The organism is Microbacterium deminutum, from assembly GCF_039530205.1.
GTDB classification, from domain to species: domain Bacteria; phylum Actinomycetota; class Actinomycetes; order Actinomycetales; family Microbacteriaceae; genus Microbacterium; species Microbacterium deminutum.
The window spans coordinates 457,425-688,110 of record NZ_BAAAOG010000001.1; the positions used below are offsets into that span (position 1 = coordinate 457,425).

186 protein-coding genes and 1 riboswitch (2 of these 187 only partly in view) are annotated in these 230,686 nt (G+C 69.1%); of the genes, 93 read left to right on the top strand and 93 right to left on the bottom strand.

Features of this window, described 5'->3' with window-relative positions; all coding sequences use genetic code 11:
- Positions 1–159, bottom strand: partial view of a hypothetical protein gene (locus ABD212_RS02030; RefSeq protein ID WP_344090670.1) — the 5' portion only. The gene continues 357 nt to the left of window position 1, outside the view; the window shows 159 of its 516 coding nt (coding positions 1–159); it begins with the start codon at positions 157–159; its stop codon lies beyond the left edge, outside the window.
- Positions 160–223: 64 nt separating this feature from the next.
- Positions 224–1,021: a transglutaminase-like domain-containing protein gene (locus ABD212_RS02035; RefSeq protein WP_344090673.1), complete on the bottom strand. Its 798-nt coding sequence runs from the start codon at positions 1,019–1,021 to the stop codon at positions 224–226.
- Positions 1,022–1,124: 103 nt separating this feature from the next.
- Here ABD212_RS02035 and ABD212_RS02040 point away from each other — a divergent pair, with 103 nt between their 5' ends.
- The 5 genes from ABD212_RS02040 (at position 1,125) to ABD212_RS02060 (ending at position 6,486) form a co-directional block, all read left to right on the top strand.
- Complete coding sequence (locus ABD212_RS02040) at positions 1,125–2,177, top strand: LacI family DNA-binding transcriptional regulator (RefSeq protein ID WP_344090675.1); 1,053 nt, start codon at positions 1,125–1,127, stop codon at positions 2,175–2,177.
- A gap of 71 nt (positions 2,178–2,248) precedes the next feature.
- The gene (locus tag ABD212_RS02045) at positions 2,249–3,538 is read left to right on the top strand and encodes an extracellular solute-binding protein (protein ID WP_344090676.1); all 1,290 of its coding nucleotides are present in this window, start codon (positions 2,249–2,251) and stop codon (positions 3,536–3,538) included.
- A gap of 19 nt (positions 3,539–3,557) precedes the next feature.
- Positions 3,558–4,514, top strand: coding sequence for a carbohydrate ABC transporter permease (locus ABD212_RS02050; protein WP_344090678.1), 957 nt, complete (start codon positions 3,558–3,560; stop codon positions 4,512–4,514).
- A complete protein-coding gene (locus ABD212_RS02055; protein ID WP_344090680.1) occupies positions 4,511–5,413 on the top strand; it encodes a carbohydrate ABC transporter permease in 903 nt (300 codons plus the stop codon). The genes ABD212_RS02050 and ABD212_RS02055 overlap by 4 nt, the downstream gene beginning before the upstream one ends.
- The gene (locus ABD212_RS02060; protein ID WP_344090682.1) at positions 5,410–6,486 is read left to right on the top strand and encodes a glycoside hydrolase family 130 protein; all 1,077 of its coding nucleotides are present in this window, start codon (positions 5,410–5,412) and stop codon (positions 6,484–6,486) included. Before ABD212_RS02055 ends, ABD212_RS02060 begins: the two co-directional genes overlap by 4 nt.
- Positions 6,487–6,495: 9 nt before the next feature.
- Here the strand turns inward: ABD212_RS02060 and ABD212_RS02065 are convergent, their stop codons facing one another.
- The 8 genes from ABD212_RS02065 to ABD212_RS02100 form a co-directional block, all read right to left on the bottom strand.
- Positions 6,496–7,299, bottom strand: a complete 804-nt coding sequence (locus ABD212_RS02065; RefSeq protein WP_344090684.1) for an HpcH/HpaI aldolase family protein — start codon at positions 7,297–7,299, stop codon at positions 6,496–6,498.
- Positions 7,284–8,069, bottom strand: coding sequence for a 2-keto-4-pentenoate hydratase (locus ABD212_RS02070; protein WP_344090686.1), 786 nt, complete (start codon positions 8,067–8,069; stop codon positions 7,284–7,286). The genes ABD212_RS02065 and ABD212_RS02070 overlap by 16 nt, the downstream gene beginning before the upstream one ends.
- Positions 8,070–8,231: 162 nt before the next feature.
- Positions 8,232–9,329: a 3,4-dihydroxyphenylacetate 2,3-dioxygenase gene (gene hpaD, locus ABD212_RS02075; RefSeq protein WP_344090688.1), complete on the bottom strand. Its 1,098-nt coding sequence runs from the start codon at positions 9,327–9,329 to the stop codon at positions 8,232–8,234.
- Between the two features lie 117 nt (positions 9,330–9,446).
- On the bottom strand, positions 9,447–10,964 hold the full coding sequence (gene hpaE, locus ABD212_RS02080) for a 5-carboxymethyl-2-hydroxymuconate semialdehyde dehydrogenase (protein WP_344090690.1): 1,518 nt from the start codon (positions 10,962–10,964) through the stop codon (positions 9,447–9,449).
- Positions 10,965–10,989: 25 nt separating this feature from the next.
- Positions 10,990–11,679: a GntR family transcriptional regulator gene (locus ABD212_RS02085; RefSeq protein WP_344092380.1), complete on the bottom strand. Its 690-nt coding sequence runs from the start codon at positions 11,677–11,679 to the stop codon at positions 10,990–10,992.
- The gene (locus ABD212_RS02090; RefSeq protein ID WP_344090692.1) at positions 11,676–13,229 is read right to left on the bottom strand and encodes a fumarylacetoacetate hydrolase family protein; all 1,554 of its coding nucleotides are present in this window, start codon (positions 13,227–13,229) and stop codon (positions 11,676–11,678) included. The genes ABD212_RS02085 and ABD212_RS02090 overlap by 4 nt, the downstream gene beginning before the upstream one ends.
- 96 nt (positions 13,230–13,325) lie before the next feature.
- Complete coding sequence (locus ABD212_RS02095; RefSeq protein WP_344090693.1) at positions 13,326–14,978, bottom strand: thiamine pyrophosphate-binding protein; 1,653 nt, start codon at positions 14,976–14,978, stop codon at positions 13,326–13,328.
- Between the two features lie 169 nt (positions 14,979–15,147).
- Positions 15,148–15,801 carry an IclR family transcriptional regulator gene (locus tag ABD212_RS02100; RefSeq protein ID WP_425561237.1) on the bottom strand — a complete coding sequence of 218 codons (654 nt, stop codon included), beginning with the start codon at positions 15,799–15,801 and terminating at the stop codon, positions 15,148–15,150.
- Between the two features lie 188 nt (positions 15,802–15,989).
- Here ABD212_RS02100 and ABD212_RS02105 point away from each other — a divergent pair, with 188 nt between their 5' ends.
- The 3 genes from ABD212_RS02105 to ABD212_RS02115 all read left to right on the top strand — a co-directional run bounded on the left by ABD212_RS02105 (position 15,990) and on the right by ABD212_RS02115 (position 20,766).
- Complete coding sequence (locus tag ABD212_RS02105) at positions 15,990–17,894, top strand: FAD-binding monooxygenase (RefSeq protein WP_344090695.1); 1,905 nt, start codon at positions 15,990–15,992, stop codon at positions 17,892–17,894.
- A 206-nt stretch (positions 17,895–18,100) separates the two neighbouring features.
- Positions 18,101–19,570: an NAD-dependent succinate-semialdehyde dehydrogenase gene (locus tag ABD212_RS02110; RefSeq protein ID WP_344092385.1), complete on the top strand. Its 1,470-nt coding sequence runs from the start codon at positions 18,101–18,103 to the stop codon at positions 19,568–19,570.
- 116 nt (positions 19,571–19,686) lie between these two features.
- On the top strand, positions 19,687–20,766 hold the full coding sequence (locus ABD212_RS02115; RefSeq protein WP_344090697.1) for a winged helix DNA-binding domain-containing protein: 1,080 nt from the start codon (positions 19,687–19,689) through the stop codon (positions 20,764–20,766).
- A gap of 146 nt (positions 20,767–20,912) precedes the next feature.
- On the opposite strand, the gene ABD212_RS02120 is transcribed toward ABD212_RS02115, so the two are convergent.
- Positions 20,913–22,349 carry a helix-turn-helix domain-containing protein gene (locus tag ABD212_RS02120; RefSeq protein ID WP_344090699.1) on the bottom strand — a complete coding sequence of 479 codons (1,437 nt, stop codon included), beginning with the start codon at positions 22,347–22,349 and terminating at the stop codon, positions 20,913–20,915.
- A gap of 120 nt (positions 22,350–22,469) precedes the next feature.
- Here ABD212_RS02120 and ABD212_RS02125 point away from each other — a divergent pair, with 120 nt between their 5' ends.
- Positions 22,470–24,350, top strand: a complete 1,881-nt coding sequence (locus tag ABD212_RS02125; RefSeq protein ID WP_344090701.1) for a phosphoenolpyruvate carboxykinase (GTP) — start codon at positions 22,470–22,472, stop codon at positions 24,348–24,350.
- Between the two features lie 53 nt (positions 24,351–24,403).
- Here ABD212_RS02125 and ABD212_RS02130 read toward each other — a convergent pair whose 3' ends face one another.
- Together ABD212_RS02130 and ABD212_RS02135 are read right to left on the bottom strand one after the other, a co-directional pair.
- Complete coding sequence (locus ABD212_RS02130; RefSeq protein WP_344090702.1) at positions 24,404–25,660, bottom strand: DUF2252 domain-containing protein; 1,257 nt, start codon at positions 25,658–25,660, stop codon at positions 24,404–24,406.
- Between the two features lie 179 nt (positions 25,661–25,839).
- Positions 25,840–27,807 (bottom strand): ABC transporter ATP-binding protein, encoded by a 1,968-nt coding sequence (locus ABD212_RS02135; RefSeq protein WP_344090704.1) that lies wholly within the window; start codon positions 27,805–27,807, stop codon positions 25,840–25,842.
- Between the two features lie 200 nt (positions 27,808–28,007).
- Between ABD212_RS02135 and ABD212_RS02140 the strand changes: the two genes are divergently transcribed.
- From ABD212_RS02140 to ABD212_RS02175, 8 genes are all read left to right on the top strand, one after another.
- On the top strand, positions 28,008–28,949 hold the full coding sequence (locus ABD212_RS02140) for an ABC transporter ATP-binding protein (RefSeq protein ID WP_344090705.1): 942 nt from the start codon (positions 28,008–28,010) through the stop codon (positions 28,947–28,949).
- Positions 28,946–29,833, top strand: a complete 888-nt coding sequence (locus tag ABD212_RS02145) for an ABC transporter permease (protein WP_344090707.1) — start codon at positions 28,946–28,948, stop codon at positions 29,831–29,833. The genes ABD212_RS02140 and ABD212_RS02145 overlap by 4 nt, the downstream gene beginning before the upstream one ends.
- Complete coding sequence (locus ABD212_RS02150) at positions 29,830–30,657, top strand: ABC transporter permease (RefSeq protein ID WP_344090709.1); 828 nt, start codon at positions 29,830–29,832, stop codon at positions 30,655–30,657. Before ABD212_RS02145 ends, ABD212_RS02150 begins: the two co-directional genes overlap by 4 nt.
- Before the next feature lie 215 nt (positions 30,658–30,872).
- A complete protein-coding gene (locus ABD212_RS02155) occupies positions 30,873–31,322 on the top strand; it encodes a hypothetical protein (protein WP_344090710.1) in 450 nt (149 codons plus the stop codon).
- Positions 31,319–34,108: a hypothetical protein gene (locus ABD212_RS02160; RefSeq protein ID WP_344090711.1), complete on the top strand. Its 2,790-nt coding sequence runs from the start codon at positions 31,319–31,321 to the stop codon at positions 34,106–34,108. The genes ABD212_RS02155 and ABD212_RS02160 overlap by 4 nt, the downstream gene beginning before the upstream one ends.
- Positions 34,109–34,133: 25 nt before the next feature.
- Complete coding sequence (locus tag ABD212_RS02165; protein WP_344090712.1) at positions 34,134–37,547, top strand: tubulin-like doman-containing protein; 3,414 nt, start codon at positions 34,134–34,136, stop codon at positions 37,545–37,547.
- A gap of 1 nt (position 37,548) precedes the next feature.
- Positions 37,549–40,704 carry a hypothetical protein gene (locus ABD212_RS02170; RefSeq protein ID WP_344090713.1) on the top strand — a complete coding sequence of 1,052 codons (3,156 nt, stop codon included), beginning with the start codon at positions 37,549–37,551 and terminating at the stop codon, positions 40,702–40,704.
- A gap of 81 nt (positions 40,705–40,785) precedes the next feature.
- Positions 40,786–41,589, top strand: a complete 804-nt coding sequence (locus tag ABD212_RS02175) for an HNH endonuclease family protein (protein ID WP_344090714.1) — start codon at positions 40,786–40,788, stop codon at positions 41,587–41,589.
- An 11-nt stretch (positions 41,590–41,600) separates the two neighbouring features.
- On the opposite strand, the gene ABD212_RS02180 is transcribed toward ABD212_RS02175, so the two are convergent.
- From ABD212_RS02180 to ribD, 5 genes are all read right to left on the bottom strand, one after another.
- Entirely contained in the window at positions 41,601–41,954 is a 354-nt protein-coding gene (locus ABD212_RS02180; RefSeq protein ID WP_344090716.1) for a Fe-S protein, read from the bottom strand.
- 143 nt (positions 41,955–42,097) lie between these two features.
- The gene (gene ribH / locus ABD212_RS02185; protein ID WP_344090717.1) at positions 42,098–42,574 is read right to left on the bottom strand and encodes a 6,7-dimethyl-8-ribityllumazine synthase; all 477 of its coding nucleotides are present in this window, start codon (positions 42,572–42,574) and stop codon (positions 42,098–42,100) included.
- The gene (ribA, locus tag ABD212_RS02190; protein WP_344090719.1) at positions 42,571–43,845 is read right to left on the bottom strand and encodes a GTP cyclohydrolase II; all 1,275 of its coding nucleotides are present in this window, start codon (positions 43,843–43,845) and stop codon (positions 42,571–42,573) included. Before ribA ends, ribH begins: the two co-directional genes overlap by 4 nt.
- Positions 43,842–44,537 carry a riboflavin synthase gene (locus ABD212_RS02195; RefSeq protein WP_344090720.1) on the bottom strand — a complete coding sequence of 232 codons (696 nt, stop codon included), beginning with the start codon at positions 44,535–44,537 and terminating at the stop codon, positions 43,842–43,844. The genes ribA and ABD212_RS02195 overlap by 4 nt, the downstream gene beginning before the upstream one ends.
- A complete protein-coding gene (gene ribD / locus ABD212_RS02200) occupies positions 44,537–45,583 on the bottom strand; it encodes a bifunctional diaminohydroxyphosphoribosylaminopyrimidine deaminase/5-amino-6-(5-phosphoribosylamino)uracil reductase RibD (RefSeq protein ID WP_344090721.1) in 1,047 nt (348 codons plus the stop codon). The genes ABD212_RS02195 and ribD overlap by 1 nt, the downstream gene beginning before the upstream one ends.
- 53 nt (positions 45,584–45,636) lie before the next feature.
- Positions 45,637–45,798: riboswitch (FMN riboswitch) on the bottom strand.
- A 190-nt stretch (positions 45,799–45,988) separates the two neighbouring features.
- Here ribD and ABD212_RS02205 point away from each other — a divergent pair.
- The 4 genes from ABD212_RS02205 to glpK all read left to right on the top strand — a co-directional run bounded on the left by ABD212_RS02205 (position 45,989) and on the right by glpK (position 51,029).
- A complete protein-coding gene (locus tag ABD212_RS02205; RefSeq protein ID WP_344090723.1) occupies positions 45,989–46,327 on the top strand; it encodes a YciI family protein in 339 nt (112 codons plus the stop codon).
- Between the two features lies 1 nt (position 46,328).
- Positions 46,329–47,582 (top strand): RNA polymerase sigma factor, encoded by a 1,254-nt coding sequence (locus tag ABD212_RS02210; RefSeq protein ID WP_344090725.1) that lies wholly within the window; start codon positions 46,329–46,331, stop codon positions 47,580–47,582.
- A gap of 104 nt (positions 47,583–47,686) precedes the next feature.
- Positions 47,687–49,405 (top strand): glycerol-3-phosphate dehydrogenase/oxidase, encoded by a 1,719-nt coding sequence (locus tag ABD212_RS02215; RefSeq protein WP_344090726.1) that lies wholly within the window; start codon positions 47,687–47,689, stop codon positions 49,403–49,405.
- Positions 49,406–49,475: 70 nt separating this feature from the next.
- Positions 49,476–51,029, top strand: coding sequence for a glycerol kinase GlpK (glpK, locus tag ABD212_RS02220; protein WP_344090727.1), 1,554 nt, complete (start codon positions 49,476–49,478; stop codon positions 51,027–51,029).
- A 133-nt stretch (positions 51,030–51,162) separates the two neighbouring features.
- Here the strand turns inward: glpK and ABD212_RS02225 are convergent, their stop codons facing one another.
- The 3 genes from ABD212_RS02225 to trpS form a co-directional block, all read right to left on the bottom strand.
- Positions 51,163–52,035, bottom strand: coding sequence for an Fpg/Nei family DNA glycosylase (locus ABD212_RS02225; protein WP_344090729.1), 873 nt, complete (start codon positions 52,033–52,035; stop codon positions 51,163–51,165).
- 33 nt (positions 52,036–52,068) lie between these two features.
- Positions 52,069–52,635 carry a GNAT family N-acetyltransferase gene (locus ABD212_RS02230; protein ID WP_344090731.1) on the bottom strand — a complete coding sequence of 189 codons (567 nt, stop codon included), beginning with the start codon at positions 52,633–52,635 and terminating at the stop codon, positions 52,069–52,071.
- A gap of 114 nt (positions 52,636–52,749) precedes the next feature.
- A complete protein-coding gene (trpS, locus tag ABD212_RS02235) occupies positions 52,750–53,754 on the bottom strand; it encodes a tryptophan--tRNA ligase (protein WP_344090733.1) in 1,005 nt (334 codons plus the stop codon).
- A gap of 167 nt (positions 53,755–53,921) precedes the next feature.
- On the opposite strand from trpS, the gene ABD212_RS02240 reads away from it, so the two are divergent.
- Both ABD212_RS02240 and ppsA read left to right on the top strand, forming a co-directional pair.
- Positions 53,922–54,836: a pyruvate, water dikinase regulatory protein gene (locus ABD212_RS02240; RefSeq protein ID WP_344090735.1), complete on the top strand. Its 915-nt coding sequence runs from the start codon at positions 53,922–53,924 to the stop codon at positions 54,834–54,836.
- Positions 54,833–57,223, top strand: coding sequence for a phosphoenolpyruvate synthase (gene ppsA, locus ABD212_RS02245; RefSeq protein WP_344090737.1), 2,391 nt, complete (start codon positions 54,833–54,835; stop codon positions 57,221–57,223). Before ABD212_RS02240 ends, ppsA begins: the two co-directional genes overlap by 4 nt.
- A 61-nt stretch (positions 57,224–57,284) precedes the next feature.
- Here ppsA and ABD212_RS02250 read toward each other — a convergent pair whose 3' ends face one another.
- The 6 genes from ABD212_RS02250 to sdhC are packed head-to-tail and all read right to left on the bottom strand — an operon-like array spanning position 57,285 to position 62,980.
- On the bottom strand, positions 57,285–58,130 hold the full coding sequence (locus ABD212_RS02250; protein ID WP_344090739.1) for an exodeoxyribonuclease III: 846 nt from the start codon (positions 58,128–58,130) through the stop codon (positions 57,285–57,287).
- Positions 58,131–58,175: 45 nt separating this feature from the next.
- A complete protein-coding gene (locus tag ABD212_RS02255) occupies positions 58,176–59,414 on the bottom strand; it encodes a YihY/virulence factor BrkB family protein (RefSeq protein WP_344090742.1) in 1,239 nt (412 codons plus the stop codon).
- Between the two features lie 34 nt (positions 59,415–59,448).
- Positions 59,449–60,246, bottom strand: coding sequence for a succinate dehydrogenase iron-sulfur subunit (locus tag ABD212_RS02260; RefSeq protein WP_344090744.1), 798 nt, complete (start codon positions 60,244–60,246; stop codon positions 59,449–59,451).
- Position 60,247: 1 nt separating this feature from the next.
- On the bottom strand, positions 60,248–62,053 hold the full coding sequence (gene sdhA / locus ABD212_RS02265) for a succinate dehydrogenase flavoprotein subunit (protein ID WP_344090747.1): 1,806 nt from the start codon (positions 62,051–62,053) through the stop codon (positions 60,248–60,250).
- A gap of 43 nt (positions 62,054–62,096) precedes the next feature.
- Complete coding sequence (locus ABD212_RS02270) at positions 62,097–62,546, bottom strand: succinate dehydrogenase hydrophobic membrane anchor subunit (protein WP_344090750.1); 450 nt, start codon at positions 62,544–62,546, stop codon at positions 62,097–62,099.
- Complete coding sequence (gene sdhC / locus ABD212_RS02275) at positions 62,546–62,980, bottom strand: succinate dehydrogenase, cytochrome b556 subunit (RefSeq protein ID WP_344090752.1); 435 nt, start codon at positions 62,978–62,980, stop codon at positions 62,546–62,548. Before sdhC ends, ABD212_RS02270 begins: the two co-directional genes overlap by 1 nt.
- A 237-nt stretch (positions 62,981–63,217) precedes the next feature.
- On the opposite strand from sdhC, the gene ABD212_RS02280 reads away from it, so the two are divergent.
- From ABD212_RS02280 to ABD212_RS02320, 9 genes are all read left to right on the top strand, one after another.
- A complete protein-coding gene (locus tag ABD212_RS02280) occupies positions 63,218–64,333 on the top strand; it encodes a mannose-1-phosphate guanylyltransferase (protein ID WP_344090754.1) in 1,116 nt (371 codons plus the stop codon).
- A gap of 121 nt (positions 64,334–64,454) precedes the next feature.
- Complete coding sequence (locus ABD212_RS02285) at positions 64,455–65,444, top strand: IS481 family transposase (RefSeq protein ID WP_344090756.1); 990 nt, start codon at positions 64,455–64,457, stop codon at positions 65,442–65,444.
- A gap of 158 nt (positions 65,445–65,602) precedes the next feature.
- A complete protein-coding gene (locus ABD212_RS02290; protein WP_344090759.1) occupies positions 65,603–66,718 on the top strand; it encodes a BMP family lipoprotein in 1,116 nt (371 codons plus the stop codon).
- 99 nt (positions 66,719–66,817) lie between these two features.
- The gene (locus ABD212_RS02295) at positions 66,818–68,332 is read left to right on the top strand and encodes an ABC transporter ATP-binding protein (RefSeq protein ID WP_344090762.1); all 1,515 of its coding nucleotides are present in this window, start codon (positions 66,818–66,820) and stop codon (positions 68,330–68,332) included.
- Positions 68,329–69,609 (top strand): ABC transporter permease, encoded by a 1,281-nt coding sequence (locus ABD212_RS02300; RefSeq protein ID WP_344090765.1) that lies wholly within the window; start codon positions 68,329–68,331, stop codon positions 69,607–69,609. Before ABD212_RS02295 ends, ABD212_RS02300 begins: the two co-directional genes overlap by 4 nt.
- A complete protein-coding gene (locus ABD212_RS02305) occupies positions 69,606–70,898 on the top strand; it encodes an ABC transporter permease (protein WP_344090767.1) in 1,293 nt (430 codons plus the stop codon). Before ABD212_RS02300 ends, ABD212_RS02305 begins: the two co-directional genes overlap by 4 nt.
- A 104-nt stretch (positions 70,899–71,002) precedes the next feature.
- Positions 71,003–71,404 carry a cytidine deaminase gene (locus tag ABD212_RS02310; protein WP_344090769.1) on the top strand — a complete coding sequence of 134 codons (402 nt, stop codon included), beginning with the start codon at positions 71,003–71,005 and terminating at the stop codon, positions 71,402–71,404.
- Positions 71,401–72,708 carry a thymidine phosphorylase gene (locus ABD212_RS02315; RefSeq protein ID WP_344090771.1) on the top strand — a complete coding sequence of 436 codons (1,308 nt, stop codon included), beginning with the start codon at positions 71,401–71,403 and terminating at the stop codon, positions 72,706–72,708. The genes ABD212_RS02310 and ABD212_RS02315 overlap by 4 nt, the downstream gene beginning before the upstream one ends.
- A gap of 90 nt (positions 72,709–72,798) precedes the next feature.
- Positions 72,799–73,914, top strand: coding sequence for an adenosine deaminase (locus ABD212_RS02320; RefSeq protein ID WP_344090773.1), 1,116 nt, complete (start codon positions 72,799–72,801; stop codon positions 73,912–73,914).
- Between the two features lie 653 nt (positions 73,915–74,567).
- Here ABD212_RS02320 and ABD212_RS02325 read toward each other — a convergent pair.
- The 10 genes from ABD212_RS02325 to ABD212_RS02370 all read right to left on the bottom strand — a co-directional run bounded on the left by ABD212_RS02325 (position 74,568) and on the right by ABD212_RS02370 (position 83,988).
- Positions 74,568–75,524, bottom strand: a complete 957-nt coding sequence (locus ABD212_RS02325; protein WP_344090774.1) for an SDR family oxidoreductase — start codon at positions 75,522–75,524, stop codon at positions 74,568–74,570.
- The gene (locus tag ABD212_RS02330) at positions 75,521–75,808 is read right to left on the bottom strand and encodes a hypothetical protein (RefSeq protein WP_344090776.1); all 288 of its coding nucleotides are present in this window, start codon (positions 75,806–75,808) and stop codon (positions 75,521–75,523) included. The genes ABD212_RS02325 and ABD212_RS02330 overlap by 4 nt, the downstream gene beginning before the upstream one ends.
- Positions 75,805–77,199, bottom strand: coding sequence for a flavin-containing monooxygenase (locus ABD212_RS02335; protein ID WP_344090778.1), 1,395 nt, complete (start codon positions 77,197–77,199; stop codon positions 75,805–75,807). Before ABD212_RS02335 ends, ABD212_RS02330 begins: the two co-directional genes overlap by 4 nt.
- 190 nt (positions 77,200–77,389) lie before the next feature.
- Positions 77,390–78,100: an alpha/beta hydrolase gene (locus ABD212_RS02340; RefSeq protein WP_344090780.1), complete on the bottom strand. Its 711-nt coding sequence runs from the start codon at positions 78,098–78,100 to the stop codon at positions 77,390–77,392.
- 77 nt (positions 78,101–78,177) lie between these two features.
- Positions 78,178–79,332, bottom strand: coding sequence for a mannitol-1-phosphate 5-dehydrogenase (locus ABD212_RS02345; RefSeq protein ID WP_344090782.1), 1,155 nt, complete (start codon positions 79,330–79,332; stop codon positions 78,178–78,180).
- Positions 79,329–79,769, bottom strand: a complete 441-nt coding sequence (locus ABD212_RS02350) for a PTS mannitol transporter subunit IIA (RefSeq protein ID WP_344090784.1) — start codon at positions 79,767–79,769, stop codon at positions 79,329–79,331. The genes ABD212_RS02345 and ABD212_RS02350 overlap by 4 nt, the downstream gene beginning before the upstream one ends.
- A 248-nt stretch (positions 79,770–80,017) precedes the next feature.
- Positions 80,018–81,586, bottom strand: coding sequence for a PTS mannitol transporter subunit IIBC (locus tag ABD212_RS02355; RefSeq protein ID WP_344090787.1), 1,569 nt, complete (start codon positions 81,584–81,586; stop codon positions 80,018–80,020).
- Between the two features lie 30 nt (positions 81,587–81,616).
- Complete coding sequence (gene ptsP / locus ABD212_RS02360) at positions 81,617–83,308, bottom strand: phosphoenolpyruvate--protein phosphotransferase (protein ID WP_344090788.1); 1,692 nt, start codon at positions 83,306–83,308, stop codon at positions 81,617–81,619.
- Between the two features lie 3 nt (positions 83,309–83,311).
- Positions 83,312–83,587, bottom strand: a complete 276-nt coding sequence (locus tag ABD212_RS02365) for an HPr family phosphocarrier protein (RefSeq protein WP_344090790.1) — start codon at positions 83,585–83,587, stop codon at positions 83,312–83,314.
- Positions 83,588–83,640: 53 nt separating this feature from the next.
- Positions 83,641–83,988 (bottom strand): PTS sugar transporter subunit IIB, encoded by a 348-nt coding sequence (locus ABD212_RS02370; protein ID WP_344090792.1) that lies wholly within the window; start codon positions 83,986–83,988, stop codon positions 83,641–83,643.
- A 194-nt stretch (positions 83,989–84,182) separates the two neighbouring features.
- Here ABD212_RS02370 and ABD212_RS02375 point away from each other — a divergent pair, with 194 nt between their 5' ends.
- Positions 84,183–86,135, top strand: a complete 1,953-nt coding sequence (locus tag ABD212_RS02375; RefSeq protein ID WP_344090793.1) for a BglG family transcription antiterminator — start codon at positions 84,183–84,185, stop codon at positions 86,133–86,135.
- Positions 86,136–86,752: 617 nt separating this feature from the next.
- Here ABD212_RS02375 and ABD212_RS02380 read toward each other — a convergent pair.
- From ABD212_RS02380 to ABD212_RS02400, 5 genes are all read right to left on the bottom strand, one after another.
- The gene (locus tag ABD212_RS02380) at positions 86,753–87,706 is read right to left on the bottom strand and encodes a hypothetical protein (RefSeq protein WP_344090795.1); all 954 of its coding nucleotides are present in this window, start codon (positions 87,704–87,706) and stop codon (positions 86,753–86,755) included.
- Positions 87,707–88,076: 370 nt separating this feature from the next.
- The gene (locus ABD212_RS02385; protein WP_344090797.1) at positions 88,077–88,661 is read right to left on the bottom strand and encodes a GNAT family N-acetyltransferase; all 585 of its coding nucleotides are present in this window, start codon (positions 88,659–88,661) and stop codon (positions 88,077–88,079) included.
- 9 nt (positions 88,662–88,670) lie between these two features.
- The gene (locus ABD212_RS02390; protein WP_344090798.1) at positions 88,671–90,077 is read right to left on the bottom strand and encodes an MFS transporter; all 1,407 of its coding nucleotides are present in this window, start codon (positions 90,075–90,077) and stop codon (positions 88,671–88,673) included.
- Between the two features lie 146 nt (positions 90,078–90,223).
- Positions 90,224–91,951, bottom strand: coding sequence for a phospho-sugar mutase (locus ABD212_RS02395; protein ID WP_344090800.1), 1,728 nt, complete (start codon positions 91,949–91,951; stop codon positions 90,224–90,226).
- A complete protein-coding gene (locus ABD212_RS02400) occupies positions 91,948–92,781 on the bottom strand; it encodes a purine-nucleoside phosphorylase (RefSeq protein WP_344090802.1) in 834 nt (277 codons plus the stop codon). Before ABD212_RS02400 ends, ABD212_RS02395 begins: the two co-directional genes overlap by 4 nt.
- Before the next feature lie 83 nt (positions 92,782–92,864).
- Here ABD212_RS02400 and ABD212_RS02405 point away from each other — a divergent pair, with 83 nt between their 5' ends.
- The gene (locus ABD212_RS02405) at positions 92,865–94,322 is read left to right on the top strand and encodes an NAD(P)H-quinone dehydrogenase (protein ID WP_344090804.1); all 1,458 of its coding nucleotides are present in this window, start codon (positions 92,865–92,867) and stop codon (positions 94,320–94,322) included.
- Positions 94,323–94,449: 127 nt separating this feature from the next.
- Here ABD212_RS02405 and ABD212_RS02410 read toward each other — a convergent pair whose 3' ends face one another.
- A complete protein-coding gene (locus ABD212_RS02410; protein ID WP_344090806.1) occupies positions 94,450–96,216 on the bottom strand; it encodes an acetyl/propionyl/methylcrotonyl-CoA carboxylase subunit alpha in 1,767 nt (588 codons plus the stop codon).
- A gap of 77 nt (positions 96,217–96,293) precedes the next feature.
- A complete protein-coding gene (locus ABD212_RS02415) occupies positions 96,294–97,001 on the bottom strand; it encodes a Maf family protein (protein WP_344090808.1) in 708 nt (235 codons plus the stop codon).
- A 22-nt stretch (positions 97,002–97,023) separates the two neighbouring features.
- Here ABD212_RS02415 and ABD212_RS02420 point away from each other — a divergent pair, with 22 nt between their 5' ends.
- From ABD212_RS02420 to ABD212_RS02435, 4 genes are read left to right on the top strand one after another with little or no spacing between them, the layout of a single operon-like run.
- Positions 97,024–98,424 (top strand): class I SAM-dependent RNA methyltransferase, encoded by a 1,401-nt coding sequence (locus ABD212_RS02420; RefSeq protein ID WP_344090810.1) that lies wholly within the window; start codon positions 97,024–97,026, stop codon positions 98,422–98,424.
- A gap of 9 nt (positions 98,425–98,433) precedes the next feature.
- Positions 98,434–99,108: a response regulator transcription factor gene (locus tag ABD212_RS02425; RefSeq protein ID WP_344090812.1), complete on the top strand. Its 675-nt coding sequence runs from the start codon at positions 98,434–98,436 to the stop codon at positions 99,106–99,108.
- On the top strand, positions 99,098–100,345 hold the full coding sequence (locus ABD212_RS02430) for a sensor histidine kinase (protein ID WP_344090815.1): 1,248 nt from the start codon (positions 99,098–99,100) through the stop codon (positions 100,343–100,345). Before ABD212_RS02425 ends, ABD212_RS02430 begins: the two co-directional genes overlap by 11 nt.
- Positions 100,342–101,403, top strand: a complete 1,062-nt coding sequence (locus tag ABD212_RS02435) for a hypothetical protein (protein ID WP_344090817.1) — start codon at positions 100,342–100,344, stop codon at positions 101,401–101,403. The genes ABD212_RS02430 and ABD212_RS02435 overlap by 4 nt, the downstream gene beginning before the upstream one ends.
- Positions 101,404–101,738: 335 nt before the next feature.
- Here the strand turns inward: ABD212_RS02435 and ABD212_RS02440 are convergent, their stop codons facing one another.
- Positions 101,739–101,966: an acyl-CoA carboxylase subunit epsilon gene (locus tag ABD212_RS02440; protein ID WP_344090819.1), complete on the bottom strand. Its 228-nt coding sequence runs from the start codon at positions 101,964–101,966 to the stop codon at positions 101,739–101,741.
- The gene (locus ABD212_RS02445) at positions 101,963–103,552 is read right to left on the bottom strand and encodes an acyl-CoA carboxylase subunit beta (RefSeq protein ID WP_344090821.1); all 1,590 of its coding nucleotides are present in this window, start codon (positions 103,550–103,552) and stop codon (positions 101,963–101,965) included. Before ABD212_RS02445 ends, ABD212_RS02440 begins: the two co-directional genes overlap by 4 nt.
- Before the next feature lie 100 nt (positions 103,553–103,652).
- On the opposite strand from ABD212_RS02445, the gene ABD212_RS02450 reads away from it, so the two are divergent.
- From ABD212_RS02450 to ABD212_RS02490, 9 genes are all read left to right on the top strand, one after another.
- Positions 103,653–104,450 carry a biotin--[acetyl-CoA-carboxylase] ligase gene (locus ABD212_RS02450; RefSeq protein WP_344090823.1) on the top strand — a complete coding sequence of 266 codons (798 nt, stop codon included), beginning with the start codon at positions 103,653–103,655 and terminating at the stop codon, positions 104,448–104,450.
- Between the two features lie 74 nt (positions 104,451–104,524).
- Positions 104,525–105,079 (top strand): PH domain-containing protein, encoded by a 555-nt coding sequence (locus ABD212_RS02455; RefSeq protein ID WP_344090825.1) that lies wholly within the window; start codon positions 104,525–104,527, stop codon positions 105,077–105,079.
- Between the two features lie 73 nt (positions 105,080–105,152).
- On the top strand, positions 105,153–106,289 hold the full coding sequence (locus tag ABD212_RS02460) for a 5-(carboxyamino)imidazole ribonucleotide synthase (RefSeq protein WP_344090827.1): 1,137 nt from the start codon (positions 105,153–105,155) through the stop codon (positions 106,287–106,289).
- Positions 106,290–106,422: 133 nt separating this feature from the next.
- Positions 106,423–106,890 carry a 5-(carboxyamino)imidazole ribonucleotide mutase gene (purE, locus tag ABD212_RS02465; protein WP_344092387.1) on the top strand — a complete coding sequence of 156 codons (468 nt, stop codon included), beginning with the start codon at positions 106,423–106,425 and terminating at the stop codon, positions 106,888–106,890.
- On the top strand, positions 106,887–108,332 hold the full coding sequence (locus ABD212_RS02470; protein WP_344090829.1) for an LCP family protein: 1,446 nt from the start codon (positions 106,887–106,889) through the stop codon (positions 108,330–108,332). The genes purE and ABD212_RS02470 overlap by 4 nt, the downstream gene beginning before the upstream one ends.
- 32 nt (positions 108,333–108,364) lie before the next feature.
- Positions 108,365–109,489 (top strand): glycosyltransferase, encoded by a 1,125-nt coding sequence (locus ABD212_RS02475; RefSeq protein ID WP_344090831.1) that lies wholly within the window; start codon positions 108,365–108,367, stop codon positions 109,487–109,489.
- A 94-nt stretch (positions 109,490–109,583) separates the two neighbouring features.
- Entirely contained in the window at positions 109,584–111,950 is a 2,367-nt protein-coding gene (locus tag ABD212_RS02480) for a hypothetical protein (protein ID WP_344090833.1), read from the top strand.
- Between the two features lie 87 nt (positions 111,951–112,037).
- Entirely contained in the window at positions 112,038–112,907 is an 870-nt protein-coding gene (locus tag ABD212_RS02485; RefSeq protein WP_344090835.1) for an ABC transporter permease, read from the top strand.
- A 5-nt stretch (positions 112,908–112,912) separates the two neighbouring features.
- Positions 112,913–113,665, top strand: coding sequence for an ABC transporter ATP-binding protein (locus ABD212_RS02490; RefSeq protein WP_344090838.1), 753 nt, complete (start codon positions 112,913–112,915; stop codon positions 113,663–113,665).
- A 2-nt stretch (positions 113,666–113,667) separates the two neighbouring features.
- Here the strand turns inward: ABD212_RS02490 and ABD212_RS02495 are convergent, their stop codons facing one another.
- Genes ABD212_RS02495 through rfbA form a run of 4 tightly spaced genes read right to left on the bottom strand, consistent with a single transcriptional unit; the run spans position 113,668 to position 117,897 of the window.
- The gene (locus ABD212_RS02495) at positions 113,668–114,600 is read right to left on the bottom strand and encodes a glycosyltransferase family 2 protein (RefSeq protein WP_344090840.1); all 933 of its coding nucleotides are present in this window, start codon (positions 114,598–114,600) and stop codon (positions 113,668–113,670) included.
- The gene (locus tag ABD212_RS02500) at positions 114,593–116,029 is read right to left on the bottom strand and encodes a sugar nucleotide-binding protein (RefSeq protein WP_344090842.1); all 1,437 of its coding nucleotides are present in this window, start codon (positions 116,027–116,029) and stop codon (positions 114,593–114,595) included. The genes ABD212_RS02495 and ABD212_RS02500 overlap by 8 nt, the downstream gene beginning before the upstream one ends.
- Positions 116,030–117,028: a dTDP-glucose 4,6-dehydratase gene (gene rfbB / locus ABD212_RS02505; protein WP_344090844.1), complete on the bottom strand. Its 999-nt coding sequence runs from the start codon at positions 117,026–117,028 to the stop codon at positions 116,030–116,032.
- Positions 117,028–117,897 carry a glucose-1-phosphate thymidylyltransferase RfbA gene (gene rfbA, locus ABD212_RS02510; RefSeq protein WP_344090846.1) on the bottom strand — a complete coding sequence of 290 codons (870 nt, stop codon included), beginning with the start codon at positions 117,895–117,897 and terminating at the stop codon, positions 117,028–117,030. Before rfbA ends, rfbB begins: the two co-directional genes overlap by 1 nt.
- 104 nt (positions 117,898–118,001) lie before the next feature.
- On the opposite strand from rfbA, the gene ABD212_RS02515 reads away from it, so the two are divergent.
- Positions 118,002–120,245, top strand: coding sequence for a hypothetical protein (locus tag ABD212_RS02515; protein ID WP_344090848.1), 2,244 nt, complete (start codon positions 118,002–118,004; stop codon positions 120,243–120,245).
- Here the strand turns inward: ABD212_RS02515 and ABD212_RS02520 are convergent.
- From ABD212_RS02520 to ABD212_RS02540, 5 genes are read right to left on the bottom strand one after another with little or no spacing between them, the layout of a single operon-like run.
- The gene (locus ABD212_RS02520; protein ID WP_344090850.1) at positions 120,220–121,992 is read right to left on the bottom strand and encodes a hypothetical protein; all 1,773 of its coding nucleotides are present in this window, start codon (positions 121,990–121,992) and stop codon (positions 120,220–120,222) included. The two genes, ABD212_RS02515 and ABD212_RS02520, sit on opposite strands and share 26 nt — an antisense overlap.
- On the bottom strand, positions 121,989–122,921 hold the full coding sequence (locus ABD212_RS02525; protein WP_344090852.1) for an NAD-dependent epimerase/dehydratase family protein: 933 nt from the start codon (positions 122,919–122,921) through the stop codon (positions 121,989–121,991). The genes ABD212_RS02520 and ABD212_RS02525 overlap by 4 nt, the downstream gene beginning before the upstream one ends.
- Entirely contained in the window at positions 122,905–123,915 is a 1,011-nt protein-coding gene (locus tag ABD212_RS02530; RefSeq protein WP_344090854.1) for a glycosyltransferase, read from the bottom strand. The genes ABD212_RS02525 and ABD212_RS02530 overlap by 17 nt, the downstream gene beginning before the upstream one ends.
- Positions 123,912–124,745, bottom strand: coding sequence for a glycosyltransferase family 2 protein (locus ABD212_RS02535; protein WP_344090856.1), 834 nt, complete (start codon positions 124,743–124,745; stop codon positions 123,912–123,914). Before ABD212_RS02535 ends, ABD212_RS02530 begins: the two co-directional genes overlap by 4 nt.
- Positions 124,742–125,260, bottom strand: coding sequence for a GtrA family protein (locus tag ABD212_RS02540; protein ID WP_344090858.1), 519 nt, complete (start codon positions 125,258–125,260; stop codon positions 124,742–124,744). Before ABD212_RS02540 ends, ABD212_RS02535 begins: the two co-directional genes overlap by 4 nt.
- Positions 125,261–125,417: 157 nt before the next feature.
- Between ABD212_RS02540 and glf the strand changes: the two genes are divergently transcribed.
- The 3 genes from glf to ABD212_RS02555 all read left to right on the top strand — a co-directional run bounded on the left by glf (position 125,418) and on the right by ABD212_RS02555 (position 131,420).
- A complete protein-coding gene (gene glf, locus ABD212_RS02545) occupies positions 125,418–126,554 on the top strand; it encodes a UDP-galactopyranose mutase (RefSeq protein WP_344090860.1) in 1,137 nt (378 codons plus the stop codon).
- Between the two features lie 293 nt (positions 126,555–126,847).
- Entirely contained in the window at positions 126,848–130,237 is a 3,390-nt protein-coding gene (locus ABD212_RS02550; protein ID WP_344090861.1) for a glycosyltransferase, read from the top strand.
- Between the two features lie 40 nt (positions 130,238–130,277).
- Positions 130,278–131,420, top strand: coding sequence for a glycosyltransferase family 2 protein (locus ABD212_RS02555; RefSeq protein ID WP_344090863.1), 1,143 nt, complete (start codon positions 130,278–130,280; stop codon positions 131,418–131,420).
- A gap of 27 nt (positions 131,421–131,447) precedes the next feature.
- On the opposite strand, the gene ABD212_RS02560 is transcribed toward ABD212_RS02555, so the two are convergent.
- The 6 genes from ABD212_RS02560 to ABD212_RS02585 form a co-directional block, all read right to left on the bottom strand.
- Positions 131,448–133,067, bottom strand: a complete 1,620-nt coding sequence (locus ABD212_RS02560; protein ID WP_344090865.1) for a hypothetical protein — start codon at positions 133,065–133,067, stop codon at positions 131,448–131,450.
- A 99-nt stretch (positions 133,068–133,166) separates the two neighbouring features.
- On the bottom strand, positions 133,167–133,688 hold the full coding sequence (locus ABD212_RS02565) for a GtrA family protein (RefSeq protein ID WP_344090867.1): 522 nt from the start codon (positions 133,686–133,688) through the stop codon (positions 133,167–133,169).
- Between the two features lie 40 nt (positions 133,689–133,728).
- On the bottom strand, positions 133,729–134,757 hold the full coding sequence (locus tag ABD212_RS02570) for an NAD-dependent epimerase/dehydratase family protein (RefSeq protein ID WP_344090869.1): 1,029 nt from the start codon (positions 134,755–134,757) through the stop codon (positions 133,729–133,731).
- Positions 134,757–135,515 (bottom strand): glycosyltransferase family 2 protein, encoded by a 759-nt coding sequence (locus tag ABD212_RS02575; protein WP_344090871.1) that lies wholly within the window; start codon positions 135,513–135,515, stop codon positions 134,757–134,759. The genes ABD212_RS02570 and ABD212_RS02575 overlap by 1 nt, the downstream gene beginning before the upstream one ends.
- Positions 135,512–136,711, bottom strand: a complete 1,200-nt coding sequence (locus tag ABD212_RS02580; protein ID WP_344090873.1) for a nucleotide sugar dehydrogenase — start codon at positions 136,709–136,711, stop codon at positions 135,512–135,514. Before ABD212_RS02580 ends, ABD212_RS02575 begins: the two co-directional genes overlap by 4 nt.
- A 181-nt stretch (positions 136,712–136,892) precedes the next feature.
- Positions 136,893–138,803: a glycosyltransferase gene (locus ABD212_RS02585; RefSeq protein ID WP_344090876.1), complete on the bottom strand. Its 1,911-nt coding sequence runs from the start codon at positions 138,801–138,803 to the stop codon at positions 136,893–136,895.
- Positions 138,804–138,953: 150 nt separating this feature from the next.
- Here ABD212_RS02585 and ABD212_RS02590 point away from each other — a divergent pair, with 150 nt between their 5' ends.
- On the top strand, positions 138,954–139,745 hold the full coding sequence (locus tag ABD212_RS02590) for an ABC transporter permease (protein WP_344090879.1): 792 nt from the start codon (positions 138,954–138,956) through the stop codon (positions 139,743–139,745).
- Positions 139,745–140,488, top strand: a complete 744-nt coding sequence (locus ABD212_RS02595) for an ABC transporter ATP-binding protein (protein ID WP_344090881.1) — start codon at positions 139,745–139,747, stop codon at positions 140,486–140,488. Before ABD212_RS02590 ends, ABD212_RS02595 begins: the two co-directional genes overlap by 1 nt.
- A gap of 151 nt (positions 140,489–140,639) precedes the next feature.
- Here the strand turns inward: ABD212_RS02595 and ABD212_RS02600 are convergent, their stop codons facing one another.
- The 3 genes from ABD212_RS02600 to ABD212_RS02610 all read right to left on the bottom strand — a co-directional run bounded on the left by ABD212_RS02600 (position 140,640) and on the right by ABD212_RS02610 (position 144,470).
- Positions 140,640–141,635, bottom strand: a complete 996-nt coding sequence (locus tag ABD212_RS02600; RefSeq protein WP_425561223.1) for a glycosyltransferase — start codon at positions 141,633–141,635, stop codon at positions 140,640–140,642.
- Positions 141,636–141,747: 112 nt separating this feature from the next.
- Positions 141,748–143,073 carry an O-antigen ligase family protein gene (locus ABD212_RS02605; RefSeq protein WP_344090883.1) on the bottom strand — a complete coding sequence of 442 codons (1,326 nt, stop codon included), beginning with the start codon at positions 143,071–143,073 and terminating at the stop codon, positions 141,748–141,750.
- Positions 143,070–144,470, bottom strand: coding sequence for an O-antigen ligase family protein (locus ABD212_RS02610; RefSeq protein ID WP_344090885.1), 1,401 nt, complete (start codon positions 144,468–144,470; stop codon positions 143,070–143,072). Before ABD212_RS02610 ends, ABD212_RS02605 begins: the two co-directional genes overlap by 4 nt.
- 47 nt (positions 144,471–144,517) lie before the next feature.
- Between ABD212_RS02610 and manA the strand changes: the two genes are divergently transcribed.
- From manA to ABD212_RS02630, 4 genes are all read left to right on the top strand, one after another.
- Positions 144,518–145,669 carry a mannose-6-phosphate isomerase, class I gene (manA, locus tag ABD212_RS02615; RefSeq protein ID WP_344090888.1) on the top strand — a complete coding sequence of 384 codons (1,152 nt, stop codon included), beginning with the start codon at positions 144,518–144,520 and terminating at the stop codon, positions 145,667–145,669.
- Between the two features lie 174 nt (positions 145,670–145,843).
- Positions 145,844–146,167: a WhiB family transcriptional regulator gene (locus ABD212_RS02620; RefSeq protein ID WP_344090891.1), complete on the top strand. Its 324-nt coding sequence runs from the start codon at positions 145,844–145,846 to the stop codon at positions 146,165–146,167.
- Between the two features lie 92 nt (positions 146,168–146,259).
- A complete protein-coding gene (locus tag ABD212_RS02625; protein WP_344090894.1) occupies positions 146,260–149,109 on the top strand; it encodes a glycosyltransferase in 2,850 nt (949 codons plus the stop codon).
- Complete coding sequence (locus ABD212_RS02630; protein ID WP_344090896.1) at positions 149,106–150,521, top strand: DUF5719 family protein; 1,416 nt, start codon at positions 149,106–149,108, stop codon at positions 150,519–150,521. Before ABD212_RS02625 ends, ABD212_RS02630 begins: the two co-directional genes overlap by 4 nt.
- Positions 150,522–150,626: 105 nt before the next feature.
- On the opposite strand, the gene ABD212_RS02635 is transcribed toward ABD212_RS02630, so the two are convergent.
- On the bottom strand, positions 150,627–151,067 hold the full coding sequence (locus tag ABD212_RS02635; protein ID WP_344090899.1) for a metallopeptidase family protein: 441 nt from the start codon (positions 151,065–151,067) through the stop codon (positions 150,627–150,629).
- A 69-nt stretch (positions 151,068–151,136) separates the two neighbouring features.
- Between ABD212_RS02635 and ABD212_RS02640 the strand changes: the two genes are divergently transcribed.
- Together ABD212_RS02640 and ahcY are read left to right on the top strand one after the other, a co-directional pair.
- Entirely contained in the window at positions 151,137–151,343 is a 207-nt protein-coding gene (locus ABD212_RS02640) for a DUF3499 family protein (RefSeq protein WP_344090901.1), read from the top strand.
- Positions 151,344–151,411: 68 nt separating this feature from the next.
- Complete coding sequence (ahcY, locus tag ABD212_RS02645; protein WP_344090904.1) at positions 151,412–152,887, top strand: adenosylhomocysteinase; 1,476 nt, start codon at positions 151,412–151,414, stop codon at positions 152,885–152,887.
- A 25-nt stretch (positions 152,888–152,912) separates the two neighbouring features.
- Here the strand turns inward: ahcY and ABD212_RS02650 are convergent, their stop codons facing one another.
- Positions 152,913–153,770 (bottom strand): RDD family protein, encoded by an 858-nt coding sequence (locus ABD212_RS02650; RefSeq protein ID WP_344090906.1) that lies wholly within the window; start codon positions 153,768–153,770, stop codon positions 152,913–152,915.
- 16 nt (positions 153,771–153,786) lie between these two features.
- Here ABD212_RS02650 and ABD212_RS02655 point away from each other — a divergent pair, with 16 nt between their 5' ends.
- Positions 153,787–154,782, top strand: coding sequence for a stage II sporulation protein M (locus tag ABD212_RS02655; protein ID WP_344090909.1), 996 nt, complete (start codon positions 153,787–153,789; stop codon positions 154,780–154,782).
- A 57-nt stretch (positions 154,783–154,839) separates the two neighbouring features.
- Here ABD212_RS02655 and ABD212_RS02660 read toward each other — a convergent pair whose 3' ends face one another.
- From ABD212_RS02660 to ABD212_RS02685, 6 genes are all read right to left on the bottom strand, one after another.
- On the bottom strand, positions 154,840–155,643 hold the full coding sequence (locus ABD212_RS02660; protein ID WP_344090911.1) for an aquaporin: 804 nt from the start codon (positions 155,641–155,643) through the stop codon (positions 154,840–154,842).
- 131 nt (positions 155,644–155,774) lie between these two features.
- Positions 155,775–157,076, bottom strand: coding sequence for a DUF58 domain-containing protein (locus ABD212_RS02665; protein WP_344092391.1), 1,302 nt, complete (start codon positions 157,074–157,076; stop codon positions 155,775–155,777).
- A 46-nt stretch (positions 157,077–157,122) separates the two neighbouring features.
- Positions 157,123–158,106 carry an AAA family ATPase gene (locus tag ABD212_RS02670; protein ID WP_344090913.1) on the bottom strand — a complete coding sequence of 328 codons (984 nt, stop codon included), beginning with the start codon at positions 158,104–158,106 and terminating at the stop codon, positions 157,123–157,125.
- Positions 158,103–159,293 carry a DUF4350 domain-containing protein gene (locus tag ABD212_RS02675; RefSeq protein ID WP_344090915.1) on the bottom strand — a complete coding sequence of 397 codons (1,191 nt, stop codon included), beginning with the start codon at positions 159,291–159,293 and terminating at the stop codon, positions 158,103–158,105. Before ABD212_RS02675 ends, ABD212_RS02670 begins: the two co-directional genes overlap by 4 nt.
- Positions 159,290–159,982 carry a DUF4129 domain-containing protein gene (locus ABD212_RS02680; protein ID WP_344090918.1) on the bottom strand — a complete coding sequence of 231 codons (693 nt, stop codon included), beginning with the start codon at positions 159,980–159,982 and terminating at the stop codon, positions 159,290–159,292. Before ABD212_RS02680 ends, ABD212_RS02675 begins: the two co-directional genes overlap by 4 nt.
- The gene (locus ABD212_RS02685) at positions 159,979–161,349 is read right to left on the bottom strand and encodes a glycerophosphoryl diester phosphodiesterase membrane domain-containing protein (RefSeq protein ID WP_344090921.1); all 1,371 of its coding nucleotides are present in this window, start codon (positions 161,347–161,349) and stop codon (positions 159,979–159,981) included. Before ABD212_RS02685 ends, ABD212_RS02680 begins: the two co-directional genes overlap by 4 nt.
- Positions 161,350–161,570: 221 nt before the next feature.
- Here ABD212_RS02685 and mtrA point away from each other — a divergent pair, with 221 nt between their 5' ends.
- The 5 genes from mtrA (at position 161,571) to hpf (ending at position 167,191) form a co-directional block, all read left to right on the top strand.
- The gene (gene mtrA / locus ABD212_RS02690; RefSeq protein ID WP_344090923.1) at positions 161,571–162,251 is read left to right on the top strand and encodes an MtrAB system response regulator MtrA; all 681 of its coding nucleotides are present in this window, start codon (positions 161,571–161,573) and stop codon (positions 162,249–162,251) included.
- Between the two features lie 7 nt (positions 162,252–162,258).
- Positions 162,259–163,980, top strand: a complete 1,722-nt coding sequence (mtrB, locus tag ABD212_RS02695) for an MtrAB system histidine kinase MtrB (protein ID WP_344090925.1) — start codon at positions 162,259–162,261, stop codon at positions 163,978–163,980.
- Positions 163,977–165,662: an LpqB family beta-propeller domain-containing protein gene (locus tag ABD212_RS02700; RefSeq protein ID WP_344090927.1), complete on the top strand. Its 1,686-nt coding sequence runs from the start codon at positions 163,977–163,979 to the stop codon at positions 165,660–165,662. Before mtrB ends, ABD212_RS02700 begins: the two co-directional genes overlap by 4 nt.
- A gap of 91 nt (positions 165,663–165,753) precedes the next feature.
- Entirely contained in the window at positions 165,754–166,443 is a 690-nt protein-coding gene (locus ABD212_RS02705) for a ComF family protein (protein ID WP_344090929.1), read from the top strand.
- Positions 166,444–166,531: 88 nt separating this feature from the next.
- The gene (gene hpf, locus ABD212_RS02710) at positions 166,532–167,191 is read left to right on the top strand and encodes a ribosome hibernation-promoting factor, HPF/YfiA family (RefSeq protein WP_344090931.1); all 660 of its coding nucleotides are present in this window, start codon (positions 166,532–166,534) and stop codon (positions 167,189–167,191) included.
- A gap of 252 nt (positions 167,192–167,443) precedes the next feature.
- Here the strand turns inward: hpf and ABD212_RS02715 are convergent, their stop codons facing one another.
- On the bottom strand, positions 167,444–168,799 hold the full coding sequence (locus ABD212_RS02715) for a hypothetical protein (protein WP_344090933.1): 1,356 nt from the start codon (positions 168,797–168,799) through the stop codon (positions 167,444–167,446).
- Positions 168,800–169,169: 370 nt separating this feature from the next.
- Entirely contained in the window at positions 169,170–170,960 is a 1,791-nt protein-coding gene (locus ABD212_RS02720; protein ID WP_344090935.1) for a DEAD/DEAH box helicase, read from the bottom strand.
- 415 nt (positions 170,961–171,375) lie between these two features.
- On the opposite strand from ABD212_RS02720, the gene secA reads away from it, so the two are divergent.
- The 3 genes from secA to ABD212_RS02735 all read left to right on the top strand — a co-directional run bounded on the left by secA (position 171,376) and on the right by ABD212_RS02735 (position 175,942).
- Positions 171,376–174,219 carry a preprotein translocase subunit SecA gene (gene secA, locus ABD212_RS02725; RefSeq protein WP_344090938.1) on the top strand — a complete coding sequence of 948 codons (2,844 nt, stop codon included), beginning with the start codon at positions 171,376–171,378 and terminating at the stop codon, positions 174,217–174,219.
- A gap of 70 nt (positions 174,220–174,289) precedes the next feature.
- The gene (locus ABD212_RS02730; RefSeq protein ID WP_344090940.1) at positions 174,290–175,516 is read left to right on the top strand and encodes a pyridoxal phosphate-dependent aminotransferase; all 1,227 of its coding nucleotides are present in this window, start codon (positions 174,290–174,292) and stop codon (positions 175,514–175,516) included.
- Between the two features lie 126 nt (positions 175,517–175,642).
- Complete coding sequence (locus tag ABD212_RS02735) at positions 175,643–175,942, top strand: hypothetical protein (protein ID WP_344090943.1); 300 nt, start codon at positions 175,643–175,645, stop codon at positions 175,940–175,942.
- A gap of 57 nt (positions 175,943–175,999) precedes the next feature.
- Here the strand turns inward: ABD212_RS02735 and ABD212_RS02740 are convergent, their stop codons facing one another.
- Complete coding sequence (locus ABD212_RS02740; protein ID WP_344090946.1) at positions 176,000–176,440, bottom strand: Rv3235 family protein; 441 nt, start codon at positions 176,438–176,440, stop codon at positions 176,000–176,002.
- Positions 176,441–176,569: 129 nt separating this feature from the next.
- Here ABD212_RS02740 and ABD212_RS02745 point away from each other — a divergent pair, with 129 nt between their 5' ends.
- Positions 176,570–177,172: a hypothetical protein gene (locus tag ABD212_RS02745; RefSeq protein WP_344090948.1), complete on the top strand. Its 603-nt coding sequence runs from the start codon at positions 176,570–176,572 to the stop codon at positions 177,170–177,172.
- A gap of 25 nt (positions 177,173–177,197) precedes the next feature.
- Here the strand turns inward: ABD212_RS02745 and ABD212_RS02750 are convergent, their stop codons facing one another.
- Positions 177,198–177,479 carry a helix-turn-helix domain-containing protein gene (locus tag ABD212_RS02750; RefSeq protein ID WP_344090950.1) on the bottom strand — a complete coding sequence of 94 codons (282 nt, stop codon included), beginning with the start codon at positions 177,477–177,479 and terminating at the stop codon, positions 177,198–177,200.
- A gap of 98 nt (positions 177,480–177,577) precedes the next feature.
- On the opposite strand from ABD212_RS02750, the gene ABD212_RS02755 reads away from it, so the two are divergent.
- The 3 genes from ABD212_RS02755 to ABD212_RS02765 are packed head-to-tail and all read left to right on the top strand — an operon-like array spanning position 177,578 to position 180,985.
- A complete protein-coding gene (locus ABD212_RS02755) occupies positions 177,578–178,204 on the top strand; it encodes an SAF domain-containing protein (RefSeq protein WP_344090952.1) in 627 nt (208 codons plus the stop codon).
- Positions 178,201–179,451 carry a CpaE/TadZ family protein gene (locus tag ABD212_RS02760; protein WP_344090954.1) on the top strand — a complete coding sequence of 417 codons (1,251 nt, stop codon included), beginning with the start codon at positions 178,201–178,203 and terminating at the stop codon, positions 179,449–179,451. The genes ABD212_RS02755 and ABD212_RS02760 overlap by 4 nt, the downstream gene beginning before the upstream one ends.
- Positions 179,452–179,494: 43 nt before the next feature.
- Positions 179,495–180,985 (top strand): sensor histidine kinase, encoded by a 1,491-nt coding sequence (locus ABD212_RS02765; protein ID WP_344090956.1) that lies wholly within the window; start codon positions 179,495–179,497, stop codon positions 180,983–180,985.
- Positions 180,986–181,137: 152 nt separating this feature from the next.
- Here ABD212_RS02765 and ABD212_RS02770 read toward each other — a convergent pair whose 3' ends face one another.
- Positions 181,138–181,386 (bottom strand): WhiB family transcriptional regulator, encoded by a 249-nt coding sequence (locus ABD212_RS02770; RefSeq protein ID WP_018171995.1) that lies wholly within the window; start codon positions 181,384–181,386, stop codon positions 181,138–181,140.
- Positions 181,387–181,633: 247 nt separating this feature from the next.
- Here ABD212_RS02770 and ABD212_RS02775 point away from each other — a divergent pair, with 247 nt between their 5' ends.
- Positions 181,634–182,029 carry a histidine kinase gene (locus ABD212_RS02775; RefSeq protein ID WP_344090958.1) on the top strand — a complete coding sequence of 132 codons (396 nt, stop codon included), beginning with the start codon at positions 181,634–181,636 and terminating at the stop codon, positions 182,027–182,029.
- A 36-nt stretch (positions 182,030–182,065) separates the two neighbouring features.
- Here the strand turns inward: ABD212_RS02775 and bcp are convergent, their stop codons facing one another.
- The 3 genes from bcp to aroA are packed head-to-tail and all read right to left on the bottom strand — an operon-like array spanning position 182,066 to position 184,994.
- Positions 182,066–182,536, bottom strand: coding sequence for a thioredoxin-dependent thiol peroxidase (gene bcp, locus ABD212_RS02780; protein WP_344090960.1), 471 nt, complete (start codon positions 182,534–182,536; stop codon positions 182,066–182,068).
- Positions 182,533–183,621 carry a ribosome small subunit-dependent GTPase A gene (gene rsgA, locus ABD212_RS02785; RefSeq protein WP_344090961.1) on the bottom strand — a complete coding sequence of 363 codons (1,089 nt, stop codon included), beginning with the start codon at positions 183,619–183,621 and terminating at the stop codon, positions 182,533–182,535. The genes bcp and rsgA overlap by 4 nt, the downstream gene beginning before the upstream one ends.
- Positions 183,618–184,994 (bottom strand): 3-phosphoshikimate 1-carboxyvinyltransferase, encoded by a 1,377-nt coding sequence (aroA, locus tag ABD212_RS02790; protein ID WP_344090962.1) that lies wholly within the window; start codon positions 184,992–184,994, stop codon positions 183,618–183,620. The genes rsgA and aroA overlap by 4 nt, the downstream gene beginning before the upstream one ends.
- A 51-nt stretch (positions 184,995–185,045) precedes the next feature.
- Here aroA and ABD212_RS02795 point away from each other — a divergent pair, with 51 nt between their 5' ends.
- The 4 genes from ABD212_RS02795 (at position 185,046) to ABD212_RS02810 (ending at position 189,933) form a co-directional block, all read left to right on the top strand.
- Positions 185,046–185,747, top strand: a complete 702-nt coding sequence (locus ABD212_RS02795; RefSeq protein WP_425561224.1) for a sigma-70 family RNA polymerase sigma factor — start codon at positions 185,046–185,048, stop codon at positions 185,745–185,747.
- Positions 185,744–185,986 carry a zf-HC2 domain-containing protein gene (locus ABD212_RS02800; protein ID WP_344090965.1) on the top strand — a complete coding sequence of 81 codons (243 nt, stop codon included), beginning with the start codon at positions 185,744–185,746 and terminating at the stop codon, positions 185,984–185,986. The genes ABD212_RS02795 and ABD212_RS02800 overlap by 4 nt, the downstream gene beginning before the upstream one ends.
- Positions 185,987–186,079: 93 nt before the next feature.
- Entirely contained in the window at positions 186,080–188,641 is a 2,562-nt protein-coding gene (locus tag ABD212_RS02805) for a bifunctional lysylphosphatidylglycerol flippase/synthetase MprF (protein WP_344090968.1), read from the top strand.
- Entirely contained in the window at positions 188,638–189,933 is a 1,296-nt protein-coding gene (locus ABD212_RS02810; protein ID WP_344090971.1) for an alpha/beta hydrolase, read from the top strand. Before ABD212_RS02805 ends, ABD212_RS02810 begins: the two co-directional genes overlap by 4 nt.
- A 15-nt stretch (positions 189,934–189,948) precedes the next feature.
- On the opposite strand, the gene ABD212_RS02815 is transcribed toward ABD212_RS02810, so the two are convergent.
- Both ABD212_RS02815 and ABD212_RS02820 read right to left on the bottom strand, forming a co-directional pair.
- Complete coding sequence (locus ABD212_RS02815; protein ID WP_344090973.1) at positions 189,949–190,854, bottom strand: diacylglycerol kinase; 906 nt, start codon at positions 190,852–190,854, stop codon at positions 189,949–189,951.
- On the bottom strand, positions 190,851–192,515 hold the full coding sequence (locus ABD212_RS02820; RefSeq protein ID WP_344090976.1) for an FAD-binding oxidoreductase: 1,665 nt from the start codon (positions 192,513–192,515) through the stop codon (positions 190,851–190,853). The genes ABD212_RS02815 and ABD212_RS02820 overlap by 4 nt, the downstream gene beginning before the upstream one ends.
- Positions 192,516–192,549: 34 nt before the next feature.
- Here ABD212_RS02820 and ABD212_RS02825 point away from each other — a divergent pair, with 34 nt between their 5' ends.
- The 3 genes from ABD212_RS02825 to ABD212_RS02835 all read left to right on the top strand — a co-directional run bounded on the left by ABD212_RS02825 (position 192,550) and on the right by ABD212_RS02835 (position 196,109).
- Positions 192,550–193,125 (top strand): TetR/AcrR family transcriptional regulator, encoded by a 576-nt coding sequence (locus ABD212_RS02825; RefSeq protein ID WP_344090977.1) that lies wholly within the window; start codon positions 192,550–192,552, stop codon positions 193,123–193,125.
- Positions 193,122–194,678 (top strand): glycerol-3-phosphate dehydrogenase/oxidase, encoded by a 1,557-nt coding sequence (locus ABD212_RS02830; RefSeq protein ID WP_344090978.1) that lies wholly within the window; start codon positions 193,122–193,124, stop codon positions 194,676–194,678. Before ABD212_RS02825 ends, ABD212_RS02830 begins: the two co-directional genes overlap by 4 nt.
- Before the next feature lie 75 nt (positions 194,679–194,753).
- On the top strand, positions 194,754–196,109 hold the full coding sequence (locus ABD212_RS02835) for an APC family permease (RefSeq protein ID WP_344090980.1): 1,356 nt from the start codon (positions 194,754–194,756) through the stop codon (positions 196,107–196,109).
- Between the two features lie 35 nt (positions 196,110–196,144).
- On the opposite strand, the gene ABD212_RS02840 is transcribed toward ABD212_RS02835, so the two are convergent.
- Positions 196,145–199,939 carry a multifunctional oxoglutarate decarboxylase/oxoglutarate dehydrogenase thiamine pyrophosphate-binding subunit/dihydrolipoyllysine-residue succinyltransferase subunit gene (locus tag ABD212_RS02840; RefSeq protein ID WP_344090982.1) on the bottom strand — a complete coding sequence of 1,265 codons (3,795 nt, stop codon included), beginning with the start codon at positions 199,937–199,939 and terminating at the stop codon, positions 196,145–196,147.
- A gap of 178 nt (positions 199,940–200,117) precedes the next feature.
- Here ABD212_RS02840 and guaB1 point away from each other — a divergent pair, with 178 nt between their 5' ends.
- Entirely contained in the window at positions 200,118–201,611 is a 1,494-nt protein-coding gene (guaB1, locus tag ABD212_RS02845) for a GMP reductase (RefSeq protein ID WP_344090984.1), read from the top strand.
- A gap of 24 nt (positions 201,612–201,635) precedes the next feature.
- On the opposite strand, the gene ABD212_RS02850 is transcribed toward guaB1, so the two are convergent.
- Positions 201,636–203,750, bottom strand: a complete 2,115-nt coding sequence (locus ABD212_RS02850) for a M1 family metallopeptidase (RefSeq protein ID WP_344090986.1) — start codon at positions 203,748–203,750, stop codon at positions 201,636–201,638.
- Positions 203,751–203,947: 197 nt separating this feature from the next.
- Here ABD212_RS02850 and ABD212_RS02855 point away from each other — a divergent pair, with 197 nt between their 5' ends.
- Both ABD212_RS02855 and ABD212_RS02860 read left to right on the top strand, forming a co-directional pair.
- Positions 203,948–205,282: a hemolysin family protein gene (locus ABD212_RS02855; protein WP_344090988.1), complete on the top strand. Its 1,335-nt coding sequence runs from the start codon at positions 203,948–203,950 to the stop codon at positions 205,280–205,282.
- On the top strand, positions 205,279–206,343 hold the full coding sequence (locus ABD212_RS02860) for a hemolysin family protein (RefSeq protein ID WP_344090990.1): 1,065 nt from the start codon (positions 205,279–205,281) through the stop codon (positions 206,341–206,343). Before ABD212_RS02855 ends, ABD212_RS02860 begins: the two co-directional genes overlap by 4 nt.
- Before the next feature lie 203 nt (positions 206,344–206,546).
- Here the strand turns inward: ABD212_RS02860 and ABD212_RS02865 are convergent, their stop codons facing one another.
- Positions 206,547–207,611: an NADH:flavin oxidoreductase/NADH oxidase gene (locus ABD212_RS02865; protein ID WP_344090993.1), complete on the bottom strand. Its 1,065-nt coding sequence runs from the start codon at positions 207,609–207,611 to the stop codon at positions 206,547–206,549.
- Between the two features lie 30 nt (positions 207,612–207,641).
- On the opposite strand from ABD212_RS02865, the gene ABD212_RS02870 reads away from it, so the two are divergent.
- The 6 genes from ABD212_RS02870 to ABD212_RS02895 all read left to right on the top strand — a co-directional run bounded on the left by ABD212_RS02870 (position 207,642) and on the right by ABD212_RS02895 (position 217,879).
- Positions 207,642–208,496 (top strand): ADP-dependent NAD(P)H-hydrate dehydratase, encoded by an 855-nt coding sequence (locus ABD212_RS02870; protein WP_344090995.1) that lies wholly within the window; start codon positions 207,642–207,644, stop codon positions 208,494–208,496.
- A 54-nt stretch (positions 208,497–208,550) separates the two neighbouring features.
- Entirely contained in the window at positions 208,551–209,768 is a 1,218-nt protein-coding gene (locus ABD212_RS02875; RefSeq protein ID WP_344090997.1) for a hypothetical protein, read from the top strand.
- A gap of 13 nt (positions 209,769–209,781) precedes the next feature.
- Entirely contained in the window at positions 209,782–210,111 is a 330-nt protein-coding gene (locus ABD212_RS02880; RefSeq protein WP_344090999.1) for a thiamine-binding protein, read from the top strand.
- 55 nt (positions 210,112–210,166) lie between these two features.
- Positions 210,167–211,384 carry an MFS transporter gene (locus ABD212_RS02885; RefSeq protein WP_344091001.1) on the top strand — a complete coding sequence of 406 codons (1,218 nt, stop codon included), beginning with the start codon at positions 210,167–210,169 and terminating at the stop codon, positions 211,382–211,384.
- Positions 211,385–211,484: 100 nt separating this feature from the next.
- Positions 211,485–212,255 carry an NUDIX hydrolase gene (locus ABD212_RS02890; RefSeq protein ID WP_344091003.1) on the top strand — a complete coding sequence of 257 codons (771 nt, stop codon included), beginning with the start codon at positions 211,485–211,487 and terminating at the stop codon, positions 212,253–212,255.
- 23 nt (positions 212,256–212,278) lie between these two features.
- A complete protein-coding gene (locus ABD212_RS02895) occupies positions 212,279–217,879 on the top strand; it encodes a hypothetical protein (RefSeq protein ID WP_344091005.1) in 5,601 nt (1,866 codons plus the stop codon).
- A gap of 45 nt (positions 217,880–217,924) precedes the next feature.
- On the opposite strand, the gene metX is transcribed toward ABD212_RS02895, so the two are convergent.
- Positions 217,925–219,130 carry a homoserine O-acetyltransferase MetX gene (gene metX, locus ABD212_RS02900; protein ID WP_344091007.1) on the bottom strand — a complete coding sequence of 402 codons (1,206 nt, stop codon included), beginning with the start codon at positions 219,128–219,130 and terminating at the stop codon, positions 217,925–217,927.
- A gap of 187 nt (positions 219,131–219,317) precedes the next feature.
- Positions 219,318–221,651 carry a hypothetical protein gene (locus ABD212_RS02905; RefSeq protein WP_344091009.1) on the bottom strand — a complete coding sequence of 778 codons (2,334 nt, stop codon included), beginning with the start codon at positions 221,649–221,651 and terminating at the stop codon, positions 219,318–219,320.
- Positions 221,652–221,842: 191 nt separating this feature from the next.
- On the opposite strand from ABD212_RS02905, the gene ABD212_RS02910 reads away from it, so the two are divergent.
- A complete protein-coding gene (locus tag ABD212_RS02910) occupies positions 221,843–222,781 on the top strand; it encodes a hypothetical protein (protein WP_344091011.1) in 939 nt (312 codons plus the stop codon).
- 89 nt (positions 222,782–222,870) lie between these two features.
- Here ABD212_RS02910 and ABD212_RS02915 read toward each other — a convergent pair whose 3' ends face one another.
- Positions 222,871–224,193, bottom strand: a complete 1,323-nt coding sequence (locus ABD212_RS02915; protein ID WP_344091013.1) for a bifunctional o-acetylhomoserine/o-acetylserine sulfhydrylase — start codon at positions 224,191–224,193, stop codon at positions 222,871–222,873.
- Between the two features lie 210 nt (positions 224,194–224,403).
- Between ABD212_RS02915 and ABD212_RS02920 the strand changes: the two genes are divergently transcribed.
- Positions 224,404–225,186, top strand: coding sequence for an SDR family oxidoreductase (locus ABD212_RS02920; protein ID WP_344091015.1), 783 nt, complete (start codon positions 224,404–224,406; stop codon positions 225,184–225,186).
- Between the two features lie 72 nt (positions 225,187–225,258).
- Here ABD212_RS02920 and ABD212_RS02925 read toward each other — a convergent pair whose 3' ends face one another.
- Complete coding sequence (locus tag ABD212_RS02925; protein ID WP_344091017.1) at positions 225,259–226,767, bottom strand: MFS transporter; 1,509 nt, start codon at positions 226,765–226,767, stop codon at positions 225,259–225,261.
- A 65-nt stretch (positions 226,768–226,832) separates the two neighbouring features.
- Between ABD212_RS02925 and ABD212_RS02930 the strand changes: the two genes are divergently transcribed.
- Together ABD212_RS02930 and ABD212_RS02935 are read left to right on the top strand one after the other, a co-directional pair.
- A complete protein-coding gene (locus tag ABD212_RS02930; protein ID WP_344091019.1) occupies positions 226,833–227,531 on the top strand; it encodes a uracil-DNA glycosylase in 699 nt (232 codons plus the stop codon).
- Positions 227,532–227,541: 10 nt separating this feature from the next.
- Positions 227,542–228,162: a GNAT family N-acetyltransferase gene (locus tag ABD212_RS02935; RefSeq protein WP_344091021.1), complete on the top strand. Its 621-nt coding sequence runs from the start codon at positions 227,542–227,544 to the stop codon at positions 228,160–228,162.
- Between the two features lie 71 nt (positions 228,163–228,233).
- Here ABD212_RS02935 and ABD212_RS02940 read toward each other — a convergent pair whose 3' ends face one another.
- The 4 genes from ABD212_RS02940 to ABD212_RS02955 form a co-directional block, all read right to left on the bottom strand.
- Positions 228,234–228,527, bottom strand: a complete 294-nt coding sequence (locus tag ABD212_RS02940) for a protealysin inhibitor emfourin (RefSeq protein ID WP_344091023.1) — start codon at positions 228,525–228,527, stop codon at positions 228,234–228,236.
- 82 nt (positions 228,528–228,609) lie between these two features.
- Entirely contained in the window at positions 228,610–229,674 is a 1,065-nt protein-coding gene (locus tag ABD212_RS02945) for a M4 family metallopeptidase (RefSeq protein ID WP_344091025.1), read from the bottom strand.
- Positions 229,675–229,742: 68 nt separating this feature from the next.
- Positions 229,743–230,549 carry an ABC transporter ATP-binding protein gene (locus ABD212_RS02950; RefSeq protein ID WP_344091027.1) on the bottom strand — a complete coding sequence of 269 codons (807 nt, stop codon included), beginning with the start codon at positions 230,547–230,549 and terminating at the stop codon, positions 229,743–229,745.
- Positions 230,546–230,686, bottom strand: partial view of an ABC transporter ATP-binding protein gene (locus ABD212_RS02955; RefSeq protein WP_344091029.1) — the end only. 648 nt of this gene lie beyond the right edge of the window; only the last 141 of its 789 coding nucleotides appear in the window; its start codon lies beyond the right edge, outside the window — the gene reads right to left on this strand; it ends in the stop codon at positions 230,546–230,548. The genes ABD212_RS02950 and ABD212_RS02955 overlap by 4 nt, the downstream gene beginning before the upstream one ends.

Sequence of the window (230,686 nt, forward strand, 5' to 3'; positions counted from 1 at the left end):
GTGCACGGCCGGCTTGATCCAGATCGTCAGCGCCGTCAGGACCACGCCGGCCCACAGTGCGGACCATCCGACCCGAGCGGGTGTCAGCCAGCCGATGAGCAGCAGGACGACGATGTCGAACACCAGCAGCGAGCCGAACCGGACGATCCACTTCCTCATGTGTCCAGGGTGCCACGACCCCGCGGATCGGGGCCAGGATGCCGCCACGATCCGCGTATGCCGGTTATCGGATCTGCTCCAGCATCGTGATGTCGTCGCGCGGCAGCAGATCGACGACCGCGGACACCTCCATCTCCACCAGGTCGGCGCGACCCGAGGCGATGGTGAGGAACGCCGTGTCGGCGGCATCCCGTCCCGTCGCTATTCGCACGAGAGTCGAGCGGGGCGCGAGGGTCGTCGCGTCGACCACACGCCACGCTCCGCCGATGTGCGCCTCCGCGACCGCGTGGAAGTCCATCGGGTACAGTCCCGGCGCATACACCGCGACCAGGCGCGACGGGATGCCGAGTCCTCGCAGCAGCGCGACGCACAGGTGGGCGTAGTCACGGCAGACGCCGCGCCGGCTGAGCAGAGTCCGCGTCGCGCCATCGGTCGGCAGGCTCGATCCACTCACGTAGTACAGGCGCGTGCCCACCCACGACGACACCGAGGCGAGGAGCTCCGCTGCGTCGGTGATGCCGGCGAACTCGGCGTGCGCAGTCGGGCCCAGCGAGTCCGACTCGGCGTAGCGGCTCGGCCGGGTGTAGACGATCAGGTCCGCCTCAGTGGCAGCATCCATGACCGCCTCACCGGGGATCGACGCGGAGTAGTTCACCTCGAGCCTGCCGACACCCGCTCGCATGCGATGCAGCCGTGTTCGGTGCGCGTCGGCGACCTCGTGATGGCCGATCGGCGAGCCGTCGAGCGTCGCGAGGAAATGCTCGCGGTCCGGCTGGTACTGCCCGGCCGCGGTGATCGCGAACACGAGGTCGGCGGGCTCTGTGACATTGAGGACGATGCGGCTGGAGACGTCGCGCTTCATATGCACAGACTGTCATGGCCTCGACACCACACAGACATCGCGAAATCGGCTATGCTGACCTAAATCGATTAATTAAATCGATTTAGACGAGGCGATGAAGCCCATGGATCACGAACCCGACAACGATCGGCACGTCCGGCCGACGATCGCCGATGTCGCACTGCGCGCGGGAGTCAGCACGGGTTTGGTTTCGTTCGCGCTCAACAATCGCCCCGGTGTCAATCCGAGCACACGCCGTCGCATCCTCGAGATCGCCGCCGAGATGGGCTGGTCACCTGATCTGCGGGCTCGCTCCCTGAGGACGAACCGCGCGTTCGCGCTCGGCCTGGTGCGTGACACGGCCGCCGCCCCCGGTGACTCCTTCTTCCCGGCATTCATCGCAGGCGTCGAGCGCGATCTCTCGCCCGTGGGGCAGGCCCTCGTCCTGGCCTCGGCGTCTGCAGGGCCGAGCGAAGCCGAGACCTATCGCAAGCTGGCATCGGAGCGGCGTGTGGATGGAGTCATCCTCACCGATCTCCGTGCCGCAGACGAGAGACTCGCACTCGTCGCGGCGCTGGGGCTGGCGGCCGTGACGGTCGGCGAGGCCGACATCGACTCGCCGTTCCCAGCCGTGCCAGTGGATGCCGTGGCGGGGGTGGTGGCTATGGTCGATCACCTCGTCGCGCTCGGTCACCGCTCGCTCGCACACGTGGCGGGCCCCAGCGTCATCCTCCACGAGCGTCGCCGCCGAACCGCCTTCGAGCACGCCTGCGCCTCGCGTGGAGTGGCCTGCCGGGTGATCGACACCGACTCGAGCGCGCGGGGGGGCGGCGAGGCGACGAAGGCGCTGCTCGCCGATCCCGAGAATCGCCCGACCGCCATCACCTATTCGAACGACCGGATGGCGCTCGCCGGCATCGGCGTCGCGCACCGGTCGGGGCTGTCGGTTCCTCGTGACCTGTCGATCGCCGCATTCGACGAGAGCGACATCGCCCGCTACGTGTATCCATCGCTGACGTCGATCGTCACCGATGCCGAAGAGTGGGGCGCCCTCGCGGCGCGCACGCTCCTGGCGGCGATCGCCGGGATCGAGCTCGCCGAACCCCGACTCGCACCCGCGCGCCTGGTCGCGCGGGAGTCGACCGCGGCCGCACCCGGCGCCCGCCCAGCGAGCTAGCTTGCCCGGCTGAGCAGCCGGGCGCGAACGCGATGCGACGGAGGTCGCATCCCCGAGAAAGGAACAGCACCATGCGCAGGACCATCAAAGTCGCCGCAGTCGTCGGCGCGGGAGCCCTCATGTTGACGGCATGCGGCAGCGGAGGGGGCGGAAGCGGCGACGCGTCGCTGAAGACTCGCGGCAACATCACCATCTGGTACTCCAACAATGAAGCCGAGATCGCGTGGGGCAAGCAGATGGTCGCAGCGTGGAACGCCGACCACCCCAAGGAGCAGGTCAAGGCACAGGAGATTCCGGCGGGCGACAGCAGCGAAGCTGTCATCTCGGCCGCGATCACAGCCGGCAACGCGCCGTGCCTGATCTTCAACACCTCCCCCGCCGCAGTGCCGCAATTCGAGAAGGCCGGCGGGCTGGTGGCGCTGTCGAGCTTCCCCGACGGAGACTCCTACATCAAAGCGCGCAGCGGCGACAACGCGACGCAGTACAAGTCGGCTGACGGCAAGTTCTATCAGCTGCCGTGGAAGTCCAACCCCGTCATGATCTTCTACAACAAGGCGATGTTCACCAAGGCGGGCCTCGACCCGAACGCCCCGAAGCTGTCGACGTATGACGACTTCCTCGCCACCTCGCGCACCCTTACCAAGTCGGGGGCGGCGAAGTACGCCATCTACCCGGCGCCGTCGAGCGAGTTCTACCAGCCGTGGTTCGACTTCTACCCGCTGTACGCGGCCGAGACCGGCGGCAAGCTCCTGGTGGAGAACAACAAGGCGACCTTCGACTCTACAGAGGGAAAGGCCGTCTCGGAGTTCTGGGCGACGATCTACAAGGAGAAGCTCGCGGGACAGGAGACCTACAAGGGCGACTCGTTCGTAGACGGCCTCGCCGCCATGAGGATCGCGGGGCCATGGGCGATAACGTTCTTCGGCAAGTCTGTCGACTGGGGCACAGTCCCCGTGCCGACATCCGCCGGGACATCCCCGGACAAGACGTTCACCTTCAGCGATGCCAAGAACGTCGGACTGTTCACCGCGTGCAAGGCGAAGGGCACGGCATGGGACGTCCTGAAGTTCGCGACGAGTGAGAAGCAGGACGGACAGCTTCTCACCCTGACCGGGCAGATGCCCCTTCGCCAGGATCTGACGAAGGTCTATCCGGACTACTTCACGGCGAACCCGGCCTACAAGGTCTTCGGCGACCAGGCGAATCGCGTGGTCGAGGTGCCGAATGTCGCCAACTCGGTCGAGATCTGGCAGACGTTCCGCGACGCGTACTCGCCCGCGGTCATCTTCGGCCAAGGCAGCGTCGACACGTTCCTGAAGGACACGGCAGCCAAGGTCGACACCTTGGCCGGCCAGAAGTGACGGCAGGGGAGACGGGTCAATGGTCACCGTGATCCCCGAGGTCGAGACCGCCGCCGCTGGGGCCGACGCGCAGCATGCGCGTTCGGCCCGGCGCCGCCGCCGCATCCTCGGAGAGAATCCGCTGGGCCTCCTGCTCAGCGCGCCCTACCTGATCTTCATCGGCGTCGTCTTCGCGTCGCCGCTGGTGCTTGCGGTGTGGATGTCGTTCCACGACTACTTCTTCGCCGCTCCGGGCGCCAACGTCGATCGGAAGTTCGTCGGCTTCGACAACTTCATCGCCGTCGCGACGGATCCCGCCGTGTGGCGCTCGTTCCTGAACGTGGGCATCTTCCTGCTCATCAACGTGCCGCTGACCGTCGTTCTCGCCCTGGTGCTCGCCACTGCGTTGAACAAGGTCGTCCGCGCCCGCGTCTTCCTGCGGGTCAGCTACTACGTGCCCTACGTCACGGCGTCGGTCGCGGTGGTGGGCGTGTGGCTCTTCATGTTCAGCGACACCGGGCTGGTCAATCACATCCTCGGACCGCTCGCACCCGTCCCGTCGTGGCTGATCAATCCGTATCTGGCGATGCCTACGATCGCCATCTTCGTCACCTGGAAGCAGCTGGGATTCTTCATCCTGCTGTACCTCGCCGCGCTCCAGGCCGTGCCTCAGGAACTCTACGAGTCCGCCTCCACCGATGGCGCGGGGGCCGTGCGCTCTTTCTTCAGCGTCACCGTGCCCGGCGTCAGGTCGGCGACGCTCCTCGTTCTGCTGCTCGCGACGATCACCGGGGCGAACCTCTTCACCGAGCCCTACCTGCTCACCAACGGCGGCGGTCCCAACGGAGCCTCCACGTCCCCGGTGCTGCTGATGTACCAGAAGGGTCTCGAGCAGGGCAATCCGGATGTCGCGGCGGCCATCGGCCTCATCCTCGTCGCGCTCGTACTGATCATCGCGCTCATCGAGCGCCGCCTCGTAGGGGAGGAAGAGTCATGAGCGCAACCGCTGCGCGGGCGAGCACCCGCGCCGAGACGACCCCGGTCGGCACCGGGAAGCGTCGTCCTCGTCGGGGGGCCAGCATCCTCCGGTGGATCGTGCTCGCCGCCGGCGCGCTGGTGTTCCTGTTCCCGTTCTACTACATGGTGGTCGGCTCGCTGCAGACGAAGCCGGATCCCACCGTCGCGGGCGCCTTCCCGAACCCGGCGAACCTCACGCTCGACAACTACGTGCAGATCAATGAACGCATCGGTCTGGTGTCGGGGCTGGTCAATTCCGGCATCTTCACCAGCGGAGTGATCATCTGCACGCTGGTGTTCGGCGTCCTCGCCGGCTACGCCCTCTCCGTGCTGCACTGGCGGGGGCGCGGCGTGACGTTCGCGATAGCGCTGCTCGTGCAGATCGTGCCGTTCCAGCTGCTCATGATCCCGCTGTACGTGCTGATCGCCCGCGACTATGGATTGGCCGACACCCATCTGGGGATGATCCTGCCGTTCGCCATCAACTCCGCTGCGGTGCTCATCTTCCGGCAGTACTTCATGCAGGTTCCTCGAGCGCTCTTCGACGCCGCCCGCATCGACGGTGCCAACGAGCTGAGAGTGCTCTGGAGCATCGCGCTGCCGCTCGTTCGCCCGGCATTGCTCACCGTGGTGCTGCTGACCTTCATCGGTCCGTGGAACGAGTTCCTGTGGCCGTTCCTGATCACGAAAGAGGCGTCGCTCCAGCCCTTGGCCGTCTCGCTCGCGAACTACATCACGACGGTGGCGGCCTCCGCGTCCAATCCGTTCGGGGCCATCATGTCGGGCGCCGTCGTACTCGCGATCCCCGCGGTCACGCTGTTCATCGTGTTCCAGCGGCAGTTCAGCACCTCCGACATCGGCTCGGGGGTGAAGGGATGACGGTCGTGGCCGCCGGGCTCGGGACCGTGCCGTACACACTGACACGCATCGGGTTGCTGATGGAGCCCGAGGCGGGCAATCCGCTGGAGGTCGAGGGCGTCCTCAACCCCGCCTCGGGGACGGGTCCGGATGGCGAGGTGTACATCCTGCCGCGCATGGTCGCCGCAGGGAACATCTCGCGCATCGGCCTGGCGCGCGTCATCGTCGAGGACGGCGTGCCGGTCGGGGTCGAGCGGCAGGGCGTCGTGCTCGAACCCGACCGATCGTGGGAGCGAGGCGTCGGCAACGCGGGCGTCGAAGACCCGCGCATCACCTGGATGCCGGATCTCGGCCTGCACGTCATGACCTATGTGGCGTACGGGCCGCTGGGTCCGCGCACCGCGCTCGCGGTGTCCGCCGACCTCCGGGACTGGCGACGGCTCGGCCCTGTCCTGTTCACGTACGACGATGACCTCGACATCGATCTGAACCTGTTCCACAACAAGGATGCGGTCTTCTTCGCGGAACCCGTGACGGCTCCGGACGGTGCGCGCTGCTTCGCGGTGCTGCACCGCCCGATGTGGGACCTGTCGGAGACGAAGGCCGACCAGGGGATCATCCTGCCGGCCGGCATCGACGACCATCGCAATTCCATCTGGATCAGCTACGTGCCCGTCGAAGCCGTCGAGAAGGACCTCGCATCCCTGACGCTGTGGAGTCGGCACAGGTTCCTCGCGGGGCCGATGTTCCCGTTCGAGGTCACCAAGATAGGCGGCGGACCCGCTCCCATGCGGGTTCCGGAAGGCTGGCTCCTGCTGCACCACGGCGTGACCGGGCACATCGAGCGCGCGTTCGCGCACCAGCAGAACGTGCACTACGCCGCGGGCGCGATGCTGCTCGACGCCGAGGACCCGTCGATCGTGATCGCCCGGTCACCGGAGCCGCTCCTCGAGGCCGAGACCGACGACGAGCGCGGCGGGATCGTGCCGAACGTCGTGTTCCCCACCGCCGTCGAGCAGATCGACGGGGTGCGCTACGTCTTCTACGGCATGGCGGACTCGAAGATCGGCGTGGCGCGCCTCGATCACACCTGACCGACCCATTCAGTAGGAGTCGCGCTGCGGGGCGTCGCCACCGGGGATGAACTCGGCTGCGAGCGCCTCGGAGCCGCGCGCGAGCAGGAGGACATCGGCTCCGACGAGCACGAACGATGCGCCGGCGTCGAGGTAGGACCGCGCGACCGCGGGGTCGAACGCGTTCACTCCCACGGGCTTGCCCGCCGCGCGGACCGCGTCGAATGTGCGCAGCACGGCGGCCGTGACGTCCGGGTGGGTCTGCTGCCCGAGCCGGCCCATCGATGCGGCCAGGTCGGCGGGACCGACGAAGACTCCGTCGATGCCGTCGACCTCAGCGATGTCCGCTGCGGCATCCACGGCCTCTGCGCTCTCGATCTGGACGAAGAGCGACACGTGCGCGTCCCCGTCGGCGAGATAGCCTTCGACGCGATTCCAGCGGCCCGATCGCGCGAGCGACGATCCCACGCCCCGCCGACCGCGCGGCGGGTAGCGCACCGCCTCCACGGCGGCGCGCGCCTCGTCCGCGGATGACACCATCGGCACGAGGATGTTCTGCGCTCCGAGGTCGAGCACCTGCTTGATCGTGACGACGTCGCCGATCGGCACGCGCACGAGCGTCGTCACCGGATAGGCCGCAACTGCCTGCAGCTGGCTGAGGACCGACTCCAGCCCGTTGGGGGAGTGCTCCATGTCGATGAGCACCCAGTCCATGCCAGAGCCGGCGCAGATCTCGGCGACGAGCGGGCTCCCCGAGCAGATCCAGATGCCTGCAAGGGGCCGAGACGCCGCGCTCAGTGCATCGCGGAACGTCGGATTCAGACGAATCGGCATGTGATGACTCCCATCGGTCCGTAGTCGCAGTGCACGGTGTCGCCGCGTGACACCCACATCGGCCGGGTGAATGACCCCGCGAGGATGATCTCACCCGCCTCGAGCCTGGCACCGTGCTGGTGGAGCTTGTTCGCCAGCCACGCGACACCCGTCGCCGGGTGGTCGAGCACACCGGCCGCGACGCCCGTCTCCTCGATCTCGTCGTTCTTGTACAGGAGGGCGGGGACCCACCGCAGGTCGATCTCGTCGGGCCGCTTGTGCGTCGTGCCGAGCACCATCGCGCCGTACGCGGCATTGTCGGCGATCGTGTCGACGATCGTTCGCCCCTCGAGTTCGATGTGCGAGTTGAGGATCTCGAGCGCCGGCGCGGCGTAGTCGATCGCGGCGAGAGCGTCGTCGAGCGTGCAGCCCGGCCCCGCGAGGGGGCGTTTCAGCACGAACGCCAGTTCGACCTCGATGCGCACGTTCGAGAATCGATCGACGGGGATGTCGGCGCCCGAAACGAAGACGGTGTCGTCGAACATGACGCCGTAGTCCGGCTCGCTTATGCCGGTCGCCTGCTGCATCGTCTTGCTGGTGAGGCCGATCTTGCGCCCCACGAGCTTTCGGCCGGAGGCGAGGCTGCGGTCGCGCCAGACGCCCTGGATGGCGTAGGAGTCCTCGACCGTCGCATCGGGATGGCGCGCCGTGATGCGGGGCATCACACCGTGCATGCGGTCGGCCTCGGCGAGCTCAGCGGCCAGCGCGGCGACCTGATCTGGTGTCAGCATCCCTCCATCCTTCCTCGTCGGTTCGGCGCGTTTCGTCTCGCATCGCTCGCTCAACGACCGGAGGCGAGCGTTTCGTCTCGCATCGCTCGCTCAACGACCGGAAACAGTCCCGGTCGTTGAGCGAGGGAGGGAAGCGACCGAGACGAAACGCGCCGAGTCTTCCTACAACCGATGGCCGAGCTTGTACTCGCCCTGCTTCCAGCTCGGCAGCTCGTCCGAGGCGTCATCCGGGCGGGTGTACGAGAAGCCATCGGCGCCGATCGTCACCGCCATCTCGCTCGCGTCGGTGCGGGCGGCCACGGGCTGCGGACTGCCGTCCAGATCCAGGACGAGCGATGCCTCGGTGTACCACGACGGCACCACGGGGTTGCCCCACCAGTCCCGCCGCTGGTTGTCATGCACGTCCCACGTGACGACCGGGTTGTCCGGATCGCCGGTGTAGTAGTCCTGCGTGTAGATCTCGACGCGGTGCCCATCAGGATCGCGGAGGTAGAGGTAGAACGCGTTCGAGACCCCGTGGCGTCCCGGTCCCCGCTCGATCGCGTCGGATCGGCGGAGCGCGCCGAGCTTGTCGCAGATCGCGATGATGTTGTGCTTCTCGTGGGTCGCGAAGGCGATGTGATGCAGCCGGGGTCCGTCGCCGCCGGTCATCGCGGTGTCGTGCACGGTCGGCTTGCGTCGCATCCAGGCGGCGTACACGGTGCCCTCGGCATCCTGGATGTCCTCCGTCACGCGGAAGCCGAGATCCTCCATGTACGACACCGCCCGGCGCACATCGGGCGTCATCTGGTTGAAATGGTCCAGGCGCACCAGCGCGCCCGGCGTGTACAGGTCGTAGCGCCAGGCCAGCCGCTCGACGTGCTGGACGTCATGGAAGAACTCGTAGGGGAATCCGAGCGGGTCCTCGACCCGCACCGAGTCGCCGATGCCCTTCGTGAAGCCCTCCGCGCGGCGCTCGACGCGGCATCCGAGCTCCTCGTAGAATGTGACGGCCCTGTCGAGGTCCTCCCGGGCCCTCACCCGGTACGAGAGCGCGGCGACCGCCGCGATGGCCCCCTGCCGAAGCACCAGGTTGTGGTGGATGAACTCCTCGAACGTGCGCAGGTGGATCGCGCTCTCGTCCTCCTCGGTGACGATGAGGCCGAGCACGTCCACATAGAAGGCGCGGGATGCCGCGAGATCGGTGACGACGACCTCCATGTACGCGCAACGCAGGATGTCGGGCGCGGGCGCGGTGGGGGTGGGGATGAAGTCGGTCATTTCAGCTTCCTTGCATGGGTTTGCGGTGGTTTCGAGGCGTTTCGTCTCGTGGCTTCGCTCCTCGCTCAACGACCGGAATCCCCCGGTCGTTGAGCGGGCGCAGCGAGACGAAACACGTCATGCCTTGCCGAACGTGGGGTTGTGGGCAGGACCGAGCGTGATGTGCACGGCCTGCTGGTCGGTGTAGAAGTCGATCGAGCGGTATCCGCCCTCATGGCCGAGACCGGATGCCTTCACCCCGCCGAACGGGGTGCGGAGGTCGCGCACGTTGTTCGAGTTGAGCCACACCATGCCGGCCTCGATCGCGTGGGAGAAGTTGTGAGCGCGCTTCAGGTCGCTCGTCCAGACGTAGGCGGCGAGCCCGTACTTGACGCCGTTCGCGAGGTCGAGCGCCTCTTCGTCGCTGTCGAACGGGGTGATCGCGACGACCGGCCCGAAGATCTCCTCCTGGAAGATCCGGGCGTCCATCGGCACGTCGGCGAACACGGTCGGTGCGACGTAGTTGCCCGTCGGAAAGCCGTAGGGCCGGCCGCCGCCCGCGACGAGCCTGCCTTCCGTCTTGCCGATCTCGATGTACGACATCACCTTTTCATAGTGCTCGGGATGCACGAGCGCGCCCACCTCGGTCGCAGGGTCGTGCGGGTCGCCGACGATCACCCGCCTCGCCTGTGCCGCATAGCGCTCGACGAACTCGTCGTAGATCTCCCGCTGCACGAGGATGCGCGAACCCGCGGTGCAGCGCTCGCCGTTGAGCGAGAACACGCCGAAGATCGTCGCGTCGATCGCGGCCTCGAGATCGGCGTCGGCGAACACGATCGCGGGGGATTTGCCGCCGAGCTCCATCGACAGCCCCTTCAGATACGGGGCGGCGTTGCCGAAGATCAGCTTTCCGGTCGAACTCTCGCCGGTGAACGAGATCAGGGGAACGTCGGGATGCTTCACCAGGGCGTCTCCGGCATCCTCACCCAGTCCGTTGACGAGGTTGAAGACGCCGGTCGGCAGCCCCGCCTCCTCGAAGATCCCCGCCCACAGCGACGCCGACAGGGGCGTGAACTCGGCCGGCTTGAGCACGACGGTGTTTCCCGTCGCGAGCGCGGGACCGAGCTTCCACGACTCGAGCATGAACGGCGTGTTCCACGGCGTGATGAGCCCGGCGACGCCGATCGGCTTGCGGTTGACGTAGTTCAGCTGCCGCCCCGGCACCTTGAACGCATCATCGGTCTGCGCCACGATCAGGTCGGCGAAGAACCGGAAGTTCTCGGCCGCCCGCCGTGCCTGGCCGAGGGCCTGCGTGATCGGCAGGCCGGAGTCGAACGACTCGAGCTCGGCGAGGCGGGCGTCCCGCGACTCGACGATGTCGGCGATGCGGTGAAGGATCCGGGATCGCTCGCGGGGCGGCATCCGAGGCCATGGCCCGTCCGTGAATGCGCGTCGCGCCGCGGCCACGGCCAGGTCGATGTCGGCCTTCTTGCCCGCGGCGGCCCGCAGGTAGGTCTCGTTCGAGACCGGGTCGAGCACGTCGAGGGTGTCGCCGTCGACGGAGTCGACGAAGGCTCCGTCGATGTAGTGCTGGATGTGCGCGGGAAGCCCGTCGGGGACGTGCCGCTCCGCCGCGAGAGCGGTGGTGGAGGTCATGGGTGCTCCTCGGATTCGGGGTCGGTCAGATGCCGGCGGGGTCGAACGCCTCGTCCGGGTGTTCATGGGCCAGGTACGCGTCGAGCGTCGCCGAGCGATGGCGCCGCGCGGCGTGCTCGATCTCGCCGAGCGGCGCGCCCTGCTCGATCAACGCGAGGATCTGCTCGTGCTCGCGGACGGACTCCTGTGCGCGACCGGGCACGAAGCTGAACGTCGAGTCGCGCAGATGCCCGAGGCGGCCCCACTCGGCGCCTACGAGCTCGAGCACGCGGGGATTCGCGCACCTCGACGAGAGGATCGAGTGGAACTCCTGGTTCAGCGCCGTGAAGGACCGCGGATCGAAGTGGTCGAGCGTCTCGATCATGCGGTCGTTCACGGAGCGGGCGCGTCGGATGTCGCCGGCTGTGAGGTGCCGGGCCGAGAGCGCGGTGGCGGTGGCTTCCAGGATCCCGAGCGCCGCCATGCTGTACCGGTAGGCGGAGTCGTCGACCATCGAGACGCGGGCTCCGACGTTTCGCTCGAACGTCACCAGACCTTCGGCCTCGAGCTGGCGGATCGCCTCGCGCACCGGGACGACGCTCATGTCGAGCTCGCCCGCGAGCGTGCCGAGCACGAGCCGGTAGCCGGGCGAGAACTCGTGGCCGACGATCCGCTCCTTGATCCACCGATACGCGCGCTGCGACTTGCTCTGGGCCGTGGGCGACGCCGCGGTCATCGTTTCGCGAGCCATGCCTCATACCTCGCTCGCCACTCGGCGTTCATGGGGAACAGTCCGTCCACGGGATGCCCCTCCGCGACCCTCTCGGCGATCCAGGCATCCTCGTCCTCCTGGGTGAGCGTCGCGTCGGCGACCTCCTCGGCCAGTGATGGCGGGATGACGATGACCCCATCGGCGTCTCCGACGATCACGTCGCCCGGCTGGACGGCGGTGCCGCCGCATCCGATCGTGATGTCCGCGTCCCAGGGGACGTGCCGGCGTCCGAGCACCGCCGGGTGCGCACCGGCTGCGTACACCGGGATGCCGACAGCGGCGACGGCCGCCCAGTCCCGCACGCCGCCGTCCGTGACGACTCCCGCGGCGCGGCGAGCGTGGGCGCGCAGCGCGAGGATGTCGCCGAGGGTGCCCGATCCGGTTTCGCCCCGCGCTTCGATGACGATCACCTCGCCCTCGCTGACGTCGTCGAAGGCGCGCTTCTGCGCGTTGTACCCGCCGCCGTGCGCTGCGAAGAGGTCTTCGCGGTTCGGAATGAAGCGGAGCGTCCGGGCCGTGCCGACGAGCTTGACCTCGGGCTGCATGGGGCGCACGCCGTCGATCGTGACGTTGTCGAGGCCGCGCTTGCGCAACTGTGCGCTGAGACCGGCCACGGGCGCGTGCAGGAGCTTGTCGCGCAGCTCGGGAGACAGCGGGCTTCCCGTCGTCGAGCGAGCGACGCGCGACGGAACGTCGTCCGGCTGCGGGTGCCGTTTCGTCTCGGTCGCTTCGCTTCCTCGCTCGACGACCGGGAGGGGAGCCCCCCACGCCTCGGCGCGCTGCGTGTCGTCCACAGCAGGAAGGGATCCGAGCGCGGGATCGAACGCGGCCTCGCCCTGTGTCACCGTCGTGAGGAGTCGTCCGGTGCTCTGCCCTTCCGCGGCATCCACTTCCACCTCGACGACATCGCCGGGCACGATGACGGACGAACCGGCAGGGGTTCCGGTGAGGATCACATCGCCGGGCTCGAGGGTGAAATGCTGCGAGAGGTCGGCGACGAGCTGGGGGAGCGGGAACAGCATCCCGGCGGTGGAGTCGTCCTGGCGGAGTTCGCCGTTGACCCACGCGCGAACCCGCAGTGCTCCGGGGTCGACGTCGCGCGCGTCGATCAGTGCCGGGCCGATCGGCGTGAAGCCATCGCCGCCCTTCGACCGCGCGTTCGAGCCCTTGTCGTTTACCCGCAGGTCGTAGATGCCGAGATCGTTCGCGGCGGTGACCGCGGCGACGTGGCTCCATGCGTCGGCAAGGGCCACCCGGCGCGCCTCGGTTCCGATGACGAGGGCGATCTCGCCTTCGAACGCGAGCAGCTCGGTGCCGGCAGGCCGTTCGACCTCACCCCCCGAGGCCGCGACCGAACTCGAAGGCTTGAGGAAGTACGACGGATCGGCAGGCCGGCGCCCGCGCTGGTCGGCGCGCGACGCGTAGCTGAGATGTACCGCGATGATCTTGCCGGGGCGTCCCGGCAGGGCGCCGAACCGCGGATCCTCCCGAGCCGGGGGTGTGTCGTCGGTCATGGGCTCCCTCGCTCCACGTCGTATCTGAAATCGTATACGATGCCCTGCTGGCGCGACAAGCCCTCTACGACCTGGAGCGAGGGCGTGCTCGGCGCGTCAGGAGTTCACTCGGATGATCTCCTGCTGGTACGGCGCGATGACCGCTCCCGAGATGCGGCAGTCCAGCAGCAGGAAGGGGCGGGATGCCGCATCCTGCGCCGCCCACGACTCGAGGCGATCGAGATCGGCGAGCGAGCGCACGACCACGCCTTCGGCGCCGACTGCCGCAGCGAGGCCCGCGAAATCGACCTCGGGGATGAGCATAGGCTCCTTCGCGAGGCCTCGCAGTCCGTAGAGGTTGACCTCGGCGCCGTAGGCTGCGTCATTCCACACCACCGCGATTCCGCGGCCGCCCGCCACTCGCACGGCGGACTCGAGGTCCGCCAGCGCCATCAGCCCACCGCCATCGCCGGTCGTGAGCACGATCGTCGCTGCGGGTTTGGCCAGGGCTGCGCCGGGCACCGAGGCGAAGCCGAGTCCGATCGACTGGAACGCCGTGCCGACCATGATCATGCGGTCAGGCGACGCCACCGGCCAGTACATGTTCGCCCACCCGATGAAATGGCCGCCGTCCGAGACGACCACTCGATCCTCGGGCAGCAGTTCGCCGATCCGCGCGGCGATCGAGCGCGGATCCAGGCGCCCGTCCGCGGCCACCCCGTCGCCCGGCTCGTACTCGCGCGCGCGGACGAGGTCCACCGATTCGCGCCAGCCACTGTGGGCGGCGCCGATCGCTGCGAGCTCGGCACCGATCGCCCGCGCGGCCACCGCGGCATCCGCCCGCACGTACCCGCCGACGTGCGGGTGCGTCGCAGCGCCCGCGATGTCGATCTGGAAGACGCGCGTGCCCGGCGCGAACAGGTCGCCGAACTTCATCGTGAACTGATTGAGGGATGCCCCGAACACGACGGCCACGTCCGCTTGCCGCACGATCTCCATCGCCGCCTCGGCGCCGAAGCCGCCGGTGACCCCGAGGTCGAACTCGGGCCGCGGGAAGATGCCGCGCCCGAGCGCGGTCGACGCCGTCACGGCGCCGGTCGCGTCGGCGAGAGCGCCGAGAGGGTCGCTCGCAGCGGCGACCCACGCACCCCTCCCCGCGAGGAGGAACGGGCGACGCGCTCCGGAGAGTGCTGCGGCGATGTCGCGGATGCCCTGCTCGGCGAACGGTCCCCGCGGGGCGAGCGGTTCCGGCAGCCGCGGCTCGGGGGCGGCGGGAACAGGTCCGGCGTCGAGGGCCGCGACGTCGTAGGGGATCGCGAGCACGGTCGGCACCCGGTAGGTGAGGGCGTGCTCGATCGCGATGACCGTGGTGGCCGCGGCATCCGCCCGTCCCACCGTGTAGGTGCGCGCGCCGACCGCCGACGCCAGTGCGATCTGGTCGACGCCGAACGGCCGTCGGCCCGAGGTGGGTTCGTCGCCGACCACGAGGACGAGCGGGACGTGCGCCTGCACCGCTTCGGCGAGCGCGGTGAGGGTGTTCGTGAAGCCGGCGCCGTAGGTCGTGGTGGCGGCGGCGAGGCGGCCCGAGGCGCGGTGATAGGCGTCGGCGGCGACGACGCCCCCGGCCTCGTGCCGCACCGCCGTGAAGTCGACCGCGGTCTCGCGCTCGAGCGCGTCGAGGAAGTACGCGTTGCCGTTGCCCATCACCCCGAATACGTGGTCGATGTGGCGGGACAGGGTGCGAGCGACGTGAGCGGAGACCGTGGGCATGACGGAGCCTTCCGAGACGGTGACGGTGAGATGCCGTATGTGTCTCGCGCGCCTCATGCGTCGAAGCGGCTGCGTGCTCTTTTTTCGAGCACCGACGGCAGTGCGCCTGCGCCGGACGCTTCGAGTATAGGAGCGGCGCCGCCGTGCCGGCTGCCCATCGCCCGGTCGATCAACCCCCGAGCGCGGCGCGTATGGCGTGCGCGACCGCCGCGATGCGTGCCGCGATCTGCTCATCCGAGTGAAGGTCGGCGAGGTAGACGACTGCGACCGCGGCCGCGTCCCCGCGCGGAAGGGTGAGGGGCACCGCCACGGAGCGGAGTCCCGGGATCACCTCGTCGTGGCTCGTCGCCCAGCCGCGGTCGCGCGCCGTGCGCAGCTCCGCCCGTCGGGCGGCGTCGAGATCGTCGGGCCATTCCCTTTCGGGGCGCGCGGCGCGGATGACCTTGCCGGGCGCGCCGATGCCGACCGGGTGCCGCGTGCCCGGACGCTGTGCGACCGACGCAGCGGCGTGCCGCGGCTCGACCGAGACCAGCGTGACGCACTCGTCGTGGTCGAGCACGACGACGAAGCACGTCATCCCGAGTTCGTTCGCGGCCGCGGTGAGCTCGGGCAGCGCTTCGGCCTGCAGGTCGTGTGCGACACCCGCGGCGAGCGCCGCCATCCGTGCGCCGAGCGCGACGCGGCCGTGGGGATCCCGCGTGACGAGGCCGTGGTCCTCGAGCGTGCGCAGCAGCCGGTAGGCGACGGATCGGTGGACGCCCAGCCGATCCGCGAGCGCATCGATGCTGAGCGGCTCGCGTGCATCCGCGAGCAGTTCCAGCATCCGGATGCCGCGGCTCAGCGTCTGCGAGGCGGGTGCGGGCGGGTTCACTCCCACGTCGGCCGCCTCCGCTTCTTGTCGCCGGACATGAGGTCGCCTACCATGGTCAATAGTAGAACGCCGTGTTCGAATATAGAACGCGTGTGTCCCGTTCGCAACACTCTCGACACCGCCGTCCGAGGAGGCGATCCATGCAGTTCCACCACCACGGGTACGTATCGGGCGACCCGCGCCTGCTCCCCGCCGAGGGCACCGGCCTGAGTCGGCCGGACCGGCTTCCCGACGTGATGGACGTGCTCGTCGTCGGCACCGGCCCGGCCGGCATCGTCGCGGCGGCGCAGCTGTCGATGTACCCGTCGGTGACGACCCGTGTCGTCGACCGCCGGCCTGGGCGCCTGGAGATCGGGCAGGCCGACGGCATCCAGGCGCGCAGCGTCGAGACCTTCCAGGCGTTCGGATTCGCCGGACGCATCATCGCCGAGGCTTACCGCATCACCGAGATGGCGTTCTGGAAGCCTGACCCCCACGACATCTCCCGGATCGTGCGAGGCGCGGTCGCGGTCGACGACGAGCACGGCATCAGCGAGTTCCCCCACCTGCTCGTGAACCAGGCGCGCGTGCTCGACTACTTCACCGAGTACATGGCGAACGCGCCGACCCGCATGAAGCCCGACTTCGGCTGGGAGTTCCGAGGGCTCGAGGTGACGGACGGCGACCATCCGGTCCGCGTCACGCTCGTCCGCACGGTCGGAGACCGGGCCGGCGAGGAACGGATCGTCCGCGCGAAATACGTCGTCGGCGCGGATGGCGCGCGCAGCGGCGTGCGCGACGCCATCGGTGCGCGGCACCTCGGCGGGAACGCGTTCCACGCCTGGGGCGTCATGGACATCCTCGCGGTCACCGACTTCCCCGACATCCGGACGAAGTGCTCCATCCAGTCCGAGGCGGGGAACATCCTGCTCATCCCGCGCGAGGGCGGATACCTGTTCCGCATGTACGTCGACCTCGGCGAGGTCGCCCCCGACGACAACGGAGCGGTGCGCCGGACCACCCTCGGCGAGATCGTCGCCAAGGCGAACGACATCCTGCACCCCTACCGCCTCGAGGTGAAGGACGCCCCATGGTGGAGCGTCTACGAGGTGGGCCACCGCCTGACCGACCGATTCGACGACGTGCCCGTCGACCTCATCGGCACCCGCACGCCGAGGGTCTTCATCACCGGCGACGCCTGCCACACCCACAGCGCCAAGGCCGGCCAGGGCATGAACGTGTCGATCCAGGACGGCTGGAACATCGGCTGGAAGCTCGGGCAGGTGCTCTCGGGGCGCAGCCCCGACACCCTGCTCGCCACGTATTCGGCGGAGCGGCACGTGGTCGCGCAGAACCTCATCGACTTCGACCGGGAGTGGTCGACGCTGATGGCCAAGAAGCCCGAGGAGTTCGAGAGCCCGTCGGCCCTGGAGGACTTCTACGTGTCGACCGCCGAGTTCCCGGCGGGGTTCATGACGCAGTACCAGCCGTCGATGATCGTCGGCGACGACATCCATCAGTCGCTCGTGAGCGGCTTCCCGATCGGCAAGCGATTCAAGTCGGCGCGGGTGGTGCGGGTCGCGGATGCGAACGACGTGCACCTCGGCCACCACCATCGCGCCGACGGGCGGTGGCGGGTGTACGCGTTCGCCGATGCCGCACCCGGTGAGCCGTCGGCGCTCGCCGAATGGGCGGACTGGCTGGCCTCGTCGCCGGAGTCTCCGCTCGCGATGTACGCCCGGCCGGACGAGGACGTCGACAGCGTCCTCGACGTGAAGGTCGTCTACCCCGTGCTGCACGGCGAGGTCGAGCTCGGCCGTGTGCCCGGCGTGTTCCTTCCGCGCACCGGGCCGTTCGAGCTCATCGACTACGAGAAGGTCTATGCGCGGCATCCGGACGAGGACATCTTCGCCGCACGGGGGATCGATCCCGCCGTCGGATGCGTCGTGGTCGTGCGCCCCGACCAGTACGTCGCGAACGTGCTGCCGCTCACCGCGACCGAGGAGCTCGCCGCGTTCTTCGCGCGGTTCCTGGTGCCGGCGGGCGTTCCTGCGGCCGCCGGCTGACCCGGCCTCTCGCCCTCGCGATCAGGTCCGACCGTACGGCGCGCACAGTGGGCCGGGAGCGGTGTACGGGCTGTACATCGGCCGGGTTGGTGGCGCGGGGGCAGAATGGGCAGAAGCATCGATGAGCGGATGCCGCGGCATGTCTCGGCATCCGAAGACGCATCCGGAACGCATCCACCGACGACGAGGGAGTCCCCGTGACCACTGTGATCGAGAACCGCGAAACCGACCTGCTGGCGATCGTGCCCGACTCCCTGTTCATCGGCGGTGAATGGCGTGCAGCCGAGGGCGGGAAGACGCTGAAGGTCTACGACCCGGCGACGGGCGAGGTCGTGAAGGAGATCGCCGACGCGTCCCCCGCCGACGGCAAGGCGGCGCTGGACGCCGCCGTCGAGGCATTCCCGGCCTGGGCCGCCACTCCCGCTCGCGAGCGCGCGGAGCTGCTGCGCCGCGCGTTCGACCTGCTGCAGGAGCGCAAGGAGGACTTCGCGCTGCTCATGACGATCGAGATGGGCAAGCCGCTCGCCGAAGCCCGCGGCGAGGTCGCCTACGGTGGCGAGTTCGTCCGCTGGTTCAGCGAGGAGACCGCGCGCATCCAGGGCCGGTACGGGCCGAATCCCGAGGGCACCGGCCGCATGATCGTGTCGCAGCATCCGGTCGGTCCGTGCTTCCTCATCACACCGTGGAACTTCCCCCTCGCGATGGCCACTCGCAAGATCGCTCCGGCGCTCGCCGCGGGGTGCACGGTCGTCATCAAGCCCGCCGAGCTCACACCCCTCACCACGCTCGCGTTCGCGAAGCTCCTGGAGGATGCCGGCCTGCCGAAGGGCGTCGTGAACGTCTTCACGACCTCGACATCCGGCGCGGTGTCGGAGCCGATCATCCGCGATCCGCGGCTGCGCAAGCTCTCGTTCACGGGCTCGACGCAGGTCGGGCAGCGGCTTCTGGCCCAGGCGGCGGATGGCGTGCTGCGCACGTCGATGGAGCTCGGCGGCAACGCCCCGTTCGTGATCTTCGAGGACGCCGACCTCGACAAGGCGGTGGATGGCGCGATGCTCGCGAAGTTCCGCAACATCGGGCAGGCGTGCACGGCGGCCAACCGGTTCATCGTGCAGCGTTCGGTCGCCGACGAGTTCGCGCGGCGGGTGACCGAGCGCGTGCGGGCGATGAAGATCGGCCGCGGCACCGAGGAAGGCGTCGCCATCGGCCCGCTGATCAATACGGATGCCGTCGAGAAGGCCTCATCCCTCGTGACCGACGCGGTCGCGCGCGGGGCTCACGTGCGCACCGGCGGTTCTGCGATCGATGGACCCGGCACCTTCTACGAGCCGACCGTGGTGACCGACGTGCAGCTCGGCAGCGACATCCTGCGCGAGGAGATCTTCGGCCCGGTGCTCGCGATCGTCCCGTTCGACACCGAGGACGACGCGGTCCGCATCGCGAACGACACCGAGTACGGGCTGGTGTCGTACGTGTACACCGAGAGCCTGTCGCGCGGCCAGCGGATGATCGAGCGGCTCGAGACCGGGATGATGGGCCTGAACATGGGCGTCGTCTCCAACGCGGCCGCGCCGTTCGGCGGCTGGAAGATGTCGGGCCTCGGGCGTGAGGGCGGCGCCGAGGGCATCCACGAGTACCTGCAGACGAAGTACACGCTGACCCCGAACCCGTTCTGATGCCCCTCGGTCGTCGAGCGAGGAGCGTTCTGACGCGTTTCGTCTCGCCGCGCTCAACGACCGATGCGCGACCGGTGCGCGCGCACGATGTCCCCGCCTGCGGCAAGACTGAGGGCATGGATGTCGCGACGCTCCGGCACGAGCGGCTGAGGTCGCACCGACTCAGCGCGCCGGCTGCGACGATCGTCGAGGCCGCGTCGCACATGCTCGCGACGCAGGCCCAGGAGTTCTGGGGCGGCCGGTGGGCGCTCGCCTCGCGGACGCGCGGTGCCCCGAGCGTGCGCGCGGTCGATGCGTCCTTCGACCGCGGCGAGATCGTCCGGGCATGGACCATGCGCGGGACGATCCACGTGATCCCGTCGCGCGACCTGGCCTGGGTCCTGGCTGTGACCGGCGAGCGGCAGCTGCGCAAGGCTGCGCTCGTGCATCGCAATGAGGGCATCGACGCGGGCGAACTCGATCGCGCGGAACGACTGGTCCGGACCGCGCTCACCGGCGGCAACCGGCTGACCCGCAGAGAAGTGTTCGAGGTGCTCGAAGCCGGTGGCGTCTCGACCGCGGGCCAGCGCGGATACCACCTGTTGTACGGACTCTCCATGCGCGGTGTGGTCTGCCAGGGGCCCGTCGCATCGCGCGCCGCCGGTCCCACACGCGAGCAGTACTGGGTGCTCATCGACGAATGGGTGACGGATGCCGCGTCCCCCGCCGACCCGCTCGCCGAGTTCTTCCACCGCTTCATCGCGTCGCACGGACCCGCCGGGGTGCGGGACTTCGCGTGGTGGTCGGGGCTGCCGCTCGGGGTGTCGCGAACGGCCGCGGAGTCGGCATCCGCTCGACTGAAGATCGTCGAGGACGAGGCCGAGACGCTCTACGTCGTCGCGGGACCCGTGCCACGGCGCAGCGCGGCCGCGCCGCAGGTCATGGCCCTGCCGCCGTACGAGGAGTACTACCTTTCGTACGTCGATCGCACCATCCCGTGTGCTCCCGAGTTCCTCGCCGCGATCGGCCCGAGCCTCAACGGCATCGTGCGGCCGATCCTCGTCGCCCGCGGCGAGATCGTCGGCGTGTGGATGCACTCGGTCGCCGTCGGGCGCCACGCCGACGACCCGATCCCCGAGCTGTTCACGCCGGATGCCGCGACCGATGCCGAGGTCGCCGCAGCGCTCGACCGCTACCGTGACTTCATCACGGCCTGAGGCCGGCCGACGCGCTCCACCGGCTCGAGAACCACACCGCGCTCGAGAAACCACATCGCGCACCAGAAACCAGATCGCGCGCGAGAAACCACGCACTGCCTGATGTCTCGGTCGTGATGTGGTTTCTCAAGCCCCAGCCGGCGGGCTCAGACGTGCCGGTCGAGGAACTCGTACACCTCGTTGTCGTCGACCCCGGGGAAGGCACCGCGCGGCAGTGGGGAGAACATCTGCATGTGCACGCGCGCGCTCGGCCAGGCCTTTCCCCTCCAGCGCGAGGACAGGTCGTTCGAGGGTCGGCGGCAGCAGGCCTCGTCGGGGCACGTCGATACCGCGCGCTTCTGCGTCTCGCGCCCGCGGAACCACTTCGCGTCGTCGAACGGCACGCCGACGGTGATCGAGAACTCGCCTTCGGACGTCGTGCCCGTCTGGGTCGAGCACCAGAACGTCCCAGCGGGCGTGTCGGTGTACTGGTAATGCTCGGTCGTGCGGTTCTGCTCGTCGAACGCCGACCTCGCCGACCACTTGCGGCACGCGATCTGCCCGTCGACAGCGCCGGTGACATCCATCGGCAGCGGCAGGTCGTCGTTCTCGTAGACGCGGGTGATCGCCCCGGATCCGTCGACGCGCAGGAAGTGCAGCGGGATGCCGAGATGCTGTGTCGCGAGGTTCGTCAGGCGCATCCCCGCCGATTCGTGGGTGGTGCCGAATGCGTCGCGGAAGTCCTCGACGGCGAGGTTGCGGTCCTTCTTGGCCTGCGCGAGGAACGACACGGACGCCGTCTCCGGCATCAGGCAAGCCGCCGCGAAGTAGTTGATCTCGAGCCGCTGCTGCAGGAAGTCGGCGTAGTCCGTCGGCCGCTGATGGCCGAGCAGGCGGTGCGCCATCGCCTGCAGCGCCATCGATCGCAGCCCGTGGCCGCCCGGGATGGATGCCGGTGGCAGATAGATCCGGCCGTGCTCGAGATCCGTCACCGACCTCGCCGAGTGAGGCAGGTCGCTGACGTAGATCAGCTCGAAGCCGAGCTGTTCGGCCATGATGCTCACGGTTCGGTGCGTGAGTGCGCCGGACACGTGACCGGCCGCCTTGAGCTGCTTTTCGGCGAGCTTCTCGATGTCGGGAAGGTAGTTGTCGACATCCCGCATCTTGAGTCGAAGCTCCGTGTTCGCCCGGCGGGCTTCCTCCGGCGTCGCGATGGCCTCGCGCTCGCGGCGCTGCAGCTCGCGGTGAAGACCCAGGATCGACTCGATCGTCTCGTCGGACATGCCCTTCGTGACCTTCACCGGGGCGACGCCCAGCTGGCGGAAGACCGAGCTGCGCTGGGCCCGCTCGAGTTCGATCTCGAGCGCGGCGCGGCGATTGGGCGGCTCGGATGAGAGCAGGTCGGTGACCTGGATGCCGGTCTCTGCCGCGATCGCCTGCAGCAGCGACAGTTTGGGCTCCCGCTTGCCGTTCTCGATGAGGCTCAGCTGGCTGCCTGCGACTCCGACGCGCTCGCCGAGCTCGTCCAGCGTGAGGCCGTGCGAGACGCGCTGGTGGCGGATGCGATGACCCAGAGTCGACAGTTCGAGGGAGGTGGGAGGCATTCCTTGATGATATTGAAAGAATCGCAACTTTTGACGGCCGACTTCAGAGGAAGAGGCATCCCGATCGGCGAAAGTGGAGGAAGAACACGGATCTCATATCGATCAAGGAGGAGCGACACCATGGCACTTGCCGACATCTTCACGCGACCCGCTGACTCAGGCTCCACACGCCCGGCTGCCTCGCGGACGTTCGGCAGTCTGCCCGCCGTGCACGGCGATGGGATGGTCGCGCTGCTTGCGTGGGTCGACGAGATCGCGGCGCTGACGCAGCCCGAGCGCGTCCACTGGGTGGACGGCTCGCGCGCAGAGAACGATGCCCTCCTTCGCGAGATGGTCGAACAGGGCAAGCTCATCAAGCTGAACCCCGAGTGGCGACCCGGCTCGTACCTCGCCCGCTCGCACCCGAGCGACGTCGCCCGCACAGAGGGCCGCACGTTCATCGCCTCCGAAAGCGAGCAGGATGCCGGACCCACGAACAACTGGGCGGCCCCCGATGAGATCCTCGCGACCATCACGCCGCTGTTCGAGGGGTCGATGCGCGGACGCACCATGTACGTCGTGCCGTTCTCGATGGGTCCGGTCGGCGGTCCGCTCTCGCAGATCGGCGTCCAGGTGACCGACAGCGGCTACGCCGTCGCCTCGATCGAGATCATGACGCACGTCGGCGCCGACGTCCTGCGCGAGATCGCGGGCGGGGCGGCCTGGGTCAAGACCGTGCACTCGGTGGGCGCGCCGCTCGAGCCGGGTGAGCAGGATGTCGCGTGGCCGTGCAACGACGAGAAGTACATCGTGCACTTCCCCGAGACGCTCGAGGTGTGGTCGTTCGGATCCGGATACGGCGGCAACGCGATCCTTGCGAAGAAGTGCTTCGCGCTGCGCATCGCCTCCGTCATCGGCCGCAAGGAAGGCTGGCTCGCCGAGCACATGCTCCTCATCCGCGTGATCGATCCCGCCGGTCGCCAGTACCACGTCGCAGCGGCGTTCCCCTCCGCATGCGGCAAGACCAACCTCGCGATGCTGCGGCCGACGATCCCCGGATGGCGCGTCGAGACGCTCGGCGACGACATCGCGTGGCTCCGACCCGGAGAGGACGGGCGACTCTGGGCGATCAACCCGGAGGCCGGCTTCTTCGGGGTCGCGCCGGGCACCGGCGAGTCCACGAACGTCGCTGCCGTCGAGACGCTGTGGGGCAACACGATCTTCACCAACGTGGCGCTGCGCCCCGACGGTGACGTGTGGTGGGAGGGACTGACCGACGAGGCGCCCGCCGAGCTCACGGACTGGGAGGGCAACCCCTGGACGCCGCAGATGGGCCGGCCCGCGGCGCACCCGAACTCGCGGTTCACGGTGCGCGCCGCCCAGTGCCCGCAGATCGCCGATGACTGGGATGCCCCGCAGGGCGTGCCGCTGGACGTCATCCTCTTCGGCGGCCGGCGTGCCACGAACGTTCCGCTGGTGGTCGAGGCGACGGACTGGACCCACGGCGTGTTCATGGGCTCCAACATCTCGTCCGAGCGCACCGCGGCTGCGGAGGGCACCGTCGGCGAGCTGCGCCGCGACCCGTTCGCGATGCTTCCCTTCTGCGGGTACAACATGGCCGACTACTTCGGCCACTGGCTGAAGGTCGGCCAGAAGCTGCGCTTCGATCGGGCCCCTCGGGTGTTCCAGGTGAATTGGTTCCGCAAGGGGACGGACGGACGGTTCCTGTGGCCGGGTTTCGGTGACAACGCGCGCGTGATCGACTGGATCATCCGGCGCATCGACGGCGAGGTCGGCGCGGTCGACAGTCCCATCGGGCGGCTGCCGCGCACCGAGGACCTCGACCTCGACGGCATCGATGTGCCGCAGGCCGACCTCGACCAGCTCTTCGCGATCGACACGGAGTCCTGGCTGCGCGAGGCCGACCTCACCGAGGAGTTCTACCGGACCTTCGATGGCCGCATCCCGGCTCCGCTGTGGGCCGAGCTCGCGGCACTGCGGTACCGACTCGAAAGGGCGTGACGCCCGGTTCGCTCGCCCGCGCCGGCAATGGGGACGGTGCGGGCGAGCAGGCGTCACTCCTGGCCGGTGCTCGCAGCGACGGGAACGCGGCCCTGGTCCGCCGCTGCGCGGAGTGCGTGGTAGTCGCGCAGCGACTGATCGGCATACGCGTAGCACCAGCGCTCGATGGCTTCCGCGAGGACATCCGACTTGCCGATGTAGCCGACGATCTCGATCGCGGCGGGACTCTGGGCGTGAGCGCGCGCGAGCAGGGACGCGCATGCGGCGACGTAGAGCCGATATGGCTCCGCCTCGAGGCCCTCGAGTTCGATCGAGCCCTTCATGTCGTGGAACTGGCGTAGGTAGAAGTCGCCGTTCGCAGCGCGCAGGTAGCCCAGATAGGGATCCGACACCCCCTGCAGAATGCGCTGCAACGCGACGACCCGCTGTCCGTTGCCCTGCTCGGCGATCGCCTGGGCGATGCGCGGCGGCTGGGCGACTTTTCCGTACTGCACCAGCACCGACTGGTTGGCCTCCTTGACCTGCAGCAGGAGCAGATCGTCGTCGGCCCCGGCCATGAGGTGCAGGAAGCAGCGTGTGCCGACGCTGCCGACGCCGACAACGCGCTGCACGAGGTCCAACGGCTCGTATTGTCGCAACACCAGCTCGATGTCGACGTCGACAGTGGAGCTGTAACGTCCGATCAGTTGCGCCAGTGGTTCAGCGGTCTCCTGGTGCAGGTGCACCATTGTGGGCGGGTTGTCGAGGAACCGCAGCTTCCCATCAGGTCCGCGCTCTGTGGTCCGCTTGATTGCGCGCTCCGCCGTTCGACGCTGTGCCGCCTTGACCGCTTCGTCGAGCGCCTTCTGCGCAGACTTGTCGAGCTTCTGCCTTGCATAGGGGCCGCCGGAGTGCATGAAGTAGCGATCGGCGGGCGAGAGTTTGCTCAGCTTGTCGAGCGTGAAGGTGTAACTGCGAACGGCCTCTCGTGCGGTGCCTTCGATGTGCGCCTCGTCGTAGCCGGCATGGCGACCGCCGATGATCGCGCTCGTGACGAGGCGCTTCAGGTCCCATTCCCACGGGGCGGCTGCCGCCTCGTCGAAGTCGTTCAGATCGAAGACGAGCCGCCGCTCCGGCGATGCGTAGAAGCCGAAGTTGCTGATGTGCGCATCGCCGCAGCAAATGACCTGGATGCCCGAATTCGCGTCATCCGAGAGGTCGATGGCCATCAGCCCGGCCGTGCCGCGATAGAACGCAAACGGGTTCTCGAGCATCCTCGCCATGCGCAGAGGGACGAGCTCCTGAACGCGACCCGCGTTCTGCTCCGTCAAGTGCGCGACGGGATCTCTCGTCGTCGCGGTGAGTTCCCCGAGGGCTCGGCGCGGTGCGCTCTCTCGAGCGCCGCGACCGAAGGCACGTGCGTCCTCGCGCGTGGTATATGTCCGGACCAGAGTTGGACTCGTCATCCGCTCATCATGGACCCGTGTCGCGCCGTACGCCAGATGCGCCTTCAGACGAGCAGCTGGTGCCTCGCGAGGTCGCGGTACAGCGGCGTCGATTCGACGAGCTCGGAGTGCGTGCCCTCGCCGACGACCCGGCCGTGGTCCATCACCACGATGTGATCGCTGTCGACGACCGTCGACAGGCGGTGCGCGATCACGATGAGGGTGCGACCCGACGCGACGGCGTCGATCGCATCGCGCATCCGCTGTTCGTTCAGGCCGTCGAGCGACGACGTGGACTCGTCGAGCAGCAGGATGGGCGGTGCCGCGAGCAGCGCGCGGGCGATCGCGAGCCGCTGGCGCTCGCCGCCGGAGAGCATCACGCCGCTCTCGCCGACCGGGGCGTCGATGCCGAGAGGGTTGCGCGCGACGACCTCGCCGAGGTTCACTGCACGCAGCACGCGCTCGCAGTCCTCATCTGAGGCGTCAGGCGATGCCAGTCGCAGGTTGTCGGCGATCGTCCCGGCCAGGGTCGGAGCATCCTGCTCCACATAGCCGAGCTGGGCGCGCAGCGCGTCACGGTCGAGGGTGCGCACGTCCTCACCGCCGAGCAGGATCGCCCCATCGGTGGGGTCGTAGAAGCGCTCGATGAGCGCCAGAGTGGTGCTCTTGCCGGCACCGGACGGGCCGACGAGGGCGACCCGGGCACCGCGGGGAACGGTGAACGACACCCCGGCCAGCACCTCGGCCGCGGCCGATCCGTTCGCGGAGTCGGCGGCCTCCGGCAGATCGATGGACATGCTGTCGACGTGGGCGTTCTCGAGAACCGCGAGCGCTTCGGACTCGGCCTTCCGCCTCGTCGCGACGACCGCTGCGGGGTAGCGGAAGCGGACCCTGCGGAACTCTATCGCCGGCGCCTCGACGGGCTCGGCGGTCGTGCCCGGCGTGTCCGCGCTCTCATGCCCCTGAGCCGCAGCCGGTCCCCGAGCCGGCCGAAGGGCTGACGAGATCGCCTCATCCTGGGCATTCTCGGCCGGGAGGTCCAGGATCTCCTGGATGCGCCCCAGCGCCCCGAGAGCCTGGTTCACCGAGGTGATCGCGCCGAAGAACGAGCCGAGCGGCCCGATGAGCAGGAACAGGAACATCACGAAGGTCACGAGGTTCGCGATCGAGATGGCACCCGAGGCGACGCGGAAGCCGCCCAGCCCGAGGACGACCAGCAGCGACACCTGCAGCGCGATGCCGGCGAACGGCACGATGAGGGCCGACACCTTCGCGATGCGGACACCCACGCCGTAGACGTCGGTGGCGATCCCGGTGATCGCGGTGGACTCGCGTTCGGTCGCGCCGGCCGCCCGGACGGTGCGGATGGATCCGACCGCCCGTTCGACACTGGACGCGAGCTCGCCGACCTTCTCCTGCTGCTCGTGCGTGGCCTTGCGGATCCGTCCGCTCAGGAGGGACACGCCCACGACCGACAGGCCGATCACGAGCACGATCGACAGCAGCAGCAGCAGGTCGATGAAGGCCATGGCGATGATCGCCCCGATGAAGATGAGACCGTTGCCCACGGCATCCGCCAGCCCCTGCGTGAGCACCGCGTACAGCAGGGTCGTGTCGGTCCCGACGCGGGAGACGATGTCGCCGGTGCGGCGGGCGTCGAACTCGCTGATCGGCAGGTGGAGGATCTGGGCGATGAGCTTGCGCCGGCTCGAGTAGACGACGGCCGTGCCGGTGCGCTGCAGCAGGTAGTGCTGGTAGCCCGAGATGATCGAAGACACCACCACGAGGGCGACGATGGCCCAGATCAGGTATCCGAGATCCTGGCCGTTCTCGACGCGCGTGATGACCTGGCCCACGACGAGCGGCTGGGCGAGCGTGGTGAGGGCGCCGATGACGCTCAGGATGGCGACGACGACGAGCACGCCGGTGTGCTCCAGGAGGAAGGGCACGAGCTGCCGGAAGGACGCGCGGGGCCCTTCCTGTGAAGCGCGGCGGCCGCGCGTGCGGCGCGCGGATGCGGTGGTCGTGGACACGGCGGTACCTCGTTCGTCCGGAGTGGGGTCACCTACGACCGTACTTCCTGTCGCGGCCTGGCTCGTCACGCTGCCGGCCGACGCGACCTGCCAGGCGTGGCCGACGTGGCGGCCGCGTGTCGACGTGCGTCGACGGACGCATGGCCAGGGCTGGGGACGACGGGGCTCGTCGTGTCCTCGGGCGTGTGTAGGGTGGTGCGGTGCCCGTCCCCGTGATCGATGCGAAGAACCTCGTCAAGACCTACGCGGTCAAGGGCAAGCCCGACTTCAACGCCGTCGACGGGCTGTCGTTCGAGGTGGCGCCGGGGGAGTCGTTCGGCCTTCTCGGCCCCAACGGCGCGGGCAAGTCCACCACGATGAAGATGATCGGCGCGGTCTCGACGCGGTCGAGCGGCGAGCTCAGCATCCTCGGCCTCGATCCCGACAGATACGGTCCCGAGATCCGCTCGCGCCTCGGGGTCGTGCCGCAGCAGGACAATCTGGACGGCGAGCTGAACGCCCGCGAGAACCTGTACATCTATGGGCGGTACTTCGGCCTGTCCGCCAAGGTGTGCGCCCAGAAGGCCGACGAGCTGCTCGCCTTCGCCCAGCTCGAAGACAAGGCCAAGAGCAAGATCGACCAGCTCTCGGGGGGGATGAAGCGCCGGCTCACCATCGCACGCGGGCTCATCAACGATCCCCGCATCCTGCTGCTGGACGAGCCGACGACGGGGCTCGACCCGCAGGCACGTCATGTGCTGTGGGATCGGCTGTTCCGGCTGAAAGAGCGCGGCACGACGCTCGTCGTCACGACGCACTACATGGACGAGGCCGAGCAGCTCTGCGACCGGCTCATCGTCGTCGACAAGGGCCGGATCATGGCCGAGGGCACCCCGGCATCCCTCATCCGCGAGCACTCCAGCCGAGAGGTCCTCGAGGTCCGCTTCGGCTCCGACCGCAACGAGCAGGTCGCCGCCGAGCTCGCCGGCGTCGGCGATCGCATCGAGGTGCTGCCCGACCGGATCCTCATCTACACCGACGACGGCGAGCGCACTCTCGAGCACATCACGGCCGCGGGTCTTTCGCCGATGACGAGCCTGGTGCGCCGCTCGAGCCTCGAGGATGTGTTCCTGCGGCTGACCGGAAGGTCGCTGATCGAATGAGCCTGCCCGAGTCGTCCGACGCGCAGGGATCGGCTGCGGGTGCGACCCAGCCGACCGTCGACGAACTGCGCGCCGAGGCGATGGAATGGGGTCGCAAGCCTCGAATGCAGGGCGCGCGCTACGTCACCGAGCACGTGGTCCGCGCGATGCGCGCCTACGGCTGGACCATCATCGTCGGCGCTCTCGGGCAGCCGATCATCTACCTGCTCGGTCTCGCCGTCGGCCTCGCCGCGCTCATCGCGGCCCCGATCGACGACCGCGGGGTCGAAGTCTCCTACCTCGTCTTCGTCGCCCCCGCACTGCTCATGACCGCGACCATATCGGTCGCGAGCGAGGAGTTCAGCTACCCCGTGATGATGGGATTCAAGTGGCGGCGCTACTACTACGGATTCAACGCCTCCCCGATCGCCAGCCGGCAGATCGCACTCGGCGTCATCATCGGGACCACGGCGCGGATGGTCATCGTCGCCGTCGCGTACACGGCGTTCCTCTACATCTTCGGAGCCATCCCCGCCTTCACCTGGGGATGGAGCATGATCTTCGTGTCGCTGCTGGCGGGACTGGCCTTCGGAGTGCCGTTCATGGCGTACGCGGCATCCATCGAAGACGACAGAGGACAGTTCGCGCTCGTCCAGCGATTCGTCTTCATGCCGATGTTCCTGTTCTCGGGCACGTTCTACCCGCTCACCTCGCTGCCGCTGTGGCTGCAGTGGATCGGCTGGGTCTCGCCGCTGTGGCACGCCACCGAGCTCGGGCGATGGATCTCCTACGGGGCACCGCTGTCGCCGGCGATGGTGGTCGTCCACTTCGGCTACCTCATCGGCCTGACCGTCGTCGGATACCTGCTGGCGCGCCGGTTCTTCGAGACGAGGCTCGCGAAATGACCGCCGTGGCGCAGACGACGGATGCCGGGATCCGGCGCGGCGGCGTGCGTGCGCTGTGGGCCGGCAATCCGGGGGCCGTCGTGCAGCGCGGTCTCATCGCGGCGCGCTCCTCGAGCTGGGCGGTGGTGCTGTCGGGGTTCTTCGAGCCGGTGTTCTACCTCGCCTCGATGGGCATCGGCCTCGGCAGTCTGATCGGGAGCGTCCAGACGTCGACGGGGCTCGAGGTGTCGTACGCCGCATTCATCGCGCCGGCCCTGCTCGCGGTGTCGGCCATGAACGGCGCGATCTACGACTCGACCTGGAACGTCTTCTTCAAGCTGAACTACGGCAAGCTCTACGAGGGCATGCTGTCGACGTCGCTGGGTCCGCTCGATGTCGCGCTCGGCGAGATCATGTACGCCCTGCTGCGGGGGCTCGTCTACGCCACCGGCTTCATGATCATCATGCAGATCGCCGGGCTGAACCTGGCGTGGACGGCGATCCTCGCGCTCCCGGCGGTGGTGCTCATCGCCTTCGGCTTCGCCAGCGTCGGCATGGCGGTGACGAGCTACATGAAGACCTTCCAGCAGATGGACTGGATCAACTTCGTGCTGCTGCCGATGTTCCTCTTCTCGTCCACGCTCTACCCGATCACGGTGTACCCGGAGTTCATCCAGTGGATCGTGATGGCGCTGCCGCTCTGGCACGGCGTGGAACTCGTCCGGGGACTCACGACAGGGGCGCTCTCGCCGGCGATGTGGGTGCACATCGCCTATTACCTGGCCATGATCGCGATCGGTCTGGTGTTCACGACCAAGAGGCTGCGCGCGCTCTTCCTCGACTGACCGCGCCGTCGCTGCGGCCCGCACCGGCGTGGCGGCGTGCTCGCCGCGGTGCCCGGTGACACGACGGTCACTCGAATCACACTAGTCACATTGGTCACATCGGGCATATCGTCAGATTCGACGAGTTGAATGTCGGCGGCTCGCCTTACGGTCGCTCTGCGGCTGCTGGGGACGCCATCCGATTTCTCGTCGAGCCGGGTAGGGGGTGGGTTCCCATGTCTTCATCGCTCTCATCGCGATCCGGAGGGTATGCGCCGAGCGCACGACCGGCATCCGCGGCGCCCGCGCGAGGCAGGACGGCCGCCAGCCCCTGGCCGCTGATCGCCGCCGTCGCCGCGGTGGGCGTCAGCCTCGCACTCGCCGTGGCGGTCCTCCTGACCGCGAGCGCGACGGTGAACATCCTGGGCATCGGCGTCCCGCTGGTCACGGCCGACGCGTGGCCGCTCAGTTTCGCGGGATACCTGCTGACCCCCGTCGTGGTGATCGGATGCTACGGCTGGAACGCGATCGGTCAGCGCGACGGGCTGCGTCGCAATCGCAACTTCGTGCTGCGTCCCGGGTACTCGAACGCTCTGGCGTGGGCGGCGGGCGCCGGCATCCTCCTCGGAGCGTGGCATGTGCTCAACCTCAGCGTCCCGCTGTCGGAGTGGCTGGGCCTTTCGTGAGACGACGGTGGGCGACCCTGGCGGCGGCGGTCCTCGTGATCGCACTCCCGCTGCTGGCGACGCCTGCCGCTGACGCCGCGCCCGCGCCGGCCGTCCACGCCGCGCTCACGCCGACGGGGCACGACGCCGTGGCGGATCTCCGCACCTGCGTGGCATCGCGCGGCGCGCTCAACGCGTATTACATCATCGACAACTCGCAGTCGCTGCGCGTCGAGGACGATGGCAGGACCCCGGGCTCGGATCCGGACTACACACGCGCCGACATCCTCGGCAACAGCCTTGCCCAGCTCGGACTGCTCGGCGCGGGCACGAAGGTCAACTGGGCCGCAGGCTTCTTCAGCACCGGGTTCGAGCCGGCGATCTCGTGGACCCCTTGGACGAACGGCAGCGCGGCGAAGCTGGAGTCGACGATCCGCGCGAAACAGCCGAACGGCTACACGAACTGGCTCGCGGCCATGGAGGGGACGCAGCGCCAGCTCGCGATCCAGCCGGACGCGGGGCACGCGTGCCAGCTGGTCGTGTGGTTCACCGACGGCGCGATCGATCTCGAGGGCGGTGACCAGGCCACCGCGGACGCACTGAACGATCTCTGCGGGCAGCCCATCGATCCGGCAGGGCATGCCCCGGCGCAGGGGTACGGGCTGTTCAGCGCGTTCCGCCAGTCCGGCGTCGTCGTGATGGGGACGCTCCTGGCCCATGGCTCGACGCGGGACGCGGCCGGTGTCATGTGGCCGCTGGTCGAGGGCTCCGGCGACGTCGGCGGCACACCCGAGCAGTGCGGGCAGCCGGACCCGCCTTCCACCGCGGTGCACGGGGCGGTCGTCGACGCGTCGGATCCGGGCGCGCTGGCGCGGGTCTTCCTCGAACTCGCGAGTCAGATCGCCGGGGGCTACCCCGAGCCCCTCGACGCCCAGGGGAGGTTCTGGATCGATCCCGGCGTCTCGAGGTTCCAGATCGCACTGGGCGCGGGGGACTGGAGCCTCGTCCCGCCATCGGGATCGGGGCTGGCCACGCTGACGGCTGCGAACCCCGGGCCCGCGGCTGTGACATCTTCCGCCGGAGCGACGCTCATCGAGGTGCCCACCGCCGACTCCGCACTCCAGGGGCAGTGGCAGCTGAAAGCGGCCGACGTCGACAACGTCTACCTCTTCAGCGACCTCGGCATCGTGTTCGGTCAGCAGAACACCATCGAACTCGGCGCCGACGGCGCGACATCCGCGACCCTCACCGCGCAGGTGCAGAACGCCCACGGCGAGCCCGCGCCGCTCGACCTCTATGGAGCTGCGACGTTCACGGCATCCATACTGGGCCCGGATGGAAACCTCAAGCAGCTCGCCGATGCCCACGTCGACCGGCAGACGGGCGCCATCACCATACCGATGCCGACGGATGTCGCGGCCGCCGAGATCGTGGTCACCGCCTCGCTCGGTCTCAAGACCACGCCGCACGGGCTCGCGCTCGCGCCGGTGACGACGCAGCAGGCGGTGAAGACCGTCCTGCCGGCGAACTTCCCGCGGATGCACACCACCCCCGTGCAGCTGTCGACGCTGGAGGGCGCCGACGGCGCAGCCCGCGGCGGGATCACGGTCGACGGGCCCCAGTCCGGTGGTGACGGAAAGGTGTGCATCGCCCAGACGCCCGAGGTCATCAGCGACAGCGCGAATCGTGCGGCCGGCTGGGAGTGGCAGCTGAGCGCCGACCTCGACAGCGACGGATGCGTCGTCGTCGCCCAGGGCGCGAAAGGTCAGCGCATCAAGCTCACGGCCACGAATCACACCGCGGCGGACAGCCTCGTCCGCGCCAGCGTGCCCGTGGTCTTCGTCTCGAGCGAAGGGAAGCAGCTCACGCAGGACGTGCCGATCGAGTTCCGCTCGACGCATCCGGTGAACGTCGGCTCCGTCGCGCTCGTCGCTCTCGGACTGCTGCTGCTCGGCATCCTGCTGCCCTTGATCCTGCTCTGGATCCTCAACTGGTGGACCACGCGCCTCGAGGTCGGAAACGCGATCCAGCGGGCGACGTTCCCGGTGCGCGTCGCGCCGCGCGGGGTCGAGGTGCTCGATGTCCCCGTGTCAGACACGGCGCTCTCGGAGCGGTTCCGATACCGCGGCGAGGCGCGCAATGTGCGCGCGCTCGCCGACCCCGATCTGGGACGTATCCATGCCCGCCTGCCGTGGTTCCCGCTCAACGCGCCCGAGTACGAGATCGCGCCGCCGGCCGGGGTGTCGATCGCCGCCGCGCGCACGGGGGCGCGGACGGCGTCTGCGGGGGTGCGCTCGCCCGACGGCGCACTGCGATTCCGGCAGCTGCCGTTCGACGCGTTCTGGGCGATCACGGTGACGGATGCCGAACTCGCGCGCACCGCGAAGGGTGCGGCCGTCAGCGGCACGGCGGTGCTGTACCACCGGTTCGACGCGTACGAGCCGTCGCAGTACCGCGAGCGCCTGGCCGACATCGCGCGGGAGACCACGGCATCCGATGCCATCGACCGGCTGCGCGTCGCCAGGGCGGCGGAAGCCTCGGCCGGAAGCTCGGCTGGGTCCCCCGCCACCGCCGGAGCGGGCGAAGGGGCGGGCGAGCTCGTGCCTGCCGGCGCGGCTACCCCGCCGCCGCGCGGCGCCTCCGGACGGGGCGGTCCGGCCGCACCCGCGCCTGCCGGCGGTCCGCCGCCGCGCCCTGGCACCGTTCCCGGCGGTCCGCCGCCTCGGCCGAGCGCCGCCCCCGGCGGCCCCCCGCCGCTGCCCGACTCCCCACCGCCCCGGCCAGGAACGCCGCCTCGCGGCCGTTGACCTCATCCAGAAAGCGAGCGATGACATGCTCAGACCGTTCCTCATCATCGGCGTCGGCGGGTCCGGCGGCAAGACGCTGCGCGGCATCAAGTACCAGCTCGAGCTCAAGCTCCAGCAGGTGGGATGGAAGTCGGGCATCCCCGCGGCGTGGCAGTTCCTGCACTTCGACACCCCGATCGCGCAGGACGGCGTGGATTACGCCATCCCGTTCCTGCCGCACCAGGAGTACAAGGGCCTCGTGAGCACCGGTGCCACCTACAACACCGTCTACGGCTCGATCGAGAGTGCGCACTCGGCCAATGCAGCCGTGCATCAGGACATCCAGCGTCAGCTGCCGAACCCGCGGAACGTCAAGGTCGACGTGACGAAGGGCGCCGGCCAGTACCGCGCGGTCGGCCGTGCGGTCGCGCTTGCGTCGACGAAGGACATCGCGACGGCGGCGCGCACCGCCATCGCGCGACTGGGGGATGCCGCGGCGCTCGCCGAACTCCAGACCCTCGCCCAGGTGCTGCGAGCACGGGGCGACGGGGGCGACGGCAGCCCCACTGTGATCGTGGTCTCCTCGATCGCGGGCGGGTCGGGCGCTGGCCAGTTCCTCGACATCATCGAGGTCGTGAAGTCGACGGCGAAGCAGAACCCGTGGTCGAACCAGTTCTTCAGCATCCTGTACGCCCCAGACGTGTTCGATCAGCTCAACGTGACGGCGGGCATGCCGGGCAATGCCCTGGCCGCCATCGCCGAGACCATGAACGGCTTCTGGACCGAGTCGCCGTCCGAGGCGACGCTCGAGCTTCTCAAGCACCAGGGCGTGGCGCCCTCGTACGGCAGTGCCATGGACCGGGTCGGCGCGGCCTACCCGTTCGTCGTTGGTCGCAGCAACAGCAAGGTCACGTTCGAGGACCAGAGCGCCGTCTACAACGCCGTCGCGACGAGCCTCACCGCGTGGATCACGGACGAACGCGTGCAGGACGACATGATCGCGTACTCCTCGGGCAACTGGCAGGCGCGCGTCGGGGCGAACGTGCTGCCAGACAACTCCGGGCTCGCGAGTCCGGTGCACCACTCGCCGCCGTTCTCGTCGATGGGCTTCGGCCGTGTGACACTCGGCCGCGAGAAGTTCCTGGAGTACTCGGCGGAGCGCTTCACCCGGTCGGTCATCGATCGGATGCTGCATGCGCACGCCGAGGACGATCCGCTGTATGCGCGCAAGACCGAGCGCGAGTGGATCGAGTCCAAGGCCGACGGCGCCTACCAGCGATTCATCCGCGATCTCAGGCTCAACGAGGAGAGCGAGCAGAACAACCAGGTGATCGATGCGCTGCGCGCCGGCGACAATCTCACCCAGATCAAGGCGGAACTCGAGCACGGCGTCGGCCAGCGGCTGAGCGAGCCGTCCCAGCTCGACAAGTCGGGTGGCCTCGATCTCACGGTGTGGGCCGACCGGCTGCTGCACGAGTACTCGCAGCGGGTGGGCGAGCTGCTGCAGCGCGACCTGCGGGCACGTCAGATCCTCCTCTCGCAGTGGGTGAAGGAGATGCCGTCGCACATCCTGCACACGATCTCGGGCTTCGTCGCCCAGATCGGCCTGCCGGCCGTCATCTCGATGCTGGGCCGACTGGACCGGACCCTCAAGAGCACCGCCGACGGTCTCGAGGCCGAGGCTCACCAGCTCGAGGACTGGGTCGGGAGTCTGCGCTCGCTGGTGGCGGACGAGCTGCGACAGGCTCCCAACCAGCAGTCGATCCGACCCGATCAGGATGTGGTCGGCCACGCGATCGAGCGGCTCAGCCAGGCGCTGGAGTGGGCGACCGAGGCACGGCTGCGGCAGAGCGCGAGCGGCCTCGTCGCCGAGCTGCGCGAGGATTTCCTCGCACCACTCGGGCGCTACCTCGAGGGGGCGCAGGATGCCCTGCGCCAGCGGGTGGACACGCGCAAGACGGCCGACAACCGCGACAACGAGTACGAGTTCTGGCCGACCCGAAACGATGCCTCGATCCCGCGCAAGTACGAGCCGGCGCCCAACGAGCGCCTGCTCATCGAGCACACCGAGTATCCCGCCGAGTTCGAGCGGCTGGTGCGGGCGAGCGTCGAGGGCGCCGACGCGAAGTACCAGGACGCCGTCCTGACCGTGATGAGCCAGCTGCTCGTGGGCCAGCCGCCCGCGCGGGTGCGCGAAGCGGACTCGGCGAGCTGGTCGCTCATCGCGAATCCGCGCAGCTGGAAGCCCACGATCTCGGGCGATCCGGAGTCGCCGTACTCACCGCAGGCCCCCCATTTCTCGATGGAGTCGAACCCCGAGGTGTACCTCGAGCGCGCCCGGCTGTGGATGCGGCGCGAGGGCACTCCGTTCCACGCGTACATCAGCGAAGACCTGCTGAGCTTCTTCGACCAGACGACCCTGCCGCCCGACGTGTTCGCGGCACGGCGCGACCGCTACCGTGAGCAGCTGCAGGCGGCGCTCGGTGCGAGCGAGCCGCTCGTGAAGCTGAACCCCGGCCTGCTCCGTGCCGTGCACGACAAGGCGATCAACGAAGACACCAGCCTCGTCTTCAGCTCGATCCCGTTCCGCGAGGGCACCGAGCTGTACGAGGTGACGAAAGGCGTCCTCGGCCAGATGGACTTCTGGGATGACGCGACCTCCGAGTCGTGGTTCCAGGACGCCAAGGTCGACGGCGTCGAGGTCTTCGCGATGTCGGGGTTCCCCTACCAGCCGATCGTGATGGACTCCGTGATGGAGCCGATCGCCCGCGGGTGGCTCGGGCAGTCGAACACGCAGGACAGCCGCGAGGCGTTCTGGCAGTTCAAGCGCGCGCGCCTTCTCGGCGAGGCCATCCCCGCCGATCCCAAGGTGATCTCGTCGATGGTGCGCGGCTGGTACGTCGCCAAGGCGCTGGGACGGCTCGATTCCAACATCGACCAGGGCGAACGCGGTCCGAAGCTGGCGGTGTGGGATGCCGCATCCCGCAAGCTCGTCGCGTTCCCGCATCCGCTGCTCCACCGGCGCAACGCGCTGCCGGTCGACTACCCGGGTGTCGTGATGCAGTCGCTCACGATCGCGCTGGCGCTGTGCAACGTGGACGGCACCCTGATCCCGATCGCACCGTACCGCGCGCTGGCGGCGCTCGGGGGAGAGCAGGGCGGTCCGTCGCCCGCGCTCACCGCCTGGCTGCAGCGCGGCGTGGTCGACCGCGGGGCGCCGGTCCCGCCGGCGGACCGCGCGGGCACCGCCGAAGGCGACCTGGCATCCCGCCAGACGGCTCTGCGCGACTACCTCACCGGCGAGCTTCAGAAGTTCCGGCGCGATGTGGTCCAGCAGGACGACTCGGTCTCGGTGTACGACTACCCCGTCAGCTGGGAGATCCGCGACGAGATCACCGGGGCCCTCGAGGGCCTCACGTCCGCGGTCATGGCGACGAGATCAGACGATACGGGGGTCTGACATGGCTGACCACTTCTGGGCCGACGCGAAGGCCAGCATCGTGCTGCTCCCCAGTGGCGAGCAGGGCGAGGCCATCCTCGCGCTGGCCGGCGAGTGGACCAAGATGGGTCTGCTCGGGCATGCGCTCTGGGTGATGCCGGAGCACGTCGAGGACGCGCAGGCGGGGCCCCCCGACATCCGGGCGGTGGTCCTCGGCGTCGGACACGACCTCGAGGTCGCCGCGATCGAGGTCGACCTGTTCGAGGCGCTCGCCCGGGAGGCGCTCTCGGTGGTGCGGCTGGTGAAGCTCCGCTCCGCGGTCCCCTCACGTGAGCTCGACGCCGCCCAGGACGCGATCACCGACCGGGTGCGCGAGTACGTGCGCAAGTCGATGCCGATGCCCAATCCGACGGCCACGGTCCTCGATCAGCCGACCGAGCTGCACCACGCCACGCTCATCTGCGCGCCGACGGAGTTCCAGCTGCAGCAGCGGGTCGACTGGGCGGGTGGCGAGTACGGCGTGGTGGTGGTGGCCTCACCCGAGGATCGCTCGAGTCCGTGGTCGGGCGACGCCTTCGTGCGGGAGAACGAGCGGTTCGTGGGGTTCACGCTCACGCACCTCGCGAGCGTCGCAGGGCTGTGGAACGGCGTGAGCACCGGCAGCTTCGAACTGTTCCACCGCGAGGAGTCCGGCCATCAGAGCGTGTGGATCTCGCGCGTCTTCGTCAACGCGGTGCTCACCGAGTCGCTGGGTCGCCGCACCGCGGCGAGAGTGCTCGAGGCCGCGGCGAAGCCGGAGTCGCTGCTCGTGGACCCCAGCATGAGCCCGCCGCCGGAGGGCACCACGTTCATCCCCGACGGCCTCGTGGAAGGCTACGTCGACGACATGGTGCAGGGCGCGATGTCGCTCGACGACGCGGCGCTGGGCTTCCGCGAGCCGCGTGCCGAGGGCGACCCGGGCAAGGTGCGGGTCGGCATCTGGCGTCAGCTCGGCCGCTTCTTCTCGTTCTCGGGGGAGAAGCTCGTGCGAATGCCGTACTGGGCGTGGCGCTGGCTGACCTCACGCACGTCGCGGCGACTGACCCGCGCGCTCCACACCGACGAGGGCGCCATGATCGTGGGGCCGCAGCTCGACGAGATCTTCGACGTGCGCGATCGGATGCTGCTCGCCGAGGCCCAGCGGATCACGGTGGCCGAGCGCGCCGCCCATGCCCAGGCCCATGCCTCCGCCGGGATCGCGCACGTGCGCACGACGCCGCGGCTCTGGGCGCGGCTGCGGGAACTCGTGTTCGGGGCGCTCGACGGCAGCGCCGACCTGAGCGACTCCGGCTTCGCGCCGGTGGAGGGCAGCACGCCGATCTTCGGTCGGGTGTCGGACGTGCTGGCGCTGCAGACCGATCCGTGGACGCCAGCCCGCCACGACGTGCCCGAGGAGTTCCCGGAACGCGTCGACTGGTACGCCCTTGCGCTGGATGATCCGCGCGAGAAGCTCGATGATTGGGTGGCGGATGCCGCGACCCGCCGCGCCGACGCCGAGGCCGAGCTGGCTGCGCTCAACGGCGAGATCGAGGCGCTCCGCAGCGTGATCCGTGCTGTTCCGGCCTCGACGAGTGCCGCACCCGATCCGGCGGCAGTCCCCTCGGCGGTGGCTCCCCCCGTCGCGGAGCACCCGCCCGCCCTGACCTTCGACCAGCTCGTCTCCGAGGACGAGTCGCGACTGGCTGTCGCGACGGCCCGTCGCCACGCCGTCGAGCTCGAGTTCTACCAGGCCGATGCCGAGCGCACCGCCCGATCGCAGAGTCTCGAGCGATACGACGGGTGGGCCTCGACGCAGGAGCACTCCTTTGTCTGGCGGCTGCTGGCGCGCCTCTCCGAAGAGCGGCGCTCCGCCGAACGGCTGTCGGAGCGGCTCTCGGACGAGATCAGCCATGTCGACATCCCCGCTCCCGGGGAACTGCTGCGACTGCGGCAGCGATTCCACCGGACGATGCTCGTCGGCTGGCTCGCCGCGTTGCTGCTCGGCAGCCTCGTGGTGGTGGGGATGTCGACCGTCGACAGTCGCTCTCAGCGCGATCCATCGTTCGACACCGGCCCGTGGTACTTCTGGCTGTGGATCATCATGGCCGCGATCGTGGTCGCGGTGGTGCTGCTCACCCTGATCGCGCTGATCAGGTACCACTCCGGCTGGTCGCGGTTCGAGCGTCGCATCGACGTGCAGCGCATGCGGCTGGGTCAGCTCGGCCGCAATGCCCGCCACGCGCGGCAGGAGGCGACGCGCCTCGCGTCGCTGCACCGGCAGACCGTCGACTGGCTCGTGCTGCTGTCTCGCTCCATCCATCGCCCGTGGCACATCCCGGAGTCCTGGACGCAGCGTCAGCCGTACGAGGTGGCACGCGGCGCGATGCCGTTCGCTCTGCAGATCGCCACCATCCTGGACGACGACTACGCGGCGACCGCGAGACTGCGGCTGCTCATGACCGAGCAGCTGCTCGTCAAGGGATGGCGTCATGCGGCGTTCGAAGCACTCGTCCGCGAGACCGCGGTCGAGCGCGGAGCGGTGTCGGGCGCGTTCGGGCTCAGCGCGCTCGACGAAGACCTGCCGCACTCGTCGAACCACACGCGCGCGATGCTGCTCGCCGCGCTCGACGACGAAGCGATCCTGACGAGGGTCGCGGGTCCCCGACTCGAAGAGCTGGTCAAGAGCGCACAGCGCGACGAGCTGCACAGCGGGCGCCCGCACGTCGTCCCGGTGGGCGACAACCCGCTGCAGGCGCTGATCCGGGCGGGCGACCCGTTCGACACCGGGCGGGGCGCCGTGCCGTGGGACGAGTTCCTGCTCGGCTCGCTGGCCGGACGCCGCGATCCGGTGACACCGCTGAGCGCGACCGTCCTCGCCGAACTCGAGCTGGGGGAGCGGCACCATGAGCGGGTGACGAGCTATCTGGTGCTGCCGCGTCGCCTGGAGAGCCAGCTGTCGTTCCGGCCGGGTGCCACCGTGCACATCGTGCCGTTCGCCGACGACGGCACCGCACCGGTCGACCTGTGCTGGCGGGTGGACATCGCCGGCCCGGTGCCGAAGGCGGCGATCCACCTGTGGGGCGAGCGCGCCGGCCGGTCGCCTGCCGCCCCGTCGCAGCGGGGGGCGGCCGATGCCGGACCCGTCGACTCGGGCGTCTAGGCGGTGACGGGCTCGTCCGCGCCGCCACCACGTCCGGGGGCGGCGAATCGCTCGGCCCCTCCGCCACCGCGGCCCGGAGCCATGACGACCTCGGGCCTCACGCCGGGGCGACGCGCGCGCCGACGTCGCGCCATCGCCGCCGCTGCGGCATCCATGGCTCTCGTCATCTCGGTGATCGTCATCGCCGTCGCGCTCGGGACGCCCCGGCAGGAGTCCGCGCCCTCTCCCGACGCCGTTTCCGCCGGCGTCGCGCCGACGGCCGCAACGCCCAGTGCGACGAGCATTCGCACCCCCTCGGGCTCACCGCCGGCGACCGCTTCCGTCTCGGACGCGGATGCGGCGATCGCCCGGCTGGCGATGCTCGAGGTGGTGGCGGGCTATTCCGACGCCCGGTATGACCGGGATCGATTCGGGGAGACTTGGGCGGATGTCGACCGCAACGGCTGCGACACCCGCAACGACACGCTGGGCAGGGATCTGCTCGATCCGGTCTTCAAGCCCGGCACCCGCGACTGCAAGGTGCTCAGCGGCCTGCTCGTCGATCCGTACGACGGGACGCACGTCGATTTCGTGTCTGGTCGGAACACCTCGGCCCTGGTGCAGATCGATCACGTGGTGGCGCTGGCGTGGGCGTGGCGACACGGCGCCGAGTCGTGGACGGATGCCCAGCGCACCGCGTTCGCGAATGATCCGAGGAACCTCGTCGCGGCATCCGAGGAGATGAACCAGGCGAAGAGCGACTCGGGTCCGAGCGAATGGCTTCCGCCCGTCGCCGAACTCCGCTGCGGATACGTCGAGAACTTCGTCGACGTGCTCGACGCGTACGACCTGGGGATCGACCCTGCGGACAAGGATGCCGCTCAAGCCGTCCTCGAGCGCTGCTGACGTCGAGCGGACTAGCGCCAGAGCACCGCGATGCTCGCGTTCGCGATGGTCAGGATGCCGATGGACCAGAAGATGGCCGGAGGCACCGAGCCCGTCTTCTTCTGCCGGCCCTGACCGATGCCGAGGAGCGCTCCGATCACGATCAGGATCAGGAGTTTCACGCCCAGCTTGACGTAGTTCAGCTCGTACGAGATGCCGAACGGGATCGCGAGGATGAGGCCTGCGAGACCGGCGATTCCGAGGCCGATCTGCATCAGCCGGGTCACCTGCATCCGGCGGTTGAAGGCCTCGACGGCCCACGCCCCGAAGAGGATCGCGAAGCCGATGAGATGGATGATCACGACGATGCCGCGGAGCGTCTCCATGGAGGTCACGCTAGGCCGTTGACCGGCATCCCGCCAGCAAGGCCGAACCCATGTCGCGGGTCACTCACGAGCGGCCGAGCTCCGCGTCGCCGGTCGTCGAGCGCGCGAAGCGAGACGAAACGCGCGGAACCGCGGCGCCCGCCTCAGGCGCGCAGGCCTCGCAGCACGATCGCGGTGCGGATGGCGGCATCCGCGGCTTCGAAGCCCTTGTCCTCTTCGGAACCCTCCAAACCCGCGCGCGCCAGCCCCTGGACCTCGTTGTCGAGCGTCAGCACGCCGAAACCGACCGGCTTGCCGGTGTCGAGTGCGACCCGCGTCAATCCGTCGGTCGCCGCAGACGACACGAACTCGAAGTGCGGAGTGCCGCCGCGGATGATCACGCCGAGCGCGATCACGGCGTCGGCACCGGCGTCGAGCGCGGTCTTCGCCGCGACGGGCAGCTCGAACGAGCCTGGAACCCGCACCAGTCGCCCCGTCGCGCCGGCGGCCTCGACCGCGCGCTGCGCGCCGGCGATCAGCCCGTCGGTGATCACCTCATGCCACGTGCCGGCGATGATGACGACATCCAGACCGGTGCCGTCCACGGTTCCGACGACGTGCGGCGAACCCTTTCCGCTCAACGCTCCACCCCTTCGTGCATCTGGGCGAGCGCGTCGGCGAGGTCGTCCTCCGCGATCAGGTGTCCCATCCGGTCCCGCTTGGTCGCGAGGTACTGGTGGTTGTTCGGGCCGACGCCGACCAGCAGCGGCACCTGCTCGACGATGTCGAGACCGAACTCACGCAGCTGGGCGACCTTGTCGGTGTTGTTCGTGAGGAGGCGCACCTTGTCGATTCCGAGGTCCGCGAGGATGCCGGCGGCGGCCGCGTAGTCGCGGGCATCGGCGGGCAGACCCAGCGCGAGGTTGGCGTCGACGGTGTCGAGGCCGCGCTCCTGCAGGCTGTAGGCGCGCAGCTTGTTGATGAGTCCGATGCCGCGTCCTTCGTGGCCGCGCATGTAGATGACGACGCCGCCCTCGGTGGAGATCGCATCGAGTGCGGCATCCAACTGGGGTCCGCACTCGCACTTGAGCGAGTCGAACGCCTCACCCGTCAGGCACTCGGAGTGCACGCGTACCAGTGGCGAGTCGACGAGGTCGCCCGAAACGACGGCCAGGTGGTCGGTGCCTGTGATGCGGTCCTTGTAGGCGAGGAACCGGAAGTCGCCGTGCGCGGTGGTCACATTCGCCTCGGCCCGCAGGCTCACGCGGCGCTTGTGCGAGAAGCGCGCGGGCACCTGAACCGGCTCATGCTGGTCCAGGTAGGCGATGAGCTGCTCGATCGTGATGACGTTCACGCCGTCGCGGGCGCCGAGCTCGATGAGCCCCGGCATCCGCATCATCGAACCGTCTTCGGCGACGACCTCGGCGATCGCCCCGACGGGCTCGAGGCCCGCGAGCCGCATCAGCTCGACGGCGGCCTCGGTGTGCCCGCCGCGCTCGCGAACGCCGCCGTCGACGGCGCGCAGGGGCAGGATGTGCCCGGGGCGGATGACGCTCGACGGCTTCGACGTGGGGTCGGCCAGCACGTTCAGGGTGTGGGCGCGGTCGGAGGCGCTGATGCCGGTGGACTCGCGGTCCGCGGCGTCGACGCTCACGGTGTAGGCGGTGCCGCGGGCATCCTCGTTCACCTCGACCATCGGGGGCAGGTCGAGCCGATCCGCCCAGTCGGCGGGCATCGGCGCGCAGATGAAGCCGCTCGACCAGCGGACCGTCCAGGCGATCCACTCGGGCGACGCGAGCTGCGCCGACAGGATGACGTCGCCCTCGTTCTCGCGGTTCTCATCGTCGGCGACGATGACGGGCCTGCCGGCGCGGAGGGCGTCGACGGCTTCGGGGATCGTGGAAAGGCTCATCGGGAGCCTCCTTCGTTCGATGGGGTCGAGGGAGCGAAAGCGGCCTCGCGGAGCGCGGGTGCGGCCGGAGCAGCGAAAGAAAGCAAACGCTGCACATGCCGCGCCAGGATGTCGGTCTCGAGGTTGACGTGGTCGCCCGTCGTCAGCCGGCCGAGGGTGGTGGCCTCGAGCGTCTCAGGGATCAGCGACACGGCGAACCACTGCTCATCGGGCGCCGAGCCCGCCGAAGCGATCGCGGGGCTGACGTCGCTCACGGTGAGGGACACGCCGTCCACGGCGATCGAACCCTTGTCGACGACGAGAGGCGCGAGGTGGGCGGGCAGCGCGATGCGCAGCACCCGCCACTGCGCGCCGGGCTGCACTTCGAGCACCTCGCCGGTGCCGTCGATGTGCCCCTGCACGATGTGACCGCCGAGGCGGCCGTGCGCTGCCGTCGCACGCTCGATGTTGACGGCGCGTCCCGCCGCGATGCCCGCGAGCGTGGACATGTCGATCGTCTGCTTCATGACGTCGGCGGTGAACCAATCGGCACCCTGGTCCACGACCGTGAGGCAGACGCCGCTCACCGAGATCGAGTCGCCGTGCGCGGCATCCGACACCGCCTTCGGCGCCCGCACCGTGAGGCGCACGCCGTCCCCCGACGGCTCGACGGCGGTGACCGCGCCGATCTCTTCGACGATTCCGGTGAACATCAGACGTCTCCTCGAGTCGGTGCGTGGGCGGGGCCAGTGGGGTTTGCGACGATCAGCAGGTCGTCGCCGAGTCGCTCGACGGATGCCACGGCCAGTCGTCGCGCGTCCTCGATGGACGCGACGCCGATGTCGGTCAGGGCGAGACGATCGCCGCCGAGCAGCACGGGTGCGATATAGGCGAGCACTTCGTCGGCCAACCCTGCCTTCACGAATGAGCTCGCGAGCGTGGGCCCGCCCTCGACGAACACGCGATGGATGCCGCGCCCCCGCAGGTCGTCGAGCACGGCGGTCAGGTCGTGCGTCTCATAGAACAGGGGCTGAAGGGGGTGGCTGCGGACGGCGGCGGAGCCCGGCGTAGGCGTCCGGCCGATGACGACGGGAACGGGCTGGGCGTCCAGCAGCTCACCGCCCTCGGAGCGCGCGGTGAGCGATGGGTCGTCGGCCAGCACGGTTCCGGTGCCCACGACGATGGCGTCCGCTCGGGCCCGGCGGTGGTGCACGTCCGCGCGCGCGGACGGTCCGGTGATCCATCGGCTGGTTCCATCGGATGCCGCAGCCCGGCCATCGAGGCTCTGCGCCCACTTGACCGTGACGAACGGGCGCCCGAGGCGCTGGACCGTCAGCCAGGACTGGAGCAGCGCGGTCGCCTCGTTCGCGAGCAGTCCCGATTCCACCTGCACGCCGGCATCACGAAGCCGGGCGCCTCCGCCCGCGGAGCGCGGGCCGGGATCGGCGACGGCATACAGGACCCGTGTCACACCCGCGTCGATGAGGGCCTCCGAGCAGGGCCCGGTCCGCCCGTGGTGATTGCACGGCTCGAGGGTGACCACGGCGGTGGCGCCGTGCGCGGCTCCGGGCGCGAGCTTGGTCAGCGCGTCGATCTCGGCGTGGCTGGTTCCGGCGCCTCGGTGCCAGCCCTCGGCGATCACGTCGCCGTCAGGGGAGAGGATCACGGCGCCGACCTGCGGGTTCACTCCCCGCGGCCCGTTCTCGGCCAGGGCGAGCGCGCGCTGCATCGCATCGCGTTCCACCTGCGTCGCCGGCATCCGAGTCCTTCGTCCAAGGCTCCGGGAAATGGCGAGTGACGGCGCGAACACCGTCCGTGCTGCCTCCCATCCGGACTCGCAGCAGTCGCCTGCCGCATCACCGTCGGTTCCGGAATTCCACCGGATCGGCCGCGGCGGCACCCGATCGGATGCTGATGCCTTGGCTCGCGGACTGTCACCGCCGGTTCGGATTCTCACCGACCCCGGAGCACGTCAATGCTCTCGAGTCTAAGTCAACGCCGAGAGGGCGAGTTCATTCCATGTCCTCGCATGAACCAACTGGTCCCGGGACTCGCTGCTGGGAACCCCGACGACTATCGGGTGGACGTGTGTCGATGAGGGGTCCGGGTGCGCGTCGATGAATTGAGGGGCATCCTCAGAGAGCAGACATGAAGGAGAGTCGAGATGCCGAACTATCTTGTGACCATCTACCGGGACGAATCGACGTTCACACAGCAGCAGGGCACGGCCGTGAGCGCTCCGTATCGGGCGTTCATGCAGCGGCACGCGGGCTCGCTGCGGGGCGGGGCGGGTCTGGAGCCCGCTTCGACTGCCACCTCCATCCGCTCCGACGGGAACGGCGGCTACGCAGTGACGGACGGCCCGTTCGCCGAGAGCAAGGAGGTGCTGGGCGGCTACTACGTGATCGAGGCGGCGGACCTCGACGAGGCGCTGGCGATCGCGAAGGAGGTCCCGGCACCGTTCGGCGGGGTCGAGGTGCGTCCGATCCGGGTGCTGAGCTGAGATGGCGGCCAGCGCGGAGGTCGCCGCGGCGGTGGCTGAGGCGCACCGCCGCGAGTGGGCCGCCGTGCTGGCCGCGACCGTGCGAGTGGCGCGCGATCTCGGGACCGCCGAGGAGTGCGTGCAGGATGCCTACGCCTCGGCCCTCCGGGTATGGGGAGAGCGCGGCATCCCGACCCGTCCCGGAGCGTGGCTCACGACCGCGGCGCGCAACCGTGCCCTGGACGTCCGTCGCCGGGGCGTCACGGCGGAGCGCGCCCTGCCCGACCTGCTGCCCGACCAGGAGGCCCCGGACGCCGACGACGGCGATGCCGGCTTCGGCGATGATCGCCTGAGGCTCGTCTTCACGTGCTGCCACCCGGCGCTGTCGATGGATGCGCGTATCGCGCTCACGCTGCGCATGGTGGGGGGCTTGACGACGGTCGAGGTCGCCCGGGCGTTCCTCGTCAGCGAGCCGACGATGGCCGCACGGATCACGCGGGCGAAGAAGAAGATCACGGTGGCGCGCATCCCGTACCGCGTCCCGGAGCCCGACGAGCTGCCCGAGCGCCTGGACGGCGTGCTCGACGTCGTCCACCTCATCTTCTCGACCGGGCACGCGGCGCCGGTCAGCGAGCAGCTGATCCGGCGGCCCCTGATCGAGCGGGCGCGCGATCTTGCGATCATGCTCCGCGTTCTGCTGCCGGAGGACTCCGAGGTCGCGGGGCTTCTGGCCCTCATCCTGCTGACCGATGCGCGACGATATGCCCGAACGGATGCCGATGGCGGCGTCATCCTCCTCGAGGATCAGGATCGGTCGAAGTGGGATGCCCGATCCATCCGAGATGGTCTCGCGTCGCTCCGCGCTGCGACGGAGCACCGACGACCGGGTCGCTTCGCCCTCATGGCGGCCATCGCGGCGGTGCACGACCAGGCCCCGACCTGGGATCAGACCGACTGGGGGCGCATCCGAGACCTCTACGATCAGCTCCTGGACGTGTGGCCCTCGCCGGTGGTCGCCCTCAATCGTGCGATCGCGGTGGGCTTCGCCGACGGCTTCGGTGAGGGTCTGAGCCTCCTCGACGAGCTGCGAAGCGAACCCACGCTGGCGGGATACGGGTACCTCGAGGCGGCGCGCGCCGACTTCCTCGCGCGTCTCGACCGGATCTCGGAAGCGGTTGCGGCATACGAAGAGGCGATCGTGATGACGGGCAATGCGGCCGAGCGCCGGCTGCTCGAGCGGAAGCTCCGTCTCCTCAGCGCGACCCGCAGGCCCTAGACAGTCGCGAGGCTCCGACGACACTGCGGGCGATGACGGCCGCAGTGTCGCCGGCCGGTGCGATCATTGAAGACAGCAGGTGTCGAGCACGTTCGGGAGAATCGATGGCGGGGGCAGGTGACAACCGAGGGTTCGAGGCGCTCGCCGTTCGGCCGTATGCCGACGTCCTGATCATCGGCGGCGGGATCAACGGACTCGCGACCTTCCGCGACCTCGCCCTGCAGGGAGTCGACGTCGCGCTCATCGAACGCGACGACTTCGTCAGCGGAGCATCGGCTGCGTCGTCGCACATGATCCATGGCGGCATCCGATATCTCGAGAACGGCGAGTTCCGACTCGTCCACGAGGCGGTCACCGAACGCAACTCCCTGCTGCGGACCGCGCCGCATTACGTGCGTCCGCTGCAGACGACGATCCCCATCTTCGCGACCTTCTCCGGCGTCCTGAGCGCACCGCTGCGGTTCCTGCGGCACGGCTCGGCGGCGCACCGCGAGCGCGGCGCGGTGCTGATCAAGGTCGGGCTGGTCATCTACGACTCCTTCTCGCGCAGTGGCGGCAGGGTGCCGCGTCACGAATTCCACGGACGCCGGCGGTCGCTCGCGCAGCTGCCCGCACTCAACCCGGATGTCAGGTACACCGCGACGTACTGGGATGCCTCGCTCCACGATCCCGAGCGGCTCGCGATCGATGTGCTCCGCGACGGCCGTGCGGCAGGCGGCGAACGGGCTCGCGCCGCGAACTACAGCGCGGCCGTGAGAGTCGAACGAGGGCGAGTCGTCGTGCGAGACGCCCTGACCGGTGCGGAGACGCCGTTCGCGGCATCCGTCGTCATCAACGCCTCGGGTCCGTGGACCGATCTGACCAATCTCGCCCTCGGCGACCCGACGGACCACATGGGCGGCACGAAGGGGTCGCACATCGTGCTCGATAACCCTGAGCTGCTCGCGGCGACGGGCGGACGGGAGCTCTTCTTCGAGAATCGAGACGGCCGGATCGTCCTGATCTACCCCCTCAAGGGACGCGTGCTCGTCGGCACGACCGATCTCGAGCACGACATCGCCGACCCGATCGTGTGCACCGAGGCCGAAGTCGACTACTTCATCGAGCTGATCGCCCAGGTGCTGCCCGACATCGAGGTGAACAGGTCGCAGATCGTGTACCGGTTCGCGGGCGTCCGCCCGCTCCCCGGGCACGGCGACATCGCTCCCGGCTTCGTCTCGCGCGAGTACCGGGTCGACGCCGAAGAGATCGTCGGGGGGGATGCCACCGTCCTCAGTCTCGTCGGGGGCAAGTGGACCACGTTCCGCGCGTCGGCGGAGCATCTCGCCGATCGGGCCCTCGGGGTGCTCGCCCAGCCACGGCGCCGTTCGACGAAGGGGCTCGCGATCGGCGGCGGGCGCGGATTCCCGACGACCGAGCGCGCTCGGCGGCAGTGGATCGACGGCCACGCGGCAGGGCTCGCCCTCGACCGGGTCGCAACCCTGCTCGACCGCTATGGGACCATCGCCGAGGAGGTCATCGCCGCGATCGTGGCCGACGACGCGGACGCGCCGCTGGCGACGCTGCCCTCATACAGCACCGGCGAACTGCGGCACATCGCCCGCACGGAGGATGTCGTGCACCTCGATGACCTGCTGATGCGCCGGGAGAGCCTCGCGTTCACGGGAGCGGCCACCGCGGCCGCAGCGGCAGAGGTGGCAGAGGCCATCGCCGGAACACTCGGGTGGGATGACGCCCGCGTCGCGCACGAGGTCAAACGGGGGCTCGCGCGCGTCCACGCCGCGGATCCGACGTGGGCCGACACGTCGGTGGCTGCGCGATAGCCTGACCCCAGTCGATCGCGACGACGCGCCGACGACCGCGGGCGGTGCGCTCGCCGGGAAGGAGACCGCTGTGGCCGACCACGTGCTGGCGATCGATCAGGGGACCACCTCGACGCGCGCGATCGTGTTCGACGCGGCTGGATCGGTGGTGTCGGTCGCCCAGCGCGAGCACGAGCAGATCATGCTGCGCGCCGGCTGGGTCGAGCATGATCCGGTCGAGATCTGGACGAACACGGAATGGGTGACCTCCGCCGCGCTGTCGCACGCGAAGCTGGGCCGCGCGGACGTCGCCGGCATCGGAGTGACGAATCAGCGCGAGACGGCGATGGTGTGGGACCGCCGCACCGGACGTCCGGTGCACAACGCGATCGTGTGGCAGGACACCCGCACCCAGCCGCGCATCGACGAGCTCATCGCCGAGGGGGGCGGAGCCGAGGACGGGGCGGATCGATTCGCCGACGCGACCGGGCTGCCGCTCGCGACCTACTTCTCGGCGTCGAAGATCGCGTGGATCCTCGACAACGTCCCGGGCGCACGGGCTGCGGCAGAGGCGGGAGATCTGCTGTTCGGAACCCCCGACACCTGGGTGGTGTGGAATCTCACGGGTGGCCGGCGCGGCGGCATCCACGTCACGGATGTCACGAACGCGAGCCGCACGCTGCTCATGGATCTGCGGACCCTGGACTGGTCGGACGAGCTGCTGGACGTGTGGGGGATCCCACGGGCGATGATGCCCGACATCCACTCGTCGTCCGAGGTCCTCGGCGAGGCCGCGCTGCCGAGCGCCGCCGATGGGCTGCCGATCGCCGGAATCCTCGGCGACCAGCAGGCGGCGACGTTCGGGCAGGCCGCGTTCGATGCGGGGGAGTCGAAGAACACCTACGGCACGGGCAACTTCCTGCTCGTGAGCACGGGCACCGACATCGTGCGCTCGGGCAACGGGCTGATCACGACCGTCGCCTACCGGTGCGGCGACGAGCCAGCGCGCTACGCGCTCGAGGGCTCGATCGCCGTCACCGGCTCGCTCGTGCAGTGGCTGCGCGACAACCTCGGGATCATCCAGCGGTCCGAGGAGGTCGAGAGCCTCGCGGCGTCGGTGGACGACAACGGCGGCGCGTACTTCGTGCCGGCGTTCTCCGGGCTCTTCGCCCCCTACTGGCGCCCCGACGCACGCGGCGCGCTGGTGGGCCTCACGCGCTTCGTCAACAAGGGCCATATTGCGCGCGCCGCGCTGGAATCCACCGCCTTCCAGACGCGGGACGTCGTCGAGGCTGTCGTCGCCGACACCGGCCGTCCGCTCGAGGAGATCCGGGTGGATGGCGGGATGACGCGCGACGGCATCCTCATGCAGTTCCAGGCCGACATCCTGGGCATCCCCGTCGTGCGGCCGAAGGTCGTCGAGACGACCGCGCTCGGCGCCGCGTACGCCGCCGGGCTCGCGACGGGAGTGTGGAGCAGCCGCGACGAGCTGCGCGCGCACTGGCAGGAGGACGTCCGCTTCGAGCCGCAGATGCCGCCAGACGAACGCGAGAAGCGCTACGGACAGTGGAAGAAGGCCGTGTCGAAGTCGCTCGACTGGGTGGATGACGACGCTCGCACGCTCATGGCCACCGCCGACGGCTGACCGGTCCTCCTGCCCGCCTTCCCGGTCGTTGAGCGAGCCGGAGGCGAGTCGAAACGCGCTGGCCGTCGCGGTGGGTTCGGCGCGTTTCGTCTCGGTCGCTGCGCTCCCTCGCTCAACGACCGAGGGGCTCGGGCTACTTGAGCAGCCGCGACAGCCGACGGTCGGCGAGGGTCTTCCCACCGGTCTGGCACGTCGGGCAGTACTCGAGCGAGTTGTCGGCGAAGAACACGCTGCGGACGGTGTCGCCGCACACCGGACACACTTCGCCGCGCCGTCCGTGCACCTTCATGCCGCGCCGCTTCGCGTCCTTGAGCTCGGCAGGCGGCTTGCCGGATGCCTCGGCCACCGCCTCGGTGAGCGTCGAGGTCATGGCGGCGAAGAGGGTGTCCACGTCGTGGTCGGTGAAGGTGGCCGCGAGGGCATACGGCGACATCTTCGCGGCGTGCAGGATCTCGTCGGAATACGCGTTGCCGACGCCGGCGATCACCGACTGATCGCGCAGCACACCCTTGATCTGGGTGCGCCTGCCCTCGAGCAGTCCGGCGAGCGTGTCGCGGGTGAACGCGGGGTCGAGGGGGTCGGGGCCGAGCCGCTCGACTCCGGGCACGTCGTGGGGATCCCGGACGACATAGACGGCGAGCGATTTCTTCGTGCCCGCTTCGGTGAGATCGAAACCCGAGCCGTCGCTGAGTGCGACCCGCAGCGCGATCGGCGTCTTGCCCGGGCGGATGACGGTGGCGGGCAGCTGGTCGTACCAACGCAGCCAGCCCGCCTTGGCGAGGTGGAAGATCAAGTGGGGTTCGGCATCCGGTGATCGCGTCGCGAGGTCGATGAACTTGCCGTGTCGCTGCGCGCCGGTGATCTCGGCGCCCTTGAGCGCATCGACGGGCGGGTCGTATGTCTTCAGGGCGGCGATGTTCGCCACCGAGACGCGGGTGATCGTGAGGCCGGTCACGCGGTCCCGCAGGAACTCGACGAGACCCTGCACCTCGGGCATCTCAGGCATGACGTCATCCTCGCATGCCGTTGCGACGGCGGGTCAGTCGTCGACGACCGGCCAGGGCTGCGGCATCCGGTCGTCTGTCGACAGCAGTCCCGCGATCCAGCCGTCGTCGCGCCCACGCGGGCCGCTCAGCCCTTGACGCACGAGCCCCTCATATCGGAACCCGAGTGCGTGCGCCGCCCGTGCGGAGGGGACGTTGCCGACCACGGCGCGCCATTCGAGGCGCTTGAGATCGAGCCCGCCGGGGTCGAAAGCGAAGTCGATCGCGGCGCGGGCGGCCTCCGTGAGATAGCCCTTCCCTCGCGCGGGGAGCGCCATCCAGTAGCCGATCTCAGCCGACCCGCCCCGCTGCACGCGGTGCAGGCCCAGCGCGCCGACCCAGCGCCCGTCGACGCGGATGCCCCATACCAGGTCGGTCTCGGCATCCCACCACTCCGCGACCTTGCCGACGAACTGCTCGGCGTCCGCCCGCGCGTAGGGCGAGGGCAGGGTGGTCCAGCGCGGCACCTCCGGATCCTGTGCCGCCTCGGTGATCGCGTCGAGGTCGGCCTCGGTAGGGATCGAGAGGACGGTGCGGTCGGTGCGCAGGGTTACTGGTGCCACCCCGCCACCCTAGGGCGTTCCGCTTCGGACGAGCGGCCGTGTCGCGGCATCTGGCCGCCGGCAGCCCCCGCCCGGGCAACCGGGCTGCGCCCGCCTCGGGCTGGCCCGCCCAGGCTATGCCCGGCGGAGCAGCCCGACTTTGTCGTAGACGTCGGCGAGGGTGCGGTTCGCGATCGCCTCGGCCTTGCCGGCGTTGACGGCCAGCACGCGATCGAGCTCGGCCGGATCGTCGAGGAGGTCGAGCGCGCGCTGACGCACCGGGCCGAACTCGTTCACCACGACCTCGGCGAGGCCCTTCTTGAAGTCGCCGTAGCCCCGTCCCGCGTACTCGTCCTCGATCGACGGGATCTGGCGACCGGTCAGCGCCGCGTAGATCACGAGCAGGTTCGACACGCCGGGCTTCGACTCGCGGTCGTACCGCACCGAGCCCTCGCTGTCGGTCACCGCGCGCATGATCTTCTTGGCGTTCTTCGCGGGTTCGTCGAGGAGCCACAGCACGCCCGCCTCGGACTCCGCCGACTTGGACATCTTCGCCACCGGGTTCTGCAGATCGAAGATGCGGGCGGTGTCCCGCTGGATCACCGGCATCGGCACCTTGAACGTCTCGCCGAATCGCGAATTGAAGCGCTCCGCGAGGTCGCGCGTCAGCTCCACATGCTGCTTCTGGTCATCGCCGACCGGAACGATGTCGGTCTGATACAGCAGGATGTCGGCGGCCATCAGCACCGGGTAGGTGAAGAGGCCGACCGATGTCGCGTCGGCGCCGAAGCGCTGCGCCTTGTCCTTGAACTGGGTCATGCGTCCGGCCTCGCCGTAGCCCGTGATCGTGGACAGGATCCAGGCCAGCTCGGGATGCGCGGGCACGTGCGACTGCACGTACAGCGTCGACTTCGAGGGTTCGATGCCGGCCGCGATGTACTGCGCGGCGGTCCGGCGGGTCTTCTCACGCAGCTCGGCGGGGTCGTACGGCTGCGTCAGCGAGTGCAGGTCGACGACCGAGAAATACGCGTCGTACGCCTCTTGGAGGTCCCGCCACTGCATGAGCGCCCCGATGTAGTTGCCGATCTGGAGCGAATCGGCCGAGGGCTGCATGCCGGAGTAGAGGCGGGGTTTGCTCATCCGACAATCTTAGGTGCGCCCTTGCCGCGCCCTCGCCGACGGCCTTCCCCGGCGACGATGTGCCGCCCGGGCGGAAAGAACTCTGGACTGCGCTCCGCATGATGCCCTCCGTATCATCAGTGGCGAGTCGCATCGACGCGGCCCCGATCACGTGAGCGGAGGCGAGGATGCCTGGCGAGTCACCGGAGGCGGAACGGGGATCGACTCCGGCCCGGGGGCGGCTCGCCTACTTCGTCTCCGACAGCACCGGCATCACCGCAGAGACTCTGGGCAATGCCCTGCTGATCAACTTCCCCGCCATCTCCTTCGAGACGTACTCCTTCCCCTTCGTCGACACGGTCGACGAGGCCGAGCTCGTCGTACGGGAGATGGATGGCGCGGCCGACGTCGGCGAGCCTCCGCTGATGTTCACCACGGTCAAGGTCCCCGCTGTGCGCGCAGTGCTCGCCCGCGCCCGCGCCGTCACCGTCGACCTGCTGAGCGGTCACCTCGGGCTGCTCGAGGAGGCGCTCGGCACCACCGCCTCGGAGCAGCTCGGCCAATACCACGGCGTCGGAGACGTCGAGCGGTACTTCGGGCGGATGCGCGCAGTGGAGTACGCGCTCGAACACGACGACGGGCAGAGCATGCGCGGCCTGGATGCAGCCGACGTCATCATCGTCGCTCCCTCGAGGTGCGGGAAGACGCCGACGACGATGTACCTCGCTCTGCAGTACGGACTCCGCGTCGCCAACTACCCGCTCATCGACGACGACTTCGAGCGGGAAGCGCTCCCGTCGCCCATTGCTCCGTACCTGAAGCGGTGCTTCGGGCTCACGACCAATCCACTGCGGCTCAGCCAGGTGCGCCACGAGAGACGGCCTTCCTCGCGCTATGCCAGCCTCGAGCAGTGCACGTATGAGCTCCGGCGCGCCGAAGAGCTGTACGCGCGCTTCGGCATCCCGTACATGAACTCCGCGACGAAGTCCGTCGAAGAGATGTCGGTCGTCATCCTGCAGACGATCAGAGATCGCGACACGACCCATCGAGACAAGAGAAAACGGACGCATGAAGGCGTCCCCGGCGAAGGAGCACGGATATGACGAACATCGCATGGTTCCAGGACGTGGGCATGAAGGATGTCGACCAGGTGGGCGGCAAGAACGCCTCGCTCGGCGAGATGGTGAGCAACCTCGCGCACCTCGGCGTCCACGTCCCCGGCGGGTTCGCGACGACGGCCGACGCGTACCGGTCCTTCCTCGAGGCGAGCGGGCTGTACGAGAGGATCCGCAGGGCGGCCGAATCGATCGACGTCGAGGATGTCACCGAGCTCGCGCGGGTCGGCGCGAAGATCCGCGGATGGATCGAGCAGCAGCCCTTCCCCGACGACCTCGACCGCGACCTCCGAGACGCCTACCGGACCCTCAGCGAGGGCGACCCGGCGCCGGACGAGGTGTCGTGGGCGGTCCGCTCGAGCGCGACCGCGGAGGACCTGCCCGACGCATCGTTCGCGGGCCAGCAGGAGACGTTCCTGAACATCCACGGCATCGACAACGTCCTGGCCGCCGTCCGTGCGGTGTTCGCCTCGCTGTACAACGACCGCGCGATCGCCTATCGCGTCCACCACGGGTTCGAGCACCACGATGTCGCCCTCTCCGCGGGCGTCCAGAGGATGGTGCGCTCGGATCTCGGATCGTCGGGCGTGATGTTCACGGTCGACACCGAGTCGGGGTTCGCCAACACCGTGCTCGTCACCTCGTCCTGGGGGCTTGGCGAAGCCGTCGTGCAGGGCGCGGTCAACCCCGACGAGTTCAGCGTGTACAAGCCCGGGCTGCGCGAGGGACGGCCGTCCATCCTGCGCCGCGTCGTCGGCGACAAGGCCGTGAAGATGGTCTACGCAGAGGGTCGCGGCGTCGGGACGAGCACCGTTTTCACAGATGTCCCGCCCGAGGATCGGATCCGGCTCAGCCTGACCGACGACGAGGTGGTGGAACTCGCGCGACAGGCGCTCGTCATCGAGGACCATTACGGCCGTCCCATGGACATCGAGTGGGGCAAGGATGGCGTGGACGGCAAGCTGTACATCCTGCAGGCGCGGCCCGAGACCGTCGTGTCGCGAGTCGAAGCGGGTGTGCTCAGCCGGTGGGTGCTCGGCAAGCGGGGCGACGTCGTCACGACCGGCAGCGCCATCGGCAATCGGATCGGCGCGGGGCCGGCACGGGTCATCACCTCGGTTGCCGAGATGGAGAGCTTCCAGCCCGGCGAGGTGCTCGTCGCGGACATGACCGATCCCGACTGGGAGCCGATCATGAAGCGCGCCTCGGCGATCGTCACCTCCCGCGGAGGCCGCACGTGCCACGCGGCCATCATCGCGCGCGAGCTCGGCGTCCCAGCCGTCGTCGGCACCGGCGATGCGATGCGGATCATCGGCGACGGCCGAGAAGTGACGGTCTCGTGTGCCGAGGGCGACGTCGGGTTCATCTACGACGGCATCCTCGAGTTCCATGAGGAGCGCGCACAGCTGTCGGAGATGCCTGAGATCCCCACGAAGATCATGATGAACGTCGGCACCCCGTCCCAGGCGTTCTCGTTCGCGCAGCTGCCCAATCACGGCGTCGGACTCGCGCGGCTCGAGTTCATCATCAACCGGCAGGTGGGCATCCATCCCAGGGCCCTGCTCGAATACGACACGCTGAGCCCCGCGCTGCGGGCGCAGATCGCCCCGCGCATCGCGGCCTATCCGTCGCCGCGCGAGTACTTCGTGAGCCGCGTCACCGAGGGCGTCTCGACGATCGCGGCCGCGTTCGCGCCCGAGCGCGTCATCGTGCGGATGAGCGACTTCAAGTCGAACGAGTACGCGAACCTCATCGGCGGTCCGCAGTACGAGCCGCACGAGGAGAACCCGATGCTCGGCTACCGGGGGGCATCGCGCTACATCTCACCCGACTTCCGGCAGTGCTTCGAGATGGAGTGCGAGGCGATGCGGCGCGTGCGCGACGACATGGGGCTCGTCAACGTCGCGCTCATGATCCCATTCGTCCGCACCGTCGATGAGGCGCGGGCCGTCATCCGGCTGCTCGCCGACAACGGACTCCGGCGAGGCGAGAACGGTCTCGAAGTCATGATGATGTGCGAGCTGCCCTCGAACGCCGTGCTGGCGGACGAGTTCCTCGAGCACTTCGACGGCTTCTCGATCGGCTCGAACGACATGACGCAGCTGACCCTCGGGCTCGACAGGGATTCCGCGCTGATCGCGTCGCTCTTCGACGAGCGCAACCCCGCCGTGCTGAAGATGCTGTCGCTCGCGATCGAGGCGTGCCGTCGCAACGGCAAATACGTCGGCATCTGCGGTCAGGGGCCGAGCGATCACCCGGACCTCGCGGTGTGGCTGCTCGAGCAGGGTATCGAGTCGATGTCGCTCAACCCCGACACGGTCGTGGACACCTGGCTGCGATTGGCTCGCCTGTCGCAGCCGGTGGGGGTCGAGTAGCCTGCACCGGGCGAATGGGAGGGGATCGTGACCGGGGAGGGCACGACGGTGTCGCAGCGGTTCAGTCGCCGACGGTGTAGTCGGCCACCACGGGTGAGTGATCGCTCCAGCGGGTGCTCCATGACGGCGCGCGCGGCACCTCGTATCGCGTGACGCGGTCGGCGAGCGCGGGGGTGGCGAGGTGGTAGTCGATGCGCCAGCCGGTGTCGTTGTCGAACGCATGACCGCGCACCGACCACCAGGTGTACGGACCGTCGATGTCACCGTGGAAGCGGCGTCCGACATCCACCCACCCGAGCCCTCGCCCGATCGAGCCGTCGGCCCCGGTGATGTCTGCACCGGCCTCACCGAGGAAGCGGTCGAAGTACGCGCGTTCGCGCGGCAGGAATCCCGCCTTCTTGACATTGCCCTTCCAGTTGCGGATGTCGAGCTCACGGTGCCCGACGTTCAGGTCGCCCATGATCAGGCTGAGCGGACAGGCGGCGGCGAGCACCGGCATCCGCGCCTCCATCGCGTCGAGAAAGGCCCACTTGGCGTCCTGCCGCGGGGTCTCGGCCTCGCCGGTGGGGACGTACGCGCTCACGACGGTCAGGCGCTCAGCGCCGATCTCGAGGTCTGCCTCAATCCACCGGCCCGCGGAATCGAGAGGCTCGGGCCCGAGCACTCGCCGTACCTCGATGGGCGGCGTCCGGGTGCCGATGGCGACACCGGCCCGTCCCTTGGCCATGGCCTCGTCGTTGACGAACTCCCAGCCCGGGAGCACGCCGCGAAGCTCATCGGCCGTGGCGCGCACCTCCTGCAGAGCCAGCACGTCGACATCCGCGGCATCCAGCCACTCGATCATGCCCCGGCGCGTCGCCGCGCGTACTCCGTTGACGTTTACCGAGGCGATCCGCACGCGTGACACGACCGCCAGCCTATCCGCGCTCGCCGACACCGATCGCGGCAGCGGTCACTGCAGGATGCTGCTCTTCTGCGGTGATGGCGGGGCGGATGCCTCGACCTCGCGGAGCTCTTCTTCGGCCTCGCGGACAGCGCGATCTGCCAGCCACACCCGGAACCACGGGGCGTGCGCCTTGGCCTGTTCGGCGGTGCGCAGCCGGACCTGGGCCGCCAGCAGGAGCGCCGCGTGCTCGGCGGCAACGCGCTCGGCCTCCGTCTGGGGGAGGAGCGCGACGTTGCGGTCATTGGCGGCGACGGCGATCCAGGCGGCGGCGACGAGCATCACGATGCCGATGAGCCTGAACCACAGCAGCAGACCGATGAAGATCGCAAAGGTTGCGAGCAAGGGGTTGGAGGGGGTGTAGCTCAGCAGGAGGCCCGCCCCCAGCTGGAGGACGGAGATGCCGATGCCGCCGACCATCGCGCCAGGCCAGATCCTTCGCCACGCGAGCTGGGCGCCGGACAGGAACCGGAACAGGGCGGCGAGCGCGGCCGAGGTGATCGCGAAGCCGACGAGGATCGAGCCGGTCCGGACGCTCGCGTTGATCCATCCGCTGGCGAGGTCCAAGCCGAGGAGCGACGCCATCGTATTGAGCGCCCACGTGCCGATCGATCCCAGCGCTGCGCCCAGAACCAGCGCGAGTCCGAAGATCGCCGCGGCCAGGAGATCGCGAGCTTTCAGCAGGAAGTAGCTTCGGCGATCGGGCGGCAGGCCGAAGATGTCGCGCACCGCGCGTCGAGCGTACGTGACGAATCCGATCGCGGTCCAGATCAGCGTGCCGAGAGCGATGACACCGGTCCACCCCAGCACTCCGGAGTTCTGGGACGCGATCTCCTGGACCTGTTCCGGCGTCGCGATGCCGCCGGAGTCGGCGATCAGCCCCGGGATGTAGCTGTTGATGAGGCCGATGAGCCACGCGACGGCCTGCTCGCTTCCGCCGAGCCACAAGCCTGCGATGGCGAATGCGACATAGATCGCAGCGAAGGACGCGAACAGCGCCTGGTAGCTCACGCCTGCGGCGAGCAGGAACCCGTTGTGGAGCAGGAAGTGCCGCCACACCCGCACCGGGAACCAGGCCATCGTCGCCCGCGTGAGGCGCGTCGCCCGTGAGATCGGCTGGTCGAAGCGGACGCGCAGCGATTCCTGCGTGTCATCCCAGCGCTGGCGGAGGGTCTCCTCCTCCTTCGCCGCCGCGCGAGCGGAATCGTCTGCGCTCGGCTTGCCGCCTCCGCCCCGATTCTCGGCCACGGTGACAGATTAGCGAGCGTCGATCACCGGCCGGCTACGTCCGGCCGCGCAGCACCGCCTGCTTGACCTCGGCGATCGCCTTCGTCACCTCGATGCCACGGGGGCATGCCTCGGTGCAGTTGAAGGTCGTGCGGCAGCGCCACACCCCCTCTTTGTCATTGAGGATGTCGAGCCGCACGTCGCCCGCGTCATCGCGCGAGTCGAAGATGAACCGGTGCGCGTTGACGATCGCGGCGGGTCCGAAGTACTGGCCGTCGGTCCAGAACACCGGGCACGACGAAGTGCATGCCGCACAGAGAATGCACTTGGTGGTGTCGTCGAAGATCTCGCGGTCCTTGATCGACTGGATCCGCTCCTTGCCTTCGGGAGGCGTCGAGTTCGCGATGAGGAACGGCTGGACTTCGCGGTACGACGCGAAGAAAGGCTCCATGTCGACGACGAGGTCCTTCTCGAGCGGCAGGCCCTTGATCGCCTCGACATAGATCGGCTGCGAGATGTCGAGGTCCTTGATCAGGGTCTTGCAGGCCAGGCGGTTGCGCCCGTTGATGCGCATGGCATCCGACCCGCAGATGCCGTGCGCGCACGAGCGGCGGAACGTGAGCGACCCGTCGACCTCCCACTTGATCTTGTGCAGGGCGTCGAGCACGCGATCGGTGGCGTAGAGCTCGACGTCGTAGTCGACCCAGCGCGGCTCTTCGTCCACCTCGGGGTTGAAGCGCCGGATGATGAACGTGATCAGGAAGGACTGGATGCCGGTGTCAGCCGGCAGCGACTCGACCGCTTCGCCCGCGTCTGCGTCGGTGCGCTCGATGATGTCCGTTGCAGAGGTCATCTCAGTACTTCCTCTCCATCGGCTGGTAGCGCGTGATGACGACCGGCTTCCAGTCGAGGCGGATGTGATCCTCGGAGTGCGAGGATCCGGCATCCCCCGAAAGATACGCCATGGTGTGCTTCATATACGTGTCGTCGTCGCGCTTCGGGAAGTCGTCGCGCATGTGGCCGCCTCGGCTCTCCTTGCGGTTGCGCGCGGCGACGACCACGACCTCGGCGATGTCGAGCAGGAACCCCAGCTCGACGGCCTCCAGCAGGTCGGTGTTGTAGCGCTTGCCCTTGTCATCGACGTGGATGTTCTTGAACCGCTCGCGCAGCTCCTCGATCACGTCGAGCACCTCGCCGAGCGACTCGTCGGTGCGGAACACCTGGGCCTTGCGGTCCATCTCGTCCTGCAGCTTCTTTCGCAGCACCGCGATGCGCTCGGTGCCCTGGTTGCTGCGGAGACCCTCGATGAGCCCGCGCACCTCGGCCGCGGGGTCGTCGGGAAGCGCCACGAACTCGGCGGTCTTGACGTACTCGACCGCGTTGCGCCCGGCGCGCTTGCCGAATACGTTGATGTCGAGGAGCGAATTGGTGCCCAGCCGGTTCGAGCCGTGCACCGAGACGCAGGCGCACTCGCCTGCGGCGTAGAGGCCGGGCACGACCGTGGTGTTGTCGCTGAGCACCTGCGCGTCGTTGTTGGTCGGGATGCCGCCCATCGCGTAGTGCGCCGTGGGCATGACGGGCACCGGCTCGACGACGGGGTCGACGCCGAGGTAGGTGCGCGCGAACTCGGTGATGTCGGGGAGCTTCGTCTCGAGCACCTCGGCGCCGAGGTGCGTGCAGTCCAGCAGCACATAGTCGCGGTGCGGACCCGCGCCGCGGCCCTCGGCGACCTCCTGCACCATGCAGCGGCTCACGATGTCGCGAGGAGCCAGGTCCTTGATCGTCGGCGCATAGCGCTCCATGAAGCGCTCGCCCGTGACGTTGCGCAGGATCGCGCCTTCGCCGCGCGCGCCCTCGGTGAGCAGGATGCCGAGTCCGGCGAGACCGGTCGGATGGAACTGGAAGAACTCCATGTCCTCGAGCGGCAGGCCCTTGCGCCAGATGATGCCGACGCCGTCCCCCGTGAGCGTGTGGGCGTTCGAGGTCGTCTTGTAGATCTTGCCGAACCCGCCGGTCGCGAAGATCACGGCCTTGGACTGGAAGACGTGCAGGTCGCCGGTCGCGAGCTCGTAGGCCACGACCCCGGCGATCTTCGTCGATCCATCGGCATCCTCCACCGTCACCAGGTCGAGCACGTAGAACTCGTTGAAGAAGTTGATGCCGAGCTTGACGCAGTTCTGGAACAGCGTCTGCAGGATCATGTGCCCGGTGCGGTCGGCGGCGTAGCAGGCCCGGCGGACCGGGGTCTTGCCGTGGTCGGCGGTGTGGCCGCCGAACCGGCGCTGGTCGATCTTGCCCTCGGGCGTGCGGTTGAACGGCAGGCCCATGTTCTCGAGGTCGATGACCGCGTCGATGGCCTCTTTCGCGAGGATCTCGGCCGCGTCCTGGTCGACGAGGTAGTCGCCGCCCTTGACGGTGTCGAACGTGTGCCACTCCCAGGAGTCCTCTTCGACGTTCGCGAGGGCTGCGGCCATGCCGCCCTGCGCCGCGCCGGTGTGCGAGCGGGTGGGGTACAGCTTCGAGATCACGGCGGTCTTCGCGCCCGGGCCGGCTTCGATCGCAGCGCGCATGCCGGCGCCGCCGGCGCCCACGATGACGATGTCGAACTGGTGGTAGTGGACGCCGTCTTTGACGTAGCTGTCAGCGGTCTGGGTGGTCACGTGGAGGATGCTTCCGTCTCTGTCTCTCGTCCGACTGCCTGGCTCAGCCCTGGCACATGTCCCACAGGCTGCTGTCCTGCGTCACTCCGAGGCAAGGGTCGAACGTGAAGACCACGAGCGTTCCGAGCAGGATGAGGAACGCCGCCGCCAGTGTGACCGCCCAGACCAGGACCCGCCGCGTGCCGTGATGCGTCACGTAGTCGTTGATGATCGTGCGCATGCCGTTGGCGCCGTGGATGAGCGCGAGCCAGAGCATCAGCACGTCCCACCACTGCCAGAACGGCGACGCGTACTTGCCGACGACGAACGCGAAATCGATCTGACGGATGCCGTCGCCCGCCACGAGGTTCACGAAGAGGTGGCCGAAGATCAGCACCACGAGCACGACACCCGAGAGGCGCATGTAGATCCAGCCCCACTTCTCGAGGTTGGGGCCCCTGCGACGTGGCCGGGCGACCGGGCTGCGCGGATCGGCGATGGTGTCGGAGGTCATCAGTGCGCTCCTGAGATCTCGGCGATGATGCTCATCAGCTGGCGAGGCACGAAGCCGGCCATCGTGACGACCCAGAGGCCCCACACGATCCACCAGAGCTGGCGCTGATACCGCGTTCCCCTGGACCAGAAATCGACCAGGATGATGCGCAGGCCGTTGTACGCGTGGTAGGCGATCGCGCCGACGAGGACGATCTCGCCGACTCCCATGATGGGGTTCTTGTAGGTCCCGATCACGGCGTTGTACGCCTCAGGCGAGACCCGGATAAGTGCGGTGTCGAGCACGTGCACCAGCAGGAAGAAGAAGATCGCGACGCCCGTGACGCGGTGCAGCACCCACGACCACATGCCTTCCCGGCCGCGGTAGAGCGTGCCTCGCGGAACCCTGGAAGTGGTCTCCGATACGGACGGTATGACGCGTGCTGGTGCCGACACGGTCGTCCTCCCTGGTTCGAACAAGGTACGGGCGCGAGTGGAGTCCGCTCCCGGGGGATGACATTCCCCTGCGTCACGCGGGCGCGCTGATCATCCTATTCCCGTCGTGCGAACCCGGCGACAGCGGACACCCTGAGTGTCTTGACATCGAGATATCGCGCTCAAGGCGGGCGGAGACTTCATGCGCCGGATCAGTCATCGACATCGGCTCGCAACGAGCGTGGGTAGCCTGGGGGCATGGCCGATCCGATCCAGGACTTCTATGCCGTCATCCCCGCGGGCGGCATCGGCAGCCGGCTGTGGCCGCTGTCACGTGCTGACGCACCCAAATTCCTCCACGACCTGACCGGGTCGGGCAACACGCTGCTGCGCGACACGTGGAACCGGCTCGAGCCGCTGGCCGGGCCGGATCGCATCGCGGTCGTCACGGGTCGCGCCCACCGTGCCGCGGTCGAGAGGGAGCTGCCCGGCATCCCGGACAACAACGTCTTCCTCGAGTCGGAGCCGCGCGACTCCGCCGCCGCCATCGGCCTGGCCGCGGCTGTGCTCTCGATGCGGGAGCCTGATGTGATCATCGGCTCGTTCGCGGCGGACCACGTCATCCGCGTGCCCCACCTGTTCGACTGGGCCGTGCGACAGGCCGTCGCCACGGCGCGCGAGGGCTACATCTGCACCATCGGCATCCAGCCCTCCGAGGCATCCGTCGGCTTCGGATACATCAAGAAGGGCGCGGAGTTCGTCGTCGACGGCGCGCCCGAGGCCGCGACGGTGGAGAGCTTCGTCGAGAAGCCCGACCTCGAGACGGCCAAGGCCTACTTCGCCGACCGCTCCTACCTGTGGAATGCGGGGATGTTCATCTCTCGCGCTGACGTCCTCCTCGGCGAGATCGCCGAGAACCAGCCCCACCTGTACGCCGGCCTCATGGATCTCGCCGAGGCGTGGGACGACCGCGACAGGCGCGGCCCCGTCGTCGACCGGGTGTGGCCGACGCTGACCAAGATCGCCATCGACTACGCCGTCGCCGAACCGGCGGCCGCGAAGGGCCGTCTCGCTGTCATCCCCGGCCATTTCGACTGGGACGACGTGGGCGACTTCGCGAGCCTGGCGAAGCTCAACTCCCACGGTCGCAAGAACGACCTCGCGATCCTCGGCGAGAACGCCCGGGTCCTCTCGGATGCCGCGAGCGGCATCGTCGTCAGCCAGACGAAGCGCGTGATCAGCCTCATCGGCGTGCGGGACATCATCGTCGTCGACACGGAGGACGCGCTTCTGGTGACCACGAGCGAGCACGCGCAGCGGGTGAAGGGCGTCGTCGACGCACTCAAGCTCACTGGTCGCGGCGACGTGCTCTAGCTGTACTGCCCAGGGACGTTGGTTGATGTGTGACGACTCGCTGTAGTCGTTCGGGTGCGAGGAGGACCTCCGGTCGAGAGTGGAGCTGTTCAGGTTCCGTCTCGTCGACCAGGAGGTCCTCGTGTCCCACGCTAACGCTGCTCTGACTCCGATCCAACGCCTGCGGATCGGGAGACTCGTTGTTGACGATGGCTGGCCGGTCGCTCATGCGGCGGTGTTCTTCCATGTCTCGTGGCCGACCGCGAAGCGGTGGGCCGACCGTTACGCGGCGATGGGCGAGGCGGGGATGCAAGACCGGCCCTCACGCCCGCACCGATCACCGAACCGGACATCGCAGGACACCGTGCGGCGGATCGTGCATCTGCGGTGGAAGCGCCTCGGACCGGTCGCGATCGGCGGGAGACTCAGCATGCCCGCCTCGACCGTGCACGCCGTGCTGGTCCGGTGCCGGCTGCACCGGCTCCGGCACGTTGACATCCGCACCGGGGAACCGATCCGCCGCTACGAACACGATCATCCGGGGTCGATGATCCACGTGGACGTGAAGAAGCTCGGCAACATCCCCGACGGCGGCGGCTGGCGCACCGTCGGCAGACAGCAAGGCCGTCATCACCGGGCGACATCGCAAGGAAAGGACCGTAACAAGTACTACAACCCACTGATGCGGCACGCGTTCGTGCACACCGTCATCGACGACCACTCCCGCGTCGCATACGCCGAGATCCACGACGACGAGACCGCGGCAACCGCGATCGATGTCTTGCGCCGAGCGACGTCCTGGTTCGCGGCGCGCGGCGTGACCATCGAACGAGTGCTCTCCGACAATGGCAGCGCCTATCGATCGTTCGCGTGGCGTGATGCGTGCGCCGAGCTCGGCATCCGCCCGAAGCGAACCCGGCCGTACCGTCCGCAGACCAACGGGAAAATCGAAAGGTTCCACCGCACCCTCGCCGACGGATGGGCATTCAGCCGGCACTACAACAGTGAGTCAGCCCGCCGTAACGCGCTACCCGCATGGTTGCATCACTACAATCACCACAGGCCCCACACCGCCATCGGCAAGGTCCCACCAATCACCCGGTTAACCAACCTGCCTGGGCAGTACATCTAGCCCCGCAGGACCCGCGCGGCCGCCTGCGCGGCTCTGCTCTGTTGCGTCTTGGTAACCATTCCATGATTGACAGGCGTCCAGTACGCAACAGGTGCGTAGCAATAGGTAACTTTGTCCCGACCCGCGAGGTACGCGGGCCCATTTACGTGGAGGCACGAGTGACCATCTCTACCACCCGCAAACTCGTCGGCGCAGGGGTCGCCGCGAGCCTGCTCCTTGCACTCGCCGGCTGTGGTTCGGCCCCGACGACGTCCTCGTCGAGCGCGGCGCCGACGGTCGTCGCAGGATTCAAGCCCTGCCTCGTCTCCGACTCGGGAGGGTTCAACGACCATTCCTTCAACGAGTCCGCGAAGAACGGCATGGATGCCGCCGCGGCGCAGCTCGGTGTCAAGCCCATCGAGGTGCAGTCGAAGTCCGACAACGACTACAAGCCGAACATGGACGCCCTCGTCTCCGGCGGCTGCACCTTCATCGTCTCGGTGGGCTTCAAGCTCTCCGCCGCGACGATCGACGCGGCCAAGGCGAACCCGAACGTCGACTTCGCGATCATCGACGACAGCGCCGACGCGAACGGCGACGGCAAGCCCGACGCGCCGAACATCAAGCCGTTGCTGTTCGACACCGCCCAGGCCGCTTACCTCGGCGGGTATGCCGCGGCCGCGTGGTCGGACGCTTCCGGCACGGACAAGGTCGGCACCTTCGGAGGCCTGCAGATTCCGCCGGTGACCATCTTCATGGACGGCTACGTCCAGGGCGTGGAGAAGTACAACACCGACAAGAGCAAGAACGTCAAGACGTTCGGCTGGGATGTCACGAGCCAGAAGGGCTCCTTCACGGGAGCGTTCCAGGCCAACGACACCGCGAAGCAGACCGCACAGAGCGTGCTCGACCAGGGCGTGGACGTCATTCTGCCGGTCGGCGGCCCGATCTACCTGTCGGCCGCTGCCGCCATCAAGGACAGCGGCAAGAGCACCGTCATGCTCGGCGTGGACAGCGACCTCGTTGTCGCCGACCCGACCGTGAAGGACCTTGTGCTCGTTTCGATCATGAAGCGGGTCGACAAGGCTGTCGAGGCGGCCGTCGTCGACGCTTCTGGAGGCAACTTCGACCCGACCGCCTACGTCGGAACGCTCGAGAACGAGGGAGTAGGACTCTCCAGCTTCCACGACTTCGAGAGCAAGCTGCCGTCCGGACTGACGGACGAGCTGAAGAAGCTGCAGGATCAGATCATCTCGGGCGCGATCACGGTGGAGTCCCCCGCGACCCCCAAGTGATCGATCGGCGAGGCCGGCGGGATGCGACCATCCCGCCGGCCTCGCCGCGTTCCCGCGTCCTTTATGGTCCGTCGATCCCATTCTCGATAAGGTGCACACATGAAGCTCGAGCTCCGTGGAATCACGAAGCGTTTCGGGTCTCTTGTGGCCAACGATCGCATCGATGTGGTCGTGCAGCCCGGGGAGATCCATGCTCTCCTTGGGGAGAACGGCGCCGGCAAATCCACCTTGATGAACGTGCTGTACGGCTTTTACCAAGCCGACGAGGGCGAGATCCTTCTCGATGATGTGCCGCAGCATTTCCGAGGACCCGGCGACGCCATGGCCGCAGGAATCGGCATGGTGCATCAGCACTTCATGCTGGTGCCGGTGTTCACCGTCGCGGAGAACGTCATGCTGGGCCATGAGCAGACGAAGGCGCTCGGTTCACTCGACCTTGCAGCAGCCCGCGAGCACGTGCGCGCCGTCGCCGATCGCTTCGGGTTCGAGGTCGACCCGGATGCCGTCGTGGGAGATCTTCCCGTCGGCGTGCAGCAGCGCGTGGAGATCATAAAGGCGCTCTCCCGCGATGCCAGGGTGCTCGTGTTCGACGAGCCGACCGCGGTGCTCACCCCGCAGGAGACCGATGAGCTCATGACGATCATGCGCCAGCTGCGGGACGAAGGCACATCGATCGTCTTCATCACCCACAAGCTGCGTGAAGTGCGAGCGGTTGCCGATCGCATCACCGTCATCCGTCTGGGCAAGGTGGTCGGTGAGGCCGACCCGCAGGCATCGAATGCGCAGCTGGCTGCGATGATGGTGGGCCGGGCGGTGGAGCTCACCGTTAGCAAGGAGCCTGCGCGCATCGGCGAGGGCGGTCTTGAGGTCCGCGATCTGCGGGTGATCGCACCCAGCGGCCTCGTGCTGGTCGATGATGTGTCATTCGACGTGCGACCGGGGGAGGTCGTGGCGATCGCGGGCGTGCAGGGTAACGGGCAGACCGAGCTCGCCGAGGCGATTGTGGGTCTCGGGTCTCACGTCACCGGCTCGATCCGCCTCGGTGACGTCGAGCTGGTCGGCCGCAGTATTCGCAGGGTGCTCGATGCCGGTGTCGGGTTCATTCCCGAGGATCGCAACGAAGACGGGCTGGTCGCCGCGATGTCGGTTGCGGAGAACCTCATCCTGGACCGGTCGAGCGACTCCGCGTTCTCGGGCATGGGAACCATCCGGCAGAGTCGACTGGACACCTTCGCGCGGGAGCGCATCAAGGAGTTCGACATCCGCACCCAGGGCCCCGGGCAGGCCGCCGGATCGCTTTCCGGCGGCAATCAGCAGAAGGTCGTCCTCGCCCGCGAGCTCAACCGCGAGCTGAAGCTTCTTCTGGCGTCGCAGCCCACCAGGGGCGTCGATGTCGGATCGATCGAGTTCATCCACAAGCGCATCATCGCGACGCGGGATCGCGGCATTCCCGTCGTCGTCGTATCGACGGAGCTCGACGAAGTCGCCGCGCTGGCCGACCGCATCGTGGTGATGTTCCGGGGCGCGATCGTCGGCATCGTCCCCAGTGACACGCCGCGCGATGTGCTCGGCCTGATGATGGCCGGCGAGAAGCCTGGGGAGGCGGCGGCATGAGCGACAGCGGCTCGGGTTCTGAGGTCATCCCGCCTCCACCTCGTCAGAACCTGGTCATGCGCGACATCCTCCGCGGGAACATCGTGACGACGATCCTCGCCGTGGTGCTCGCGATGATCGTCGGAGGCATCCTGATCGCGATCACCGATCCGGCCGTGCAGCAGGCGGCGGTGTACTTCTTCGCGCGCCCCACAGATACGTTGGTCGCGATCTGGAATTCGGTGTCGGGCGCCTACGTCGCGCTCTTCCAAGGGTCGATCGTGAACTTCGGGGCGGCGAACTTCGGAGACGCCATAAAGCCGTTCACCAGCACGCTCGGCTTCGCAACGCCGCTCATCGCAGCGGCGCTCGGTGTCGCACTCGCCTTCCGCGTCGGGCTGTTCAACATCGGCGCCCGCGGCCAGATGCTGATCGCGTGCGGCGTGGCCGCGCTCCTCACATTCAACCTCAACCTGCCGATGTGGCTGCAGCTGCCGATCACGCTGCTCGCCGGCATCGCGGGAGGTGCGCTGTGGGGCGGCATCGTCGGACTGCTCAAGGCGCGCACCGGCGCGCACGAGGTGATCGTCACGATCATGCTCAACTACATCGCGTTCTACCTCGTCACGTGGATGGTGCGCATCCCCGGAATCCTGCAGAAGCCGGGCTCCAACCAGCCGATCTCGTCCCCCACCCCCGAGAATGCGCGGTTCCCGCTTCTGTTCGGAGACCAGTTCCCTCTCCTTCATGCCGGGTTCCTCTTCGTGGTGGCGGCCACCGTCTTCGTATGGTGGCTCATCGAGCGGTCGAGTCTCGGGTTCCGGATGCGTGCCGTCGGCGAGAACCCCCACGCCGCCCGCGCAGCCGGAATCAGCGTGCAGCGCGTGTACATCTATGCGATGCTGTTCGCCGGCGGCCTGGCGGGCCTCGCCGGGATGATCCAGATCCAGGGCACGATCACGAGCGGCTTCGACGGCAACATCGACGCCGGGATCGGCTTCGATGCGATCACGGTCGCCCTGCTCGGGCGCAGCCGGGCCTGGGGGACGTTCTTCGCCGGCATCCTGTTCGGGGCGCTGAAGGCGGGCTCGTACACGATGCAGGCTCTCCAGGGGATCCCCGTCGACATCGTGCTCGTCGTCCAGTCGCTGATCGTGCTGTTCATCGCTGCTCCGCCGCTCGTGCGGACGATCTTCTTCCTGCCGAAGGACGACTCCGAGCGATCCGCGCGCAAGAGGGCGCGAGCCGCGCGCAAGGCCGCCCGGGATGACACCCGTGCGAAGGGAGTGATCGCATGACCGCGCTGTCCCCATCGACTGTGCCGAGTGACACGACCGAGCACACGATGGTGCAGGTGCGGCACCTGAAGGTCCCCATCACGCTCCTCGTCATCGCCGGGCTCCTCGGCATTCTGTTCCTCTTCGCACCTCGCAGCGGGACCACAGTCTTCCGGCTCAGCGAGGGCAACGCGTTCATCAAGCTCAGCGACGTATCGGTTCCGGCCACGCCCGCCATCTGGATTTCTTGGGCGATCGTCGTCGTGCTCGCAGGCTGGGCGATGTGGGATGGCTGGAACTTCCGACGCAGCCCGCTGTGGCTCCCGATCACATATTCGTTGTTCGCGATGTTCGCCTTCCTGACCTGGGCCGGTGCCGACGCGGGTGCCACCATCACGGTGGTGGGCCTTCTCGGGGGCTCACTCTCGCTGGCGGTCCCGCTCGTGTTCGGTGCGCTCGGCGGCGTCATCGGCGAGCGCGCGGGCGTCGTGAACGTGGCGATCGAAGGCCAGTTCCTCCTGGGCGCCTTCACCGCGACCCTCCTGGCCAGCGTCACCCACAACCCGTTCGTAGGTCTCGTCGGCGCGATGATCGGCGGCATGCTCGTCGCCGTCGTGCTCGCAACCTTCGCGATCCGCTACATCGTCGACCAGGTCATCGTCGGTGTCGTGCTGAACGTGCTCGTTTCCGGCCTCACCGGGTTCCTGTATAGTGCGGTGCTCGCGCCGAACGCGGCCGCGCTCAACAGCCCGGTGCCGTTCCGGCCCGTCGCGATCCCGCTGCTTTCCGAGATCCCGGTGATCGGCCCGGTGCTGTTCGACCAGACATTCCTCGTCTACCTCATGTACGTCACGGTCGCCGTGGTCGCCTGGGCGCTGTACCGCACCCGCTGGGGTCTTCGGCTGCGGGCCGTCGGTGAGCATCCGCAGGCCGCAGACACCGTCGGGATCAAGGTGAACCCCACGCGTTTCTGGAACCTGCTGCTGGCGGGTGCGATCGCCGGAATCGGCGGCGCCTATTTCACACTCGTGTCGGTGCCGACATTCACCAAGGACATGACCGCGGGCCTCGGCTTCATCGCCCTGGCAGCCGTGATCTTCGGCGGATGGGATCCCATCCGCGCGACGCTTGCGGCGTTCCTCTTCGGTTTCGCCACCAACCTGCAGAACCTGCTCACGGTGCTGAAGACCCCGATCCCGAGCGAGTTCATGCTCATGCTGCCCTATGTCGTCACGATCCTCGCCGTCGCGGGATTCGCGGGACAGATCCGGGCACCTGCTGCCGATGGCAAACCGTACATCAAGGGTTGACGCGGTGAATGGACAGCCGATGCGAGCCGAGGCAGCGAATCGAGGCGCCAGCCGCGAGGCGCGGTCCGCAGACCCCCTGATACGACCCCGAAGGAAGGCCACCTGTGACCGACATCGACTGGGATGAGCTGCGCGTGGTGGCAACGGACGCGATGCGGCGCGCGTATGCGCCATACTCGCGATTCAAGGTGGGCGCGGCTGCGCTCGTCTCGGACGGGCGCATCGTGTCGGGCTGCAACGTCGAGAACGCGTCGTACGGCATCACGCTGTGCGCGGAGTGCTCGCTCGTGAGCGACCTGTTCATGTCGGGCGGCGGAAAGCTCGTGGCCTTCGTGTGCGTGGATGGCGAGGGCGGGACTCTCATGCCGTGCGGCCGCTGCCGGCAGCTGCTGTTCGAGCACGCCATCCCGGGCATGCTCCTCGAGACGGTGTCGGGCATCCGCACGATCGACGAGGTGCTGCCCGACGCATTCGGGCCCCGGGATCTGGAGGAGGCCGGGCGGTGACCGTTCCAGAGCCTCAGGGACCCGAGCCGCACGACGCGGTCGACGTGATTCGCGCGAAGCGCGACGGGAAGCCCATTCCCGAGGACGCGCTGCGGTGGATGGTCGACGCGTACACACGCGGCTACGTGATGGACGCGCAGATGGCGGCGTTCGCGATGGCGGTCCTCCTCAACGGGATGTCGCGCGACGAGATCCGCGTGATGACCGACGCGATGATCGCTTCAGGCGAGCGGATGGGCTTCGCGGGCCTGGGCAAGCCCACGGTCGACAAGCACTCCACCGGCGGGGTCGGCGACAAGATCACCCTGCCCCTTGCTCCGCTCGTGGCCGTCTTCGGCGTCGCCGTGCCGCAGCTGTCGGGGCGCGGTCTGGGGCACACCGGCGGCACGCTCGACAAGCTCGAGTCGATCCCGGGCTGGCGCGCCGCCCTGACCAACGACGAGCTCTTCGCACAGCTGCGCGATGTGGGCGCCGTGATCTGCGCGGCGGGATCGGGGCTCGCGCCGGCCGACAAGAAGCTCTACGCATTGCGCGATGTGACCGGGACCGTCGAGGCGATCCCCCTCATCGCCTCGAGCATCATGTCGAAGAAGATCGCCGAGGGCACCGACTCGCTGGTGCTCGACGTCAAGTTCGGCTCGGGCGCCTTCATGCAGGACGTCGACCGTGCGCGTGAGCTCGCCCGGACCATGGTGGCCCTCGGGACCGACTCGGGCGTCGCGACGACCGCCCTGCTCACCGACATGAACACGCCTCTGGGGCTTGCGATCGGCAATGCCAATGAGGTGCGCGAGTCGATCGAGGTCCTCGCCGGGGGCGGTCCCGCCGACATCGTCGAGCTCACGGTCGCACTCGCCCGCGAGATGCTGGCCCTCGCCGGTCAGCCGGACGCCGACGTCGAGGGCGCACTGCGCGACGGCCGCGCGATGGACGTCTGGCGAGCGATGATCCGCGCGCAGGACGGGGATCCGGATGCCGCGCTCCCCGCGCCGCGCGAATCGCACACCGTGACGGCGTCGGCCTCCGGTGTGATCACCCGGATGGACGCCCTTCCATTCGGGATCGCCGCGTGGCGGCTCGGCGCCGGGCGGGCACGCGCCGAGGATGCCGTCATCCACTCCGCCGGCATCGACCTGCACGCGAAGCCGGGTGATCCGGTCTCGGCAGGGCAGCCGGTCTTCACGCTCGTCGGAGACGACAAGGCCCGCTTCGAGCGCGCCCTCGAGGCGCTCCAGGGCGCCTGGGACGTCGGCACGGCCGCTCCCGCCCGGACTCCGCTCGTGTTCGAGCGCATCACCGCCTGACGCCGACACCGTCCCATCCGGTAGCGTCGACGACGCGCGGCGAGATCACCCGCCGGCGGCCAAGCCACACCGACGTCCGAGGAGGACGACATGCCCATCGACCAAGCCGGCGACTCCGTGCTTGACGGCGTCTCGATCCGAAGCCTCCCGAAGGTGTCGCTGCACGATCACCTCGACGGCGGAGTGCGCCCGGCCACGATCATCGAACTCGGGGACGAGATCGGGCTCGATGTGCCCGAGAGCGATGCCGGAGATCTCGCGGACTGGTTCGCCGACAAGAGCGACTCGGGCTCCCTCGTCGAGTACCTCAAGACCTTCGATCTCACGACGGCCGTCATGCAGACGCGTGAGGGCCTCACACGTGTCGCGCGCGAGTTCGTGGAGGACCTGGCGTCCGACGGCGTGATCTACGGCGAGGTCCGCTGGGCACCTGAGCAGCACCTGAGTCGCGGACTCTCGCTCGACGAGGTGGTGGCGGCCGTGCAGGAGGGGATCGAAGAAGGGGAGGATGCCGCCGAGCGGTCGGGCCGCGACATCCGGGTCGCTCAGCTCATCAGCGCCATGCGCCACACCGACCGCTCGCTCGAGATCGCGGAGCTCGCCGTGCGGTGGCGCGGCCGCGGCGCGGTCGGGTTCGACATCGCGGGGCCGGAGGACGGGTTCCCGCCGTCGCGGCACAAGGTCGCGTTCGACTACCTCGCGTCCGAATTCTTCCCGGCGACCGTCCATGCGGGCGAGGCCGCGGGGATCGACTCGATCCGCTCGGCGCTCATCGACGGCCGCGCGCTGCGGCTCGGGCACGGCGTCCGGATCGCCGAGGACCTCGAGGTGGTCTCGCGCGAGGGGGAAGAGGTGCTCGTGCAGTTCGGCGACCTGGCCCGGTGGGTGCGCGACCGAGAGATCCCGCTCGAGCTGTCGCCGTCGTCGAACCTGCAGACCGGCGCGATCAAGGCCTGGGGGACGAGCCTCGAGGACCACCCGTTCGACCTGCTGTATCAGCTCGGATTCGCGGTGACGGTGAACGTCGACAACCGCACGATGAGCCGCACGTCGCTCACGCGCGAGCTGGCGCTGCTCGCCGAGACGTTCGAGTACAGCCTCGACGACCTCGAGACGTTCCAGCTCAATGCAGCGGCGGGTGCGTTCCTGCCCGTGGAGGAGCGCGAGGAGCTCGTCGACCTCATCGCCGACGGATTCGGCGACTGACCGGGCAGGCCTGCGCCCGGCATCCCGCCCGGGTTCCTCGGGTGTGGGGCGCGGTCGGTCTGTCGGGGCGGGGCGCGTTCGGTCCGTTGGGTTTGGGGCGCGTTCGGTCCGTTGGGGCGGACGGTCTGCGCCCCAACGGACGAAAGGCGCCCCAAACCCGGTGTCGCGGACCACGGCGCCCGAACCCGCGGTGCCAGCGACCGACGCACACGGCATGCCGCAATCTCTCGTTCGTCGGGCTGGGGCGCCTTCGATCCGTTGGGGCGGACAATCTGCGCCCCAACGGATCACAGGCGCCCCAACACCGGTGTCGCGGACCACAGGCGCCCCAACACCGGTGTCGCGGACCACAGGCGCCCCAAACCGGTGGTCGCGGGCCACGTGCGCGGCCCGGTGGTCGGGACTATGGGCGCTCAACCCGGTGCTGCAGACCGGTTTCGGCATCCCGCATTCTCTCGTTCCTCGGGTTCGGGGCGTGTTCGGTCCGTTGGGGCGGGTGGTCTGCGCCCCACCGGAGGTAACGCGCCCCAAACCCGGACGTCGCGGACCCCAGGCGCCCCAAACCCGGTGTCGCGGACCGCGGGCGCCCCAAACCCGGTGTCGCGGACCGCAGGCGCCCCAAACCCGGGAATCTCAGGCCCGGATGCCGGGGCTCAGCGCCACGCGACGCCGGGGTGCGTGTCCAGATACGCCTCGAACGCCTCGAGCGAGGTCATGCTAGGGATGAAGCCGAAGTCGCGCTTCAGGGCGTCGTTCGCGAGCACCGGGCGATACCTGAGGAACCCGACCTGCTCGGGTCCGTGGACGGTGAGGTGCAGCATCCGTCCGATTCGGAGCGCGAACGCGAGGAGACCCGCCGGCACGGTGCGCACCGGCTTGTCGAGCCGAGAGGCGATCTCGTGCACCGTCAGGCGCCCGTCGCCAGCGACGTTGTAGATGCCCGGTGGGCCGTCGGTGGCGGCGCGGCTCATGGCGGCGGCGACGTCATCGACCCAGATGAAGACGAACGGCGAATCCGATCCGCGGATCGCCAGGATGCTCTTCCCGTCCCAGAGGGCCGTGATCTGGTTCTTCACGGTAGGTCCGAGGATGGTGCCGATCCGGAACACCACCTGCTCGAGCGCGGGATGCTCTTCGCGGTACTCCGCGAGCATCTCCTCCACGAGGCGCTTGTGCTTGGAGTACGGGAACTCGTCGCTGCCGCGGACCGGGTCCGTCTCGCGCAGCCACTGCGGGCTGTCGGGGTGGTAGCCGTACGCGGCGCCCGAGGATGAGACGACGATGCGCCGGACGCCGGCGGCGACGCAGGCCGCGAGCACGTGGCGCGTGCCGTCGACGTCGACGCGATACTCCCGGTCGTGGTCGCGACCGGGGTTCACGATCGCCGCGGGATGCACGACGACGTCGATCCGGTGCTGTTCGAGCAGCGGGGCGATCCGGTCGGGCTCGGTCACGTCGCAGATCGCGTAGTGGACGCCGATGACGCGGCGGGCCGGCATATGCACATCGGCGGCGACGATGTGCCCGACGTCGGGATGCGCGTCGAGCGCGGCGGCCACGTGCGACCCCAGGAAACCCGCGCCGCCGGTGATGAGGACGCGCGTCATCATGACGCGGTCCAGTTCGCCGCCTCTAGGCCGTCGGCGCGCCCGGCGCGAAGGACGCGGCGCGAGGCATCCCCCTTCGACGAGCCGGTCCGGCGCCGGGTGTGCAGTGCCCACAGCCAGGCGACCGTGAGTCCCGCGATGATGTCCCAGATGCCCCACCAGCCGGCGACGATGGCCATTCCGCCGAGGCCGCCGAAGAATGTGAAGACCAGTCCGAGTCCGAGACCGGCACTGCGGATGCCGACCAGCGTCCCCGGGTTGAAGTTCAGGACGACGTCGATGTTCACGACGCGGTTCCCGGGGTCGCGGCGGGACGGCGGGTGCGTTTCGGCCGATCGGCGGTTCGCTGTGCTGAGCCGTGTCCCGGGGCTGCGGCATGGCGTTCCGTGTGCAGGCTCTGCGTCGCGACGCGCACCGCCCGGCGGTACGCGTCCTTGTTGACGTAGTACGACATCCGCTCGAGCCCGAGGTATCGGTAGCCCCCGGTCAGGTCCGGCCACGGGTCTTCGAGCACGCGGCGCCGGAAGGCGGCGGCGGCCTCGGGGTGGTGCTCGAGCGCCGCGAGGTAGCGGGCGACGAGTTCGGCCTGCTCGTAACGACCCTGCCATCCGATGCCCGACGCCTCGATCATCCCCATCACGTACAGCCCGTTGAACGACGGCGGGAAGATGTTGAGGAACAGCGACGGAGAGTACCCGCTCCAGTTCAGCTCGGACCGCGCGACGAACGGATAGTCGAGCGTGTACCCGGTGGCCAGCAGGACCATGTCGTACTCACCGCTCGAGCCGTCCCGGAAATGGACGGTGGTGCCGTCGAAGCGGTCGACGTCCGCGCGGATGCCGAGATCGCCCTGGCCGAGGTGGTTGAGCATCAGGGTGTTGACGATCGGATGCGACTCGTACAGCCGGTAGTCGGGCTTCGGGAAGCCGAACCTCACCGGATCGCCCGTGAACGCCTTGAGCACGCGGGTGTCGACGAACTGCTTGATGCGCGCAGGAAGGGGCTTCCCCTGGTTGAGGGTGTCGGAGGGACGTCCGAACAGGTAGCGGGGCACGAAGTAGTACCCGCGGCGGACGCTCATGTCGACGGATGCCGCGTGGTGCACCGCGTCCACGCCGATGTCGCAACCGGAGTTGCCCGCACCGATGATCAGCACCCGCTTGCCGGTGAGCTGGGTCGCGCTCTTGTAGGCGCTCGTGTGCAGGAGCTCCCCGGTGAACTCGCCGCGGAAGGACGGCACGTTCGGCTCGGCGAGGGTGCCGTTCGCCAGGATCACGCCGGTGTAGCGCCGCTCGATAGGGCCGTCAGGACCCTCGGCGCGAAGCGCCCACGCGCCGTCGGCGTGTCGCTCCACCGCCGTCACGCGAGTCTGGAAGCGGAACCTGTCGGTGAGGCCGAAGTGATCCGCGTACTGGCGGAAATAGGCGATCAGGGTGCGATGGCTGGGGTAGTCGGCATCCGAGTCCATCGGGAACTCCGTGAACTCGGTCGTGGTCCGCGAGGAGATGAGGTGCGCGGACTCGTACATCGTCGAGCGCGGATTCTCGATGTCCCAGAGGCCCCCGACCCCGCGCGAGGCCTCGAATCCGTCGAACTCGATGCCCGCCTTCTGCAGCGCCCGCGCCGCAGCGAGCCCTGACGGGCCCGCGCCGATCACGGCGTACCGGTGCTCGTCCATGCTTCTCCCAGCCGTCTCGGTGTCAGGCCCCACGCCCGGACAACCTCTCGATGTTAGCCGCTCTTAACTGAAAGCCTCCCGGCCCCTGAGGGACCTCATGTCCACAGTGCCAGGACGGCGCGCATGAGCACCACTGTCGCCCGCCGCCCATGCGATCGCGAGCCTCGCCCCGCTTCGGCGGGCGGGAGCGTCAGCCGCCGAGGAAGGGCACGGCGGCATGCGAGATCTGTGCGGTCATGTCCTCATCAGAGATCGTGGGGGTTCCGTCACCGGGCTGGAGCCCGTAGTCGCCGAAGCTCGAGTGACTCGCGCCGGCGATCTCGACGAGGTCCGCATCCGCGGGCAGCAGATGGCGGTTGTCGGCGATCTTCTGCGGCGTGGACAGCCCGTCCTCGCTGCCCGCGATGCTGAGAACCGGTATGGGTGTGCCGGAGATGTCGGTCGCGCAGTACGAGGCGAACAGGATGAGCCGGCCGACGTCGCCCGCGACCTGGCAGGCCTTGACTCCGCCGAGCGAGTGGCCGCCCACCGCCCACTGGTCCACCTCCGGTGCCAGCGCAGTGAACGTCGACACCGGTCGCAGATCGAACAGCGCCAGGTTGAGCCAGGGCTTCACGATCACCACTGTGGCGCCCTCGGCGACGAGACCCGACAGCTTGGCCGCGTAGGCCCAGGGGTCGACCTTCGCACCCGGGTAGAAGACGAGTCCGTCGCCGTTCGCGCCCGATGCCGGCGTCAGCACGATCGCCGCCGAGTCGTCGACGATGTGGATGGCAGGGTCGGCTCGCATGGCCGCGAGCGGCTCGGGCTCGGCCGCCATCACGCCGACCTGGCTGTAGACCACGAGCGCGATGACGGCGAGCACGATGATCGCGCCGAGCACGCCGAACACCCAGGCCACGATCCTGCGACCGCGCCGGGGGGAGCCCGCAGGTGCCGGGTGCGCCTCGGCCGTTCCCTCCGCGGATTCCGGCGCCGTCACGCCGTGAGCTCGGCTTGGCGGGCGGCGACGACCGTGCTGATCTTGGCGAACAGCGGATGCTGCGGCTCGAGGCCGGTCACCGTCCCGGTGAACGTGTCGGCATCCTGTTCGCGCAGCATCCGCTGCAGGTCGACCGACTGCTCGTCCTCGGGATCGTCGAAGGCGAGCGCGGCCGCCATCGCGCCCACCAGGGCGTCGACCGAGAGCCCGCGCTCGGCGGCCTCGGCGGCGGGCCCGACGAACCGCTCATGCCGCGAGAGCTTCCGCAGCGGCTGGCGCCCGACCCGCCAGACCGTGTCGGGCAGCAACGGGTTTCGGAACCTCGCGAGGATCGTGGCACGGTAATCGGCGAGCTGAGCGGGGTCGAGGCCGTGCTTGGCGCCGAGGAGAGCGGATGTCTCTTCGAGGGTCGCGGCGACCTTCGCGGCGATGCCGGGGTCGGAGAGGGCATCCGAGATCTTCTCCACCCCCGCCGCCGCCCCGAAGTAGGCGGTCGTCGCGTGGCCGGTGTTCACCGTGAAGAGCTTCCGCTCGATGTAGGGCGCCAGATCCTCGACGAAGTGAGCGCTCGGGATCCTGGGCGGCTCGTCGCCGAACGGCGGCCGTTCGATGGCCCACTCGAAGAACGGCTCGACGGTCACGTCCACCCCGGCGCCGGCCGGCTGAGCGGGAACGATGCGGTCCACGGCAGTGTTCGCGAAGACCGCGCGACCGGCCAGGGCGTCCCACATCTCGGCGGCGAGGGTCTTCACCTCGTCGCGCAGCAGATCGGTGGCGTTGATCGCATTCTCGCAGGCCATGATCTGCAGCGGCGGGGATGCGGGGTCGCGCAGACCGAGCCCTGCCACGATGTGCGGTGCCACGAACCGGAGGATGGTCGGCCCGACCGCGGTGGTCACCACGTTGGCCGTCGCGATCTCCTCGACGATCTCGTCGGGGTGGGTCGCGCTGTTGACCGCCCGGAATCCGGTGACCACGCGATCGTGTCCGCCTTCCCCGACTTCGTGGACGGTGTACTGCGACACGGCATTGATCGCGTCGACCAGGGGAGCCGCGACATCCGAGAAGACGAGCTCGTAGCCGCCTTCGTGCAGCAGCAGACCCACGAAACCGCGCCCGATGTTGCCGGCGCCGAAATGGACTGCCTTCATGACACGCCCGCGGCCGAGACGAGATCGAACAGCTCCTCGGGCGTCTGCGCGGCCTTGAGCCTCGCGACGTCGTCCTCGTCCGAGAACAGGATCGCGATCTGCGAGAGGATCGCGAGGTGCTCGTCGCCCTTGCCGGCGATTCCCACGACGAAGGTGACCGGCTCGCCGCCCCAGTCCACGCCGCCGTCGTAGCGCACGACGGAGAGCGCCGATTCGAGGATGGTGTCCTTCGTCTCGTTCGTGCCGTGCGGGATCGCCAACTCGCTGCCCATGTAGGTCGAGACGGTCCTCTCGCGCTGCTGCATCGCGTCGTAGTAGGCGCTCGTGACGGCGCCGGCCGCCTCGAGGATGTCTGCGGCCTCCTTCATCGCCTCCTCGCGCGTCGCCCCGCCCGAGTGGATGCGAACCTGACCCAGAGTCAGAACCTCACGTGCCATGTCGATCGCCCTTCTGTGTTGTGGATGCTGCGGAGCCGGTGTGTGCGCCGGGACTGGACCCAGGGTTCGCCCGCCGGCGGCGGCCAGCGAACCCTGGGTCCGAGACTGTGTTCAGTTGGTCTTCTGGCGGCCATGGGCCGCCAGAAGAAGGGGCAGTGTGGACGCTGTTCCGGTGCGACCTCGCAGCCCCGACGGGGCTGCGAGGTCGGGGGCGTCGCGCCTGCCCGACCCCGCAGCGGTCTCAGCGCCTAGGCACCATCCTCGTGCTGGTCGCGCACGAGTTCCACGACCTCGTCGTACCGCGGCGAGTTCATGAAGTTGTCGACCGACACGTGCACCGAGTTCGGCGACTGCTGGCGGGCCCGTTCCGTCAGCTGGTTCTGCGTGATGACCAGGTCGGCCGAGCCGTCCAAGGCGGCGATCGCCTTGTTCACGACCGTGACATCATCGATGCCGGCCTTCTTGATCTTGTTGCGCAGGACGCTCGCGCCCATCGCGGACGAACCCATGCCGGCGTCGCACGCGAACACGATGTTCTTGATCTGGCGCTCGGTCACCGTCGCGGGTGCGATGCCGCCACCGGCGGCGGTAACCGCGCCGCCGCGGAGGCCGGCGAGCGCGTCCGAGGACTTGCCCTTCGCCGCCTCGGTCTGGGTGATGGCGGCGCCGAAGGCGTCGTCCGTCAGCGCCATCGCCTCGAGGTCGCGCTTGCGCGACGCGCGGAGGATCAGGGCCGAGAGGATGAAGGTCACCGCTGCCGCGAGGACCACCGACAGCAGGACCGCGACGTACTTGCCCGGTGCGATCTGGGCGATCACCGCGAAGATGCTGCCTGGAGCCGCGGGTGCCCGCAGTGCCCCGCCGAGGAGCATGTTCGTGGTGACACCCGTCATGCCGCCGCCGATCAGTGCGAGGATCAGCATCGGCTTCATCAGCGCGTAGGGGAAGTACACCTCGTGGATGCCGCCGAAGAACTGGATGACGGCAGCGCCGGGGGCCGAGGCGCGCGCGGCGCCGATCCCGAAGAACGTGAAGGCGAGCAGCAGGCCGACACCCGGTCCGGGGTTCGCCTCGAGCAGGAACAGGATCGACGATCCCTGTTCGGCCGACTGCTGCAGGCCGAGCGGGGTCAGCACGCCGTGGTTGATGGCGTTGTTGAGGAAGAAGACCTTCGCCGGCTCGATGATGATGCTCGTGAGCGGCAGCAGGTTCGTCGCGACGAGCCAGTTGACCGCGTTGCTCAAGATCTGCATGATGCCGTTGACCACCCACGCGATCGGGTAGAAGCCGAGGATCGCCATGGCGAAGCCCCAGATGCCCGCCGAGAACATGTTCACGAGCATCTCGAACCCGGCCCGGATCTTGCCCTCCCAGAGGCTGTCGAGCCACTTCATCGTGTAGGCGCAGAGCGGAGCCATGATCATCGCGCCGATGAACATGTGCACGTACCCGAGCGGCTTGGCGTTCGGGTCGCTCGCGAGCAGCTGCTCGTTGAACTGCGCGATGAGGTAGTCGGACCCGGCGATCGCGCCGAAGGTGCCGATCGCCGCCACCACGCCTCCGCGGATCCCATACACGATGTTGCCGCCGGTGTAGGCGATCAGGATCGGCAGGAGGTAGTGGATGAACGGGAAGACGATCGTCGCGAGCGCCGCGACGGGTGTCCACCCGACATCGATGAAGAATGCGGTGAAGATTCCCCACGCGATGAGCGCGGGGATGTTCGGCATGATCATGCCGGACAGGAACGTGCCGAAGCGCTGGACTCCGACTCGCGCCTTGCTGCCACCCGAGACGGGTGCGGACGCCGTTGTCATTGCGTAGTCTCCTTCAGTCGTGCCGCGGTCTTACGCCGCGACTGCATTGTTCTGAGACGCGGCGGCACGCGCCGCGTCTCGGGCGGACGCCGCGTCGGTCGCGGCGAGTGCAGCCCCGGCGATGACTCGTGCGTCATCGATCGAGTACTGCAGAAGGGACGCCCGCACGTCGGCGAGCGCGGTGGGGGCCATCGACAGGCTCGTGGCTCCGAGCCCGACGAGGACGACGGCGAGCAGCGGATCTGCGGCGGCCTCGCCGCAGATGCCCACCGGCTTCCCGTGCATCCGCCCGGCGTCGCCCACCTCGCGGATGAGCCGCAGGACGGCCGGATGCCAGGGATCCTGGAACGAGGCCACCGAGCCGAGCAGCCGGTCGGCGGCCAGGGTGTACTGCGTGAGGTCGTTCGTTCCGATCGACGCGAAGTCCGCGCTCTCGAGGATGCGGTCCGCGAGCAGCGCCGACGAGGGCACTTCGACCATGACACCGGCGGTGCGGATGCCGTAGTCCCTCGCCAGGTCGGTGAAGTACACCGTCTCCTCGACGGTGGCGATCATCGGCGCCATCACCCATAGGTCGGCGGGCCCGGCGGAGCTCTGCCTGGTCGCCTCGTGCGCCTCGGCGAGCGCGGTGAGCTGCTCGCGGAGGATGTCCTCACTCGCTCGCAAGGCGCGGATGCCGCGGAGGCCCAGAGCCGGGTTCTCTTCGTGCGCGTCGTTGAGGAAGGCCAGGGGCTTGTCGGCGCCGGCATCGAGCACGCGCACGACGACTTTCCTGCCCGGGAACGCCGAGAGCAGCTCGGTGTACGCCTCGCGCTGCTGCTCCACGGTCGGTGCGCTCGACGAGCTCAGGAACAGGAACTCCGTACGGAACAGCCCTACGCCTTCCGCGCCGAGCGCGACGGCCTCGCCGGCGCCGCCGGGCTTGCCGAGGTTCGCCAGCAGCGGCACCGGTGTCCCGTCCGCGAGCGCGCCGTCCGTGATGGGGGCGGATGCCGCGGACGCGCGTGCCTCGGCGCGGTTCCGCGCGCGCTCGAGTTCTTCGTCCGTCGGCTCGGTCGTGATCACCCCGGCGGCGGCATCCACGATCACCACCTCGCCTTCGGCGAGGTCCTTCGCGGCCGCCACGCCGACCACGGCGACGATCGACTTCTCCCGCGCCAGGATGGCGGTGTGCGAGGTGGGCCCGCCCTCCGTCGTGACCAGCGCGAGCACTTTGTCGAGGTCCAGCAGCGCTGTGTCGGCCGGGGCGAGGTCCTTCGCGACCAGCACGAAGGGATGCCCGGGGTCGGGCACCCCAGGAGCGGGCACGCCGCGCAGCCGCGCGATCACGCGCTGCGCCACATCGTCGAGGTCCGCGGCGCGCTCGCCGAGATAGCCGCCGAGCGCGGTGAGCTGGTCGCGGAAGGACGCGAACGCGTCGTACACGGCCCACTCCCCGGTGCGTCCCTGGGCCAGGCGTGCGGCGACCTCGTCGGCGAGAGAGGGATCCTCGGCCATCATCGCCTGCGCCTCGAGCACGTCCCGGGCAGCGCCGCCGGCCTGTGCGCCGCGCTCCTCGAGTTCACGCGCGACCGCGGAGACCGCCGCGCTCACGCGGGCCTTCTCGTCATCGGCCGTGAGTGCGCTCGGTGCATCGCTCGGCGCCGGCAGAGGCTCGGCCATGCGGGCGATCGGTCCCTGGGCGACCCCGAGGCCGATCCCTACTCCACGCAGTTCTGACATGGTCTACTCCGCATCGTGGTCGGTCGTGAGGAGCTCGGCAAGGGTGTCGAGCACGCGTTCCGCGTCGTCGCCGTCCGCGGTGAGCGTCACGTAGTCGCCCTGCTCCACGCCGAGGGCGATCACGCCGAGGATGCTGGCCGCGTTGACCGGGCTGCCGGCGTCCTTCGCGACCGTGACGGGGATGCCGGCATCCTTCGCCGCCTGCGCGAACAGCTTCGCGGGGCGCGCGTGCAGGCCGTGGGCGGAGCCGATCCGGACCGTCCGTGAGATGGCGGGCATCGTGTGACCTCTCTCTGTCGTCTGTCTGTCGGCGGCGATCGTCGCCGTACCGGTCAAGTCGGTGGTGCGCCGCCCGCGGCCGGAGTGATCCCCCCGGGTCCTCCGACCGCGTCGCGGATCAGCGCGAGCGTCCGCGTGCCATCCATGTCGGTGAAGATGTCGGATGGCAGCAGCACCACCGTCGTCCCGCGAAGCTCCGCGTCCCTCTCGATGCGCTCGAGCGCGTGCGCGAGGTGGGGCCCGACGAGGACCACGTCAGCGGCATCGAGGTCGATGGGGAGCGACTTCTCGGTGCCCGCGAAGGCGGAGTAGTCGAGGCCCTGGTCGTGGGCGGCGTGCCGCACGCGCTGCGCGACGAACGTGCTCGAAGCACCCGCACCGCAGACCACCAGGATCCTCATCGATCCGCCTTCCTTTCCGCCATTCTTGTGAAATCGCTGGGAGCGGACAACCACCCTTGTTTCCGCGGGGGCGGAAATCGGGTCCGGCCCGCGTCACGGGGGCGTCGTCGGCCCTCGTCGATCCGCCGCGTGATTGACTGGCACCTACCCGGCCACGGCGACCGGGAGGCTGCGGCATTGCATGAGGAACGCCCGTGACACGAGCGAGACAGGACCGACTCCTGGCGCTGCTGGTGCGCGAGGGGGACTGGGCCACGGCCGCCACGCTGGCCGACGCGCTCGGCGTGACGCCGCGCAGCATCCGCTCCTATGTCACCGCCCTGAATGCCCGAGTGCCGTCGGGTGCCGCCGTCGAATCGGGGTCGCAGGGCTACCGCGCGGGCGCGGACGCGGCGTCCGCGCTGCGCGCATCGGGAACGGATGCCGGGACCCCGCGTGATCGCCTGCACCGGCTGGTCCGGGCCCTGCTGGACGCACCAGACGGGATCGACGTGTTCGAGACGGCCGATGCGCTGCACGTGAGCGCGGCGACCCTCGACGCGGACCTCGCCCGGGTGCGCGGCCTCCTCGGCGGCACCGAGCTCACCCTCGAGCGCTCGGCGTCGCGCGCTCGGCTGCGCGGCACCGAGATGGCACAGCGGCGCCTGCTGAGCAGGCTCGCCCACGATGAGATGGATGCCGGATCCTTCGACCTGGTGGCCCTGCGCCGCACGCTCGGCGAGGGCTCGGTCGGGGCGGCGGCCTTCGGACCGTTCAAGACGGACCTCGTCGCCGAGCTCGGAGCGCTCGGATACTTCGTGAACGAGATCGGGATCGGCGACGTCGTGATGCATATCGCGATCGCCGCGGACCGGGTGGCGCAGAATCGCGGACTGGACGCGGCGGTGACGGAGTACCGACCCGCTCAGCAGGAGGTCGCGTCGATCATCGCGCAGCTCGCGCAGCGCCACCTCGGCGTCGAGCTCGGACCCGGCGACCTTCAGCACCTCGCGACGCTCGTCCTCACCCGCGTGGTCGCCCCGGGCGATCAGACACCGGTCGACCACGCGAGGGCGCGGCTGGACGCCGACGTCGAGGCGACCGTCCGGGAGGTCGTCGAGACCGCCGCCGCGGAGTTCCTCGTCGACATCGTGTACGAGGACTTCATCATGCGCCTAGCGCTGCACGTGCAGAACCTGCAGCACCGGGCCCGCGAGCAGGCGTGGTCGCGCAACCCGCTTACCCGCTCCCTCAAGTCGACGTACCCGATGATCTTCGAGGTGGCGGTGTTCGTGGCGAGCCGCCTGCAGGAGCGGCTCGGCATCCCGCTCCCGGACGATGAGATCGCGTACATCGCCATGCACGTCGGCGGACGGCTGGAGCGCAGCCGCCACGCCGACCAGCTGCTGACGGCGACGATCGTCTGCCCGGGCTATTACGACCTGCACGAGCTGCTGCGTTCGAGTGTGGACCGCTCGCTCGGCCAGGCGATCGAGGTCGTCGGCGTCGAGACCCGGATCGACCCCGACTGGACGTCGATCGACACCGACCTGGTGCTCACCACGATCGACCCGCCCGTTCCGGGGGATCGCATCGTGAAGATCCAGCCCTTCCTCACCGGAGCCGACATCGAGCACGTGCAGGCGGCAGCGGCGCGCATCCGCCGTGCGCGACGGCTGGCGCGGCTGCGTGCCGAGCTCGAGCGCTACTTCGACGCATCCGCGTTCGTCCGGGGTCTGGACACCGCCGACGCCGGCGCCGGCGCCGGTGGTACGGGAGTCGAGGAGGTCGTGATCCGCCGGCTCGGGTCCTCGCTCGTGGCGAGCGGCGTGATCGACGAGGACTACGTCGAGCGCGCCATCCAGCGCGAGCGGATGTCGTCCACGGCGTTCACGGATGCCCTCGCCGTGCCCCACGCCCTCGAGATGACCGCCACGCGTACGGCCATCGCCATCGGGATCGCGGATCCGTCGATCCCGTGGGGCGGCGGACGCGTCCAGGTGGTCGCGCTGGTCGCCTTCTCGGAGACCGACCGCGAGGCGTTCCAGACGGTGTTCGAGCAGTTCGTCGAGGTCTTCTCGGAGCGCGACAGCGTGCAGCGCATCGTGCGGCGAGCCACTGACTTCGGCGGTTTCCTCGATGAGCTCGTGGCCGTGATCGACGGCTGAGCCGCGGCATCCGCGCGTCGCGCCGGCTCGAGGGTCGGGCCCTTGGGGCGGGGGGCCCTTGGGGCGGGGTTCGGGGCGGGTCTCGTCCGTTGGGGCCCGTAGGCGGGTTCGGGGCGGATCCCGTCCGTTGGGGCGTGAGTTCCGCGCCCCAACGGACCGCATCCGCCCCGAACGGCGGGCTCCGGGGCGCTGGAAGGCAGGGGGCGGGGGCCTTGACTCTCCAGGCCTGCTCTCGGGCTTCGAGGTCTGGGCCGCTCGGGCTTCCGGCATTCGGGCCTCGGCCTCAGACCTCGGGTCTCCGGCGCCCGTGCCTTGCGGCTGGGTTTGGGGCGGGTCCTGTCCGTTGGGGGGGGGGGATGTCTACGCCCCAACGGACAGAATCCGCCCCGTACGGCGCGTTCGGCCCATCAGATCGGTTTCGGGCAGCGGCTCCCGACTCGACTCCCGGGTTTCGGCCCTCGGCCTCGAGCTCCTCGGCCTCCAGCCCCGGGCCTCCAGCCCCGGGCCTTCGGCCCCCGCGCGCGGCGAGGCTCGGTTCGGGGCGGGTCCTGTCCTTTGGGGCAGGACGTCCCCGCCCCAACGGACCGAATCCGCCCCGAACGACGGGAGGGGGCCGCTCAGCGAGGAGGGGCGATGCCGAACGCCGCGAGTCGCCGGCCCAGCACGGCTGCCGTCGTGACGTGCGGCCATCCCCAGCGGACGAAGCGGCGCTGCGTGCGACCTCGGATCCAGTCCTCGCGCTGCTTCTCTCGGTCGAAGACGTCGGCGGTGGTTCGCCCATCGAGCATCTTGCCGTCGATGTACTTGATCGTTCCGTCGAACTCGGCCAGTGTCAGGGTCTCCTCGAACTCGAAATCGACGTAGTAGGCCGAGCCGTTCGGACCCGGAACGAGCACTTGCAACGCCACACGACGAAAGCCGAGCTCGCGCAGGCGGATGCGGCTGATCGTCTCGCCCGGCAGCTGGGCGCGACCATCGGCGAAGTCGAGTACGCGACCCGCCCTAGCGATGCCGTGGGCCGACCGCTTGGCCACTTCTCGCGCGGTCCGGCCGAACGCGGCGGCGCGTTCGAGGTCGTATTCGCCGGACCCGGGAACACACTCGAGTCGCAGCGCGCCGTCCGCGATCGTGACTGCCTGCTCGAAGGTCATGGTCCGTGCGGTGTCCGCGACGGTTCGAGCGAGGTTGGTGCACAGCATTCCATCGATCTCGACGATGTCATGGCCGAGTTCCCCACGATGACGGATGACGCCCAGTGCCGCGCCGGGTCGCTCGACGGGCACGATGGTGTGGACGCGATCGGTGCCGGGACGAAACAGCGCCAATCCGTGGATGGCGGCCGCGGTCTCGTGCGAGAACACGGGCCGGTTGGCAGAAACGGACGCGAGCGCGCGGGCACGCGCGACGATGCGCTTCTCGGGCTTAGCCTGCTTCCAGTCCTTCCACCGAACGAACACACCGGGTCGCAAACGCACCAGGTCGCCGGCGGCGACTTGCGAGCGGATGCCGCGCTGCGAGCCGCCCTTTGCGACCAGCTCATCCCGGCGATACATCTGCAACTCGGGATCCATACGCGCGAGTGTGTCGCAGTCGTCGTGATCGGAGACGGCAGTTCACCGCATCCGAGGCGAACTGCGCTGTCCCTCGCGCTGGGGAGGAGCCACCGGTCCCGCCGTGCGTCGGGTCCGGAACACCGTTGGGGCGTGTCCGGTCCGTTGGGGCGCTGCTGATGCGCCCCGACGGACCAAAGGCGCCCCAAACCCGGGCGGGAAGGGATACAAGCGGCCGGGTCGTCGAAGGGGGCGCGAGCGGCCGGGTCGTCCCGCAACCAGGTTTGGGGCGTCATCGGTCCGTTGGGGCGTGGCTGATACGACCCAACGGACCATCGGCGCCCCAAACCCTACCGGGCAGGGGATCCGACCCGACCACCCACAGAGAGCCTCACCCGCGCGCCAGCCGCTCCTGGAGGCCGAGCCGCACGGCGGGCCACTCGTGGGGCAGGATCGAGAACACCACGGTGTCGCGCAGCGTGCCGTCAGTGCCGATCCGGTGGTTGCGAAGCACGCCGTCCTGCTTCGCGCCGAGCCGCGCGATCGCCTCCCGCGACTGGCGGTTGTGCCAGTGCGTGCGCAGCTCCACCGCGATGGCGTCGCACTCGTCGAACGCGTAGGCGAGCAGAAGCAGCTTCGCGGCGGTGTTGACGGCGGTGCGCTGCGCCTCGACGGCGAGCCACGTGTGTCCGATCTCTACGTGGCGGTTCGGCTGGTCGATGTTGCAGTAGGTCGTCATCCCGACGATCCGGTCGATGTCCAGTCGACGTATCGCCCAGGGATTCATCGAGCCTTCGGCCTGCCAGGCGAGCCGCCGGGCGATCTCGGCGGGCACCCCAGCGCCCGTCGGCACCGAGGTGTACCACGCGTGCTCCAGGCCGACCGCGGCCTCGGCGAGAGCATCCGCGTGCTCGACGGCAAGCGGCTCCAGCCGGACGAAGGCGTTCTCGAGCGTCACAGGTTCGGTCAGCAGCACAGGTCGAGCCTACGAGGCATTCTCGCGCTGCATGAGCGACTCGACCGCGGCGGCTCCGGCAGACGGATCGTGCGCCGCGGATGCCTCGCGAGCGGCGACGATGGCCCGGCGGCCGGCGGGCAGCCACACGGCGAGCCCGACGACGACGAAGGTCAGGATGCCGGCCGCCACCAGCAGAAGCTCGATCGGCACGACATCGGCCAGCGGCCCGAAGACGACCATGCCGAACGGCATCGCCACCGCCATCACGATGCCCACGAAGCCGAACACCCGGCCCTGGCGCTCGGGTTCGACCGTCTCCTGCAGCAGCGTCATCGACGAGGTCGAGAAGAACGGCACCGCCAGGCCTATGGCGAACATGAAGCCGAAGAACACCCACACGTTCGGCGAGAGCCCGAGGCCGATCGCCAGCACTCCGAAGACCAGCGACGACGCCACGATCATCGCGATCCGGCTGCGCCCGGCGAACAGCGAGGCGACCGCGACCCCGCCGAGCATCATGCCGATGCTGAACGCGATCTCGAGCACTGCGAGCAGGACGACGTTCTGCTGCGCGCCCGCGTCGAACGAGCGCACGAGCATCAATGGCGTGAGGTTGGTCGGTGCCACGGTCAGGACGAAGATGATCGCGAAGACCACGAGCAGCCAGCGAACGAACGCGTGGTGGATCACGTAGCGCACCCCGTCGAGGAGGTCGGCGAAGTATCCGGTCGGAACGTCCGTGGCCCGGCGGACCGCCCCGACAGGGATCAGCGCCAGCAGCCCGACCCCGATCGCGGCGGTCACGACGTCGATGAAGAAGATCGGGACGATGGATGCCGCGCTGCCGCCGGTCGCGGCTGACGCCCAGGCGTAGAGACCTCCGGCGGCAGCCGGAGTCACCAGCTGCATTGCGGACTGGATCGATCCGTTGATGCCGTTCACCCGGATGAGCGCTCGCTTCGGAGCGATCTGCGGGATGAGCGCCGACACCGCGGGCATCTGGATCCCCGCGCCGGCCGAGCGCAGCGCCATCGTCAGGAAGATGAGCCACACCTCGTCGTACCCCGACATCATGATGAGCGCGAGGGCAAGGGTCGTCACGGCGATCGCGCCGTCGGCACCCATGATGAGGAGCTTGCGGCTGTGCCGGTCGGCCCACACCCCGCCGAAGATCGAGACGACGGCCTGGGGGAGGAATCCGAAGACCGCCGCGAGCATCATGATGACGCCGGACCGGTACGTGATCGTGAGGTACCAGAACACGGCGTACGAGACGAGCAGTGATCCGAAGAGGCTCACCGTCTGTCCGCTCAGGAACAGGATGACCTTGCGCAGCCAGTGCGGGTCGGAACCGTCATCCATCGACTCATTGTCCGGGGTGAGGGATGCCGCAGCCCCGGCATCCCGATACGGGGCACTCTCCGCGCTTGCCATGACTCGTCCTCGGGTCCTCGTGCTTCGGCGGCATCGCCGAAGTCCAACTCGCGATATATCGCGAGCACGAAGGTAGCACAGAACGAAGCACTTCGCGATATATCGCGAAGTCCACCTCCACCTCTTCTGCGGGAAGGCGGGGAAGCTCAGCTGCGCTCGGCCAGCAGCGCGCGGACACCCGTGCCGAGGGCCCGGATGCGAGCCGCCGCATCCTCGGTCGAGTCCGCCCGCACGTCGAGGTAGACCTTGAGCTTCGGCTCGGTCCCGCTGGGACGCACGATGACGCGCGATCCGTCGGTGAGCCAGAGTCGCAGCACATCGCCGGGCGGCAGCTCGTCGACGCCATCGAGCAGGTCGTCGACGCGATCCACGCCGACATCGCCGATCGCGGACGGATGCTGCTCGCGAAGCGCCGCCATGATCCGGCCGATCTCCGACACGTCCTCGACCCGCAGCGAGATCTGGTCGCTGGCGAAGTGCCCGAAGGTGTCGTCGAACTCGGCCATCACGTCGTGCAGGCTCGCGCCGCGCCCTCGCGCCTCGGCGACCATCCCCAGGATCGCGACGGCGGCCGAGAGCCCGTCCTTGTCGCGAACCGTCTCCGGATTCACGAGATAGCCCAGCGCCTCTTCGAAGCCGTAGACCAGGCCCGGTGCGCGCGAGATCCACTTGAAGCCGGTGAGGGTCGCGTGGAAGTCGAGTCCGAAATGCTCCGCGACCGTCTGCAGGCCCGGCGACGAGACCAGCGAGCACGCCAGAGAAGCGCCGTCCAGAGCACCGGTCTCGGCGGCATGCCGGGCGGAGCGCCAGCCGAGCAGCAGTCCGACCTGATTCCCGCTGAGCCGTCGCCAGCCGCCCTCGGCTCCGGCATCCGGAACCGCGACCGCGAGGCGGTCGGCGTCGGGATCGTTCGCGATGATCAGCTCGGCACCGGCGGCGCGCGCCGACTCGAACGCGAGATCCATCGCGCCGGGCTCCTCGGGATTCGGGAAGGCCACCGTCGGGAACGCGCCGTCGGGATCCAGCTGCGCAGCGACCGGCTCGGGAGCGGGATAACCGGCGACCTCGAGGACGCGCGAGAGCGTCTCCCATCCGACCCCGTGCATCGCGGTGTACACCCAGCGCAGCCCGTCGGCGCCTTCCGGCGCCGGGGCGACCGCGGCCGTCTCGGCGATGTACGCGTCGATCAGCGACTCCGGTGCGATCTCGTAGCCGAGCGAGCGCGGCAGCGCCGTGATGTCGTCCTGGTCGGCGACGCGCTGGATGTGGGCGGCGATCTCGGCATCGGCGGGCGGCACGATCTGCGCCCCCTGCTCGGGCCCCCCCAGGTAGACCTTGTAGCCGTTGTCGTTCGGCGGGTTGTGGCTGGCCGTGACCATGACCCCCGCCGCGGCGCCGAGATGGCGCACCGCGAACGCGAGCACCGGCGTCGGCAGCAGGCGTGGCAGCAGGATCGCACGCAGCCCCGCCCCGGCGAAGAGCTCGGCCGAGTCGTGCGCGAACACCTGCGAGTTGCGTCGTCCGTCATAGCCCACGACGACGGCGGGAGTCACCGCCGCGCCCGGGGCCGCGGCATCCACCGAGGCTCTGTCGAGCAGGTACGCCGCGAGCCCGGCCGCGGCCTGCGCCACCAGCACGCGGTTCATCCGGTTGCTGCCTGGGCCGAGCTCACCGCGCAGCCCCGCCGTGCCGAAGGCGAGGCGCGTGCCGAAGCGCTCGGCGAGGTCGGCCGCCGCTTCCTCGTCGCCGGACTCCGCGGCGTCGATGATCGCGCGCAGCTGGGTGCGGGTCTCGCCGTCCGGATCCTGGGCGACCCAGGCCCGCGCCGCCTCGAGGTTCGCGTCTGCCGTGGTCGCGGCATCCCCCCCGCTCACATCGCCCCGATCACGCGAGCGAGCAGCGAAGAGATCACGGGTTCGGCTTCGCGGCCCGCTTCGAGCACCTCCTGATGGCTGAGCGGAGTGGTCTGGATGCCGGCCGCCATGTTCGTGATGAGCGAGAAGCCCAGGACCTCCATGCCGGACTGTCGGGCGGCGATCGCCTCGAGCGCGGTCGACATGCCGGCGATGTGGCCGCCGATGGCCTTGGCCATCCTCACCTCGGCCGGCGTCTCGTACTGGGGCCCGCGGAACTGGCAGTAGACGCCCTCGTCGAGCGACCGGTCGATCGATCGGGCGAGGTCGCGCAGCCGCAGCGAGTAGAGATCGGTCAGATCGATGAAGGTCGCCCCCTCGAGCGGAGATGCGCCTGTCAGGTTGATGTGGTCGCTGATGAGCACCGGCAGGCCGGGCTTCCAGGTGGGCTTTATACCCCCTGCGCCGTTCGTGAGGACCATGATCTTCGCTCCTGCGGCGGCTGCCGTGCGAACGCTGTGGACGACGCGGCGAGGACCGTGGCCCTCATAGAAATGGGTGCGCGCCCCGATGACGAGGACGCGTTTCCCCCTCGGCGTCACCACACTGCGGAGGGTGCCCACGTGCCCCACCAGCGCGGGCGCGGTGAAGCCCGTCACCTGCGTCGCGGGAAAGACCGCGGTCGTCTCGCCGATGAGCTCCGCGGCCTTGCCCCAGCCGCTGCCGAGAGTGAGTGCGATGTCGTGACGCTCGACCCCGGTGATCTGGGCGAGGTCGCGAGCCGCCTGCTCAGCGACCTCGAAGGGGTCGGCGGCAGGGTCGTCCAGCGGGTTGGTGGTCGTCTCTGACATGCCCCCACTCTAGGAACGCGCGCACGGGAGGGCCAGAGACCGCCCAGCCGCCCTGTCGTCGCACGGCGGTCGGGCGGGAGAGAATGGTCGCTATGTCCTTGAGCTTCGAGCGCACTCAGAGCGTCGCGATCATCGGCGGCGGACCCGGCGGCTACGAAGCGGCGCTGGCCGCAGCCCAGCTCGGGGCGGAGGTCACGGTCGTCGAGCGGGCAGGCATCGGCGGGTCGGCGGTCATCACCGACGTCGTGCCGTCGAAGACGCTGATCGCGACGGCGGATGCCGCGGTGGCGATCGCCGGCGCCGGCGACCTCGGCGTGCAGCTGTTCGCCAAGGGCGCCGAGGGCAAGCCTCTCAAGCCCGAGATCGCGATCAACCTGGCGGCGGTCAACCATCGCCTCCTCTCGCTCGCGAGGCAGCAGTCGGACGACATGCGGGCGGCGCTCGCCGAGGCGGGCGTCCGGATCATCTCCGGCCACGGCCGTCTCGAGAAGGATGACGCGGTGATCGTCTCGACCGGACCCGGCGGCACCGACTTCGATCGTGTCGAAGCCGATACCTTCGTAGTGTCGACGGGATCGTCGCCGCGCGAGCTCCCCTCGGCCATGCCCGACGGCGAGCGCATCCTCACCTGGACGCAGCTGTACGAGATGGACGCCCTGCCGCCGCACCTCATCGTGGTCGGCTCGGGCGTCACAGGCGCCGAGTTCGCCTCGGCCTACATGAACCTCGGCGCGAAGGTGACCCTCGTCTCCAGCCGCGATCAGGTTCTGCCGGGTGAGGACACGGATGCCGCAGCCGTGCTGGAGCGGGTGTTCAAGCGGGGCGGAATGACCGTGCTGTCGAAGTCGCGGGCCGCGAAGGTCGAGCGGATCGGTGACGGCGTGCTCGTCACCCTCACCGACGGGCGGACGGTCGAAGGCAGCCACTGCCTGATGGCCGTGGGCTCCATCCCGAACACGGCCGGCATCGGACTGGAGGAGGCCGGGGTTCAGATGACCGAGTCCGGCCACATCCAGGTGAACCGGGTCGCTCGCACGTCGGTGCCCAACATCTATGCGGCGGGCGACTGCACGACGTTCGTTCCGCTGGCATCGGTCGCGTCGATGCAGGGCCGCACGGCCGTCTTCCACGCCCTCGGGGATGTCGTCATTCCGCTCCAACGCCGCCGCATCACCTCGAACATCTTCACCGCGCCCGAGATCGCAACGGTCGGCTGGCAGGAGAAGGACATCGCCGACGGCCTCATCAACGGCGAGGTCGAGAAGCTGCCGCTGGCCGCGAATCCCCGCGCCAAGATGATGGGCATCAAGGACGGGTTCGTGAAGCTCATCGCGCGGCAGGGCAGCGGCACGGTCATCGGGGGGATCATCGTCGGCCCGCGGGCATCCGAGATGATCTATCCGATCGCGATCGCCGTCGAGCGCCGCCTCACGGTCGATCAGGTCTCCCGGGTGTTCGCGGTCTACCCGTCGCTGTCGTCGAGCATCACGGATGCCGCGCGCGCGATGCATGTCGTCGACCACGCCATCTACGGCGGCTGACGGGCTCAGACGGCTCGGAGGAGGCAGCGCCATCGGGCCTGGGGCGCACCCCGTCCGTTGGGGCGCGTGATTCGCGCCCCAACGGACGAAATCCGCCCCAAACCCGAGGGTCGAGCCGCGCGTGGCCTCAGGAGATGGTCAGAAGCTGATGGCCCGCGGCGACGGTGGTGCCGGGCGCCGCGTCGATGGCGCCGATGACGCCGTCCTTGTGCGCCTGGATCGGCTGCTCCATCTTCATCGCCTCGAGCACCACCACCAGGTCGCCCTTGACGACGAGCTGGCCGTCCTCGACGGCGACCTTCACGATCGTCGCCTGCATCGGCGACTTGACCGCGTCGCCGGATGCCGCTGCGGTGGCGGTCGCAGCATGCGATCGGCGTGACGGCGGCACGGCGGCGGGGCGTCCGATGGCGCGCGGAGCGGCGACGATGCGGTCGGGCAGGCTGACCTCGAGGCGCTTGCCGGCGACCTCGACGACCACGGTGTGACGAGCCTCTGCGGGGCGGGGCGCGTCGAGCTCGCCATCCCACGGCGGGATGTCGTTCACGAACTCCGTCTCGATCCATCGCGTGAAGACGCCGAAGTTCCCGTCCGGCGCAGTGAATGCGGGATCGCGCACCACCTTGCGGTGGAAAGGCAGCACCGTCGGCAGCCCGGCGACCTCGAACTCGTCGAGCGCACGGCGGGCGCGTTCGAGCGCCTCCTCGCGGTTGCGCCCGGTGACGATGATCTTCGCCAGCAGCGAGTCGAACGAGCCGCTGACGCTGTCACCGGCCGTCACCCCGGAATCCAGACGGATGCCGGGACCCCCGAACGTCTTGAAGACGTGGATCGGGCCGGGCTGAGGCAGGAATCCGCGGCCCGGGTCCTCGCCGTTGATGCGGAACTCGATCGAGTGCCCGTCGGGAGCGGGGTCGCCGTAGCCGAGCTCCTCGCCTTCGGCGATGCGGAACTGCTCGCGCACCAGATCGATGCCGGTGACCTCCTCCGAGACCGGGTGCTCGACCTGCAGCCGCGTGTTCACCTCGAGGAACGAGATGGTGCCGTCGGCTCCGATCAGGAACTCGCAGGTGCCGGCCCCGACGTAGCCGACCTCGCGCAGGATCGCCTTCGACGCGTCGTAGAGCGTGCGGTTCTGCTCGTCCGTGAGGAACGGGGCGGGCGCCTCTTCGATGAGCTTCTGGTGACGACGCTGCAGCGAGCAGTCGCGCGTCGAGATCACGACGACGTTCCCGGCGGCATCCGCGAGGCACTGGGTCTCGACGTGCCGCGGCTTGTCGAGGTACTTCTCGACGAAGCACTCGCCGCGCCCGAAAGCCGTGATCGCCTCGCGCGTCGCGGACTCGAACATCTCGGGGATCTCGTCCACGGTGCGCGCGACCTTGAGTCCTCGGCCGCCACCGCCGTAGGCGGCCTTGATCGCGATCGGCAGGCCGTGCTCCTCGACGAACGCGAGGACCTCCTCGGCGCCCGCGACCGGGCCCGAGGTTCCGGGCGCGAGCGGTGCGCCCACCTTCTCAGCCACGTGGCGGGCCGTCACCTTGTCGCCGAGCGCCTCGATGGCGTCGGGACCAGGGCCGATCCAGATAAGCCCGGCGCCGATCACGGCGCGTGCGAACTCGGCATTCTCGGCCAGGAACCCGTAGCCGGGGTGGATCGCATCGGCGCCGGAGCGCCGGGCGACCGACAGGATCTTCTCGATCGACAGGTAGGTGTCGGCGCTGGTGGCGCCGTCGAGGGCGTAAGCCTCGTCTGCGAGACGGGCGTGCATCGCGTCGCGGTCCTGTTCGGCATACACCGCGACCGACGACTTGCCCGCGTCGCGCGCGGCACGGATGACACGTACGGCGATCTCGCCGCGGTTCGCGATGAGCACCTTGGCGATGTGAGGCATCTTGCCAGCCTACCGACGGGCCTGGCCCGTCCTTTGGCCGGTTCGTACAAGAAGCGTCGAGAAACGTGGGCTTCCTACTACAACGACGGACCGTCATCCACGCCGACGTCGACGACCTCCGCCGAGGCGAGCGACGGGTCGATGGTCTTCCACAGGGTCGTCCACTCCACGTCGAGATCCCGTACGAGACGCCGCAGCGTCGACACCGACATCCCGACCACCGTCGAGGGATCGCCGTCGACCCGGGTGATGAACGCGCCCCCCAGACTGTCGACCGTGAACGCCCCGGCTACCTGCAGAGGCTCGCCGGAGGCGACGTACACGTCGATCTCGGCATCCGTCACATCATCGGCGAACGTGACGGATGCCGCGGCCACGGCGTGCGCCTCGCGGGGCGCGACACCGGGCGCGAGGCGCACGACGGCATGACCCGAGTGAAGGACGCCGGTCCGCCCGCGCATCGCACGCCACCGGGCGACGGCGTTCTCGGCGGTATGCGGCTTGCCGAGCACCTGCCCGTCGAGCTCGAACATCGAGTCCCCGCCGATGACGATCCCGTCGAAGTCCGGGATGTCGTCTGCGAGGCGCGCGGCCACTTCGGCCGCCTTCCGCCGTGCCAGCAGCAGGACGTGCTCGTCGGGTGCGAGCGTGCGCCCTTCGGCGGCCTCGACCGACTCGATCACCGCTGCCTCGTCGACGTCGGGTGCGACGGTGAGCGGACGGATGCCGAACTGCTGCAGCAGCATGAGCCGGGCGGGCGAGGTCGAGGCGAGGCACACGCGCATAGCTCAACCGTAAGCTCTCAGCATGGCGGCTTCGACGGGTTCCGACGGCGATCTCATCGACCTCGACGTCACGGGCGTCGCACACGGCGGCGTCTTCGTCGGCCGCCACGAGGGTCGCGTGGTGTTCGTCCCGGACGCGATCCCCGGCGAGCGGGTGCGCGTCCGGCTCACCGACACGTCGAAGGACTCCTTCTGGCGGGGCGAGACGATGGAGGTCCTGGATGCCTCCCCCCACCGTCGCGCGCATGTGTGGCGACAGGCGGATGTCGACGTGCCGCCCGAAGATCGTCCGGGCGGCGCCGACTTCGGCCACATCGAGCTTGCGCATCAGCGTGCACTCAAGCTGCAGGTCCTGCTCGAGTCGCTGCAGCGCATCGGCGGCATCGACGATGTCCCGGTCGCCATTCGACCCGCCTCGCCGGTGCTTTCGGGCGACGGTGACCTCATTGCCGTCGAGAGCGCCGACGGCAGTGGATGGCGAACCCGCGTCAGCCTGCACGTCGACGCCGACGGGCGCGTCGGACCCTACGCGGCGCGCAGCCACCGCGTCATCCCCGTCGACGACCTTCCGCTGGCGACAGCGGCGGTCGAGCGCGCCGCACTCGGTCTGCAGGCCGGAATTCCTGGGCGGATCGACCTGGTGCAGCCCGCCGACGGCGAGGTTCGAATCCTGGCACGGCCCGCGCCCGTCGATCACGGCCGCGGCCGCGGCCGCAGCCGACGAGGATCGAGCGACGGTCGGGCGCGAAGTCATCCCGCACCGGCGCCGGCCTCGCCGGGGGATCCCGCGCTCGAAGTCGTCGTCGAGCGGGTGGGCGGCCGCGCGTTCCGCGTGGATGCCGGCGGCTTCTGGCAGGTGCACCGGCTCGCCGCGGGCACCCTCTCCGAGGTGGTGTCGGGTCGTGTGAGGGGGCTCCACGCCGATGGCCCACCGATCGATCCGGACGGCTGGCACCTCGATCTCTACGGCGGCGTCGGGCTCTTCGCGGCGACGCTCGGCGATCTCGGCGGCGCCGCGACGCGCGTGACGTCTGTGGAGTCGGACTCGCGAGCGACCGAGCACGCCGGTGCGAACCTCGCCGAGTGGGTCGGTGCGCGGGCCGAGACGGCCCGGGTCGACCGATGGATCGCGCAGGCGGGCGCGAATGCGTCGACCGCCGATCGGGCGCGGCTGGCACGTGGAGTGGTCGTCCTGGATCCGCCGCGGTCCGGGGCGGGGAGGGAGGTGGTGGAGGGCATCGCAGACCTCGAGCCGGCCACGATCGTCTACGTCGCGTGCGACCCGGTGGCGCTCGCGCGCGACCTCGCCACGTTCCGCGCCGTCGGGTACGACACGACGACCATCGACGCGCTCGACCTCTTTCCGAACTCGCACCATGTCGAAGCCGTCGCCGTCCTGACCAGGATGTCCGAGCCGCGCTAGCCTGACACCATGACGCGCGTCGCGCTGATCGACGACCACGAGTCCGTGCGACTCGGGCTCGAGGCCGCGTGCGCGCGCGCCGCCCTGGACGTGGTGTTCTCGGGAAGCAATGTCACCGAGTACCTCGACTGGCGGGCGTTCAGTGCGGCGCTTCCGGCGGATGTGGTCGTGCTCGATCTGACCCTCGGGGACGGCACGACGGTGACCGAGAACGTGCGCGCCCTGGTGCGGGACGGATCGAGCGTGATCATCCACAGCGTGGCGGATCGCCCGGCCGCGGTCCGCGAGGCGCTCGCCGCAGGCGCGACGGGGATCGTGAGCAAGGCCTCTCCGATCGGAGATGTGACGGCGGCGATCGCCACCGTTGCACGCGGCGAGCCGCTCAACAACGTCGAATGGGCGAGCGCGGTGGAAGGCGACCGCGCGTTCGCCGACGCGCAGCTGTCGGCGCGTGAGCGGGACGTGCTCCGGCTGTATGCCGCGGGGCTCCCGCTCAAGGTCGTCGCTGACCGGCTCGGCGTCGCCTACTCCACGGCAAAGGAGAACATCACGCGCGTGCGGGTCAAGTACGTCGAAGTGGGACGTCCCGCACCGACCAAGGTCGATCTGCTGCGACGGGCGATGGAGGACGGCATCCTCGTCGAGCCCGCCTCGGACCCGGGGGGCGGTGTCGGTGGCGGTTGAGGCGCCCAGCGCAGTTCTCGACAACGCGTGGGGACACATCCCGCAGACGCGTGAGTCCACAGTCGGCATCGGGTCCTTCACACGGACGCGCGTCGAGCGGATCATCTCGCTCGTAGCCGGGTTCGGCTCGCTCGTCCTGGGCGCCCAGGCGTTCGTGACCGCGCTGGCGCCGGCGGATGAGCTGCCCGGGTGGCACATCCCGCTCATGGCGATGGTGTTCGTTCCGCTGGCGGTGATGATCACGGCGTGCATGATCGGCCGGGGCGTCCGCATCGCGGCGGGAGCCTTCGCGTTCATCTATGTCGGGGCGCTGGTGGTCTGGCCGATCGCGACAGCGGGCATCGTGCCGTCATCCACCGGCGAGCCGTGGATCTGGTATCTCGTCAACATCGCGACCCTCGCCGCGGTGCTGGCGTTCCCGCTGCCGCTGCAGATCGTCTGGACGGTGCTCGCCCCCGTGCTGTTCGGTCTCGTCCGTCTCATCCAGGGCGGGTTCGCCCGGGACTTCTGGTTCGCGGTCGGCCTCGACGTGTCCTTCGCGCTGATCCTCGGCGGCGTGATCCTCACCCTCGGCTGGGTGTTCCGCTCGGTCGCGGCGAATGTCGACGAGACCCGGGCGAGGGCCGTCGCCTCGTACGCGCAGGCGGCGGCGGCGGATGCCGCGGAGCAGGAGCGGATCGCGGTGGCCGCCCTCATGCACGACAGCGTGCTGGCCGCGCTCATCGCCGCCGAGCGGGCCGAGACGCCGCGGGAGCGAACGCTCGCCGCGGGCATGGCTCGTGAGGCGCTGACGCGCCTCGCGAACACCGAGCAGGACGCGGGGGAGGGCAGCGACGACCCGGTCGACTGCGACGCACTCGCGGACGAGATACAGAGCGCCGTGCGCGAACTGGATGTCGACCTCGTCGTCGAGCGGTCCTTCGAATCCGGGGCCCCGACCATTCCGGGTCGTGTGGCGCGGGCGCTGACCCTCGCGGCGATGCAGGCGGTGGCCAACGCGCTGCAGCACGCCGGCGGCGAGGGACTGGCCGTGTCGCTCGAGTCGGAGAGCGGGATGCTGCGCATCCGGGTCCGCGACAGGGGCGAAGGGTTCGATCTCGAGGACGTGCCCGGTGACCGGCTGGGCATCCGCGCATCGATCTTCGCTCGCGTGGCCGCCATCGGCGGGTCCGCCGAGATCGACACCGGCGAGCATGGTACGACGGTGCGTCTGGACTGGACCGAAGGTGCCGCATGATCAGCGTCCGGAATGTCCTCGTCGGGCTCGCCTTCGCCTTCACGGCATATCTCGCCGCGCGCGGGCTGTGGTGGACGGCACCCGTGCCGCAGCCGCTCGTCGTCCTCGTCGCCCTGGCGCTGTACCTCGCGACCACCTGGCTCTGCCTCTTCTGGGAGCCCGCCGGCGCAGCGCCCGCCGCGCCGCCGGCCGACACCCCGCCGGGCATGGCCCCGAGGGGCCCGTCGCGGCTGCCGATGATCGCCGCCGTGCTCGCCCTCTCGTGCGCCGTGCTCGTGCCGAGCGCGATCAGCATCGCGGTAGGACACGACTCCCGCACGGCATCCTTCGCCACCTGGTACCTCGGCGGGATCGGCGCACTCATGACCATCGTCATCGTGCGGCGGCGCACCTGGACGGCATGGATCGGAATCGCGGCGCTCGCGATCGCCTCGATGATCTGGATGGGACCGGTCTCGGCTCTCGCCCTGGGCCTCGTGGGATCTGTGGTGTGGGTCGCCTCAGCCCAGCTGCTGCTGCGGTCGATGGACCGCGCCGCCCGCGACACCGCGCGACTGACCCAGCTGCAGCGCGCGGCATCCGCGTGGCAGGCCTCGCAGGTCGGCAGGCAGCGTGAGCGCCGTGTGCAGATCCAGCAGGCGCTCGCTGTCGCCGGACCCGTCCTCGCGCGCACGGTGTCGTCGGGGGGCGAGCTGGACGCCGACGACAAGCTCGAGGCACGGCTCGCGGAAGGGCGGCTGCGCGACGAGATGCGCGGCCCGCGGCTGCTCGACGACGACGTGCGCACCGAGCTCGAACGCGCACGCCGCCGGGGCGCCAATGTGACGGTGCTCGACGAGGGAGGTCTCGAGGGCCTGGGCGAGAAGTCGCTCGCGATCATCCGTGCGCAGCTCGCGGACACTCTGCGGTCGGCGAGTTCCGATCGCCTCTACATCCGCACCTCGCCGCACGAGACCATCGCCGTGACCGTCGTCGGGCGCTCGGCGGCGGGCGCCGGATGGAGCGACGAGGATGCCGTCGAGCTCTGGCGCGAGATCGCACACCCTCGCGTGGACTGAGTCGCCCGAAACGCATCTCGCTCCCCGTCCCGGCGGGGGAGGGGAGCCAGGACGGGGAGCGGAATCGAAGGAGGCGAGGGGCGGCGAAGCCGCCCGCCCCTCGCCTAGCGGACGGTTACCCGAAAACCGTCCGCTAGGCCGAACCTGGAGTCTCCGACAAGCGGTGAGCAGGTCAGCCGAACGCAGAAGCGTTCCAGCAGTTCAAGTATGCAAGGGGGTGGGCCGCGCGTATGTAGGTATTTCGGGGGACAAATCTCCCGAGTGCCTCAATGGTTTTCGCGTCGCGCAGGGCTGATCGGAACCGGGACTCCACGTGCCGAGCCTTCGCGAAGGGCTCAGCCTCCGAATCGGCCCCAGCCGAGTTCGCGGCGCACCGGGTCTCGCAGCGAGCGCTGCGACAGCATCCAGGCGTTGCGTTCCGGCTTTTCTTCGGCGAGAGCCGCCGCCGACTCCCGGGCGTACGACTCCGACACCACGGCGATGAGCGCCGCAAGCTCCTCATCGGTCGGCAGGCCTCGGCGCACGTCGATCCTGAGGTCCTCCTCCGGCCCGGGATCGCTCACAGCGGGATGTTCCCGTGCTTCTTCGGCGGCAGGCTCGCACGCTTGCCGCGGAGTGCCCGGAGGGCCTTCGCGATCGACACCCGCGTCTGGGCGGGTTCGATGATCCCGTCGAGCTCGCCGCGCTCGGCGGCGAGGAAGGGGGACGCGACGTTGTAGGTGTACTCGTTCGCGAGGCGGGTGCGCACGGCCGCGACGTCCTCGCCGGCATCCTCCGCGCGCTTGATCTCGCCGCGGTAGAGGATGTTGACGGCTCCCTGTCCGCCCATCACCGCGATCTCGGCTGTCGGCCAGGCGAGGTTGATGTCGGCGCCGAGCTGCTTGGAGCCCATGACGATGTAGGCGCCGCCGTAGGCCTTGCGGAGGATCACCGTGACGAGCGGGACCGTCGCCTCGGCGTAGGCGTAGAGCAGCTTCGCGCCGCGGCGGATGACCCCCGTCCACTCCTGGTCGGTACCGGGGAGGTACCCGGGCACATCGACGAGGGTCACGATGGGCACCGAGAACGCGTCGCAGAACCGCACGAAGCGGCTCGCCTTCTCGCCCGCCTCGATGTTGAGCGTGCCGGCCATCTGCGACGGCTGATTCGCGATGATGCCGACCGTGCGGCCCTCGATGCGGCCGAACCCGATCACGATGTTCGGGGCGAACAGCGGCTGCACCTCGAGGAAGTCCTCGGAGTCGACGAGGTGCCTGATCACCTCGTGGATGTCGTACGGCTGGTTCGGCGAGTCGGGGATGATCGTGTTCAGGAAGCGGTCGGCATCCGTCGTCTCGAACTCGAACGGCGACTCGTAGACCGGCAGCTCGGCCATGTTGTTGTCGGGAAGGAACCCGAGCAGCGTCCTGACGTAGTCGATCGCATCGTCCTCGTCTTCGGCGAGGTAGTGCGCGACGCCGGAACGGGTGTTGTGGGTGTATGCGCCGCCGAGCTCCTCCATGCCGACGTCCTCGCCGGTGACGGTCTTTATGACGTCGGGGCCGGTGACGAACATCTGGCTGGTCTTGTCCACCATGACGACGAAATCGGTGAGCGCGGGCGAGTAAACGGCGCCGCCGGCGGCGGGGCCCATGATGATCGAGATCTGCGGGATGACGCCCGATGCCTGAGTGTTAAGGCGGAAGATCTCGCCGTACTTGCCGAGGGCGACGACGCCCTCCTGGATGCGGGCACCGCCGGAATCGAGCATTCCGACGACGGGGATGCCGCTGCGCAGCGCGAACTCCATGGCCTTGATGATCTTCTCGCCGGCCACCTCGCCCAGCGACCCTCCGAATGTCGAGAAGTCCTGCGCGTAGACGGCGACGGTCCGGCCGTGGATCGTCGCGACACCGGTGACCACGGAGTCGCCGTACGGCCGGGACTTCTCCATCCCGAACGCCGTCGTGCGGTGCCGGACGTATTCGTCGAGCTCGACGAAGCTGCCGGCATCCACGAGCAGCTCGATCCGCTCGCGAGCGGTGAGCTTGCCCTTCGCATGCTGCTTGTCGTGCGCCGCCTTCTCGGCGTCGACGACCGCCTCCTGGTAGCGCGCTCGCAGATCCGCGATCTTTCCGGCGGTGGTGGAGAGGTCGGGCTGATCTGTCACGCGTTCCACCTTATCGGCGGTATTCCGGCAACGGTTGGAGGCTTCGCACAAGGGGTTGCGGCATCCGCTGTGATGGTGCCACGCGGCGTAGGGTGAGTGCATGACGAGCCCGCCAGGGGGCTATCCCCTCACCGCCGCCATCAGCCCGCGCGTGCAGGTCGTCCAGACCACCGACTCGACCAATGCGGATGTCATCCGCCACGCATCCGTGGCCCCCGACCAGTGGCCCCACCTGTCTCTGCTGGTCACGACCGACCAGCGCGCAGGGCGCGGCCGGCTCGACCGCACCTGGGTGGCGCCGCCCGGCACCGCGCTCGCCGTGTCGGTGCTCGTGCGGGTGCCCGGCATCCCGCCCCAGTCCCGTGGCTGGATCCCGCTTGCCGCGGGCGCCGCGACGACACGTGCGGTCTCGTCCCAGATCAGGGGAACGGGCCACGCCGCGGGCCTCAAGTGGCCGAACGATGTGCTGCTCGACGGCGGCAAGCTGTGCGGCATCCTGTCCGAGGTGATTCCCGGACACCCCGACGCCATCGTGATCGGGGTGGGGGTGAACACGCGGATGGCGCGGGTCGACCTTCCGGTCGAGACGGCCACGTCGTTCGAGGCCGTCGGGCTCGAGGTCGACGACGACCGGCTGCTCGCCGACTTCCTGACGAGCCTCGACGAACAGCTCGTCGCACTCGCGGCGGCGGGCGGCGATGCCGCGGCCTCCGGTGTGCTCGGCGAGATCGAGGCGCTGTGCACCACGATCGGCAGCGATGTGGTGGTGTCGCTCCCGGACGGGGCGGCACTCGAGGGTCGCGCTCAGCGCATCGACTCGCAGGGGCGACTGGTCGTGGTCGCCGTGAGCGGCGTGGAGAGCGCCGTCTCGGCCGGCGACGTCGTGCACGTGCGCTGACCTGCCCACGCCAGTGTTTCGTCGCGTGGCGTGGGTAGCACGCACCACGCCGATGCCCGACGCACAATGGGTTCATGACGCACCCGACCACCTACGGCGGGCGGCCGCTCACGCCGGCGCCGGGGGTGCCGACGCCCGAGCTGAGGGTCGCGCAGTTCCGCGGGCATGCGAGGCGCCTGTTCTGGTCGGTGCTGGTGCTCGTCGCCGTCGCGGGTGCGTGCGGCTGGTTCTATGACAACCTCCCCGCACCGTTCGAGAACTGGATGATGCTCGCGGCCGCGGGGGTCGTCGTGTTCCTTCTGGTCGTCCTGCCGTTCCTCGTGTGGTGGTCGCACATCTACACGATCACGACGCGGCGCGTGGTCGAGCGGTGGGGACTCCTCTCGTCGCGGCGACGCGAGCTCGCACATGTCCGCGGGTACACGATCGTCGAGAAGCGGAGCATCATCCAGCGGATCTGGGGCGCCGGCACCCTCACGCTGTCGAATGGCGTGGACGAGCCCATCCGCCTGGCCGACATCCCGAGTGTCGGGCTCGTGCACGAGGCGCTCGTCGATCAGGTCGAGGTGAGCCAGATCCTCGCCCACCGCGACGCACAGCCGCTGCCGTCCGCTCCGCCCGCCCCCTGACCGCCGCCGCCGGACCGCCGCCGATCACCGCGGCCGCCGCGTGCGGAATGATGGAGGCGACGGAAGGAGCGGCATGGCGCTGCGAGTCGGAGTGGTCGGCGGAGGTCAGTTGGCGCGCATGATGATCGCGCCCGCAGTCGAGCTCGGAGTCGAGTTGCGCGTGCTCGCCGAGGAGGACGCGATGGCTGCCTCGCTCGCCGCCGTCGCGGTGGGCGACTACCGCGACGCTGGCACAGTGCTGGGATTCGCCCGCACCGTGGATGTCGTCACGTTCGACCACGAGCACGTCCCGCAGGAGGTGCTCGCCGTTCTCGTCGAGTCGGGCGTCGCGGTGCGGCCCGGCCCCAGCGCCCTGCGCTTCGCCCAGGACAAGCTGCTCATGCGCGCGCGCCTGGCCGAGCTCGGGATGCCGCAGCCCGACTGGGCCGCCGTGACCGATGTCGGGGCGCTGCAGGCGTTCATCGACGCGCACGGCGGCCGAGCCGTCGTGAAGACGCCGCGCGGCGGCTACGACGGCAAGGGCGTGCGCGTGGTCGACGCCGCCGTCGAAGCCGAGGACTGGTTCGCCGCGCTCGCCGAGGACGCTCGCGGCGGCGCCCTGCTCGCCGAAGAGCTCGTCGACTTCTCGCGTGAGCTCGCGCAGCAGGTCGCGAGGCGCCCGTCGGGCGAGGTGCGCGCGTACGACATCGTCGAGACCGTCCAGCGAGGCGGCGTGTGCGCCGAGGTGATCGCGCCCGCCCCCCACTCCAGCGAGCGCATGCGCGACGTGGCGGCGCGCATCGGGGTCGGCATCGCCGAGGGTCTGGACGTGGTGGGGATGCTCGCGGTCGAGCTGTTCGAGACGACCGACCAGCGACTCCTGGTGAACGAGCTCGCGATGCGTCCGCACAACAGCGGGCACTGGACGCAGGACGGGGCCGTCACCAGTCAGTTCGAGCAGCACCTGCGCGCCGTGCTCGACCTGCCGCTCGGCGATGCGACGGGCAGCACGCCGTGGGCGGTCATGGTGAACATCCTCGGCGGACCGGCCGACGGGGGTCTCGACGAGCGATTCGACGCGGCGATGGCCGCACACCCGCGGGCGAAGATCCACACCTACGGGAAGGCGCCGCGTCCCGGGCGCAAAGTCGGGCACGTCACCGTGACGGGGGACGATCTCGACGATGTCGCCTACCAGGCGCGGGCTGCGGCATCCCTGTTCCTCGACTGAGGCTTCCGCACCCGGTCGAACGGGATCGCCATCGCGGGCCGCGTTGTTGCGGGGTTCTTCCAGCCGCGCCCCCTAGCCTGGTCGGGTGACCCGACCGCTACATTCCTCGGATGCGCCCCTGGTCGGCGTCGTCATGGGCTCCGACTCGGATTGGCGCGTCATGAGCGACGCGTCGCAGGCTCTGACCGACTTCGAGATCCCGCACGAGGTCGAGGTGGTGTCGGCGCATCGCACGCCCGACAAGCTCATCCGGTACGGCCGTGAGGCCCGCGCACGCGGCCTGAAGGTCATCATCGCGGGCGCCGGCGGCGCGGCACACCTGCCGGGCATGCTCGCGTCCGTCACCCCGCTTCCCGTGATCGGCGTTCCGGTGCAGCTCTCCACCCTCGACGGGCTCGACTCGCTCCTGAGCATCGTGCAGATGCCTGCAGGCATCCCCGTCGCGACGGTGTCCATCAACGGGGCGAGGAACGCCGGGCTGCTGGCCGTGCGGATCCTCGGCGCATCGGACGACGCGACCGCGACCCGCGTCGAGGATTACGCCCGCGACCTCGAGGGGCAGGTCGAACAGAAGAACCGGCGGCTCAAGGAGTCCCTGTGAGCGTCGTCAGTCCGCCGCGGCCGACCGCCCCCCGCGCCGCGTCCCGGCAGGTGATCGAGGACCGCCCGCTGCGCTACCCCGACACCGGCTCGCGCGAGTTCATGACCCGGCGCGGGTGGTGGCTCGTCATCCTGAACTTCCTGATGCCGGGTTCCGCGCAGGCGGCCGCGGGCAATCGTCGGCTGGCGAAGGTGGGTCTCGCGTCCACGCTGGTGATGTGGGGGATGCTGATCCTCGGCATCCTGTGCGCGATGCTCTGGCAGCCGCTGTTCCTCACCCTCGCCACGAACTGGTTCGTGCTGCTCATCGCCCAGGGCGTCTGCCTGGCCTATGCGGCGCTGTGGATCGTGCTGACCGTCGACACGCTGCGCCTCGTGCGCCTGGTGAAGACCGGAGGGGGCGCGCGCTTCGCGATCGCGATCGTCGCCGTGGTGCTCACGTTCGTCTCGAGCGGCGCCGCCGCGTACGCGTCCAACATCGCGGGCGTCACGCGCAGCACCCTGGCTTCGATCTTCGGCGCGAGCGGCCCGTCGGTGCCGCCCTCCGACGGCTATTACAACATCCTGCTCCTCGGCGCCGACAGCGGCGTGGGCCGTGACTCGATGCGGTTCGACAGCATCTCGGTCGTTTCCGTCAACGCCACCACCGGCGCGACGACGATCACCGGCATCCCGCGCGACATGCCGGACTTCCCGTTCGCGGCGGGCCCGATGCACGACAAGTACCCGAACGGACACACGGGTCACGCCGACGCCACATGCGGCTGGGGGAGCGGGATCAACCAGCTGCGCACCGAGGTCGAGGTCTGCCAGAACGGGAATGCGCTCTACCCGGACGCGGTCGCCCATGGCTCGTCGCCGGGCGTCGAAGCGACCAAAGACGCCGCTGAGGGGATCCTCGGTATCAAGATCCCGTACTACGTCTTCATCGACATGCACGGGTTCGCCTCGCTCGTGGACGCGCTCGGCGGCGTCGACATCACCGTCACGGAGCGTCTGCCCGAGGGCGGCGGACCCGCCTACGAAGGGCAGCCCGCCGAGGACTGGGCGATCGGCTGGATCGAGGCCGGTCCGCAGCACATGAACGGCGACACCGCGCAGTGGTACGCGCGCTCCCGGTACACGACATCCGACTTCGACCGGATGAAGCGGCAGCGCATCCTGCAGGAGGCGATCCTCGCGCAGTTCACACCGCAGCATGTCCTGACACGGTTCCAGGATGTCGCGGCCGCGGGCGCGGACATCGTCCAGACCGATCTGCCGCAGTCGCTCATCCCGTTCCTCGCCGACCTCGCGCTCAAGGCGAAGCAGAACCCCGTGTCGACGATCGAGCTGACCCCCGAGGGCGGCGTCGACGAGTATCGGCCCGACTACGCGTACATCAAGCAGCTCGTCCAGCAGAAGCTCCACCCGCCGACGCCGACCGCGACCCCGGCGCCGTGACCGGTTCGGCGCCGGCTGGGTAGGCTCGAAATATGACGGCCACCCTGCGAGTGATGCTGGACCAGCTCGTCGCACCGACCGAGCCGGATCTCGCGGAGGCCTCACGCGAACTCGCCCGCGCGCTCGTGATCGGCGCGCCCGCAGGGTGCGAGGTCGAGGGGATCGCCCCCGCAGGAGGACGCGGGGACCTCTCCGAGGTCGCGGGCCTCGCGGGCGTGCAGCGCACCGCCTTGGCGCGCCGCGAACTCGCCGGCGCGCTGCAGCTCGGCGTGGGGACCGGCATCGGCGGGGGCATGATCCATTCGCCGTCGCTGTTCGCGCCGCTCGTCCGCCACGACCGGGTGCACGACAACGATCAGACGGTCGTCACCGTGTGGGACCTGAGGCCGTGGGATGCCGCCGACGAGCTCCCGCGCGCCACCGCGGGCTGGCACCGCGCCATGCTCAAGCGTGCGGTCAAGCACGCCGACGCCGTGGTCGCGCCGACCCACGCCATCGCCGCCCGGCTGGCCGAACTCGCGCCGCTCGGCGATCGGATCCGCGTGATCGCGGGCGCCGCGCCGCTGGGCTTCGCAGTGCCCACCGACGAGGTCGGACGCCGGCGCATGCTCGACCTGCCGGAGGGCTTCCTGCTGCTCAGCGGCGGACCCGTGCGCTCGGACGGTCTCCAGATCGGCCTGGCCGCCATCGGAGCGTCGGGCATCGACCTTCCGGTGGTCGTGATCGACACGCAGGACGGCGACGAGCCCGCCATCGCCGATCTGGCCGCGGCCGCCGGCATCCCCGAGCGCAGCCTGCACGTGCGCGGCGCGCTCGAGGCACCCGACCGTGCCGCCGTCCTGGGCGGCGCCGTCGCGCTCGTTGCGCCGTCGCGCCGCGCGGCTTTCCCGTGGCGTGTCGTGGACGCCTTGACGCTCGGGGTGCCTGTCATCGCGGCCGAGTCGGCCGTGCACTCCGAGGTGATCGTCGACGGTGGCGAAGTCATCCCGGGGGCGGTTGCCGAGACGCTGGTCGAAGGGATGGCAGACGCGCTGCGGCGCGCGCTCGCGACCACGGTCGCGGCGGACCGGCTCGCCGTGCTCGCCGGCGATCGCGGGCGTGCGTTCTCGTGGCGCGAGGCCGCGGATCGCGTATGGCAGCTGCACGCGGAGCTGTGACGGCTCGCCCGGGAATTCGCCGAGCACAGCGTGTCGATGCGCGGAAAATCCACGAATCGTTGTAGTCATCCGCCACTTCCGTCACACTGTTCACATGCTTGGCAATGGAGCATGGGTGCGGCGAGGTCTTCCGCGGGCGAGATTCGCGGCCGCCGTCACACTCACGGCGCTCATCATCGGCGGGCTTGCTCCCGCAGCGGCGACGGCCGCCACGCCGGTGGCCGCAAGCGGATCGGCCACGGCCGCCGCCCTCGTACAGGCGGCTGATCTCACAACGTTCGCGCCCGGCAACATCATCAGCGACGCGGTCTTCTTCAACAGCAGCACGATGTCCGCGGCGCAGATTCAGAGCTTCTTCCAAGCGAAAGTACCCGTCTGCCAGGCGGGCTACACCTGTCTCAAGGACAAGTACGACACGACGCGCACCACGTCGGCCGATGCGATGTGCGGCGCATACGCCGGAGGCCTCAGGGAGCGGGCATCGACGATCGTCTACAAGGTCGCTCGGGCGTGCGGGATCAACCCCCAGGTCCTCATCGTGACCATGCAGAAGGAGCAAGGGCTTGTCACCCACACCTGGCCCAGTGAGTTCCGCTTCACCCTGGCGATGGGACAGGGATGCCCCGACACCGCCGCCTGCGACACGCGCTACTACGGCTTCTTCAACCAGGTGTACGGCGCGGCATGGCAGCTGAAGCGCTACGCGAATCCGCCCGGGACGAGCCAGTACTTCACCTGGTACGCCCCAGCCAGGACCTGGAGCATCCTGTACCACCCGAACCGCGCTTGCGGCTCTTCGCCGGTGGCGGTGAAGAACCAGGCCACAGCCGACCTGTACTACTACACGCCCTACCAGCCGAACACCGCGGCCCTGCGCGCCGGCTACGGCCAGGGTGATGGATGCTCGAGCTACGGCAACCGCAATTTCTACAGCTATTTCCGCGACTGGTTCGGATCCACCCAGGTTGCGTCGACCGTGTTGTTCTCGGTGGGTCCAGCCATCTACCTGATCAGCGGCGGAACCGCGTACCACATCATGCCGGCGGAGTGGCCGAGCTATCGGGCGACCTTCGGCCGCCCGGCTCCGGTCGGCGCGGACTATCTGACGCATTTCGCCAACGGCGGGGATGCCTCGCTCTACCTGCAGAGCGCCGCCACGGGAACGGTGGCCTACCTCGACGGCGCGCGGACCCACCGATTCGCATCATGCAACCTCGTCGCGATGTGGGGCGGATCCTGCTCGAAGCTCGTCCGGATGAGCAGCGCCGACTTCGATCGAATCGGCGCGGGCCCCGAGATGACGAGATTCGCGCGACTGGCGGCCGGTGGCGCGATCTACATGATCGACGAAACGTCGCTGGCGCCGATCTACGACGCGGCCACGTTGGTCCTCATCAACGGCGGCTCGACTCCCTTCACCGCAATGATGCAGCCGGCCCGTCGGGCCGCAATGACGAAGGGGCCGGTTCGGTTCCCGGCTGCACGTGTTGTCGCGATCAAGGGGTCGGCGGTCTATCTTCCGTCGTGGGACGGTCGGCTCCTGCACCTTCCGTGGTGGGCCCTGGCGCCAGAGCTCGGTCTCCCCAGTACGGCGTTCCGCTCCGTCGCCGGATCCTCGATGTCCGGCTACGTGCGATCCGGCACGCTCTCCAACTTCGTCTCGTGCAACGGCATGACCTATTTCGGCGCCTCGGGCACCCTCCGCCCGGTTTCCGCGGACGGGGCGGTCGGATTCAGTCCATCGACCCTCGGACCCGAGACCTGTGCAGTGCTGAAGAAGTCGAGCGAGCCCCCGTCCGCCGTGTTCGTGCAGGCGTCGAACTCGCCTAACGTGTTCGCCGCCACCGACGGCACGTATCACCACGTGACAACCATGGCGCTGTTGAAGCAGATCGGCGCGGGCAGCCTCCCGCGCGTCCTCCGGATCTCGCCCGCGAATCTCGCTCGGCTGACAATCGGCGACCCGGTCATCGCGGCCGGATCGCTCGTCAAGGCTCCGGGGTCCGACGCGGTGTATCTGGCGGACGGCGATCGCCTCGTGCACCTTCCCACGTGGGCGATGGCTCAGGCGTACGGCGTCGATGGCCCGATGCTGACGGTGAGCGATGCCTACGCGGCGCGTCGCAGCGCGCACGCCGACCTCACGCACTTCGCCCGGTGCGGTGATGGGCTCTACAGTCCCGCCTTCGGCGCGCTGTCGCAGGTCCTTTCCGGTGATCCCGCCGGAAATGCGGTGACGGTCCTCGCCGACTCGACCTGCGCCGCATTGACGCTGACCGGACCCCCGATCGCCGGCAAGGTCTTCCTCTCCGATCACACGCATCTGGCGGTCGCGACAGGCGGGGGTTTCCTCTGGCCGCTGGACGCAGCGACTGCGAAGTCGATGAACGGAAACGTCACCCCGACCCCGCTGATCGTGCCCTCCGGTTACATCGCGACGCTCCCTCGCAGCAGGCGCTGATCGGCTGGTTCCCAGGAGCACCTGCGATACGATTGCTTGTCTTCGCGCCGCCCTCTCCCCGCGGCCCATCGATAGAAAGCTCGATCTGTGACTGTCACGCCCACCGTCGATGTACGCGACTACGATGTACCCGGCCGCGGCAAGGGAATTCTCGATGTGTTCAGCCGCGGCTACCTGCTGCGTCTTCTTGTGCGCAAGGGAACAGCCACCCGTTACCGCAACTCGGTCCTGGGGTGGACGTGGTCTTATGTGAAGCCCGCTTCGCAGTTCGTCATCTACTTCTTCGTGATGGGCATCATTCTCGGTGCTCACAACAACATTCAGAACTATGCGATCTACCTCTTCTCCGGCATTGTCGCCGTCAACCTCTTCAACGAGGCATTCGGCAACGCGACCAGTGCGATCGTGGACAACGGGTCGCTCGTCAAGAAGATCTATCTCCCCCGCGAGCTCTTTCCCATGGCGGCGATCGTCGTCGCATTCATCCACTTCCTTCCCCAAGTGGCGGTTCTGCTGCTCGTCTGTCTGATCGCGGGCTGGACCCCCACCCTCGTGGGCGTAGGCGCGATACTCCTCGGGACCGCGATCATCGTCGCGTTCGCGCTGGGGATCGGTCTGTTCTTCAGCGGCATCAATGTGCGGTTCCGTGATGCGCAGAATCTCGTGGAGATCATCCGGATGTTCTCGGTATGGACGGCTCCGGTGCTGTATATCTGGCCACTCGTCCAGCAGCATATTCCACCGTGGGCATTCCACCTCTACATGTGCAACCCGGTCGCAGTGGCAGTCGAGCTCTTCCACACCGGATTCTGGGGAGAGACCGTCACGCAGACCCACGGCCTGCCTCCGCACTTCACGATCTACACAGCTGTGGCCATCGCGCTCACCGTGGTGTTCCTCGTCGTCGGGCAGTTCACCTTCCGACGTTTCGAACGCTCATTCGCTCAGGATCTGTGAGAGTCATGTCCAATCAAATCGTCGTCGAGACGGTGACGAGGCCGTCGATCGTCGTGGACGGCGTCTCGAAAGTGTTCCTCCGCCGCAACGCCCACTCCTTCAAAGAGGCGTTCATCGGATGGGTGAAGAAGAAGCGCGTTCGGGCCGACGTTTTCACCGCGCTGTCGAATCTCAGCTTCCAGGTGGGTGAAGGCGAAGCCGTGGCAGTGCTGGGACTGAACGGGTCGGGAAAGTCCACCACGCTCAAGTTGGTCTCCGGAGTACTGGAGCCGGACAGCGGACGTGTTCTGACTCGTGGTCGCGTGGCCGGACTGATCGAGGTCGGCGCCGGATTCCATCCCGAGCTCTCCGGTCGCGAGAACGTGTACTTGAATGCGGCGATCCTCGGTATGTCGAAACGCGAGACCGATGAGCGCTTCGACGACATCGTCGCCTTCTCGGAGATCGGCGAGTTCATCGACCAGGAGGTCAAGCACTACTCCTCGGGTATGTTCATGCGTCTGGCGTTTTCCGTGGCCATCCACGTGGAGCTCGACATCCTTCTCGTGGATGAGGTGCTGTCCGTGGGTGACGCACCATTCCGTGCCAAGTGCGCGACGAAGATCAAGGAACTCACCGGTCGCGGCATCACGATGCTCGTGGTGAGCCACGATCTCAATATGGTGAGGGAACTGTGCGATCGGGGAATTGTGATCGCCAAAGGCGAGAAGATCTTCGACGGGCCGGTCGATGAAGCGATCGCCCTGATGAAGAACTGACTTCAGCGTCGCCGTCTCCGCGGCAGAGCGCGCGCGACGGTGCGGTCGAGCTTGTCCTTCGCGCGGTGCCACGTCGAGGCTTCCCGGATCTCTGCTCGGATCCCGTTCTCGATGTCCACGAAGCGCCGGTCGATGAACTGGGTCAGGTAGAGCACCAGGCCCAGACCTTCCTCGCCGACATACTCCCGCAGCGCCTCGTCGCGGATGCGCGCGTCGAACTTGGCGTGGTCATCCCGGGCGTCGATGACACTGTTTCCACCAGCCCCCGCCGTGCCGGCGCGCTGGTGCCAGGACACGAGAGGCTTGTCGCCGAGGAACTCCAGGGCGCTCAGTGAGAGCACCCGGAGGTTGAACGCCCAGTCGCCCACCACTGGGAGTCGTTCGTCATAGAGGCCGAGCTCTTCGTGAAGCGCGCGGCGGTATACGAACGCGATGGGCACGAAGCGGTTGAACAGGAGCGTGTCCGAGAGCAGCGGGTCGTGCAGGTGCGCCTGGAAGGGCTCGCGGCGCACCTCGGTGAACTCGCCGTCGGCGAACTCCTCCCACACGATCTCGATGCGCGATACCACGCCGACACGATCGGGGTTGTCGTCGAGGTAGGCGACGGCGCTCGCGAGGAAGTCTGGATGCCAGGTGTCATCGTCGTCGTGCAGCACCAGCAGCGGCGCCGAGCCCGCGAGTACGCCGGCATTGGCGGACGTCCACCGGCCACGCGACCCCGCGCTGTGGAGAACACGAATACGGTCCCGATGATCTTGTGGGAGCCGTTCGACGAGCTGATCCACAGGAACCGGATCTCCGCCGTCGTTGACGATGATGCATTCCCAGAGCGTGAAGGACTGACCTGTGATGCTTTCCAGCGCACGCCGGAGGAACTCCGGGCGGTTCTTGGTGCGGACCACTACTGAGACGCGCGGCCCGGAATCCTCAGGCACGGGCGCCGTTCCCATCGATCGACCGTCGTATGTACTCATCGAGCTGCGCAGCCGCGTCGCGTGTGGCGAAGCCCGTCCTTTCGAGCTTCGTGAGGTCGAGGGTGCTGCGACGCGGACGCGGGGCCACCGGACCGGCCGCCCCGCTGAAGTAGTCGTGGGTCGACACTCCCGTTACTCGCCGCGGGTCATGTCCGGTCAGTGCGAACACCGAGCGAGCGACATCCGCCCAGGACGTCTCCATCCCCCCGCCGGTGAGGTTGTAAGTTCCGAACGGTGCGCGTGACGTCAGCAGGTGCAGGATGCCGCGGGCGATCTCGTCGGTGAAGCTCAGGCGGCCGATCTGATCGTCGACGACACGTGGGTCAGCGCCGTTGGCAGCGAGACCTGCCATCGTCCGGACGAAGTTCTTGCCTTCGCCGATGACCCAGGACGTGCGAACGATGTAGTGACGCGGCAACGTGGAGACGATCGCGTCGCCGGCGGCTTTCGTCTGTCCGTACACACCCAAGGGGCTCAGTGGTTCGTCCTCGCCGTACGGGCGATCGAGGGCTCCGTCGAACACATAGTCGCTCGACACGTGCACCATGGTCAGGCGGTTCGCGGCTGCGACCCGAGCCAGGGCGGCGACGGCGCTCGCATTGGCCGCCCAGGCATCCCGGCGCCCGCCCGCGGTCTCGGCCAGATCGACGGCGGTGTACGCCGCAACGTTGATGATGGTGTCGAACTCGCGCCACGGTCGCGCGCTGTCGAGGTCAGGCGAGGTGATATCGAGCTCGTCGCGGGCGGCATATTCGATGTGTGCCCCGCTGCCCAGTTCAGCACGCAGCGCCCTGCCGAGCTGTCCGTTGGCTCCCACGACGAGAACTCGGCGGGGCGAGAGCGGCATGACATCCGCGAGCCGGGGGTGAGCGAGGTCCTTCTCGGATATCTCGGCATCCGCGAGGGCGATCGGCCACGAGATCCCGACCGTCTCATCGGCGAGGTTCAGGAACGAGTAGCGCGCGTCGGGGGACCAGTGATCGTTGACAAGGTACGCGTAGGCCGTATCCGCCTCGAGCGTCTGATAGGAATTGCCGACGCCGTGCGGCACGAAGATCGCACGTGAGGCGTCGAGTTCCGCGGTGAAGACGGCACCGAAGGTCGGGCCCTCTCGCAGGTCCACCCACGCGCCGAACACTCGGCCTGTGGCGACCGAGACCCATTTGTCCCACGGCTCCGCATGGATGCCCCGGGTGGTGCCGATGGCGTCATTGAAGGAGATGTTGTTCTGGACCGGCCCGAAGTCGGGCAAGCCGGCGGCGACCATCTTCTCGCGCTGCCAGTTCTCTTTGAACCACCCGCGGCTGTCGCCATGAACCGGCAGGTCCCAGAGCACGAGTCCGGGGATGCCGGTTCCGGTCTGCTGGAGCTGCTTGCCGAACTCGATCACCTACTGCCCCTTGGACGCGTAGAACGCTTCGGTGGCGGCCTTCGCGGACGCCCACCAGGATTCGTTCTCGCGGTACCAGGCGATGGTGGCGGCCAGCCCGCCCGCGAAGTCGCGGAAGCGCGGCTGCCAGCCGAGTTCGGTGCGGAGCTTCGTCGAGTCGATCGCGTACCGCATGTCGTGGCCCGCGCGGTCCGCGACATGATCGTACTCATCGGCCCCGCGGTCCATCAGGCTGAGGATGAGCTCGACGACATCCTTGTTGCTCTTCTCGCCATCTGCGCCGATCAGATATGTCTCACCCAGCGCGCCCTTGTCGAGGATTGTCAGAACCGCCGAAGAGTGATCGTCGGCATGGATCCAGTCGCGCACGTTCTCGCCCTTGCCATAGAGCTTGGGCCGGATGTCGCGGAGGACGTTGGTGATCTGCCGTGGGATGAACTTCTCGATGTGCTGGTAGGGACCGTAGTTGTTCGAGCAGTTGGAAATCGTCGCCCGAACGCCGAACGACCTCACCCATGCACGCACCAGCAGATCGCTCCCCGCCTTGGTCGACGAATACGGCGACGACGGGTTGTACGGAGTGTTCTCGGTGAACCGCTCAGGATCGTCGAGTTCGAGGTCGCCGTACACCTCATCCGTGGAGATGTGATGCAGGCGGGTATCGTACTTTCGCGCTGCTTCGAGCAGCGTGTAGGTGCCGACGATGTTCGTGTCGAGAAACGGGCGGGGATTGTCGAGGGAGTTGTCGTTGTGCGACTCGGCTGCGTAATGCACGACGGCATCGACGTCCGCGAAGAGCTCGTCGACCAGAGGAGCGTCCGTGATGTCACCGCGGACGAAGACGAGCCGTTCGCCGGGCAGTCCATCGAGCGACGCCCGGTTTCCGGCGTAGGTGAGTTTGTCGAGCACCGTCACGTGGTGATCGGTGTTCTCGATCACGTGGTGCACGAAATTGGAGCCGATGAATCCGGCCCCTCCCGTCACGAGCAGGCGGGCCATCAACGTCCTCTTTCCAGCACTTCGAGCAGGTATCTCCCGTATCCCGACTTCACCAGCTGCTGCGCGCGCTGTCGCAGCTCCTCGTCCGTCAGGTATCCCTGACGCCAGCCGACCTCCTCCGGCACGCCGATGCGCATCCCCGTGCGGCGCTCCATCGTCCGCACATAGTCCGCGGCATCCGTCATCTGGTCGAATGTCCCCGTGTCGAGCCACGCGGTGCCGCGCGGGAGCACCTCGACGTGCAGGCGACCCTGATCGAGATAGTGCCGGTTGACATCGGTGATCTCGTACTCACCCCGTGCGCTCGGCTGAAGACGGCGCGCGATCTCCACAACGTCGTTGTCGAAGAAGTAAAGACCAGGAACCGCGAAGTTGCTGCGCGGGCTTTCGGGCTTCTCTTCGAGCGAGACCGCCTTTCCGGCGTCATCGAACTCGACCACCCCGTATGCCTGCGGCTCGGCGACCCAGTACGCGAATACGGCGCCGCCGTCGACATCGGTATAACGCTTCAACTGGCTGCCGAGGCCCGGTCCGTACAGGAGGTTGTCGCCGAGCACGAGCGCTACTTTGTCGTCGCCGATGAAGTCGGCGCCGATGGTGAACGCCTGCGCAAGTCCGTCCGGCGAGGGCTGCCGGGCGAAGGTCAGCGAGATGCCGAACTGCGACCCGTCCCCGAGAAGCCGCTCGAAGAAGGGCGCGTCGTGCGGCGTCGTGATGACGAGGATCTCCCTGATGCCCGCGAGCATCAGGGTCGACAGCGGGTAGTAGACCATCGGCTTGTCGTACACCGGTATCAGCTGCTTGGACACGCCGAGCGTGATGGGGTGCAGCCGAGTGCCGGAGCCGCCCGCGAGGATGATGCCTTTCACACGAACCATCCTGCCATGACCGAGTCCACGGACCTGGGGGATGTCCGTGCTGCGCGCAGTCGGCAGCCGGGCTTGGTAGAGTCACCAGGATCCAGGGAGGCGCGGTGTCAGTCGCAATCAGCTCGGTGGGCGCGACCGTCCCCACCGGAGAACCCACCGACCCGCGGGACCTGGAGCAGGGGGCACGGCCCAAGGGTCAGGTGCTCTGGCCGGTGATCGCCGTGGTCGTGACGGTGCTCGTCGCTGCGAGTCGCGTTCTCGTGACGCCCGCCTTCTACTTCGCGGACGACACGCAGACGGGCACCGCCGGACAGTGGTGGCGCCTCGGCGGCGACTTGCTCAGCGGTCAGCTGCCCGTGCTCGATCCACATGCGTGGACGGCCGGCAACTACCTCGCCGAGGGGCAGTGGGGACTGTACAACCCCGTGATCTGGGTCATCGCGATCTGCACGCGGCTGAGTGACGATCCGGTCGCAGCGATCACGACGGTGAAGATCCTGGCACTCGGTGCGATGTGCTTGGGCAGCTATCTGCTGGCGCGAAGCTTCGATGCCTCACGACCATGGTCGGCGGCAGCCGGCGTGCTCGTGCCGCTCGGGGGCTTCACGGTGTACATGGACGCTCCGTCCTGGACGACTGGCCTGCTCAACGTCGCGGTGCTGCCCTGGGCCTGGTGGGCGCTGCGCAGACTGGTCGAACAGGGTCGCGGCCCGCTTCCCTACCTGCTCACCACCTCCGTGCTGGTCACGTTCGGCTACATATTCGGTGTGATCGTGCTCATCGTGGTGCTCGGCGAATCGCTGATCCGCGCAGCGGTGCAGCGAGACCGTCGGCGGATCCTCACTGTTCTCGCGGCGGGAGGATTCGCAGCGCTGCTGACAGTGACCGTCTACCTGCCGGGCGTCCTGACCGCGCCGGTGACCATCCGCAATTCGTCCGCGATCGTCAACAGTGGCTTCCTGAACGCGGACCTCACCGACGTCCTCGCGGCCTCGACGGCGACGGTCACAGCCAGCATCCACTCGTGGGGCACAGAGGCGACGACCGCCCCGCTGATGTACGTCCTGTGGGCGTTGCCCGCACTCACGTTCTTCCGCCCGTCGCGGCAGCTGCAGCTGCGGCTGATCCCGCTGCTGATCGTCGGATCCGTGCTTCTGCTCACCGTCACAGCACCAGACCAGATCGGTCCGATCCGGTGGCCGGTCCGGTTCATCCCGTACCTCGTGCTGGTCGTCGTCGTCGGCTTCGCTGCGATCGCGTCGGAGGGGCGGCGCGCGCGGTCACCGCGGGCCGCGCTCGCGGGGGCCATGGCAATTCTTGCCGGAGCGAGTTGGGTGTCGGCTGTCAACACCCCATGGGAGTGGCGCCAGGTCGCCATCGCCGGCCTCGTGCAGGCCGTCGGTTTGACCGCGCTCTGGTTCGTCGTGTTCCGAGCGGTGCCGAAGCGCATTCCCGTCCGATCGGTGTCGGCTCTGATCGCGGCCGGGATCGGGGTGATTCTCGTCGCACCGCAGCTGTACTTCTTCCCTGCCACACCGCTTCCTCGGCTGCCGGTGCAGAACGACACGTCGGCGATGAACGCGGTGCCGGGTGGCGTCACGGATGACGTCATCGTGGTGGGCAACATCTACGCGGGATGGCAGGGCGCGGCGACCTACGCTGAGCGTCTCGTCGCAAACCAATGGTATTTCTCCCATGCGACGGTGAGCAGTCTGTACACAGTCCTTCCGTATCGGACCTACGTGACCGACCTGTGCGCAGACCTCCGCGGTGCGACGTGCGCCAAGGCGCTCGATACCCTCATGTCGATCGATTCGCACACCCGCACGCAGGTCGCGACGCTCCTGGGTGTCAACTCGATACTGGTGATGAAGGACTCATTCCCGAAGGGCCTGCCTGCTCTCCCGACCGGATGGCGGGTCGCCGATGACGAGGCGTACACCTGGACCTTGTCGCGGGATCGTCCGATCCCCACAGCCGGCGGCGTGGCGTGGACGAGCGCGGCCACCAGGGTCGAGACCATCGCGGAGTCGTCCACCGGCATCACGCTGCGCGTCGACGAAATCGGCCCGTCTCCAGAGGTCGTGCTCAGCCGCCTCGCGTGGCCCGGCTACTCGGTCGCCGGGGCACAGCTCGCCGACAGCACCCGCGGCTACCTGCTCACCCTCGACATGAGCAGCGCGAAAGTCGGAGACACGATCACGCTGCAGTTCCGTGCGCCGGGGTGGACCGTTGAGATGATCTCCCTGGCGATCGCCGTGGCTGCCCTTCTCGCGTGGCCCATCGCGTCGGCGGTGCTCCGCCGACGCGCGACATCGAGACTCAGGGCGAAAGCCGCCACACCGTGATCGTGCCCGATCCGTGGGGATCGGAGTAGGGATAGACCGCGAATGCCTCCTTGTCCACGGCCGAGAAGGTGAGAGCGGTGGAGCAGTGCGAATCGGAGAGCAGCCACCCGGTGTCGGACGCGGCCAACGTCGAGGCCGAAACCTTGCCTTGATCCCGTTGCGACATGATCTCGGCGACCGCATCGACTCGTTCGGGCCATGCCATTCCGAGATAGAAGTAAGCGATCGGCGCCGCTGAGGTCACCTTGACCGTTCGCGGATCGATGCACCGGTCGGTGAGCACCAGGCTGTCCGAGTTCCTCGCGGCAGTGCGGGCCGCGTCAGCCAGGGCGGTGTCGCGTGATGAGTGCGGGTTCCACGTCGCATTCATCTTCGGATCGTGGATGAAACCCCATAAGTCGAGCAGCGACACCGCGTAGACGACCGCGCACGCGACTGCTGTCGTGCGAAGCAGGATCTTTCCACCGGCAGTGGCGACCCGATGACGCGCGGCCGATGGCAGCCCTCCGAGATGACATGCCGCCAGGGTGGTCACCACGCCACCGAGGAAGAACATCTCGATCCAGAAGCGATAGGGCTCGGCATTCGCGCCCCAGAGATCGTTCATCGAGAGCAGCGCAGCCGTGGCGCCGGTGCCGAGGAGTGCCGCGATGCCGATGCGATTGCGCCAGCGCCAGGCGACGCCCAGTACGAGCACGAGAGGAAGTACAACGGGCAGTGACGCAATGATCGTCGGCGGGTGCGCGACTCCCAGATCCACGTTCGACGCGACGCGGTAGGTCAGGAACGGGTCGCCCGTGACCAGCCCGGAGACGGTCCACACGATCTGGGGCGCAGCTGCCACCGCGGCCACCGCTGCATAGAGTGCGAGCCAGCCACGACTGGCCTTGACGCCGAGGATGAGTCCCGGCACCGTCGGCAGCAGGCCGAACATCAGCATAGGGAGCTGGCCGACTCGATCGGCGATCGCGGGGCCGGCCACCCACACGATACCTACGGCGCCGAGAGTCGCCACGAACCACCAGACTCGCGCTCCCTGGAGGAAGTAGATCGCCACGATCGCCGCGATGATGTACATGCCCGTGAGGTAGCTGTACGTCTGCACTGCGGACAACGCCCCGAGCGCTGCCGCAGAGACAAGGCTGACCACCACCCGTGAGGGCCGCCGAGCAGGTCGGGTCCAGACCCACGCGAGTGCGCACAGCACCATCGTGATGACACTCAGACCGGCGGTCTCGCCGTTGTTCGGGAACATCGCTCCGAACGGCCCCCACAACACGGCGTGCTCATCGAGGTGGGTGTACCAGGACCCGCTCTGCAGCGTCGCAAGGGTTCCCGTGAAGAACGGCAGTGGGGCCAGCATCCCCACCCACCAGCGGCGGGACAATCTGCTCATCGTGACCGACAGAACGGCGACGGCGGCAAGCTGCAGAACGGCTGAGCCGATGTTCCACGCGCTCACGGGAGTCAGTTCGAAACCGCGGCTGATCAGGCCGATCAGCGTATAGTACGCGCGCGGGTAGTGATTGACGCCTGTCTCGGTCACGGGTTCGTGGCTCTGGAGATTTCCTGATGCGACATCCGCGACGATACTGAGATAGCCGAGCTGATCGTGACGGAATGCGGTCCGCAGTGCCTGCATCGGTCCGGGCGCCGCGGTGAGCACAACGCGCAGCTGTATCGCGGCATACAATCCGACCGCGACGACGGTGCTGATCGAGACGGGAAGCCACCGTCTTCGACTCACGGGCGTCCTCGGCCCGTGTGAGTGGCCAACTGGGTGCGGTAGATGCTGTCCAAGCCTTCGGGCAGGGTCGTGCGCACGAGCGCGTCGAGGTCGGTCCAGACCTCCGAACGCACCCGGAGGTCATACGCCTGCCCTGCCGAGTTTCCCTGGCCGAGGATGACTCGTGCGCGTCGTCGCCGCAGCTTCGTGTTCTCGCCGAGGATTGCTCCTACGGACATCGCGGTCATCGCGCCGACGATCTTCATGACCGTCGTGCCTGCAGCCTCCGAATGCACGCGTTCGGTCGCCGCGGCGATGACGCGCGCGCAATCATCCTCGTAGATGTAATCGCGGAGCGTGTCGAGGGGGACGTAGATCGAGACCGGGCGCTGGGTGATGTAGGACGCGACAATGATCGACACGAGCCCCTGGCCCTTGGCGAGATCCTGCCCCGGTCCGTAGAGGTTGGTGATCCGTGCGATGAACGACCTCCAACCACCCAGAAGGGTGGCGTCATGGAGGGCGTGCTCCATGCGCAGCTTGAGCTCCCCATATGCGGAGCCGGGTGACGGTTCCGTCGACTCGGTGAACGGGGGATGCGCGGCGGTGGCATACGCTCCGCCGACCGAGGACGCGAGGAACACGGCCAGTCGGTCGCGATCGGTGGGCGGCAGTTCCTGGATGTGCCTGAGAAAAGATGCGAATGTCTCGAACTCGGCATCCAGCGCCTCGCGCGGGGACGAGGTCACTCCCTTGCCCGCACACCAGTACACCTCGATGTGGTCCTCGCGCCGGTCGGCCAGTCGATGCAGCGCGTCGGCGAGATCCTCATCCGCGAGCGCTGGATCCCGCCACCGGACCGGCGCATCCACCACAGCATCCTTGCGGGAGCGGGCGACCGCAGCACCGAGCAGTCCGCGGCCGATCACGAGCCTAGCTGTCGATGTCACGGTCGTCGGGGCCGAGGGGTCCGTGCGCGGGATCGCGAACGATCAGGTACGACGGGCGACCGAGCGCCGCGTTCACTGCCACCCCGAGATACTCCGCCACGATTCCGAGGGACACGAGGATGACGCCCGTGCCGACAGCGGTGAGCACCATCTGGGATGTCCATCCTTGCGGGATGTCGCCTGCAGCGAACCGCACCACGATCAGGTAGAGGGCGAACAGGATGCCGCCGACGAAGAACAGCACACCGGTCGCCGTCACCAGCCGCAGACCGCGGGTGCCCGAGGTGAGGACCATCCGCCAGAAGTGGCCGAAGAGGCGGCGGTACGAGTATCCCGAGGGCCGGCCCCCCTCCTCGCGGAGCACGACCGGGGCGGTCTTCACCCTCGCAGCGACCCAGCCGAGGGCGACGTCCAGGTAGACGCCGGTTCCGGCGTACGCGGCGACACTCCGGCCGATCTCACCCAGAATCAGCCGGAAGCTGTTGAAGTGCGATGCCTTTCCCCCGTCGAACAGGGATTCGAGGAGGCGCTTGGACGTGCGTGACGCGGCGTTTCGAACGAGTCCGTGCGGCGGCTTGTTCGCCGGTTCGGCATAGACAAGATCGGCCCGTTCTCGCATGGCGACATCCAGCAGGGCGCCGATGTACGAGGGATCGTGCTGTCCATCCTCATCGATCGTGACGATCCAGTCGCCTCCGGTCGACGCGATGCCCGCCAGCGTGGCGGCGTGCTGACCGTAATTTCGGCTGAGCCAGACGGGCTTGATCCAGGTGTACTGCGTCGCCAGCTCGCGGATGACGCGGTCTGATCGGTCGGGACCTCGATCGTAGGAGAGGATGACCTCCTCGACCCGCGCGGTGTTCCCGTCCGCGGTGGTGAAGACTTCGACGAGCGGAAGGATCTCTGCTATCACCCCGTGGAGCGTGAGCTCGCCCTGATATACGGGGATGACGACCGAAATGGAGTGGGGCGAGACGGCAGACGGGTCGGTCATCGCATCCTCCTCTTGAGTACCCAGTATGAAGCCCGGCGGGCATGGGCCATGAGAGTGGCGCGCGCGTCCCCGATCCGCACGTCGCCGGCGGAGAGCACATCGGGATGGGCGGATCTCAGCCAGTGGTGGAAGCCGCGAGCCTGAGATGCCTGGTCATTGCTCAGCGCCACGCTCCACTGTCCTGTGCTCATCCGGAAAGTCGCACCGACTTCAAGATCGGGCACGAAGTCGCCACGCAACAGCACGCGACTATAGGTGGCCTGATCGATCAGGTATGGGAAGTCGGGCGACCACCCGCCAGCGTCCACGAGCGCATCGCGCCGCATGGTGACGGATGCCGGCTCGCCGAAGAGATTCGATCCCGCTCGCACCGCCAACCTGGCCGCCTGGCGGCCCGACATTCGCGAATCGAGGCCGCGGAGTCCCCATCCTTTCATCAGGGTCCTGCCGTCCGAGTCGATGATGTCGCGGCGACACGCGGTGAGGATCCCACCGGATTCGGTGAGCAGGTGCACCTGACGCGCGAGCACATCCGGTCGCAGGACGTCGTCGCCGCAGACGAGCTTCACATACTCGCCCGTCGCCGCTTCCGTCACGCGGTTCCAGTTGCGTGGTGCGCCGCCACCCGCGGGCGTGTCGAGGAGAGTCACCCGAGCGTCTCCCGCGAACTCCTCCATCACCTCTCGAGTGTCGTCGGGGGAGGCGTGGTCGGCGATTATCAGCTCGAAGTCGACGCCCTCCTGGTCGAGGATCGACTCGAGGGTCTCGCGGATCGTGCGGCCATTGTTGAACGCCGGCACCACCACGCTCAGACGGGGGGGAGCGCTCACGCAGCGTCCTTTCGACGCCGGAACGAGAAGCGGCTGTGACCGAAGTAGCTGACCAGCGTCGTGACGATGACGATCAGCGCCTGAGCGACGATCGGCTCGAGGTGCGCGAACTCGACGAGGAGAGGAAGCAGCACGGCGTTGATGCCGAGCGCTACGAGGTAGACGGACTCGAATCGTGCGAGATCGATCCATACGTGCCCTCGGACGCGGAAGACGAAACGGCGATAGAGGACGAAAGCGCACAGCACACTTGCGACGTGGGCGAAGAGCAACGTCACCATGTATCCCCAGAGGCGGCCGATCGTGATGTCGAACAGCGCGAACCATGCGAAGCCGACGACGGTGTTCACCACGCCGACCATGAGGAACGCGACGCGGCGGTCCTTGATGAGCTTCAGCAGCGGCCCATCCGGGCCGGACATGCCCCCGACGGCTTCCAAAGCGGGCTCCGGGATATCCGAGAAATCGGGATTCGCGGGAGAAGTCTGCGGGTCTTCGGCCACGGGTTCGGCCACCTGTTTCGTATGGTCTGGCATATCTCTGCGGTGTCACCACCGTTCGTTCGGTCGACGGTCCAGGCTATCCCATGTCGCCTGGGAGCTCCCGGAGGTCGGCCGGCGACGGTGACACTACAATTCGAGAGGCGAACGCTCGGAAGGCTCTGGTGCACAAATGGATCTCCTCATCGTCGGCTCAGGCTTCTTCGGCCTCACGATCGCCGAGCGAGCCGCGGCATCCGGTCGAAAGGTCGTGGTCATCGATCGCCGCCCGCACATCGGCGGAAACGCATACAGCGAAGACGAGCCCGAGACCGGCATCGAGGTGCACCGCTACGGAGCACACCTCTTCCACACCTCCAATCCCACGGTGTGGAAGTACGTCAACCGTTTCACGACGTTCACGGACTACGTCCACCGGGTGTACACGAACCACAGGGGTGTCGTGTTCCCGCTGCCTATCAACCTCGGAACGATCAACCAGTTCTTCCAGGCCGCGTACACACCTGACCAGGCGAGGGCCCTCGTGCACGAGCTCGCGGGCGAGTTCGACGCGAAGGACGCCGCGAACCTCGAAGAGAAGGGCATCGCCCTGATCGGTCGCCCGCTGTATGAGGCGTTCATCCGTGACTACACCGCCAAGCAGTGGCAGACCTCTCCGACAGAGCTGCCGGCCGAGATCATCAGCCGACTGCCGGTGCGATACACGTATGACAATCGGTACTTCAACGACACGTGGGAGGGTCTTCCCACCGATGGCTACACGGCGTGGATCGAGCGGATGGCCGACCACTCCAATATCGAGGTGAAGCTCGACGTGGACTTCTTCGACGACTCGCAGCCGCTCAACAAGGCGGCGGCCGTCGGTCAGCTTCCCGTCGTCTACACGGGGCCCGTGGACCGGTACTTCGACTACGCCGAGGGGGCGCTGAGCTGGCGGACGATCGACCTGGAACAAGAGGTGCTGCCGGTCGGAGACTTCCAGGGCACATCCGTCATGAACTATGCGGATGCCGACATCCCGTACACGCGGATCCACGAGTTCCGTCACTTCCACCCGGAGCGAGCGGATCGCTACCCGACCGACAGCACCGTGATCATGCGGGAGTTCTCACGCTTCGCGACGCATGAGGACGAGCCCTATTACCCGGTCAACACGCCGGAGGACCGCAACGGCCTTCTCGCGTACCGCGAACTGGGCAAGGGCGAGAAGGACGTGTACTTCGGCGGCAGGCTCGGCACATACCAGTACCTCGACATGCACATGGCGATCGGGTCGGCGCTGTCGATGTGGAACAACCAGCTCGCATAGTCCGGTCCGCTCCGCTGCTGGGACCGACCCTCGCCGACTCGAGCGGCCCAGCCGCGAAATCGGATCGACCACGCGCGACGACGTCAGACCGGCTCATCGTGCCATGACGAGTTAGGGGCCCACAGCTTGGTCACATATTCTGGCAGACCTACGATTGCGCAATCGAAGGGACTCGCGTGCGTCAACGACTTGTTTCCCGGCTAGCGAGTCTTCAGAAGAGGCTCCGTCGCAGCCGGTACCTCATCGTGGTGCTGTCATTGTTCGCGTTGCCTCATTCACCGGGTCGACGAGGCGTGAACGCCGTCATCGCCGAGCACTACGGGATGCTGGCGGGGCGGCACTTCGAGTCCGACGATGCCGCCGCACGTCACTACTTCCAGGTCGGATGGAAGCTCGGGCTCGTTCCGAATCCGCTCATCGATCAGCCTGCGGCGCGCTTCTCTGCCCCGGCGTCACTGAGGCTGCGAAACACGTTGGCTCGCATGGCGTGGGACGCGAGCGGCTCGCATCGCATCGGCTTGCCGAGCAGGTTCATCGATTCGTCGCGCCTGCTGTTGCGTTATCCGGACCTGTTCCGCCACCGCGGCGGATGGCTCGGCGGCGTCACTGATCTGCCGAGCCGAGACCGCGACCGGCTGCCACTCAACATCGGAAGCGTCGAGATGCTGTTCGGTGAATATCTCCGACAGTGTCGCTCATTCACGGATGCCGCCAGTTCGATATACGAAAGCGACGTGATAGACCTCGACTTCTACGTCAGCCAAGTCAACGGTTCGAGACCGCTCTCGATGCGCGCCGCGCTCGATGACTACTTCTCCAACGGCGAATTCGACGGGCGCACACTGAATCCGTTCTTCGAACCCGAGTGGTACCTCCAATTCGACCGGGTTCAGAGGCGCAACGGCCGCAGCATCAACCAGTTCCTGGATTTCGTGGCGCACGGCGAAGTCGGCAGAGGTAGCCCTCACTTCTGGGGTCAGCGGTACCTCGAGGAGGTTGGCGGGCACATCGACCCACCTGAAAGCCCTCTCGCGCACTTCACCTCCAGGGCGCCGGGCGCTGTTCCTACGCCGGCCTGTGAAGGGGTCGGATCCATCAGCAAATCGGCCGCGGCAAAGATCGTCCGCTCTCGCCACGCGGACTATCACGCTTCTCTCCGCCTCCTGTGGGCAGAAGGGCCGATATTGAGCCGGCATCGCACCGCGCCGTCCGCCGCAGCCGCCCGCGGCCGACTTCTCGTGCTGGTCGACGAGAGACGTCTTCGTGCGGTCGGCGTGCAGGAGATGCTGCGGAGCTGTGGCGAGCAGTCGCTGGAAGACGTCCAATTCGTCGTGATAGCAGCAAGCCACTTTCCGAGTGCGCTGAGTGTGCTCGAATCGGAACAGGTCTTCCCACACGTGGAGATCGAACTGCGCCTCGAACGCGAGACTTTCGGTGGCGCTGTCCGCCGGATTCTCATTTCGCAGGAGCCGGACGCGTGGACCATCTGGACCCCGGGACAGGTGTGGGGCACCGCATTTGCAAGCTCGATGGTGGCTGCCCTGAACGCCCACCAAGATGCCGCAGGAGCGGCGGTCGTCAGTCTGACCACTCCGCAGCCGTGGCTGAGGACCGAGAACGCGCTGTGGCTGCAGGGTCTGGACGGGGCGGGTCTTGTCCTGCGCGGACGGGGTGTCGGTGCCGTGCTGCCGAATGCGGTTCTCGATCTCGGGGTGATGAACGAGCTGTGCATCTCGCTGAGCTCGACAGCGATCTGCGCAGCGATCGAGGAACCGCTCGTCGAAGTGCTTCACGACCTCGACTCCCCATTGGAGGCGCGAGCCGGTGCGAATGTCGCCCGCCAATGCCACCTGGTTGAATTCCCTGATCCAGGCGCACTCGACGTAGCGGTATCCGTCGCCATGCCAACCTTTGAGGACTGGAGCATGACGATCTCCGCTGTGCGCGCGGTCCTCCGCAACTCTCCCGGTCATTCGATCCGTGTCGTCGTCGTCGACAACGGCTCGCGTCGTCCCGTGGCAACGCTGATCGCCTCGGCATTCGCCGGGGATCCCCGCGTCGTGGTTCGGCGGATGGCTCGCAACACGGATTTCGCTCTTGGATCGAACATCGCCGCCGCCACTTCGGCGAGCGAAACGGTGGTCTTCCTGAACAACGACACCGTGGTCGAGCAGGGCTGGCTCGACCCGCTGCTGGACGCGATCGATTCGAGTGACGCGGCTGCCGCCCAGCCGCTCCTCATATTCGGAGATCGTACGATTCAGAGTGCCGGCACCGTGTTTCTCGGCGGCTTGACCATGCCCCGGCATCTGCTGGTCGGCATGCATGTCGTCGACGTCGATCCGGCGTTGGACGCCTACGCATTCTCCGCACTCACCGCGGCTTGCCTGGCTGTCCGCTATCGAGACGTGGCCGCCCTCGGTGGATTCGACGCGCACTATGTCAATGGAATGGAGGACGTAGACTTCTCGCTCCGGCTGCGCGAGTTCACCGGAGGGACACTCCGGGTTCGCACAAAGTCACGTGTCCTTCACCTTGAGGGAAGGTCGCCGAGCCGAGGTCAGCACGTGCTCGCGAATCGCGCGCGCCTGGCAGACAGGTGGCGTGACGAGCTCGTTCACGAGCTCGATGATCGTCACGTGCTCGATGGCGGCAGAGTTGTGATCGAGCGTGTCGACTACTCCGATCCGCGAGGGAGCGAGCTGCGCGAGGGTCACATCGCATACGGAAAACCCCACATCTCTGCGGAGGTCAACGAATCGCCTCCGCGACTGAGGTGGGCGATCAAGGTCTCCGCAACCGGAGATCTGGATGGCGACTCGTGGGGGGATGTCTACTTCGCCCAGGATCTGGCGGATGCCCTTCGCGACCTCGGCCAGGAAGTGGTCATCGATCGGCGAACGTCCCACACCAGATCAAGCTCCGGCTGGGACGACGTCGCTCTGACGTTGCGCGGATTGATCCCGTTCATACCGCAGCCCGGAGCCACCAACCTCCTGTGGGTCATCAGTCATCCCGACGACGTGACCCGCGAGGAGCTGTCCTCCGGTTTCGACAAGGTCTATGCCGCCGGATCACTGTGGGCGGCACGTATCAGCGAGTCGTGGGCAATACCCATCAGCCCGCTGCTGCAGGCGACGAATGTCGACCGATTCAACGTTCACTCGCGATCGGCCCGTCCGCAGCGAGGCGCCCTTTTTGTGGGACGGACGCGGGGTGTCCCGCGTCGCATCGTCCGTGATGCCATCGAGGCCGGCGCCGATGTGGAAGTGTACGGGGATGACGGTTGGGAGCAGTTCATCGACCGTCGGTACGTGCGCGGCCTGTTGATGCCGAACGAGCGCCTTCCCGCAGCCTACGCGGACGCAGAGATCGTCCTCAACGATCACTGGCCCGACATGGCGGCGCAAGGCTTCTTCTCGAATCGACTCTTCGATGCTGCGGCGACCGGTGCGCGAATCGTCAGCGATCCCGTTCCGGGAATGACCGCGGTGTTCGGACGCCAGGTCCAGGAGTATTCCGACGCGGCGGATCTGCCACGGCTCCTCGAGGTGGCCTCTCCGGTTTGGCCGACTCCTGAGGAGCTGCGAGAAAGCGCAGCTCTGGTGGCGTTGAACCACTCTTTCAACGCGCGAGCTCAAGTCCTTCTCAACGACGCACTGGAGGTTCGGGGTGGCAGATAGGACGAGTGAGGGCGAGGTCCAGAAGGACGTCCGAATAGTGATGACTCTGATGGTCCGCGACGAGGCGGACATCATCGCGGCGATGATCGAGCATCACCTGGCTCAGGGCGTGGACTTGATCATCGCGACGGACAACGCATCGATAGACGGGACACGCGATATCTTGGCCGCGTACGCCTCGACGGGCCGTGTCGAACTGCATGACTACCTCGAGCACGACAAGAACCAGTCGGCGGTCGTCTCTGCCATGGCCTCGAGAGCGGCCGCAGTCCACCATGCCGATTGGGTGCTGAACGCGGATGCTGACGAGTTCTTCGTTGCGAAGGACCGCACGCTGAGCTTGAAGGATGCATTCAGGGGGATACCCAAGCATCTAGGTTCGTTTTCGGCGCCTGTCACCAACATGACCGGGAGACCCGCCCGATCAGGTGCGGCCCTGGGGCGCCTTGTCTGGAGGGACATCCGCGACGAGGAGTCGCTGATGTCGTCAGTCGCCCTGCATGCACATCCCAGCGCGAACGCGATTCACGTGGGCAGGCCAGGCGTCACGGTGCAGCAGGGCAATCATGGGGTAGACATCCCCAGCCAGGGCCAGCCGGAGGATAGATTCGCCATCGAGGTGCTGCACGTGCCGTGGCGTTCGTACGCGCAGTACAGCACCAAGGTGATCAACACCGGCCGTGCGTACGATGCCAACCCGCTCCTGAATCCCAGCCCGCGCCACCATGGAATGCGCGACTACCGGTTTTGGCGGGCGGGCGTACTCGAGCCGATCTACATCGTGCGACACCCGGCCGGCGAACCCGAAGCCGGCTTCAGCTACGACAGTCGGATCGTGGACGGGCTGCTGTCGGTCGTCGGTCGCGGAGAGGCCCTCCGACCCCAGTTCTTGACGGCAGTCCTCGACGACACCGACGAAGGCTACACGGACGAAGAAGTCGCGCGCGCCGCGGAGGTGTCTGCGATCGTCATCCCATTGGAGGTTGAGCACATAGCGGCATCGACCCGATGGCGTGATCTCTATCGCGGCGAGGCCGCGGAGCGCAAGCGAGTCGAAGCGACTCTCGACAGGGTCACCCAGCAACGCGATGCGCTTGCCAGCCGTCCCGAGGCAAGGCTGCGAAGGCTTGGCGGGCGCCTACTTCGTCGATTCACGTCACGCGAAAGCGAGCGCAAGCCGTAGGCGGATATCGTCCGTGCCCGGCAGCCGTCAGCGACCGCACATCTTCACCGGCGAGGTCGCGGACTCCACCTTGAACCTGACGGATTCGGGGGTGCTCAGGACCAGGGAAGCCCCCGACCTGGGGAACGTCAAGGTGCGCGAATCCCCCGAGGCGCTCACGCCCGTCGCCTGCAGAGTCACGTCCCGATCGGGCGAACCTCCGATGGCAATTCCCTCCGGGCCGGCGACGACCACGCCGCCGACCGGCACTGAAGTGCAATGGCTCAATGGAGAGAGCTGATCGACGACGTTCAAACCGACATAGGTCAACGCCGTCAGACGAGCAGATTCCCCAAACGAACTCGGAGTCAGCTTGTATCGCTCCTCGAGCACGAGCAGATCGTCGACACTCCGGGGTACGAGGGAAGGATAGACAGCCGCCGACCTATCCACGTCGTCGGGGTATTCATGCGCGAGGTCCAGTGATGCGGAAACGATCTCGCGGGCGTGGGCGTCTCGGGAGACAACCTTCTCTCCATTCAAGATCAGCAGTCCCACGTTGTACGCCAGGACCACGCTGACGAGACCCGTGATCGCAAGAATGCGACGGCTGGAGCCGCGCGCGATGGAAGTCAACCCGGCCGCGATGGCGGGAAGACAGGCGACGACAAGGACGTAGATGTAGCGAGCTCTTGTTCCATCGCTGTCTGCATGCAGTCGGCTGTAAGCGGTCAACACCGCGAAGACGACGCCCGCCAGCGCCATCGCCGTTGCCGTCAGATCCGGAACACTCAACCACGCCCTGCCCAGTCGGTACACCAGCCAACCGGCGATCCCTGTCGTCAAGACGATGCCGAACAGCGGAACCGGTGTAAGAGTCGTGAAGCCGTCCACGAACATGCGACCAACGAACGCCGGTATCCCGAACAAGTAGTCGATCGGGCCAGATGCGCGATAGATCGCCGTCGGATTGTCACCGGCGAGAAAGAAGAACCAAATGGCGTAGACGACCACTGTGCTGCCGACAGCAACGATCGTCTTGGCCCATCCATGCATTCTCAGGCATACAACGGCCACGGGGATGAGGAACGGAAGGCTCGTTCCTGAACTCGCCACCCCCAGGATCAAGAGGGCCGCTGCGCAGCCGACCGCCCATCCTCGCATTGTCGGTCTCAGGACCACGAGCAGGGCGCCGACGACGAATGCGATGGCGCCTATGTATCCAACCTGAAAGCCCCACAGGATGTTCTCGGCGGCGGAGCCGTAGAGGACGAACACCGATGCAAGGGCCGTTGCAACCCACGGATCCGATCCCAAGCGCAGGATCAGACGCCAGAGCAGGTGGGCGAGTGTGAGGTGAGCGGCGATGACGAGGAGAAGGAAAGGCCAGTAGTGTGCGAGGCCGAATACCCGCTGCACTGCGTTCCACACCAGGATGGGTACGACACTCCAGTGACCGTTGTGTCCTTCGACCAACCGTCTCGCTGCTTCGGGTCCCCACATGAAGTCCCACTCATCGAGGTAGAACCACGTGCCACGGCCGGTCCACAGGAGAGCGCCCAGACCGACGACCAAGCTGACGTAGTGGACGATCGTCGGCGCCCGAAGAGATTTCCATCCTCTGGGGCGTCGCAACCGGTCTCCGGAGATGGCTATCGATGGGTTCATGGTTGAAGGCAACTCGCATTTCGACATATCGCATTCACGATGACGTTCTCCACTACCCGATCATGCTCGAGCGTTCTCGTGCGAGCGTGATCAACCCAGTCAGCCCCCAGGCTGAGTGCCGTCGACGGATTCGTGGTGCAGTTCGATGGCGGTGATGGGATCGGGACCCGGCGAGTGCGGGAACACCCATTTCGTATACAGGATGTACCTCAGCGCCGTTGCAAGCGCCTGTCCGATGACGGTTCCCCACAGATTATCGGCGAGAGCTGAATTGAGTCCCAGAACATACCGCGAGAATGCGAGGCATCCCAGTTGCACCGCGATCGCGAGAATGTTGACGGCGGCGTATCGCGCGACCTGGGCCCAGCTGACGGGAGCGTGGCGGTCTCGATAGGTCAGAAGCCTGTTGCCGACGTACGTCACGACGAGTCCCGCGAGGACCGCGATGGTCTTCGCCGCGAGTGGCATGCCGTGCATCGGGCCTTCGCCTCCTGCGAAAACCAGGAGGTTGTAGACCACTGCGTCGACAACGAAGCCGACGCCCCCGATTGCGAGGAAGATCCCCCCGCGACGCACATTTCGGATGAGGAAATCGCGGGCGTGCTCAGATGCCGTGTTCATATCAATGGGAGAACGTCGGCCGCAGCGGCAGGCGGAGGTCCTAGATCGTCCCCTCGGAGATGGCGTTCTCGATCCACGGGATCACCTCGTCGAGCATGTCTTCGAGTGTGGTGGTCGCCTCGAAGCCGAGAACCTCCTTCGCCTTGGTCACATCGGGCACCCGCTTCTGCACGTCGTACTCGAAGGCCTCGTCGCTGACGAGGCGAAGCGGTACGTCGGGGCCCTTGATCTTGCGCCAGATGATCTCGGCCAATTCGACCACGGTGTGTCCGGTCGGAGTGGAAAGGTTGAAGTCGGTGTTCAGCGCAGCGGGGTGGTCGAGGCTCAGCACGATCCCCCGTGCGAGGTCGCCGCCATATGTGTAGTGGCGCACCTGATTTCCCTCGCCCAGGATGTGGAGCGGATCCTGTCCCTTGAGAACCTTCTGCACGAGATCGGGGACGACGTGGCTCATCGCGAGCTGCACGTTCCCGGAGTGGATCTCTACATCACCCAGGGCGCGGGACTCGCCGATGCCGACGCAGTTGAACGGCCGGAGGATCGTGAAGTCGACGTCGTACTGTCCCTTCGCCGCGCGCGCGAAGTACTCGACCGCGAGTTTCTGAAATCCGTAAGAGGAGAGGGGTGGCGGCACGAGGAGCTCGTCCCCCTCTTTCGAGGGCCAGCGATCTGTCGACTCGAACACCATCGATGACGACATGTAAGTGACCTTCTTGAGCCTGCCGCCTGCCGTCTTCACGGCGATCGCCGCATCGCAGGATGACGCGATGACACGCTCGTTCGCCGCGATGAGGTCGTACTGGTACGTGTGGAAGTACGAGATTCCACCGATCAGCGCGGCGCCTGCGATGAAGTGGTCGCAGTCCATGAGGAGTTCGGTCATGCGGTCCGTGTCCAGGACGTCGGCGATGACCAGCTCGTAGTTCGGGTCGTCGTCGTAGGACTTCTTGACCGGTCCATACTTGGAATAATTGTCGACGCCGATGACCTGATATCCCTGGCGCAGCAGCTCTTCGACGACGTAGCCTCCGATGAATCCCGCGGAACCGGTGACGAGGACCTTTTCCATTAGCTGTCTCCTTTCGTGCCGGCAGCGGCTCGTTCTATCTCGTTGATGGGAAGGGGGCGTCCGAACGCGAAGAAGTACCAACGCAGGTACTTCGGAATCCACTTCCGCAGCTGGAAATTGGACACACCATCGGTACGGTCGAGCCAGATGGTGGGGAGCTCGGCCACCGGCTGTCGGGCGCGGCGAGCCTTGGCGGTCAACTCGAGCCCGATCTCGAAGCCGTCGCGTGACTGGATGGTGACTTCGCGGACGAACTCCGCGTTGTAGGCCTTGAACGAGTTCGTGGCGTCGCGGGTGCCGATGCTGGCGAAGAGATGGAGGGAGCGTCCCGCCAGTCGGGACAGGGCCCGCTTGATGCGGGGGCCCCCGATCTGCTGTCCGCCTGCCATGTAGCGGCTGCCGGCCGCGACGACGACTCCGCGTTCGATGAGGTCGGTGAGCGCGTCGACCTGACGCGGATCGTCGCTGCCATCCGCCATCATCACGACCACGGTCGGTGCCTTCGCGACATCGAATCCGTAGCGGATCGCGTTGGCTGGGCCGCGGCCGTGGGTGTTCACGACGGTTCGGATGCGCGCATCCAGGCGGGCGATGTCGTCGACCGCCGGGATGGTCGTGTCATCGGGAGTGTCGACGACGACGAGCAGTTCGAACGGCACGGTGACCCTGTCGGCCACGCGCAAGAGGAACGGCTTGACGGCATCGCCCTCGTTGTAGGCGGGGACCACGATCGACACCCGAGGGGCGATCGCGCTCAAATCAATACTCCGTTGCCGAGAAGGTTCCAGACGTCGGCGATAGGTTTGTCGGTCACGATGTCGCGATACTCCTTGTGGGGGGTGGCGACGATCAGGATGTCGGCCCGTTCGATCAGCTCGTCGAGGGGCACGAGCGAAGGGTCTACATCCGCGGAGACATGCGGATCGGTCGCGATGACATGCTTGGCCTTGAACCGCAGAACGCGTTGGAGCTTGTACGAGAGGCTCGACCGGATGTCGTCGGACCCCGCCTTGAACGCCATCCCGAGGATGCCGACGGTCTTGTCCGATAGATCGTGGCTCTGTTCCAACTGGCTCGCTATGTAGAGGGGGAGGCCTTCGTTGACCAGCATCGCCGCGTGGCCCAGCTGGAACGTGTTGTCACTGAAGGCGGCGAGCTGCATCGTGTCCTTGAAGAGGCACGGCCCCGCGGCGAAGCCGGGGCCGGGCATGTCCTGCGCACGTGGGTAGTCCTGCGTGAGACCCGCACGGACGCGCTCGAAGTCGACCCCCTTCGAGTTGGCCATCATGTAGAACTGGTTGACCGCGGCGAATTTGATATAGCGCCAGGTGTTCGTGAAAAGCTTCGCGAGCTCAGCCTCTTCGGGCGTCAGCTCGACGATCGAGTCGGTGAGGGCTCCGAAGAGAGCGCCGGCGCGGGCGATGGCCTCGGGCGTGTACCCCGATACGATTTGCGGTAGTTCGAAGAGTTCCGTCATCGCCTTGTGTTCGGCGATGCGCTCGGGACAGAACGCGATGTCCATCGCCACGCCCATCTCGCCCACCATGTCGCGGACGAGTGCCGTGACCCCCGGGTAGATCGTGCTGCGAAGAGCGAGGAGTTGGCCGTCACGGAAATACGGCGCGCACGTCGCGAGGGCCCGTGGAATCGCGGTCGGATCGGGGTTCAGGTGCTCGTCGACGGGAGTGCCGATGACGACGATGACGTTCTCGGCGGTCTCGACAACGGCAGGATCGGTCGAAGCCGTGAGCATCCCGCTCGAGACGACGTCCGAGAGCATGGCCTCTGCGCCTGGCTCGACGAACGGCATCCGCGACGCCAGGATGTGGTCGACAGCCGACTGCGAAACGTCATAGACGACGGTGCGCCGACCTCGGCTCGCGAGCGCGATCGCCAGCGGCAGTCCCACGTGGCCGCCTCCGCCGACAACAACGGCGTCGTTTTCGAATGACATTGTGAGCTCCTGCGGAGTGATGGGCAACCTTGCAAGGATACATGGCGTGGCGGGGGCGCCATGAAAGGGTGCGATCGCCATCGAGAATTCGGTGCCCCGACTTCACCGCCGCCGGTGGCGCTCGGATTGCGCCATCGCACCTGGGACGACCCCAGGTTGAAGCCCGCTGCTGGTCCGGCCGTCATCGGGTGCCTGCGAAGGTCCCCTCCCAGGAGCTGCGTGAGCTCAGCTCCGGCAGTGCTGCGCGATAGCGGTCCGAGAGTGCCGGCCATTTCCTTCTCAGCTCGCGGTGCAAGCGGACACTGTCCACCAGCATTCTGCGGAATTTCGCGCGGTCGCGGGTGTAGATGTTCTTGCCCGATCCGTCTGCGGCGCTGACGAGCGCACTGTCGTAGATCGGGACTCGCCACCAGTGCGCGTCGTGCTTGCCGAACTCGACCTCGGGCTGAGCGAGGTTCTCGGGGCGCGGTGTGTGAAGCCAATGGGAGACGAGTGTCGTCAGTGTGAAGAGGCGGAGGCGCAGGCCGGAAGGGCTGTCGAAGACGCCCTTTCGCAGTCGTTTGAACACCTGTCGGCCCTTACGGGATCGCAAGGGAACTCCGACCTCTCTTTGGATCACGGTCTCGGGAAACTGCTTGGCGAGCACTCGCGCCGCCGGCATGGCTGTCGCGAGGTTGGAGCGCATGTGCTCCGGACCGGACAGGATGTCTCGCAGTGCGCGATGCCGGAGCGCGACGGGGTAGTACTGCATCATCATGAGGTGCTTCAGATCCAGGCGGCGACTGTGCCGGAGCAGCGTCCCGCCTCTGGGTGCATTCGAGTGCAGCAGCGCAGCGACAATCCGGTTGCGGGCATGGAAGTATGCCTGCCAGTCGATCGAGTCGTCCTTGCCCACCCACGACACATGCCATAGCGCGACCCCGGGCATCGAGACCGTCGCCACCCCGGCGTCGCGCGCACGGATGCAGTATTCGGCATCGTCCCACTTGATGAATGCAGGCAGCGGCAGACCGATCTTCTTGATCGTGTCGACCGGGATGAGGCACATCCACCATCCGTTGTAGTCCGCATCCAGTCGCATGTGCAGCATCGGCGTCTGACGCAGATTGGCGATGCTGAAATCGTGCGGCATCTTCTCCTGGTAGACCGTGCGCCACATGAAAGGCTGCTCGTCCACCACCTCGGCCCACGCGTGAAGGCGCGGGCGATCGAGCAGGTCGAACATGTGGGCGCCCACGATCGTCGGCTCGGTCGCGTACCTCCCGAACACGATCGACCGGCGCACCGACTCCGGTTCGATGCGCACGTCGTCGTCGAGGAGCTGGACGAATTCGCTCTCAGGTCGCGCCAGCGTCTCCGCCATGGCACGGGCGAAACCGCCTGACCCGCCGAGGTTGGGCTGAGTGACGATCTGCAGCGTCTCGCCGAGTGCGGCCGACACATCGGCGTACTCCGGCTCCTCGTCTACCCGGCGGTCACCCTGGTCGATGACGAATACGCGGTCGATCAATTGCAGTGCGTCCGGCGCCTCTGCCAGGGACTGCAGTGTTGAGATGCAGTACTCGGGCTTGTTGTAGGTGGTGATTCCCAGCGATGCCTTGCCGGACCGCACCGGGTCGAGTTCTGTGGTCCATTCGGCGCCCTCGAAGATCGCGTCCTCCGCGTCGGCGACGATGTCGAACCATATCCATCCGCCGTCGCTGTATTCGTTCAGGACCAGGTCGAACGTCGTCGTCACGTTGTCGAAGACCTCGCGGGAGTCGATGCGCTGGCGCACCCCGGAGCCGTTCGAGCGGTAGACGAGGATGGTTGCCGAGCCGGAGGTTCGCACCGTGAGCCTGACCTCGCGGACGGGCGTCCAGTGCTGCCAGTAAGACGCCGGGAACGCGTTGAAGTAGGTGCCCAACGAGACGCGACGACCGGCGACGATGCGCGCCCGGTGTCGACCGAGGACGTTGCCGAGGTGCGCGACGTTCGAGACCCGCACCGGCTCGTCGTCGATGACAGACCACGTCTCGGGGTCGGCATAGAGCGGGAGAAGATCGGGGTCGCGATCGAGCGGGAAGACGACGTTGTGCAGGACGTGAGCCAAGTGGAGTTCTCCGGGGTTGGACGGCGGGCGCCGAGGCGGACTGAAGTTTACCTTGCGATCTCGCGGCGGGCGTGAGAGCGCCCGATCACGACGTCGGCTGCCTGCGTCTCCGAGCCGGGGACCAGCGCGCCGGGCAACTAAACTCGAACGGTGACCACAGCCACCGTCGGCGCCCCGGGCTCGCCGCAGCGCTATGTCCACTCGCTGTGGCTGCTGTCCGCCCGCGATCTCAAGGTCCGGTACTCGACGAGCGCCCTCGGCTACCTGTGGTCGGTGCTCGATCCGCTCGTGATGAGTGCGATCTACTGGTTCGTCTTCACGCAGATCTTCGATCGCAGTGCGGGGGAGCAGCCGTACATCGTCTTCCTGATGAGCGCGCTTCTGCCGTGGACCTGGTTCAACTCGTCGGTCTCCGACTTCACGCGGGCGTTCAACAAGGATGCCCGGCTCGTTCGGTCCACGGCCATCCCGCGGTCGATCTGGGTGAACCGGATCGTCCTCAGCAAGGGCGTCGAGTTCGTGTGCTCGCTGCCCGTGCTCGTGATCTTCGGCATCGCGGGCGGCGCGAGCGTGGGCTGGGGCATCCTGCTGTTCCCGGTCGGCATGCTCATGCAGGTGATGCTTCTCGTCGGCCTCGGTCTGCTCGTCGCACCGCTCTGCGTGCTGTACACCGATCTGGAGCGCACCACGGCGCTCATCCTCCGCGCGCTGTTCTATGCGTCGCCCGTCATCTACGGTGCCCCCGATCTGCCTGCCGCCCTCCAGCCGCTCGCGGCGTTCAACCCGCTGTTCGGCATCTTCACGCTCTACCGCGTTGGGTTCTTCCCCGACCAATGGGACCCGTTCGCGGTCGTCGTGGCCGCGTTGATGAGTGCGGGGTTCCTGGCGCTGGGCCTTTTCACGTTCCGCCGCCTCGAGCGTCCCGTCCTCAAGGAGCTCTGATGGCACATACGGCTCCCGCGATCGAGGTGTCGGGCCTCGGCGTCCGCTTCCGGCGCAACCGTCGCGGACGGCGCAGCTTCAAGGACCTGTTCGCAGACTCCTCGCGCCGCTCCAAGCCCGGCGAGTTCTGGGCGCTGCGCGACGTGAGCTTCAACGTGCGACCGGGTGAGTCGATCGGCGTGGTCGGACGAAACGGCCAGGGCAAGAGCACGCTCCTGAAGCTCGTCGCCGGCGTGCTGATCCAGGACGAGGGGCGCGTCGCGGTCAACGGCGGGGTCGCTCCGCTCATCGAGATCACCGGCGGGTTCGTCGGCGATCTGACGGTCCGCGAGAACGTGCGGCTCGCGTCGGGATTGCACGGGATGCCGCGCGCCGAGGTTGCGCGCCGCTTCGACGACATCATCGACTTCGCGGAGCTGGCCGAATCGGTGGACACGCCCTATAAGCACCTCTCGAACGGCATGAAGGTGCGGCTCGCGTTCTCGGTGGTCTCGCAGCTCGAAGAGCCCATCCTCCTGGTCGACGAGGTGCTGGCGGTGGGCGACAAGGCCTTCCGCGAGAAGTGCTACACGCGGATCGACGAGCTTCTCGCCGACGGACGGACGCTGTTCTTCGTCAGCCACAGCGAGCGCGACCTCCGCCGCTTCTGCACGCGGGGGCTGTATCTCGACAAGGGTCGCCTGGCGATGGACGCCCCGATCGCCGACGTGCTCGACCGTTACAACGCCGACTACAACGTGTGAGCGCGTCGAGTTCGTCCCCGCCCTCGCAGCCACTGACCGCGCGTCGCAAGACGACAGGGTCACCGGCCAACCGGAACACGAAGCATCAGGCGACGCACGGGATTTCGACCCGGTGTCCCGCCGTGCCCTCTTCACAGAGGATCACTGGATGTCAGGTGGCGGGTTCTGCAAGCGGCGGCATCGGCTGCCAAGATGCGTCCGCCCAGATGCGGCGTCCATCGCGGACTCCCCGCCACAGGTTGCTCGTTCCGCGCACTTTCCGCTCCACGAACACGAGTCGGACGAGCTCCTTCGCGAATGTGAGCACGGAGCCGAGCAAGAACCGCACAGGGCGGTAGGAGCCGTTGACCTTGAAGTAGTGCTTCATGTGGCCGCGGTTGCGCATGATGTAGTACCGATAAGCGTCGCTCGAGGCATTGAGGTGGCGGATCCCCATGTCCCACTGGCGGATCTCACGCGTTCGCCGCAGCACGAACTCATCGACGATCACGGCCGTGGTCTTGCGCGACGCAAGCCAGCCGTACACCGAGTCGTCCCAATAGATGAAGAACCGGGGATCGGGCAGGCCCACCTGCTGCACGATGTCGCGGTGGATGAACATCCCCTCGAAGCAGCCGGAGTTCATCTCCCGGTATCCAGAGTCGTCGAAGCCGGCGGGTGCGAACGGGATGGGGATGCCGAATGGGATCGACAGGCGGTACTGCCAGTAGAACTCGCTGCCGTCGTAGTCATAGCGACGCCCCTGGATGCTCTTGAACCGCTGGGCCCACTTGCCCATCCTCGCGAGTCCATCGGGGAGGACTTCGACGTCGTCGTCCATCAGCCACATCCACGTGGAGCCGAGTTCATAGGCGACGCGCATGCCCTCGCTGAAGCCGCCGGAGCCGCCGGTGTTGGTCTCGAGTCGCTGGTAGACGAGTTCGGTGCCGAGCCGATCGCGGAACGACTCCACGACCACCGTCGTGTCGTCCGACGACGCATTGTCCACGACCACGACGTGACCGGGCTTCGGATCCATCACGATGATGCTCTCCAGCAGACGCGTCAGCAGACCGGACCGGTTGTAGGTCACGATCGCGATGGTGGCGCTTGCGGGATCGAATGCTGGGGTCGACGTCATCTGGGGGCTGTCGGCTGCGAGGGGCATGGCCTGAGAATCCTACCCTGCCGTGGCGCCCGTCTCGCTGAGTGCCCGGGTGCGCAAGCCTGAGCAGCGCGCCGTCTCGCGCCGACCGCACAGACCGGCCGATGGCAGGCGGTCATCCCGGGTCGCCCGCATTCGGGAGGCCACTGCTCCCATCGCTGTCGCCGCCCATCCGCTCGCGCCACGAGCGGGACTTGCCGGCGCGCACGGCGAGCAGCACGAGCATCAGCCACCCCAGGCCGGCGAGCGTGAAGCTCTCGAACATCGAGTCGATGAGCAGCGCGATGAGCATGAGCGGCGTCCAGGCGTAGATCACGGATCGGCGCTCGGAGGCATCCAGCCAGGAGCGCACCAGCGCCACCCCGGCGAATGCCAGGAACAGGATCAGGCCCAGCCAGCCCAGCTGGAGCAGCACGTCGAAGTAGGCGTTCAGACCCGTCGCGTGGTTCGCCCGCAACTGGAAGTTGATGAGGTTGAACGGCACCTCGGACGGGTTCCACGGGCCGAACCATCCCCAGCCCTGCACCGGTCGCACACGCAGGAACTCGGCGATCTTGTTCCAGAGGCTGACGCGCATCGAGAAGTCGGTGCCGGCCCCGAGCCAGGCGATGATCTGATGCCGGGCGGCGTAGCCGACGACGCCGGCGATCACGACCAGTCCGCCGAGCGCCCACTGCAGCAGAGCCCGCTGCTCGGCGCGGGTGTGCCGCACGAGCGCGAGGGCGCCGACGGCGGCGCCCACGCCGACGGCGAGGACGAGCACCGTCGGCGAGTCGCTCAGCGTGGCGAGCGTGCCGGCGAGCACCACCGACGCGAACGACACACCCGGCCGGACGGACTGCGTCCGGTACTCGATGAGGAACGTGATGAGCGCGAGGATGGCGACGAGTCCCAGCAGATTGCGGGTTCCGAAGATGCCCTGGATCGGCCCGAACTCGGCGATGTCGCCCTGCACGCCCAGGAATTGGAACGGCATGTCCAGGAGCACGCCCGAGAGCACCTCGACCGCGAGCGAGATGGCGAGGAGGACCCGCAGCACGTCGCCGAGCGCCCGCGCGGTCTGCAGCGTGTCGCGTACGTGGCCGATGACGACGGCGAGGAACGCAAGTGCGGCCGTCGCGACCCAGCTCCAGAACGACTCGGTCGTGTCGTAGCTCCAGAACACCGCCGCCAACGCCCACCCGAGGAACACCAGGAGCGTCGAAGGCACCAGCCGCACCAGTACGACCTCCCGCCGGCGGGCGACCAGGACGGCGGCGCCGATCAGGCACAGCGAGACGATGATCGTAACGTACGTCACGTGCCCTGCGACGCGCTCGATCGCGTAGGACGAGAACACCGCGCCCAGCACGGCGATCGTGTAGGCGCGGGCGAACGACGCCGAGGCCAGCAGGGTGCTCAGCCACCCGGGCCGCGCCGCCCGTCCCGGCGCGGATGTCACGACACCCGCTTCGTCAGCTCGCCCCGCTCGATCGCCACGCTCTGCTCCGCGGGTCCGACACCCACGTGGGGCGACTGCTTGATCTTGTAGGCGAACAGGACGAGCAGCAGCCATCCCCATCCCAGCAGCGGCGCCGACTCGGCAAGGCCCTGGACCAGCAGAATGCCCATGGTGAGGGTCGGCAGCAGCGTGATCGGCGAGTAGGGCCGGTCTTCGCGCAGGTCCCAGCGCGGGCGGTCGACGGCGAAGAACCACGACCTCCATACGGCCGCCAGGTACACCAGTCCCATGATGATCAGCCCGATGATGCCGAGCTGCATATACACGTCCACCCACATGTTGTGGGCCTGCATGACCGTCTGGTGGTGGTCGATGATCCAGCCGTCGAACGCGGGATCCCACGGCACCCAGGGAGTGGCGAAGCCCCAGCCGATCACCGGATGCTCGGCGGCTCGCTCCAGCACCGCGGCCCAGATCGTCTCTCGGCCCGTCAGATCCGAGCTGCGGCCGAGCGTCGCGAAGATCTCGCCGCGAAGGAGCCACAGCGCGACCACGCCCCCGAGACCGATGATGGCGTATCCGATGTAATACTTCGTGCGCTCGCCCGGCCGCCGGGCGCGCCGCATCAGCAGGACCGTCACCAGGACGACCGCGACGCCGACGGCCGCGACATACGCCGTGGCCGACGACGCACGGAAGAAGAGGAACCCCGACAGGGCGATCCACGCGGCGAGCAGCGTTCTGCGCGGCGCGCCCATGGCGATGCGGATCGAGAAGACGATGATCGCGAGCAGTGCGACCGGGCCGAGCAGGTTGGCGTTGCCCATGATGCCCTGGATGCGCCCGGAGCCGAACAGGTTGCCGCGCGACCAGTAGAAGATCGGATCCACGGGATCCACGCGCGGGACGAAACCCGGCAGCAGCGGAACCCTGACGAAGACCGCCACCCAGACCTCGAACACCAGCGAGAGCGCCATGACCCACTTCAGGGCCGACGCGAGGGCCCGCACGAACTCGCGCCAGGTGAGGACCGTGCCGATGAACAGCGCCTGGATGGTCGTGATGTACAGGAGCAGCAGCGTCAGCGCGGTCGCCTCCAGCCAGGCGGTCCAGATCAGCGACAGCGTCGCCCACAGCACGTAGGCGATGACGAACCACGGCAGCCGGCGCCACTGGACGTGGGGGCGCATCACGATCCACAGCACCACGGAGAGGACGCCGCCCGCGATGGTGATGACCACCGTCGCCGGGGTTCCGAACGCGTTCACCCAGGCGGTGGTCGACAGCGCCATGAACAGCACGAAGATGCACCACGCGCGCATCATGAGGTGGCCCGTCGTCTCGCGGATCGGGGCCTCGGGAGGTGCGGATGCCGGGTGCTTCGAGTAGACGGCCATCGTGCACTCAGGCTACCGGGTGCCGGCTGGGACTTTAGGCTGTGGGCATGCTCGTACCCCTCTCGAACGAACCGCGCGACTACGACTGGGGATCGACCACGCTCATCCCGCAGCTGACCGGACGGACCCCCTCCGGCGCCCCCGAGGCCGAGGTCTGGTTCGGCGATCACCCGGGCGATCCGGCCGAGACCCCCGGCGGTCGGACGCTGGACGCCTGGATCGCCGACGAGGGTGCGGCGCTCGGCCTGCCTCGGCACCTGCCGTACCTCCTGAAGCTGCTGGCGGCGGCATCCCCCCTCTCCATCCAGGTCCACCCCTCGACAGCGCAGGCCGAAGCGGGATTCGCCCGCGAAGAGGCGGCTGGAATCCCCCGGTACGCGCCCGAGCGGACCTACCGCGACGCGAACCACAAGCCCGAACTGATCGTCGCGCTGAGCGAGACGTTCCGCGCGCTCGCCGGACTCCGCGACGTCGAATCCACCCGTCGCCTCTTGGCTGCGGTGGGCGCGACAGCCGATGCCCTCGCCGAGCGGCTGGACGGCAGGGATGCCGATCTCGGCGCCGCCGTCGGGTGGGCCCTGTCGGATGCCGGCCGGGCGGCGGCCCCGGCGATCATCGCAGCGGCCGCGAAAGCGCGTTCGGACGAATTCCAGCCAGAGTTCGATCTCGTCGGAGAACTGGATGCCGCGTATCCGGGCGATCCCGGGATCCTCGTGGCGATGCTCATGAACCTCGTCACGATCCCGCGCGGGGCCGGCCTCTTCGTGCCCGAAGGGGTGCTGCACGGATATCTGAGCGGACTGGGCGTGGAGATCATGGCCGCGAGCGACAACGTGCTGCGCGGGGGCCTCACGCCCAAGCACATCGACGTGCCCGAGCTTCTTGCGATCCTCGACGCGGAGCCCGGCCCGGTTCCGCTCGTCGAGCCCGAGCAGGTGGCTCCGGGTCTCGTCCGCTTCGCGGTGCCCGTGGCGGACTTCGCGCTCCTGGTCGCGCAGCCCCGCGGCGTGACGCCCGTCCGTGTGGCGATCGAGGGCGTCGCGATCGCGCTCGCCACGGCCGGTGCGGTGACCGTTGCGGGGGGACGCGGCGTTTCCGTGTCGCTGCGGCCGGGCGACGCCGTGCTGGTGACGCCCGACGAGGGCACGCTGCGCGTCGAGGGCGACGGCCAGGTCTTCATCGCCGTCCCGGGGCGCTGACGCGCGGTTCCCCACCTGAGCGTTATCACAGTGCGACACGCCGAGGGCGCGTCGTGAAGGTTCAAGAGGGACTTGAGGCTTTAGTATCCGCGACTTGACCTCGGCGAACTACACGGGTGTAATTACTCCTAACACGCGGACCCGCGTGCAGGGGGCTCACGGGGGGAGAACGAGATGACGGCATCGCAGTACCGTTCCGGCGTTCCCGACAATTGGTTCGTCGATCCGGTCAACCTCGGTGTGCCAGGAGTGCGCCGGCCTCTCGAGGTCGACGACGATCCGCTGTCCTGGCAGACCGACGCGCTGTGCTCGCAGACCGATCCCGAGGCCTTCTTCCCCGAGAAGGGCGGCTCGACGCGAGATGCCAAGCGCATCTGCTCGTCGTGCGACGTGCGGGGGGAATGCCTCGAATACGCCTTGCAGAACGACGAGCGCTTCGGCATCTGGGGTGGTCTCAGCGAGCGCGAGCGGCGCAAGCTGAAGCGCCGCGCCGGCTGACCGAGCCTTCGGTCCAGGCGCTGCCGCCGATCTCGCACCGGCGGCGCGTACACCGGCAGGTGCCGGATAGGCGCGCCTAGGCTGACCACGTCATGCCGCCCCGAGTCCACGCCATCCTCGTCGTTCGCCCCGATGGCCGCACCCCTGCAGCGTTTCATCTGCGGCGCACGCTGGCGGCCGTGGCCGGGCAGACGCGGCCGGTCGACGTCCTCACGCTCGTCCTATGCGGTGCCGACGCGACGCTCGCGGAGGTCGCGGCGTCGTCGACGGCAGAGTCCGTCGTCACCGCTTCCGCGGCGACCGGGTTCGCTGCCGCGGTCGCCCTGGTCGCACCGCGACTGGACGGCGACGCCGTGTGGCTGCTCGCGCAGGACACGGCGCCCGAGCCGGAGGCGCTGAGCCGGCTCACCGGATCGCTCGAGCTCTCGCCATCCGTCGCATTCGTCGCACCCAAGCTGGTGCGGTGGGACGACCGCACCGAGATCGTCTCGCTGGGCGTCACGATGACGGGCTTCGGCCGCACCGTCGAGCTGGCAGACGGCGAGCTCGACCAGGGCCAGCACGACGGTCGCGAGGATGTCATGGGTGCCGACGTGCGAGGGATCCTCGTGCGCGCCGACGCCTGGCGGGAAGTCGGCGGCCTCGACCGAGCGCTCGACGGCGCGGACGAGGGCCTCGACCTCGGGGTGCGTGCGCGGTTCGCCGGCGCCCGGGTGTCCCTGGTGCCGGGCGCCCTCGTGGCGGTGGCCGGAGACGGGGTAGCGGGTCCGCCCGCGGACCTCTCCGCGCAGCGCCGACGCCGGCGGGCGTACTCGTCGCGTGCCGCCCAGCTGCACCGCCGGCTCGTGTACGCACCGCTTCCCGCGGTGCCGCTGCACTGGCTCTCGATCCTGCCGCTCGCGCTCTGGCGCTCGATCCTCGCCCTGGTGCGCAAAGAGCCCGGTCTCATCGGTCCCGAGTGGGCGGCATCCGTCGTCGCGCTCGTGCGGCTCGGGGCGGTCGCCCGGGCGCGACGGCGGCTGTCGAGGAGCCGGAAGGCGACGTGGGCCCAGCTCGCGCCGCTTCGCATCGGCTGGTCCGAGCTCCGCGAGTCGCTAGACGACGAGCCGGACGAAGCCCCGGGCGGGTACCGTCGCGGCGAGCTGCGGTTCTTCTCGGGCGGCGGCGCCTGGCTGGTGCTCGCCGCGCTCGTGGTGTCGATCGCCGCGTTCCCCGCCCTGCTGGCTTGGTCGGTTCTCGGTGGGGGCGCGCTGCAGCCCCTCGGATCGACCGTCGCGCAGCTCTGGGCGGATGCGGCCTACGGACAGCGCGCCCTCGGGATCGACACGATCGGCCCGGCGGATCCGTTCGCCGCACTCATGGCACTGCTCGGCTCGCTCTCACCGTGGGAGCCGTCGCGCGCCATCGTGGTGCTGTGGGTGCTCGCGCTCCCGCTTTCCGCGCTCGGTGGCTGGTTCGCCGCCACGCGGGTGACCGAGCGGTCGGGCCTGCGGCTCACCGGCGGGATCGTCTGGGCTCTCGCTCCCACGCTCCTCATGGCGCTCACGCAGGGTCGCCCACCGGCCGTCATCACGCATCTGATGCTGCCGTGGCTGTTCTACGCCGGGTCGGTGGCCCATCGATCTTGGGCCGGGGCGGGCGCGGCATCCCTGCTGCTGGCAGCAGTGCTCGCGTGCGCTCCCTCGCTGGCTCCGGCCCTCGGGGTGCTGTGGGCAGCCGCCATCGTCCTCGCGATCGTCCTTCGAGCGGGGTTCGGGGTCGCGCGGCTGGTGTGGACCGTCATCCCGTCGCTCGCACTCGCCGCCCCCCTGCTGTGGCACGCGAGTGCGCACCGCGACCTGTGGGGGCTTCTTGCGGACCCCGGGGTGCCGTGGGCGGGACCTCAGGTCGGTCCGGATCCGGCCGGCCGGGCGCTGCTCGCCGCAGGCATACCCACGCCGGATCTCGCCGGCTGGACGGTGCTGCTGCCGCAGGGCCCGACATGGTGGGTGCCACTCCTGTCCGCCCCGCTGGCGCTGCTCGCGCTGATCGCGCCGCTCACTCAGCGCTGGGCCGCCGGCATCGCCATGCTCGTCGTGACGGCCCTCGGGCTTGCCACCGCCTTCGCGGTGGTCGGCATCCAGGTGTCGTTCTCGGAGTCCGCCTCAGTGCCCGTGTGGCCGGGAACGGGGCTGAGTCTCGCATGGCTCGGAGCGCTGGGCGGTGCCCTGGTGGCGCTCGACGCGGGCCTCGCGCCGCGCCTGCGGTTCGCGAGGATCCTCGCGGCGACGGCGGTGTGCGTGGCGATCGCCGTGCTGGCGGTGCCGGCCCTCACCTCGATGGCGCGGGGAGTCGCGCTCGTCACGAACGGACCGGTCAGCACGCTTCCGGCGTATGTGGCGGCCGAGGGACATCAGGACCAGGATGTCGGGACGATGGTCCTGACTCCGCAGAACGCCGGCGGGGTGTCATCCGTGGTGGTGTGGGGCGGCAGCGAGACGCTCGACGGCCAGGCCACGATCATCGCCACCAGCACCACGCCCACCCCGCAGGACGTCGAGGTCGCAGAGCTCACGGCGGACCTCGTGGCGAGCTCGGCGGACGATGTCGTCGCCCGCCTCGCGGGACGCGGCATCCGCTTCGTGCTGCTCGCCCCGGCTGCGGCCCCGGAGTCGGATGCCTCGCGCGCGATGCGTCTGTCGGCTTCGACATCGCTGAACCAGCGCAAGGCGCTCGATGCCGTCGGCGACACCGCGAAGGGGACGCTCTGGCGTGTCACGACCGCGGTGGCCGCCCGGCCCGAGGCCGGCACCGGAATCCAGACCATCGCTCGCCTCATCGCCGTCGTGCAGCTCGTCGTGGTGGGGATCGCGCTGCTGCTCGCCCTGCCGACGGCGGCCTCCCGCCGGGCTGCCCGCAGAACGCCCCGTGTGGTCGGGCCGTACTGGAGAGAGGGCAGATGAGCGATCGGCGCATCTTCCGCTGGGCCACGACCAGCGCCCGCATCCTCGCAGCGACGGTGGCATCCGCAGTCGCCGTCATCGCGGTCGTCACGGCCGTGTCGCTGCCGTGGCCGACCCTCACGCGCGAGCCGGTTTCGGTCTCCGCGACGCCGGCCCCCGCCGCCACGGTCATCGTGTGCGACGGGGGACTGCTCGCCGTCGGGCGCGATCCGGCCGACGCAGCGCAGATCTCGTCCGTCGCGGCGCAGACGATCACGAGCGGAGCCGCTGACCCCGCCGAGACGCCGACCGAGACCCGGCTGGATGCGCCCGCACTGGCCGGTGGTGAGGGCCCGGCGGTGTTCACCGGGCTGCCGCACGGACGCAGCAGGACGGATGTCGCGGCCTCGGGCTCGGCGACAGTCGCCGCCCCTGACATCTCGGGGTTCGCGGCATCCGCGTGCCGCCCACCGCTCCTCGAATCCTGGCTCGTCGGCGGGTCGGGGGCGACCGGCGCCTCTGACATCGTCGTCCTGTCCAATCCCGGCACTGTGGCAGCGACGGTCCAGCTGACGACGTACACCTCGAGCGGCGCCCAGACGCCACCGGGCGGCGAGCTAACGCTTCCGGCGGGGACTCAGGAGTTCGTCCCCCTCGGGGGGATCGCGCTCGGCGAGGTCGCCCCCGTCATCCGGGTGTCGGCGGTGGGGGCGCCGGTGCGCGCCTCGCTTCAGACGAGCATCACGCGCACTCTCATCCCGGGCGGCGTCGATCAGGTCGGTGCGGCGTCCGCCCCCGAGAAGGCGCAGACGATCGCAGGCGTCACGGTGACGTCCGCTCCGGGCGCGGAAGGGGCGTCGAACGCGACGACCGTGCTGCGGATGCTCTCACCCGCCGCCCCGGCGACGGCGACGGTGACCGTGACCGCGGTCGGAGCCACCCAGCCCGCGGTGGCGCCACAGAAGGTGCCCCTCGCGCCGGGGCAGCCGGCCGAGATCGAGCTGGGGGGAGTGCCCGCGGGGACATACGACGTCGCGGTCGCCGCCGACCAGCCGGTCGTGTCGGCGGTCTGGCAGACCACCGGATTCGACGCGGGTTCCGACTTCGCCTGGTACACGGCATCCCCCTTCGTCTCGGTGCCGAGCCTCTTCGCGACCCCGGCGGGGCCGCCGCCGCTGCTCACACTCGTGAATGCGGCGGAAGACCCGGCCGTCGTGGCGGTGACCTCGCAGGACCGGTCGTTCCGGCTGGAGGTGACCGTCCCGGCACGCGCATCCACGACCGTCCGGCTTGCGCCCGGCGGCGTGTACGAGCTCGCGCCGGACGCGAAGGGCATCCGGGCGGGACTCTCACTGACCGGCGACGGGGCGCTGGCGGGGTTCCCGGTATGGCCCGCGGATGCCGCGGCGCCGGCCATCGCGGTGTACCCGTAGGCGCTGGTCGTCTCCGGCGAAACCACCCCTTCTCGACGAGCCACCCGGATCGCGCGATCAAACGTGCGGCCTCGCCGAGAAGGTGTGGTCCGGGCGACGGGTTGGTCAGAAGTAGCGGAATCGCTCGGGACCGAGATCCCAGGGATCGCGGTCGAGGTACTCGGCCGCGGCTCGGAAGACGCATCCCTCGATCATCATCCGCCTGTGCAGGTCGTCGTCGCGATGCAGGTGGCTGAGACGCTCGATCGGAAGGCGGTAGAGGATGATGCGCTTCTCGTCCGAGAGCACGGTCCAGCGGGGGATGCCGTCCTCGTCGGTCGCCGCCGGCATATCCGCGATCTCGAAGCTCACGTCGCGCAGCTCCTCCCAGGCGGAGCGGAGGAATTCCGCGGCGGTGCCGACAGCCAGGTCGAAGCGGTCGACCCGGGTGTCCAGCGGCGGCAGGGGAGGCCGAACGACCGGGCTGCGTCCCTCACGGCCGTGGCGGCCGTGCCGCGACACTCGTGGGCGCGCGGGCTCGGCGCTCTTCGCCCGTCGCCATGCCATGGCCCCATCCTACGGGCGTCGCGGCGCGGCATCCCGGCTCGCACCCCCACCGTGGATAGCGTGGGCACGATGCGAGAGAGACTGTGCTCCAAGGTCGGATGCGCCCGCGAGGCCGTGACCACGCTGACGTACGACTACGCCGACCAGATGGCCGCGGTCGGGCCCCTCGGCGCCGCGGCCGATCCGCACGCGCACGACCTCTGCGCCATCCACACCGACCGGCTCTCGGTGCCGAAGGGCTGGGTCGTCGTCCGCCACGAGACGCTTCGCCTCTGACGAGCGGACCCGGAAGGTCAGGGGACGCCGCGGGCGGCGCGCCCGCACCCCCGTGGAAGAATGGGCGGATGCCGCAGACACCCACCGCCGAGACATCGGCCCGTCCGCTCCCGTTCGAAGTCGCCGATCTCTCGCTCGCCGCGGCGGGCCGCCATCAGCTCCGCCTCGCCGAGAACGAGATGCCGGGACTCATGGCGCTGCGCGACGAGTTCGGACCTCTTCAGCCGCTCGCCGGTGCTCGCATCGCCGGATCCCTCCACATGACGGTGCAGACCGCCGTCCTCATCGAGACGCTCGTGGCGCTCGGCGCGCAGGTGCGGTGGGCCAGCTGCAACATCTTCTCGACACAGGACGAGGCCGCCGCCGCCGTGGCGGTCGGCCCGACGGGAACCGTCGATGAGCCCGCGGGCGTGCCGGTCTTCGCGTGGAAGGGCGAGACGCTCGACGAGTACTGGCGCTGCACCGACCGGATCTTCGACTGGTCCGCCGAGGGCTTCGACGGCCCCAACCTCATCCTCGACGACGGCGGCGACGCGACCCTGCTCGTGCACAAGGGCGTCGAGTTCGAGAAGACGGGCGTGGTTCCCGCGGGTTCGGCAGGCGATTCGGCGGAGTACCGCATCATCCTCGAGACCCTGCGTGCGAGCCTCGATCATGACCCGCAGCGGTTCACCCGCATCGCCGCCGGCATGATCGGCGTGACCGAAGAGACCACCACCGGAGTCCACCGGCTCTACGAGCTCGCGGCATCCGGCGAGCTGCTCTTCCCCGCCGTCAACGTCAACGACTCCGTCACGAAGTCGAAGTTCGACAACACCTACGGCATCCGCCATTCGCTGCCCGACGGTCTCAACCGGGCCACCGACGTGCTGATCGGCGGGAAGGTCGCCTTCGTCGCCGGATACGGGGATGTCGGCAAGGGCGCGGCCGAGGCGCTCCGCGGACAGGGCGCCCGCGTCATCGTCGGCGAGGTGGACCCCATCTGCGCGCTGCAGGCGGCGATGGACGGCTTCCAGGTCGCACGTCTCGAATCCGTCATCGGGGACGTCGACATCCTCATCACAGGAACCGGAAACACCCGCGTCGTCACGGTCGAGCATCTGCTCGGCCTCAAGCACCTCGCGATCGTCGGCAACGTGGGCCACTTCGACGACGAGATCGACATGGCGGGGCTCGCCGCGGTGCCCGGCGCGGAGAGCGTCGAGATCAAGCCGCAGGTGCATGAGTGGCGGCTTCCCACCGGACGCAGCGTCCTCGTGCTGAGCGAGGGGCGCCTGATGAACCTCGGGAATGCCACCGGGCATCCGTCATTCGTCATGAGCGCGTCGTTCTCCAATCAGGTCCTGGCCCAGCTCGAGCTGTACACGCGCCGTGACGCGTATCCCGTCGGGGTGCACACGCTGCCGAAGTCCCTCGACGAGAAGGTCGCGCGGCTGCATCTGGGTGCGCTCGGGGCGGAGCTGACCACCCTGACAGAGGAGCAGGCCGCCTATCTCGGCGTGCCGGTCGACGGCCCGTACAAACTCGACCAGTACAGGTACTGATCAGCGCCCCGGGACACCGTGCAGATCACCGCTCGGGGAAATCCCGGGGGACGTCGGACGTCGCGTTCGTGAGCGAGGCGACGCGCTGCGCCTCGAGCTGCAGAGCACGCAGCTCGCGGTCGCGCCGCACCGCGACGACGGCGCGGAGGAACGTCTCCGGATCGACGGCGGGGACCGGCGAGACGAGTGGCGCGACTTCTTCGGCGAGTGAGGCCGCCACACGCATGCGAGGGGCGGGCTGCAGGTTGTGGGCCTGGTCCACGAACTGGGCGACCCGCCGCGCGAGGCGGTCGGGCAGCCGCGCGACATCCGCTCCCGCCGCCCATCCCGAGAGGACGGGCGGCACGCCCGGCGCGTAGGCGGGCAGCCGCGGAGTCCGGGTGCGCTCCGAGTAGGTGCCCGCCAGGAGATCGCCGAGACGCTGCGAACGGGGGGTGAAAGCTCCCACCAGCGCGGCGACGGCGCCCACCGTGAACCACAGCTCGAAGACGCCGACCAGCGCCCGGATGAGCGCATGCCGGAATCCGGTGGCACCGCCGTCGGCGCGCACGATGCGACCCCCGACGGCGAGCTTTCCGAGTGAGCGTCCCCGCGATGCCGTCTCGACGACGGTCGGAATCACGACCGTCACAGCCGCGATCAGGCCGATCGTGAGGATCGGCACCGCGGCGGCATCCAGCAGTCCCTGCGCGATCAGCCACGAGCTGACGAGTGCGAACAGCACGAAGACGACCACGCCCAGGATCATGTCGATGAGCACGCCGAGCGCACGCAGGAAGTACCCGAGGGGCTGCACATCGAGGGCTACCGCCTCGCCGGTCAGGATCTCGTCCTGATGGATCTCGACCGCGTGGACACGGGCGGCGGCACCTTCGGCGGGCATGGGTACAGTAAACCAAATGGATCTCGATGCCCTGACCGCCGCCCGCCGCGACGAGTGGGCGCGACTCGACGAACTGAGCCGCGCACGCCGCCTCTCGGGACGCGAGATCGACGAGCTCGTGACGCGCTACCGGGCCGCATCGGCGGACCTCGCCGATGTGAAGACCTCCGCAGGGCGGACGACCCACGGTGACCATGTCTCCACGATCCTCGCGCGGGCGAGGCTCAGACTCACCGGGACCTCCGAGAACGTCGTGCGGCAGATTCCGCGGTTCTTCGCGCTGCAGCTCCCGGCCGCGCTCTACCGTGTGCGCTGGGTCACGCTCGCGATCGCCGTCGGGTTCATCGCGGTCGTCACGGTGGTGGCGCTGTGGATCTCGCAGGATCCGGCGCTCGTGGCGAGCCTCGGCAGTCGCCTGCGGCTCGAGCAGTACGCCGAGCACGATTTCACCCACTACTACAGCGACAACGCGCCCGCGACGTTCGCCGGAACGGTGTGGACCAACAACGCGTGGATCGCCGCGCAATGCATCATGTTCGGAATCACGGGGTTCTGGCCGCTCATGGTGCTGGTCCAGAACGCCGTCGGCGTGGGCACCGCCGCGGCCGTGCTGGCGGCCTTCGGCCACGCCGACGTCTTCGCGCTGTTCATCCTGCCGCACGGGCTGCTCGAGCTGACGAGCATCTTCGTCGCGGGAGCCGCGGGCCTCCAGATCTTCTGGGCGTGGGTGGCCCCTGGACCACGGTCGCGCGGAGAGTCCCTCGCCGCGGCGGGGAGGTCGCTCGGCACGATCGCAATCGGGCTCGTCATCGCGTTGGCGATCTCGGGCACGATCGAGGGATTCGTCACCCGGCAGCCCTGGGCGTGGCCGATCAAGATCGGGATCGGCGCAGCGGCACTCGCGCTGTTCCTCGTCTACATGCTCGTCGTCGGGGGTCGTGCCCACCGGCGAGGCGAGACCGGCGATCTCACCGAGTACGAGACGGGAACGCCGACACTCGTCGCGGGCTGACCCGCCGACATGCCGAAGCGGCCCGGTCGATCGATGACCGGGCCGCTTCCGCGTGCATCAGGCCGTCTTCGGAGCGCTGTCGAAGAGCGCCCGGTAGACGAAGCCGGCGATGAGGGCACCGACGATCGGGAACACGATGAACACCCACAGCTGCGACAGGGCCGCGCCGCCGCCGTAGATCGCGGTCGCGATCGAGCGCGCCGGGTTGACCGAGGTGTTGTCGATCGGGATCGTCGCGAGGTGGATCAGCGTCAGGGTGAGGCCGATGACGAGGCCCGCGAAGCCGGGATTGCCCCGCGTGGGGTGGGTCACGCCGAGGATGACGACGACGAACAGCGCGGTGAACAGTATCTCGACGACGATCGCCGCGCTGATGCCGAACCCGCCGGGCGAGAGGGTGTCCCAGCCGTTCGAGGCGAATCCGCCGTCCTCGGCGTTGCTGAGCCAGTTGTCGGGTCCGGACAGGCCGATGAGGACGACCATCGTCGTGGCGACCGCGCCGCCGATCACCTGGACGATGATGTACGCCCACGTCTTGGCCCACGGGAACCGGCCTGCGGCCGCGAGTCCGAGCGTGACGGCGGGATTGAAGTGGCCGCCGGAGATCGGGCCGAAGGCGTAGGCGCCTGCCACAACCGTCAGGCCGACGGCGAGCGAGACGCCGAGGAAGCCGACGCCCTTGTTGGCCGCGTCGGTGCCCTCGCCGAATCCGGCGGCGAACAGGGCGGTGCTGACGACGCCGAGCACGAGCAGGAAGGTTCCGAACGCCTCGGCGACGAGCGTCGCCGCGGTCGACGGGGCGGTGGGAGTGTGTTCGAGAGGCGTCGGTGCAATCGGCTTCTCGGGGCGTGGGTCGCTCATGGGCGCTTCTCCTTCGCGAGGTGATCCGGGGCCAGAGGGGGAACCCCGGCCCGAGCCTAGAGCATCCACAGGCCTTTCCCAGGGAGCGCCGCTCGGGCGGTCCGATCGGCGCGAGAGCCCGCACGATCCCCTCAGAGCCGGCCTGCGGCCTTGAGCGCCAGGTACCGATCCGCGATCCGCGGCGGGAGCGCCTCGGGGTCGGCCGCGATCGCCTCCGCCCCGCCGCGGCGTATCGCCGCGGCGACCACCGCGGCATCGCGCTCGGCGCGCTGCACCGCGGCGGCGTGGTAGACCTCGGCGGCGTCCGGCCGCTCCGGCCGCGCCGCGGCCTCGTCCGTGACGGTTCCGACCAGCACATGGGTGCGCCGGGTGAGGACCGGCAGCGAGCCGAGGAATCCCCGAGCCGCTTCCGCTGCGTCCTGGGCCGTGAGCAGCACCACGAGCGACGGACGCGAGGTCAGCGCCCGCACCTGTGCGAACGCGGCATCCCAATCCGTGTCGATGAGCTGCGGCTCGACCGGCGCCATCGCGTCCACGAGTGCCGGCAGGAGCGCGGGTCCCTCCACGCGGCTCACCCGGGCGCGGATGACGCGGTCGAACATCAGCAGGTGGGTGTGATCGCCGGCGCGGGAGGCGAGGGCCGCGAGAAGAAGTGCCGCCTCCATCGCGGCATCCATCCGGACGCCGTCGCCCACCCGCGCCGCAGCGGTCCGGCCGGTGTCGATGACGATCACGACATGGCGGTCGCGCTCGGGCCGCCAGGTGCGCAGCATGGTCGTCGCGGACCGGGCGGTGGCCCGCCAGTCGATCGAGCGCACGTCGTCGCCCCGCACGTACTCGCGCAGGCTGTCGAACTCCGTGCCCTGTCCGCGCACCTGGACGCTCGTGTTGCCGTCGAGCTCGCGCAGCCGCGCGAGACGGGAGGGAAGGTGCCGTCGTGCCGTGAACGGCGGAAGCACCCGCACGGCGCCGACCGAGTCCACGCGCAGCTGTCGGCCGGCGATGCGCAGCGGCCCGTCAGACCTGAGGACGACGAAGCGGGAGGTCAGCTCGCCTCGCCGGCGGGGCAGCAGCGGGATCGTGACCACGCGGCTCTCGCCGGGCGGGATGCTGATCAGGGGGTGCTCGGCGGACGTCATCGCCGTCGGCTGCCACGCGTCACGGACGCGGCCGCGCAGCATCCTCGAACCGTCGTTGCGCAGCCGCAGCTCGCTCGCAGCCGGCTGGCCGAGCAGCACGCGTCGCGGCGCGGTGCGCTCGACGCGCACCCTTCGCGGATCGGGTGCGGCCAGGGCATCCGCGAGTGCCGCCAGCACGCACAGCACCACCCAGCCAGACGCCGCAAGCCACGCGTCCACCCCCGCGGCGGAGAGCAGCACGACCGGTACCGCGCCGAGACCGACCAGCAGCGGCAGCCGGCCGGTGACGTAGATGCTCGTGCGATTGCTCATGGGCTCTTCGGATCTGACGCGCCCGGCGTCAGATCGGCACGCGGGTCTGCTGCAGCACCGAGCCGAGGACCGCGTCGACCGACACGCCCTCGAGCTCGGCGTCGGGGCGCAGGCGGATGCGGTGCCGCCAGGTGGGCAGGAGCATGGTCTGCACGTGGTCGGGCGTGATGGCGGGGTACCCGCCGAGCCACGCCCACGCCTTCGCGGCGGCGAGCAGCGCGGTAGACGCGCGGGGGCTGACCCCCAGCTGCACCGAGGGACTGCGGCGCGTGGCCTGCGCGAGATCGACGACGTAGCCGAGCAGGTCGTCCGAGACGGTGACGGATGCCGCGGCCCGCTGCGCAGCTCGGATCTCATCGGCGCTCGCCACCGGCCGAAGGCCCGCCCCGGCGAGGTCGCGGGGATCGAACCCTCCGGCGTGACGGCGCAGCACCGCGAGCTCGGCCTCCCGTGCCGGGAGGTCGACGACGAGCTTCAGCAGGAACCGATCGAGCTGCGCCTCCGGCAGGGTGTACGTGCCCTCGTGCTCGATCGGGTTCTGCGTCGCGGCCACGAGGAACGGATCCGGCAGCGGCCGGGTGACGCCGTCGGTGGAGACCTGTCGCTCCTCCATCGCCTCGAGCAGCGCGGCCTGGGTCTTCGGCGGAGTGCGATTGATCTCGTCGGCGAGCACGATGTTCGTGAAGACCGGGCCCTCGCGGAACTGGAACTCCCCGGTGCGCGCGTCGTAGACGAGCGATCCCGAGACATCTCCGGGCATCAGGTCGGGGGTGAACTGGATCCGCTTCGTGTCGAGACCGAGCGCGGCGCTCAGCGATCGCACCAGGAGTGTCTTCGCGACGCCGGGAACCCCCTCGAGCAGCACGTGGCCGCGCGCCAGCAGGGCGATGAGCAGACCCGTCACCGTGCCGTCCTGGCCCACCACAGCCTTGCCGACCTCGATCCGGACGCGGTTCATCGCATCGCGCAGCGCGGCGTCGTCCCGGGGGAGGGGAGGCGCGAGATCGGTCATCGAGGGTTCCTTTCCGGTCGGACGGCCGCGTGGACGGCGTCCTCGAGGTGCCGCAGGCGGGCGTCGATGGCGACGAGGTCGGCGTCGCCGCGGGGGATGTCGTGGATCAGCGTGCCGTGGACCACCGCACGGTCGAGTCCGGTCCGTGCGGCCGCGGCATCCGCGATCTCGGCGGCGGTGGACCCGGCTCCGAGGCCCAGGGCGCGGCCGATCCGCGCAAGGGCCGGGATGCGGAGCTGGTCGGCCGCGTGGAGCGCGTCACGCGACCTGGCGTAGAGGCGCGCCCTGCCCTCGGTCGTCTCGGCCGCCCGCACCGACACCGGCAGGCGCTCCGTGACGAGCGGCCCGAATCGCCGGCCGCGCCATACGGCGGCCGCGAGCCCCGCGATGAGCAGCAGCACGATCACCGGGCTGACCCACGGGGGCGTGAGCTGTCCGAGCGAGGGATGGGCGTTCTGCAGATCCGTGTCGGCGATCCCCGGGACATACCAGACGACGGTGGGATGCCGGCCCATCAGGTTCAGCCCGAGCGCGGCGTTGCCGTTCTCGGCGAGGATCTCGTTGGTCAGGAGCGCGCGTCCGTCGAGCGCCGCGACTCGGCCGTCGGCAGGGCCACCCGCGACGGAAGATGCGACCAGCACACCGAATCCGCCACCCGCGGGGTAGCACGAGCTCATGCCCGAGGAGTCGCCCGGCGCATAGACCGCACCGGTGGAGACCGCCCCCGATCGCACCGCCTCGGCCAGCTCGCACTCAGGCTGGACAACGGTGTCGGCAGGTGCGACGCCTGCCGCCTTCGAGCCGGGGATGAGCAGGTCGAGCGTGCGCGAGCGCGGCTCGATCAGCACGACGTCGGCGGCGCGCCGGGTCAGCGCGAGGATCGCGCCATCCGACAGCGCCGGTGCGTCCGGCAGCACGAGGGTTGTCGCCCCGGCCTGCAGCTCCTCCGCGGCGGTGCCGCGGTCCCGTGCCACGATCACCTCGACCCCCTGCTGTCGCAGGATCTGAGCGAGCGCGCGCGCGCCCAGCGGCCCGGCGGAGTCGGGGTCGAGCGCGTCGCGTTCGTTCCAGCGCCCGAGTCCCGAGAGCGCGGCGCCGATGCCGCCCACCACGAGCAGCACGACGCCGACGGCGATCCAGCCGAGGACGCTCCGGCGCCTCGTCGGGGGAGGGGCGACGGTGGTCATGCGGGGGCTCCGGCATGATCGGGCACGGTGGCTCGCAGACTCGTCACGCGGTCGTCGACATCGGCGACGCACCAGTACAGCTCGGCCGTCCCAGGCCGCCGCAGGTACCGCACGTCATCGAACGCCGTCGCAGCCGCTTCGAGCTCCGTCGCCGACGAGGGGAAGACGAGAGCTGCCGACCGCGCGAAGGCGTGAACCGTCGCGCCTGGCGGGGTGGCGACGACCCCCCGCTCGAACACCCCGCGAGCGAGCGCGCGGAATCGCAGCACGATCGCGGCATCCCACTCGCCGTTGAGGGCGTGGGATGCCGCCGCGCTGCGGAGCTCGGCGGCCGAGCGCGCCTCCTCCTCGCCGAACAGCGAGGCGGACTCGGCGGGCGCGCGGCGCACCGCCCGCGGGACGCCCCACACGATGAACGCGACGACGATGACGACCACGACCACGACGGACGCGATGACGGCGAACGCCGAGCCCCACCCGCCGTTCAGCTGGACGTCGAAGAGCCGCTCGAAGAACTGCGCGACCGCCCGGGCGATGCGATCGATCACGGTGGGTTGGGCCGCCTGGTACACCGGATCTCCGAGCTCGTGCTCGGCGAGTCTGCGGCCCTCGGATCCGTCGGGAGTGAGCGGAAGCGCGGCATCGACCCATCGCGGCGCGAACGATCCGGCGATGGCGATCAGGCTCACGGTGACTCGCGGCCGGCGATGTCCGGCGCTTCCCCGGGTGGCGCCCAGCGCGTCGGCGCGGGCGTGGCCGGATCTGCGGCGGGTGAAGCAGACGCGGGTGGCGCCGCCGGGATGTGCCGGTATCCCGGCGGGGGCGGAGCGGTCGGCTGTCCGGCCGCTCCCGACGGCGCAACGGTCGGCTGTCCGGCTGCTCCCGACGGTGGACCGTATCCCGGCTGCGCGTCCGGCGGCTGAGGATAGGCAGGCTGAGGATAGGCAGGCTGCGGGTACACGCCGCCCGCCGGATAGGCAGGCAGCGGGTAGCCGACCAGTGCCGGCTGGGCGAGGATCACCCGCCCGATGTGCTCGCGATAGGGATCCGGGAGCGCCGGGTGACCGGCATCCCGTCTCTCGACGTAGGCGAGCAGGTCGAGGTCGAGCCCTTCGTGGCGCATGCGGCAGTCGATGTAGACGAGTGCCGTGGCGGTGGACTGCACGACGATGGCCACCGCCTGGATCAGCAGCGTCACGATCTGCGTGAGCAGGAGCACGACCAGGGCGCCGATGAAGGCGGACACATCGGGGGCTCCGGTCGGCGCGATGATCGAGGTGAGTCCCGACGAGAGCAGGGTGAAGGGGATGCCGATCACCTGCGCGACCGCGTTGAACGTGAGCGAGATCACCAGGATGACGCCCAGCGCGACCCAGAAGCGACCTCGCACCAGGGTCCACGAGCGGGCGATGGCGCGGCGGATCGTCGCCTGCTCGAGGATGATCGCCGCAGGTGTGAGCAGGAGCTTGGTCGACAGCCACCACAGGAGCGGGATCGCGGCGATCACCAGCAGCACGGTGAGCGCGATCGCCCCCGCAGGCGCGACGATGCCGATGCCCACCACGGCGAGGGCGAGGACCCCGATGCCGACGAGCAGGGCCATGACGAGAAGGAAGGCGTAGCCGAGGAGCCGCCACGCGACGGGCTTGACGCCCTGCCAGAGTCCGCCGAGCGTGAGCTTCTCGGCGACCGCCGCGTGCGCGACCTCGTTGACCACGATGCCCTGCACGACGACGCTCAGGGCGCCGGCCGCAAGGCCCAGCACGATCGCCGCGATCGCCGTGATCGCGATGGATCCGGCCATGATCGTGTCGAACTCCTCGGTTCCGTAGCGCACGGTGTCGAGCCGCGAGAAGGATGCCCACGCCACTCCCGCGACAGCGAGGATCAGCACGATGTACGCGAGCGTCTGCACGACGAGGGCGAAGCCGAGCAGCACGCGCGGGTTCTGGCGCAGCGCGACGAAGGACCGGCCGAGGATCGTCCCGAAGCCGAGCGGATGGAGCGGGATGATCCCTGGTCGGGACGCCGGCGTCCAGGCCGGATACGCGGTCACAGCATCCCCTCGTGCATCGGATCCCCTTCGCGGGTGGGGCCGTCCGCGTTCGTCGCGCGCCCCTCGGGCTTGCCCCTATCGTGTCATACCCGCGAGGCCCCGCTCGGCGCGCTCACAGGCACGTTCGGCTCACGCCCAGCGGGTGTCCATTACTCTGTGGAGAGCGCAGGGGGCGCATCCACTCCGACACCCTGCGGAAGCGCAAAGGACGAACGCGTTAGATGACTTCACGCATCCTGGTTGTCGACGACGACACCGCCCTCGCCGAGATGATCGGCATCGTGCTGCGCACCGAGGGATTCGACACGGTGTTCTGCGCCGACGGCGCGAAGGCCGTCGACGTGTGGCGTTCCGAGCGTCCCGACCTCATCCTGCTCGACCTGATGCTCCCGGGGATGGACGGCATCGAGATCTGCACCAGGGTCCGCGGCGAGTCCGGCGTCCCGATCATCATGCTCACCGCTCGCGCCGACACCGCGGACGTCGTCAAGGGCCTCGAGGTCGGCGCAGACGACTACATCGTGAAGCCGTTCAATCCGAAGGAGCTGGTCGCCCGCATCCGCACGCGGCTCCGTCCCGTCGGTCAGCCGACGAGCGACATGCTGCGCATCGGGGACCTCACCGTCGACGTCGCCGCACACGAAGTCCGTCGCGCCGACGACGCGATCGCCCTCACCCCGCTCGAGTTCGAGCTGCTGGTCGCGCTCGCCGCCAAGCCGCAGCAGGTGTTCTCCCGCGAGATGCTGCTCGAACAGGTGTGGGGCTACCACTACAAGGCCGACACGCGACTGGTGAACGTGCACGTCCAGCGACTGCGCGCCAAGGTCGAGCTCGACCCGGACAACCCCAGGATCGTCACGACGGTGCGCGGCGTCGGCTACCGCGCCGGCGCCGTCGTGTGAGGTGCCCATGGCGACCGCGAGCGCGGGGACCGCGGGACCGCACGGGTCCCTGAACGGCTGGCGCCACTGGCGGGCGTGGCCCGCGAACGTCGCCAGCCTGTGGCGTCGCTCGCTGCGATTCCGCACGATCCTCATCACGCTCGCGCTCACCGCGCTCGCCGTGGCCATCGCCTGCATCTGGATGGCGCTGGCGATCCAGAACGACCTCTTCGGCTCGCGCCTGCGTCAGGTGCAGGGCTACGCGCAGCGCGCGACCACCGCGGCGCAGACGACGCTCGACAACGCTGCGGTGCAGGGCGACGGGCTGCAGATCCAGAACCTGATGACCGCGGTGCGGACGACCCTGGCGCAGCAGGCCTCGAGCGACATCATCGCGGCGTTCCGCATCGGTCCGCCGTCGCCGAATGCGCCCCAGAACTTCACGACCGATCCGCGTTTCGAATCGATCATCAGCGACCAGCTGCGCACCCAGGTGCGCGAAAACGGCGATCAGCAGTGGTGGCAGTCGGTGGCGCTGCCGAGCATCGGCGGCACCGTGCCGGGGATCGTGGTCGGGCAGCAGCTGCAGGTGCCCGAGGTCGGCGGCTATGAGCTCTACCTGGCCTACGACCTCGGAGACGCCTCGCAGACGCTGGGGTTCGTGGTGGGGACGCTGTGGATCGTCGGCGTCGGCCTGGTGCTGCTCATCAGCGGCATCGCATGGTTCGTGCTGCGATCCGTGACCACGCCGATCGGGCAGGCGGCCGAGACCAGCGCCAAGCTCGCGGCGGGCGAGCTGAACGTGCGTCTGCCGGTTCGCGGCGAGGACGAGCTGGCGACACTCGGGCGCTCCTTCAATGCGATGGCCGACAGCATCGAATCGCAGATCAAGGAGCTCGCGGACCTGTCGCTCGTGCAACAGAGGTTCGTGTCGGATGTCTCGCACGAGCTGCGGACGCCGCTGACGACCATACGGCTCGCCGCCGACATGATCAACGACCAGCGCGACGAGTTCGATCCCGCCACCGCCCGAGCGGCAGAGCTGCTCAACGCCCAGGTGCAGCGATTCGAGACGCTCCTCACGGACCTCCTCGAGATCAGCCGCTACGACGCGGGATCGGTGCAGCTCGAATTGGAGGCCACGAGTCTCGCCCACCTCGCCGAAGACGTCATCGCCTCCATGCAGCAGCTGGCAGACCAGCACGGCACCGATGTCCGCCTCGTCGCCCCCGGCGGATACTCGCCCGTCGAGATGGATCCCCGGCGAGTCCGTCGCGTCGTCCGCAACCTCCTCGGCAACGCGATCGAGCACGGCGAGGGACGCCCGATCGTCGTCACCGTCGACAGCGACCAGCAGGCGGTCGCGCTCGGCGTCCGCGACTACGGTCTCGGCATGACGCCGCAGGACGTCGAGCGCGTCTTCGACCGGTTCTGGCGCGCGGACCCCTCGCGGACGCGGACGATCGGCGGAACCGGGCTCGGGCTGTCGATCGCGCTCGGCGATGCCCGCCTGCACGGAGGCGAGCTGGCGGTGTGGTCGGAGCTCGGACGAGGCTCCCACTTCGTGCTCACCCTGCCGCGTCAGGGCACGCGCCTGACGGTTCCATCGCCGATCCCGGCCGATCCCGGCGACGACAGCGTCGCGGCGGTCGAAGCTCTCGGCCTCACCCAGCCGATCGAGGTGGCGCGCGCCGATCCCGCGCGCAGCGCCGCGGATGCGGCCCAGCCTGCCCGTGGGGGAGCGAAATGAGGCGCGGGCGCGGCATCCTGGCCGTCGTCGTCCTCGCGGTGGCGCTGGTCCTCTCGGCGTGCGCCGGACTGCCCACGAGCGGGCAGGTCTATCCCGGACTGCCGGCCGACGCCGACGCCAATCCCCCGGACTTCTCGTTCCTGCCCGATCGGCCGCAGCCGGGCGCGACGCCGAAGGAGATCGTCGAGGGCTTCATCCGCGCGGGCTCGGGTCCGGGACTGACCGAGACCTGGGAGCGGGCGCGGGAGTTCCTCGCGCCCGAGATCCGCGACAAGTGGAAGCCCACAGCGGTCGTCACGGTCGACGTGCTCGGCGATCGCGTCTACACGTCGGCCGCCGAAGGCTCGGTGTCACTGTCTCTCGTGGCCGTCGCCACCGTCGACGACAAGGGCGCCTATGAGCAGGCCGAAGGCGGGCCGACATCCCTGCCGTTCGAGCTCGCCAAGCAGGCCGACGGCGAATGGCGCATCACTCAGGTCCGTGACGGGATCGTGCTCGACCGTGATGTGTTCCCCACGGTGTTCCACCACTACTCGGTCATGTACTTCGATCCGACCTGGAGCTACCTCGTGCCGGATGTGCGCTGGTTCCCCACCGGAAACGCCGCGACGCGCGTCGCCGAAGCGCTCGTCAACAAGCCGCCGAGCGAGTGGCTCGCCGACTCGGTGACGACCTCGTTCCAGGGCGTCACGGTGCTGCCGTCCGTGCCTGTCGACCCGTCCGGCGTCGCCCACGTCGATCTCAGCGAGTCAGCGCTGTCCGTGCCACCCGACACCCTCGATCGGATGCTGACGCAGCTGCAGGCGAGTCTGGCGACGGCCGGTGTCGTCGAGGTCCAGCTCTCGGTCGGCACCACGCCGATCAGCGCCAGTCCCGTGCCGGTTCGCTCGACACGGGTGACCGGCCCGTCGCTCGTGCTCACGAAGGACGGTCTGGGGTTCCTCGTGGGCGAGCAGCTCCAGCCCGTGCCCGGACTGAGCGATGTCGTGAAGACCGTCTCACCGGTGTCGATCCAGGTGACCGCCGACCGCGACTGGGCTGCGCTGCGCCTCACCGACGGCACCGTGTGGCGCCAGGGGGCGGACGGCTCGTCCGACCGGGTCGACGCGCGGCCCGGCCTGGTCGATCCGACGATCGACCAGTTCCACACCGTGTGGAGCGTGCCGCGGTCCAACCCCGGTGCGCTTACGGCCCACCTGCCCAACGGCAGCTCCGTGGCAGTCGCGGACGCGTGGCCGGGCGCCACCGAGGTGTCTTCGATCGCCATCTCGCGTGACGGCGCGCGGATGGCCGCGACGGTCACATCCGGAGGCAGCACCCAGGTGTGGATCGCCGGCGTGGTCCGCGCGACGGACGGCACCCCGAAGCGGCTCGGCGCCCCCGTGGCGCTCGGCGAGGCGGTGGGCACCGGGGTGAGTCTGGCGTGGCTCGACGACATCACGCTCGGCGCGCTGTCGCACGCCGGCGACACCTCGCAGGTCTCCGAGCAGCTCGTGGGCGGGCCTGCTGGATCGACCGCGGCGCCGGCGGGCATGGCATCGCTCGCCGGCGCGAGCGCGGTGTCCGCGGTCCGGATGCGCGGCGAGGATGGACTCCTCTACGTGCGACGCGGCACGAACTGGCAGCAGACGGCATCCGGAATTCTCGTCCTCGCGACGCAGCAGGGGATGCCGCAGGGGTAGGGCTCCTCCTCAGCTCGGCCGGTCGGGGCGCGTCTCCACAGACCCCAGGACACGACGGGTTCGGGCGGCTGGCGGCATCCAGGGTCTTGCTGTGAACGTCGTTCGACGGCTCGTCTCGACCGTGCGCGCGGCGCTGGCAGAGGCGCTCATCCTGGTACTGCCGATCTCGTGCGCCGGCTGCGATGAGCCCGACATCGGGCTCTGCGAGGCCTGCACCGATGCACTGCGTCCCCACCCGCGGCGGCAGGACGTCGAGGGCTTGCGGGTGTGGAGCGGCGTGCGCTTCGAGGGCGTGGCGGCCCGCGTGCTGCGGGCGTTGAAAGAGGCTGGTCGCACCGGACTCGCCCGCGATCTCGCCCCTGCGCTCGCGGCGGCGGCTATGGCGATCGGGGATCCGACGGCGGTGTTCGTGCCCATTCCGACGTCCCGTTCGGCCTTCCGGCGGCGCGGGTACCGGGTGGTCGAACTCGTGGCTGCCCGCGCCGGTCTCGAGGTCGCACCGCTGCTGGTCGCAGCGCGCCGGACCGGCGATCAGCGCGGCCTCGACAGGAGTCGCCGGCGGGCGAACGTCGCGGCGAGTCTTCGGGCGCGGGATGCCGCGGGCCGCCGGGTGATCATCCTCGACGACGTCGTCACCACGGGCGCCACACTCGCCGAGGCAGCCCGCGCGCTGCGGGCGGGGGGCGCCCTCGTGGTGGGCGCGGCCACGATCGCGGCGACTCCGCGACGGGGCCGGGGACCCGTCCGAGGGGCCGCCGACGCATTCGAAACTCATGGGTGACACCAGGCGGGTGCGGGGCTACCGTGGGGGAGACAAGGCGACTCAGGGTCCGCCCTTGGCCGGGTGGACCGGAACAAGGAGGTCAGGGATGGAAACCAGCATCGTCGGCGTGGGAGTGGGTATCACCGATCGCTTCCGCACAGTCGTCGAAGACAAGGCCGCCCGCATCGAGCACCTTGCGCCCCGCGCCCAGCGCGTGGACATAAAGGTCACGCACCGCGTGTATCACAACGGCCGTGTCGAGGACGACACTGTGGAACTGACTCTCACCGGCAAGGGTCCCCTCGTGCGGGCCGAAGCCACCGACGGTGACAAGTTCGCCGCACTCGACCTGGCGGTCGACAAGCTCTGCGGGCAGCTCCGCCGCGCGAAGGAGAAGCGCGTGGACGCCCGCGAGCACCCGCGCGGCGCCAAGTACGAGAAGGGCAGCGGCGCCATCGAGGGAATCGATGTGCAGCCGGCATCCGTCGACGTGCTGCGCGCGGTCGCGACGGGCGAGATCCCGATCATCACCGGCAACGAGGACGAGGCGGACTACACGCCGGTCGTGATCCGCACGAAGCAGTTCGGCGCGGAGTGGATGACCGTCGAGAACGCCGTCGACCGGATGGAGCTCGTCGGCCACGACTTCTTCCTCTTCATCGACGCCAGCACCGACCATCCGAGCGTGGTCTACCGGCGCAAGGGCTGGGACTACGGCGTCATCTCGCTGACCGCGACCGCGCCCCCCGAGGAGCTCGCGTCGTAGCGAGCCGAGCATTCTTCTACGGCCGCGCCGGGCTTCGCTCGGGGCGGCCGCGCCTTGTCCGCGGCCGGAGCTGGGCGGGGAGGCCGGTCGAGCAGCGGTCACCTCGTCGAAGGGCTGCGCAGACTCGACGGGCTCGGCGACCGCGTGCGGCGTGACCCGCATATCGGCGTTCGTTGATCTCGATACGCCCGCTCGACCGGCTGCACGACCTTGGGGGTTGACGCCTCAACGCCGCTACGCGGCATCGACCCATCAGCCGTCGAAGATGTCGCCGAGCAGGCTGCCGATGACGAAACCGCCCAGGATGCCGTTCAAGCCGCTGCCGCCATCGCGCCGGCCGCCGCCCCAGCCGGCATTCGGCCCGAACTGACCGGGACCGACCTGCGGACGGGAGGCGTCGATGTCGCGCTGCGCGAGCTGAAGACCCTCGTTCGCCAGGAAGCCGACGCGTCGGGCCATCGCGAGCGCCTGCTCGCGGTGGTCCTCGTCGATCATCGTGGCGGCCGAGGCCGATGTGCCGAGGTAGCGGTCGAGGTCGACGCGAATCCGCTCGGCTTCGGCCAGGCGCGTCCGCGCATCGGCGCCGATCCAGCCACGGTGCCCGGCGATGACGTCCCGTGTGACCGAAAGCTGGCGGTCGGCGTCGTCGATGGCATGGCGGACGTGATCGAGCGGGGGGATTGGATGCGCAGCACGTTCGTGGGCGGCTGCGATCGCGTCATCCAGTGCCCCGTTCGCCTCACGCAGCCGGGTCAGCAGCGTGAACGGGTCGGTGTTGACCCCCGCGGCGGGGAGGGCGTGCAGCGCCGCGTCGAGCTCGGCCATCGCAGCTGTGACGGCGGGTACCTGTGGGGCCGTCCGGGCCACCACCAGGTCTTGCCGGGAGTCCTCGGCGATCGCGGACAGGGTCGACTCGGCGCGGAGGGCCTCGACCTCGAACGTCTCGACCGCGTCGATGAGCGTCGCGGCGCGACGTGCCGCCTCGGTGGCAGCCTCGAGAGCGAGATTCGCCTGCTCGCGCTGACCGGCCTCCCGCCGGCGCTCGGACACCGACGCGCTGTGCTCGGCGAACCCGAGCAGCTGCTCGGCATGGGAAGGGTTCGCGTCGATCTGGGTGAGCGCGTCTGCGGCGTACCGGGCCGCCAGCCGGGCGACGGTCTCGCGCGCCTGCGGGAGCCGCGCACGGAGCCGCTCGGCATCCGCTCGGACTCCCGCGATGATCTCGGGGGCGCGCCGGGCCCGGGCGATGGGCTCGGCGAGGGCGTGGGTGCGATCGTCGAGGAGGTCCTCGGCCCACTCGCAGAGCTGCACGATCCGCGCATTCCGCGTGCGGAGCTCTTCGGGGGTGTCGGGGATCTCGTCGTGGTTCAGCTGGTGCAGGTGGAACGCTTCGGCGAGGTGGGTGCGCACCGCCACCAAGGCTTTGCGGAGGTCCTCCGTCGGCTCGACGCCGAGTTCCAGCTCAGCGAAGGTCAGCTCGTCGGTGGTGACCCGAATGCGCTCGTCAGCGGACACCAGTGAGGTCTGCGCCTGTCGAGCGAGATCCGCGTCCTGTGCCGCCAGTGCTTCCTGCTCTTCACGCCTGCGTCTGCCCCAGAATCCTGCCATGGCTCGATCCTAGGTTCGGCGCCCGAGAGGCGGCTGAGGGCTGTGGAGACGGCGGATGCCGCGGGCCGGCGTTCCGAAGTTCGGGGAACGGGCCGAGTTTCGGCCCGCGGGGGTGAGGTGCTCCGATGTTCGGCGCGCTCTCCGGAGTTCGGACCCGGGTGGAGACCGGTGGCTGCGGCCGCGCGGGCGGATGCCGCGCAGGCGGCGAGTGCCGCGCAGGCGGATGCGGCCGCGCAGGCGGCGGATGCCGCGGCCCGGCGTTCCGAAGTTCGGAGAGTCGCACGGTTTTCGGCCCGCGGGAAAGGGAATGATCCGGCATCCGGCGCGTTCTCCGAAGTTCGGATGCCGCTCCAGGCCCGGGCAGGCTGGGTCAGCGGTCGGGCGAGTCCCGGTGCCGGGGCTTGCGGAGCGGCCGGTCGTCGTCATCCCTCTGTCCGCGGCCGGGGCCGCCGGTATCCAGCCGCAGCTCGATGAGCTTGCCTGAGATCCGCGTGTCGGAGAGTCGGTCCAGCGTGTCGCGGGGCAGATCCGCCGGCAGCTCGACGAGCGAGAAGTCCGGACGGATCTGGATCGCCCCGAAGTCCCCTCGGCTGAGCCCGCCCTCGTTCGCGAGGGCTCCGACGATCTGCCGCGGCTCGACCCGGTGCCGTTTGCCGACGGCGATGCGGTAGGTCGCCATCCGGCCGCCGCCCGGCCGCGGCCGGCGTTCCGGGCGGCCGCCGCGATCGTCGCGGTCGAATCTGCCGGGCCGGTCGCCACGGTCGCCGCGGTCGTCGTACTCGCGTTTCGGACGCTCGGGCTCGGGCTCGAGCAGCAGCGGCGACTCACCCTGTGCGACGACCGCCAGTGCGGCCGCGACATCCACCTCCGGCACGTCGTGGTGGCGGACGTAGTGGGCGATGACGTCGCGGAACCCGTCGATGCGCTCGGCCTGTCCGAGCGCGGCTGTGATCCGGTCGTCGAACCGCGCAAGTCTCGTGACGTTGACATCCTCGGCCGTCGGCAGCTGCATCAGGGTGAGCGGCTGGCGCGTCGCACGCTCGATCGCGTTGACGAGCCCACGCTCGCGGGGAGTCACGAAGCTGATCGCGTCGCCGGAACGTCCGGCACGGCCGGTGCGGCCGATCCGGTGCACATAGGACTCCGTGTCGGTGGGGATGTCGAAGTTGACTACGTGCGAGATCCGTTCGACGTCGAGGCCGCGGGCCGCGACGTCCGTCGCCACCAGGATGTCGAGCTTGCCGGACTTCAGCTGGTTCACGGTGCGCTCGCGCTGCACCTGGGCGATATCGCCGTTGATCGCTGCCGCGGAATAGCCCCGGGCACGCAGCTTCTCAGCGACATCCTCGGTCGCGCTCTTGGTGCGGGCGAACACGATCATGCCCTCGAAGTTCTCGACTTCGAGGATGCGGGTGAGCGCGTCGATCTTCTGCTGATACGACACGATCAGGTAGCGCTGGGCGGTCGTCGCCGAGGTGGTGGTCTTCGTCTTGACCGTGATCTCTTCGGGATCATGCAGGTACTGCTGCGACATCCGCCGGATCGCCGCGGGCATCGTCGCCGAGAACAGCGCGACCTGCTTCGTGTCGGGGGTGTCGGCGAGGATCGTCTCGACATCCTCGGCGAAGCCCATCTTGAGCATCTCGTCGGCCTCGTCGAGCACCAGGTACCTGAGCTCGCTCAGGTCGAGGGTGCCCTTGTCGAGGTGATCCATGATCCGGCCCGGCGTGCCGACGATGATGTGCACCCCGCGGCGGAGCGCCGACAGCTGCACGCCGTAGCCCTGCCCGCCGTAGACAGGCAGGATGTGCACGCCGCGCACATGCGACGCGTACTTCTCGAACGCCTCGCAGACCTGCAGTGCGAGCTCGCGGGTCGGCGCGAGCACGAGCGCCTGTGGGGTCTTCTGCGAGACGTCGAGCCGGTCGAGGATCGGCAGCGCGAATGCCGCCGTCTTTCCCGTTCCGGTCTGCGCGAGACCTACGACGTCGCGGCCCGCCAGCAGCGTCGGGATCGTGGCCGCCTGGATCGCTGATGGCGTCTCGTACCCGACATCGCTCAGGGCCTTGAGGACGGCGTCGCCCAATCCCAGGTCGCGGAAGGTGATCACGGCGGGCTCGTCAGGAGCCTCGGCCTCGACCCGGTCATCGACTGTGGACACGCTTCAGGTTAGTGCGTGGCGCCCGTGTTCGCTCGTGCGCCTACGCGGCCGGCGGCCGGGTGAAGGGCGCGCGCCCTCCGCTGAGCGGAGGCGATATGGGGAGGGGAGGGCCGCGCCACGCGGTGTGCGCCCTCCGCCTGCCTGTGTCCCTCCGCTCAGCGGAGGGCGCGCGGGTGAGAGCGGGCGCCCTCCGGTCCTGCGACAGATCCGGCCACACGGGCGGCCCAAGGGCGGTGGATGCCGCCCCGCGATGGCCGCCGCGGCGGCCCCGCCGCGCGCCGGCGATTGCCGCCGCAACGGCATCCAGCCCATTCCAAGATCACGGCCGGGTAACATGGGCGGGTATGCCTGGACGCTTCGCGCCGGGCGGCATCGGCGCCGAACCGCGCCGCACCTGACAGATGGAGATCGTCCAGTGGCCAACCCACTCGAGAAACTGCTTCGTGCCGGCGAGGGACGCATCCTGCGCCGGCTTCAGCAGGTCGTGAAGGCCGTGAACGCCCTCGAAGAGGACTACGCACAGCTGACCGACGAAGAGCTCCGCGGCGAGACCGCCGAGCTCCGCGCCCGGCACGAGGCGGGCGAATCGCTCGACAAGCTCATGCCCGAGGCGTTCGCCGCGGTCCGCGAGGCCGCCAAGCGCACCATCGGCCAGCGCCCTTACGACGTGCAGGTCATGGGCGGCGCCGCACTTCACCTCGGCAACATCGCCGAGATGAAGACCGGTGAGGGCAAGACGCTGACCGCCACCTTCGCCGTGTATCTCAACGCGATCGCAGGCAAGGGCGTGCACGTCATCACCGTGAACGACTACCTCGCCTCGTACCAGGCGGAGCTCATGGGCCGCATCTACCGTGCCCTCGGCATGACGACCGGCACGATCGTCGCCGGGCAGACGCCCGACGTCCGCCGCGAGCAGTACAACGCCGACATCACCTATGGCACGAACAACGAGTTCGGCTTCGACTACCTGCGCGACAACATGGCGTGGCGCAAGGAGGACCTGGTCCAGCGGGGCCACTTCTATGCGATCGTCGACGAGGTCGACTCGATCCTGATCGACGAGGCGCGCACGCCGCTCATCATCTCGGGCCCCTCATCGGGCGAGGCCAACCGCTGGTTCGTGGAGTTCGCCAAGATCGCGAAGACGCTCGAGGCCGGCGAGGACTACGAGGTCGACGAGAAGAAGCGCACGATCGGCGTGCTCGAGCCGGGCATCGAGAAGGTCGAAGACTACCTGGGCATCGACAACCTGTACGAGTCGGCCAACACGCCGCTCATCTCGTTCCTCAACAACTCGATCAAGGCGCTGGCGCTCTTCAAGCGCGACGCCGACTACGTCGTGATGAACGACGAGGTCATGATCGTCGACGAGCACACCGGCCGCATCCTGGTCGGTCGCCGCTACAACGAGGGCATCCACCAGGCGATCGAGGCCAAGGAGGCGGTGCCGGTCAAGGCCGAGAACCAGACCCTCGCGACCGTCACGCTGCAGAACTACTTCCGCCTCTACGAGAAGCTTTCGGGCATGACGGGCACGGCCGAGACCGAGGCCGCCGAGTTCATGTCGACCTACCAGCTCGGCGTGGTCCCGATCCCGACGAACAAGCCGATGATCCGCAGGGACCAGTCGGACCTCGTCTACAAGAACGAGCAGGCGAAGTTCGCCCAGGTCGTCGAAGACATCGCGAAGCGCCACGAGACGGGCCAGCCGGTGCTGGTGGGCACCGTGAGCGTCGAGAAGAGCGAGTACCTCTCGCGACTCCTCGCGAAGAAGGGCATCCGGCACGAGGTCCTCAACGCGAAGAACCACGCGCGCGAGGCCGAGATCGTCGCGCGCGCCGGGCGTCTCGGCGCCGTCACCGTCGCCACCAACATGGCCGGTCGCGGAACCGACATCATGCTCGGCGGCAATGCGGAGTTCCTCGCCGTGCAGGAGATGAAGGCGAAGGGACTCGATCCGGTCGAGACGGCGGACGAGTACGAGGCGGAATGGGATGCCGTCTACCAGGGCACCCGCGACCGAGTCGCCGTGGAGGCCACCAAGGTCGTCGAGACGGGTGGACTCTACGTCCTCGGCACCGAGCGTCACGAGTCCCGGCGCATCGACAACCAGCTGCGCGGTCGCTCCGGCCGTCAGGGAGACCCCGGTGAGAGCCGTTTCTACCTCTCGCTGACCGACGACCTGATGCGCCTTTTCCAGTCCGGCGCCGCCGAGGCGATCCTCGCCCGCACCAACTTCCCGGACGACGTGGCCATCGAGTCGACGATGGTCTCGCGTGCCATCAAGAGCGCGCAGTCCCAGGTCGAGGCGCGCAACGCCGAGATCCGAAAGAACGTCCTCAAGTACGACGACGTCCTGAACCGGCAGCGCGAGGCGATCTACTCCGACCGCCGGCACATCCTGCAGGGCGACGACATCGCCGATCGCGTGCAGCACTTCATCGAAGACGCCATCTCGGCGGTGATCGAAGACCACACCGGGAGCGGCCACACCGAGAGCTGGGACTTCGACGCCCTCTGGACCGAGCTCAAGACCCTCTATCCCGTCGGCGTGACCATCGACGAGGTGGTGGCGGATGCCGGAACCAAGGGCCGCATCACCGCCGAGGGGCTGCAGCGCGAGATCCTCTCGGACGCGATGATCGCCTACGCCGCGCGCGAAGAGACCCTCGGCACGCCGGCGACCCGCGAGCTGGAGCGACGCGTGGTGCTGCAGGTGCTCGACCGCCGCTGGCGCGACCACCTCTACGAAATGGACTACCTCAAGGATGGCATCGGCCTGCGTGCGATGGCCCAGCGCGATCCGCTGATCGAGTATCAGCGCGAGGGATACCAGATGTTCCAGTCCATGATGGGGCAGATCAAGGAGGAGTCTGTCGGCTACCTCTACAACCTCGAGGTCGAGATCCGTCGCGCCGAGGGCGAAGGTCCCGAGGTCGCGCAGGTCGAGGCCAAGGGTCTTGCGGCCGCCCCTGTCGAGGGCCAGCGCCTGCAGTACTCCGCGGCGAACGACGTCGGCGAGGTCGAGGTGCGCAACGACCGCGGGCAGGTCCAGCAGGCGGCCACCAGCCGGCTGCGTCAGGCTGCAACGGCGACGGTCGCACCGGCGGCGGCGAGCCAGCCGGCGCAGCAGGCGGCCCCGGTCGCCGAAGCTCCTCGGGGGGCCTTCGGTCAGCGCACGGACGCCCCCGCCGCGGGAGCCCCCGCCGCACCGCTCAACCGCGCGCAGCGCCGGGCGGCTGAGAAGAAGAAGTGAGCCGCGCCGGCGGGGGCTGAGGTCCACTCGCCGGCGATTGGCCCTGACGGGCGGCGGTTATCCTGATCCGATGACGCCGCTCCGAACGCTCGACCAGTCCCGCAAGCTCAAGGACGTCCTGTACGAGATCCGCGGGCAGGCACTCGTCGAGGCGGATCGGCTCGAGACCGAGGGTCACACGATCCTGAAGCTCAACACCGGCAACCCCGCGCTGTTCGGATTCGAAGCGCCGTTCCAGATCGTGCGCGACATGATCGAGGCAGTGCCGCACGCACATGGCTACAGCGACAGTCGCGGCATCATGTCGGCCCGTCGGGCCGTCGTCTACCGCTACGAGCAGGATCCGACATTCCCGCCGTTCGGCCCCGAGAACGTCTACCTCGGCAACGGCGTCTCGGAACTCATCACCATGGTGATGCAGGCCCTCCTCGACGAGGGCGACGAGGTGCTCATCCCAGCGCCCGACTATCCGCTGTGGACCGCGATGACGAGCCTCGGCGGCGGCACTCCGGTGCACTACCTCGCCGACGAGCTGAACGGCTGGCAGCCCGACCTCGACGACATCCGCGCGAAGGTGACTCCGCGCACCAAGGCGATCGTCGTCATCAATCCGAACAATCCGACCGGCGCGGTCTACACCCGAGAGGTGCTCGAGGGGATCGCCGAGATCGCCCGTGAGAACTCGCTCCTCGTGCTGTCGGACGAGATCTACGATCGGATCCTCTTCGACGGCGCGCGCCACATCCCGATGGCATCGGTCGCTCCCGACCTGCTGTGCCTCACCTTCAACGGCCTCTCGAAGACCTATCGCGTCGCAGGGTACCGGTCCGGCTGGCTGGTGATCACTGGGCCGAAGGATCACGCCGGCGGCTTCATCGAGGGCATCACGCTGCTCGCCTCGACGCGGCTGTGCCCGAACGTCCCGGCGCAGCACGCTGTTCAGGCTGCGCTCTCGGGCGTGCAGTCGATCGATGCGCTGATCATGCCCACCGGCCGGCTTCACGAGCAGCGGGATGCCGCCTGGGAGAGCCTGGAAGCCATCCCGGGGGTCACCTGCGTCAAGCCGCAGGGCGCGCTCTACGCCTTCCCCCGGTTCGATCCGGACGTGTACGAGATCCGCGACGACGCGAAGCTCGTCTACGACTTCCTCGTGTCGGAGCATGTGCTGCTCGTGCAGGGGACCGGCTTCAACTGGCCGACCCCCGATCACGTGCGCATCGTGACCCTGCCAGAGGCGAGGGTGCTCGCCGAGGCAGTTGAGAGGCTCGGAAACTTCCTCGCTTCTTACAAGCAGTGATCCGCTGGGCCGGGTGCAGGGTCGATCGCGAGCGTCAAGCCCCTCCTCGCGTGTCTACAGGCCCGACTAACGTTCCGGCATGGCAATCGAACTGATGAACCCGCTCTCCGCCACGCGCGTTCGCTGGTGCGCGAGGGCAAGGTCGTCCGCGACGACCGCGACGCCTGGTCCGAGGCCGCCCCCAGCGCCGACGATGAGAACTCGTTCGTCGAGAAGAACGGCTGGACCGAGTACTCCCACTGGCATCTCGGCATCGACAAGCAGGAGGATCCCGAGACCAAAGGGGCCTATTCGTTCCCCTTCGGCGACTTCACGCGCGTCCACCGCGCCGGAGTGATCGCCGGAGAGAGCCGTGCCGGTCAGTACGACCACCGCGAGATCCGGGACGCGCTGAAGAAGCTGCTCGACCTCATCGACGAGGACTGAGCGGGACGAGTGGGCCGGCCACGACGCTGGAGCCGGCCCTCTCGTCGGTCGGTGGGCTCAGAGGATGGCGAGGGATGTCGCGCGCCAGCGCCCGTCCATGCCCTCGAGCCGCATCGCGACGGCGCGGGTGCGCGCCGGGCCCTGCACGATGACCACGGCTTCGACCACGCCGTCGGCGGGGGAGGAGTGCCGAGCGGACAGGATGGCGTGCATCGGCCGCTTCGCAGGAATGCCCCGGGCGCTACGGGCCCGGGCCGCCAGATTCGAGCGCGTCACCAGGCGACGGTACGGATCCTCGGTGAGCCAGCGGGCCAGCTGGTCGACATCGCGAACGCCCGCGAGCACCTCGAAAACGCCGCGCGTCAGGTTGCGCAGGAACGGCTCGGGGTCGGGAAGCGCGGTGGATGACGTCCGCTGCGGTGCGAAGAACTCCGAGAGTTCCAGGGCGCCGTCGGACGCACGATATGCCCGGGCGTAACCCGACGGCGTCGTTGCCATGAATGCCTATTTCTCGACAGGGGGATGTCTAGCGGAAAGTAGAACACACAGACAACTTCCAGTAAGAATCGAGAAACCCACTGTGGATAACTTGTGATCCAGTCGTGATGATTGGCCTAGCCTCGGCACGTGCGGTGGGACCGGTTCTTCGACGATCTCGAGGATCAGCTCGCCTCGGAATGGGAGGCCGAGCGCGCCGCACTGGACACCGAGGCCGAGCGACTGCGGCTGTCGCGGGTCGCTCTCCGAGACCGACTAGGCCGGCTCGTGGACCGTGATCGCAGCACGACGACACCATCCTTCGAGCTCTCGGACGGGACCGTCCTGCTCGCCGAGGTCAGCGGCGTCGGCGCGGACTGGGTCGCGCTCGAGCCCGATCATGGCCGGTCAGGCGCGGTGCTGGTCCCGTTCGATTCAATGATGTGCGTCGGGATGCCGCATCCGGACCTGCTCCTGAGCGCGCGGCCGTCGCCGGCACGCTCCGCGCTCGCCGATCGGCTCACACTGGGATTCGTGCTGCGCGATCTCGTGCGTCGGAGGACGCCCGTGGCGCTGCACCTGTACTCGGGGCGGCACCTCACGGGCACGATCGATCGGGCCGGTGCGGACCATCTGGATCTCGCGCTTCACGAACCCGGTTCGCCGCGTCGCGCGGACGCGGTGACGGGCCACCGGATCGTGCCGTTCCGGGCCGTCTCGTGGATCCGCCTCGATGGACCGGCGCTGGTCTGATCGTCGTGGCCTCGTGCAGCGGCCGTCAGTCGGAGTTGCGGATCGCGCCCGTGCCCCAGAGCTCGGGGAAGCTCGCCGTGCTCGACTGCCGCCACAGCGCCATCCGCCGGGCCTCTTCGGCCTTGTCGTCGAGATAGTCGGCCACACTCGCCTCGTCGATGCGCCAGCGCGCTGGCGAGCCGACGCGCATACCGCGCAGCTGCCCCTCGGTGACGAGGTCCATCACCTCGTCGACCGACAGTCCCAGGATCTCGGCGACCTGGGCGACCGCGAGAAGGCGCACCTCGGGGGTCGGGGGCTGGGGCATGTCCCCATTATGGACGCGGCTCCAGGGGGGAGGGCCGGCGCCTGCGGGGCTGTGGATAACGGCGAGGCCGGCCCCGCGGGCTGAGCGACGATGGGGTCATGACCGCTACCACACCCTCCGGCGCCCCTCGTCGCGCGCCGTGGGGCGACGCCCGCTTCTTCCTCGGCATCCTGCTCATCGCGGCATCCGTCGCGGGGGTGTGGGTCGTCGTATCGGCCGCACGCCAGACCGCCCCGGTGTTCGCCGCCGCGCACACGATCGTGCCGGGCGAGCCGGTCACCCGCGACGATCTCGAGGTCGTCGACGTAGGGCTCGGCCAGCTCGCCGATACGTATTTCGCCCCCGCCGGCTTGGTGGACGGCCTGATCGCGACACGCACCATCACCGCGGGCGAGCTGGTTCCGGCGTCCGCCGTCGACGAAGCAGCCACCGCACGCACGACCAGCGTCGTTGTGCGCAGCGCCGTCGACGTGCCGGCGTCCGTCGCGGCCGGGACGGTCGTAGAGGTCTGGGCCGCCCCGATGCTCGAGCGTGGGAAGTTCGACGTGCCGCGCATCCTGGTGGCGGATGCGACCGTGGTCTCTGTCACGCGTGACGACTCCATGATCGGCGGCGGCTCGGCTTCGCTCGAATTGGTGATCCCTCGAGCGGATGTCGCAGCCATCCTCGCGGCGATGTCCGACGAGTCGGCGCTGTCGATCGTTCCGACGGGTGCCGGCACATGAGGCTCGTGGTCGCCGTCGATGCCCGCAGCGACCTGGCCGCAGGGCTGACCCGCGAGGGCCATGACGTGCTCGGGGTGGTAGCGGCATCCGCTCTGGCACTGGTCGCCGCCGACGGAGTGCTGGGCATCGCCGCCGAGGACCTGCTGGGCACCCTCGCCGAAGCCGATGCCGTCGTGCTCGAGGTCGGTCGCGATTCGCTCACCGCGGGCGTCGTCGCGCTGTGCGATCGCGCCGGCACGCGGATCCTGCCGGTGTGCGCGAGCCCGGCCGACGAGCGCCTGGCCGCGGCATTCGGCCTCGAGAAGCCGATGGCGATGGATGTGGAGCCCTGGCATCTGGCCGATACCCTCGCTGCGCCGCCGGTCGCGGCGTCGGAGGCACCGATCGCCGCGGCCAGACCTGAGCCCCGGGTGATCGCGGTGTGGGGACCAGCAGGGGCACCCGGCCGGTCGACGATCGCGATCGAGCTCGCGGTCGAACTCGCCCGCGGCGGCCGGCACGTCGGTCTCGTCGATGCGGATACTCATGCGCCGTCGATCGCGATCAGCCTGGGGCTCGCCGACGAGGGACCGGGCTTCGCCGCCGCGTGCCGCCAGAGCGAGTTCGGCACGCTCGACGTCGGTGAGCTGACCCGGATCAGCACGCTGCTGGGCCGATCGGGCGTCCATGTGCTGACGGGGGTCAACCGGCCGTCGAGGTGGCCGGAGCTCAGCGAGTCCCGCGTCGCTGCGGCTCTCGCGGTGTGCCGGGAGTGGGCCGACTACACCGTGGTGGATATCGCCGCCTCGCTCGAGCGCGACGAGGAGATCATGTCGGATCTCGAGGGTCCTCGCCGCAATGCCGCGACGCTCGCCACCCTGCGATCCGCGGACCTCGTCGTGGCGGTCGCCGGTGCGGATCCGGTCGGGGTGTCCCGGTTCCTGCGTGCCCATTCCGAATTGCGGGCCACGATCGGAGCGACACCCGTCGTCGTGATCGCCAACAGGCTGCGACCCGGTGCGCTCGGGATCGACGCGCGGGGACAGGTGCGCCGCACCCTCGAGCGATTCGGGGGGATCGAGGGGGTCTGGTTCGTGCCGCAGGATCCTCGGTCTGCGGACGCAGCACTGCTGTCCGCGCGGTCGATCGCCGAGGTCGCACCGAAGTCTCCGCTCACGCTCGCACTGCGCCGCTTCGTCGGCGAGGCCGTCGTGGGCGTGCCTGCGGTTGCGAGAGGACGAGGGATGCGCCGGCGCTCGGCCGCGTGACCCCGCGCTCGTCGCTCCGAATCGGGTCAACTAGCCTGGAGGGGTGACTACCCTCAGCGATCTCGTCTACGCGCAGGGCCGGTCGAGTGAGACCGATGTGGAGTGGCTCCACCGTCTCGCCGGCGACGGTCAGCTTCTCGCGGATCTCGCGTTCGCAGACATCGTGATCTGGGTGCCGTCCGGCGAGGACTCCTTCGTCGCCGTTGCGCACACTCGCCCGAGCGGCGCCGCGACGCTGTTCTACCGTGACATCGTCGGCGATCGCGTGCGACCCCAATGGCGCACGCAGGTGCGCGAGGCGTTCCAGTCCGGGCGGATCATCGATTCGGCGTCCCCTGACTGGTTCGAGGAGACTCCCACCCGGGTGCGGGCGGTCCCGATCGTGCGCTCGCGCAACGGCGAGCCGGGACTGCGGATCGGAGTGCTCACCCGGCATACGAACCTCGGCGAGACGCGCACCCCCTCCCGTCAGCAGATCACGTTCAACGACTGCGCCGACGACCTGTTCGGCATGGTCGCGTCCGGGGAGTTTCCCGATCTGTCTTCGCCCACTGCCCCGCGCCGCGGCGCACCGCGCGCATCCGACGGACTCATCCGGCTCGACGTCGAGGGCGTGACGACATTCGCGAGTCCCAATGCGCTCTCGGCGTTCAACCGCATGGGCTTCGACGACGAGCTCGAAGGCGAGTCGCTGGTGGAGGTGACCACCCGCATCCTGCCGGCGAACCGGCAGTTCGACGAGACACTGCCGCTCGTGGTGACGGGCCGTGCACCGTGGCGGACGGACATCGAGGCGCGGAGCGTGTCCGTCTCGCTTCGGACGATCCCGCTCCGCGATCACGGCACCCGGATCGGCGCGATCGTGCTGTGCCGCGACGTCACCGAGATCCGCCATCAGGAGCAGGAGCTCATCACCAAGGACGCGACGATCCGCGAGATCCACCATCGCGTCAAGAACAACCTGCAGACGGTCGCGTCGCTCCTTCGCATCCAGGCACGCCGCTCGCACTCCGAGGAGGCGCGCGAGGCGCTCACCCAGGCCATGCGGCGCGTCTCAGCCATCGCCGTCGTCCACGACACCCTCTCCGAGGGCCTCGCGCAGAACGTCGAGTTCGACGAGGTCTTCGCCCGGGTTCTGAAGCTGGTCGCCGAGGTCGCGGCAGCCCCCAACACCCGGGCACGGACGCGTTCCAGCGGGCGGTTCGGCACGCTGCCCAGCGAGTACGCGACGCCGCTCGCGCTGGCGCTCACCGAACTCGTGACGAACGCGGTAGAGCATGGCCTCGCCGGACAGGAGGGCGACGTCGAGATCATCGCCGAGCGCTCCGACGAGCGACTCGAGGTGCGCGTGCGCGACAGCGGCTCCGGCCTGCCCGAGGGTCAGGTCGGGCGGGGACTCGGCACGCAGATCGTGCGCACGCTCATCCAGGGGGAGCTCAGCGGGACGATCGACTGGCACACCATCATGGGCAGCGGCACCGAGGTCACGATCGACATCCCGCTGCGCTACATCAAGCGCGCGAAGAGCGGATGACGTCGATGCGGCCGGTCCGCATCGGTTCGAAGAGGTTCCGATGAGTGCGACGAGCGGTCCATCCGGACGCGCAGCCGGGTCGACGCGCACTTCGCGCCTCGACCCTAACCTGTCTGGCGTGACGGCGCTTCCCGGAATCGACCCGAGTCGTGTCAGGAAGCGCGACGGGCACGCGCGGCGCGGCGCTTGAGCGCGCGGCGCTCATCTTCCGAGAGACCGCCCCAGACGCCCGAGTCCTGGCCGGTCTCGAGGGCGTACTGCAGGCAGATCTCGGTCACCGTGCAACGAGCGCAGACGGACTTCGCCTTCTCGATCTGATCGACGGCCGGCCCCGTGTTCCCCACGGGGAAGAACAGTTCGGGGTCGACGGTCAGGCAGGCGGCTTTGTCGCGCCAGTCCATACGGGTGCTCCTTGGTGACGGGGGTGGGTTGCGATGGGCACGGATTCGGGTCCGATACCCTGGTGGGAGTGCGAGGGATGCTCGCCCCACGTCGCTGTGGGAGCACAGATGCTCCACCAATCGTCCCATAGCGGTTTACCGCGATCAAGGGTCGATCAGCAGTTTTCTGTGGCCGTAGCTGAGTATTCGCTCAGCGGCATAGAGGGTTCGCACAACGCCAGGGCACTGATCAGGAGAATCGTTAGGGATGCGAACAAACGCGGTCGCGCGGGTTGCTGCGCTCATCGTCGGGCTCGAAGGGGCGGCGCTCGTGGCCCTCGTCGGATGGCAGATCATCGCGCTCGCGTCGGGCGACACGGTCTCGATCGAGAGCGCGCTCGCGCTCGTCGTGTTCACGGCCGTCGGGGCGGCCATCGTCATCGCATTCGCGGTCGCGATCTGGCGCGACCTATCGTGGGGACGCTCGGGAGGCATCGTCACGCAGGTGCTCATCCTCGCGGTGGCGCTCGGCGCGGGGACCGGCGCCTACGGGCATCCGTCGACGGGCCTGCTCCTGGCGATCCCAGGGATCGCCGGGCTCGTCCTGCTCGTGATCGCAGTGCGCGATGCCGGCCGCAGGGGCGGAGACTCGGCATCCGGATGATGGCCGGCTCGAGCAGGCCGCTCCCGTGGGCCCAGCTCAGACACTCAGGAGCCGGCGCAGCCGGGCGACGTGACCCGTCGCGCGCACGTTGTAGAGCGCGTGCAGGAGGCGGCCCTTCTCATCGATCACGAACGTCGAGCGGATGACGCCCTTGATGACTTTGCCGTAGTTCAGCTTGTCGCCCCACACGCGGTACTTCAGGTGGACCTTGCGGTCGGGATCGCTCAGCAGGTCGTACGTGAGCCCGTCCTCGTGGCGGAAGCGCCGCAGCTTCTCGGGCGCGTCGCGGGAGACGCCCAGGATCGTGTAGCCGGCGGCCCGCAGCGGCGCGAGGCTGTCGCGGAAGTCGCACGCCTCCATCGTGCAGCCGAGCGTCATCGCCTCGGGATAGAAGAAGAGGATGACACGCCCGCCGCGCAGATCGCGCAGCGTCACCGGCCTCTCGTCCTGATCGAGGAGGGTGAAGGCGGGGGCGAGGGCGCCCGCCTCGAGGCGCCCGGTCGTCACGACTCCACCGCAGACGTCGAGGTGGCGCCCGCCCGCTGCGATGCCTTGTCGGCGAAGGTCAGCAGCAGGCGCTGCAGCGAATCCAGCCGCGCAGCGCCGCCCGGCCCCAGGCGCCCCTCGGCCACGGCTTCGACGATCGCGCAGTCGGGCGCATCCGGCAGATGCGTGCATCCGCGCGGGCACTCCTCGGCGATCTCGGCGAGGTCTGTGAACGCGCGCAGGATGTTGGCGGTGTCGACGTGACCGAGGCCGAACGACCGGACACCGGGCGTGTCGATGACCCAGCCGCTGCCGCCGACGCCGTGGTAGCGCAGCGACACGGTCGAACTGGAGGTGTGGCGCCCTCGGCCGGTCACCTCGTTCACGTGCCCGGTCGCGCGGCGCGCATCGGGCACCAGCACGTTCACGAGGGTCGACTTTCCGACGCCCGAGTGGCCGACGAACACCGTGGAGTGCCCGACCAGCGCCGCGCCGATGCGCTCCACGGGCATCTCATCGCGCGCGCTCGTGAAGACCTCGAGGTCGAGACCCTCGAAATGGGCCAGGAACCTCGACGGATCGGCGAGGTCGATCTTGGTCACCACGAGCAGGGGACGTATGCCGGCATCCAGCGCCGCGACGAGGTAGCGGTCGACGAGCCGCTCACGCGGCTCGGGATCGGCGGCCGCGACGACGACGAGCATCTGGTCCGCGTTCGCCACGATGATCCGCTCCACCTGGTCGGTGTCATCGGCGCTGCGTCGCAGCAGTGACGTGCGCTCCTCGATGCCGACGATGCGGGCCAGGGTCCCCCCGTCGCCGGTGCGGTCGCCCACGACCCTGGCGCGGTCGCCCGTGACGATCGGCATCTTGCGCAGCTCGCGGGCGCGCACTCCGAGCACCGTCCGCTCGTCTGGTCCGTCCTCGTCCACCAGCACCGTGTAACGACCCCGGTCGACGCCCAGCACGCGGGCGATCTCGGCATCGGCGTGCGGGGGGCGGCGCTTCGTGCGCGGGCGGTTGGCCTTGGGATTCGGTCGAACGCGTACATCCGCCTCGTCGAAGTCGGGTTCGTCGTCGTCGTCGAGATCCTCGAGCCAGCTCACGATGCGCGCATGGCCTCCGGCTGCAGGGCGTCGGGCGCGCCGCGGTCGTCGAGCATCCGCTGCCACAGCTGCGGGAATTGGGGCATGGTCTTGGCGGTGGTCGCGATGTCGTCGATCTCGACGCCCGGCACGCCGAGTCCCACCAGTGCGCCGGTCGTGGCGAGGCGATGATCGTGGTGCGCGCGCCAGCGTCCGGCATGCAGCGGCCGCGGGACGACGCGGATGCCGTCCTCGAGCTCGTGGGCCTCGCCGCCGAGGCTGCGCAGCTCGCCGACGAGAGCGGCGATGCGATCGGTCTCGTGTCCGCGGATGTGACCGATGCCGTAGAGGGTCGTGGGTGCCTCGGCGAATGCTGCGAGGGCGAAGATCGTTGGCGTCAGCTCGCCCGCGGCCGACAGGTCGAGATCGACGCCCTGGATGCCGCCGGAGCCGGCCGTCACCGTGAGAGCACCGCCCCGGCGCACGACCTTGGCGCCCATGAGCGTGAGGATCTCGGTCAGCATGGCGCCGGGCTGGGTGGAGTGGGCCGGCCACCCCGTGACCGACACCGACCCGCCTGCGATCATCGCTGCCGCCAGGAACGGCGCGGCGTTGGACAGGTCGGGCTCGATGGCCACGTCCTTGCCGCGGATCGTGCCCGCGGGGACGATCCATTCGCCGGTGCCCGGTCGCTCGACGTGGACGCCCCGATGTGCCAGCGACTCCACGGTCATGTCGATGTGGGGGATGCTGGGCAGACGCTCGCCGACGTGGACGAGGTGCAGGCCGACGTCGAACCGCGGTGCCGCAAGCAGCAGCCCCGACACGAACTGACTCGAAGCGCTCGCGTCGATGGTGACCTCGCCGCCCCGGACGTGCCCGTGGCCGCGGACGATGAACGGCAGCGCCCAGTGCCCGCCGTCGTCGATGTCGACGCCGACATCGCGCAGCGCCGTGATCATTGCGCCCATCGGGCGGTGCAGCGCGCTCTCGTGCGCCGTGAGCGCCACGTCGCCGGACGCGAAGCCGCCCAGGGCGGCGACGAACCGCATCACCGTGCCCGCCTGGCCGCAGTCGACGTCGGTGCCGCCCCGCAGCGGCCAGACAGGGTTGACGAGGATGTCGTCGCCGTACGTGCCCGTTCCGGTTTCGAAAGCGATGCCGACCCCGAGCGAGCGCAGGGCGTCGATCATGCGCGCCGAGTCGTCCGAGTGCAAGGGCGCGATCAGCCGGCTGGGCCCGTCGGCGAGCGCGGCGAGGATCAGCTCGCGGCTCGTCAGCGACTTGGACCCCGGCACGGTGACGGTCGCATGCAGAGGAGCAGGCGCGACGGGGGCCTGCCAGGGGCCGCGTGCGGCGGGCGTGAAGTCTGGGGAATACCTGTCGGCGGTCATCGGGTTCTACCCTACTGAACCCTGCCCGCCTACCAGCGAAAACGGAGCCCGATGATCGTCACTCTCGATCGCGCCGACCCCGAGGCATCCCTCTGGGCGGATTCGGGACTTTTCGACCCCGCCGTAGACTGGCGCGTGATGTCAGATCCCACTGAGCAGGTGCACGCCGACCCGGCGCAGGAAGCACGGACGCAGTTCGAAGAGCAGGCGCTGCCCTTCATGGACCAGCTGTACGCCGCAGCCATGCGCATGACCCGCAACCCCGCGGACGCGGCCGATCTCGTGCAGGAGACGTTCGTCAAGGCCTTCGCATCATGGCGGACGTTCACGCAGGGGACGAACCTCAAGGCGTGGCTGTACCGGATCCTCACGAACACGTACATCAACACGTACCGCAAGAAGCAGCGCGAGCCCTATCAGGGCACCATCGACGAACTCGAGGATTGGCAGCTCGGCGGAGCCGAGTCGACCACGGCGACGAGTTCTCGATCGGCCGAGGCAGAGGCGATCGATCGGATGCCGGCATCCGTCGTGAAGGACGCCCTGCAGGCCATCCCGGAGGACTTCCGGCTGGCGGTGTACCTCGCAGATGTCGAGGGCTTCGCCTACCAGGAGATCGCCGACATCATGAAGACCCCCATCGGCACGGTCATGAGCCGTCTGCATCGTGGCAGGCGAATGCTCCGTGAACTGCTCGCCGACTACGCGAAAGAGCGCGGCATCTCCACCGCCGCCACGAGGAGCCCCGAATGACCGATTGCGGCTGTGACCAGGCACGGCGCGACCTGGAGGAGTACCTGCGCCACGAGGTGTGCAAGACCGAGCAGGCCGACATCGCCGAGCACCTGGCGCATTGCGCCGACTGCACGGACGAGGCTCTCGTGGCGCGCACGCTCACCGAGGTGATCGCGCGGGCATGCAGGGAGTCCGCGCCCGAGGAGCTGCGCGACCAGGTGCTGGCGTCGCTGCGGGCGGTGCAGGCGACGCACTGACGTCGCACGCCTGACGCAGATCCTGCGCAGGCCCCTTAGAGGTTCATCACAGGGCCAGGTCATAGTGTCTCCTCGTCGAGAGGCGGGGAGCGCATGGACGGATCGACCGTCGACACGGTCGCGCGGAGCGACGAGCGCTCGACCCCGGCATGGGCTCTGCGCTGGCTGAGTCGCACCGGCGTCTACGTCCGACGCAATCCCGTTGCCGTGGGATTCGGAGTCCTCGTGCTCATTACCTCCGGCATGACCGGGGGCCTGTGGGGACTCGAGGTGTCCGACACGCTCGGATGGGGAGCGGCTTCACTGCTGACACCGTCGATGTGGTGGACCATGGCGACCTCGCTCGTCATCCCCGACTCCACCGTGGACGCCGTGCTGTCGGTACTGCTCGCTCTGACGGCGCTGGCGGTGGCGGAACGCATCCTCGGATCGGCGCGCACGCTGATCTCGATGGCCGTCACGGGGGTGGTCGCACTGTTCGTCGGCGCTGCTGTGCAGGTGCTGCTCTCGGGCACCCCCGTCGTCAGCGCCGCGGCCACGCGCGCGACCGTGCTCGACCCGGCGATCGTGATCGCAGGGGCACTGATGGCGGCGTCGGGGCTGGCCGGTGCGCTGTGGCGTCGGCGCATCCGCATCGTCGCTCTCGCCATCGTGGGCATGTTCGCCCTCTACGCCGGCGATGTCGACTCGTGGTACCGGCTCATCGCCGCATTGACCGCGCTGGCTCTCGGCCTTCTCTTCGCCCGCGACGTGCCGAGGCGCCCGTGGCATCGAAGCTCCACACGCGAGACGCGATCCCTCGTCGCGACGATCGTCGCGGTCACGGGCCTCGGCCCCATCGCCGCCCTGATCGCCGGCGGCGGACGCGGACCGCTGTCGCTCGTCGCGACGTCCTTCGCGCAGTTCGACCAGGAGATCGTCAACCGATGCGAGGCGCAGTACGTGCGGGCGTGCGACCATCAGTTCGCTTTGCTCGTCACGCGGGGCGTCGGCCCGGCCCTCCTGGCGATCGTGCCCCTCGTCCTCCTGCTCGTCGCTGCGTGGGGCCTGCGGTCGGGGCGCCGTGTGGCATGGATGATCGCGGTCGGCGTCAACGCGGCGCTCGCGATCCTCGCGACGGTCTCGGTGATCTTCGGCGAAGTCTTCTTCGCCGATCCTGTCGACGGAGCCGCCTTCGAGTGGGCGCTCTGGGTGATCTCGACCATCGGCGTTCCGGTGGGAGTCCTCGTGACGCTGATCGTCACGCGCCATCGGTTCCAGGTGCGCGCCCCATGGGCCGCGATCCGCGCGCTGTGGATCACGACCGGCACCGCGTTCGTCATGTGCACGCTCGTGTTCCTGCTCGTCGAGTCGCTGTTCCCGCGCGCCTTCTCCGTGCAGCCGCGTGTCGCCGACCTGTTCGTGGAGGCGGTGCGCCGGTTCATCCCTCCGGTCTTCCTGCAGGGGATCGGCGAGCCTCCGTATCCGCACCGGGGCGCGGCGCTCGTCGTCTACCAGTGGATCGGGGTGGCATTCTGGCTGATCGCGGTCGTGGCGATCCTGCGGCTGTACCGCGCAACCTCCAGGCCCGTCGGAGCGGCCGGGGAGTCCGCGACGCTGTATCGGTCGCTCCTTCGGCGCGGCGGTGGCACGCTGTCGTTCATCGGCACGTGGCGGGGCAACGAGCAGTGGTTCAGCGACGATCTGCAGGCCGCCGTGGCATACCGCGTGGTGAACGGAGTCGCGCTCGCCGTCGCCGATCCGCTCTGCGTGCCGTCGCGTGCGTCGGACACGCTCCGGGAGTTCGCCGAGTTCGCCATCGGTCGCGGGTGGACGCCCGTGTTCTACAGCATCCACGATGACTACCTTCCCGCCTTCGCCGACATGGGCTGGCACGTCGCGTCGGTCGGGGAGGAGACCGTCATGCACCTGCCCGAGCTCGAGATGGTCGGAAAGCCATGGCAGAAGGTGCGGTACCCCTTGCACCGCGCGGAGCGCGAGGGGATGACCGCGGAGTGGACCAGCTGGCGAGCGCTGACCCCGGCGATGACCTCGCAGATCGCGGCGATCAGCGAGCAGTGGGTCACCGATCGGGAGCTGCCCGAGATGGGCTTCACTCTCGGCGGTATGGAAGAGCTCACCGATCCCGACGTCGCCCTGCTCCTCGCCGTCGACGCCGACGGACGGCTTCGTGCCGTGACCAGCTGGATGCCGTCATGGCGCGACGGCGTGCTCGTGGGCTGGACCCTCGACTTCATGCGCCGGGAGGCCGATGCGCCCAACGGCGTGATCGAGTTCCTGATCGCGAAGGCCGCCCTGCTGATGAAGGAGCAGGGGCTGGAAGTGCTGAGTCTCTCGGGCGCGCCGCTCGCGGAGAAGCCGCTCGCCGATGGCGAGGTGGCGCCCGATCCGACGATGCTGTCGTCGTTCCTCGCCTGGCTCGGCGGGGTTCTCGAGCCGGTGTACGGATTCGCCTCGCTGTTCCGCTTCAAGAGCAAGTTCCACCCCGCGTACCGCACGCTCTACATGGCGTTCGCCGATCCGGTGTCGCTTCCCGCGATCGGGTCGGCGGTGGCACGCGCCTATGTTCCGGATGCCTCGCCCCGTGAGTACGTCGCGCTCGTGCGAAACCTGCTCTCCGGCCCCTCGCCCACGACGACGGGCGGCCACAGGTGATCCGCTGGCTTCTGGGGCTCGAACTCATCGACGGGTGGGTCCTCCCGGGGTTCGGCATCCTCATCGTCGCCCTGCTCGTGGTGGTCACCGGCATGAAGCCGCGCCATCCGGTCCGTGTGGCGATCGGCGCCGCGAGCGGCGCCGCGATCGCCGTCGCTCTGGTCGTGACCTCCGACGCCCTCGACATGTTCGACGTTCCCATTCCCGCGCAGGCGGTCATCTGGGCGACGGTCGGTCTGACGGCGGCCGGTGCAGGCATCGCCTCGCTCTGGGGTGGACCGTGGTGGCGGACAGCGCTCGCCGGCATCCTGATCCTCGCCTCCGTCGTGTGGGGGGCGCTCGGGGTGAACCGGACGTTCGGCATCACCCACACCCTCGCGGCCATCATCGGCGTGCAGGCGCTGAGTCCTGTCGCGCTGCCGACGGCGACGCCCTCGCCCTCCTCGACCACGTCGCCGCCCTACGAGACATGGGTCGCTCCCGCGGGCATGCGCGCGAAGGGTGTCGTGGGTGCGCTCGCCGGCGCGAACCGCATCCCGTCGCCCGGTTTCGCGGCCAGGGACGCTGCGGTCTACCTTCCGCCTGCGGCCCTCGTGGCGCATCCACCCCGACTCCCGTTGATCGTGTTCATGATGGGGCAGCCCGGCTCACCGGATCCGACAGCGCTCGCGAAGGTGCTGGACGCATTCGCGGCCGCGCACCACGGACTTGCTCCCATCGCGATCGTGGCCGATCAGCTCGCGAGCCCGGTCCTCGATCCGGCATGCCATGACTCCACGACATACGGCGCCGTCTCCACGTACTTCAACATCGAGATCCCGGCATACGCCCGGACGCATCTGAACATCATCGACGACTCGGCGTCGTGGGTGATCGGAGGCTACTCGAACGGCGGCGCATGCGCTCTGCTCTGGGGGAGCCAGCATCCCGAGATCTGGGGGAACGTGCTCGACGTGTCCGGAAACGAGTTCCCGGGTTCCGAAGCCGTCGGGTCGACGATCGCGAAGGTCTTCGCAGGCGACCGCGCGGCGTTCGAGGCGGCCAAGCCGGCGGCCGTGATGGCAGCCAATGCGGGAAGGTACGACGGTCACACCGCCGTGTTCACCTCGGGCGGCGACGACACCAGGTACGGCCCAGGGCTGCGGGCGAACGCCGAGGCGGCGAGCGCCGCCGGATTCACCGTGGAGTTCGAGACGGTGCCGGGCGCCGGGCATATCGGACCCGCGCTCGACGGCGGACTCGCGCTGGCGATCCCGGCGCTCGGCACGGCCGTCGGACTGTCGCCCCCGTAGCGATGGACGGCCGCGTCAAGCCTCGCGGACGTACAGCGACAGCGCGCCAGGCACGACCTCGACGGCGAGCGGCAGCGTGCCGATCGGATCGCCGTCTGCGTACGCGGTGACGCCTGACGCCGCCAGCCGCGCTGTGCGCACCCGGAACATCGACACCTCGTCGACGGACGCGTGCGTGCCCTTGTAGACGCGCGGCAGCAGCCGCAGCAGCCGCAGGCGTCCAGCAGGTCGGACGATCGCGACATCCAGCAGGCCGTCGGAAGGATCGGCATCCGGACAGATCGGGATGCCGCCGCCATACGTGCCGCCGTTGCCGATCGTCGCCATCACGAGATCTCCCGCGATGCGCTGGGCGGACCCGTCGTCGAGCACGAGCTCGACATCGTACGGGATGCCGCGCAACGTGAGGAACTCGATGAGGATCGCGATGTTGTAGCGCGAGCCTCCCCGCGGCCACCGCATGGCGTTGGCGCGGTCGTTGACGCGCGAATCGAACCCGCTCGCGAGCACGCTGCCGAAGTACTCGGTCGAGCCGTCGGTGCGGGTCACTCTCGCGAGATCGATCCGGCGTGTCCGCCCCGCGGCGATCGTGTCGGCGGCTGCCGCGACATCCAGCTCTCGCAGCCCGACGGCGGCGGCCATGTCGTTTCCGGTGCCCGCCGGGATGATGCCGAGCGGGATGCCGCTCCCCGCGAGCTCCTGGATCGCGAGATGCACCGTGCCGTCGCCGCCTGCGACGACGACCGCGTCGGTGCCGAGCCCGATGGCGGTGCGCAGCAGGTCGCTGGACTCGGCCGCACTGCCGGCGCTGATGATCGTGGTGCGGATGCCGTGTGCGCGGAGGCGCTCGGCGGCTTCCGCGCCCGCGCCGCGGTGCGAGCCGGCACGCGCCGCCGGGTTGACGAGCAGGACGACGCTCACGCGGCGCCGCCCGCGCTGGCCGGCAGGGGGACGACCAGCGCGCCCGGGTTCATGATCCCGCGCGGATCCACGGTCGCCTTCACCGCGCGGAGGATCTCCACTCCGAGCGTGCCGATCTCGGTCTCGAGGTACGGCCGGTGGTCGCGACCTACGGCATGGTGGTGGGTGATCGTGCCGTGGGCCGCCCCGATCGCGCGGGAGGCGGCATCCTTCGCGGCGTGCCATTGAGCGAGTGGATCGTCGGTGAGCGCCGCGACGACCGTGAAGTAGAGCGAGGCGCCCGCCGCGTAGACGTGCGAGATGTGGCACAGCACGATGGGTCTGGTGCCGCCGGCCGCGAGGGTCTGCGTGACTGCGTCTGTGACCGCTCGCTTGAGCTCAGCCAGCCGGGTCCAGGTCGTCGCGGTCTCGAGCGTCTCGGCGAGGACGCCGGCGTCCATCAGGGTGTCGCGCAGCGCCGGCGACGAGAACCGGCCACGCTCCCAGGAGCGGGCCGGGTCCTCGCCGCGGGGAGTGCCGCCGTGGGCGGCGAAGACGGCGTCCAGCTGTGATCGGGCCGCCTCGACCTCTCTGTCATCGGCGCCATCGAAGGTGGCGACCGCGAGGCAGCCGCGCAGCCGCGTGAGGTGCCCGCCGAGTGCCGCGTTCACCCGCGTCTCGGTGGCGTCGCTGAGGCGGAGGACGGTGGGACGGATGCCGCGCTGCGTCGCCTCGCGGAGCGCCTCGGCGCCGGACCCGAAGTCGGGGAAGGTCCACGCTGCGTACCCGGTGGCGCCCGGCAGAGGTCTCACCCGCACGGTGACCTCGGTGAGCACGCCGAACGCCCCCTCCGACCCGAGGAACAGCTCGCGGAGGTCGGGGCCGGCGGCGCTCGCAGGGGCCCGGCCCAGCGACAGGTCACCCACCGGCGTCGCGATGCGCAGGGCATGCACCAGATCGTCGAATCGTCCGTACCCGCGCGACGCCTGGCCGCTGGATCGTGTCGCGGCGAATCCCCCGATCGTCGCGTATTCGAAGCTCTGCGGGAAATGGCCGAGCGTGAATCCGTGGGCCCGCAGCAGCTCCTCGGCCTGCGGCCCCGTCGTTCCCGCACCGAAGGTCGCGAGCAGCGAGGTCTCGTCCAGGTCGAGAAGAGCCGCGGTGGGTGCGAGGTCGAGAGCGATCACGACGTCGTGAGAGCCGCGCTGGGGGTCGACGCCGCCGACGACGGAGGTGCCGCCGCCGAACGGCACGACCGCGATCCCGCGCCTCTGGCATTCTGCGAGCACCGCGAGCACCTCGTCGTGCGACGCCGTCGACACCACCGCGTCGGGAGCGGGCTGCGGGTCGTCGAGCCGGCGCCGCAGCAGGTCGGGTGTGCTCTTGCCGCCGAGATGCAGCATCCGCACCGAATCGTCGGGAGTGGCGGCGCCCTCGCCCACGATCGCGCTCAGCGCGGCGAGGTCCGCGTCGCCGATCCGGGATGCCGTGAGGGTCGGGGCGGCCCGACGGGCGACCGGTCGCGGCCTGCCGCGCAGGATCGTGGCGAGGATCGCCTTGGCCCCGGCCGGGAGCCGCGCCTGGTCGGTCCCCCAGGCATCCCAGTCGGAGCGGGGTCGTACCGTCGGCACCTCGACGACACGAACGGCGGGTTCGGGGCTCGACGGCGTCGTCGCAGGCATGGCGACAGTATGACACATTCTGTATGGTTGTCACATGGTCGATGGGGTTCCCGACACCGTGAGCGCGATCCTCGACGCCGCGCTCGAAGAGGTGCTGGAGCACGGGATCCGCCGGACGACGGCATCCGACATCGCCCGTCGCTGCGGCATCGCCCGCCAGACGCTGTACCGCTACTGGCCGGACGTGCAGTCGGTGTTCGCAGCCCTCGTGACGCGCGAGCTGCTCGCCGTCCTGCCGGAGCCGCACGCTCGGGCAGAGGATCTCGCCGCCCTGGTGGACACGCTCGTCGACACGGCCGAGCGGGTGCGCCGGCTGCCGCTCGTGGACAGGCTCCGCGACACCGACCCCGAGCTGTTCGCGCGGTACATCCTCGAGCGGCTCGGCACCAGCCAGCGCGCGATCCACGCCGAGCTGGTGCGCGGGATCAGCGCCGGCCAGCGCGCCGGCTGGGTGCGCCCTGGCGACGCGGCGCAGTTCGCGGCGATGGTGCTGCTGATCGTCCAGTCGGCCGTGCAGTCCGCACCGCTCGTGATCGAGTGGCTCCCGCCCGAGCGCTGGCGACGGGAGCTCTCACTGGCGCTCACCGGCTATCTCAGGGTCCCGTCATGAGCGTCCGAATCGTCGGACGGACGCCGCTGCCGTCGGCGCTCCATGCCGGGCGACGGCTGCGCGAGATCGAGGCGCTGTCGGCGAATCCCGACATCGATGTGCTGGTGATCGGCGGCGGAGCCACGGGGGCGGGCATCGCACTGGATGCCGCGAGCAGAGGGCTGCGCACGGTTCTCGTCGAGCGGAACGACCTCGCCCACGGCACGAGCCGCTGGAGCTCGAAGCTCATCCACGGCGGACTGCGCTACCTCGCGACCGGCCAGGTCGCCATCGCGCACGAGAGCGCCTCGGAGCGGCACCTGCTGATGACGAGGATCGCACCGCACCTCGTGCGCCCCATGGCGCAGGTGCTGCCGCTGTACGCGCCCGGGCACATGTCGCGCGGCGCATACATCGGCATCGGCTACGGACTCGGAGACGGACTGCGGCGGATCGTCGGCACTCCCGACGCCCTGCTCCACTCGCCTGGGCCGATCGGCCGCGACGAGACGCTGCGGCTCGCGCCTGCCCTGCGCGCCGAGGCGCTCCGCGGCGGGATGCGAGGCTGGGACGGCCAGCTCATCGACGACGCCCGGCTGGTGGTGGCTGTTGCGCGGACCGCCGCCGGGTACGGGGCATCCATCCTCACGCGCGTCGAGGCACGCGAGGCCGACGGCGGCAGTGCCCTCCTGCGCGACCTGGCGACGGGCACGGACATCCGTGTGCGCGCGCGCGCCGTCCTCAACGCCACCGGAGTATGGGCGGGCGAACTCGATCCCGGGGTGCGGCTGCGCCCCAGTCGCGGCACGCACCTGGTCGTCGAAGCGGCGAGGCTCGGCGGGTCGGACGTGTCGCTGACGATCCCGGTGGCCGGCTCGTCGAGCCGCTTCGTGTTCACCCTGCCCGCACCCCATGGCCGCGCTTACATCGGGCTGACCGACATGCCGGCGGATGACGGCATCCCGGATGTGCCGCAGGCGACGGATGCCGAGATCGACATGCTCCTCGACACCGTCAGCACGGTGCTGGCAGCGCCGCTGACGCGTGCCGACCTGAGCGGGACGTTCGCCGGCCTGCGGCCCCTCCTGGCCGGGGCCGAGGACGGCGAGACGAGCGACCTCTCACGGCGCCACGCGATCATCGAGTCACCCAGCGGGCTGCTCAGCGTCGTCGGCGGCAAGCTCACCACGTACCGGCGGATGGCGCAGGACGCCGTCGACACAGCCGTGGCACGCCGCTTCGCGCCCGAGACGGTGCCGGCGTCACGCACACGTGCGCTTCCGCTGGTGGGTGCCTGGCCGCGGCCGAGGCTGATCGAGATAGCGGCCCCGCCACGGCTGGTGCGCCGCTACGGCGCAGAGGCGCCCTTCGCCGCGGCCCTGTCCGACGGCCCGGCCGCCGCTCGCGGAGTCACGGCGCAGGAGCTGCAGTGGGGGATCGCCGTCGAGGGCGCGCTCACTGTCGACGATGTGCTCGACCGGCGGACACGCCTCGGCCTCGTCGCGGCGGACCGTGAATCCTCGTGGGATGCCGCGGCCGCCGCCTTCGAGCGCGCCGGCGTCGATCCGCTGTAGCGGTTTGGCAGGAATCCGCGGAACGTAGGCGGAATGCCGCGAACGGAGGTCGGTGGCGTCCTGGACACTGGAAGCATGACAGCGCCCGATGCCCCGACGCCGCCGGCTCACGGCCGGATCGGGATCGTCCAAGGCACGGCGCTGTACATCGCCTCGGTGCTCGGGACGGGGCTGCTGGTGCTGCCCGGCCTCGCGGCGGGCGTCGCCGGCCCCGCCAGCATCGTCGCCGTGATCGCCGTGATCGGTCTCTCGATCCCGCTCGCCGGCACCTTCGCGGTGCTGGCGGCACGTTATCCCGACCCCGGCGGCGTCGCCAGCTACGTGCGCCGCGCGCTCGGCGATACCGCCGCCCGCATGACCGGGTACTGGTTCATGTTCGGGGTGTGCGCCGGCGCGCCGGTCGTGGCCGTGCTCGGTGCGAACTACGTCGTGGCCATCGCCGGGATCGATCGCTCGATGATCCCGGTCATCGCACTGGCGATCCTCGTGCCGCCGTTCGTCGCCAACGCCTTCGGCGTGCGCGTGGCGGGGTGGGTGCAGTTCGTCCTGACCGCGCTGCTGCTCACCGTCGTCGTCGGAGTCGTCGCGCTGGCCGCTCCGGCCGTCCAGCCGCAGAGCTTCACGCCCTTCCTGCCGCACGGCTGGGCCGGTGTCGGCACAGCCGTCAGCCTGTTCGTGTGGGCATTCGCCGGCTGGGAGGTGGGGACGCACATCTCGGGCGAGTTCCGCAACCCCCGGCGCGCCATCCCGATCGGCACGGCGATCGCGCTCGTCGTCACCGCAGCCTGCTACCTCGTCCTTCAGATCATCACCGTCGGTGCGCTCGGAGCATCGGCCGGCGAGGGCGCGGTGCCGCTGCTCGAACTCGCCCGCCTCGGATCGCCCGGGTTCGGCGCGGCGGCCGTCGGCGTCATCGCCGCGATCGTCGCGCTCGGGGTGATGAACGCCTATCTCGCCGCATTCGCCAAGCTCGGGGCATCCCTCGCCACGAATCGGGATCTGCCGCGGTGGTTCTCGAAGGGAGCGGAGGCGGGCGGCATCCCGCGCCGCGCGCTCGCCCTGACCGCGGTCGTCGTGCTCCTCTACTTCGGCCTGATGCTGCTTTCGGGGCTGCAGCTGAAGCCGTTCATCCTCGTGCACACCAGCAGCATGGTCGCCATCTACGCCATCGGCATGGTCGCCGCCGTGCGGCTGCTGCCGCGTGGTACGGCGGGATGGTGGATGGCGGTGATCGCCGCCGTGCTGTGCGCGGGGATGCTGATCCTCGCGATCGGCTCGCTGCTGCCTGCTGCGGGGCTCGCCGTCGCCGCCGGCAGTGTCACGATCGTCCGGCGCGCGCGCCGGCGGCGTCCGGATGCCGCACCGGGCCACCGCGGCCAGCGCGGGCAGGAGGGCTTGGACACCGCCGCTTCGCGAGCGACTCGATCCTGACCCGGCTCGGGCCGTGCGGCATCGGCCTCCGAACCCTAGAGCGTCAGAGCCTTCTGCATGATCGCGGCCTGTTCGAGGGCGTGCACCTTGGGCGATCCCGCCGCCGTCGACGCTGCCGCCGCGCGGGACACGCGCTTGATGGTGCGCCCGTGCAGATGCTTGACGACCTCGAGGGCGATGAAGGGCCACGCGCCCTGGTTCTCGGGCTCGTCCTGCACCCACAGGAGCTGCGCGTTCGGGTAGCTGTCGATGACGGCGTTGAGCTCGTCGATCGGAGCCGGGTAGTACTGCTCGAGCCGCACGAGGGCGATCTCGGGGTTCGGGCTCTTCTCCAGCTCGGCTCGCAGGTCCCAGTGGATCTTGCCGGCGTGCAGCAGGACGCGCTTCACGGCGCTCTTGTCGAGCCCGCGGTCGTCGTCGAGCACCGGCTCGAAACGGCCGGTGAGGAAGTCCTCGACCGGGCTCGTCGCACCACGCAGGCGCAGCATCGCCTTGGGGGTGAAGACGATGAGCGGGCGACGCGGCCGCGAGTACGCCTGGCGGCGCAGCAGGTGGAAGTACGAGGCCGGCGTCGACGGCCGGGCGACGATCATGTTGTCCTGCGCGCACATCTGCAGGTACCGCTCGATGCGCGCGGAGGAATGGTCGGGACCCTGGCCCTCGTAGCCGTGGGGGAGCAGCAGCACGACGCTCGACTGCTGGCCCCACTTCTGGTCGGCGGCCCCGATGTACTCGTCGATCACCGACTGCGCGCCGTTGGCGAAGTCGCCGAACTGGGCCTCCCACAGCACGAGCGCGTCAGCCCGCTCGACCGAGTAGCCGTACTCGAAGGCCATCGCGGCGTATTCGCTCAGGAACGAGTCGTAGACCCAGAAACGGCCCTGGTCGTCGCTCAGGTTCGTGAGCGGGATCCACTCCTGGCCATTCACCCGATCGTGCAGCACGGAGTGACGCTGAACGAACGTGCCGCGACGCGAGTCCTGACCGGCCAGGCGCACGAACGTCTTCTCGAGCAGGAGCGAGCCGAACGCGAGCAGTTCGCCGAAGGCCCAGTCGATACCGCCGTTCCGGCTCATGTCCAGGCGCTTCTCGAGCAGCTGCTGCAGCTTCGGGTGCACCGTGAAGCCATCGGGCTTGTTGACGAACGTGTCGCCGATGAGCTGCACGACGTCGCGCGTGACCCCGGTGCTGTCGGGCTCTCCTGCGACGGGCTCGGGCGCGGCATCCGCCGTCACGACCCTCGACGACCCCGTCTCAGCCGCGTGCGTCTCGGCGAAGGCGATCTCGAGGCGGTTCTGGAAGTCGCGCTTGGCCTGCTCGTACTCCTCCTCGGTGATGTCGCCGCGTCCGACGAGCGCCTCGGTGTAGAGGCGTCGCACCGACCGCTTCGCCTCGATGAGGTTCGTCATCAGAGGCTGGGTCATCGACGGGTCGTCGCCCTCGTTGTGGCCGCGACGGCGGTAGCAGACGAGGTCGATGACGATATCGCGGTGGAAGCGCTCGCGGTATGCGAACGCCACCTGTGAGACGCGGACGACGGCCTCGGGATCGTCGCCGTTCACGTGGAGGACCGGTGCCTGGATCGTCTTCGCGACGTCGGTCGCGTACACCGAGGAGCGCCCGTCCTGCGGGGTCGTGGTGAAGCCGACCTGGTTGTTGACCACGACGTGGATGGTGCCGCCGGTGCGGTAGCCCCGCAGCTTCGACATCTGCAGCGTCTCGACGACGACGCCCTGCCCGGCGAACGCGGCATCGCCGTGCACGAGGATCGGCAGCCACGAGTAGGTGCCGACAGGCTTGCGGTCCTGCTTCGCGCGGACGATGCCTTCGAGCACGCCGTCCACGGTCTCGAGGTGGGACGGGTTGGCCGCGAGGTAGACCGGGATCTCCTTGCCACGATCGTCGACGAACGTGCCCTCTGTGCCGAGGTGGTACTTCACGTCACCCGAGCCGCTCTTGCTGCCGATCGACACGGAGCCTTCGAACTCGCGGAACACCTGGCCGTAGGTCTTGCCCGCGATGTTCGTGAGCACGTTGAGCCGGCCACGGTGGGCCATGCCGATGGCCGCACCGTCGAGACCCGCGTCGGCCGCGCCCTGGAGGATCTCGTCGAGCAGCGGGATGAGCGACTCGCCCCCTTCGAGGCTGAAGCGCTTCTGTCCGACGTACTTCGTCTGCAGGAACGTCTCGAACGCCTCGGCCTGGTTGAGCTTGTCGAGGATGCGCAGCTGCTCGTCGTGGCCCGGCTTGGTGTACTTGACCTCGATGTTCTCCTGGAACCAGCGGCGCTGGTCGGGATCCTGGATGTGCATGTACTCGATGCCGATGGTGCGGCAGTACGAGTCCCGCAGCACGCCGAGGATGTCGCGCAGCTTCATCTGGCGCTTGCCGCCGAAGCCGTTCGTGACGAACTCGCGGTCGAGGTCCCAGAAGGTCAGCCCGTGCTCCTCGATCTCGAGGTCGGGGTGGGTGCGCTGGACGTACTCGAGCGGGTCGATGGACGCCATCAGGTGGCCCCGGACGCGGAAGGAGTTGATGAGCTCCTGCACGCGAGCGGTCTTGTCCACGCGCTCGGCGAGGTCGACGTTGATGTCGGCCGCCCAGTGGATCGGGGCGTATGGGATGCGCAGCGCCGCGAAGATCGCGTCGTAGAAGCCGCGCTGGCCGATGAGCAGCTCGTGCACCTTCTTGAGGAACTCGCCCGAGCCGGCGCCCTGGATGACGCGGTGATCGTAGGTGCTGGTGAGGGTGATCGTCTTGCCGATCGCCAGCTCGTTGAGCGTCTTCTCGCTGGCACCCTGGAACTCGGCCGGGTACTCGAGCGCGCCGGCGCCGACGATGCAGCCCTGGCCCTTCATCAGGCGGGGGACGGAATGCACCGTGCCGATGCCGCCCGGGTTCGTGAGCGAGATCGTCGTGCCCTGGAAGTCGGCGGCCGTCAGCTTGTTGGCCCGCGCCCGGACGATCAGGTCTTCGTACGTGGTCAGGTACTCTCCGAAGGTCAGCGTGTCCGCGCGCTTGATGCTCGGAACCAGGAGTGCGCGCGTGCCGTCGGGCTTCGGCAGGTCGATCGCGATGCCGAGGTTGATGTGCGAGGGGGCCACGACCGACGGCTTGCCGTCGATCTCGGCGTAGAACACGTTCTGGCTCGGGAACTCCTTGAGCGCCTGGATGATCGCCCACCCGATCAGGTGGGTGAAGCTGATCTTGCCTCCGCGGGTGCGGGACATGTGGTTGTTGATCACGATCCGGTTGTCGATCATGAGTTTGGCGGGCACCGTCCGCACGCTCGTCGCGGTCGGGACGGTGAGCGACTCGTCCATGTTCGCGGCGAGGGTCTTGGGCATGCCGCGCAGGACGGTGACCTTGTCCTCCTCCGCAGCCGCGTCGGCGGCGGAGGGTGCCTCGGTCGGCGCCTGTGCCGGAATCGGCTGAGGCGACGCCGGGCGCGCAGTCGTGCGGGCGACCGGCTGCGCGCCGATGACGGGGACGGGGGCCGTGACGGGATGCGCGTCGCTCGCGGCGGCCCCCGGGGTTGCAGGCGCGGCTGCTTCGGCGGGTGCGGATGCCGCAGGCGCGGCGGGTGCGGATGCGGCAGGCGCGGCGGGTGCGGATGCCGGCGGCTTCGCGTCGGAGGCCGGCGCGGTCGGCGCCGACGGAACCGCGGCCCCGGTGTCGACGGGGTGGTATGCCTCGAGGATGGGCCACCACGCCTTGTCGACCGAGTTCTTGTCGATCTTGAACTGCTCGTACAGCTCGTCGACGAGCCATTCGTTGGCCCCGAACTCCCCTTCGTTCGAAACCCCGACGCCCGTCACCTGGCTCGACACGCTGGATCGCCTGCTTTCATCGGTGAAGATTCTGAGAACGTGCGGGGCGGAAATTGCCCACACGCACGACTGTTAAGCCTAACCCAGTCTGCCGCACCGGCTCTCGGCACGGTGAGGGACCGCCGCGAAAGATCTCGCAAGCTTATGCGCACAGGAACAGTCACTACCCTTGTCGGACATGGAGTTCTACGGTGACGCGCCCGATGTCGATCTGACCTACTCGGACGTCTTCCTCGTCCCGCGCCGATCGTCCATCACGAGCCGCCTCGACGTCGATCTGTCACCTGGCGACGGCACGAGCGCGACGCTCCCGCTCGTGTCGGCGAACATGAACTCCGTCACGGGTGCGCGCCTCGCCGCCACTCTCGCGCGCCGAGGCGGTCTGGGAGTGCTCCCCCAGGACATGCCGCTGCAGGAGCTCGATGCGGCGATCCGCTGGGTGAAGGCGCAGCCGGTGCAGTGGGACACGCCTCTCGTGCTGCCGCCGGAGGCGACCGTCGCGGATGCCGCACGGCTGCTTCCGGCCACCGAAGGACACGGCATCGTGGTCGCCGACCTCGACACGGTCGCCACACGGGCCATCGATCCGGCGGCCGTGGCCGGACCTCTCGGCATCGACGACATCCTCGGCGTCGTACCCGCGACGCGGCTCGGCACGGCACTTCCCGACGCGCGCCTCGGCGACCTCGCGCGCGGGCGCACGGCATCCGTCGACGCCGACGACATCGAGAGCGCACGCCATGCCTTCGACGTGATCGTCGCGGCCGGTGCAGAGACCGTGTGCGTGCTGCATCACGGGCACCTGGTCGGCACGCTCTCTCGTCGCAGCGCGCTGCGGACGACGCTGTACCGGCCTGCGGTCGATGCCTCGGGGCGGTTGAGCGTCGCTGCCGCGATCGGCATCAACGGAGACGTCGCGGCCAAGGCCCGTGCGCTCGCCGCCGCCGGCGTCGACGTGCTGGTGGTTGACACCGCGCACGGTCACCAGGAGGGCATGCTCCGCGCACTCCGGGCGGTCGCCGACCTCGATCTCGGCATCCCCATCGCCGCGGGCAACATCGTCACAGCAGAGGGCGTGCACGACCTCGTCGCCGCGGGCGCCGACATTCTGAAGGTCGGCGTCGGCCCCGGTGCCATGTGCACGACACGCATGATGACCGCCGTCGGGCGACCCCAGTTCTCCGCGGTGATCGAGACCGCCGAGGCCGCGCGGATCATGGGCGCCCACGTATGGGCGGACGGCGGCGTGCGGTACCCCCGCGATGTCGCACTCGCGCTCGCCGCGGGTGCGGCATCCGTGATGATCGGCTCGTGGTTCGCCGGCACGATCGAGGCTCCGGGCGAGCTCCAGCTCGACGCGGCCGGTCGGGCCTACAAGGAGTCGTGGGGCATGGCGTCGACGAAAGCCGTGCACGAGCGGTTCGGGCGGCTCGATCCCTACGAGCTCGCGCGCAAGGAGCTCTTCGCCGAGGGGATCTCGTCGTCCAGGATCTATCTCGATCCGCTGCGACCCGGGCTCGAGGACCTGCTCGACATGATCACGTCGGGGGTGCGATCTTCGTTCACCTACGCGGGCGCCTCGACGGTCGCGGAGTTCCACGAGCGGGCACGCGTGGGCCTGCAGTCCGCGGCGGGCTACGAAGAGGGCAAGGCGCTGCCCGTCAGCTGGTGATCTCCGGATGCCGCGGACCCGGCGTCACCCTTGGTGACGGCGAAGGAGATCGAGGACCTCGGGGCTGCGAGGGGCACCGAAGGTGCGGAGAGCGGACGCAGGGACATCCGAGGGCCGGGCGCCGGTGTACAGCCACTCGTCGAACAGCCCGTCGAGCTGCTTGCCTGACATCTTCTCAGCCAGAGCGATGAACTGCGCGGTCGTCGCGTTCCCGTTCGCGTGCTCCCGATGCCAGCGGGGAAGGAGCGCAAGGAACGTCTTGTCGCCGATCGTGTTGCGGAGGGCCTGCAGCGTCATCGCCCCGCGAAAGTAGACCGCAGTGTCGAAGAGCAGATCGGTCCCTGGATCGCCGATCACGACCGACCAGAACGGATCGTCGGCGGGGATGGCGTTGTAGTACAGGTCGAACAGCTGCTGCGGAGTCTCGGTGCCCTCGTGCGCGCTCCACAGCCACTCGGCATAGGTTGCGAAGCCTTCGTTGAGCCAGATGTCGGACCAGCGCTCGAGCGCGACGCTGTCGCCGAACCACTGGTGGGCGAGCTCATGCACGACGACGGCGTCCCCGCTCTGCTGCGTCGTCCAGAAGTCCTTGCTGTAGACCGGCCGCGTCTGGTTCTCGAGGGCGAAGCCGAGACTCTCAGCGTCGTCCACGATGCCGCCGCTCTCCGCCCACGGGTAGTGGCCGAAATACCCCGAGAGGAAGTCGATGATCTCGGGCTGGCGGGCGAACGACGCCGCGACCTTTCCGCCGGTGGGCGGCGCACCGACGGTCGAGGGTGCCCAGTCGCTCTCGTTTCCGGGGCTGCCTGACGGTGCCCCCGGCACGGTCCAGCCGTCGAGCGCGTCGCCGTCGTTCTCGAACGAGGTGGATCCGTCGCCGCCCGGTGCGACGACATCGTCGATCGCGACCCCGTCGTGCGGATAGACGTAATCGGTGACGAACGCGATGGCGACGTCCACCTTGGTGCCCGCGTACGCCGAGAGGTCGAACGCCCACCGCTCCCAGCCGTCGTCGGCGCCTGTCGCCGCCCACCACTCACCGGTGGTGCCGGTCGGCAGGCAGTGGTCAGCGTCGGTTCCGGAGAGATAGTGCTCGAGGAACGGATGCAGGGGGACGAGCTCCGAGCACAGCCCGTGCCCGCGGTCCTGCGTGAGGAATCCGGTCGTGTCGGGGAGGGTCGTCCAGTCGTCGGTGCCCGACGGCGCCACTTCGAGGAAGGCGTAGTCCCAGCCCTCCTCGATGTCGCGGTCCACCCAGAACGACAGCTCGGGCGATCCGGGATCGACGAGGATCGTGCGCTCCAGCCGCTTGTACGCGTTGTCCGACGAGCCCGAGTACGCGAACGAAGTGCCGGTGCGGGCCGCCACGGTGGGGCTGTTGAGATCGGGATCGATCGCGTCCCAATAGCGGATGCCGTTCGCGCGGTACGCGTGGACATCGAACTGTCCGATGGTCGCCGTCGCGAGGTAGCTCGCCATCGGTTCGTCGGTGTTCCACAGCCAGATCGATTTCGTTCCCCGGTCGCGGTGCGACAGCAGTCGCCCGTTCGAGATCGCCTCGAGCCCCTTGGGAACCGTGATCTGGATTGTGTACAGAGCCTTGTCCGACGGGTGGTCGTTGACGGGGAACCACGACGAGGCGACGCGCGGCTCTCCGACGACGAGCGCCCCGTCGTCGGTCGTGATGAAGCCGGCGCCGTCCAGCGACACCGGGACGCCCGAGTACGTCACGATCGTGATGAAGGGCAGGTTCTTCTTGAGCGGGGTGTTGGGCCTCACCGTCAGCTCGCCGCCGGACCGGGTGAATCCGGCGGGGCGGCCGTTGACGTTGACGGCCGAGACCTTGAGCCCATCGAGGTCGAGATTGAAGGTGGGCAGGGCTTTGCTCGCGGTGGCGGTGATGACCGCGCGACCCGTGAGGAAGTGGGTCGACGGCTGGTACCCGATGTCGAGCGCGTAGTGGCGCACGTCGTAGCCCGCGTTGCCCGCCGTCGGGTAGTAGGGATCACCGACACCCGAGGCGGGTGCACTGCGCGCCGCGTCCGCCGCGAGCGGCGCAGCCGCCGTCAAGGCGACCCCCAATACGATCGCGATCGCGGCTCGCATGCGCGGTCGGTTCGTCTTGGTGCTGCGGTCCATCGCCGCACCCCCCGTTCAAGGCAGAGACGCGCTCATAGTGGCGGCCGTCATGCCGCACGTCAAGAGGCGGATGAGCGCCGGACCGCCTCTCGCCGCGTTGGATGACGCCGTAGACTTGGCGCCACGATGGACGACCCCCCCAGTTGCAGACCCTCGCCCCACCGACCCGCCCCCGGAACGAATCGGGGTGATGCGTGATGGACTACGTCATGCTGGGCGTGGGGCTCCTGCTCACAGTCGGGACAGGGCTGTTCGTCGCGAGCGAGTTCGCGCTCGTCAACCTCGATCGCGCGGACCTCGAAGCGCGACGAGAGGCCGGCGAATCCCGGCTGTCGCTGACGATCAGCGCGCTCAAGATCACCTCGACGCACCTGTCGAGTGCACAGCTCGGCATCACGCTGACCACCCTGCTGACCGGCTACGCGCTGGAGCCGGCGATCTCAGACCTGCTGCGACCCGTCTTCACGGCGTGGGGGCTGCCGACCGGGCTCGTCTCGCCACTCGCCGTCTTCATCGCGATCACGCTGGCGACGATCGTCTCGATGATCCTCGGCGAATTGGTGCCGAAGAGCTTCGCGCTCGCCATCCCGCGGCAGACGGCGAAGCTGGTCATGCCGTTCCAGGTCGGTTTCACCACCGTCTTCCGACCCGCGGTCACGGTGCTCAACGGCAGTGCCAACGGCGTCCTGCACGCCATGGGCATCGAGCCAAAGGAGGAGCTGTCCGGCGCGCGCACCGCGGAGGAGCTGTCCAGCCTCGTGCGCCGCTCCGCAAGCGCGGGCGTGCTGGAAGAGGACACCGCGTCTCTGCTCAACCGCAGCCTCACGTTCGCCCGGCTGACAGCGGCGGATGTGATGACGCCGCGGCCCAGCATCCATGCCGTCGCCGCCGGCGAATCCGTCGAAGAGGTGATCCAGCTCGCCCGCCGCACCGGGCACAGCAGGTTTCCCGTCTACGACGACTCGATGGACGACATCACCGGCATCGTGCACCTCAAGGCCGCTGTCAGCGTGCCCCGGCATCGGCGGCGGGATGTCCCAGCCGCGGCCATCGCGACCGAGCCGCTCCGCATCCCCGAGGCCGTGCACCTCGACGCTCTGGTGTCGGAGCTGCGGGCCCGCGGGTACCAGATGGCGATCGTCGTCGACGAGTACGGGGGCACCGCGGGAGTCGTGACGCTCGAGGACCTCGTCGAGGAGATCGTCGGCGAAGTGCTCGACGAGCACGATCGGCGACGCGCAGGCGTCGTCCGTGCCCAGGGTTCAGTGATCTTCCCGGGGGAGCTGCGACCTGACGAGGTGCTCGATCGCACCGGCATCCGCATCCCCGAAGACGACGTGTACGACACTGTCGGCGGGTTCATCATGAGCGTGCTCGAGCGGATCCCGGTCGTCGGAGACACCATCGAGGTCGAAGACGGCACCCTCGAGGTGCAGCGCATGGACGGCCGTCGCGTGGAGCGCGTGCGATTCACCCCGGCGCCGATGCCGGCGGACGGCGGATCGGCGAGCGAGGGTGGTGAGCGCCGGTGAGCGACTGGGCCGGACTGGCATGGCTCGTCGTGCTGCTCGCGTTCAACGCCTTCTTCGTGGGCGCCGAGTTCGCGGTGATCTCGGCGCGGCGCTCGCAGGTCGAGCCGCTCGCCGAGAAGGGATCGCGGTCGGCGAAGACGGCGCTCTACGCCATGGAGCACGCGACCCTCATGCTGGCGACCTCGCAGCTGGGCATCACGATCTGCTCGCTGCTGATCCTGAATGTCTCGGAGCCCGCGATCCACCATCTGCTGTCGGGGCCGCTCGGGCTCACCGGCCTGTCCGAGACGGCCGTCGACGCGATCGCGTTCATCGTCGCGCTGGTCGTCGTCTCCTATCTGCACGTCGTGTTCGGAGAGATGGTGCCGAAGAACCTCGCGTTCTCGGTTCCCGATCGCGCCGTGCTCATGCTGGCGACCCCACTGGTGTGGGTGTCGAAGGTCTTCCACCCGGTGATCGTGTCGCTGAACTGGATCGCCAACCGAGTGGTGCGCCTCTTCCGCGTCGAGCCGAGGGATGAGGCGGCGTCGACCTTCACGCTCGAGGAGGTCGCCACGATCGTCAACCAGTCCCGCATCGAGGGCGTGCTCCACGACGCGGCGGGCACGGTTCGCGCGGCGGTGGAGTTCACCGACAAGAAGGCGAAGGATGTCGCGGTGCCGCTCGCTGATCTCGTCACGCTGCCCGAGTCGGCCACGCCTGAGAAGATCGAGCGCGCGGTCGCCAAGCACGGGTTCTCGCGCTACGTCATCGTGGGCGCCGACGGCGCCCCGCGCGGATATGTGCACCTCAAGGACGTCCTGCAGGCCGCGGAGGGTCCGGATGCCTCGACCGAGGTCGTTCGTCCCATCCCGGCCAAGCGCATCCACGCCATGGTGCCGGTGCTCGAAACGACCGATCTCGAAGACGCCCTCGCGCTCATGCGCCGTGCCGGAAGGCACCTCGCTCAGGTGCGAGACTCCACGGGCCGCACGACAGCGGTGCTCTTCCTCGAGGACATCATCGAAGAGCTGATCGGCGAGGTGCAGGACGCGACGCGTCGCGGCGGCTTCGGTCGTTGAGCGAGGGAGCGCAGCGACCGAGACGAAACGCTGGGGCAGGCGGGCATGGCCGTGTGGCGAGGTGCGGCGCGTTTCGACTCGCTTCGCTCGCTCAACGACCGGCAGCCTGCTTCGGCGCGTTTCGTCTCGCTTCGCTCGCTCAACGACCGGCAGCGCTGCTTCGGCGCGTTTCGTCTCGCTTCGCTCGCTCGAGGACCGGGGCGTCAGCGGCGCGCGCGGACGTACTGCACCGGCCAGTAGTCGATGTCCGCGCCGAGTTCGGATGCCGCTCGCAACGCGTAGTGCGGATCCCTCAGCCATTCGCGACCGGCCATCACAGCATCCGCCTCGCCCGCGGCGAGCACCTGCTCGGCCTGCGCGGCGTCATCGATCATCCCGACCGCGTTCACCGGCACTCCCGCGACGCGGCGCACATGGGCGGCGAGGGCGACCTGGTACCCCGGGCCCACGGTGAGCTGCTGGTGGGCGACGAGTCCGCCGCTGGAGATGTCGAAGAAGTCCGCGCCACGCCCAGCCGCCCAGCGTGCGACCGTGGCCGTCTCGTCGGCATCCCATCCGCCCTCGGCCCAGTCCGATGCCGAGAATCTGACGAAGAGCGCGGCGTCCGGGGCGGCGGCGCGCACGGCCTCGGCGACCCGCAGCAGCAGACGCGCGCGGTTCTCGAGGGAGCCGCCGTACTCGTCCGCACGATGGTTCGACAGCGGCGAGAGGAACTCGTGGAGCAGATAGCCGTGCGCCGCGTGGATCTCGATCACCTGGAATCCCGCCTCCGTGGCGCGGCGCGCGGCCGCGGCGAAATCGTCGACGACGCCGTCCAGCCCCTCGAGGTCGAGAGCCGCGGGCACCGCGAACCCGTCGAAGGCGATGGGCGACGGACCGAGCGCCTGCCACCCGCCCTCCTCGGCGGCCACCGTCCCGCGGCGATCCGAGAACGGAGACCACGTCGAAGCCTTTCGTCCGGCATGCGCGAGCTGGATGCCGGCGAGGGCACCCCGGGAACGGATGCCGCGCACGATCGGCGCCCATGCGTCGCGATGCGCGTCGCTCCAGATGCCGGTGTCGTCGGGCGAGATCCTGCCCTCGGGTGAGACGGCGGTCGCCTCGGCCATGACGATTCCCGCACCGCCCGACGCGAACTGCGTGAGGTGGGTGTGGTGCCACTCCTGCGGGATGCCGTCGACCGCGCTGTACTGGCACATCGGAGCGACCCAGAGTCGATTGCGCGCGGTGAGGCCATGGACGGTCAGGGGAGTGAACAGCAGGCTCATCGTGGGGTGCTCCGCGGGTAGTGTGGCGCCATGGCCGGGTTCTGGACGCTCGAAGACGCCGGACGCGTCCTGCGAAGGCCAACCGCGACCGACGACAAGTATTCCCGAGGCGTGGTGGGGATCCGCACCGGCTCGGACGCCTATCCGGGCGCCGCGGTGCTCGGCGTCGAGGCGGCCTGGCGCGCAGGCGTCGGCATGGTGCGCTATCTCGGACCGCAGCGCGCCGCGCATCTGGTCCTCGCCCGCCGCCCCGAGACGGTCACGGCCGACGGACGGGTGCAGGCGTGGGTGATCGGGTCGGGGACGGATGCCGCGACCCGGCCGCACGACGAGACGGCCGCGCTGCGCGGCATCCTCTCGGGTCCGCACCCGGTGGTCGTCGACGCCGGCGCGCTCGACCTCGCTCGCGGCGCACCCGCTCCGCGGATCGTGACCCCGCATGCGGGTGAGCACGCGCGCCTGCGCTCCGCGCTCGGCCTCGATCCCGATGTGGCCGACAGCGACGATGATCGGGCGGCGGCCGCGCACGAGACCGCCGCAGCCCTCGGCGCGACGGTGGTGCTCAAAGGAGCGGTGACGATCGTGGCTCAGCCCGACGGCTGGACTGTTCGCGTGGCCGCGGGCACCCCATGGCTTGCGACAGCCGGCACGGGCGACGTGCTCGCCGGCGTGATCGGCGCGGTCGTCGCCGGCGGCGAGGCGCGCCGCGAGGCGGGCTCGGGCGACGCCCAGCGGGGACCCGACGTCGCGACCGGGGTGTGGCTGCACGGACGCGCCGCGACGCTCGCGGCTGCCGCACTGGGCCCCGCGGGCGGACCCATCACGGCGCTGGACGTCGCCGCAGCGCTGCCGAAGGCCGTCGCCGAGGTCCTCGCGGCCCTGTGACGCCGCAGTCACGTCGGGCAGGGGCGGTGCTCCGCCCGCCCGTAGGATGTCAGGGTGTCGAGGCGGGCGGGACTGTGGATCGCGTTCGCTGTCGTGCATATCGCGGTCGCCGTCTTCGGATTCCTGATGCCGAACCAGCCCATGGGCGATGTGTACTTCGTGTACGAGCCCTGGTCCCAGCAGGCTCTCGACGGCCGGGGCATCGTCGGGATCGACACGTCCTGGGTGTACCCGCAGCTGGCTCTGCTGCCGATGCTGCTGGCATTCGGCATCCGCTGGATCGCCGGCTACGAGATCGCGTGGGCCATCATGGTCACCGCTCTGAACGCGATCGCGTTCGCGCTGCTCATCGGCCGGGGCCGCTCCGCAGGGCGCTCGACGGCCGCGGTGTTCTGGCTCGCATACGTCGCGCTGCTCGGACCGATCGCCATGTATCGCATCGACGCCGTGACGGTGCCCCTCGCGGTCGCCGGCTGCCTCTGGCTCGTCGGGCGGCCGTGGGTCGCCTCGGTGCTGCTGACGATCGCGACCTGGATCAAGGTGTGGCCGGCGGCCCTCCTGGCCGCGGCGATCGTCGCCGTGCGGCGCCGGGCGGCACTCGTCGGTGGGGCGCTCGTCGTCAGCGCGGCGGTCGTGTGCACGGTGATCGCGCTGGGCGGCGGAGCGCACGTGCTCGGCTTCATCACGGACCAGACCGGCCGCGGGCTGCAGCTCGAGGCGCCCATCAGCATGTTCTATCTCTGGCGGGCGGTCGCGCATATCCCGGGTTCGTTCATCTACTACGACCGGAAGCTGCTCACCTTCCAGGTCACGGGGCCCGAGGTCGACGTCGTGATCGCCCTGATGACGCCCATCCTGATGCTCGTCGTGATCGCGATCACCGTGCTGGGGGTGCTCAAGGCGCGTCGCGGCGCGAGTTTCGCGGCGCTGTTCCCGCCGCTCGCCGTCAGCCTCGTGCTGGCGCTCATCGTCGTGAACAAGGTGGGCTCTCCGCAGTACCTCACGTGGGTGATCGCGCCCATCGTCATCGGGCTGGTGATCGATCGCCGCCGGTGGTGGGGCATCGCCTCAGCGGCGCTGGGAATGGCGCTCCTCACCCAGCTCGAATATCCGCTCCTCTACGGCTACCTGCTCGTCGCCGACCCGGTCGCCGCCGGCGTGCTGACCGTGCGCAACCTGCTCATGATCGCACTGCTGGTGTGGTCGATCGTCCGTCTCGCGCGCGTGCCCGTACGGGCGCGGCATCCCGTTTCCGAACATTCCGCCACCTGAACCGGAGGTCGCTATGCTGATCGCCTTCTCCGTCGCCCCGAGCGGCGACGGATCCGCCGACGGATCCGTGCACGACGCCGTCGCCGCCGCAGTGAAGATCGTCCGCGCGAGCGGGCTGCCCAGTCGCACGACCTCGATGTTCACCGAACTCGAAGGGGAGTGGGACGAGGTCTTCGACGTCGTGAAGCGAGCCACCGAGGCGGTGTTCCCGTACGGCTCGAGGGTCTCGCTCGTGCTCAAGGCCGACATCCGGCCGGGGTTCTCCGGCGAGCTCGACGGCAAGGTCGAGCGTCTCGAAGCGGCCATTGCACGTCCCGACGACAGCGGCTTCGAAGCGGTGTGACAGCTCGCGTCGAATCGATTCGACACGATGCCGCTCCGCACAGTAGCATGACCGGATGACCTCCTCGACCTTGACGAGGGGTGCGGCGATGTGGGCGCTCCTCTCCCTCGCCATCGGCAGCTTCGGCATCGGCATGACCGAGTTCGTCGTGATGGGGCTGCTGCCCGACATCGCGACCGGCATGCTTCCGACCGTGTGGGCGACGAGCCAGGAAGACGCGATCGCGCAGTCGGGGTGGCTCATCACGTTCTACGCGCTGGGCGTGGTCGTCGGCGCGCCCACCATCGCAGGGTCCGTCGCGAGGTACCCGCGGCACAAGGTGATGATCGGCCTGGCTCTGGCGCTTACCGTCTTCAACGCCCTCACCTTCCTGCTCCCGACGTTCGAGCTCGTGGCAGCATCGAGATTCCTCGCCGGGCTGCCACACGGCGCGTACTTCGGCATCGGCGCCCTCGTGGCGGCGGACGTCCTCGGACCGGGCAAGCGTGCGCAGGGCGTGTCCTTCGTGCTGACCGGCCTCACCGTCGCGAACGTGGTGGGCGTGCCGCTCGGCACCTACCTCGGTCAGCAGGTGGGGTGGCGGGCAGCCTTCGTGGTGGTGGCGGCGATCTTCGCCCTGGCGACGGTGTGCATCGCACTGTTCGTTCCGCATCACCCCGGAGATCCCGGACGCACGCTGCGCGCCGAACTCAAGGTCTTCCGCATCGGCCAGGTGTGGCTGGCGCTGGGCGTCGGCGCCATCGGCTTCGGCGGCTTCTTCGCCGTGTACAGCTACGTCGCCCCGATGGTGACCGAGATCGCCGGCTCTCCGGCGTGGGTCGTGCCGATCATCCTGATCCTGATGGGGATCGGGATGACCATCGGCAACCTGGTCGGGGGTCGCCTCGCCGACGGGAACCTCACCCGCACGCTGTTCGGCGGGCTCGTCGGCCTGGCCGTCGTGCTGACGCTGCTCGCGCTGACCTCGCAGTGGATCTTCGCGCTCGCATTCTTCGTGTTTGCGACGGGCTTCGTCTCGTCGGTGCTGAGTCCGACGATCCAGACACGGCTGATGGATGTCGCGCAGGACAACCAGTCGATCGCCGCGGCCCTGAACCATTCGGCCCTGAACATCGGCAACGCGCTCGGCGCATTCCTCGGCGGCCTCGCGATCGCCGTCGGATGGGGCTTCGCGGCACCCGCCTGGGTGGGTGTCGTCCTGGCACTGGGTGGTCTCGGCATCGCGCTCGCGAGCATCGCGCTCGAGCGCTCGCGCGTCGCCGTTCCGGCGTAGCCACCGCGCGCGCCGCGGTCCCTTAGCCTGTCGAACGGACGGTGGCGCTTCGCCCGGGCCGCGTGCGCGGCCGCGGCGGTGGGCGCCGTAGAGTGGGCGGATGCCGGACCCGCTGTCGCCTGCCGAGCAGGCACGGCGCGCCCTGTCGGATGCCATGGGAGACGTCCGCGCGCGGGTCGAGTCCGACCTGACCGACCCGGCGATCCCCGTCGCCGCGACGGTCGTGCTGCTGCGGGACGGGGCGGACGGCCTCGAGGTGCTGATGATCGAGCGCCCCGACCGGGGCTCCTTCGCGGGAGCCTGGGTCTTTCCCGGCGGCAAGCTCGAGCCCGCCGATCGCGGCCCGATCGGCGACGCGACGGCGCCCGAAGAGGCGGATGCCCGCCGCGCGGCGGCGCGTGAGACCTGGGAGGAGACGGGACTCGAGGTGGCGGCATCCGATCTCGTCACGCTCTCGTGCTGGGATCCACCGCCGGGGCTGGCGCTGCGGATCCGCACCTGGTTCTTCCTCGTCGCGGCGCCGGCTGCCGAGCTTCGACTCGAGCCCGGCGAAGCGGTCGCCGCGGAGTGGCTGCGACCGGCCGATGCACTGCAGCGGCAGGCACGTGGCGAACTGACGCTCTACCCGCCGACCTGGGTGACGCTGCACGGGCTCAGTGCGGCGCACGATGCGGCGGCGGCCCTGGCGGCGGCCCGCCTGGGCGAGATCCGGACGTTCGAGACGCAGGTGCGGCGCGGCCCGGCCGGCCCGGTCTTCTACTGGAGAGAGGATGCCGAGTACCACGGCGATCTCCCGGCTCCGGCATCCGGACCTCGTCATCGGCTCGAAGTCGGCCTGACTCCGTGGGTCTACACCGTCCGCGACGGATGAACGGTTCGCTAGGCTGACCCCCGATGGCGCAGGCCGGGGGGCTCCGACGCGACAGGGTGGCGATGGCGATCGTCGCACTGGTGATCGCCGCGCTCGCATTCGCGATGATCCCGAGTCTGTCGATGGCTGTGCCGATCGTGCCCTTCACATCGCGCTTCTCGACGGACGACAACGGCACGATCTCGATCTTCGGCAACAACCTCCTGTCGTGTCCGACCACCGACAGCCGCTGTGCGGGGGCGCGGGCGGGCACGACGAGCGTCAACAACAACAGCTTCGCGATGCAGAACCTCGACGCCGACACGGTCGCGAGCACGTTCAACTCGTCGAGCGTGGGCGTGACCGCGCCGCCGAACTCCGAGGTGCTGTGGGCTGGTCTGTACTGGGGAGCGCGGCTGTCGCGCGCGACCGGCGGGACGGCCGGCGTGGGCGATCGCAAAGTGATGCAGCTGCGGGCGCCCGGCGCGGGCTACGTCCCCGTGAGGTCGCAGGTGGGTTTCGGTCCCACCGCGGGCGACCAGGCGTATCAGGAGTTCGCGGACGTGACCGCCCTCGTCCGGGACGCCGGCGCGGGCACGTACTGGGGAGCGAACGTCGTGGCGGGAACAGGCGAGGACCGCTATGCGGGCTGGTCGCTCGTCGTCGTCTACCGCGCGCCGGGGCTGCCGCTGCGCAATCTCACGGTGTTCGACGGGTTCGCAGATGTCGGCCGCGACGAACCGCAGACGGTGAACCTGTCCGGCTTCCGCACGCCGGTGTCGGGCCCGGTCGAGACGCAGCTCGGCATGGTGGCCTACGAGGGCGACTTCTCGACCTCCGGAGACAACGCCCGGCTGAACGGCACGCTGCTGTCGACCACTCCCCTCTCGAGCGGGAGCAACTTCTTCAACGGCACGAACGACGACAACGGGACGAGCGTGCAGAATCGCGCTCCGGCCCACCTCAACATGCTCGGCTTCGACGTGAAGAACCTGGCCGCGAGCGGCATCCCGAACGGCGCGACGAGCGCGACGATCTCGCTCGAGAGCACCGGCGACCGGTACTTCCCGGGTGTCGTCACGACCGCCATCCGCCTCTTCGCGCCCGACTTCACGACGAGCTCCAAGACGGTGTCGAACCTCGCCGGACGCAGTCCCGCGCTGCCGGGTGATGTGCTCGAGTACACCCTGACGTATCCCAATACGGGCCAGGACCCCGCGACCGGCTCGTCGCTGGTCGACACGCTGCCGCCTGGCACGACCTTCGCCTCCGCGACGCCCTCGTCGGGGACGTGTACGGGGGCTGCCCGCACGCTGACGTGCTCGATCGGCACCATCGGCGTCGGCGCGACGTGGCAGGCGACGGTGCGCGCGACGGTCGAGCCCGAAGCCGCCGGCACGACCCTCTCGAACGCGGCGACGCTGGCATATCGCGCGGCGACGCTCGGACGCGACTTCGTCTACACCGTGGCCCCCGCCGTGATCGACGTGGATGCCGTCGCCGACCTCTCGCTGACCAAGACGATGTCGCCCGATCCGGGTCTCGCGGGCGGGCGGGTGACGGCCGTGCTCACGGTGGGCAATGCCGGGCCGAGCCCCGCCGCGAACACGGTCGTGACCGATCAGCTGCCGGAGGGAAGCACGTTCGTGTCGGCCGATCCCGGTCAGGGCACCTGCGCGGCCGCATCCGGTGTGCTCACGTGCGAGCTCGGAACGGTGGCCGACGGCGCCACCGTCGAAGTCGAAGTGGTGCTCGGCGTGCCGCCCGGATACGCCCCGGACACGCTCGTGAACGTCGCGTCGGTGCAGTCCCCTACATCCGATCCGGACGGCTCCGACAACTCGTCGGGTGCCTCCGTGGCCGTCACGCGTGCGGCGGACCTCCGCGTGAGGAAGACCGCGTCGCCCGCGACCGTGGTGCCCGGTGAGAATGTCACCTTCACGGTGACAGTCGTCAACGACGGACCATCGGATGCCGTCGACGTCCAGGCGACCGACACGATCAGCGACCCCGCGCTGGCGATCACCGGCGCGAGTGCGCCGGGTGCCACCTGCACAGCGGGTGCCGACGTCGCCCAGTGTTCGCGGCCGCTGCTGGGTCCGGGCCAGTCGCTGGCGATGACCGTCACGGCTCGGCTGTCGGCCGATGCCGCCGAGGGGTTCGCGATCGCCGATACGGCGACAGCTGCGTCATCGACCGCCGATCCCGACCCCGCGGACAATTCGGACACCGCGACCGTCACGACGGCGGCGCCCGCGGCCGACCTGTCGACCAGCAAGGTCGGAGGCGATGCGATCGCCGGCGGCCAGACGTCGTACTCGGTCACCGTGACGAACAACGGGCCGTCCACGGCCGCCGCCGTGACCGTCGAGGACCTGCTGCCCGAGGGCCTGACCGCCGTGAGCGTCGCGTCCTCGCGCGGGGACTGCACCACGGACCAGCCGGTCACGTGCGATCTCGGGGCGCTCCCCGGGCCGGACGCATCGGGCACCCTGTCGACGGCGACGATCACCGTCATCGCGGACGTCGCTCCGGATGTCGCCCCTGGGTCCATCGTGAACGGCGCCGTGGCGGCATCCGCGACGAGCGACCCCGTCGCGGCGAACAACACCGGCACCGCGACGACGACGGTCTCCGCCGTCGCCGACGTCTCTGTCACGAAGACCGCGACGCCCGTGCAGCCGGCGGCCGGCGAGGATGTCACGTTCACCGTCACGGTGTCCAACGCGGGGCCCAGCGTCGCGGCGGGAACGGTGCTGACGGACGCACTGCCGCCGGGCCTCACCCTGCTCGGCGTCGATGCACCGGTCGGCGTGGCGTGCGGCGGGGCGCCGACGCTCACGTGCGAGATCGGCTCGGTCGCCCCCGGCGCGTCGGTGGTCATCGCGGTGCGCATGAACGTGCCGTCGGATTTCGATCTCGATACCGGCGCCGTCAACACCGCGGAGGTCGCATCCGACACCCCCGATCCGGCGCTGGGGAACAACACCGCGACGACCACGATCACCACCCGCGCGATCTCGGACCTCTTCGTGCTGAAGTGGGACACCACGGACTTCCCGACGAGCGATCAGCCCCAGCCTCTCAACGCCGGTCAGACGGTGACGTACCGTCTCGCGGTCGCGAACCTCGGACCGTCGGATGCCTCGTCTGCGCGTGTCGTCGACACGCTCCCGCCGGGCGCGACGTACGTGTCCTCCGTCCCGGAGTGCTCGTTCGCGCCTCCGAACCAGGTCGTCTGCGACCTCCCCACCGTGCCGAACCAGTTCGCCGCCGTCTTCCCCATCGTCGTGCGCCTCGACAGCGATCTGCCGGATGGCGCATTGCTCACGAACTCCGCGACGATCGAGCTGACGGATCCGAACCGCGTCGACCCCGTCTCGTCCAACAACTTCGCCGCGCGGACGAACCCCATCGCCACCCTCGCCGATCTGAATGTGGCGAAGCAGACGTACTCGCTCGAGCTGCCTGACCAGACGTTCACGATCCCGTCGGCGGCTCCCGCCGGCACCCCGACCGGCTACCTGATCGACGTGCGCAACAACGGTCCCTCCGTCGCCCGTGATGCGGTGCTCGTCGACTCGTCGACGATGACGGACTTCCTCGTGAACACGATCACGGTGATCCGGCCCGGGCAGGACCCCGAGGACATCACGGCGCAGTGCTCGTTCGCGGGCGGGGATCTGCAGTGTCCCCTCGGCGACCTCCCGGTCTTCGCCGCCGGTGATCCATCGTGGCGGATCCAGGTGGACGGCGTGACCCTCTCCAGCGCCGTCGCCGGGGCGTACACGAACACCGCGACCGTCACCTCTCCGACGCCCGATTCCAACGCCGTCGACAATGCCGCCACGGCGCCCATCACGGTGACGGATCCGGTTGCGACCCTCACGATCGACAAGTCCGTCCTCGGGGGAACAGACGTCGATCAGGACGGCCGGCCCGACATCGTTCCGGGAGGACCCTTCGCGTATCAGCTGACCGTCGAGAACATCCTCGACCCCAGTCGTGAAGGAGCATCGGACGCGCCCGATGTCGTCGTCCTCGACACGCTCCCCGCGGGCCTGGTGGCGACGAGCGCCACCAGCACCCAGGGGACGTGCGACATCACACCGCCGAGCACCGTGACCTGTCAGCTCGGCACGGTTCTCGGTCCCGGTCGAGTCCCCGCGCCGCCACCCGTCGTGATCACCGTCGCCGGCAACGCGGCGCCGTCGCTGAGCACCGGCACCGTGCTCACGAACTCCGCGACGGTGTCGTCGCCGATCTCGGCGGACGCCACCGACTCGGTTTCGCAGACCGTCATCGCCCTCGCCGACGTGTCCGCCACCAAGGTGGCCGACACCCCCGTCGTGGCCGCGGGCTCCGCGGCGAGCTTCAGCATCGTGGTCACCGACGCCGGGCCTTCCGACGCCGAGTTCATCGACATCGCCGACATCCTGCCGCCCGAGCTCGTCTTCGATCCGGCGGGCTCCGATCCGCGATGCAACCTCGCGACCGAGGGCGCCATCACGTACGTCCAGTGCCTGATCGGCACGATCCCGACGGGCGAGAGCCGCACCGTGCGCCTGTCGGCCAAGACCTCACCCGGCCAGGCGCCGACGACGGTCACCAATGTGGCGTTCGCCGCGTCGCAGATCGTGGGCGGCGACTCCGACCTGGAGAACAACCGAAGCGAGGCATCCGTCGACATCATCGCCCAGGCGGATCTCGTCGTCACCAAGATGGCGGATGCCGAAAGCCGCGCCGTCGGTGAGGTGGTGACGTACACCGTCGCGGCCACGAACGCGGGGCCGTCCGATGCCGCGGACGTCGTCCTCACCGATCCCGTCCCGGCGGGACTCGAATTCGTCTCCGCGGAGGGCGGCGACGGCGTGACGTGCGCCCTCGACGGGACGACTGTCGTCTGCACCGCTCCCTCAGTGCCCGCCGGAGACGCGGCGACGGCGACGATCGCCCTGCGCCTGCCGGTCGGCCTCGAACCCGGGCAGATCTCGAACACCGTCACGGCGACCACCTCGACCTCGCCGCCCATCGGCGACGACTCCGCCACCGCGGTCGTGAACGCCTTCATCCTGGCCGACACGTCGATCGTCAAGTCGGTGGTGACCGAGAACCCTGTCGCAGGCGAGCCGGTCGTCTTCGCGTTCGATGTCGTGAACAACGGGCCGCAGTCGGCGCCGAAGGTGATCGTCAGCGATGCGCTGTCGGCGGGAATGACCTTCGTCTCGGCCCAGGTGCCGGGCGGCGGCTCGTGCGCCGTCACGAGACCCGAGGGCGTCGACATCGTCACCTGTGCCCTGGGCGCGCTCGACGTCGGCGAGACGACGCGGGTGCTGATGACCGTTGCGACGGATGCCTCGCTCGAATCCATCTCCAACGGGGCGCTCGTGGGTGCGTCGGCACTCGACGAGGCGAGCGCCGACAATTTCGACGAGATCACGTTCGCACTCGCTCCGCCGGAGAACCCTGAGCCCTCCCCGACACCGACGCCGACTCCGACCCCCGCGGGTGGCGGGGACGGCGGAACGGGTGCGCTGCCGCCGACCGGCGGCAGCGTGCCGTTCGCCGAGATCGGCTTCGGCTTCCTCGCACTGGCGATCGGGCTCCTCCTCATCGAGTGGAGGCGCCGGCGCGGGTCGGACTGAGTGTCCCGATCCGCGCTCGTGGCGCGGTCGGCTTGCGCCGCGACGTCAGCTCTCGAGCAGCCTCCGCACGTGCGCGCCGACGGCCCGGGTCTCGATGAGGAAGCCGTCGTGGCCGAAGTCGCTGGTCAGCACGACAGCCCGGTCTCCGTCGAGGGCGGTGCGGATGCCGCGCGCGATGCGGTGCTGCCCCTCGATGGGGAAGAGCCGGTCGCTGTCGATGCCGAGCACGAGCGCGGTCGCGGTGATGCGTGCCAGGGCGTCCTCGACGCCGCCGCGATCGCGTCCGACATCGTGCGAGCTCATCGCGTCGACGAGGATGATGTACGAGTTGGCATCGAAGCGGCGCGTGAACCTGTTGCCGTGGAAGTCGAGGTAGGACTCCACTGCGAAGCGGCCGCCGTGCCCGAGCGGGCTGACCGGCGACTGCCAGGAGCGCTGGAACCGCTGGTTGAGCTCGGTGGGGGAGCGGTAGTTGAGCAGCGCCATGCGTCGGGCGAGCGCGAGCCCCCGGTTCGGGCCGTCGCCGGCATCCGCGTCGTAGTACTCGCCGCTCTGGAAGCGGGGGTCGATGCGGATCGCCTCGAGCTGCACCGAGTTCAGCGCGATCTGGTCGGCGGTGTTCACCGGTGGGGTGGACAGGATGCCGACCCGCGCCACGCGGTCGGGAAGCCCGGCCGCCCATTCCAGTGCGTGCATGCCTCCCATCGACCCGCCGAGGACCGCGGCCCAGACGTCGATGCCCAGCGCGTCGGCGAGGCGCACCTGCGCGGCGACCTGGTCGCGGATCGTGAGGTACGGGAACCGCGACGCCCATTCGTAGCCGTCGGGCCCGATGCTGGCGGGTCCTGTGGAGCCCTGGCATCCGCCTAGCATGTTCGGCGCCACTACGAACCACCGCTCGGTGTCGATCGGTGCGCCGGGGCCGACGATGTCGCCCCACCATCCCTCGGTCGGATGCCCCGGACCGGCCGTGCCGCGCACATGGCTGTCGCCGGTGAGGGCGTGAAGCACGAGCACGGCGTTGTCGCGGGTCGCGTTGAGCTCGCCCCACGTCTCGTACGCCAGACGGTAGGCGGGAAGCTCGCGCCCGCCCTCGGTGCGGAACGAGCCGAATGCGGCGAAGCGCCGGTCGCCCGCCGGGTCGCCGTCCCGCCACGCGCCGGTGGCGGGCGGGCGTCCGAGCAGCAGCCGGGCGTCGGCCTCCGTCACCGGTGCCGAGGGCACGGTGTCTTCGGAGGTCTGCCAGTCCATCGGTCCATTGTCGCGGGTCGGGGCGATCCGGCGATCACGTGTTACGCCGGCGCACGCCCGAGGCCCCATTCGACAGACACGACACCCTTGGCACGGGGACGCCGTCGCTCGAAGTGACGCCCCGCGCTTCGTCGACCTGGCACGCGGGAACGCCGCCCGGATGACTCCGAGCGGCGTTCCTGGACCGTCAGGCCTCGAGCGAGAACCCGAACAGGTCGCGGTTGCGCCACGGGCCGCCCGGCGTGATGGTGCGGTCGCTGGCCCACAGCGTGAGCACGTACCCGCAGGCCGCCATGGGGCCCACCAAGCCCAGGACCGGGTCCACGTGGACGCCCGTGTCGAGCTCCCACGTGCCGTTCGCCGCGGTGGTGATGGCCGGGAACGCGGTCGGGCCCGAGAACGTCGGCACGTCGCCGAGCGCCGACGAGGCCGGCTCGAGTTCGAACCAGATCTGCGAGAGGTGCTCGTCTGATACCGCGTACGTGCCGCGGAGCTTCTCGCCGAGCTTGAACCGCTTGCAAGGCCCGGTCGGATCCACCGTTCCGTCGGCGTGTACGACCTCGGTGATCGCGAGCGCCACGGCGGGCGCCGTCTCATCCAGGCGGATCGTGACCAGCTGACGGAAGGTGCCGTCGGTGCACTGCAGGATCTGCGCGGGATACTCCGTGCCACCGGCATCCTTCGACACCACCTCGATGTCCCACTTCCCCGCGCCGAGCGCGATGGTCTGCCACGGGTAGAGCACGTCGCCGTAGACCGTCCGATACCCGGCGCCGGCCATGTTGCGGTCGACGAGGTAGGGGAAGAATCCGTCGGCATCGGCAGTCTGCAGCTGACTGTAGGACTCGGGGAAGGTGGTGCCGATCCATCGCGTGCCACTCACCCAGAACGGATCGGACAGGGTCGCCCACGCCCCGGTGCCGGACGGGCTCACCCGCACGCGATACCGCATCTGCGGAGCCGCCACGTCGGGCGCATCAGGAATGAACCCGGAGATCGTCACGACACCGCCGAACGGGCTGTCGCCCGCCGTCGTGCGGCCATCGGACTGGTCGACGTCGCAGACGCTCACACCGCTGACGAAGTCCAGCACCGGGCGGAGCGCCGACAGTGCGCCCACCGGCAGCTGGATCGTGGTCTCTTCGCGGTTGCCCCATGTCGGCTTCCAATCCGGGTTGCCCGCCGGCGGCGGAGTGCTCCAGGACAGGATGGCACGGACCTTCGGCTCGACCGGCCCTGCGGCACAGTCCCGCCGATGGGTCGTCGATGCGAGCGGCAGGTAGACCGCGAACCGCAGACCTCCATCAGGAATCGTCTCGTCGTGGACGACGACCCCCGCTGTGCCGACGTACGACCAGCCACCGCCCCAGTCGACCCAGAACGCGACGTACTCGACGCTGCCCGCGGTGCACGGGCCGCCACTGTAGCCGTTCGGCTTCTTGACGGTGAGCACGCCGACGAGGGCATCCTCCACCGGGTCGTAGCCGATGCAGCCGAGCTGCTCATAGGAGGTGTCCCCGTCGGTGCTCAGGAGCGTGCCGATGATCTTCGCGAGGTCGATGCCCTGAAGTTCGGGGATCTGGAAGATCGGCGACTGCTTCGGGATCGGAATCGGAATCGGCGGCACGGGCACCGGGATCGGGATGGACGGCACGGGGCCGCCGATCCCCGGGCCGGCGATGAGCGGGCCGAAGCTCAGCGGCGCGATCGGTGCAACCGGGGCGATGCCGATGCTGGCCTTCGCCGCGTCGATCCCGATCTCGTCGAAGATCGCGGGTGCGAGGAAACGGTGAGGTTCGACATCCGTCCCGGCGTACGTCTTCGCGAGCTCTCCGACGGACAGCGTCTCGGCCGCCTTGAGCGTCACCGGAGCCTCGAGGTCGATCTGTGCGAGGACGGCCTCGGGCAGCTTGACCTTGGTGTTCTCGAGGAATTCCCACCACGGCGGCAGCTTGGTCGTACGCGGAGCGACCGACACCGTGACGACATTGCCCCAGATCGGGGTGTAGTCGGGGTCCCCGGCCGTGGGCGCGGTGTTCCACGACAGGATCGCGCGGACGACAGCCGGCCGCGCGAACAGACACCAGTAGTGGTTCAGGGGTGCGACCACGTTGACCGCGAAGTCGAGTGGTCGAGCGCCCGCCGAGTCGTGCACGGCGAACGAGTCCATCCCGGCGTCGGTCCAGGTCGCTGCGCCGTCGTAGCTGACGAAGAAGCGCACGTACTCGCGGGAGCCGGCGCTGCACAGTGCGCCGCCGTAACCGCTCGTCTGGTTCACGCGGACAACGGCCTCGAGCTGGTCGATCGTCGGGTTGAGCCCGACGCAGGTGACCTGCTCGAACGTCACGCTCGCGGCGATCTTCTCGACGGGCTTGAAGGGCGCGTCCGGGATCGTGCCGAAGTAATTCGGGTTTCCCATCAGGAACGCTTTCGCGCCGCTGCGCAGCCCGAGCTCCTTCGCGCTCACTTTCGTGACCTGCTTGAGCCCCGTTCGCGACTTCATTTCATCTGCAGGTGGCATCTCCGCCTCCTCTTTTCCGGCATGGCGGGATGCCACGCCCTTCGCGAGGAGGAGGGCGCAGCGTGCGTCGCTGATACAAGGCCAGCCAGCCGTGGTGAGCGCCGGCTCTCGCGAGTGCCGGATGCCGCACGCGGCGGCGCGTTGCGGAGCCGCTCCAGCCGACGTCGGGCGCCCGCCCTACACTCTCGGCCATGGACCTCAACGCCTATCTGCTCGACAGCGACCCCGCGATCCGGTGGCAGGTGATGCGCGATCTGCTGGACGGCGCTCCCGACGAGATCGCGGCCGAACGGGCGCGCGTCGCGACCGAGGGATGGGGTGCGCGACTGCTCTCCGAACAGGGCGAGGACGGGCGATGGGATGCCGGAACCTATCGCCCCGGCTGGGCCGACGAGGAGCGGCCCTTCTTCGACGCCTGGACCGCGACCCACTTCTCGCTGCAGTCGCTGTGGGAGTTCGGGCTGGATCCCGCCAGCCCCGAAGCGGCACGCGCGATCGGGCTCGTGCGCGAGAACGCGCGCTGGGGAAACGGTGAACTCTACTTCCAGGGCGAGACCGAGCCCTGCATCAACGGGGTCGCGCTCGCGATCGGCTCGTACTTCGGCGAGCCCGTCGACGGGATAGTCGAGACCATTCTCGGCTCGCGGCTGTCCGACGGCGGCTGGAACTGCTGGGCCGAGTCCGCGGCATCCGTCTCTTCGTACCACTCGACGATCTGCGTGCTCGACGGGCTGCGCGAGTGGGAGTCGGCCACGGGCGGAACCGATGCCTCACGCGCGGCGCGCGCAGAGGCCGAGGAGTACCTGCTCGAGCGCGCGCTGTACCGGCGCAAGTCGACGGGCGAGATCGCCGACCTCCGGATGACGATGCTGTCGTATCCGGTGCGCTGGTTCTACGACATCCTGCGCGGTCTCGACCATTTCCGCCTCATCGACCGCCGCGACGAGCGTCTCGCCGACGCGATCGGGCTGCTGCGGTCGAAGGCCGATCGGAACGGCATGTTCCGGTACGAGAACTGCCACGAGGGCGCGACCCTCTTCGGCATGGAGGGCGAGCACGAGGGCTTCCCCAGCCGGTGGGTCACGTTGCGTGCCCTGCGCGTGCTGCGGTGGTGGGATGCCGCCGCCTGACCCGCTCGAGTCGGCAACGGCGAGCGCCCGGTCCCTCGTGGTGGCCGGGCGCTCGACGGGCGCGGCATCCGCGCTCAGCTGCAGGGCTGCTACGCGCGCGCGGCCTCCGACACTCGGCGTGCCGCTTCGAGCGCCTGCTCGAGGTCCGCCTTGAGGTCTTCGATGTTCTCGAGACCGAGCGACAGCCGCACGAGACCCGGGGTCACACCCGTGGTGAGCTGCTGCTCGGGGGTGAGCTGCGAGTGCGTCGTGGATGCCGGGTGGATGACGAGCGAGCGCACGTCGCCGATGTTCGCGAGGTGGCTGAACAGCGTCAGCGAGTTGACGAACTCGCGACCCGCCGCGACACCGCCCTTCAACTCGAACGAGAGCACGGCTCCGACGCCCTTCGGCGCGTACTGGTTGGCCGCGGCGTACCACGGACTGGTCGGCAGTCCCGAGTAGTTCACGCTGGCGACATCCTCGCGGTCCTCGAGCCACTCGGCGATCTCCTGGGCGTTCTGCACGTGGCGCTCGATGCGCAGCGACAGCGTCTCGATGCCCTGGATGAGCAGCCACGCACTCTGCGGTGAGATCGCCGCGCCGAGGTCGCGCAGCAGCTGCACGCGGGCTTTGATGATGAATGCGAGGCCGTCGCCGACGGCAGCCGTGTAGCTCGCGCCGTGGTACGACGGGTCGGGCACCGTGAGTCCGGGGAACTTGTCGACGTTCTTGGACCACTCGAACTTTCCGCCGTCGACGATGATGCCGCCGATGACGGTGCCATGACCACCGAGGAACTTCGTCGCCGAGTGGATGACGATGTCGGCGCCGTGCTCGAATGGCTTGATGAGATAGGGCGTCGCGATCGTGTTGTCGACGATCAGCGGGATGCCGTTCTCGTGCGCGACGTCGGCGACGGTGCGGATGTCGAGCACGTTGATCTTCGGGTTGCCGATTGTCTCGGCGAAGAAGAGCTTGGTGTTGGGGCGCACCGCGGCGCGCCACTCCTCGGCGTCGTCCTGGTTCTCGACGAACGTGGTCTCGATGCCGAGCTTGGCCAGCGTGTACTTGAACAGGTTGTAGGTGCCGCCGTAGATCGAGCTGGACGAGACGATGTGATCGCCTGCCTCCGCGACGTTGAGCACCGCGATCGTCTCGGCCGCCTGACCGCTCGCGACGAGGAGTGCGCCGGTGCCCCCTTCGAGTGCCGCGAGGCGCTGCTCCACGACGTCCTGCGTCGGGTTCATGATGCGCGTGTAGATGTTGCCGAACTCCGCGAGTGCGAAGAGGTTCGCCGCGTGGTCGGTGTTGTCGAAGACGTACGACGTCGTCTGGTAGATGGGCGTGGCGCGAGCCTTGGTCACCGGGTCGGGCTGCGCGCCCGAGTGGATCTGCTTGGTCTCGAAACGCCAGTTCTCGGGTGCGGACATGGCTTGCTCCTGCGTGGGTATCGGCGCCGGGAGCAGTCGCCCTCGGCCGTTCCGACAGTACGGATGCGGCATCCCTGTCGACAACGTGCGGGAAATGTTGCGTAACCTCCCGGTCGCCGCCGATGGCGGAGCCGAGCACCCCGCATCCGAGCGCTCGGCGCGGCGCGTCGCGCCTCAATCGGCGGGTGTCGGCGGGGGTAGCGTTGTGCCATGGCGACACGACGTGCGGTAGTCACCGGGGCGAGTTCGGGGATCGGCGAGGCGACCGCGAGGGCTCTCCGCCAGCGCGGATGGGATGTCGTCGCCGTGGCACGACGAGCCGACCGGCTCGAGCGGCTCGAGGCCGAGACCGGAGCCGTCGCGTTCGCTGCGGATCTGACGGTCGATGCCGATGTGGAGGCGCTCACCGAATGGCTCGAGGATTCCGGTCCGGTGCATTCGCTGGTGCACGTCGCCGGCGGCGCGCGGGGCACGGACCGCGTCGAGGACTCCCTCGTGGACGACTGGCAGTGGATGTTCGAGGTCAACGTCCTGTCGGCGCAGCGGGTGGCGGCCGCGCTTCTTCCGCTCCTGCGCTCGTCCATCGCGTCCGGCGGTCACGCGGACCTCCTCTTCGTGACCTCGACCGCCGCGCAGACGGCCTACGCCGGGGGCGTGGGCTACAACGCCGCGAAGGCCGGCGAGGCGATGGTGGCGCACGGCCTGCGGCTCGAGCTGAACGGCGAGCCCATCCGGGTCATCGAAGTCGCACCGGGGATGGTGCGTACCGACGAGTTCGCCCTCAATCGCCTCGGGGGCGATCGCTCGGCGGCGGACGCCGTCTACGCCGGCGTCGAGGCGCCCCTCACCGCGGAGGATGTCGCCGACGTGATCGTCTACGCGCTCGGACTGCCCGGCCATGTGAATCTCGACGTGATCACGATGCGGCCCGTCGCCCAGTCCGCGCAGCACCTTCTCGCGCGCGGCCCGCTGCACCCCCGCCGACCGGACTGAGCCGCGCCCCAGGGTGAGCCGACCGGGCCGAGCCGCCGCACGCCTGCACCGACCGGGCTGAGCCGTTGCGCGCTACAGGATCCGCGCCTCGCCGGCGACCGCCTCGGACTCTTCAGCCACAGTGTCGGCGAACGCCACCTTGGGGACGAAGAACAGCAGGATCGCCGCCAGGAACCCACCGCCGGCGCAGATCGCCCACACCGTCATGTACCCGCCGAGCGAAGCCGCCGTCTGGCTCGCGACGGCCCCGGCGCCGGCGGCCAGCACGACGCCGAAGACAGCCGAGGCGAAAGTGCCTCCGATCGTCTTGGTCGTGTTGGTGAGCGCTGACGCGATGCCGGTCTGACCGCGGGGCGCGGCGGCGGCAGCGGCCGCGGGCAGCGCCGCCACGAGGGCTCCCGACCCGATGCCGGCGATCGAGAGATTCAGCAGCACCTGCCAGAGCTCGAGATGGAACGGGAGGAACAGGGTGTAGCCGATGCCGACGAGCGTGCTCGCCACGATTAGCATCAACCGGGGGTTCACTCGCCGGGAAGTGATCGCGAAGAGGACGGCACCCACGATGAGCGACACCAGGTAGACGCCGATGACGTTCGATCGGGCGGTCGCGTCCAGCCCGAGCCCGTAGCCGAGCGACGAGTCCGTGCCGGCATAGGTCGACAGGGGTCCCTGGGCACCCAGGAGGCTGATGCCCACGAGGAACGCCGTAGCCTGCACCGGCCACATCTCGGGCTTTCGGAGCACGCGGATGTCGATGGCAGGGTCGTCCTTGCTCAGCTCGTAGCGCACGAACCAGACGAACACCACGACACCGGCGATCAGCAGCGCGATGACCCACCACCAGGCGGTGGACCCGAGCCCGAACTGGCCGATCATCCGCATGTACACGAGCGCGCCCGTCACCAGCAGCAGTCCCCATGCGAGGATCACGAACCCGCCGGTGTCGAGCGAGCGACCCGGGAGCGGCTCGGACTCGGGCACGGCCAGCCAGATGACGACGGCGATCAGCGTCACCGCGACCGCGGGCACCATCAGCGTCACGGTGAGGTTGCCCGATGTCGCAGCGAAGATCCGCCCGGCGGCGAGTGCGCCGATGATGGCGCCCGCCTCGAGGCCGACGACGAGCAGACCCGCCGCGCGGCGGGTCGTCGACACACCACGGTTCTGTCTGCGGCCGCGCTCGAAGATCAGCGCGATCTCGAGCGGCAGCCAGACGACGTAGAACCCCTGCAGCGCCCAGGCGATGAGAAACGTCCAGAACGTCCCCGCGAACACCAGCCACCAGCTCGCGCCCGCCGTGAGGATGGCGGCGATCAGCAGGATCCTCTTATGGCCGTACATGTCGCCGAGCTTCGCGAGCACCGGCAGGACGAGGGCCGACAGCAGCAGCTGCGCCGCCTCGAACCAGTTGACGTCGGAGTCGTGGATGCCGAGGGCGACGACGATGTCGCTGAACAGCGGGACGTAGAACCCCTGCAGGATGCCGCTGGTGAGCTCGACGAGGACGAACCAGCCGATGAGGCCGGCGGTGATGCCCAGCGCCGAGCCGCGCAGGCGATGGGCGGCGGAGGCACGTGACACGCGGTGAGCGTAACACCGCGGGGCTCTACGCTGAGACCGGTGTGGATAGGCGAGAGGACCCTGCCGTGGCGATGACGCTGCCGGAGCTGGCGGACGCGGGTCTGATCGATCCGGGGTGGGCGGCGGCCCTCGAACCGGTGGGTTCCGACATCGCCGCGCTCGGCGATCGCCTGCGCGCCGAGGTCGCGGCGGGGAGGCACTACCTGCCCGCCGGGGATCGGGTGCTGCGCGCCTTCCAGCGTCCCCTCGCCGACGTGAAGGTGCTGATCGTCGGGCAGGACCCCTATCCCACGCCGGGGCACCCGATCGGCCTGTCGTTCGCCGTCGATGCGCACGTGCGGCCGCTGCCGCGGAGCCTCTCGAACATCTACCAGGAGCTCGACGCCGATCTCGGCATCCCGCCCGCCTTGCACGGCGACCTGTCGGCATGGAGCGACCAGGGCGTGATGCTGCTCAACAGGGTGCTCACGGTGGCGCCCGGGGCTCCCGCATCCCATCGCGGTTGGGGCTGGGAGAATGTCACCTCGCACGCGATCCAGACGCTGGTCGCCCGACGGCAGCCACTCGTCGCGATCCTGTGGGGGAGGGATGCCGCGAACCTCGCGCCGATGCTCGGTGCGACCCCGATCATCGAGTCGGCGCACCCGTCGCCGCTGTCGGCGAGTCGCGGCTTCTTCGGCTCGCGTCCGTTCTCGCGGGCGAACGACCTGCTGGCGCGTCAGGGCGCGGCTCCGGTCGACTGGCGGATTCCGGTCTCGGCGTAGGCTTGTCGGCATGCTGGAGGAGGAGTACGACAAGCCGCGTCAGCTGCCCCGGCACCTCCGGAAGCAGCCCGAGCCGGAGCGGCCGTTCTCGTACACGATCCGCTCGGTGGAGGACCGCGACATCCCCGAGATCCGCGAGATCTACAACCACTACGTGACGAACTCGGTGGTCACGTTCGACGAGAAGAAGTGGTCGATCGCCCACTGGCGCGACAAGATCGGGCACCTGCGCAAACTCGGTCTGCCGTTCATAGTCGCCGAGTCCCCGTCGGGACAGGTGCTGGGATACGCTTTCGTGTCGCCGTGGTCGGGCAAGTCCTCATACCGGTACACCGTCGAGAACTCGATCTACCTGGGGCATGCGGCCACCGGCAAGGGGCTCGGCCGCGCACTGCTCGAGGCGCTCATCGCCGCGTGCGAGGCGAAGGGCATCCGCGAGATGGTCGCCGTGATCAGCGACAAGGGGGCCGAGGCATCCGTCGCCCTGCACCTCAAGCTCGGATTCACCGAGGTCGGCCGCATGGGCCGCGTGGGCTTCAAGTTCGGCCGGTGGCTCGGCACGATCTACCTGCAGAAGTCGCTCACCCCGGTGAAGCAGAAGAAGACGGCGAAGTCGCTCTTCGGCCGCTGAGCCCTCGGGTGAGCCCTGAGCGGGCGGAGCGAGCCGACCGGCCTCCAGTCGGTCGACCGGACCGCGGGCGGCTAGTCGCGGGTCGCCGGGCGGGGTGCGCCGGCTTCCCGCACGGCGTCGATCAGGTCGCGCCACGGACCCTGGACATCGGGATCGGCGAGCTCCGCCTCGCGCTTCTCGCCGCCGCATCGCGCGTCGAGTCGCCACATGAACAGGTCCGCCCCTGTAACGCGGCGACCGATCGCGACGGCGTCCCACGGGCACTCCTCGATGAGCGTGACCCAGTGCGACGCCTCATGGTCGTCAGGTTCTGCGCGCCATTCGCGTCGAAGCCCCGCGAAGCCGCCGGTGCGCACGACAGTCACTGCGACGAGCGGATGCGCGGTCGTCGATCGCGGGGGAGCTTCGCCGGGGGCGTGTGCCTGGGGGGCGCCGCCGGCCGCCGGTTCATCCTGTCGTCGATCCATCCTCGAGCACTCCGACGCCGACCCACGCGCTGCGAACGGCGTCGACCTCCTTCGAACCCTCACCGTACTCCGCCGAGGCCGCCGCGAGGGTCGCGTTCGCGAACGTCGCGAAGTCGGCTGTGGGCGGGAGATCGCCGGTGATGGCGCGGTACCAGATCAGCCCCGCTCGTTCCCAGGCGTGCCCTCCGAGCGCCTTCGCGACGAGGTAGAACGCGTGGTTCGGGATGCCGGAATTGATGTGGACGCCGCCGTTGTCGTCGCCGGTGACGACGTAGCCGTCCATGTGGGCGGGCTGCGGGTCCTTGCCCAGCACATCGTCGTCGTACGCCGTGCCGGGAGCGGCCAGCGACCGCAGGGCGCGGCCCTGCACGGCATCCGTGAAGATGCCCTCGCCGACGAGCCAGGAGGCCTGATCGACGGTCTGGCCCGACCGGTGCTGCTCGGCGAGGACGCCGAACACGTCGGCGATCGACTCGTTGAGGGATCCCGGCTGCCCTTGGTAGTCGAGTCCGCCCTCGACCTCGACGAGCCCATGGCTGACCTCGTGCGCGATCACGCTGAGCGACCCCGTGAATCCCTTGAAGATCTGATTGTCGCCATCGCCGAACACCATGCGGCTGCCGTTCCAGAACGCGTTGTCGAAGTCCTGGCCGTAGTGCACCGTCGCGGGCAGCGAAGCGCCCTTGCCGTCGTAGCTGTTGCGGCCGAACGCGTCCCAATAGAAATCGAATGTCGCACCGAGTCCGTCGAACGCCTCGTCGACGGCCGCGTCCCCGGTCGGCGGATCGTCCTCTCCTCGCACATGCTTTCCGGGAAGAGTGGTGGTGCCGTGGGCGTCGGAGATCTCGCGATCGGGGGCCGGCGCGGTCTCGGCGACGAGTGTGTCGCCGTCCTCGATCGACAGCTGCAGCCGCGCCCTTGCCGGACCGTAGTGCCGCGGCGCGGCGAGGGTTGCGCGCGCGGCCTCGGCGGCCTTCTGCAGCTCGGGATCCTGCACGGCGGCGATCCGCGCGAGCAGGTACGGGGGGACGATCTCGTGCGTCATGATCTCGACGCTAGTCGCCCCTCACGACGCTGCGGCCGGCGACACCACGGTGCGTTTCGGGTGAGTCCTCAGGATGCCGCGGCGCGAGGGTCGATCGTGGGGATCGACGCGAGCAGTCGCCGGGTGTACGCGACCTGCGGCTGCAGCAGCACCTTCTCGGTGGGGCCCTCCTCCACGATCCGCCCGTCCTTCATCACCACGACCTCATCGCAGAGGTTCTGGACGACGCCGATGTCGTGCGACACCAGCAGCAGCGTCAGGCCGTTCCTGACCCGCAGGTGCGCGAGCAGCTCGAGGATCTGCGCCCGCACCGTCACGTCGAGGGCCGACAGCGGCTCATCGCCCACGAGCAGTCGCGGGCGATGGGCGATCGCGCGGGCGAGCGCGATGCGCTGCCGCTGACCGCCGGAGAATTCGTGCGGGTACCGATCCGCCATCCCGGCTTCGAGGCCGACATCCTCGAGCACTTCGCGGACGCGCGCGCGGCGGTCGCCCTCGATTCCCAGCGCCCACAGCGGCTCGCCGACGATCCGGCCCACGCTCATCCGGGGATCGAGCGAGGCGTAGGGATCCTGGAACACGATGCCGGTCTCACGTCGAAGCCAGTGCAGCGACCGCGCGCGAGCCGAGGCGTCGACGGTGCGGCCGTCGAGCTCGACCGTGCCGCTCGAGGCCACATCGAGGCCGAGCAGCAGTCGCACGAGAGTCGACTTGCCTGAGCCCGACTCGCCGATGATGCCCACGGCCGACCCGTCGCGGACGTCGAGGTCGGCGTCGTCGAGCGCCGTGGTGAACACCTTCCTCTCGAACAGCCGGGTCTTCGGGGCCGGGTAGCGCCTGGTGAGCCCTCGGGCCCGGATCAGGATGTCGCTCATGCGACACCCCCCGGGCGCCAGAGCGTCGCGGTCGCGTCCCGCAGCAGCCCCCGCGTCACCGGAGACGCGGGCGCCGTCAGGAGCTCGGCGACGGGTGCGGCTTCGACGACCCTGCCGTCGTCGAGCACCACGCCGTG

Bases quoted from the DNA above. Each gene is read 5' to 3' on its own strand.
- ABD212_RS02610 (WP_344090885.1), bottom strand. From the start codon at position 144,470: ATGGCCGTCTACTCGAAGCACCCGGCATCCGCACCTCCCGAGGCCCCG.
- ABD212_RS02295 (WP_344090762.1), top strand. From the start codon at position 66,818: ATGAAGCTCGAGCTCCGTGGAATCACGAAGCGTTTCGGGTCTCTTGTG.
- ABD212_RS02320 (WP_344090773.1), top strand. From the start codon at position 72,799: ATGCCCATCGACCAAGCCGGCGACTCCGTGCTTGACGGCGTCTCGATC.
- ABD212_RS02635 (WP_344090899.1), bottom strand. From the start codon at position 151,067: ATGGCATGGCGACGGGCGAAGAGCGCCGAGCCCGCGCGCCCACGAGTG.
- ABD212_RS02035 (WP_344090673.1), bottom strand. From the start codon at position 1,021: ATGAAGCGCGACGTCTCCAGCCGCATCGTCCTCAATGTCACAGAGCCC.
- ABD212_RS02400 (WP_344090802.1), bottom strand. From the start codon at position 92,781: ATGTCAGAGACGACCACCAACCCGCTGGACGACCCTGCCGCCGACCCC.
- ABD212_RS02650 (WP_344090906.1), bottom strand. From the start codon at position 153,770: ATGCCCGCCGAAGGTGCCGCCGCCCGTGTCCACGCGGTCGAGATCCAT.
- hpaD (WP_344090688.1), bottom strand. From the start codon at position 9,329: ATGACCGACTTCATCCCCACCCCCACCGCGCCCGCGCCCGACATCCTG.
- mtrB (WP_344090925.1), top strand. From the start codon at position 162,259: ATGGCGACCGCGAGCGCGGGGACCGCGGGACCGCACGGGTCCCTGAAC.
- ABD212_RS02115 (WP_344090697.1), top strand. From the start codon at position 19,687: ATGGATGTCGCGACGCTCCGGCACGAGCGGCTGAGGTCGCACCGACTC.
- ABD212_RS02300 (WP_344090765.1), top strand. From the start codon at position 68,329: ATGAGCGACAGCGGCTCGGGTTCTGAGGTCATCCCGCCTCCACCTCGT.
- ABD212_RS02830 (WP_344090978.1), top strand. From the start codon at position 193,122: ATGAGCGTCCGAATCGTCGGACGGACGCCGCTGCCGTCGGCGCTCCAT.
- ptsP (WP_344090788.1), bottom strand. From the start codon at position 83,308: ATGTCAGAACTGCGTGGAGTAGGGATCGGCCTCGGGGTCGCCCAGGGA.
- ABD212_RS02325 (WP_344090774.1), bottom strand. From the start codon at position 75,524: ATGATGACGCGCGTCCTCATCACCGGCGGCGCGGGTTTCCTGGGGTCG.
- ABD212_RS02800 (WP_344090965.1), top strand. From the start codon at position 185,744: ATGACCGATTGCGGCTGTGACCAGGCACGGCGCGACCTGGAGGAGTAC.
- ABD212_RS02350 (WP_344090784.1), bottom strand. From the start codon at position 79,769: ATGGCACGTGAGGTTCTGACTCTGGGTCAGGTTCGCATCCACTCGGGC.
- ABD212_RS02820 (WP_344090976.1), bottom strand. From the start codon at position 192,515: ATGCCTGCGACGACGCCGTCGAGCCCCGAACCCGCCGTTCGTGTCGTC.
- ABD212_RS02880 (WP_344090999.1), top strand. From the start codon at position 209,782: ATGCTGATCGCCTTCTCCGTCGCCCCGAGCGGCGACGGATCCGCCGAC.
- ribD (WP_344090721.1), bottom strand. From the start codon at position 45,583: ATGCCGGCGACGCAGGTGGAACGCGATGCGATGCAGCGCGCGCTCGCC.
- ABD212_RS02600 (WP_425561223.1), bottom strand. From the start codon at position 141,635: ATGCCCCTCGCAGCCGACAGCCCCCAGATGACGTCGACCCCAGCATTC.
- ABD212_RS02715 (WP_344090933.1), bottom strand. From the start codon at position 168,799: ATGGCAGGATTCTGGGGCAGACGCAGGCGTGAAGAGCAGGAAGCACTG.
- ABD212_RS02410 (WP_344090806.1), bottom strand. From the start codon at position 96,216: ATGCCTCACATCGCCAAGGTGCTCATCGCGAACCGCGGCGAGATCGCC.
- ABD212_RS02700 (WP_344090927.1), top strand. From the start codon at position 163,977: ATGAGGCGCGGGCGCGGCATCCTGGCCGTCGTCGTCCTCGCGGTGGCG.
- ABD212_RS02555 (WP_344090863.1), top strand. From the start codon at position 130,278: ATGACTCTGATGGTCCGCGACGAGGCGGACATCATCGCGGCGATGATC.
- ABD212_RS02870 (WP_344090995.1), top strand. From the start codon at position 207,642: ATGGCCGGGTTCTGGACGCTCGAAGACGCCGGACGCGTCCTGCGAAGG.
- ABD212_RS02280 (WP_344090754.1), top strand. From the start codon at position 63,218: ATGGCCGATCCGATCCAGGACTTCTATGCCGTCATCCCCGCGGGCGGC.
- ABD212_RS02835 (WP_344090980.1), top strand. From the start codon at position 194,754: ATGACAGCGCCCGATGCCCCGACGCCGCCGGCTCACGGCCGGATCGGG.
- ABD212_RS02750 (WP_344090950.1), bottom strand. From the start codon at position 177,479: ATGCCCCAGCCCCCGACCCCCGAGGTGCGCCTTCTCGCGGTCGCCCAG.
- ahcY (WP_344090904.1), top strand. From the start codon at position 151,412: ATGCCGCAGACACCCACCGCCGAGACATCGGCCCGTCCGCTCCCGTTC.
- ABD212_RS02570 (WP_344090869.1), bottom strand. From the start codon at position 134,757: ATGGAAAAGGTCCTCGTCACCGGTTCCGCGGGATTCATCGGAGGCTAC.
- ABD212_RS02920 (WP_344091015.1), top strand. From the start codon at position 224,404: ATGGCGACACGACGTGCGGTAGTCACCGGGGCGAGTTCGGGGATCGGC.
- ABD212_RS02355 (WP_344090787.1), bottom strand. From the start codon at position 81,586: ATGACAACGGCGTCCGCACCCGTCTCGGGTGGCAGCAAGGCGCGAGTC.
- ABD212_RS02625 (WP_344090894.1), top strand. From the start codon at position 146,260: ATGCCGCCCCGAGTCCACGCCATCCTCGTCGTTCGCCCCGATGGCCGC.
- ABD212_RS02165 (WP_344090712.1), top strand. From the start codon at position 34,134: ATGCTCAGACCGTTCCTCATCATCGGCGTCGGCGGGTCCGGCGGCAAG.
- ABD212_RS02050 (WP_344090678.1), top strand. From the start codon at position 3,558: ATGGTCACCGTGATCCCCGAGGTCGAGACCGCCGCCGCTGGGGCCGAC.
- ABD212_RS02415 (WP_344090808.1), bottom strand. From the start codon at position 97,001: ATGCGCGTGTGCCTCGCCTCGACCTCGCCCGCCCGGCTCATGCTGCTG.
- ABD212_RS02240 (WP_344090735.1), top strand. From the start codon at position 53,922: ATGCCTGGCGAGTCACCGGAGGCGGAACGGGGATCGACTCCGGCCCGG.
- ABD212_RS02070 (WP_344090686.1), bottom strand. From the start codon at position 8,069: ATGCTGACACCAGATCAGGTCGCCGCGCTGGCCGCTGAGCTCGCCGAG.
- ABD212_RS02530 (WP_344090854.1), bottom strand. From the start codon at position 123,915: ATGACCGACCCGTCTGCCGTCTCGCCCCACTCCATTTCGGTCGTCATC.
- ABD212_RS02850 (WP_344090986.1), bottom strand. From the start codon at position 203,750: ATGGACCGCAGCACCAAGACGAACCGACCGCGCATGCGAGCCGCGATC.
- ABD212_RS02390 (WP_344090798.1), bottom strand. From the start codon at position 90,077: ATGGCAAGCGCGGAGAGTGCCCCGTATCGGGATGCCGGGGCTGCGGCA.
- ABD212_RS02215 (WP_344090726.1), top strand. From the start codon at position 47,687: ATGGCGGGGGCAGGTGACAACCGAGGGTTCGAGGCGCTCGCCGTTCGG.
- ABD212_RS02365 (WP_344090790.1), bottom strand. From the start codon at position 83,587: ATGCCCGCCATCTCACGGACGGTCCGGATCGGCTCCGCCCACGGCCTG.
- ABD212_RS02760 (WP_344090954.1), top strand. From the start codon at position 178,201: ATGAGGCTCGTGGTCGCCGTCGATGCCCGCAGCGACCTGGCCGCAGGG.
- ABD212_RS02655 (WP_344090909.1), top strand. From the start codon at position 153,787: ATGGATCTCGATGCCCTGACCGCCGCCCGCCGCGACGAGTGGGCGCGA.
- ABD212_RS02345 (WP_344090782.1), bottom strand. From the start codon at position 79,332: ATGAAGGCAGTCCATTTCGGCGCCGGCAACATCGGGCGCGGTTTCGTG.
- ABD212_RS02890 (WP_344091003.1), top strand. From the start codon at position 211,485: ATGCCGGACCCGCTGTCGCCTGCCGAGCAGGCACGGCGCGCCCTGTCG.
- ABD212_RS02855 (WP_344090988.1), top strand. From the start codon at position 203,948: ATGGACTACGTCATGCTGGGCGTGGGGCTCCTGCTCACAGTCGGGACA.
- ABD212_RS02180 (WP_344090716.1), bottom strand. From the start codon at position 41,954: ATGGAGACGCTCCGCGGCATCGTCGTGATCATCCATCTCATCGGCTTC.
- ABD212_RS02660 (WP_344090911.1), bottom strand. From the start codon at position 155,643: ATGAGCGACCCACGCCCCGAGAAGCCGATTGCACCGACGCCTCTCGAA.
- ABD212_RS02740 (WP_344090946.1), bottom strand. From the start codon at position 176,440: ATGGCAACGACGCCGTCGGGTTACGCCCGGGCATATCGTGCGTCCGAC.
- ABD212_RS02565 (WP_344090867.1), bottom strand. From the start codon at position 133,688: ATGAACACGGCATCTGAGCACGCCCGCGATTTCCTCATCCGAAATGTG.
- ABD212_RS02055 (WP_344090680.1), top strand. From the start codon at position 4,511: ATGAGCGCAACCGCTGCGCGGGCGAGCACCCGCGCCGAGACGACCCCG.
- ABD212_RS02205 (WP_344090723.1), top strand. From the start codon at position 45,989: ATGCCGAACTATCTTGTGACCATCTACCGGGACGAATCGACGTTCACA.
- ppsA (WP_344090737.1), top strand. From the start codon at position 54,833: ATGACGAACATCGCATGGTTCCAGGACGTGGGCATGAAGGATGTCGAC.
- ABD212_RS02420 (WP_344090810.1), top strand. From the start codon at position 97,024: ATGGCGGCTTCGACGGGTTCCGACGGCGATCTCATCGACCTCGACGTC.
- ABD212_RS02795 (WP_425561224.1), top strand. From the start codon at position 185,046: ATGATCGTCACTCTCGATCGCGCCGACCCCGAGGCATCCCTCTGGGCG.
- guaB1 (WP_344090984.1), top strand. From the start codon at position 200,118: ATGGAGTTCTACGGTGACGCGCCCGATGTCGATCTGACCTACTCGGAC.
- purE (WP_344092387.1), top strand. From the start codon at position 106,423: ATGGGCTCCGACTCGGATTGGCGCGTCATGAGCGACGCGTCGCAGGCT.
- ABD212_RS02480 (WP_344090833.1), top strand. From the start codon at position 109,584: ATGCTTGGCAATGGAGCATGGGTGCGGCGAGGTCTTCCGCGGGCGAGA.
- ABD212_RS02580 (WP_344090873.1), bottom strand. From the start codon at position 136,711: ATGTCATTCGAAAACGACGCCGTTGTTGTCGGCGGAGGCGGCCACGTG.
- ABD212_RS02095 (WP_344090693.1), bottom strand. From the start codon at position 14,978: ATGCCCACGGTCTCCGCTCACGTCGCTCGCACCCTGTCCCGCCACATC.
- ABD212_RS02405 (WP_344090804.1), top strand. From the start codon at position 92,865: ATGGTCGCTATGTCCTTGAGCTTCGAGCGCACTCAGAGCGTCGCGATC.
- ABD212_RS02455 (WP_344090825.1), top strand. From the start codon at position 104,525: ATGACGCACCCGACCACCTACGGCGGGCGGCCGCTCACGCCGGCGCCG.
- ABD212_RS02895 (WP_344091005.1), top strand. From the start codon at position 212,279: ATGGCGCAGGCCGGGGGGCTCCGACGCGACAGGGTGGCGATGGCGATC.
- ABD212_RS02040 (WP_344090675.1), top strand. From the start codon at position 1,125: ATGGATCACGAACCCGACAACGATCGGCACGTCCGGCCGACGATCGCC.
- ABD212_RS02475 (WP_344090831.1), top strand. From the start codon at position 108,365: ATGACGGCCACCCTGCGAGTGATGCTGGACCAGCTCGTCGCACCGACC.
- ABD212_RS02865 (WP_344090993.1), bottom strand. From the start codon at position 207,611: ATGAGCCTGCTGTTCACTCCCCTGACCGTCCATGGCCTCACCGCGCGC.
- manA (WP_344090888.1), top strand. From the start codon at position 144,518: ATGCTCGTACCCCTCTCGAACGAACCGCGCGACTACGACTGGGGATCG.
- ABD212_RS02805 (WP_344090968.1), top strand. From the start codon at position 186,080: ATGGACGGATCGACCGTCGACACGGTCGCGCGGAGCGACGAGCGCTCG.
- ABD212_RS02370 (WP_344090792.1), bottom strand. From the start codon at position 83,988: ATGAGGATCCTGGTGGTCTGCGGTGCGGGTGCTTCGAGCACGTTCGTC.
- hpaE (WP_344090690.1), bottom strand. From the start codon at position 10,964: ATGACCTCCACCACCGCTCTCGCGGCGGAGCGGCACGTCCCCGACGGG.
- ABD212_RS02460 (WP_344090827.1), top strand. From the start codon at position 105,153: ATGGCGCTGCGAGTCGGAGTGGTCGGCGGAGGTCAGTTGGCGCGCATG.
- ABD212_RS02125 (WP_344090701.1), top strand. From the start codon at position 22,470: ATGGCACTTGCCGACATCTTCACGCGACCCGCTGACTCAGGCTCCACA.
- ABD212_RS02630 (WP_344090896.1), top strand. From the start codon at position 149,106: ATGAGCGATCGGCGCATCTTCCGCTGGGCCACGACCAGCGCCCGCATC.
- ABD212_RS02425 (WP_344090812.1), top strand. From the start codon at position 98,434: ATGACGCGCGTCGCGCTGATCGACGACCACGAGTCCGTGCGACTCGGG.
- ABD212_RS02640 (WP_344090901.1), top strand. From the start codon at position 151,137: ATGCGAGAGAGACTGTGCTCCAAGGTCGGATGCGCCCGCGAGGCCGTG.
- ABD212_RS02775 (WP_344090958.1), top strand. From the start codon at position 181,634: ATGCGAACAAACGCGGTCGCGCGGGTTGCTGCGCTCATCGTCGGGCTC.
- ABD212_RS02045 (WP_344090676.1), top strand. From the start codon at position 2,249: ATGCGCAGGACCATCAAAGTCGCCGCAGTCGTCGGCGCGGGAGCCCTC.
- ribA (WP_344090719.1), bottom strand. From the start codon at position 43,845: ATGAGCCTTTCCACGATCCCCGAAGCCGTCGACGCCCTCCGCGCCGGC.
- ABD212_RS02195 (WP_344090720.1), bottom strand. From the start codon at position 44,537: ATGTTCACCGGAATCGTCGAAGAGATCGGCGCGGTCACCGCCGTCGAG.
- ABD212_RS02755 (WP_344090952.1), top strand. From the start codon at position 177,578: ATGACCGCTACCACACCCTCCGGCGCCCCTCGTCGCGCGCCGTGGGGC.
- ABD212_RS02155 (WP_344090710.1), top strand. From the start codon at position 30,873: ATGTCTTCATCGCTCTCATCGCGATCCGGAGGGTATGCGCCGAGCGCA.
- trpS (WP_344090733.1), bottom strand. From the start codon at position 53,754: ATGAGCAAACCCCGCCTCTACTCCGGCATGCAGCCCTCGGCCGATTCG.
- ABD212_RS02210 (WP_344090725.1), top strand. From the start codon at position 46,329: ATGGCGGCCAGCGCGGAGGTCGCCGCGGCGGTGGCTGAGGCGCACCGC.
- ABD212_RS02120 (WP_344090699.1), bottom strand. From the start codon at position 22,349: ATGCCTCCCACCTCCCTCGAACTGTCGACTCTGGGTCATCGCATCCGC.
- ABD212_RS02915 (WP_344091013.1), bottom strand. From the start codon at position 224,193: ATGTCCGCACCCGAGAACTGGCGTTTCGAGACCAAGCAGATCCACTCG.
- ABD212_RS02910 (WP_344091011.1), top strand. From the start codon at position 221,843: ATGGACCTCAACGCCTATCTGCTCGACAGCGACCCCGCGATCCGGTGG.
- ABD212_RS02150 (WP_344090709.1), top strand. From the start codon at position 29,830: ATGACCGCCGTGGCGCAGACGACGGATGCCGGGATCCGGCGCGGCGGC.
- mtrA (WP_344090923.1), top strand. From the start codon at position 161,571: ATGACTTCACGCATCCTGGTTGTCGACGACGACACCGCCCTCGCCGAG.
- hpf (WP_344090931.1), top strand. From the start codon at position 166,532: ATGGAAACCAGCATCGTCGGCGTGGGAGTGGGTATCACCGATCGCTTC.
- ABD212_RS02060 (WP_344090682.1), top strand. From the start codon at position 5,410: ATGACGGTCGTGGCCGCCGGGCTCGGGACCGTGCCGTACACACTGACA.
- ABD212_RS02595 (WP_344090881.1), top strand. From the start codon at position 139,745: ATGGCACATACGGCTCCCGCGATCGAGGTGTCGGGCCTCGGCGTCCGC.
- glf (WP_344090860.1), top strand. From the start codon at position 125,418: ATGGATCTCCTCATCGTCGGCTCAGGCTTCTTCGGCCTCACGATCGCC.
- ABD212_RS02950 (WP_344091027.1), bottom strand. From the start codon at position 230,549: ATGAGCGACATCCTGATCCGGGCCCGAGGGCTCACCAGGCGCTACCCG.
- ABD212_RS02620 (WP_344090891.1), top strand. From the start codon at position 145,844: ATGACGGCATCGCAGTACCGTTCCGGCGTTCCCGACAATTGGTTCGTC.
- aroA (WP_344090962.1), bottom strand. From the start codon at position 184,994: ATGACCGCCGACAGGTATTCCCCAGACTTCACGCCCGCCGCACGCGGC.
- ABD212_RS02905 (WP_344091009.1), bottom strand. From the start codon at position 221,651: ATGCCACCTGCAGATGAAATGAAGTCGCGAACGGGGCTCAAGCAGGTC.
- ABD212_RS02670 (WP_344090913.1), bottom strand. From the start codon at position 158,106: ATGACCGATCTCGCGCCTCCCCTCCCCCGGGACGACGCCGCGCTGCGC.
- ABD212_RS02170 (WP_344090713.1), top strand. From the start codon at position 37,549: ATGGCTGACCACTTCTGGGCCGACGCGAAGGCCAGCATCGTGCTGCTC.
- ABD212_RS02560 (WP_344090865.1), bottom strand. From the start codon at position 133,067: ATGAACCCATCGATAGCCATCTCCGGAGACCGGTTGCGACGCCCCAGA.
- ABD212_RS02090 (WP_344090692.1), bottom strand. From the start codon at position 13,229: ATGACCGACGACACACCCCCGGCTCGGGAGGATCCGCGGTTCGGCGCC.
- ABD212_RS02825 (WP_344090977.1), top strand. From the start codon at position 192,550: ATGGTCGATGGGGTTCCCGACACCGTGAGCGCGATCCTCGACGCCGCG.
- ABD212_RS02945 (WP_344091025.1), bottom strand. From the start codon at position 229,674: ATGACGCACGAGATCGTCCCCCCGTACCTGCTCGCGCGGATCGCCGCC.
- ABD212_RS02225 (WP_344090729.1), bottom strand. From the start codon at position 52,035: ATGCCTGAGATGCCCGAGGTGCAGGGTCTCGTCGAGTTCCTGCGGGAC.
- ABD212_RS02935 (WP_344091021.1), top strand. From the start codon at position 227,542: ATGCTGGAGGAGGAGTACGACAAGCCGCGTCAGCTGCCCCGGCACCTC.
- ABD212_RS02305 (WP_344090767.1), top strand. From the start codon at position 69,606: ATGACCGCGCTGTCCCCATCGACTGTGCCGAGTGACACGACCGAGCAC.
- ABD212_RS02770 (WP_018171995.1), bottom strand. From the start codon at position 181,386: ATGGACTGGCGCGACAAAGCCGCCTGCCTGACCGTCGACCCCGAACTG.
- ABD212_RS02065 (WP_344090684.1), bottom strand. From the start codon at position 7,299: ATGCCGATTCGTCTGAATCCGACGTTCCGCGATGCACTGAGCGCGGCG.
- ABD212_RS02380 (WP_344090795.1), bottom strand. From the start codon at position 87,706: ATGGATCCCGAGTTGCAGATGTATCGCCGGGATGAGCTGGTCGCAAAG.
- ABD212_RS02435 (WP_344090817.1), top strand. From the start codon at position 100,342: ATGATCAGCGTCCGGAATGTCCTCGTCGGGCTCGCCTTCGCCTTCACG.
- ABD212_RS02175 (WP_344090714.1), top strand. From the start codon at position 40,786: ATGACGACCTCGGGCCTCACGCCGGGGCGACGCGCGCGCCGACGTCGC.
- ABD212_RS02270 (WP_344090750.1), bottom strand. From the start codon at position 62,546: ATGACCTCCGACACCATCGCCGATCCGCGCAGCCCGGTCGCCCGGCCA.
- ABD212_RS02100 (WP_425561237.1), bottom strand. From the start codon at position 15,801: ATGCTGGAACTGCTCGCGGATGCACGCGAGCCGCTCAGCATCGATGCG.
- ABD212_RS02260 (WP_344090744.1), bottom strand. From the start codon at position 60,246: ATGACCTCTGCAACGGACATCATCGAGCGCACCGACGCAGACGCGGGC.
- ABD212_RS02450 (WP_344090823.1), top strand. From the start codon at position 103,653: ATGACGAGCCCGCCAGGGGGCTATCCCCTCACCGCCGCCATCAGCCCG.
- ABD212_RS02335 (WP_344090778.1), bottom strand. From the start codon at position 77,199: ATGGACGAGCACCGGTACGCCGTGATCGGCGCGGGCCCGTCAGGGCTC.
- ABD212_RS02730 (WP_344090940.1), top strand. From the start codon at position 174,290: ATGACGCCGCTCCGAACGCTCGACCAGTCCCGCAAGCTCAAGGACGTC.
- ABD212_RS02490 (WP_344090838.1), top strand. From the start codon at position 112,913: ATGTCCAATCAAATCGTCGTCGAGACGGTGACGAGGCCGTCGATCGTC.
- ABD212_RS02085 (WP_344092380.1), bottom strand. From the start codon at position 11,679: ATGACCGCGGCGTCGCCCACGGCCCAGAGCAAGTCGCAGCGCGCGTAT.
- rfbB (WP_344090844.1), bottom strand. From the start codon at position 117,028: ATGGCCCGCCTGCTCGTGACGGGAGGGGCCGGATTCATCGGCTCCAAT.
- ABD212_RS02105 (WP_344090695.1), top strand. From the start codon at position 15,990: ATGCAGTTCCACCACCACGGGTACGTATCGGGCGACCCGCGCCTGCTC.
- ABD212_RS02675 (WP_344090915.1), bottom strand. From the start codon at position 159,293: ATGACCACCGTCGCCCCTCCCCCGACGAGGCGCCGGAGCGTCCTCGGC.
- ABD212_RS02885 (WP_344091001.1), top strand. From the start codon at position 210,167: ATGACCTCCTCGACCTTGACGAGGGGTGCGGCGATGTGGGCGCTCCTC.
- metX (WP_344091007.1), bottom strand. From the start codon at position 219,130: ATGGACTGGCAGACCTCCGAAGACACCGTGCCCTCGGCACCGGTGACG.
- ABD212_RS02145 (WP_344090707.1), top strand. From the start codon at position 28,946: ATGAGCCTGCCCGAGTCGTCCGACGCGCAGGGATCGGCTGCGGGTGCG.